Annotated in this window: 192 protein-coding genes (2 of these 192 only partly in view); 101 read left to right on the top strand and 91 right to left on the bottom strand. The window is 63.8% G+C overall.

Features of this window, described 5'->3' with window-relative positions:
• Window positions 1-361: the 3' portion of a nuclear transport factor 2 family protein gene (locus AC6H34_RS03780; RefSeq protein ID WP_497537942.1), read on the top strand. Its footprint begins 17 nt before the window's first position; only the last 361 of its 378 coding nucleotides appear in the window; its start codon lies off the left edge, out of view; it ends in the stop codon at window positions 359-361.
• 19 nt (window positions 362-380) lie between these two features.
• On the opposite strand, the gene AC6H34_RS03775 is transcribed toward AC6H34_RS03780, so the two are convergent.
• The 12 genes from AC6H34_RS03775 to AC6H34_RS03720 all read right to left on the bottom strand — a co-directional run bounded on the left by AC6H34_RS03775 (window position 381) and on the right by AC6H34_RS03720 (window position 12,259).
• Window positions 381-1,748, bottom strand: coding sequence for an amidase (locus AC6H34_RS03775; RefSeq protein WP_497537941.1), 1,368 nt, complete (start codon window positions 1,746-1,748; stop codon window positions 381-383).
• Between the two features lie 23 nt (window positions 1,749-1,771).
• Window positions 1,772-2,989, bottom strand: coding sequence for an ABC transporter substrate-binding protein (locus AC6H34_RS03770; protein WP_448146074.1), 1,218 nt, complete (start codon window positions 2,987-2,989; stop codon window positions 1,772-1,774).
• Window positions 2,990-3,037: 48 nt separating this feature from the next.
• Entirely contained in the window at window positions 3,038-4,117 is a 1,080-nt protein-coding gene (locus tag AC6H34_RS03765) for a CobW family GTP-binding protein (RefSeq protein ID WP_497537940.1), read from the bottom strand.
• Complete coding sequence (locus tag AC6H34_RS03760) at window positions 4,107-4,439, bottom strand: hypothetical protein (RefSeq protein ID WP_448146076.1); 333 nt, start codon at window positions 4,437-4,439, stop codon at window positions 4,107-4,109. The genes AC6H34_RS03765 and AC6H34_RS03760 overlap by 11 nt, the downstream gene beginning before the upstream one ends.
• A 66-nt stretch (window positions 4,440-4,505) precedes the next feature.
• On the bottom strand, window positions 4,506-5,387 hold the full coding sequence (locus AC6H34_RS03755; RefSeq protein WP_497537939.1) for a polysaccharide deacetylase family protein: 882 nt from the start codon (window positions 5,385-5,387) through the stop codon (window positions 4,506-4,508).
• A gap of 53 nt (window positions 5,388-5,440) precedes the next feature.
• A complete protein-coding gene (locus AC6H34_RS03750) occupies window positions 5,441-6,535 on the bottom strand; it encodes an ABC transporter ATP-binding protein (protein ID WP_497537938.1) in 1,095 nt (364 codons plus the stop codon).
• A 57-nt stretch (window positions 6,536-6,592) separates the two neighbouring features.
• Complete coding sequence (locus AC6H34_RS03745; RefSeq protein ID WP_448146079.1) at window positions 6,593-7,828, bottom strand: ABC transporter substrate-binding protein; 1,236 nt, start codon at window positions 7,826-7,828, stop codon at window positions 6,593-6,595.
• Between the two features lie 36 nt (window positions 7,829-7,864).
• On the bottom strand, window positions 7,865-8,626 hold the full coding sequence (locus tag AC6H34_RS03740; RefSeq protein ID WP_497537937.1) for an SDR family NAD(P)-dependent oxidoreductase: 762 nt from the start codon (window positions 8,624-8,626) through the stop codon (window positions 7,865-7,867).
• A 25-nt stretch (window positions 8,627-8,651) separates the two neighbouring features.
• Window positions 8,652-9,395: an SDR family NAD(P)-dependent oxidoreductase gene (locus AC6H34_RS03735; RefSeq protein ID WP_448146081.1), complete on the bottom strand. Its 744-nt coding sequence runs from the start codon at window positions 9,393-9,395 to the stop codon at window positions 8,652-8,654.
• On the bottom strand, window positions 9,392-10,237 hold the full coding sequence (locus tag AC6H34_RS03730) for an ABC transporter permease (protein ID WP_448146082.1): 846 nt from the start codon (window positions 10,235-10,237) through the stop codon (window positions 9,392-9,394). Before AC6H34_RS03730 ends, AC6H34_RS03735 begins: the two co-directional genes overlap by 4 nt.
• 3 nt (window positions 10,238-10,240) lie before the next feature.
• Window positions 10,241-11,131, bottom strand: coding sequence for an ABC transporter permease (locus AC6H34_RS03725; RefSeq protein WP_448151225.1), 891 nt, complete (start codon window positions 11,129-11,131; stop codon window positions 10,241-10,243).
• Between the two features lie 51 nt (window positions 11,132-11,182).
• Window positions 11,183-12,259, bottom strand: coding sequence for an ABC transporter ATP-binding protein (locus AC6H34_RS03720; RefSeq protein ID WP_497537936.1), 1,077 nt, complete (start codon window positions 12,257-12,259; stop codon window positions 11,183-11,185).
• 605 nt (window positions 12,260-12,864) lie between these two features.
• Between AC6H34_RS03720 and AC6H34_RS03715 the strand changes: the two genes are divergently transcribed.
• Window positions 12,865-13,875: a GntR family transcriptional regulator gene (locus tag AC6H34_RS03715; protein WP_448146084.1), complete on the top strand. Its 1,011-nt coding sequence runs from the start codon at window positions 12,865-12,867 to the stop codon at window positions 13,873-13,875.
• Window positions 13,876-13,958: 83 nt separating this feature from the next.
• Here AC6H34_RS03715 and AC6H34_RS03710 read toward each other — a convergent pair whose 3' ends face one another.
• Window positions 13,959-14,654, bottom strand: coding sequence for a GntR family transcriptional regulator (locus AC6H34_RS03710; RefSeq protein WP_448146085.1), 696 nt, complete (start codon window positions 14,652-14,654; stop codon window positions 13,959-13,961).
• Window positions 14,655-14,861: 207 nt separating this feature from the next.
• On the opposite strand from AC6H34_RS03710, the gene AC6H34_RS03705 reads away from it, so the two are divergent.
• From AC6H34_RS03705 to AC6H34_RS03600, 22 genes are all read left to right on the top strand, one after another.
• Window positions 14,862-15,779 carry an ABC transporter substrate-binding protein gene (locus AC6H34_RS03705; protein ID WP_448146086.1) on the top strand — a complete coding sequence of 306 codons (918 nt, stop codon included), beginning with the start codon at window positions 14,862-14,864 and terminating at the stop codon, window positions 15,777-15,779.
• Between the two features lie 46 nt (window positions 15,780-15,825).
• Window positions 15,826-16,608 (top strand): SDR family NAD(P)-dependent oxidoreductase, encoded by a 783-nt coding sequence (locus tag AC6H34_RS03700; RefSeq protein WP_497537935.1) that lies wholly within the window; start codon window positions 15,826-15,828, stop codon window positions 16,606-16,608.
• Window positions 16,609-16,616: 8 nt separating this feature from the next.
• Window positions 16,617-17,825, top strand: coding sequence for an AGE family epimerase/isomerase (locus AC6H34_RS03695; protein WP_497537934.1), 1,209 nt, complete (start codon window positions 16,617-16,619; stop codon window positions 17,823-17,825).
• The gene (gene dgoD, locus AC6H34_RS03690) at window positions 17,822-18,961 is read left to right on the top strand and encodes a galactonate dehydratase (RefSeq protein ID WP_448146089.1); all 1,140 of its coding nucleotides are present in this window, start codon (window positions 17,822-17,824) and stop codon (window positions 18,959-18,961) included. Before AC6H34_RS03695 ends, dgoD begins: the two co-directional genes overlap by 4 nt.
• 4 nt (window positions 18,962-18,965) lie before the next feature.
• Window positions 18,966-19,736, top strand: a complete 771-nt coding sequence (locus AC6H34_RS03685) for an ATP-binding cassette domain-containing protein (RefSeq protein WP_497539847.1) — start codon at window positions 18,966-18,968, stop codon at window positions 19,734-19,736.
• A complete protein-coding gene (locus AC6H34_RS03680) occupies window positions 19,733-20,719 on the top strand; it encodes an ABC transporter permease (protein ID WP_497537933.1) in 987 nt (328 codons plus the stop codon). The genes AC6H34_RS03685 and AC6H34_RS03680 overlap by 4 nt, the downstream gene beginning before the upstream one ends.
• Window positions 20,720-20,804: 85 nt before the next feature.
• Window positions 20,805-21,758: an ABC transporter substrate-binding protein gene (locus tag AC6H34_RS03675; RefSeq protein WP_448146092.1), complete on the top strand. Its 954-nt coding sequence runs from the start codon at window positions 20,805-20,807 to the stop codon at window positions 21,756-21,758.
• 376 nt (window positions 21,759-22,134) lie between these two features.
• Complete coding sequence (locus AC6H34_RS03670; RefSeq protein ID WP_448146093.1) at window positions 22,135-23,475, top strand: sugar ABC transporter substrate-binding protein; 1,341 nt, start codon at window positions 22,135-22,137, stop codon at window positions 23,473-23,475.
• Window positions 23,476-23,528: 53 nt separating this feature from the next.
• A complete protein-coding gene (locus tag AC6H34_RS03665; RefSeq protein WP_497537932.1) occupies window positions 23,529-25,169 on the top strand; it encodes a sugar ABC transporter ATP-binding protein in 1,641 nt (546 codons plus the stop codon).
• Window positions 25,166-26,161: an ABC transporter permease gene (locus AC6H34_RS03660; RefSeq protein ID WP_497537931.1), complete on the top strand. Its 996-nt coding sequence runs from the start codon at window positions 25,166-25,168 to the stop codon at window positions 26,159-26,161. Before AC6H34_RS03665 ends, AC6H34_RS03660 begins: the two co-directional genes overlap by 4 nt.
• 7 nt (window positions 26,162-26,168) lie before the next feature.
• Window positions 26,169-27,560 (top strand): LLM class flavin-dependent oxidoreductase, encoded by a 1,392-nt coding sequence (locus AC6H34_RS03655; protein ID WP_497537930.1) that lies wholly within the window; start codon window positions 26,169-26,171, stop codon window positions 27,558-27,560.
• Between the two features lie 8 nt (window positions 27,561-27,568).
• A complete protein-coding gene (locus AC6H34_RS03650) occupies window positions 27,569-28,942 on the top strand; it encodes an LLM class flavin-dependent oxidoreductase (RefSeq protein WP_497537929.1) in 1,374 nt (457 codons plus the stop codon).
• Window positions 28,943-28,965: 23 nt separating this feature from the next.
• On the top strand, window positions 28,966-29,535 hold the full coding sequence (locus tag AC6H34_RS03645; protein WP_448146098.1) for a peroxidase-related enzyme: 570 nt from the start codon (window positions 28,966-28,968) through the stop codon (window positions 29,533-29,535).
• A gap of 178 nt (window positions 29,536-29,713) precedes the next feature.
• Window positions 29,714-31,048: a sugar ABC transporter substrate-binding protein gene (locus tag AC6H34_RS03640; RefSeq protein ID WP_497537928.1), complete on the top strand. Its 1,335-nt coding sequence runs from the start codon at window positions 29,714-29,716 to the stop codon at window positions 31,046-31,048.
• Window positions 31,041-32,519, top strand: a complete 1,479-nt coding sequence (locus AC6H34_RS03635) for an FAD/NAD(P)-binding protein (protein WP_497537927.1) — start codon at window positions 31,041-31,043, stop codon at window positions 32,517-32,519. Before AC6H34_RS03640 ends, AC6H34_RS03635 begins: the two co-directional genes overlap by 8 nt.
• A gap of 170 nt (window positions 32,520-32,689) precedes the next feature.
• On the top strand, window positions 32,690-33,970 hold the full coding sequence (locus AC6H34_RS03630; RefSeq protein WP_497537926.1) for an NAD(P)/FAD-dependent oxidoreductase: 1,281 nt from the start codon (window positions 32,690-32,692) through the stop codon (window positions 33,968-33,970).
• 60 nt (window positions 33,971-34,030) lie between these two features.
• Window positions 34,031-34,921 carry an ABC transporter permease gene (locus AC6H34_RS03625; protein WP_497537925.1) on the top strand — a complete coding sequence of 297 codons (891 nt, stop codon included), beginning with the start codon at window positions 34,031-34,033 and terminating at the stop codon, window positions 34,919-34,921.
• Window positions 34,918-35,760, top strand: a complete 843-nt coding sequence (locus AC6H34_RS03620; protein WP_497537924.1) for an ABC transporter permease — start codon at window positions 34,918-34,920, stop codon at window positions 35,758-35,760. The genes AC6H34_RS03625 and AC6H34_RS03620 overlap by 4 nt, the downstream gene beginning before the upstream one ends.
• Window positions 35,761-35,882: 122 nt before the next feature.
• On the top strand, window positions 35,883-36,950 hold the full coding sequence (locus tag AC6H34_RS03615) for an ABC transporter substrate-binding protein (protein WP_497537923.1): 1,068 nt from the start codon (window positions 35,883-35,885) through the stop codon (window positions 36,948-36,950).
• A 95-nt stretch (window positions 36,951-37,045) separates the two neighbouring features.
• Window positions 37,046-37,645: a cupin domain-containing protein gene (locus AC6H34_RS03610; RefSeq protein ID WP_448151226.1), complete on the top strand. Its 600-nt coding sequence runs from the start codon at window positions 37,046-37,048 to the stop codon at window positions 37,643-37,645.
• The gene (locus AC6H34_RS03605) at window positions 37,635-38,702 is read left to right on the top strand and encodes an ABC transporter ATP-binding protein (protein ID WP_448146106.1); all 1,068 of its coding nucleotides are present in this window, start codon (window positions 37,635-37,637) and stop codon (window positions 38,700-38,702) included. Before AC6H34_RS03610 ends, AC6H34_RS03605 begins: the two co-directional genes overlap by 11 nt.
• A gap of 31 nt (window positions 38,703-38,733) precedes the next feature.
• On the top strand, window positions 38,734-40,164 hold the full coding sequence (locus AC6H34_RS03600) for an aldehyde dehydrogenase family protein (protein WP_448146107.1): 1,431 nt from the start codon (window positions 38,734-38,736) through the stop codon (window positions 40,162-40,164).
• A gap of 186 nt (window positions 40,165-40,350) precedes the next feature.
• On the opposite strand, the gene AC6H34_RS03595 is transcribed toward AC6H34_RS03600, so the two are convergent.
• On the bottom strand, window positions 40,351-41,223 hold the full coding sequence (locus AC6H34_RS03595) for a helix-turn-helix domain-containing protein (RefSeq protein ID WP_497537922.1): 873 nt from the start codon (window positions 41,221-41,223) through the stop codon (window positions 40,351-40,353).
• Window positions 41,224-41,413: 190 nt separating this feature from the next.
• Here AC6H34_RS03595 and AC6H34_RS03590 point away from each other — a divergent pair, with 190 nt between their 5' ends.
• From AC6H34_RS03590 to lhgD, 5 genes are read left to right on the top strand one after another with little or no spacing between them, the layout of a single operon-like run.
• Window positions 41,414-42,907: a sugar ABC transporter ATP-binding protein gene (locus AC6H34_RS03590; RefSeq protein WP_497539846.1), complete on the top strand. Its 1,494-nt coding sequence runs from the start codon at window positions 41,414-41,416 to the stop codon at window positions 42,905-42,907.
• A gap of 60 nt (window positions 42,908-42,967) precedes the next feature.
• Complete coding sequence (locus AC6H34_RS03585; RefSeq protein ID WP_448146109.1) at window positions 42,968-44,011, top strand: ABC transporter permease; 1,044 nt, start codon at window positions 42,968-42,970, stop codon at window positions 44,009-44,011.
• Between the two features lie 52 nt (window positions 44,012-44,063).
• Window positions 44,064-45,182, top strand: coding sequence for a substrate-binding domain-containing protein (locus AC6H34_RS03580; RefSeq protein WP_448146110.1), 1,119 nt, complete (start codon window positions 44,064-44,066; stop codon window positions 45,180-45,182).
• Window positions 45,183-45,221: 39 nt separating this feature from the next.
• On the top strand, window positions 45,222-46,139 hold the full coding sequence (locus AC6H34_RS03575) for a polysaccharide deacetylase family protein (RefSeq protein WP_448146111.1): 918 nt from the start codon (window positions 45,222-45,224) through the stop codon (window positions 46,137-46,139).
• A gap of 39 nt (window positions 46,140-46,178) precedes the next feature.
• Window positions 46,179-47,378, top strand: a complete 1,200-nt coding sequence (lhgD, locus tag AC6H34_RS03570; RefSeq protein ID WP_448146112.1) for an L-2-hydroxyglutarate dehydrogenase — start codon at window positions 46,179-46,181, stop codon at window positions 47,376-47,378.
• Between the two features lie 117 nt (window positions 47,379-47,495).
• Here the strand turns inward: lhgD and AC6H34_RS03565 are convergent, their stop codons facing one another.
• The 3 genes from AC6H34_RS03565 to AC6H34_RS03555 all read right to left on the bottom strand — a co-directional run bounded on the left by AC6H34_RS03565 (window position 47,496) and on the right by AC6H34_RS03555 (window position 50,375).
• On the bottom strand, window positions 47,496-47,912 hold the full coding sequence (locus tag AC6H34_RS03565) for a Ros/MucR family transcriptional regulator (protein ID WP_448146113.1): 417 nt from the start codon (window positions 47,910-47,912) through the stop codon (window positions 47,496-47,498).
• 236 nt (window positions 47,913-48,148) lie between these two features.
• Window positions 48,149-49,555, bottom strand: a complete 1,407-nt coding sequence (locus tag AC6H34_RS03560; RefSeq protein ID WP_448146114.1) for an FAD-binding oxidoreductase — start codon at window positions 49,553-49,555, stop codon at window positions 48,149-48,151.
• A complete protein-coding gene (locus tag AC6H34_RS03555; RefSeq protein WP_497537921.1) occupies window positions 49,545-50,375 on the bottom strand; it encodes an HpcH/HpaI aldolase family protein in 831 nt (276 codons plus the stop codon). The genes AC6H34_RS03560 and AC6H34_RS03555 overlap by 11 nt, the downstream gene beginning before the upstream one ends.
• A 223-nt stretch (window positions 50,376-50,598) precedes the next feature.
• Here AC6H34_RS03555 and AC6H34_RS03550 point away from each other — a divergent pair, with 223 nt between their 5' ends.
• A complete protein-coding gene (locus tag AC6H34_RS03550; protein WP_497537920.1) occupies window positions 50,599-51,306 on the top strand; it encodes a GntR family transcriptional regulator in 708 nt (235 codons plus the stop codon).
• A 20-nt stretch (window positions 51,307-51,326) separates the two neighbouring features.
• On the opposite strand, the gene AC6H34_RS03545 is transcribed toward AC6H34_RS03550, so the two are convergent.
• Window positions 51,327-52,241 (bottom strand): SMP-30/gluconolactonase/LRE family protein, encoded by a 915-nt coding sequence (locus AC6H34_RS03545; protein WP_497537919.1) that lies wholly within the window; start codon window positions 52,239-52,241, stop codon window positions 51,327-51,329.
• A gap of 203 nt (window positions 52,242-52,444) precedes the next feature.
• Between AC6H34_RS03545 and AC6H34_RS03540 the strand changes: the two genes are divergently transcribed.
• The 4 genes from AC6H34_RS03540 to AC6H34_RS03525 are packed head-to-tail and all read left to right on the top strand — an operon-like array spanning window position 52,445 to window position 56,926.
• Window positions 52,445-53,455, top strand: a complete 1,011-nt coding sequence (locus AC6H34_RS03540; protein WP_448146118.1) for an ABC transporter substrate-binding protein — start codon at window positions 52,445-52,447, stop codon at window positions 53,453-53,455.
• 34 nt (window positions 53,456-53,489) lie between these two features.
• On the top strand, window positions 53,490-54,950 hold the full coding sequence (locus AC6H34_RS03535) for a sugar ABC transporter ATP-binding protein (RefSeq protein WP_497537918.1): 1,461 nt from the start codon (window positions 53,490-53,492) through the stop codon (window positions 54,948-54,950).
• The gene (locus AC6H34_RS03530; protein WP_497537917.1) at window positions 54,947-55,912 is read left to right on the top strand and encodes an ABC transporter permease; all 966 of its coding nucleotides are present in this window, start codon (window positions 54,947-54,949) and stop codon (window positions 55,910-55,912) included. Before AC6H34_RS03535 ends, AC6H34_RS03530 begins: the two co-directional genes overlap by 4 nt.
• 3 nt (window positions 55,913-55,915) lie before the next feature.
• A complete protein-coding gene (locus AC6H34_RS03525; protein ID WP_497537916.1) occupies window positions 55,916-56,926 on the top strand; it encodes an ABC transporter permease in 1,011 nt (336 codons plus the stop codon).
• 20 nt (window positions 56,927-56,946) lie between these two features.
• Here AC6H34_RS03525 and AC6H34_RS03520 read toward each other — a convergent pair whose 3' ends face one another.
• From AC6H34_RS03520 to AC6H34_RS03510, 3 genes are all read right to left on the bottom strand, one after another.
• Window positions 56,947-57,354, bottom strand: a complete 408-nt coding sequence (locus AC6H34_RS03520) for a hypothetical protein (RefSeq protein WP_497537915.1) — start codon at window positions 57,352-57,354, stop codon at window positions 56,947-56,949.
• Window positions 57,355-57,668: 314 nt separating this feature from the next.
• A complete protein-coding gene (locus AC6H34_RS03515; protein WP_448146123.1) occupies window positions 57,669-58,583 on the bottom strand; it encodes an acetamidase/formamidase family protein in 915 nt (304 codons plus the stop codon).
• Window positions 58,584-58,699: 116 nt separating this feature from the next.
• Complete coding sequence (locus AC6H34_RS03510) at window positions 58,700-58,948, bottom strand: hypothetical protein (protein WP_448146124.1); 249 nt, start codon at window positions 58,946-58,948, stop codon at window positions 58,700-58,702.
• Window positions 58,949-59,606: 658 nt separating this feature from the next.
• On the opposite strand from AC6H34_RS03510, the gene AC6H34_RS03505 reads away from it, so the two are divergent.
• The 16 genes from AC6H34_RS03505 (at window position 59,607) to AC6H34_RS03430 (ending at window position 79,433) form a co-directional block, all read left to right on the top strand.
• Window positions 59,607-61,079 (top strand): exopolysaccharide biosynthesis polyprenyl glycosylphosphotransferase, encoded by a 1,473-nt coding sequence (locus AC6H34_RS03505; RefSeq protein WP_497537914.1) that lies wholly within the window; start codon window positions 59,607-59,609, stop codon window positions 61,077-61,079.
• Window positions 61,080-61,170: 91 nt separating this feature from the next.
• Window positions 61,171-61,680: a transcription termination/antitermination protein NusG gene (gene nusG / locus AC6H34_RS03500; protein ID WP_448146126.1), complete on the top strand. Its 510-nt coding sequence runs from the start codon at window positions 61,171-61,173 to the stop codon at window positions 61,678-61,680.
• 286 nt (window positions 61,681-61,966) lie between these two features.
• Entirely contained in the window at window positions 61,967-63,127 is a 1,161-nt protein-coding gene (locus tag AC6H34_RS03495) for a polysaccharide biosynthesis/export family protein (RefSeq protein ID WP_448146127.1), read from the top strand.
• 83 nt (window positions 63,128-63,210) lie between these two features.
• Window positions 63,211-63,990, top strand: a complete 780-nt coding sequence (locus tag AC6H34_RS03490; RefSeq protein ID WP_448146128.1) for a WecB/TagA/CpsF family glycosyltransferase — start codon at window positions 63,211-63,213, stop codon at window positions 63,988-63,990.
• The gene (locus tag AC6H34_RS03485) at window positions 63,987-65,270 is read left to right on the top strand and encodes a hypothetical protein (RefSeq protein WP_497537913.1); all 1,284 of its coding nucleotides are present in this window, start codon (window positions 63,987-63,989) and stop codon (window positions 65,268-65,270) included. Before AC6H34_RS03490 ends, AC6H34_RS03485 begins: the two co-directional genes overlap by 4 nt.
• Window positions 65,270-66,262 carry a glycosyltransferase family 2 protein gene (locus AC6H34_RS03480; RefSeq protein ID WP_497537912.1) on the top strand — a complete coding sequence of 331 codons (993 nt, stop codon included), beginning with the start codon at window positions 65,270-65,272 and terminating at the stop codon, window positions 66,260-66,262. The genes AC6H34_RS03485 and AC6H34_RS03480 overlap by 1 nt, the downstream gene beginning before the upstream one ends.
• An 11-nt stretch (window positions 66,263-66,273) precedes the next feature.
• Entirely contained in the window at window positions 66,274-67,185 is a 912-nt protein-coding gene (locus AC6H34_RS03475; protein ID WP_497537911.1) for a hypothetical protein, read from the top strand.
• 3 nt (window positions 67,186-67,188) lie between these two features.
• A complete protein-coding gene (locus tag AC6H34_RS03470) occupies window positions 67,189-69,102 on the top strand; it encodes an acyltransferase family protein (RefSeq protein WP_497537910.1) in 1,914 nt (637 codons plus the stop codon).
• Between the two features lie 37 nt (window positions 69,103-69,139).
• Complete coding sequence (locus tag AC6H34_RS03465; RefSeq protein WP_448146133.1) at window positions 69,140-70,606, top strand: MOP flippase family protein; 1,467 nt, start codon at window positions 69,140-69,142, stop codon at window positions 70,604-70,606.
• Between the two features lie 46 nt (window positions 70,607-70,652).
• Entirely contained in the window at window positions 70,653-72,059 is a 1,407-nt protein-coding gene (locus tag AC6H34_RS03460; RefSeq protein ID WP_448146134.1) for an O-antigen ligase family protein, read from the top strand.
• A gap of 36 nt (window positions 72,060-72,095) precedes the next feature.
• Window positions 72,096-73,193, top strand: coding sequence for an endo-1,4-beta-xylanase (locus tag AC6H34_RS03455; RefSeq protein ID WP_497537909.1), 1,098 nt, complete (start codon window positions 72,096-72,098; stop codon window positions 73,191-73,193).
• Window positions 73,194-73,284: 91 nt separating this feature from the next.
• Window positions 73,285-74,253, top strand: coding sequence for a glycosyltransferase family protein (locus AC6H34_RS03450; RefSeq protein WP_497537908.1), 969 nt, complete (start codon window positions 73,285-73,287; stop codon window positions 74,251-74,253).
• A gap of 36 nt (window positions 74,254-74,289) precedes the next feature.
• Window positions 74,290-75,216 (top strand): glycosyltransferase family 2 protein, encoded by a 927-nt coding sequence (locus AC6H34_RS03445; protein ID WP_448146137.1) that lies wholly within the window; start codon window positions 74,290-74,292, stop codon window positions 75,214-75,216.
• A gap of 135 nt (window positions 75,217-75,351) precedes the next feature.
• Window positions 75,352-76,287, top strand: coding sequence for a glycosyltransferase family 2 protein (locus tag AC6H34_RS03440; protein ID WP_448146138.1), 936 nt, complete (start codon window positions 75,352-75,354; stop codon window positions 76,285-76,287).
• Window positions 76,284-77,381, top strand: a complete 1,098-nt coding sequence (locus AC6H34_RS03435; RefSeq protein ID WP_497537907.1) for an endo-1,4-beta-xylanase — start codon at window positions 76,284-76,286, stop codon at window positions 77,379-77,381. The genes AC6H34_RS03440 and AC6H34_RS03435 overlap by 4 nt, the downstream gene beginning before the upstream one ends.
• An 87-nt stretch (window positions 77,382-77,468) precedes the next feature.
• Window positions 77,469-79,433, top strand: a complete 1,965-nt coding sequence (locus AC6H34_RS03430; RefSeq protein WP_497537906.1) for an acyltransferase family protein — start codon at window positions 77,469-77,471, stop codon at window positions 79,431-79,433.
• Between the two features lie 54 nt (window positions 79,434-79,487).
• On the opposite strand, the gene AC6H34_RS03425 is transcribed toward AC6H34_RS03430, so the two are convergent.
• Window positions 79,488-80,837 (bottom strand): UDP-glucose dehydrogenase family protein, encoded by a 1,350-nt coding sequence (locus AC6H34_RS03425; protein WP_448146141.1) that lies wholly within the window; start codon window positions 80,835-80,837, stop codon window positions 79,488-79,490.
• A 488-nt stretch (window positions 80,838-81,325) separates the two neighbouring features.
• Between AC6H34_RS03425 and AC6H34_RS03420 the strand changes: the two genes are divergently transcribed.
• The 3 genes from AC6H34_RS03420 (at window position 81,326) to galE (ending at window position 85,570) form a co-directional block, all read left to right on the top strand.
• Window positions 81,326-81,943: a hypothetical protein gene (locus AC6H34_RS03420; protein WP_497537905.1), complete on the top strand. Its 618-nt coding sequence runs from the start codon at window positions 81,326-81,328 to the stop codon at window positions 81,941-81,943.
• A 53-nt stretch (window positions 81,944-81,996) separates the two neighbouring features.
• Window positions 81,997-84,282, top strand: coding sequence for a Wzz/FepE/Etk N-terminal domain-containing protein (locus AC6H34_RS03415; protein WP_497537904.1), 2,286 nt, complete (start codon window positions 81,997-81,999; stop codon window positions 84,280-84,282).
• Between the two features lie 274 nt (window positions 84,283-84,556).
• Complete coding sequence (gene galE / locus AC6H34_RS03410) at window positions 84,557-85,570, top strand: UDP-glucose 4-epimerase GalE (protein WP_448146144.1); 1,014 nt, start codon at window positions 84,557-84,559, stop codon at window positions 85,568-85,570.
• Window positions 85,571-85,651: 81 nt separating this feature from the next.
• Here the strand turns inward: galE and AC6H34_RS03405 are convergent, their stop codons facing one another.
• Genes AC6H34_RS03405 through AC6H34_RS03395 form a run of 3 tightly spaced genes read right to left on the bottom strand, consistent with a single transcriptional unit; the run spans window position 85,652 to window position 88,891 of the window.
• A complete protein-coding gene (locus AC6H34_RS03405) occupies window positions 85,652-87,217 on the bottom strand; it encodes a DHA2 family efflux MFS transporter permease subunit (protein WP_497537903.1) in 1,566 nt (521 codons plus the stop codon).
• Window positions 87,218-87,233: 16 nt separating this feature from the next.
• Window positions 87,234-88,325 carry an HlyD family secretion protein gene (locus AC6H34_RS03400; protein ID WP_497537902.1) on the bottom strand — a complete coding sequence of 364 codons (1,092 nt, stop codon included), beginning with the start codon at window positions 88,323-88,325 and terminating at the stop codon, window positions 87,234-87,236.
• Entirely contained in the window at window positions 88,322-88,891 is a 570-nt protein-coding gene (locus tag AC6H34_RS03395) for a winged helix-turn-helix transcriptional regulator (protein WP_448146146.1), read from the bottom strand. Before AC6H34_RS03395 ends, AC6H34_RS03400 begins: the two co-directional genes overlap by 4 nt.
• Before the next feature lie 122 nt (window positions 88,892-89,013).
• On the opposite strand from AC6H34_RS03395, the gene AC6H34_RS03390 reads away from it, so the two are divergent.
• Window positions 89,014-89,238 (top strand): hypothetical protein, encoded by a 225-nt coding sequence (locus AC6H34_RS03390; RefSeq protein WP_448146147.1) that lies wholly within the window; start codon window positions 89,014-89,016, stop codon window positions 89,236-89,238.
• Between the two features lie 86 nt (window positions 89,239-89,324).
• Here the strand turns inward: AC6H34_RS03390 and AC6H34_RS03385 are convergent, their stop codons facing one another.
• A complete protein-coding gene (locus tag AC6H34_RS03385) occupies window positions 89,325-90,401 on the bottom strand; it encodes a tartrate dehydrogenase (RefSeq protein WP_497537901.1) in 1,077 nt (358 codons plus the stop codon).
• Window positions 90,402-90,653: 252 nt separating this feature from the next.
• On the opposite strand from AC6H34_RS03385, the gene AC6H34_RS03380 reads away from it, so the two are divergent.
• Window positions 90,654-91,349 carry a class I SAM-dependent methyltransferase gene (locus AC6H34_RS03380; RefSeq protein ID WP_497537900.1) on the top strand — a complete coding sequence of 232 codons (696 nt, stop codon included), beginning with the start codon at window positions 90,654-90,656 and terminating at the stop codon, window positions 91,347-91,349.
• A 31-nt stretch (window positions 91,350-91,380) separates the two neighbouring features.
• Here the strand turns inward: AC6H34_RS03380 and AC6H34_RS03375 are convergent, their stop codons facing one another.
• A complete protein-coding gene (locus tag AC6H34_RS03375; protein WP_497537899.1) occupies window positions 91,381-92,343 on the bottom strand; it encodes a GNAT family N-acetyltransferase in 963 nt (320 codons plus the stop codon).
• Between the two features lie 580 nt (window positions 92,344-92,923).
• Between AC6H34_RS03375 and AC6H34_RS03370 the strand changes: the two genes are divergently transcribed.
• Window positions 92,924-93,670: a DUF3750 domain-containing protein gene (locus AC6H34_RS03370; protein WP_497537898.1), complete on the top strand. Its 747-nt coding sequence runs from the start codon at window positions 92,924-92,926 to the stop codon at window positions 93,668-93,670.
• Between the two features lie 175 nt (window positions 93,671-93,845).
• Here AC6H34_RS03370 and AC6H34_RS03365 read toward each other — a convergent pair whose 3' ends face one another.
• Both AC6H34_RS03365 and AC6H34_RS03360 read right to left on the bottom strand, forming a co-directional pair.
• Window positions 93,846-97,040 (bottom strand): efflux RND transporter permease subunit, encoded by a 3,195-nt coding sequence (locus AC6H34_RS03365; protein ID WP_448146152.1) that lies wholly within the window; start codon window positions 97,038-97,040, stop codon window positions 93,846-93,848.
• 3 nt (window positions 97,041-97,043) lie between these two features.
• Window positions 97,044-98,279 carry an efflux RND transporter periplasmic adaptor subunit gene (locus AC6H34_RS03360; RefSeq protein WP_448146153.1) on the bottom strand — a complete coding sequence of 412 codons (1,236 nt, stop codon included), beginning with the start codon at window positions 98,277-98,279 and terminating at the stop codon, window positions 97,044-97,046.
• An 800-nt stretch (window positions 98,280-99,079) separates the two neighbouring features.
• On the opposite strand from AC6H34_RS03360, the gene AC6H34_RS03355 reads away from it, so the two are divergent.
• Together AC6H34_RS03355 and AC6H34_RS03350 are read left to right on the top strand one after the other, a co-directional pair.
• Window positions 99,080-99,865, top strand: a complete 786-nt coding sequence (locus AC6H34_RS03355; protein ID WP_497537897.1) for an SDR family NAD(P)-dependent oxidoreductase — start codon at window positions 99,080-99,082, stop codon at window positions 99,863-99,865.
• 13 nt (window positions 99,866-99,878) lie between these two features.
• Entirely contained in the window at window positions 99,879-101,087 is a 1,209-nt protein-coding gene (locus AC6H34_RS03350) for an AGE family epimerase/isomerase (protein ID WP_448146156.1), read from the top strand.
• A gap of 54 nt (window positions 101,088-101,141) precedes the next feature.
• On the opposite strand, the gene AC6H34_RS03345 is transcribed toward AC6H34_RS03350, so the two are convergent.
• Entirely contained in the window at window positions 101,142-102,224 is a 1,083-nt protein-coding gene (locus tag AC6H34_RS03345; protein WP_497537896.1) for an alpha/beta hydrolase, read from the bottom strand.
• A gap of 469 nt (window positions 102,225-102,693) precedes the next feature.
• Between AC6H34_RS03345 and opgC the strand changes: the two genes are divergently transcribed.
• Window positions 102,694-104,202, top strand: a complete 1,509-nt coding sequence (gene opgC / locus AC6H34_RS03340; protein WP_448146158.1) for an OpgC domain-containing protein — start codon at window positions 102,694-102,696, stop codon at window positions 104,200-104,202.
• A 22-nt stretch (window positions 104,203-104,224) separates the two neighbouring features.
• On the opposite strand, the gene AC6H34_RS03335 is transcribed toward opgC, so the two are convergent.
• Both AC6H34_RS03335 and AC6H34_RS03330 read right to left on the bottom strand, forming a co-directional pair.
• On the bottom strand, window positions 104,225-104,833 hold the full coding sequence (locus AC6H34_RS03335; RefSeq protein ID WP_448146159.1) for a hypothetical protein: 609 nt from the start codon (window positions 104,831-104,833) through the stop codon (window positions 104,225-104,227).
• Window positions 104,834-104,935: 102 nt separating this feature from the next.
• Entirely contained in the window at window positions 104,936-107,065 is a 2,130-nt protein-coding gene (locus tag AC6H34_RS03330; protein WP_497537895.1) for a glycoside hydrolase family 3 N-terminal domain-containing protein, read from the bottom strand.
• Window positions 107,066-107,209: 144 nt separating this feature from the next.
• Between AC6H34_RS03330 and AC6H34_RS03325 the strand changes: the two genes are divergently transcribed.
• A complete protein-coding gene (locus tag AC6H34_RS03325; RefSeq protein ID WP_448146161.1) occupies window positions 107,210-108,523 on the top strand; it encodes a glycoside hydrolase family 15 protein in 1,314 nt (437 codons plus the stop codon).
• Window positions 108,524-108,575: 52 nt separating this feature from the next.
• Here the strand turns inward: AC6H34_RS03325 and AC6H34_RS03320 are convergent, their stop codons facing one another.
• From AC6H34_RS03320 to AC6H34_RS03310, 3 genes are all read right to left on the bottom strand, one after another.
• The gene (locus tag AC6H34_RS03320) at window positions 108,576-110,150 is read right to left on the bottom strand and encodes a DHA2 family efflux MFS transporter permease subunit (RefSeq protein WP_448146162.1); all 1,575 of its coding nucleotides are present in this window, start codon (window positions 110,148-110,150) and stop codon (window positions 108,576-108,578) included.
• A gap of 262 nt (window positions 110,151-110,412) precedes the next feature.
• The gene (locus AC6H34_RS03315) at window positions 110,413-111,630 is read right to left on the bottom strand and encodes an HlyD family secretion protein (protein ID WP_448146163.1); all 1,218 of its coding nucleotides are present in this window, start codon (window positions 111,628-111,630) and stop codon (window positions 110,413-110,415) included.
• Window positions 111,623-112,087: a MarR family winged helix-turn-helix transcriptional regulator gene (locus AC6H34_RS03310; RefSeq protein WP_448146164.1), complete on the bottom strand. Its 465-nt coding sequence runs from the start codon at window positions 112,085-112,087 to the stop codon at window positions 111,623-111,625. Before AC6H34_RS03310 ends, AC6H34_RS03315 begins: the two co-directional genes overlap by 8 nt.
• Window positions 112,088-112,179: 92 nt before the next feature.
• Between AC6H34_RS03310 and AC6H34_RS03305 the strand changes: the two genes are divergently transcribed.
• Complete coding sequence (locus AC6H34_RS03305) at window positions 112,180-112,551, top strand: hypothetical protein (RefSeq protein ID WP_448146165.1); 372 nt, start codon at window positions 112,180-112,182, stop codon at window positions 112,549-112,551.
• A 212-nt stretch (window positions 112,552-112,763) separates the two neighbouring features.
• The gene (locus tag AC6H34_RS03300) at window positions 112,764-115,403 is read left to right on the top strand and encodes a caspase family protein (protein WP_497537894.1); all 2,640 of its coding nucleotides are present in this window, start codon (window positions 112,764-112,766) and stop codon (window positions 115,401-115,403) included.
• A gap of 51 nt (window positions 115,404-115,454) precedes the next feature.
• Here AC6H34_RS03300 and AC6H34_RS03295 read toward each other — a convergent pair whose 3' ends face one another.
• From AC6H34_RS03295 to AC6H34_RS03275, 5 genes are all read right to left on the bottom strand, one after another.
• Window positions 115,455-116,021, bottom strand: coding sequence for a cytochrome b (locus AC6H34_RS03295; protein WP_497537893.1), 567 nt, complete (start codon window positions 116,019-116,021; stop codon window positions 115,455-115,457).
• A 122-nt stretch (window positions 116,022-116,143) separates the two neighbouring features.
• Complete coding sequence (locus AC6H34_RS03290) at window positions 116,144-117,391, bottom strand: L,D-transpeptidase family protein (protein WP_497537892.1); 1,248 nt, start codon at window positions 117,389-117,391, stop codon at window positions 116,144-116,146.
• A gap of 305 nt (window positions 117,392-117,696) precedes the next feature.
• On the bottom strand, window positions 117,697-118,488 hold the full coding sequence (locus tag AC6H34_RS03285) for an SDR family NAD(P)-dependent oxidoreductase (RefSeq protein ID WP_448146169.1): 792 nt from the start codon (window positions 118,486-118,488) through the stop codon (window positions 117,697-117,699).
• 18 nt (window positions 118,489-118,506) lie between these two features.
• On the bottom strand, window positions 118,507-119,265 hold the full coding sequence (locus tag AC6H34_RS03280) for an SDR family NAD(P)-dependent oxidoreductase (RefSeq protein ID WP_497537891.1): 759 nt from the start codon (window positions 119,263-119,265) through the stop codon (window positions 118,507-118,509).
• A 132-nt stretch (window positions 119,266-119,397) separates the two neighbouring features.
• Window positions 119,398-120,906: a xylulokinase gene (locus AC6H34_RS03275; protein ID WP_497537890.1), complete on the bottom strand. Its 1,509-nt coding sequence runs from the start codon at window positions 120,904-120,906 to the stop codon at window positions 119,398-119,400.
• A 232-nt stretch (window positions 120,907-121,138) separates the two neighbouring features.
• Here AC6H34_RS03275 and AC6H34_RS03270 point away from each other — a divergent pair, with 232 nt between their 5' ends.
• From AC6H34_RS03270 to AC6H34_RS03250, 5 genes are all read left to right on the top strand, one after another.
• Window positions 121,139-121,795 carry a bifunctional 4-hydroxy-2-oxoglutarate aldolase/2-dehydro-3-deoxy-phosphogluconate aldolase gene (locus tag AC6H34_RS03270; protein ID WP_448146172.1) on the top strand — a complete coding sequence of 219 codons (657 nt, stop codon included), beginning with the start codon at window positions 121,139-121,141 and terminating at the stop codon, window positions 121,793-121,795.
• Window positions 121,792-122,745: a shikimate dehydrogenase family protein gene (locus AC6H34_RS03265; protein WP_497537889.1), complete on the top strand. Its 954-nt coding sequence runs from the start codon at window positions 121,792-121,794 to the stop codon at window positions 122,743-122,745. Before AC6H34_RS03270 ends, AC6H34_RS03265 begins: the two co-directional genes overlap by 4 nt.
• A 3-nt stretch (window positions 122,746-122,748) precedes the next feature.
• Window positions 122,749-123,684 carry an NAD(P)-dependent oxidoreductase gene (locus AC6H34_RS03260; RefSeq protein WP_448146174.1) on the top strand — a complete coding sequence of 312 codons (936 nt, stop codon included), beginning with the start codon at window positions 122,749-122,751 and terminating at the stop codon, window positions 123,682-123,684.
• Between the two features lies 1 nt (window position 123,685).
• Window positions 123,686-124,540 carry an MBL fold metallo-hydrolase gene (locus AC6H34_RS03255; protein ID WP_448146175.1) on the top strand — a complete coding sequence of 285 codons (855 nt, stop codon included), beginning with the start codon at window positions 123,686-123,688 and terminating at the stop codon, window positions 124,538-124,540.
• 69 nt (window positions 124,541-124,609) lie between these two features.
• Window positions 124,610-125,506 (top strand): SIS domain-containing protein, encoded by an 897-nt coding sequence (locus AC6H34_RS03250; protein WP_497537888.1) that lies wholly within the window; start codon window positions 124,610-124,612, stop codon window positions 125,504-125,506.
• A 5-nt stretch (window positions 125,507-125,511) separates the two neighbouring features.
• Here AC6H34_RS03250 and AC6H34_RS03245 read toward each other — a convergent pair whose 3' ends face one another.
• On the bottom strand, window positions 125,512-127,275 hold the full coding sequence (locus tag AC6H34_RS03245) for a COG3904 family protein (protein WP_448146177.1): 1,764 nt from the start codon (window positions 127,273-127,275) through the stop codon (window positions 125,512-125,514).
• Between the two features lie 226 nt (window positions 127,276-127,501).
• Between AC6H34_RS03245 and AC6H34_RS03240 the strand changes: the two genes are divergently transcribed.
• Window positions 127,502-129,019, top strand: a complete 1,518-nt coding sequence (locus tag AC6H34_RS03240) for a helicase HerA domain-containing protein (protein ID WP_448146178.1) — start codon at window positions 127,502-127,504, stop codon at window positions 129,017-129,019.
• Here AC6H34_RS03240 and AC6H34_RS03235 read toward each other — a convergent pair whose 3' ends face one another.
• The gene (locus tag AC6H34_RS03235) at window positions 129,020-129,586 is read right to left on the bottom strand and encodes a methyltransferase family protein (protein ID WP_448146179.1); all 567 of its coding nucleotides are present in this window, start codon (window positions 129,584-129,586) and stop codon (window positions 129,020-129,022) included.
• A gap of 227 nt (window positions 129,587-129,813) precedes the next feature.
• Between AC6H34_RS03235 and AC6H34_RS03230 the strand changes: the two genes are divergently transcribed.
• Window positions 129,814-131,235: a mannose-1-phosphate guanylyltransferase/mannose-6-phosphate isomerase gene (locus AC6H34_RS03230; RefSeq protein WP_497539845.1), complete on the top strand. Its 1,422-nt coding sequence runs from the start codon at window positions 129,814-129,816 to the stop codon at window positions 131,233-131,235.
• A 119-nt stretch (window positions 131,236-131,354) separates the two neighbouring features.
• Here AC6H34_RS03230 and AC6H34_RS03225 read toward each other — a convergent pair whose 3' ends face one another.
• The 9 genes from AC6H34_RS03225 to AC6H34_RS03185 all read right to left on the bottom strand — a co-directional run bounded on the left by AC6H34_RS03225 (window position 131,355) and on the right by AC6H34_RS03185 (window position 140,156).
• The gene (locus AC6H34_RS03225; RefSeq protein WP_448146181.1) at window positions 131,355-132,137 is read right to left on the bottom strand and encodes an SDR family NAD(P)-dependent oxidoreductase; all 783 of its coding nucleotides are present in this window, start codon (window positions 132,135-132,137) and stop codon (window positions 131,355-131,357) included.
• Window positions 132,138-132,320: 183 nt separating this feature from the next.
• A complete protein-coding gene (locus AC6H34_RS03220) occupies window positions 132,321-133,103 on the bottom strand; it encodes an SDR family NAD(P)-dependent oxidoreductase (RefSeq protein ID WP_497537887.1) in 783 nt (260 codons plus the stop codon).
• 159 nt (window positions 133,104-133,262) lie between these two features.
• Window positions 133,263-134,264: an ABC transporter ATP-binding protein gene (locus AC6H34_RS03215; RefSeq protein ID WP_448146183.1), complete on the bottom strand. Its 1,002-nt coding sequence runs from the start codon at window positions 134,262-134,264 to the stop codon at window positions 133,263-133,265.
• Between the two features lie 36 nt (window positions 134,265-134,300).
• Window positions 134,301-135,131 (bottom strand): carbohydrate ABC transporter permease, encoded by an 831-nt coding sequence (locus tag AC6H34_RS03210; protein ID WP_448146184.1) that lies wholly within the window; start codon window positions 135,129-135,131, stop codon window positions 134,301-134,303.
• Window positions 135,132-135,134: 3 nt separating this feature from the next.
• Window positions 135,135-136,001, bottom strand: a complete 867-nt coding sequence (locus AC6H34_RS03205; protein ID WP_448146185.1) for a carbohydrate ABC transporter permease — start codon at window positions 135,999-136,001, stop codon at window positions 135,135-135,137.
• Window positions 136,002-136,135: 134 nt separating this feature from the next.
• Entirely contained in the window at window positions 136,136-137,410 is a 1,275-nt protein-coding gene (locus AC6H34_RS03200) for an ABC transporter substrate-binding protein (RefSeq protein ID WP_497539844.1), read from the bottom strand.
• A gap of 298 nt (window positions 137,411-137,708) precedes the next feature.
• On the bottom strand, window positions 137,709-138,665 hold the full coding sequence (locus tag AC6H34_RS03195; protein ID WP_448146186.1) for a sugar-binding transcriptional regulator: 957 nt from the start codon (window positions 138,663-138,665) through the stop codon (window positions 137,709-137,711).
• Between the two features lie 196 nt (window positions 138,666-138,861).
• Window positions 138,862-139,308 (bottom strand): MarR family winged helix-turn-helix transcriptional regulator, encoded by a 447-nt coding sequence (locus AC6H34_RS03190; protein ID WP_448146187.1) that lies wholly within the window; start codon window positions 139,306-139,308, stop codon window positions 138,862-138,864.
• Between the two features lie 74 nt (window positions 139,309-139,382).
• Entirely contained in the window at window positions 139,383-140,156 is a 774-nt protein-coding gene (locus tag AC6H34_RS03185) for a ferredoxin--NADP reductase (protein WP_448146188.1), read from the bottom strand.
• A 430-nt stretch (window positions 140,157-140,586) separates the two neighbouring features.
• Between AC6H34_RS03185 and AC6H34_RS03180 the strand changes: the two genes are divergently transcribed.
• A complete protein-coding gene (locus tag AC6H34_RS03180; RefSeq protein WP_497537886.1) occupies window positions 140,587-142,071 on the top strand; it encodes a mannitol dehydrogenase family protein in 1,485 nt (494 codons plus the stop codon).
• A gap of 236 nt (window positions 142,072-142,307) precedes the next feature.
• On the opposite strand, the gene AC6H34_RS03175 is transcribed toward AC6H34_RS03180, so the two are convergent.
• Window positions 142,308-143,165, bottom strand: coding sequence for a type 1 glutamine amidotransferase (locus tag AC6H34_RS03175; RefSeq protein WP_497537885.1), 858 nt, complete (start codon window positions 143,163-143,165; stop codon window positions 142,308-142,310).
• A gap of 100 nt (window positions 143,166-143,265) precedes the next feature.
• Between AC6H34_RS03175 and AC6H34_RS03170 the strand changes: the two genes are divergently transcribed.
• Window positions 143,266-143,508, top strand: a complete 243-nt coding sequence (locus AC6H34_RS03170; RefSeq protein ID WP_497537884.1) for a hypothetical protein — start codon at window positions 143,266-143,268, stop codon at window positions 143,506-143,508.
• 32 nt (window positions 143,509-143,540) lie between these two features.
• On the opposite strand, the gene AC6H34_RS03165 is transcribed toward AC6H34_RS03170, so the two are convergent.
• From AC6H34_RS03165 to AC6H34_RS03105, 13 genes are all read right to left on the bottom strand, one after another.
• Window positions 143,541-143,816, bottom strand: a complete 276-nt coding sequence (locus AC6H34_RS03165) for a hypothetical protein (RefSeq protein ID WP_497537883.1) — start codon at window positions 143,814-143,816, stop codon at window positions 143,541-143,543.
• 167 nt (window positions 143,817-143,983) lie between these two features.
• Window positions 143,984-145,573, bottom strand: a complete 1,590-nt coding sequence (serA, locus tag AC6H34_RS03160) for a phosphoglycerate dehydrogenase (RefSeq protein WP_497537882.1) — start codon at window positions 145,571-145,573, stop codon at window positions 143,984-143,986.
• Window positions 145,574-145,636: 63 nt separating this feature from the next.
• Window positions 145,637-146,833: a phosphoserine transaminase gene (locus AC6H34_RS03155; protein WP_497537881.1), complete on the bottom strand. Its 1,197-nt coding sequence runs from the start codon at window positions 146,831-146,833 to the stop codon at window positions 145,637-145,639.
• A gap of 404 nt (window positions 146,834-147,237) precedes the next feature.
• Entirely contained in the window at window positions 147,238-151,083 is a 3,846-nt protein-coding gene (locus tag AC6H34_RS03150) for an autotransporter outer membrane beta-barrel domain-containing protein (RefSeq protein ID WP_497537880.1), read from the bottom strand.
• A 14-nt stretch (window positions 151,084-151,097) separates the two neighbouring features.
• On the bottom strand, window positions 151,098-152,258 hold the full coding sequence (locus AC6H34_RS03145) for a TIGR03032 family protein (RefSeq protein ID WP_448146196.1): 1,161 nt from the start codon (window positions 152,256-152,258) through the stop codon (window positions 151,098-151,100).
• Window positions 152,259-152,711: 453 nt separating this feature from the next.
• Complete coding sequence (locus AC6H34_RS03140) at window positions 152,712-155,540, bottom strand: autotransporter family protein (RefSeq protein ID WP_497537879.1); 2,829 nt, start codon at window positions 155,538-155,540, stop codon at window positions 152,712-152,714.
• A 523-nt stretch (window positions 155,541-156,063) separates the two neighbouring features.
• The gene (locus tag AC6H34_RS03135) at window positions 156,064-159,597 is read right to left on the bottom strand and encodes an autotransporter outer membrane beta-barrel domain-containing protein (RefSeq protein ID WP_497537878.1); all 3,534 of its coding nucleotides are present in this window, start codon (window positions 159,595-159,597) and stop codon (window positions 156,064-156,066) included.
• A 733-nt stretch (window positions 159,598-160,330) separates the two neighbouring features.
• Window positions 160,331-161,230: a carbohydrate ABC transporter permease gene (locus AC6H34_RS03130; protein WP_448151231.1), complete on the bottom strand. Its 900-nt coding sequence runs from the start codon at window positions 161,228-161,230 to the stop codon at window positions 160,331-160,333.
• A 43-nt stretch (window positions 161,231-161,273) separates the two neighbouring features.
• Window positions 161,274-162,365, bottom strand: coding sequence for a carbohydrate ABC transporter permease (locus tag AC6H34_RS03125; RefSeq protein ID WP_448146199.1), 1,092 nt, complete (start codon window positions 162,363-162,365; stop codon window positions 161,274-161,276).
• A 116-nt stretch (window positions 162,366-162,481) separates the two neighbouring features.
• Entirely contained in the window at window positions 162,482-164,152 is a 1,671-nt protein-coding gene (locus AC6H34_RS03120) for an extracellular solute-binding protein (RefSeq protein WP_497537877.1), read from the bottom strand.
• A gap of 1 nt (window position 164,153) precedes the next feature.
• Window positions 164,154-164,543 carry a hypothetical protein gene (locus AC6H34_RS03115; protein WP_497537876.1) on the bottom strand — a complete coding sequence of 130 codons (390 nt, stop codon included), beginning with the start codon at window positions 164,541-164,543 and terminating at the stop codon, window positions 164,154-164,156.
• A gap of 75 nt (window positions 164,544-164,618) precedes the next feature.
• A complete protein-coding gene (locus tag AC6H34_RS03110; protein ID WP_448146202.1) occupies window positions 164,619-165,680 on the bottom strand; it encodes an ABC transporter ATP-binding protein in 1,062 nt (353 codons plus the stop codon).
• Window positions 165,681-165,893: 213 nt separating this feature from the next.
• A complete protein-coding gene (locus AC6H34_RS03105) occupies window positions 165,894-166,634 on the bottom strand; it encodes an outer membrane protein (protein WP_497537875.1) in 741 nt (246 codons plus the stop codon).
• Window positions 166,635-166,788: 154 nt separating this feature from the next.
• On the opposite strand from AC6H34_RS03105, the gene AC6H34_RS03100 reads away from it, so the two are divergent.
• From AC6H34_RS03100 to AC6H34_RS03090, 3 genes are read left to right on the top strand one after another with little or no spacing between them, the layout of a single operon-like run.
• Entirely contained in the window at window positions 166,789-167,739 is a 951-nt protein-coding gene (locus AC6H34_RS03100) for an ABC transporter ATP-binding protein (protein ID WP_448146204.1), read from the top strand.
• A complete protein-coding gene (locus AC6H34_RS03095) occupies window positions 167,739-168,500 on the top strand; it encodes an ABC transporter permease (RefSeq protein ID WP_448146205.1) in 762 nt (253 codons plus the stop codon). Before AC6H34_RS03100 ends, AC6H34_RS03095 begins: the two co-directional genes overlap by 1 nt.
• 19 nt (window positions 168,501-168,519) lie before the next feature.
• Window positions 168,520-169,311, top strand: coding sequence for a 2-keto-4-pentenoate hydratase (locus AC6H34_RS03090; protein ID WP_497537874.1), 792 nt, complete (start codon window positions 168,520-168,522; stop codon window positions 169,309-169,311).
• Window positions 169,312-169,521: 210 nt separating this feature from the next.
• On the opposite strand, the gene glmM is transcribed toward AC6H34_RS03090, so the two are convergent.
• From glmM to mnmA, 5 genes are all read right to left on the bottom strand, one after another.
• Entirely contained in the window at window positions 169,522-170,862 is a 1,341-nt protein-coding gene (gene glmM / locus AC6H34_RS03085; protein ID WP_448146207.1) for a phosphoglucosamine mutase, read from the bottom strand.
• A gap of 250 nt (window positions 170,863-171,112) precedes the next feature.
• Window positions 171,113-171,568 (bottom strand): GNAT family N-acetyltransferase, encoded by a 456-nt coding sequence (locus tag AC6H34_RS03080; protein ID WP_448146208.1) that lies wholly within the window; start codon window positions 171,566-171,568, stop codon window positions 171,113-171,115.
• Entirely contained in the window at window positions 171,565-172,602 is a 1,038-nt protein-coding gene (locus AC6H34_RS03075; RefSeq protein WP_448146209.1) for a peptidoglycan -binding protein, read from the bottom strand. The genes AC6H34_RS03080 and AC6H34_RS03075 overlap by 4 nt, the downstream gene beginning before the upstream one ends.
• A complete protein-coding gene (locus tag AC6H34_RS03070) occupies window positions 172,602-173,591 on the bottom strand; it encodes a flagellar motor protein MotA (RefSeq protein ID WP_448146210.1) in 990 nt (329 codons plus the stop codon). The genes AC6H34_RS03075 and AC6H34_RS03070 overlap by 1 nt, the downstream gene beginning before the upstream one ends.
• A gap of 153 nt (window positions 173,592-173,744) precedes the next feature.
• On the bottom strand, window positions 173,745-174,908 hold the full coding sequence (mnmA, locus tag AC6H34_RS03065) for a tRNA 2-thiouridine(34) synthase MnmA (protein WP_497537873.1): 1,164 nt from the start codon (window positions 174,906-174,908) through the stop codon (window positions 173,745-173,747).
• Window positions 174,909-175,263: 355 nt separating this feature from the next.
• Here mnmA and AC6H34_RS03060 point away from each other — a divergent pair, with 355 nt between their 5' ends.
• Window positions 175,264-175,989: an outer membrane protein gene (locus AC6H34_RS03060; protein ID WP_497537872.1), complete on the top strand. Its 726-nt coding sequence runs from the start codon at window positions 175,264-175,266 to the stop codon at window positions 175,987-175,989.
• 122 nt (window positions 175,990-176,111) lie between these two features.
• Window positions 176,112-176,615: a prolyl-tRNA synthetase associated domain-containing protein gene (locus AC6H34_RS03055; protein ID WP_448146213.1), complete on the top strand. Its 504-nt coding sequence runs from the start codon at window positions 176,112-176,114 to the stop codon at window positions 176,613-176,615.
• 23 nt (window positions 176,616-176,638) lie between these two features.
• Here AC6H34_RS03055 and AC6H34_RS03050 read toward each other — a convergent pair whose 3' ends face one another.
• A complete protein-coding gene (locus AC6H34_RS03050; RefSeq protein WP_497537871.1) occupies window positions 176,639-177,439 on the bottom strand; it encodes a helix-turn-helix transcriptional regulator in 801 nt (266 codons plus the stop codon).
• A gap of 755 nt (window positions 177,440-178,194) precedes the next feature.
• On the opposite strand from AC6H34_RS03050, the gene trxA reads away from it, so the two are divergent.
• The 6 genes from trxA (at window position 178,195) to AC6H34_RS03020 (ending at window position 184,848) form a co-directional block, all read left to right on the top strand.
• Window positions 178,195-179,088, top strand: a complete 894-nt coding sequence (gene trxA, locus AC6H34_RS03045) for a thioredoxin (RefSeq protein WP_497537870.1) — start codon at window positions 178,195-178,197, stop codon at window positions 179,086-179,088.
• A gap of 38 nt (window positions 179,089-179,126) precedes the next feature.
• Complete coding sequence (locus tag AC6H34_RS03040; protein WP_497537869.1) at window positions 179,127-179,786, top strand: LON peptidase substrate-binding domain-containing protein; 660 nt, start codon at window positions 179,127-179,129, stop codon at window positions 179,784-179,786.
• A gap of 12 nt (window positions 179,787-179,798) precedes the next feature.
• Window positions 179,799-180,008, top strand: coding sequence for a Trm112 family protein (locus tag AC6H34_RS03035; protein WP_448146217.1), 210 nt, complete (start codon window positions 179,799-179,801; stop codon window positions 180,006-180,008).
• A 196-nt stretch (window positions 180,009-180,204) separates the two neighbouring features.
• Window positions 180,205-180,909 (top strand): response regulator transcription factor, encoded by a 705-nt coding sequence (locus tag AC6H34_RS03030; RefSeq protein WP_448146218.1) that lies wholly within the window; start codon window positions 180,205-180,207, stop codon window positions 180,907-180,909.
• A complete protein-coding gene (locus tag AC6H34_RS03025; protein ID WP_497537868.1) occupies window positions 180,906-182,543 on the top strand; it encodes a sensor histidine kinase in 1,638 nt (545 codons plus the stop codon). The genes AC6H34_RS03030 and AC6H34_RS03025 overlap by 4 nt, the downstream gene beginning before the upstream one ends.
• Before the next feature lie 517 nt (window positions 182,544-183,060).
• On the top strand, window positions 183,061-184,848 hold the full coding sequence (locus AC6H34_RS03020) for a peroxidase family protein (RefSeq protein ID WP_497537867.1): 1,788 nt from the start codon (window positions 183,061-183,063) through the stop codon (window positions 184,846-184,848).
• Between the two features lie 299 nt (window positions 184,849-185,147).
• Here AC6H34_RS03020 and AC6H34_RS03015 read toward each other — a convergent pair whose 3' ends face one another.
• The 3 genes from AC6H34_RS03015 to AC6H34_RS03005 all read right to left on the bottom strand — a co-directional run bounded on the left by AC6H34_RS03015 (window position 185,148) and on the right by AC6H34_RS03005 (window position 188,947).
• Window positions 185,148-187,142: a CocE/NonD family hydrolase gene (locus AC6H34_RS03015; RefSeq protein WP_497537866.1), complete on the bottom strand. Its 1,995-nt coding sequence runs from the start codon at window positions 187,140-187,142 to the stop codon at window positions 185,148-185,150.
• Window positions 187,143-187,222: 80 nt separating this feature from the next.
• Window positions 187,223-188,254, bottom strand: a complete 1,032-nt coding sequence (locus tag AC6H34_RS03010) for an FUSC family protein (RefSeq protein ID WP_497537865.1) — start codon at window positions 188,252-188,254, stop codon at window positions 187,223-187,225.
• 183 nt (window positions 188,255-188,437) lie between these two features.
• Window positions 188,438-188,947, bottom strand: a complete 510-nt coding sequence (locus AC6H34_RS03005) for a hypothetical protein (RefSeq protein ID WP_448146223.1) — start codon at window positions 188,945-188,947, stop codon at window positions 188,438-188,440.
• 298 nt (window positions 188,948-189,245) lie between these two features.
• Between AC6H34_RS03005 and AC6H34_RS03000 the strand changes: the two genes are divergently transcribed.
• Window positions 189,246-190,208, top strand: coding sequence for a nucleoside hydrolase (locus AC6H34_RS03000; RefSeq protein WP_497537864.1), 963 nt, complete (start codon window positions 189,246-189,248; stop codon window positions 190,206-190,208).
• Between the two features lie 79 nt (window positions 190,209-190,287).
• Here the strand turns inward: AC6H34_RS03000 and AC6H34_RS02995 are convergent, their stop codons facing one another.
• Window positions 190,288-191,508, bottom strand: coding sequence for a BaiN/RdsA family NAD(P)/FAD-dependent oxidoreductase (locus tag AC6H34_RS02995; protein WP_497537863.1), 1,221 nt, complete (start codon window positions 191,506-191,508; stop codon window positions 190,288-190,290).
• Window positions 191,509-191,550: 42 nt separating this feature from the next.
• Between AC6H34_RS02995 and AC6H34_RS02990 the strand changes: the two genes are divergently transcribed.
• The 7 genes from AC6H34_RS02990 to AC6H34_RS02960 all read left to right on the top strand — a co-directional run bounded on the left by AC6H34_RS02990 (window position 191,551) and on the right by AC6H34_RS02960 (window position 200,331).
• Window positions 191,551-192,450, top strand: a complete 900-nt coding sequence (locus AC6H34_RS02990; protein ID WP_497539843.1) for a LysR family transcriptional regulator — start codon at window positions 191,551-191,553, stop codon at window positions 192,448-192,450.
• 242 nt (window positions 192,451-192,692) lie between these two features.
• Entirely contained in the window at window positions 192,693-193,835 is a 1,143-nt protein-coding gene (locus AC6H34_RS02985; protein WP_497537862.1) for an ABC transporter substrate-binding protein, read from the top strand.
• Window positions 193,836-194,066: 231 nt separating this feature from the next.
• Window positions 194,067-195,095 (top strand): ABC transporter ATP-binding protein, encoded by a 1,029-nt coding sequence (locus AC6H34_RS02980; protein WP_497537861.1) that lies wholly within the window; start codon window positions 194,067-194,069, stop codon window positions 195,093-195,095.
• Window positions 195,092-196,036, top strand: a complete 945-nt coding sequence (locus AC6H34_RS02975) for an ABC transporter permease (protein ID WP_497537860.1) — start codon at window positions 195,092-195,094, stop codon at window positions 196,034-196,036. Before AC6H34_RS02980 ends, AC6H34_RS02975 begins: the two co-directional genes overlap by 4 nt.
• A gap of 120 nt (window positions 196,037-196,156) precedes the next feature.
• The gene (locus tag AC6H34_RS02970; protein WP_497537859.1) at window positions 196,157-196,963 is read left to right on the top strand and encodes an ABC transporter permease; all 807 of its coding nucleotides are present in this window, start codon (window positions 196,157-196,159) and stop codon (window positions 196,961-196,963) included.
• Between the two features lie 129 nt (window positions 196,964-197,092).
• Window positions 197,093-198,523: a gamma-aminobutyraldehyde dehydrogenase gene (locus AC6H34_RS02965; protein WP_448146230.1), complete on the top strand. Its 1,431-nt coding sequence runs from the start codon at window positions 197,093-197,095 to the stop codon at window positions 198,521-198,523.
• 110 nt (window positions 198,524-198,633) lie between these two features.
• The gene (locus AC6H34_RS02960; protein WP_497537858.1) at window positions 198,634-200,331 is read left to right on the top strand and encodes an AMP-binding protein; all 1,698 of its coding nucleotides are present in this window, start codon (window positions 198,634-198,636) and stop codon (window positions 200,329-200,331) included.
• Between the two features lie 199 nt (window positions 200,332-200,530).
• On the opposite strand, the gene sciP is transcribed toward AC6H34_RS02960, so the two are convergent.
• The 3 genes from sciP to AC6H34_RS02945 all read right to left on the bottom strand — a co-directional run bounded on the left by sciP (window position 200,531) and on the right by AC6H34_RS02945 (window position 203,172).
• Complete coding sequence (gene sciP, locus AC6H34_RS02955; RefSeq protein ID WP_284313151.1) at window positions 200,531-200,806, bottom strand: CtrA inhibitor SciP; 276 nt, start codon at window positions 200,804-200,806, stop codon at window positions 200,531-200,533.
• Window positions 200,807-200,935: 129 nt separating this feature from the next.
• Window positions 200,936-202,225, bottom strand: coding sequence for a chloride channel protein (locus AC6H34_RS02950; RefSeq protein WP_497537857.1), 1,290 nt, complete (start codon window positions 202,223-202,225; stop codon window positions 200,936-200,938).
• Between the two features lie 86 nt (window positions 202,226-202,311).
• Entirely contained in the window at window positions 202,312-203,172 is an 861-nt protein-coding gene (locus tag AC6H34_RS02945) for a DMT family transporter (RefSeq protein ID WP_497537856.1), read from the bottom strand.
• 175 nt (window positions 203,173-203,347) lie between these two features.
• Between AC6H34_RS02945 and AC6H34_RS02940 the strand changes: the two genes are divergently transcribed.
• Window positions 203,348-204,733 (top strand): aminotransferase-like domain-containing protein, encoded by a 1,386-nt coding sequence (locus tag AC6H34_RS02940; RefSeq protein ID WP_497537855.1) that lies wholly within the window; start codon window positions 203,348-203,350, stop codon window positions 204,731-204,733.
• Window positions 204,734-205,016: 283 nt separating this feature from the next.
• Here the strand turns inward: AC6H34_RS02940 and AC6H34_RS02935 are convergent, their stop codons facing one another.
• On the bottom strand, window positions 205,017-205,295 hold the full coding sequence (locus AC6H34_RS02935) for a hypothetical protein (protein ID WP_448146235.1): 279 nt from the start codon (window positions 205,293-205,295) through the stop codon (window positions 205,017-205,019).
• Between the two features lie 678 nt (window positions 205,296-205,973).
• Between AC6H34_RS02935 and AC6H34_RS02930 the strand changes: the two genes are divergently transcribed.
• Complete coding sequence (locus tag AC6H34_RS02930; protein ID WP_497537854.1) at window positions 205,974-206,285, top strand: hypothetical protein; 312 nt, start codon at window positions 205,974-205,976, stop codon at window positions 206,283-206,285.
• Here AC6H34_RS02930 and AC6H34_RS02925 read toward each other — a convergent pair.
• The 3 genes from AC6H34_RS02925 to AC6H34_RS02915 all read right to left on the bottom strand — a co-directional run bounded on the left by AC6H34_RS02925 (window position 206,254) and on the right by AC6H34_RS02915 (window position 208,946).
• The gene (locus tag AC6H34_RS02925; RefSeq protein ID WP_448146237.1) at window positions 206,254-207,045 is read right to left on the bottom strand and encodes a metal ABC transporter permease; all 792 of its coding nucleotides are present in this window, start codon (window positions 207,043-207,045) and stop codon (window positions 206,254-206,256) included. The genes AC6H34_RS02930 and AC6H34_RS02925 overlap by 32 nt on opposite strands.
• A 240-nt stretch (window positions 207,046-207,285) precedes the next feature.
• Window positions 207,286-208,071, bottom strand: a complete 786-nt coding sequence (locus tag AC6H34_RS02920) for a metal ABC transporter ATP-binding protein (RefSeq protein ID WP_497537853.1) — start codon at window positions 208,069-208,071, stop codon at window positions 207,286-207,288.
• Window positions 208,068-208,946 (bottom strand): metal ABC transporter solute-binding protein, Zn/Mn family, encoded by an 879-nt coding sequence (locus AC6H34_RS02915; RefSeq protein WP_497537852.1) that lies wholly within the window; start codon window positions 208,944-208,946, stop codon window positions 208,068-208,070. The genes AC6H34_RS02920 and AC6H34_RS02915 overlap by 4 nt, the downstream gene beginning before the upstream one ends.
• 272 nt (window positions 208,947-209,218) lie before the next feature.
• Between AC6H34_RS02915 and AC6H34_RS02910 the strand changes: the two genes are divergently transcribed.
• Window positions 209,219-211,246 (top strand): DUF4139 domain-containing protein, encoded by a 2,028-nt coding sequence (locus AC6H34_RS02910; protein ID WP_497537851.1) that lies wholly within the window; start codon window positions 209,219-209,221, stop codon window positions 211,244-211,246.
• A 60-nt stretch (window positions 211,247-211,306) separates the two neighbouring features.
• Here AC6H34_RS02910 and AC6H34_RS02905 read toward each other — a convergent pair whose 3' ends face one another.
• Window positions 211,307-212,194 (bottom strand): cupin-like domain-containing protein, encoded by an 888-nt coding sequence (locus AC6H34_RS02905; RefSeq protein ID WP_448146241.1) that lies wholly within the window; start codon window positions 212,192-212,194, stop codon window positions 211,307-211,309.
• Window positions 212,195-212,671: 477 nt separating this feature from the next.
• Between AC6H34_RS02905 and AC6H34_RS02900 the strand changes: the two genes are divergently transcribed.
• Window positions 212,672-214,396, top strand: a complete 1,725-nt coding sequence (locus AC6H34_RS02900; RefSeq protein WP_497537850.1) for a caspase family protein — start codon at window positions 212,672-212,674, stop codon at window positions 214,394-214,396.
• Window positions 214,397-214,498: 102 nt separating this feature from the next.
• Complete coding sequence (locus AC6H34_RS02895; RefSeq protein WP_497537849.1) at window positions 214,499-215,113, top strand: GNAT family N-acetyltransferase; 615 nt, start codon at window positions 214,499-214,501, stop codon at window positions 215,111-215,113.
• Here the strand turns inward: AC6H34_RS02895 and AC6H34_RS02890 are convergent.
• From AC6H34_RS02890 to AC6H34_RS02860, 7 genes are all read right to left on the bottom strand, one after another.
• Window positions 215,103-216,611: an oligosaccharide flippase family protein gene (locus AC6H34_RS02890; RefSeq protein ID WP_497537848.1), complete on the bottom strand. Its 1,509-nt coding sequence runs from the start codon at window positions 216,609-216,611 to the stop codon at window positions 215,103-215,105. The genes AC6H34_RS02895 and AC6H34_RS02890 overlap by 11 nt on opposite strands.
• A 189-nt stretch (window positions 216,612-216,800) precedes the next feature.
• Window positions 216,801-217,952, bottom strand: a complete 1,152-nt coding sequence (locus tag AC6H34_RS02885) for a PQQ-dependent sugar dehydrogenase (RefSeq protein ID WP_497537847.1) — start codon at window positions 217,950-217,952, stop codon at window positions 216,801-216,803.
• Between the two features lie 156 nt (window positions 217,953-218,108).
• Window positions 218,109-219,614, bottom strand: coding sequence for a lipopolysaccharide biosynthesis protein (locus AC6H34_RS02880; protein ID WP_448146245.1), 1,506 nt, complete (start codon window positions 219,612-219,614; stop codon window positions 218,109-218,111).
• Between the two features lie 492 nt (window positions 219,615-220,106).
• Entirely contained in the window at window positions 220,107-220,883 is a 777-nt protein-coding gene (locus AC6H34_RS02875) for a methyltransferase, TIGR04325 family (protein WP_497537846.1), read from the bottom strand.
• Window positions 220,884-221,234: 351 nt separating this feature from the next.
• Window positions 221,235-221,699 (bottom strand): hypothetical protein, encoded by a 465-nt coding sequence (locus AC6H34_RS02870; protein WP_497537845.1) that lies wholly within the window; start codon window positions 221,697-221,699, stop codon window positions 221,235-221,237.
• Between the two features lie 177 nt (window positions 221,700-221,876).
• On the bottom strand, window positions 221,877-222,296 hold the full coding sequence (locus tag AC6H34_RS02865; protein WP_497537844.1) for a DUF1236 domain-containing protein: 420 nt from the start codon (window positions 222,294-222,296) through the stop codon (window positions 221,877-221,879).
• A gap of 198 nt (window positions 222,297-222,494) precedes the next feature.
• Window positions 222,495-222,896 (bottom strand): VOC family protein, encoded by a 402-nt coding sequence (locus AC6H34_RS02860; protein WP_448146249.1) that lies wholly within the window; start codon window positions 222,894-222,896, stop codon window positions 222,495-222,497.
• A gap of 164 nt (window positions 222,897-223,060) precedes the next feature.
• Between AC6H34_RS02860 and AC6H34_RS02855 the strand changes: the two genes are divergently transcribed.
• Entirely contained in the window at window positions 223,061-223,975 is a 915-nt protein-coding gene (locus AC6H34_RS02855; protein ID WP_448146250.1) for a bestrophin family protein, read from the top strand.
• Between the two features lie 93 nt (window positions 223,976-224,068).
• Here AC6H34_RS02855 and AC6H34_RS02850 read toward each other — a convergent pair whose 3' ends face one another.
• Window positions 224,069-225,127 (bottom strand): lysylphosphatidylglycerol synthase domain-containing protein, encoded by a 1,059-nt coding sequence (locus AC6H34_RS02850; protein WP_448146251.1) that lies wholly within the window; start codon window positions 225,125-225,127, stop codon window positions 224,069-224,071.
• Between the two features lie 264 nt (window positions 225,128-225,391).
• Here AC6H34_RS02850 and ppaT point away from each other — a divergent pair, with 264 nt between their 5' ends.
• The 5 genes from ppaT to AC6H34_RS02825 all read left to right on the top strand — a co-directional run.
• Window positions 225,392-226,618: a pyridoxamine--pyruvate transaminase gene (gene ppaT, locus AC6H34_RS02845; protein WP_497537843.1), complete on the top strand. Its 1,227-nt coding sequence runs from the start codon at window positions 225,392-225,394 to the stop codon at window positions 226,616-226,618.
• Window positions 226,602-228,215, top strand: coding sequence for an ABC transporter substrate-binding protein (locus tag AC6H34_RS02840; protein ID WP_497537842.1), 1,614 nt, complete (start codon window positions 226,602-226,604; stop codon window positions 228,213-228,215). The genes ppaT and AC6H34_RS02840 overlap by 17 nt, the downstream gene beginning before the upstream one ends.
• Before the next feature lie 71 nt (window positions 228,216-228,286).
• Complete coding sequence (locus AC6H34_RS02835) at window positions 228,287-229,267, top strand: ABC transporter permease (RefSeq protein ID WP_497537841.1); 981 nt, start codon at window positions 228,287-228,289, stop codon at window positions 229,265-229,267.
• On the top strand, window positions 229,264-230,094 hold the full coding sequence (locus AC6H34_RS02830) for an ABC transporter permease (RefSeq protein WP_497537840.1): 831 nt from the start codon (window positions 229,264-229,266) through the stop codon (window positions 230,092-230,094). Before AC6H34_RS02835 ends, AC6H34_RS02830 begins: the two co-directional genes overlap by 4 nt.
• A protein-coding gene (locus AC6H34_RS02825; RefSeq protein ID WP_497537839.1) for an ATP-binding cassette domain-containing protein crosses the window boundary here: on the top strand, window positions 230,091-230,686 show its 5' portion. The gene runs 238 nt beyond the window's last position; only the first 596 of its 834 coding nucleotides appear in the window; its start codon is at window positions 230,091-230,093; the stop codon falls past the right edge of the window. Before AC6H34_RS02830 ends, AC6H34_RS02825 begins: the two co-directional genes overlap by 4 nt.

The following is a 230,686-nucleotide window of genomic DNA, read 5'->3' as shown; positions in this document are numbered from 1 at the left end:
CGAAATGCTGGAGGCCTTTTCGGCCGCCTGGAACGGCCATGATCTCCAGACGATCATGCGCCTGTCCACGCCCGACTGCGAGTTCTGGGCTTCCGCCGGCCCGGAGGCCGAAGGCTTGCGCGCCATCGGCCCCGAAGCGGTCGCCAGCGCCTATCGGGCAATTTTCGACGCGTTCCCCGACGGGCAATGGACACGTGGGCGCATCAGCCTGATGGCTGCTGATCGCGCCCTTTCCGAATGGACCTTCGTCGGCACGTCAAAGGACGGCAAGCGGGTGGAGGTTCTCGGGCTCGACATCCTGGATCTCCAGGACGGCAAGGTTCGGATCAAGAACTCCTTCCGCAAGAACCGTCTGGGCTGACGGCCGGCGCGAGGCTCGCCTATTCGCCGCGGATGGTCGCTTCTGCCGCCAGTGCCGCCGAGAGCAGCCGCTCGTCCTGCCCGCGAAGCCCCGACAGCAGGAAACCGACGGGCATGCCCGCGTCGCCCGTGCCGCTGGGGATGGAAACGCCGCACCAATCGAGGAAATTGCCCAGCAGCGTATTGCGCAGCGTCCTAGCGTTGGTCTTGAAGAAGAGATCGACGTCGTTTTCCAGCGGTGCGATCGGCGGCGCGACATGGGCGATCGTTGGAAAGGCGATGAGGCTATCCCGGCCCAGGAGGCTTTCGGTTTCCTCGATGAGACGGCTGCGGGCCTGAAGGATGGCGAGGTAATCGGGCACGGTGATGCTCGCGCCCAGCCTGGCGCGCGTGACGACGCGCTGATCCATCCGTGCAGCTGCGGGGCCGTTGAGCCGTTCCAGATGAACGGCATGGGCTTCCGCGTTCACCAGTGCGCCCCGGCTCCGGGTGAGGTCCGCCAGCTTGTCGAAGGCAGGAAAAGCCACCCGCTGGATCAGGACACCCTTCGCAGCGAGCCTTGCGAGCGCAGCCTCGAAAGAAGCGGACACAGCGGGCTCCAGATCGTCCAGCACGACATTGGTGGGCACGATCAGGCGCAGGCCCGCCAGGTCCCCCCGCCGGATGGACGGCGCCGTCAGTCCCTGCATCGCGGCGTCCACGAGCACGGCATCCTCCACCGTGCGGCACAAGGGGCCGAGGGAATCGAGACTGCCGGAAAGCGGAAATACGCCGGCCATGGCGTAGCGCCCGCGCGTTGCCTTGTAACCGACGATACCGTTGAACGCTGCTGGAATGCGCACCGAACCGCCGGTATCGGTGCCCATGGCTACCGGGATCAGCCCCTTGGCCACGGCCACGCCGGAGGCGGACGACGATCCGCCGGGGATGCGAGGCTCGTCGCGGCCATGCGGGTTGCGCGGCGTGCCGTAATGAGGGTTCAGCCCTATTCCGGAGAAGGCGAATTCGGTCATGTTCAAGCGGCCGACGCAGACCATGCCTGCAGCCTTCAACTGTTCGACGACGGCGGCATCCCTGTGGGCGGCCGGGTCCGATGCCAGTACGCGTGAGCCGGCCGTCGTTACCACGCCTTCGAGGTCGAACAGGTCCTTCCATCCGATCGGGATGCCGTCCAGCAGGCCATGCGGCCGCCCGGCGCGCAATCTCAGGGCCGCCTCGCCCGCCTCCCGGAGAGCGCGCTCCGGCGTCACCTGTGTGAAGATCGCCTTGTCGTCACTGGCCTCGACCGCCGCCAGTGTGGCCTGCGCCAGTTCAACAGCATCCATCGTGCCGGCCTGCAGAAGGGCGGCGAGCTGGACGACGGATTTGCCTTGAATATCAATTGTCACGACGAAACTCCTTCAAATATGTGTCAATTCACCAGCTGTGCCCATCGGCGAACGAGGTAATTGTGTTCATCCATCGTGGTGTTCCACACGGCGATGGAATTGGCGCGCTGCCAGTACGAACCGCCGTCCCGCACCGATCCGGCCTTGATCGTGATGGTGCCGTCGGGACCCGGCAGGTCGGTCTGCGTAGGCAATCCCTCATACCAGTAGGCCCACTCGTCGGGGGTCAGGTATGTCCTGGCGCGGTTGGGGGTGGACATGTAGTAGCCTTGGCGGGTCATCACCGCTCCGGGCCATCCCGAAAGCCACCAGTTCAGGTAATCATAGGCGACATCGAGCATGCGCCCGGACAAGCCGCTCGAAAGGCACAACCCGCCATGCCAGGCGCGATAGCCCTCACGCGGCACGGCTTCCATGACGGGCACGCCGCGATGGCGCAGGGCCGTGATGCCGGGAGACCACATGCTCTGGATGACGACGCTGCCGGCCCGCATCATGTCCGCGGCCTCCGCCGCGGTCTTCCAGAAGCCTGCGAAATAGCCGTCCTTGCGCCTCTCGATCAGGATACGCAGCAGCGTGTCGATCTCCTCGGTCGACATGTTGCCGATGTCGTCGAAGGACATCAGCCCGAGAGACTGGGCGGCAAGGGCCGCGTCGAAGACACCGATCGCCGGCTCGTCAACGAGCGCCGCCTTGCCATGCCACCTCTCGTCGAGAAGCGCTCCCCAGGAGACGATATGTTCGGCATCGCCATTGGCCATGTCGGGCCGAAAGGCGAAGGAATCGAAATTGTGCGTTGTCGGCAGCATCGAGAGCCAACGGGAGGGCGCAGGCCCCAAGGCACGGTTCGGCTGCACGAAAAGCTTGGTGACGGGCGCGTCGCCGAAGCCTATGCGGGCGCCAGGATCGATTCGGCCGGTCTTCGTCAGATCCGTAATCTCGTCCCAGAGCGTGATGCGCGTGAGGTCGATGGGCTGGACGGCCCGCCAATACCAGACGATATCGAGATTGTGGAAACACTGATCGTAGACATCGTAGCTGCCCGGTTCGGCCGCTGCCTTGTGCTGCGTGGTGACGAAATCCTGGACATCGAACGTGATGTTGATGCCCAGGTCCGCCTCGGCGCGGAGCCGCAGTTCCTCGAGCAGCGAGATTTCCGTTCCCAGGACGCGCAGCGTCGGTCGTGCGGTGGTGCGCACCGCGGGCGCGGCAAGCTTCCTGTCCGGCGCTTCTCCCTTCATGGGTGTCTCGATCGAGGGGGTATGGGAAATGTCATGGAGAACGCTTGATCATATGTGCTGCTGCAGGGGAGCCGCCAGTCGGTTGAAGGCCGCGAGGGAACGTTGGATCAAGCCGGAATCAAGATCATTCACGATAAATACGATACGCGAACGCCGATCGCCATCGGGCCAGGCCTGCATATGCACGGGCGCGTGCACGAGATGCTGCACGCCATGGATGGCGACCGGAGCGTCTTCTCCCGCCAGGTTCAGGATGCCCTTCACTCTCAGGATCTTCTCGCCGTGCCGATTGAGCAGCATGGTCAGCCAGATCCCGAAGGCCGTCCAGTCGATGGGCTCGTCCACTACGACGACGAAGGAGCGGATGCGCTCCCCGTGTCGCGTGCGGTCCGACGACCCGTGCTCGTGCGACGGGTCCCATGCGCCTGTGGGTAGCGGATCGCTTCGGAACGTCTCGCGGAACCAGGCGCGCGTGGAATGCTCCGGAGCGCCGGCCAGCGCGGGGGAGCCAGGCGAGAACAACGCCGCGGCGTCGAGATCTTTGTCCGCTGCCGACAGCACGGGTGCATCCGGATTGAGCCGGCGGATGCGGTGCAGAAGGCGCGCTACGGCGACCTCGTCCGCGAGGTCCGTCTTGGTCAGCACGAGCCGATCGGCGATCGCAGCCTGGCGGGTCGACTCGTCGTGATTGTCCAGTTGGAAGAGTCCGTTGACTGCATCCACGGTGGTCACCACGGTGCCGGGGCGGAAATGATGCCTGAGGACGGGATCCGCCTTGACGGTGGAGAGGATGGGGAAGGGATCCGCCAGGCCCGTGCTTTCGATCACCAGCCTGTCGAAGAGGGGAATCTCCCCGCGTTCACGCTTGCCGTGGATGTCGCGCATCGCCTGGGCAAGTTCGCCGCGGATCGCGCAGCAGAGGCACCCGGACGGCAGCAGTACCATGGTTTCGTCGATGCGCTCGAGCAGGTGGTGATCGAGCCCGATCTCGCCGAACTCGTTGATCAGGATGGCGGTGCGCGCCATGGCCGGATCCGAGAGCAGCCGCCGCAGCAGCGTCGTCTTCCCCGAGCCGAGAAAGCCCGTGAGGAGATTGACCGGGGTGAACGCCGGGGCCTCATCCGCCATGCCGCTTCTCCATTGCCTCGATCACCGGCAATGCAAGGGGATCGCAGGCGCGTCCCGCCAGCCTTTCGGCTGCCGGCCAGAGATGGCCGAGATCGTCGATGATCTCCGTCTTGCCGGTTCGTGTCGACAGGAGGAACGAAGCTCCCTGCCAATCGGACAGCGTCATGCCGAACGTTTCAAGGACCTGGCACGCGATCCGCACGCGCCTCATGCGCTCGCGCCGGCGATCGACCCTGTCGTGATTGCGCGTGAAGACGCCGGGCCGCGCGACAGCGTCGGCCCAGTGCTCATTGCCACCCAGGATGCCGCAGAGCGAGCACATGGAAATCCACCTCGCAGCGATTGGAACCATCAGGGCGGGCCGAGGTAGGTGCCTCGGCCCCCGCCGTCACTTCTTGCGCGGGAAGCGCTTGGCGAAATCGTCGGCCATCTCGTTCATGGTGACGAATTTGACGCCGGGATGCTTGGCCATATGGGCATAGAGGCGTTCCAGCATCATAAGCACCTGCGGCCGTCCGGAGACGTCGGGATGGATCGTAATCGGGAACACCGCGTAATCCATCTCGCGATAGACCCAGTCGAACTGGTCCCGCCAGAGTTGCTCGATGTCGTGGGGGTTTACGAAGCCGTGGCTGTTCGGAGCCTTCTTGATGAACATCATGGGCGGCAGGTCATCGAGATACCAGGAGGCGGGAATCTCGATGAGGTCGGTCTCGTGTCCCCGCTTCAGCGGTACCATCCAGTCGCTCGGCTTGCCGGAATAGTCGATCTTGGTCCAGGAATCGCCGACGCGGACGTAGTAGGGCGTGAAGTCGTTGTGCATCAGCGAGTGGTCGTACTTGATGCCGCGCTCCAGCAGAAGCTCGTTGGTGACGTTGGAGAACTCCCACCAGGGGGCGACGTAGCCGGTGGGTCTTTTGCCCGACAGCCTGGTCACCAGGTCGATGCACTTGTCGAGAATTTCGATCTCCTGCTCGCGCGTCATCGCGATCGGATTCTCGTGGGTATAGCCGTGGATGCCGATCTCGTGGCCGGCGTCGGCGACCGCCTGCATCTGTTCGGGAAAAGTCTCGATCGAATGTCCGGGAATGAACCACGTCGTCTTGATGCCCAGGCGCTCGAACAGCTTGAGAAGGCGGGGCGAGCCAACCTCGCCCGCGAAAAGGCCCCGCGAGATGTCATCCGGCGAGTCCTCGCCGCCATAGGAGCCGAGCCAGCCCGCGACGGCATCGACGTCAATGCCGAAACCACAGAGTATTTCCTTTGCCATGGATGAGGTCTCCTCGTGTTTTCTGAAGGAAGTTGTGTCGTTGAAGCGGTGGCTCAGGCAGCCGGAATGACCGTGGCTTCCGAAGGACGCCAGGCCAGGACGATTTCTCCGCCGGGAGCGAAGGCACCCGGTGGATATTTGTCGACATGCGCCTCGAGCGAGACGGCCCGGCCTCCCGGAAGCTCGACGGAAAGGTGGGAGATGTGGCCGACGACATCGAGGCGCCGGACGGTTGCCGCGATCGCATTGCCGATGGGTTCCGCCTCCGTGTCGGTGGAAGGACGAACCTCTATGGCTTCGGCCGGAACGACGATCTTCGCGGCGCTTCCGGCCGCAAGAGCGCCGTTGGCGGTGCCCCTGAGGATGCCGAGTGGCGTATGCACCACCGCGCGCCCGTCCTCGAGCCCACCGACGGAGCCGTCGAGGATGGTGTTGCGCCCGATGAACTGGGCCACGAAGGGTGTATTGGGCCGCGTGTAGAGTTGATGTGGAGGACTGATCTGCTCGACGCGTCCCTGATTCATCACGACGATCCGATCGGACAGGGCCAGCGCCTCCGACTGTGCATGCGTCACGAAGACAAAGGTCACGCCCAGCCTTTTCTGCAGCAGTTTCAGCTCGTTCTGGATCGCTTTGCGCAGATTTGCATCGAGGGCGCCCAACGGTTCGTCCAGAAGGAGAATGTCCGGCTCGACGACGAGGCCGCGCGCGAGGGCGATCCGCTGGCGCTGGCCGCCGGAGAGCTTTTCGGGGCGCTTGTCGGCGACATCTTCGAGCCCGAGCGTGTGCAGGATGCGATCGACCTTGGCTTCGCGCTCCGCCTTCGGCAGTCCCTTGACCTCGAGGCCGTATCCGACATTGCGGCGAACGCTCATGTGGGGGAAGAGCGCGTAGTTCTGGAAGATCATCGAGGTCGGCCGCCGCTCGGGCGGCACGTCGTTGATGCGGGTACCCTTGATCAGCATGTCGCCGGACGAGATGGACTCGAAGCCGGCGATCATGCGCAACGTCGTCGTCTTGCCGCAGCCCGACGGTCCCAGGAAGGCAATGAACTCGCCCTTGGTCACGGCCAGGTCGAAGCCGGCCACGGCTGGCGTGCCGTTGTCGTAGACCTTGCCGACCTTGATCAGTTCGAGATCGTGGATCATTGAATCGCGCTCCGAGGCTGGGGCAGGCGATGCGGGCGTGGGCCGCCCGCATCGAGATCAGGCGTTCAGGAACTCATCCCATTTCTGGATGAGATGGTCGTAGGCATCCGGCCACTGGTGCCAGTAGGCGACGTTGGAAGCCCGCTCCTCCAGGCTGCCTCCGTCACGCAGGTCGCCCTCCTTGATGCCGCGCTCGGCGGCGCCGACCCAGGGCTTGCCCTCGTACCAGAAGGCGTATTTGTCGGGCGCCATCTCGTTCTTGATGTTGGTCGTCGGGGAATAGTAGCCCTGCTCGGACACGGTGATGCCCGGTTTGCCGGAGAGCCAGTAGTCCGCATAGGCGGCAACGGCCTCCTTGTTGGCGGAGCCGGCGATGAGCGAAGGTCCGATCGCCCAGGCACGGTAGCCTTCCTTCGGGCGGGCATATTTGCAGGCCTTGCCCTGCGCCTTCACCGCCATCACGGCCGGCTGCCAGGCATCGCACACCACCATTTCACCGGAGGCGAGCAGGTTGACCAATTCGCCGAAGTCGCCCCAGAGCGCCCGGAACTGCCCGTCCTTCTTCTTGGAGACGAGGAATTTCGCGGCCTCGTCTATTTCGGCCTCGGAGGGATTGCCGGGATTCTTCACCGCCGACAGGCCCAGGGAGTTCATGGCCATCACGGCCTGGCCGAACGCGATCAGGGGATCGGTGTTGAGCCCGGACTTGCCCTTCCACTTGGGGTCGAAGATCGCAGCCCAGGTGTTGGCTTCCTCGTCCGACAGGACGTCGGGATTGTAGCCGATGGAGTCGTAGTTGTAGACGGCCGGAACCATCCACAGAGAGGTGTGGGCGTCATCCTGCCAGATCTGGCCGGTGATCTGGGCCTTGGGGTCCCACTTGCCGTTCGGCTTGGTGAAGGTTTCGCGGATATTGGCCCAGTTCTTCAACGAGGAGGCCGCGATGGGCTCGACATTGTTGGTCATCACCACGGAGGGCAGGCGCTCGGCGATCACTTCCCAACAATCGTAGTCCTTCGAACCCGAAAGGATCTTGGTCTGAGCATCGGGGAAGGTGGCCGCGGTGCCAGACGTCGAACCGACGCCCGAAGCGGCCTTGAAGTCGGCGAGGATGCGTTCCTGCACGGTCACCGACAGGCCGATGGTACGCAGGCTTTCATTCGCCAGCCCGGCGCCCTGGGCCCAGGCTGCCCGGGAGGACAGGAACGGCGTGCCGCCGCCCAGCGCCAGGGCCATCATTCCCGCAGACCGCTTCAACATAGAGCGGCGCGTCATCTCGCTCAGATCAGACATCGTTCCTTCTCCGGTTCTGGTTCATTTGCTTTTGTTTCAGTAGCGGCCCACCAGGAGGCCACCGTCGACCACCAGCGTCTGACCCGTCAGGTATCGGGCGCTGGAAGAGGATAGAAAGACGATCACGTCGGCGATCTCTTCGGGTTCGCCGATGCGGCCCATCGGTATGAAGGCACCCGCCGCCTCCGCTCCTTCCGGGCCGAGGGAATGTTCCTTGGACAGGAGCTGGGCAGTGCGGATGTAGCCGGGCGCGACGCCGTTCACCCGGACGCCGTCGCGGGCAACCTCGACGGCAAGTCCGCGCACCAGGCCCACGACACCGGCCTTGGCGGAGGAGTAGTGAACATGCTCGTCCCAGCCATAGGCGACACCCATGATCGAGGAGAGCGCGACAACGGCTCCCGACCGGCGCGCCCGCATGCCGGGCAGCGCCGCCCGCACCACGCGAAAGATGCCCTTGAGATCGATGTCGAACGTCAGGTCCCACATGTCGTCGTCGAGCTTGGCCAGCGGTACGCGATGGGCGATCCCGGCGTTGGCGACGATGACATCGATGCGCCCATGGCGGGCTTCCACATCCGCGACCACAGCGTCGGCACGGTCGGTGGAGCGCACGTCGAGCGACAGAAACTCCGCCGAGCCGCCCGACGCCTTGATCTCGGCCACCACGCCATTGCCGTCGGCTTCCAGGACGTCGGTGACCACCACGTGGTCGCCGAGCGCTGCGAAGGCTTTCGCGCTGGCCCGGCCGATGCCGATGCCGCCGCCGGTAATCAGAACGATGCGCGCCTGGGTCATGGTGCCGTCTTCTCCGCTTGCTTGCTCACAACATCACGTCGCCGGAATTGGGGCCCAGCGTCTGGCCAACGAAGAGGCTGGCGGCGGGCGAGGCGAGGAAGGCGACCGTCGCCGCGACTTCCTCCGGTTCACCGAAACGGCCGAGGGGCAGCTCTCTGGCCTTACGGCTCTGCCATTCCTCGGACAGAGCGCGCACCAGCGGAGTGTTGATCGGTCCGGGCGCGACGGCGTTGACACGCACGCCACGGCTCGACACTTCCCGAGCAAGCGATTTGGTCATGCCGATGATGGCGGCCTTGGCGCCGGAATAGTGAACGAGCTCGATTCCGCCGATCTGGCCCAGCTGCGAGGCGATGTTGACGATGACGCCGGCGCCTGCCGTCAGCATCGCCGGCAGGACGGCCCGGGTCATCAGGAAGGTGCCGCGGACATGCACCGCGAACATGCGGTCGAAATCCGCCGGCTCAAGGTGCTCGAACAGGCACTGGTGCACATATCCTGCATTGTTGACGAGCAACTGGACAGGTCCGAACCCGGTGCGGGCTGCCGCGACGATGGACGAGACGTCCTCTTCCCCTGACACGTCGCCGGCCGCCGCGAGGGCCTTGCCGCCCGCCGCTTCTATGGCGTCGGCGACGGCCTGGGCCCGATCGAGCACCAGATCGTTGACCAGCACGGCGTAGCCGTCGGCCGCGAGGCGCTCCGCCACTGCCCGTCCGATGCCCGACCCCGCGCCCGTGACGATCGCTGCCTTCAAGTCCGGCATCATGCTTCTTCCTGGATAGCGACGCGCCTGCTGCGCCGGACGGACAAACCCATCAGGATGGCGTAGACGGCCAGCAGCGCGAATGAGAACAGGGTGGTGAGAACGCCGAAGGCGAAGACGTTCGGATGGATCTCGACCGAAAAGGTTCCGTAGATCGCCAGCGGCAGCGTGAGGTCCCTTCCCGAGGCGAAGAGCGTGCGGGAGAATTCGTCATAGGACAGAGTGAAGGCGAACAGCATCGCCGACAGGACGCCTGGGAAGATCAGGGGAAAGGTCACCTTCCGGAACGTGCGGATCGGCGAGACCCCGAGGGACCAGGAAGCCTCCTCGACGCTCTGGTCGAAGCGGTTGAAGATCGCCAACATCACGAGGAACGCGAATGGATAGGTATAGACCACGTGGAGGACGAAGGCCGTGCCCCACCAGTGGCGATCGATGCCGAGGAAATTCGCCACCAGCGCCATGCCCAGGCCGACCAGGACACCCGGCACCATCATTCCGAGGACGATCAGGTAGAAGGCGACGCCGGAGCCCTTGAACTTCTTGCGGAACGCCTGCGCGGAGGTCACGCCCAGCACGGTCGATACCACCATCGTCATCAGGGCGAGGACGACCGAGCGCCCCAGGCTCTCTTCGATGGGCAACGGCGCCACGCGCGAAGGCGGCGTCAAGCCGAACAGATGCTGATACCAGTAGGTTGACCATTCGATGATCGGAAACTGTGGACCGCCCTCGGGCCCCGTCTGGAACGACAGGATGGCCAGCACGACGAAGGGGCCGTAGAGGAAGAGAAGGAACAGGGCCGTGTAGACGGCCAGGACCGGTTTGATGCCGCGCGCCTGCATGGCTCAGAGTTCCTTTCTGAGATCGACGACGCGCAGGAGGGCCGCGACGACGGCGCCCATCACGATGGTCAGCACCACGCCGACCACCGCGGCGAAGGCCCATTTCAGCGAGCCGACCTGGGTTACGATGATGTTGCCCAGGAGGTTGACCTTGCGTCCCGAGAGGGCGGCGGAGGTGGCGAATTCGCCCAGCACCATCACGGAGACGAAGATCGATCCGACGACCACGCCGGGCATCGACAGCGGCAGGATGATGGTGCGGAAGATGCGCCAGAAGCCGGCTCCGAGATCGCGTGCCGCCTCGATCACGTTGGGATCTATGCGGCCGAGCATGAAGGCGATCGGCCCGACCATGAAGACGCAGTAGATCTGCGTCATGCCTATCACCACCGACAGGTCGGAGAACAGGAGCGCCTCTATCGGCTGGCTTATGATGCCGCTCTTGAGCAGGATCAGGTTGATAGCCCCCTCCTTGCCCAGCATCGGGCGCCAGGCGAGGACGCGGATCAGGAACGAGGTCCAGAACGGGATGACGCAGAGGACGAGGAGCGATGTCTGGAGAGTCTTGTTGCGTACGAAGAGGCCGACGAAGAGAGCCGTGGGATAGCCTACCACAATGGTCGCTGCCAGGACCGTCAGCCAGATGCGGATCGTTGTCCAGAGGGCGTCGAGATAGGTATCGCTGCTGAAGAAGGTGACCCAGCTCTTGGTCGTCAGGATCGGTTCGATCTTGAAGGTGGTCTGTGTCCAGAACGACACGTAGACCATCATCAGGATGGGAACGAGCAGGAAGAGCACCATCCACAAGACGCCTGGCGCAAGCAGCCACAACGTCCTGCTGCGGGGCCTGCGGGTCTGTGCAGCCGCTGTTTCGCTGGCTGAAGTTGTCGTCATCCAGTCGGTCTCCGTTCCGGGCCGGGGGTCAGCGAGGGACATGGCGGCCTCTCACGCGTAAAGGAGCGCGACGTCGCGCTTCCACACGAGGCCGTAGCGTTCCTGCGGCGCATAGTCGGCGGGCGGCCGGTGGCTGAGATGGGTTTCCACCTCCACCACCTGCCCGTTGTCGAGGGCAAAGAAGGAATTCACGGCTGCGCCGCTGTATTCGCTGGCGACGAAGGCGCCCTCGACACGCTCTTCGTCCGAGGTGACGGTGGCGGGGAGGGGGCGTACTTCGATGCGATCGTGGCGCACGGCGTAGGCCTGCCTGCCGCCCGGCAGGCGCTCGCTGCCGGCGATGGAGAAGGTCCCTGCGGGTCCGACGAAGGCGTCGCCCGCGATGGATCCTTCGAACAGGTTGTAGCAATTGAGGAACCGCGCGACGGAAGGACGGGCGGGGCGGTTGTAGATCGTGTCCGCATCCGCGGATTGAGCGATCCTGCCCCGGTCGAGCACCAGTACGGTGTCGCCCATGGCCAGTGCCTCGGATTCGCTGCCGGTGACATGCAGGAAGGTGACGCCGAGGCGTTCGCGGATCTGCCTCAGTTCCGTGCGCATGCGGGCACGGAGGTTGGCGTCGAGCGCGCCGAGGGGCTCGTCGAGAAGCACCAGATGCGGCTCGGTGACCAGTGTGCGGGCGAGTGCGACACGCTGGCGCTGGCCGCCGGAGATCTGGGCCACGCCGCGATCCTCGAGGCCGGTCAGTCCGACCAGCTCGATCATCCCGGCGACCTTGCGCTGGATGGCTGTTTTGTCCTTCAGCGCTCCGGTTTCGCGGTTCGCGAGGCCATAGGCTATGTTGCCCGCTACCGAGAGGTGGGGGAACAAGGCGAAGTTCTGGAAGACGAATCCGATGCCGCGGCGATGCGCGGGAGTGTCGTCGATGCTCCGCCCATCCAGCAGGACGGTGCCCTGGTCAGGATCTTCAAAGCCGGCGATGACCCGAAGCAGCGTTGTCTTGCCCGATCCGCTAGGCCCCAGAAGCGATACATAGGCATTGCCGGGAATGGTGAGATCAATGCCGTCCAACGCATTAAGATCACCGTAGGACTTCCTTATGCCAGAAAGATGAAGTACATCTGTCAAAAGGCCCTCCCGAGATCAAAAGCACAGTTGTCCAGTTTCCTGTTGAACGTAAATCAACAAGATCAGAGACAGAATTCGATAAGACGCGAAGATTCAATCAACCGCAGCGATGGCGCGGTCGCATAAATGCCTGCAGTCTATTTATTTAGTTCACCTCTGCATTGCTTCTTCGGCAACGAGTAGGCACATCCTAGTTTGATCGATCTTTGTATGCAACAGTCTTTTTTAGTCTCTTTGCCTAAAATCTGAGCGCGCACGGTGTTTGGACCGCCAAGGCGGTCGCAAGGATGTCTTGATGCTGACTGTGGCCCTGAACCGCCGGAATATGAACTAAAGTCGCTCTTTCCCTGATGGTTTCGCTCGCTGGAGGGGTGCGTCTCTCCATATATCGATGGCGGACTGGCGGGCTAGCGAATTCCCTTCGTTAGACGTGGATGTGCCCGTGTCTCTCCGCGCGGGGCAAAAATAGGCCTGTTTTGCGCAAAAATTAGAGCTTAGTATACAAAATCCATTTTTGTGACGGGCGACACATCATGCCAAACGCGTTAACAAGAGCAGGTTCCAGGCGGTTCGTGATGACGCAGCGGGGAGGGTCAGTTAACGGCATGCCAATGTCCAAGCCTCGTCAGACCGCCCAGCGACGCTACGAAATCGTCGAAGACGTGCTGCGCGCCAATATCGCCCAGGGATTGCTGCCGCCGGGATTGGTTCTGCTGGAAGGGCCGATCGCCGAGATATTCCAGACGTCCCGCGCGCCGGTCCAGCGGGCTCTGCTGCGCCTGGAGGCTGAACGGCTCATCCATCGCTTCGACGGGCGCGGCTACCTTGTGGGCGAGCCGGGGCGGCATGTCGCGCCTTTGCGTACCGACATCAAGACGCTGGGCCTCGTGGTGCCGGAGGCGATCGACGAGGCCTTGCAAAGCCGCTCGGCCTGGGAGCGCATCTACGATTCCATAGAGGCGGATGTCGCGGCCTGCGTGGTTTTCGGACGCTATCGCATCATCGAGATCGAACTGGCCGAGCACTTCAATGTCAGCCGCACGGTCGTGCGTGACGTGCTCGGGCGCCTGCAGGAGAGGGGCCTGGTTCAAAAGAACCAGAGCTCTCACTGGATCGCCGGCCCGCTCACGGCCAAGTCGATCAAGGACCGTTTCGCGCTTCGCCGCATCCTGGAACTGCCGGCGCTCGTATCGGCCGCCCCCCGCATAGATCGCTCGAAGCTGACGACGCTGCTCGACAATCTGTTCGAGGCCGAGCGGGCGGTGTCGGACGCCGATCTGCCCGACCGGGAGGATCTGGAGACCAAGCTGGTGGAGACCTGCGTGATGGCCACTCCGAATGAGAGGCTGCGCGAGCTCATCCGCGACAATCTCCTGCCGGTCGCCGCGTCCGAGCGCCTGCTGCGCCAGTTCGGCCTGCCCCGCGACCGCATCGCCATCGCCGAATATCGCCTGATCGTGGAACTGCTGACGCGAGGGGCCATCGAGGCTGCGGCTGCGATGTTCGACGCCCATCTCGAAGAAGCCATGAACCGCAATATCGCGCAGATGAAGATCGTGGCCGTGATCCCGGCTCCCCAATCGGTGGCGCCCTATCTGACCCGCGTTTCCGAATGAACCATGCGCCACTCCGGCGTTGAACCGCGCGGATCGCTTCCAAGCGAGTTCCCTTGCGCGAGTACCGCGGGAGGGGCGGCGGCTCAACCGATCGGCGGGCGGAGTTCCTGCCCATAGCGCGGCCGGGCCGCCATGAACTCGTCGAAATGCTCGACCAGGAATTCGAGATGCTGGGCCATTGCGCCCGCCGCGGCTTCCGGATCGCCGCCGCGAATGGCCTCGATGATGGCCTGATGCTGTGCAATGAGGGTCGGCGCATGTTCGGGACTGAGAGTGAGCTTGCGCGCCCTGTCCATGTGGACCTTGATCTCTGCGATGAGCAGCCAGATCATCGGCCTGCCCGAGGCCGCGGCGATGATCTGGTGCATTTCCTCGTCGAGGCGGTACAGCGTCTCGAAGTCCCCGCCGGCAGCGGCCTGTCTCTGGCGGGCAAAGTTGGCGTCGAGATCTGCCAGGACTTCGGGCGTCCTGCGCGTGGCGGCAAGACGAACCACGGCGCATTCCAGGGCGGAGCGCGCGAATTGGGCATCCATCACGAGTTCGCGCCTGATCGGCGAGACATAGGTGCCATGCTGGGGAATGACGTCGACGAGGCCTTCGTTTTCCAGCCGTTTGAACGCTTCACGGACAGGGGTCCGGCTGAAGCCGAACTCCGTCGACAGACGGGTCTCGGAAAGGAGTTCGCCAGGCTCGAACGTCAGGTCGAGGATTCGACGTCTGATGATGGCGTAGGCCTGGCCGGCAATCGGCTCTCGTGTCTGGCGGTGGCTGAATGCCATTCGGGCATTTGTCCCATGTGAATGCTGCACGAACGCGATGTGACACATTCCCCATCGCCTGTACATGCCATGCTTGATTACATGCGTACTTGTATACTAGTAATCCGCGTGATATGGAAGCCGGAGTTGCCGGCCGGGTTCTCACCGGCCCTGCACTACAAACCATCAATAATGTCGGCCTTGGCGCCGCTTGGGAGAACTGAGGAAATGCTGAAGAAGCTTGTGCTCGCCGCTACCACGCTCATCGTCGCTGCCACCGGCGCCTCGGGCGCGGATTTGAGGAAGGTCGGCGTGACCCTCGGCTCGCTCGGCAATCCTTTCTTCGTGTCGCAGGGCAATGCCGCGGTGGAGGCGGCAAAGAAGGTCAATCCGAAGGCTGAAGTGACCGTCGTCGCCGCCGACTACGATCTCGGCAAGCAATTCAGCCAGATAGACAATTTCATAGCGGCCGGAGTCGACTTCATCCTCCTGAATGCGGCCGATCCCAAGGCGATCGCCCCGGCCGTGAAGAAGGCACAGGGCGCCGGCATCCGCGTCATCGCCATCGGAGACGTGGCCGAGGGGGCCGATGCCGTGGTGATGACGGACAACACGCAGGCGGGCACGATCTCCTGCCAGTATCTGGTGGACAAGCTCGGCGGGAAGGGCAACGTCGTCATCGTGAACGGACCCCAGGTATCCTCCGTCGTGGCGCGTGTCGCCGGCTGCAAGGCCGTCCTCGCCAAGTATCCCGGCATCAAGCTCCTGTCCGACGACCAGGACGCCAAGGGCTCGCGTGACGGCGGCCTCGCCGTGATGCAGGCCCTGCTGACGCGTTTCGATCATATCGACGGTATTTTCACCATCAATGATCCCACCGCCATCGGCGTCGATCTCGCGGCCAAGCAGCTCAACCGCAAGGAAATGATCATCACCTCCGTCGATGGCGCGCCGGATATCGTTGCGGCCCTCAAGGGCAATACGCTCATCCAGGCTTCGGCCGCGCAGGAACCGCAGACCATGTCCATCAAGGGTATCGAACTCGGCATGGACTACATGACGGGCAAGACTCCGGCCGAAACCAGCTTGCTCATCCCTTCCACGCTGGTCACGCGCGACAACGCAGCCGACTACAAGGGCTGGTGAGGCCCGCGGGGCCCGGGGATCGTATCCAGCGCTGGGATCGGAGCACATGCACGACGAATTCAAGGGCAAATGCGCCTTCGTGATGGGCGGCACGACGGGCATCGGACGCGCCGCTGCCGAACTTCTGGCGGCCAGGGGAGGGCGTGTCGCCCTATTCGGCGCGCCGGTGTCCGCCGACAACAGGGACGCCGGTCTGGACAGCCTTCCTGAAGGCGTCGTCGTCTTCACCGGTGACGGCTCGCAGGCGGCCGAGGTCGCGGCCGCCATGGAGCGGACGGTCGCGGCGTTCGGTGGTCTCGACATCCTCGTCAATTCGGCCGCCGTGCATCCCTACGGCACGGCCCTGGAAACGCCGGAGAGTGTGTGGGACCGCGTCATGGGCGTCAACGTCAAGAGCGCCTTCCTGACCTGCCATTACGGCCTGCCCCACCTGATCGCGCGCGGCGGCGGTGCCATCGTCAACGTCGCCTCGAACCAGGGCAGCGCCAACACGGCGGGGCTTTCGGCCTATGCCACCAGCAAGGGGGCCATCCTCGCCTTCACCCGCACGCTGGCCATTGATTTCGGCGACCGCGACATCCGGGCGAACTCCGTGAGCCCCGGGCCGATCGATACGCCCCTGCTGCGCGTCGCGGCGGAGAAATTCGGCGAGGGCCGAGAACGCGCGGCGGTCTATCGCGACTGGAGCGCGAAGGTGCCGATACGACGCATCGGCACGCCGGCCGAGATCGCCGAGGTCATCGCCTTCCTGGCCAGCGACCGGGCGAGCTTCGTCACGGGCGCGGACTATGCCGCCGATGGTGGCCTGCTCGCCAAACTCGGCTTTTGAGGTTCAGCATGACCGACCTGCCAGATTTCCGATCGCGCGCCTTTCTGCTCGACCAGATCGAGGAGGCGATGCGTTTCTATCATCCTGCCGCCTGCGACCCCGCGGGTGGCTTCTTCCACGTCCTTTCCAACGAAGGCGCCGTGTTGGATGCCCGTACGCGCAGCCTCGTCAGTTCGTGCCGCTTCGTCTTCATCCACGCCAATGCCTATCTGCTGTTCGGGCGGAGCGAATACAGGGAGGCTGCGCGCCACGGCCTCGCCTTCCTGCTCGAACATCACCGCGTACCTCTGACCCGGGGCTACCGCTGGCAGTTCGACTTCGAACGCGGAGAACGTTCCGGAGAGGATCGCCGCAACATCACCTATGGGCTGAGCTTCGTCGTGCTCGCCTTCGCGATGGCCCTCAAGGCCGGACTGCCCGAGGCGGCCGCCTGGCTCGACGAGATGGTCGAGACTATGGAGAGGCGCCTCTACGAACCGGCGGCGGGTCTTTATGCCGACGAGGCGAGCGCGGACTGGTCGCAAGTACGCCCCTATCGCGGCCAGAACGCCAATATGCATGCATGTGAAGCCATGCTGGCCGCCTATGAGGCCACCGGCAGGACCTTTTACCTCGACCGAGCCGACTCCATCGCGCACGCCGTCGCCGTCCGCCAGGCCGGCCTGTCTCCCCTCGGCCAGGTATGGGAACACTTCAAGGCGGACTGGTCGCTCGATCCGGACTATAACCGCGACGATCACTGCGACGGCTATCGTCCCTGGGGCTATCTTGCCGGTCACCAGACCGAATGGGCCAAGCTCCTGCTGATGCTGGACCGGCACAGGCCGTCTGCCTGGCATGCCGGGCGCGCCTGCGAACTCTTCGATGCCGCGCTCTCGCTGGTGTGGGACGAGGAGCGTGGCGGTATGCTCTACTCCTATGGCCACGACCGGGCCATCTACGACCGTTCCAAGCAGCAATGGGTGCATGCGGAGACCCTGGCGGCGGCGGCGCACCTGGCTGCTGCCACCGGAGACGTGCGCTACTGGGATTGGTACGACAGGCTCTGGGCCTTCGTCTGGCGGCATTTCGTGGACCACGGCCGTGGCGGCTGGTTCCGGGCTCTCAACACCGACAACAGCCTGGCAAGCCATGAGCGCGGCATTCCCGAGCCCGATTATCACAACATGGGCGCCTGTGCCGAGATCCTCGCGGTGCTCGACCGGAGACCCTCATGAAGATCGCCAGGATTACGCCATTCCTTTGCTACAGCCCGATCTCCGATCTGGTCTTCGTCAAGGTCGAGACGGACGAGCCCGGCCTGTTCGGCTGGGGCGAATGCTCCCTGCCCAGCAAGCCCCACGGCGTCGTGGGGGCTGTACGGGACCTCGAAAAGCTCGTGCTCGGCGAGGATCCGGAACGTATCGAATGGATCTGGCAGCGAATGTACCGGCATGCCTATTGGCGGGGCGGTCCGATCCAGACCAGCGCCCTGTCCGGCATCGACATGGCCTTGTGGGACATACGGGGGAAGATCCACGCGCGTTCGGTCGGAATGCTGCTCGGCGGGCCTGTGCGCGATCGGGTGAAGGCCTATGCCAATCTCGGCCTGTCGACCTCGCCGCAGGAGTTCCGCGACCGCGTTGAGATCGCGCTCGCCATGGGGTTCAAGGCGGTCAAGATTTATCCGCTGCCCAATGTTGCGCCGACGGAAGGGCGGGCAGCGATACGCCAGATCGTGGCCTGCTGCGAAGCCGTCAGGGATGCCCTGGGCGACGATCTGGACTTTGCCATCGACATGCATGGCAAGCCGAGCGCCAGCCTGGCCATCGCGATAGAGGCCGCCGTCCGCCACACCTCGCCGCTCTGGATCGAGGAGCCGGTCCCGGCAGAGGCGAACGAGAGCCTGGAAAGACTGGCGCAGCATTCGGCGACGCCGATAGCCGTGGGGGAGCGCCTGTTCACCCGCTGGCCCTTCCGCGCCATCCTCGAGAATGAATGGGCCGGCATCATCCAGCCGGATGTCGCCAATGCCGGCGGCATCAGTGAACTCGTCCGCATTGCCTCGCTTGCCGAGATGTATGGCGTCACCTTCGCGCCCCATAACCCGAACGGTCCCGTCCAGGCTGCGGCCAGCCTCGCGCTTTCGGCCTATGCGCAGAACTTCGCCATGCTGGAGACGCGCCACACCAATCTCGAATGGACCGCCCGGCTCTGCAGCTACGTGCCGCGCGTCGACCGCGATGGCTATCTCGCCCTGCCCGAGGGGCCGGGGCTCGGGGTGGAGATCGACGAAGCCTTCCTGCGCAGCCAGGACAAGGGGCAGTGGATACCAGAGGCTTTCCGGGCCGACGGCTCCATTGCGGACTGGTGACATGATGGCACAGGCCGTTCCCCTCCTCGAGGCTCGTCGCATCATCAAGCGCTTCGGCGGGATCGAGGCTTTGCGCGGTGCCGATTTCTCCATCTATCCCGCGGAGGTGGTGGCCCTGATGGGCGACAACGGAGCCGGCAAGTCCACCCTGGTCAAGACGATGTGCGGCGTGCTGCAGCCGACCGAGGGAGAAATCCTGCTGGAGGGAACGCCCGTCTGCTTCCCCTCGCCCAAGGATGCGCAGGCCGCCGGCATCGAGACCGTCTACCAGGATCTCGCCATGGCGCCGGATCTGGACTCCCCCGCCAACATGTTTCTCGGCCGCGAATTGCGACGCCCCGGCTTTGCCGGCCTGCTGGGCTTTCTGGATCATCGGCGCATGCGCGAGCGTACTCGCGAGGCGCTTTCCTCCATGTCGGTCCAGTTGAAGAGCCTCGACGCGCCGATCTCCACTTTGTCGGGCGGCCAGCGCCAGAGCGTCGCCGTGGTCCGCGCCGTGACCTGGGCCGACAAGCTCGTGATCATGGACGAGCCGACGGCCGCGCTCGGCGTGGTGCAGACGCGAGCGGTGCTCGACCTCATCAAGCGGGTGAAGGCGTCCGGACGAGCGGTGATCATCATCAGCCACAACGTGCCCGACGTGATGGAGGTCGCCGACCGCGTCGAGGTCTTCCGGCTGGGGCGGCGAACGGCGCGCTTCTCCGGTCCGGAAATGACCATGTCCAATATTGTCGGCGCCATTACCGGTGCCATCGTGAACGAGGTTACGCCATGAGCGAGCAGGGTATCGCGCCGCTCGGCGGACGAGTCTTCAACACCCTGGCCGGCCCGGCGCGCATGGTCCTGATCCTGGCGCTGATCGTCCTTGCCTTCTCGGTCGCCCGCTTCGATGCTTTCGCCAGCTTTGCCAATCTGCGCAACATTGGCATGGCGGCCGCCATTCTCCTCGTCATGTCGGTGGGCGCCACCTATGTGATCGTCACCGCCGGCGTCGACCTCTCGGTCGGCGCGGTGCTGGTCTTCTCCGGCGTCATCGCCGCGCAGGTGATGCAGTATCTTGGCGGGGAGGGCTGGGGAGTGGCCCTGGCCGGCTTGATCGCAGCCTGCATCGCCGGGACGGGCTGGGGCGTGATCAACGGGCTCCTGGTGGCGAAGGCGCGGATTCCAGCCCTGATCGCAACGCTGGGTACCATGGGCGCAGCCCAGGGGCTGGCCTGGATCATCGCCGGCGAGGATCTCAAGGATGTGCCCACCGAGCTCGGCGACATCGTCGGCGTGGGCGACTTCTACGGTGTCCCGGTCCTCGTGGTGATCGCGGCTGTCGTGACCATCGTCGGGGGAGTCTGGCTGGCCGCCACGCGTTTCGGCCGGCATGCCCTGGCAATCGGTTCCAATCCGCTGGCCGCGCGCGAGATGGGCATTCCGGTCGACCGTCACCTGATCAGGATCTACGCCCTCGCAGGGCTGCTGGCAGGTTTTGCGGGGCTGCTTTCGCTGGCCCGGTACGGCTCGACGACGATGTCCGGCCACGCCACCGACAACCTGAGCGTGATCGCGGCGGTCGTGATCGGCGGCACCAGCCTGTTTGGCGGGCGCGGCAGCGTTTTCGGCACGGCCGTCGGAGTTCTCATTCCCGCAACGCTGGAGAACGGCCTGATCATGGTCGATCTGAGCACCTTCTGGCGCGACGTGATGGTCGGCGTGGTGCTGATCCTTGCTGTCTATCTCGATCAGTTGGGACGTCGGGCGGCGCGATGAGCGCGGCGCCAAACCGCGAGGACGGCTCTCGGGCACTCCGCCTCGTTTCGCATCTTGCCCCAATCATGCCAGGGAGTTCGGATCCATGAAACGCTTGACCCTTGTGACGGCCGCTTTGCTCGCCGGATGCGCGGGCGCCACCGCCGCGCGGGCGGAGACCTCCATCGCCTTCATTCCCGGCGTGGGGGGCGATGCCTATTACGGCTCGGTGCAATGCGGGATCGAGGCGGCGGCCAGGAAGCGCGGAGCCAAGGTGACGACGCAGGCGCCCAAGTCCTTCGATCCGGCTGCGCAGATCCCCATTCTGGAGGCGATGATCGCCAAGAAGCCCGACGCCATCGTCATTGCGCCGACCGACGGCAAGGCTCTGTTCGGACCGCTGAAGAAGGCCGCGGACCAGGGCATCAAGGTTGTGCTGGTCGACACCACGCTAGAGGATCCCTCTATCGCGGTTTCGGAAGTATCCTCCGATAATGTGGAAGCTGGCCGTGTAGCCGGCCGCGAACTGCTCAAGCTGCTCTCTGGCAGGAAGGGATCGGTGATCACCGTCAATCTCAGCCCCGGCGTGTCTACCACCGACGATCGCGAGAAGGGTTTCGCCGAAGCCGTCAAGGCGGAAGGCATCAAGTATCTCGGCCAGCAGTTCTCCAACAATTCGGTGCAGAAGGCGGACCAGATCGTCTCCGCCACTCTCCTCTCCAGTCCCGACCTCGAAGGCATCTTTTCCACGGCCGCCTTCAATACCGAGGGAGCTGTTGCCGCCCTTCGCGCGGCCGGCCGGACCAAGGACGTCGTGATCGTGGGGTTCAACGCCAATCCGCCTGGCATCGAGGAACTGAAGAAGGGCCAGGTCGCGGCGCAGGTCGTCCTGAAACCCTATGACGAAGGCAGGATGGCCGGAGAGCAGGCCCTGAACGCGCTCGAGGGCAAGCCCGTCGAAAAGAAACTGCTGACCGGCTCGACGGTGGCGACCAAGGACAATCTCAAGGATCCGGACGTCGCCAAATATGTCTACAGCTTCACGTGCCCGGCCGACTGAGCGGGACGCCGATCGTCGGCGAGGCATGCCCGGGACGGCTCGATCCGCCCTGGGCGTTTCTTTGCGCGGCATGCTCCGCGGGCTGCTCCGCCACACCTCGTTCGGACGGCTGCTGCACCATCCCCCTTATCCTTCGCCGCGCATCGAGAGCCGGTGAGGCGTTTCATCGACGTGGAAGGTGTGCGGGAGAGATGACCCGCGAAGTGCAGGGCTGCCGCCACGAATGATGGCACGCATGGCAGCCATTCCTTTTTGCATATTTACTTTATAAAATATATAGAAATAGTAGATTTTGTGTATCGCATAACACAGCTATGCACGCCAGCTCCCCGGTCCATTCGCGACGCTCGCCAGCTCTGCACCAAGAGGAAACACGATGTCAGGCTCCATTGGCTCCCGCCTTCCCGATTTCTCAGACAAGCGCGTGGTCGACCGTCATCTGGATCGTCTCGATACGACCGGCGTGAGCCGCCGCGATTTCCTCGCACTGGCTTCCGCCGGCGCGGCGGCTGCCTTCACCGCTTCCGCACTCGGCCTGCCTTCGGTCGCAGTCGCCTCGCCGGATGGCAAGCTTGCCTTCCTCACCGCCTTCTACCGCAACGAATACAATATCATTCTGGACAAGGCCTTCGCCGAAGCTACCAAGGATCTCGGTTTCGGCGGCTATACGGCCCTCGACGGGAACTTCGACAGCCAGCTCCAGCTCAATCAGTTCGAGCAGCAGGAAGCCGCTGGCATCCAGTCCGCGATCTTCAACCTTGCCGATGGCAGCCCGCTACGCCGCATCGCCAAGGGAGCCCAGGATAACAAGGTCTATGTCGGCAATGTCTGGGATACGCTGGCCTGGTTCACGCCCTTCGAGGCCGGCGACTACTACACGCTCTACGCGGTTCCGGAGGAATTCGCAGCCCACAGGGCCGTCACGGTGGAGCTGCTGAAGGCGGTCACCGAGAAATTCGGCGGCGGCGATATCGTCGGCGTGACGGGATCCCCGGGCAACTGGACCGACATCGCCCGCAGCCGGGGTCGCGACGACGCCTTCAAGGAGTTTCCGAAGACCCGGCTCGTCGATCAACTGCCCGGCAAGTGGAATCGCGAGGATGCTCTCAAGGCCACCGAGGACCTGCTCAGCCGCCACAAGAACGTGGTCGGCGTCGTGGCGCAGAACGACGACGTGGCCCAGGGCGTGATTGCGGCGCTGAACGCCGCCGGCCTGCGGCCCGGCGAGGATGTGCTGGTCGTCGGAGCTGACGGCACCAGCGGCGGAGTGAAGTCGATCGAGCGAGGCACGCAGCTGGCGACGAGCGCCAACAGTCCTGCTTATGCCGCCGCCCTCTTCGCCGGCCGCATCTACGACGTGACGCATGGATGGCAGCCCCGCGCTTCCGAGCGCCTGCTCAACTGGCGCTCGCTCACCACCACCAAGGACAATGTCGGGGGCTATCTCAAGCGCTTCGTAGACAATGACGGCGTGAAGCCGTTCGACTACCGTAAGATCTCCAAGGTTCTGCATACCGACGACTGGGATCCCCAGGCCGATGTCCATCCGCTCGACATCGACAAGCATTGGGAAGGTATCGCCAAGCCTGAGGGCTGGACCTATCCGCAGGCCTATCAGGACGCCCGCACCTCAGGTGAGTTCGAAAAGGTCCGCGCCGAATATGCGGATCACTACAAAATCAAGTTCGACGGTCCGTCGCCCAACGCGAAGGCGTGAAGGCAGCGCTTCGCTGTCTCTGCCTCCTCCCTCCACGTTCCGCGAGATTCCCGATGTCCGTCCTCGGCCAGGCGCGCCAGCGCCAGAGCGAACCGGTCGTTGTCCGGCCTCCCCTCTTCGAGGCTACCGGCCTGTGCAAGTCCTATGGCCGGAGCGTCGTCCTCAAGGACGTCAGCTTCGAGGTGCCGCCCAACAAGGTCGTGACCTTCGTCGGCGAGAACGGCGCAGGCAAGTCGACGCTGTTCAACATCCTCAGCGGCCTGGTGAAGCCGGATAGCGGCTCCATGCAGCTCGACGGCCGCTCCTTCGCCGCGAGGAGCTACGGGGAAGCCGTTACCAAAGGCATTTCCCGGGTCTTCCAGGAACAGTCGCTGGTGCCCAATATTCCCGTCTACGAGAATTTAATCCTCGGGCATGAGCATCGGTTCACAAGGGCGGGGCAGCTCATCGACAAGAGGGCGATGATCGCCGCGGCCGAGCGGATCGTCGAAGAGGCGGGAATTGACGTCGACGTCCGCCGGCGCACCGGCGACTACGACTTCTCGAAGCGCCAGTCCATCGAGATCGCCAGGGCGTGCCTGGCGACCTCGCATCTGGCGAAGGTGAGCACACCCTTCATTCTCCTGGACGAGCCGACGTCCGCACTCGACCGCCGTGACGAGGAAGCCTTCTTCCGCCTGGTGGAGCGCGTGAAGCAGCGCGGCTCCCTTCTGTTCGTCTCTCACCGTCTGACCGAAGTCCTGGAGGTTTCCGATATCATCTACGTCCTCAAGGATGGCGAACTCGTCGCGAGGCTCGATCCGGATCGGGCCAGCGAAAAACAGCTCCATGCCCTGATGGTCGGACGCGAGCGGGCGGCGGACTACTATCACGAGCGCCGCCAGCGTCGTGTCGAGGATGCGGCCCCCGTCGTCCGGGCGGAGGGGCTGAGCGCTCCGGGCCAGTTCGAGGACATCTCCCTGTCGGTGAGGGCGGGGGAGGTCGTCGGCATCGGCGGCCTTCTCGACTCGGGCAAGAGCGCCGTCGGCAAGGCGATCGCCGGAGTGGTGCCGCCCCAAGCCGGCGCCGTATCGCTGCGGGGCGGCAGGCCGGTTTCCCCGCGCATCAGCCGCTTCGTCCACCAGGGCCTCGCCTATGTTCCGGCCGAGCGGCTCGCCGAAGGCATGATCGCTTCCTTCAGCGTCGCCTGGAACATCTCGCTTGCCAGCGGCGCGGACCACTTCTCCAACCGGCTCGGCATCTGGCGACGGCAGAAGGAGGTCGACGTCGCCCGGCGCTTCGCCCAGGAACTCTCGATCAAATCCGCCACCCCGAACCTGAGCAGTTCCAGGCTTTCGGGCGGCAACCAGCAGAAGGTCGTGCTGGCCCGCTGGCTCGCCCGCAAGCCCGATGTGCTCATCCTCGACAATCCCACCCGCGGTGTCGACGCCGGTGCCAAGGAGGAGATCTACCGCCTGATCCGCGATCTGACGGCGGAGGGGGTCGGCATCCTGCTCATCACCGACGAACTCCTGGAACTGATCGGCCTCTCCAACCGCCTGCTCATCATGCAGCGCGGCCGCATCGTCACCGAGATCGACGCCCCCGTCGAGGCCAAGCCGAGCGAGCGTGAAGTCGTCGCCTGGATGCTTCCCCAGGGCGCGGAGAAGACCGAGGCGTCCACGCTGCAACCGAATCTCGAGATCGTACCATGACGACAGTTCCGCTCCATACGCCGCCACGCCGCTCGCTGCTTTCCCTCGACCTTCGCTCTGTCGACACCAGCCTGTGGTTTCCAATCGGCGTCGTGATCTTCCTGTTCGCCTTCTTCTCCCTTGCGACGGACTCGTTCGCCACCCTCCGCAATTTCACCGCCGTCAGCGGTCAGGCCGGCACCCTGCTCATCGCCTGCCTCGGCGGCACCTTCGTGGTGCTCATGGGCAGCATCGATCTTTCGGTCGGCGCCATCGTCCTGCTGGGCGGCGCGGCGGCCGTGACGCTGCTCAACGATACGCCCCTCGGTTTTGCCGTCCTTCCGGTCGTCGCGGTGATCGGGGGCATGCTGGGGCTGGTGAACGGCGTCATCTACACCTTGGGCCGCATTCCCTCGTTCATCGCCACGCTCGGCACGCTCTCCGTCTTCAGCGGCATCGCGCTCACCATTCTCGACGGACGCGCCATCCAGTTCGATCTCGCCGGATTCGAGCAGATCGCCATCGGACAGTTGATCCCGCGGCTGCCCAACATCGCGCTTTGCGCGCTCGCGGCCTGGCTGGTCGCCGTCTTCATTGCCGCCCGCACGCGCTTCGGCCGCTACATGTATCTGATAGGGGGAGGCGAAACCGTCGCCCGCACCGCCGGCATTCCGGTCGAGCGCTACAAGATCTACGCCTTCATGCTGTCGGGCGTGCTCGCGGCTATCGGCGCGGTGCTTTCGGTCGCGCGGCTGGGGGCGGCGGGCCCTTCGCTCGGCTCCGATCTCCTGCTGAACAGCCTCGCCGCCATCGTCGTCGGCGGCACCTCGCTGTCGGGCGGCGTCGGCGGCCCGCATCGCACGCTCATCGGTGTCCTCATCATCGCCGTTCTCGACAACGGCCTCAACCTGATGGGGGTCTCGCAATATTCGCAGATGGTGGTGAAGGGCGTGGTGGTGATCGCCGCAGTCCTGGTCAGCCGCGATCGTTCCCGCATTGCTGTGGTCAAATAGGTGCCTCATGCCGAAGAGACTGATCTTCAACGGCTTTTCCATGAATGCCGTGTCTCATGTCTATCACGGGCTCTGGCGCCACCCCCTTACGGCCCAGACCCGCTTCAACGATCTCGAGACCTGGGTAGAACTCGCAAGGCTCCTGGAAAAGGGCAAGTTCGACGCCCTCTTCGTCGCGGACATACTGGGCGTGGACGCCGTCTACAAAGACTCGTGGGATACCTACATCAAGGAGGCCGTGCAGATCCCGATCAACGATTCCGGCGTGCTCGTCGGAGCGCTGATCCAGTCGACCCAGCATCTCGGCCTCACCCTGACCAGCTCCATCCTGCAGGAGCATCCGTTCAACTTTGCGCGCAAGCTCTCTACTCTCGATCATCTCAGCAAAGGCCGCGTCGGCTGGAACATCGTCACCAGCGTGAGCCACAATGCCGCGCAGAATTTCGGTTTCGATCGCATCGTGCCGCATGACGAGCGCTATCGCTGGGCCGAGGAATATGTCGACGTCGTCTACAAGCTCTGGGAGGGATCCTGGGACGACGACGCGGTGATCGACGACAAGGCCGGCAACGTCTACGCCGATCCGGCGAAGATCCATCGCATCCATCATCACGGTCAGCGCTACAAGGTGCTCGGCCCCCATCTCAGCCAGCCCTCCCGCCAGCGCACGCCCGTCCTGTTCCAGGCCGGTTCCTCGTGTGCGGGCCGGGCCTTTGCCGCTCGTCATGCCGAGGGAACATTCATCGCGGCGGTCAATCCCCAGGGAGCCCGCCGGCAGATCGAAGAGACGCGGGCACTGGTGCGGGCCGCCGGCCGTGACCCCGGGGACCTGCTCTTCGTGCAGGGCATGTCCTTCGTGGTCGGCGGCACGGAGCAGGAGGCCCGCCGCAAGGCGCGCGACCTGGAGCAGGATGTCAGCGTCGACGGTCTGCTCGCCCATATCAGCCGGGATCTGGGCATCGACCTCGGCCTGCTCGACCCCGACAGGCCGGTCGACGAACTCGAAATCGAGGGCGTCCAAGGCATCATCCGCGCCTTCGAGGAGGGCAACCCCGGCAAGAGGGCCACCGTGGCCGATCTGGGCCGTGCCTATGCCTTGAGCAGCCAGGTCGTCGGTACCCCCGAGACCATCGCCGACCAGCTGGCCGAGTGGCAGGAAGCGGGCATCGACGGGGTCAACCTGATCTATCACACCACGCCAGGCTCCTTCGCCGATTTCATCGAGAACGTCACGCCGATCCTGCAAAAGCGTGGTCTCGCGCAGAACGACTATGCCGAGGGCAGCTTCCGGCAGCGCCTGTTTCCCGGCCGGCCAGCACTTCTTCCCGATCGCCACCCGGCGAGCCGCTATCGCGGTGCGTTCGTCGGAAGCCGCGAGCGCAACCAGCCGGCGGCATAGGAGGAAATATGCGCAAGAGACTGATATTCAACGCTTTCTCGATGAATGCCGTCTCGCATGTCTATCATGGCCTGTGGCGGCATCCGCAGACGCGACAGACCGAACTGAACCAGCTTTCGACCTGGGTCGAGCTCGCGCGCATCCTCGAAGAGGGGCGCTTCGATGCCCTGTTCCTGGCCGATGTCGTGGGAGTCGACAAGGGGCACAACGGCACCTGGGACATCTATCTCAAGGAAGGCATCCACTTCCCGGCCAATGACCCCTCGGTGCTGGCCGCGGCTTTGGTGGGGGCGACGCGTGAACTCGGACTGATGTTCACCAGTTCGATTCTCCAGTCCCATCCCTTCGACTTTGCCCGGCGGGTGTCGACGCTCGACCATTTGAGCGGCGGGCGGATCGGCTGGAACATCGTCACCACGACGAGCCGCAACGCCGCCGCCAATTTCGGCTTCGCCGAGCCGGTCCCGCACGACGAGCGCTATCGCTGGGCGGACGAATATGTCGAGGTTGCCTACAAGCTCTGGGAGGGATCCTGGGACGATGATGCCCTGCGGCTCGACCGGGAGGCCGGGGTCTACGCCGACCCGCATCGGATACGGCCCATCGATCATGCGGGCCAGCGCTATCGCGTGGCGGGACCGCATCTCACCGCACCCTCGCCGCAACGCACACCCGTGCTGATCCAGGCCGGCTCCTCCCGAGCGGGGCGGGCTTTCGCTGCCCGCAACGCCGAGGCGACCTTCGTCGTCTGCCTGACGCCCGAGGCGGCTCGCACGGCCGTTGCGGATATTCGGGCGGAGCTTGCCCGCGCGGGGCGGCGTCCCGACGACCTGCTGTTCTTTCAGGGTCTCTCCTTCGTCGTGGGGAGCTCCGAGGAGGAAGCGTGGCGCAAGTCCAGGGCCCTTGACGACTATGTCAGCACAGACGGCCTGGCGGCCCATGTCGGGCGCGACCTCGGCATCGATTTCGGCCTGCTCGACCCGGACAGGCCGGTGGCTGATTACCGGATCGAGGGGCTCCAGGGATTTACGCAGTTCTTCGAGGAAGCCAATCCGGGCAGGAAGGCGCGGTTGATCGATCTGGTGACGGCCATGTCCTACAACGGCCGCATCGTCGGCACTCCCGAGCAGATCGCCGACCGGCTGGAGGCCTGGCAGGATGCGGGGATCGACGGCGTCAACGTAGCCTACCAGACCACCCCAGGATCGTTCGTCGAATTCATCGATCACGTGATGCCGGTGCTGCGCGAGCGCGGCCTCGCCCAGCGCGACTATGCCCCCGGCACACTGCGTGAGCGCCTGTTTCCCGGACGGCCAGCCTTTCTCAGCGGCAATCACCCGGCCACGCGGTTTCGTGCCAGCCGGAGCGAAGCCGCCGAATAGCCCGTCTTCATAGGAGGAAAGCCATGACCACCCTGCTGCAAGAGCATGCCGAGCATCCGATCTCCCGCCTGCCGGTGCCCGAACCGGAGGCCCTTGCGGGCGACATCCGCAAGGTCGTCGAAGCGCATCATCAGGAAAACTGGGTGCGTTCCCTCTCGGTCAACGGCGAGACGGTGAACCGTTTCGCAGGCTATTTCGAGAGCCTCTTTTCGCCGCGTGGGCGCCTGCCGCTGCGCGAACGCGAACTCATCGCGGTCATCGTGTCGGCCACGAATGGCTGCGGCCTTTGCACGATCCACCACACGCGCGCGCTCGGGGAAGTCATCGAGGACCATGCGAGAGCCCAACGTATCGCGCTCGATGACCATCTGGTGCCTCTCTCTCGTCGCGAAAGAGCCCTGGTGGACCTGGCCCGCAAGATCACGCTCTCGCCGAAGTCCGTGGGAGAGGACGATTTCGCCAGGTTGCGGGATGCGGGCCTCTCGGATGCCGACATCCTCGAAGCTGTCGAGACCAGCGCCTGGTTCAACCACACCAACCGAATTTTCATCTCCCTGGGCGTGGTTCCCGACGACAAGTTCTTCCCGGCCTGACGGCCGGCTCCTCATGCCAGTGCGCTTCCGGTCGATCGGGCAAGCGCTCGAGCCTTCCGGCTGCCCCTGCGGGGCAGCCGGGTCCAGCGCCAGTGGCCCGTCGGCCGCCCGCTTTCGGGGCGCCGAGGAGGAGCAACCTTCCCAAGACCTATCAGCCCTATCGCAACAGGAGGCCTCAGTGCCCTTCAGAACGAACCCCCTCGCTTTCGGCGACCTTGCCGACAAGCGCGTCGTCGATCGCCACCTCGACCGCCTCGATACCCACGGCGTTTCGCGTCGCGATTTCCTCGCCCTTGCTTCGGCGGGTGTTGCGGCCGGTGCGAGCGCCGGGCTCCTGGGCAGCCCCTCCGTTGCGGTAGCCGCTCCGTCCGGCAAGCTGGCCTATCTTGCCTGGACCAGCCGCGTCGAGTTCATGGTTCAGGCGAGCAAGGCCACCCAGGCGGCGGCGCAGGCTTTCGGTCTGGGCTACAGCTATCTCGACGGGCAGGTCGACAGCCAGCGCCAGCTGAACCAGGCGGAAGAGCAATTCAACGTCGGCGCCAATGCCGTCATCCTGCATGCCCCCGATGGCAGTGCCGTCAAGCGCATCGCCCAGCTCGCTGAGCAGAATAAAGCCTATTTCTCGAATGTCTGGGCCACGCTTCCGTGGTTCACGCCGTTCGACGCCAGTGAATACTACGCCCTTTATGCCGTTCCGGAGGAGTTTACGGCCCACCGCGGCGTCACGGAAGTGCTGTTGAAGGCGGTCACCGAGAAGTTCGGCGGCGGCAAGATTCTCGGGGTGACCGGCGTACCCGGCTTTTCGACCGACTCGGTGCGCAGCCGCGGACGGGACGAAGCCTTCAAGGCCTTTCCCAAGACCCAACTGGTCGACCAATTGCCGGGGCTTTTCAATCGCGAGGACTCGCTGAAGGCGACCCAGGCGCTGCTGGCCCGCCACAGCGACGTCGTCGGCATCGTCGCCCAGAACGATGACGTGGCACAGGGCGTGATCGCCGCGCTGCGCAACGCAGGTCTGCGAGCCGGCGAGGATGTGCTGGTCGTCGGCGCCGATGGCACGGCGGAAGGCGCTCGTGCGATCAAGAGCGGCGTGCAGCTTGCCACGAGCGCCAATTGCCCGGCATTCCAGGCGGGCTTCTTCACGGCCTATCTCTACGATGTGCTGAACGGCTGGAAACCTCGCGCGTCCGAGCGCCTGCTGAACTGGCACTCGGTGATCACGACCCGGGAGAACGTCGACGTCTACCTCAAGCGCTATGTCGACAACGGCGATGTCCTGCCGTTCGATTATCGCAGGATGTCCAAGATCGCCCATCCTACGGATTGGGATCCACAGGGGGAGATCACGCCGCTCGATATCGACGTTGAATGGGCCGGCTTGCCCAAGCCTGAAGGATGGACCTATCCGAAGGCCTATCTGGATGCCAAGAACAATGGCGAGTGGGATGCCGTGAAGGCGGAGTATAAGGAGCACTACAAGATTCCCTTCTTCGGACCGTCCCCGAATGCCTGACTTGGTTGCCGACTCCTTCCCGCCTGCCCCTATCGTCATCATCGGCGGCGGTTTCAGCGGTGCCCTGCTGGCCGCCCGTCTCCTGGAGGCACCGGGCCGGCGGCATGTCGTCGTCGTCGAGGATGGCGGGCCGCCGGGCCGCGGCCTTGCCTATTCCGGCCGCGGGCGCCTTCATCTCGTCAACGCGAACGCCGGCAGGATGAGCGCGGACTCGGACGACCCCGCCCATTTCACCCGCTGGCTCGAGCATTTCGTCCGCAAGGGGGGCTGGGCCGAAGCGCCTGCTGCACCGGCGGACGATCTGTTTGCGCCAAGATCGGTGTATGGACTCTATGTCCAGGATCTGCTTGCCGAGGCCGTAACGCGCAATACCCACAAGGGCAGTCGCTTCGAATGGGTTCCCGCACGCGCCGTCGATGTGATCGAGGGAAGGGAAGGCTTCGCCGTCCATCTCCTCGACGGGGCTACGCTCGAGGCTTCCGCCGTCGTCCTTGCCACCGGCATCTTCTCCAAGTCTCGCCCTGCCGGCCGATCCCGGTCGCGCCGCGTCATCGATCCCTGGAACCTGGAGATGGAGGATATCGGCGGGCCGGAAGCCAGCGTGGCCATCATCGGCTCAGGCCTGACAATGGTGGATGCCGTCGTGTCGCTGGAGGCAGCCGGACATCGCGGCCCCATCGAGGTGATTTCGCGCCATGGATTGAGGCCTCACGTCCGGCGCCTGCCGCGGGAGTGGCCGGATTTTCTGGCCGATGTGCCCGATGGCGTGTCGCTCGCTCGCCTTACCCGAGCGGTGCGAGCAGAATGCCTGAAGGCCGTGGAGGCCGGGGAGGATTGGCAAGCACCTCTCGACATGGTCCGACCCCACATCGGCCGGCTGTGGCACGCCTCGGACGACAGGCAGCGCCGCGCCTTCGTACGTCATGTCCGCCCTTTCTGGGAAAGCCACCATCATCGGGCTCCTCCCGTGGCGGCGGCTCTCGTGGACCGGCTCGTGGCGGAAGGTCGCTTGCGGCAGAGCCGAGGCACGGTCGTGGAAATCGACTCGAGCCACAGATTGCCACAGGTCCGGTTCCGTCCCGCCGGCTCACACGACCTGCAGGGCCGATCCTACGATGCGGTGATCGTATCGAGCGGCATCGACTATGACTGGCGGCTGGTCCAACAACCGCTTCCGCAGAATCTTCTCCGGAAAGGCATGGTGAGACCCGGCCCCCTCGGCCTGGGTATCGACGCCGGGCCGGACTACCGTGTCGTTGGCCGTGACGGGACGACCAGCGAGCGGCTGTTCGCGCTTGGACCCCCGCTGCGGGGCCTCTGGTGGGAAAGCACCGCCGTGGTCGATATCGCACGGCAGGCACGCGAATTGGCGATTTGGCTGGCGGAATCCCGGCTCTCGGACCAGAATGCCGGCGGTGTCGATCGACAGGCATTCGATATCCGCGTTGCCGGCCATCCTTCCTCGAACTGACCTGTCGGCCCAGGGTACGTCGCACTCCTCGTCTGGCAAACGGCCGGCTTTCCCCGCGACCGGGAAGGGAAGGCCCGGCCGATTGAATTCGTGAGATTGCAGCCCTTGCACACGAGCGAGAATTTTATTCATATGTGAAAAATCGTTTTCGCTTTTCATGAGGCCCGGGCTTGCCTGCGTTACCCCTTCGAGCGCTCTGGACTCCTCGACCCCGCTCCGTCTCCGTGGTTCCGTTGGGGGATCGGGAGCGTGCCGACGTCACCGTCATCGGGGGCGGCATACTCGGGTTGTCCTGTGCGCTGCATCTCGCCCGCGCCGGTCGGTCCGTCCGTCTCCTCGAGGCCGCGGGGATCGGTGCCGGAGCGTCCGGACTGAACGGAGGGCAGGTCATCCCCGGTCTCAAATATGATCCGGACTGGCTGCTCCAGCGCTTCGGTGCCGGGAAAGGAGAGCAACTCGTCGATTTCGCCGCGACCACGGCGGACAAGGTCTTCGATCTCATCACGGCCGAGCAACTCGACATCCCCTGGCAACGGACGGGCTGGATCCAGGCCGCCCATACCGGCAAGGCGGCCGAAATTGCCGGAAATCGGGCGCGTCAATGGTCGGCCAGGGGCGTGGCCGCCACGCTTCTTTCTTCCTCGGAAATCGCTGCCCTGACGGGAGCCCGCGGCTATGTGGGCGGCTGGCTCGACCCTCGCGCCGGCGTCGTCGATCCCCTGGCCTATACGCTGGAACTGGCGCGCATTGCGTCGCTTTCCGGCGTACGAATCGCCGAAGGCGCACGGGCTGCCAGCCTGAGGCGGGAAGCGGGCCAATGGTGCGTCCGGACGCCCGCAGGCCACGAGATAAGGTCCGCCCATGTCATCGTTGCGACCAATGCCTATGCCGATGAACTGGTGCCCGGCCTCGCTCGCAGCCTGCTGCCGCTGCATTCCTTCCAGGTCGCGACGGCGCCGCTCGATCCCGCGCAACTCGCGAGGATCCTGCCGGGCGGGCAGGCCGTGTCGGATTCGCGGCGCATCCTCGTCTACTATCGCAGGAGCCCCGACGGTCGCCTCATGCTGGGCGGTCGGGGCTCGATGCGGGAGCCGACGCGGCCGGAGCACTGGGCGCATGTCGAACGTGCCCTCGTTCGACTCTTTCCCGACCTCGGGGCTGTTCCCATCGAGAGGCGTTGGTTCGGGCGTATCGCCATGACTCCCGACCATCTCCCGCATCTTCATGAACCCGAGCCCGGCCTGATCGCCGCCGTCGGTTGCCAGGGGCGCGGCGTGGCGCTGATGACCGCGCTCGGACCACGACTTTCGGACTACGTTCTGAGCGGCGATAGCCGCGTCCTGCCCTTCGAACTGACGCCGATCAGGCCGATTCCATTCCATCGCTTCCGGCACATCGGCATCGGCGCGGCGATCGCCTGGTATCGCCTTCTGGATGCCATGGAGCGATAGTTGCGATTGACTTTTTCATAAATATGAAAATTATTGCGCTGTTTCACGATGTGATAATCGATGTCGGTCGCTTCCTCTCCTCAGACCTCTGTCAGATCTCGTCACCGGCCCTGGCTTTTCAAGCTGGGCATAGTGCTGCCGGGCGGCCTCGCTACTTGCGTGCTGGTGCTGTTCTCGCTGGCAATCATCCTCATGCTGGGGTTTCGCATCAATGATGGCTCGCTGCTGGGCGGCGGCTTCACCTTCTCCAACTTCGCCAGCGCCGCCACCGATCCTCTCTATGCCGCGGTTCTCCTCCGCTCGCTTGCGATAGCCGGCCTCGTGACGGCCGCGACCGTGGTGACGGCCTATCCCGTCGCCTACTATCTGGCTTTTCATGCCGGCCGGCGGCGCGGCCTGCTTCTCTTCCTCGTCACCCTGCCGTTCTGGACGAGCTATCTCCTCCGCGTCTTTGCCTGGAAGATCGTGCTCGCCTTCAACGGCGTGCTCAACTCGGCCCTCATGGGCACGGGCATCACCTCGGAGCCGATCCTGGCGTTCCTCAATACGCCGGCCGCCGTGGTCGTGACGCTGGCACACGCCTATGCCGCTTTTGCCATACTGCCGATCTACGTGGCGCTGGAGACCATCCCGCGCTCGCTCCTCGAAGCTGCGTCCGACCTCGGCGCCCATCCCTTCGCACGCTTCCGGCGCGTCGTGCTGCCGCTGTCGATGCCAGGGGTTCTGTCCGCCGCTCTCGTGGTGTTCGTGCCGACGGTCGGGGACTATGTCACCCCGGCGCTCGTGGGAGGGCCTTCGAGCACCATGATCGGCTCCATCATCCAGGCACAGTTCGGCAAGGCCAACGACTGGCCGTTCGGCGCCGCGGTCTCCACCCTCGTCATGCTCGTCATCGCCGGGGTCATCCTGCTGGCCGCGCTTGCCAGCCGGCGCACGGGAGTCCGCGCATGAGCATGGCGGGATCCGAGGCGCGCAATCCCTGGCTGGGGGCCTATGTCGGGGCCTATCTGGTTTTCCTGTACCTGCCGATCGTCCTGATCCCGCTGTTCTCGTTCAACGATTCCATCCAGATCGCATTTCCGCTGAAGGGATTCACGCTCGCCTGGTATCGGAGCCTGTTCGACAACGAGGCGCTGCATGCAGCCTTGTTCACCAGCCTCGTCGTCGGTTTGAGCGCAGCAGGCCTGGCAACGGCCCTGGGTGTCACGATCGCCTATTCGGAGATCAGCGGGCAGGGGCGCATTGCCTCGGCGATATCGGTTCTCTCGCGCCTGCCTATCCTGATCCCGGGCGTGATCGTCGGCATTGCCCTGCTCATCCTGGCGAATCTGGCCGGTCTCGGACCGTCTCGGATGGCGATTGTCCTCGGCCATTCGCTCGTGGCGTTGCCGACGAGCGTGGTGATCATGCGCGGGCGCTTCGCCGTCCTGCCGCGCAGCCTGGGGGAGGCTGCCATGGACCTCGGCGCAAGAGAGTGGACGACATTCCGGCGAGTGATGCTGCCGCTCAGTGCGCCCGCCATCGCCTCCGCCTTCATGCTCTCCTTCCTCACCTCGTTCGACGAGTTCATCGTCGCCTTCTTCCTGGCGGGTACCGATCCGACCCTGCCGGTCTTCATCTGGAGCCAGCTCCGATTTCCCAAGGCGCTGCCGGGCGTCATGGCCCTTGGCACCGTGATCCTTGCCGTCTCCGTCGTTCTCGCGACGGCTGCCGAACTGGTCCGTCGCCGCGGATTGAGTGGAAAGGCCGCGATACCGACCGGCGCAGTCGGTCCGCTTTCCTCCTCCTAGCGCATCTCGTTCGCAAGCGGGATGCCGGGAGGTAAAAAATTGCTTTGTACCAATGGGTTAATCCGGAGAATTCGCCTCAACCCGAATGTGCTTCTTCTAGAAAAAAAGAGAGGGGACTAGCCATGCAATCGAAAAGAACATCAGCGCTGACACGCAGCCTTGCCGGTGCGTTTGCAGTGGTCGCAGCCATGACCAGCATGGCGGCACAGGCCGCGGACAAGCTCACCTATTTCACCTGGTCGGGATACGAACTGCCCGACTTCAACAAGAGCTTCCTCGCCGCCCATCCGGATGGCGTCGAGGCCTCCGTGTTCGGCGACGACGATGATGCCTTTACCAAGGTCAAGGCCGGCTTCAGCCCCGATATCGCTCATCCCTGCTACGACAAGGTGTCGCGCTGGCAGAAGGCGGGCTTGATCCAGCCGATCGATACGAAACGGATCAAGGGATGGGATACGATTTTCCCGGTGTTCCGCAATCTCCCCGACATCCAGGCCGGTGACGGCAAGGTCTGGATGGTGCCCTGGGACTGGGGCAACACGTCCATCCTCTATCGCACCGACCTCATCAAGAATCCCGAGCAGAGCTGGAACCTCCTGTGGAACAAGGAGTATGCCGGCCGCATCGCCACCATCGACGCCGTGCATGACACGCCTGTCGTCGCGGCCCTGCTTGCCGGCGTCAATCCCTTCGACATGACACCGGCCGAGATGGACAAGGTCGCCGACAAGCTCCGGGAGCAGCGCCCCCTGCTGCGCAGCTACACCACCGACATGACGTCGGTCGAGCAGTCCCTGGCGAGCGGTGAACTCGTCGCCGCCATGACGTGGAATGCCTCGGCCACGACCCTGAAGAAGCAGGGCGTCCAGGTCGAGTTCATGAAGCCCAAGGAGGGGATGCTCACCTGGGCCTGCGGTATCGTGCTGCTCAAGGATGCCAAGCATGTCGATCTCGCTTACGACTTCATCAACAGCCGCCTGGAGGCCGAATCGGGTAAGGAACTCATCACCCAGTATGGCTATGGCAGCGCGTCGAGCGCCGCCTTCGCCCTAGTGCCCAAGTCCGATCTCGACCGGCTGCAGTTGCCGTCCGACCCGGAAGTGGCGTTGAAGACGACGGTGTTCACGGGGCCGATGAAGCAGAACGAGGATCTCGCCAAGATGTTCGAGAAGGTCAAGGCGGGTGGGTGAGCAGGAGGCCTGGCCACGTGATCGGTGACGACGTGGCCGTCTCGCAGGAGAGGTTGATCGTGGGTTCGGAAGACTTCAGCGATACGCTTGAACCGGTGTCGTCCAAGGCGGCACCGGAGGTGACCGAGGCGGATGTTCGCGTCGGGCGACGGATCAGGGCGTTGCGGCTCGAGCGCAGTCTCGGCCTTGCGGATGTGGCGCAGAAGGCGGGCATCTCGGTTGGAGCGCTCAGTCAGATCGAGAGGGGCCTCAGTTCGCTCCGCGTCCGCGTCCTCTGGCCCCTGGCTGCCGCGCTGGACGTCGAGCCGCACAGCCTGTTGATCGAGGGGGGCGAGCAGGAGAGTGATCTCTATTGCGTGCGGGCAGCCAACCGCCGTCAGGTGCCGGTCTGGTCAGAGGGCATCAAAAAGGAGCTGCTTTCGCCACCCGGCGCGGCTCTCACGGGCCTGCTGGTCTATGTCGAGCCGGGTGGCGGAACCGCCGAATCCTATGCCCACGCCGGACATGAGTTCGGCCTCGTGCGAACCGGGGAGGTCGAACTGACGATCGACAACGTTCTCTATACGCTCAAGGCCGGGGACAGTTTTGCCTTCAAGAGCACTTTGCCCCATTCATTCTGCAATGCCGGTTCGCAGCCCTGCGAGATCGTCTGGGTCAACACCGTGAAACCCTCGGAGGTTCGCAATGGCGCCTGACACGCTGCTGCGGCTGGAGGCGGTGTCCAAGATATTCCCCGGCGGCGCCGTCGGTCTCGACGCCATCGACCTCGACATCGGACAAGGCGAATTCCTCAGCCTCCTGGGGCCGTCGGGCTGCGGGAAGACCACGAGCCTGAGGGTGGTGGGCGGATTCGAGGAGCCGAGTTCCGGCCGTGTCCTGCTCGACGGGCAGGATATCACCGGGCGCAGGCCCTATGACCGGCCCGTGAATACCGTCTTCCAGGACTATGCCCTGTTCCCCCACATGAATGTCGAGGAGAATGTCGGCTTCGGCCTGTCCCTCCGCGGCCTCGGTGCCGGGGAGATCCAGCGCAAGGTCAGGGCCGCGCTGGATCTGGTGGGCCTGGCGGACAAGATCGAGGCCCGCGTCACCGCCTTGTCGGGCGGGCAGCGCCAGCGTGTCGCCCTGGCGCGCGCGATCGTCTGCGAGCCCCGCGTGCTGCTGCTCGACGAGCCCCTTTCCGCCCTCGATGCCCATCTTCGCGAGCAGATGCAGGTGGAGCTCAAGCGCCTTCAGGCGCAGCTCGGCACAACCTTCATCATGGTCACGCACGATCAGACCGAGGCCTTGTCCATCTCGGATCGCATCGTGGTGATGAATCGGGGCCGTATCGAGCAGATCGCCACGCCGGCAGTTCTCTACGACGCCCCGGCGACCCGCTTCGTGGCGGGCTTCATCGGCACCATGAACGTGCTCGAATGCCGGCTGGTCGAGCGCCGGGCGGACTCCTTCCTGGTGGCCGCCGGGTCGTTGACCTTCGAAGCCGTAGCCGGGAGCGACATGCCGCTCGACGGCGACCTGATCGCAGGCATTCGACCCGAAGATGTCCTCATCGAGGCCGGTGGCGTGCCGGGCCGAGTGGTCGGCACCGTATTCCATGGCCGCACCCTGCGCCTTCATGCGGAGCTGCCAGACGGGATCGGCCTCACGATCGATGTTCCGCGCAGCGACATCGGCGCAGACTATGCGCCCGGCCAGGCCGTTCACCTGAGCGTCCGCTCCGGGGCTGCACGGCTTCTTCGTTCAAACTGATCGTCCTTTCCGTCCTGGAGAAAAATCCCACATGTCCAATCATCTGAAGTTCTATATCGGCGGAGCCTGGGTGGATCCAGCGGCGCCGGCGCAGCTCGACGTGATCGATCCGTCGACCGAGGAGGCTTATACCGCCATCTCGGTGGGGACGCAGGCGGATGTCGGCCGGGCCGTCGCCGCCGCGAAGGCGGCTTTCCCCGCCTTCGCGCGCACTACCAAGGCCGAGCGCCTCGCCCTGCTCCGGCGCATCCTCGAGATCTACAACGAGCGCTTCGAGGATATCGCCCAGGCCGTGTCGCAGGAGATGGGTGCGCCGCTCGGCTTCGCCCGTGAAGCCCAGGCCTGGGCCGGCCGCGGCCATCTCGAAAGCACGATAGCGGCGCTCGAGACCTATGAGTTCGAGCATCAGCGCGGCACGACGCGCGTGGTGAAGGAGCCCGTCGGCGTCTGCGCGCTGATCACGCCCTGGAACTGGCCCTTGAACCAGATCGTCTGCAAGGTCGCGCCGGCCATCGCCGCCGGCTGCACCATGGTGTTGAAGCCGAGCGAAATCGCACCGATCAGCGGCATCATCTTCGCCGAGATCATGCATGCCGCCGGTACGCCCAAGGGCGTGTTCAATCTGGTGAACGGAACGGGTCCGGATGTCGGGCAGGTCATGGCCGGGCATCCGGACGTCGACATGGTTTCGTTCACCGGCTCGACGCGCGCCGGCATCATCGTCGCCAAGACGGCGGCCGATACCGTCAAGCGGGTCGCGCAGGAACTGGGCGGCAAATCTGCCAACATCATCCTGCCTGACGCCGATTTCGCCACCGCCGTCACCAAGGGCGTGGAGGGCTGCTTCGGCAACAGCGGCCAGTCCTGCGACGCGCCGACCCGCATGCTGGTGCCGTTCGACCGGCACGAGGAGGCTTTGGCCATCGCCAGGACGGCGGCCGAGCGGCACAAGGTCGGCGATCCGCGGAAGGAGGAAACCGTCCTCGGCCCGGTGGTCAGCCAGCTCCAATACGACAAGATCCAGCGTCTGATCCGTGCGGGCATCGAGGAAGGCGCGACGCTGGTCACCGGCGGCCCGGACCGGCCGGACGGTCTCAATCGTGGCTATTACGTCCGCCCCACGGTATTCGGCGGCGTGACGCCCGGCATGACCATCGCACGCGAGGAAATCTTCGGCCCGGTCCTGTCGGTGATGCCCTACAAGGACGAGGAAGAGGCGATCGAGATCGCCAACGACACAGTGTACGGCCTGGCTGCCTATGTGCAGTCGAGCGACATTGCCCACGCGCGCAGCGTGGCCGCGCAGATGCGGGCCGGTTCGGTTTATCTCAACTATCCCGACTGGGACACCTTCGCCCCGTTCGGCGGCTACAAGCAGTCCGGCAACGGCCGCGAATACGCCGATTTCGGCATTCACGACTTCCTCGAGATCAAGGGTATCGTCGGCTACGGGGCACCGTAGAACGTCGCGACTTACAACGGGTCGCGGCATTCATTCCGGGCGACCACTGCCTTCCGAAGGCTGTGGTCGTGGACTCCGGCTCTCCGGCCGGATTGTTGCCGCGATCGATCCTGAAGCATCGTCTTCCGGATCGGGATGTCCGGGACGCCCGTCCGGCATCAAGACACTTCCCCGGCGTGCGGCTCGTCAATGCCGGTGGGGTATCCGCACGGACCGGTGCTCTCGTGCGAAGGCGCTCGGCGTCTTGCCGGTATAGTTGGTGAAGGCCACCGTGAAGGCGCCCAGGCTGTTGAAGCCGACGGCATACGCGGCCTGCGTGACGCTCGAGTTCGTCTCGCCAAGCAGCTTCATGGCCTCGCTCATGCGGATTTCATTGATGAAATCACGCCAGTTGATGCCGAGCTCGTCCTTGAAACGCCGGCGTAGCGTGCGTTCGGACATGCCCGCAGCGCTCGCCGTATCGGTTACAGATGCCGTTTCGAGATGGTTGCGCGCGAAGGCTATGGCCTTGTCCATGTCGGGCGCATTGCCGAAAGGCGTCCACATCTTGCGCTTGCCCTCGAACCAGATCGGAAAGAGCTTGCCGAGGGTCGCGAAGAAATCGTTGGCCAGTGCATCGTCGGGATCGCGGTAGGGACCCCAGCGCAGGGCGAAGGCCGTCATTTCCGCAGCAAGCGGCGATATCGGCGCGGCCCAGCAACCGACGTGAGGCCATATGGTCTCGCTTCCGGTGAACTTCACCAGCGTGAGGCTGGTGGGGCGATGGGCCATCAGCCGGTAGGAACGTTCGGCCGGTATGTAGACCATGTAGTCCTGCGCGAGGGACCAGCAGCCCGATGCCCCCAGCAACTTTATCTCCCCTCGATGCACGCAGACCAGCATGCCGCCGATCTCCCGTGGGGAACTGGCGTCGAAGGAGTTGAGGTCCAGGCTGACGGCGTGGGTCGGATAGTCGGCCGCCACGGCGAAACGGCCGTCGCGTTCGCCCAGGAGGAAGCGCGTGGGGCCGGCTCCGTTTCCTCCAAGCGGGCAACCGGCAGCCATTTCGATGCGGCTCATTCCTTTATCTCCCCCTGATCTCAACTTGGCCGATATTCGAAAAACAATGACCTATTTCCGAATGACGGCCTAGCCATAGCGTGGCACGTTTTCACCTGCAAGAGGCAACCGGGAAAAACACCGAGACCTGCCTCATGGAGGAGGGACGTCCCGCGTGACGACTGGATCAGACATGGATGTGGGTCCGCAGATGGCCGCAGATCTGCCGATCCTGGAGATCTCCGGCATCGGCAAAAGGTTCGGCGGCACGGTTGCCCTGCGCGACGTGTCGCTCCGTGTTTCCGCAGGTGAGATCGTCGCCCTGCTCGGCGAGAACGGAGCGGGGAAGTCCACCCTCATCAAGATCATGGCCGGGGTGTTCCAGGCCGATGCGGGCAGCCTGCAGTTCAGGGGCGGGCCGCTGCCCGCCGCCGTGAAGGCACGGCGCATCGCCTTCATTCACCAGGATCTCGGACTCATTCCCTGGATGACCGTCGCCGAGAACGTGATGCTCGGCACCCGCTATGCACGCCGGGGCGGCCTCATCGACTGGAGGGCGGGTCGGGACCTTGCTCAGCGTGCTCTGCACGACGTCGGCGGCGACATCGATCCGGATGACCGCATAGAGGGATTGAGCCGTACCGACAAATCCCTGGTCGCGATTGCGAGGGCGCTCGCCAGCAGCGCGGAATTGATCGTGCTCGACGAGCCGACCGCAAGCCTGCCGCAGTCCGAGGTCGATCGCCTTCACGAGGTTCTTCGACAGCTCAGCCGGCGCGGGGTCGGAATGATCTATGTCTCGCATCGGCTCGATGAGGTCTACGCCCTGTGCGACCGGGTGGTGGTGTTGCGCGACGGCGTGGTCGCGGCGACGGCCAGGACCGCGGAGATCGGAGCGGATGCGCTGGTGCAGGCCATCATCGGGCGTCCGCCCGAGCAGGTCTTCATCCGCCCGCCTGTCCCCCGCGATCCTCCTAGGGTCCTTTCGGTCGAGAATGTGAGGATCGGTCCGGTCGGCCCGGTTGATTTCGGGCTGCGGCAAGGCGAGGTGGTCGGGCTGGTGGGGCTGCGTGGAGCTGGCCAGGATGCGGTGGGCAAGGCTCTCTTCGGCATCGGCGGGATCGGATCCGGGCGGATCGTACTGGATGGCAGTCCCTATGAGGTCGGCGATCCCTTGGAGGCGATCCGCCAGGGCGTCCTCATGGTGGCGGGCGATCGCAATGCGGAGTCCATCGCGCCGGGCCTGACGGTGCGCGAGAACATGTTCCTCAATCCCGTGGCCTCCGGGCGAGGGCTTCTCGGCCTGCGCAGCGCCGCGTCGGAGGCCCATGAGGCAGAGCGCCTCGGCGCCGCGGTGCATCTGCGCCCGAACTTGCCCTCGGCCCCTATCGAATCATTGTCCGGCGGCAACCAGCAGAAGGTGGTCATGGCCCGCTGGATGCGCATAGGCGGCAAAGTTCTGATCCTGGAGGATCCCACGGCGGGTGTCGATGTGGGCGCCAAGGCCGAGATCTACCGGCTGCTGGCCGAAGCGCTGGGGACCGGGCTCGGCGTGCTGCTGATCTCCACGGATTTCGAGGAGGTCACGGCAATCTGCCATCGCGCCTACGTATTCCGCGCCAACCGGATCGTAGCCGAGCTCGCGGAACGGGAGCTTTCCATCGCGAGCCTGCTGAACGCCGCCTCGCTTTCGCCGGCCGCATGACCAATCCGGCACGAACAGAAGAACGCTGCCACGACGGCGCCGCCGCAGGGAGGGACAATCATGGAATCCATCAGATCTACGGCGCTTGAGCCGACCCCACGAGAACTCGCAGAGCTGTCTGGAGTGCGTCGTATCCTGCGCGTGTTGCCGGTCTACGGCCTGCCGCTGCTCACGCTCGCCCTCATCGTGCTGTTCTGCATCCTTCTGCCCCGGACATTTCCGACCCTCCTCAACCTGAGGTCCATCCTGGGCGACAAATCGATCATCTGCGTCCTGGCCCTGGCGGCGATGGTGCCGATGATGGCCGGTCGGATCGACCTCACGGTCGGCTACGGCATCGTGATGTGGCACATCCTCGCCATCAGCCTGCAGACGCAACTCGGCTTCGGCTGGCTTGCCGCCGTGTTCATCGTCCTGGCGCTCGGAGCCCTGCTGGGCCTGATCAACGGGGTGCTGGTGGAGATCGCACAGATCGATTCCTTCATCGCGACGCTGGGGACCGGCACGGTGCTCTATGCGCTGGCCCTCTGGCATACCGGCGGGCGCCAGATCTTCGGGACGCTGCCCGCCGAATTCACCAATCTCTATGCGGCCAATCTCTTCGGCCTGCCCATTGCCGCCTTCTACGTGCTGGGGATCAGCATCCTGCTGTGGATCGTCGCCGACTATCTGCCGATTGGCCGCATGCTCTATGCCATCGGCGCCAATCAGCGAGCCGCCTCGCTCAACGGCATCAGGACACGTCGCTTCGTCATCGGCGCCTTCGTCACGTCGGGTCTCCTCGGCGCGTTCGCGGGCATTGTCCTTGCCGCGAAGCTGCGCATCGGACAGGCGAGCGTGGGCCTGGAGTTTCTGCTGCCGGCACTGGTGGGAGCCTTCCTCGGGTCCACCACCATCAAGCCCGGACGGGTCAATGTCTGGGGCACCGTCATCGGCGTCGCCATTCTCGCAGTCGGCATCTCGGGCATCCAGCAATTCGGCGGCGCCTTCTTCGTGGAACCGCTCTTCAACGGGACGACGCTGCTCGTTGCCATCGGCATCGCCGGCTACTCCCAACGCCGACGTTCCGTCAGCCGGCGGCGTCCATCGGGCGCAAGCAACTGACGTGCGCCCGGAGAGATCGAAACCAAAGCAAGAACCAACCGGAGGAAAAACCATGATCCATGCCCGAATCGCGTGTCGGACTCTGTCGCTCGCCTTGTTGGCGACCTGCTTCACGCCCCTTGCCAGCTTCGCCCAGGAGGCAGGCGTACAGGCAGCACAGGCCTATGTCGGCGAAGTCGCCAAGCCCAACCCGCCCTGGACCGGGCCGACGGCTGGACCGAAGGCACAGGCCGGCAAGACCATCGTCTATGTCTCCGCCGACCAGCGCAACGGCGGTGCCCTCGGCGTCGGCCAGGGCGTCGAGGAGGCCGGCAAGGCCATCGGGTGGACGGTGAGAGTGCTGGACGGGCAGGGCTCTGTTTCGGGCCGTTCCTCCGCCATGCAGCAGGCCATCGCCCTGCAGCCCGATGGAATCGTGCTCGGCACCGTGGACGCGAAGGAGCAGGCAGAACTCATCGCACAGGCCTCCGCTGCCGGTATCAAGGTGGTAGGCTGGCATTCGGTGACCAATCCGGGGCCTTCGCCCGAATATAAGCTCTTCACCAATATCGCCACGGACCCGCTGGACGTGGCCAAGGCGGCCGCTTCCTTCGCTGTCGCCGATTCCGGCGGCAAGGCGGGCGTGGTGATCTTCACCGACTCCACCTACGCCATCGCCGTGGCGAAGTCGGACGCCATGGCGCAGGTCATAAAGGCATGCGGCGGGTGCAAGGTCCTGGACGTAGAGGATACGCCGCTTGCGGAGGCGAGCACGCGCATCCCGCAATTGACGACCTCGCTGCTCCAGCGATTCGGCGAGGAATGGACCTATGCGCTGAGCATCAACGACCTGACCTTCGACTTCATGTCGGCGTCGCTGAGTTCGGCCGGCATTGCGCAGGACGGCCATCCGCGCAGCATCTCGGCCGGTGACGGCAGCGAGGCGGCCTTCCAGCGCATCCGCACGAAATTCTTCCAGTCCGGCACCGTGGCGGAACCGCTGCGCCTGCATGGTTGGCAGGCCGTGGACGAACTCAACCGGGCCTTTGCCGGCCAGGCACCGTCCGGATTCGCGGCTCCCGTCCACCTCGTCACGGAGGGCAACATAGGCTCCGATGGCGGATCGCAGAACGCCTACGACCCCGACAACGGCTATCGCGACGCCTATGCCAGGATCTGGGCCGGCAAGTGAGCCGGCCTCCACCAATCCCATTTACAACGGAGAATACCCATGACCAAGGCGCATTGGCCGGACGGAAGCCGGCTGGTCATCTCCATCTCGATGCAGATGGAAGCCGGCGGCGAGGCCCCCTACGGACCCGGCGGCCCCTTTTCGGGCTTCATCGACATGGATCCCGCCTATCCCGATTTCCCGACCAAGTCCTGGTACAAATACGGCTATCGGGAAGGCATCCAGCGCATGCTCGACCTGTGGGACCGCTACAATATCAAGGTCACCTCGCATATGGTCGGCTCCGCCGTCGATCGGGCACCGGAAGTGGCGCGGGAGATCGTTGACCGCGGGCATGAGGCCGCCGCCCATGGCCGTGACTGGGTGCAGCAATACGATCTCGACTACGAGGCCGAGAAGAAATTCATCCAGGACAATATCGACAGCGTGAAGCGAGCCACGGGCAGGACGCCTGTCGGCTATAACGGCGCAGCCATGCGCGGCACCATCAACACGCTGAAGATCCTGCAGGAACTCGGCTTCCGATATTTTATCGACGACGTCAGCCGCGACGAGCCATTCCTGATCAAGGTGCGCGACAAGGACATGGCGATCGTACCCTACACACTGAACCTCAACGATATCATCCAGTTCGAAGCCTATCGATTCTCGACCCTGGAGTTCGAGCAGCAGCTCAAGGACGAGTTCGACCAGCTCTATGAGGAAGGCGCTGCGCGCCGGCGGATGATGGCAATCTCGACACATGACCGTATCCAGGGGCGTCCCTACCGCGTGCGCTCGCTGGGGCGGTTCCTCGAATATGCCAGCCGGCACAAGGGGGTAACGTTCCTTCGCAAGGACGAGATCGCCGATATCGTCTATGCTGATCCCGATCCCCTCAGGGACATCAACGAGCACGACGCCTGGGCCGAGTGGGAACGCAAGCACGGAAAGCAGAGGATCACGCCGATCGCGTGAGCGCCTCTTCCCTCCCGCGCATCGTCAGGATGTCTCTTCATGGTCTATGATCTTGCGGTGATCGGGGGCGGAATCGTCGGCCTGGCGACCGCCCTCGAAGTCACGCGCCGCTACCCGGCGCTTTCCGTTGCCGTCCTCGAAAAGGAGGATGGCCTCGCCCGGCACCAGACCGGGCGCAACAGCGGGGTGATCCATGCCGGTGTCTACTATCAGCCGGGCAGCCTGAAGGCCCGCTTCTGCAAGGAGGGCGTCGAGGCGACTATCGGGTTCTGCAGGGAGAACGGCCTGCCGCATGAACAATGCGGCAAGCTACTGGTTGCGACGGAGGCGGAGGAACTCGCCCGCATGGCAGCGCTGCAGGAGCGCTGCATGGCCAATGGCCTTCCCGTAGAGCGCCTCGATGCGACCGAACTCCGCCGTCGCGAACCGCATGTCCGGGGAGTCGGCGCGCTCTTCGTGCCGACGACCGGCATCGCCGACTACGGGGCCATAGCGCGCCGGATGGGCGAACTCATCGAGGCCGCGGGTGGTGCCATCCTCACCGGACGGGAGGTCTCAGGCATAAGGGAGGAGGGCGGCGAAGTCGTCATCGAGGCAGGCGGGCGGACGCTTCGCGCCCGCAATCTCATCGCCTGCGCCGGCCTGATGGCCGATCGCCTGGCGCGGCTCTGCGGAATCGATCTCGATTTTCGCATCGTGCCCTTCCGGGGCGAATATTACCGCCTGGGCTCTGACAGGGACCAGATCGTCCGGCATCTCATCTATCCGATCCCTGACCCGGGGCTGCCATTCCTGGGGGTGCATCTGACGCGCATGATCGGCAATTACGTTACGGTCGGTCCCAATGCGGTGCTGGCTTTCGCGCGCGAGGGCTACCGCTTCCGGGATGTCGATCCTCGGGACCTGGCCGAGATGATCGGCTATTCCGGTTTTCGCAAGGTCATCCGGACGCATCTGCGTTCGGGACTTTCCGAAATGTGGAACTCTCTGAGCAAGCGGCGCTATCTCGCCTTGTGCCAGCGCTACTGCCCGGAGCTGCGGCTCGACGATCTCACGCCCTATCGGGCCGGCGTAAGGGCGCAGGCGGTCCTGGCTGACGGAACCCTCGTGCACGACTTCCTGATCCGGGAAACGGCGCGCAGCATCCATGTCTGCAACGCGCCGTCGCCGGCCGCGACCTCGGCCATTCCCATCGCGCGCGACCTCGTGGGGCGCGCGGAGAAGCGTTTCGGTTGGTGAGCCGGCCTGTCGCGACCTGGAGCAAAGCGCGTTTAGGTAGAGACGCCGCTTTGCTCCAACTCTTTGTTTTTCGGCGCGTCTTTGTGTCTTGCCGATTCGGTCAAAACACAAAACGCTCTAGGACTTGCCCTTTCGCAGTCCCTGCCGAAGCCCCAGGCCCATTTTCTTGGCGAGCTCGGAGCGCCGACGCGTATAGTTCGGTGCGACCATCGGATAGTCCGACGGCAATCCCCACTTGTTGCGATACTCCTCCGGCGTCATGCCGTAGGCGACGGTGAGATGGCGCTTGAGGGATTTGTATTTCTTGCCGTCCTCGAGGGAGATGATGAAATCGGGTGTTACCGATTTCTTGACGGGCACGGCGGGAGACGGCTTCGGCGCCGCCGGCTCCTCGATCACAGGACCCCTGATCAACCCCTCGAGAGCTGCATGGACCTGGGTGATGAGCCCCGAAAGCCCAGAAGAGGCGATGGAATTGTTGGCGACGTATGCGCCGACAATATCTACGGTGAGCTTGGTGAGACGATCGTCCACTGCACGAGTTCCAGGTGGAAAGCCATTTGAGGCGGGAAATGCCTTGTCCACTGGGTCCGGGCATATCGCGCGGAAACAGAGATTAGATAGGCTAAGACCCCAGCGCCATTGGCCTTTTTGGATTATCCGGGCCATGTGCGATAGCCAATCGCGGTATCGGATTCGTGCTCCTGCCGGCTCGTCTACGCCACTTCGTCATACTGACGATCATCAGCGACGCATACGACCGGGTGGCGTCAGAGTACCTTCCCGGGGTTCAGCAGTCCTTTGGGATCAAGCGCCCTCTTGATCGTCTTCATCAGGGCGAGTTCCTCGGCCGAACGCGTATAGGGCAGGAATTTCTTCTTCTTCAGCCCGATGCCGTGTTCGGCCGAAACGGTGCCGCCATACTGGCGCACGAGCCGGTAGACGATCTCGTCTATCGCGTCGTAGGGCTGCGCCTGGGCGCCCGGAACACAGGCGATGATATGCATGTTGCCGTCGCCGATATGCCCGTAGAAGAAGCTCTCGCAACCAGGAATTTCACGGGCGAGGGTATCCCGGCAATCGCGGGCGTAGAGGTCCATGCCGGCGATCGGCAGACCGATGTCGAACGAGCTGTGGGGGCCAAGCACCAGCTTGAATTCCGCTGCGGCGTCGCGCGATCCCCAGAACGCCTTCACGTCGGCGAGGGACTGCGCCACGGCCGCGTCCTCGATGATCGCGGCCTCCGCCTGGTTTTCGAGGAAGGCATTGAAGCGCTCCCTGTCGTCCTCATGGCCACCCTGACTTTCGACGAGGACGTAGAAGCCGTGTTCGCCGGCCACGGGGCTGCGAATGCCCGGTACGCGCCTGGTCGCCACGTTCCAGTAGTCCGGCCACATCACCTCGAACGCCGACAGTGTCGGTCCCAGCCAGCGACGGGCGCTGCCCAGCAGCGACAGGACGTCCGCATAGGTTGCGAGCCCGCACAGGGCCGCCATCGTACAGTTGGGCTTGGGAAAGAGGCGAAGAACGGCCCGCGTCACGATCCCGAGCGTTCCCTCCGAGCCGATGAAGAGCTGCTTGAGATCGTAGCCCGCGTTGTTCTTGATCATCTTGTTCAGGCTGGTCACGAGCGTGCCGTCCGGCAACACCACCTCGAGCCCGAGGACCATGTCCCTCGTCATGCCGTAGCGGATCACCCGATTGCCGCCCGCATTGGTGCCGATGTTCCCGCCGATGGCGCAGGAACCGCGTGCCCCGAGATCGAGGGCGAAGAAGAAGCCCGCGTCGTCGGCGGCTTGCTGGATGGCTTCAAGGGTGGTGCCGGCCCGGACGGTCATGGTCGCGGAGGCCGGATCGATCTCCTCGATGCCGACCAGGCGCTCCAGCGACAGGGCAATCGCGCCGGTGATCGGCCGGCTCCCGCCCGCGAGGCCAGTCAGGCCACCCTGGGGAACGACGGCGATGCCATGCCGCGAGGCGATCGCCATGGCCGTTGCGACCCCCTGCGGATCGGCAGGGCGGACCACCGCAAGCGGCTGGACCGGCCCCAATGTGCTCCAGTCCTGCAGGTTGCGTGCCGGGATGTCGCTTCCGGAGAGCACTGCGGCGGCGCCGAGAGCTGCTTCGAGCTGCCCGATGGCCTCGGCCGAGGTTTGCGCCGACGTTTCAGTAAGCATGGGGAGTATCCGTCACGAGGGAAGTATCGCCGACGGTGCTGCCCAGACGCTCCTTACGGAAGCGCACCTGTTCCCGCACGACCGCCAGCGCTGCATCGCGCATCAGACTGACGTCGCTGGCGACCGGGATCAACCGATAACCGCTTTCCACCAGGCTCTGCCAGGTGGCGCCTGCGCTGGGGACCGTGCCCATGGGCTTCCCGCTGGCGATCATCGCCGTCTCTGCCGCTTCGACGAGGGTCCGGACTTCGGGCCTGTCGAGCTGCTCCAGAAGGCCGATCGACCCGGCCATGTCGTTGACGCCGAGAAACGGAACGTCGACGCCGTCGACGGCGCATATTTCAGCGGCACGCCCGACCGCCCCGGCGGATTCGAGCTGGGCGACGATCAGCAGCTCGGAATTCGCCCGGGCCATGTAGTCGGCGACCTTTCCGAAGGTGGAGGCGCGCACGAGCGGCGCAGCATAGCCGCGGCGCCCCTGCGGGGGATAGCGGCAGGCCGCGACCGCCGCTTCCGCTTCACCGGCCGTCTCGATGGAAGGGATCATGAGGCTGTCCGCACCCGCGTCGAGCAGGCGCTTGAGGATGATGGGATCGTTCCACGGCACGCGCACGATGCACGGCGTCGCTCCCTCGGCAGCCCGCAGCATGTCGACCGCATCGCGCAATTCGCCGAAGCCATGTTCGAGATCCAGGATGAGGAAATCGAAGCCTTGCTGCGCGAGGATCTCGACATTCGTGGCGCTTCCCGTTTCGATCCACGCGCCGAACAAGGCATCGCCGGCGGCCAGCCGTCGCTTCAGGTGATTGGGTTTGAACACTTCAGTCTCCGGTCGGGAACCCGTTGGGCCGCAGATGACAGCCTGCACTGGCGTGGGTGAATCCACGCGCCCATTCGAAGCCTATCGGTCCAACCATCTGAAGTACAGTACTTCAGAAAATTTTCTTTCAGTGACATCTTACGGGTGAGCTCAGGCCGCCATTGCCCGCCATGCCAGCATCTTGCATACTGAGGGGAACCAGAAACCAAGGAGATTGCACAACGTGTCGTCGGCCTCGTCCCCGGCGCTGTCGATCGATCGGCCGCGTTCGCTCACCGTCACCGTGGCCGAGAGACTGCGCCAGGCCATCATCGATTCCGAACTTCCGCTGGGCAGCGAACTCTCTGAACTCGGCCTCGCCGCAAAGCTGGGCGTGAGCCGGACACCTGTGCGCGAAGCCCTCTCCATGCTGCAGTTGCAGGGCATGGTGACGATCGTGCCGCAGAAGGGGAGCTACGTCTTCTTCCCGACCGAGCAGGACCTGGTGGATCTTTGCGACTATCGCATCCTGCTCGAATGCCGCGCCGTCAGCTTCGCACTTACCCGCCGCCGCTCGGAGACGCTTGACATGCTGGGGCAGGCGCAGGCCGCCATGGAGGCGGCCAGGGCCGGGAAGGATCCCATCGCCTATTCGCGCGCCGACACGATGTTCCACGAGTCCTTCATACGCAATTGCCGCAATCGCTTTCTGGAGGATGGATATGCCATGGTATCGGGGCCGATCGCCACGCTCCGGACGCATCTCTCGGTGCCGCTGGCCGGCGTGCAGGATCGCTCCTACGTCGAGCACAAGGAGATGATGGCCGCCTTCGAGCGCGGTGACCTCGTCGAACTCGACTCGATCCTGGTACGCCACATCCTCAACACGCGGCATTCCTATGTCCAGGCCCTCCAGGAGGGGCTCATCTCGAATGGCTCCCGGCAGGATTGAGCCGGCCGGGCGATTTTGCTTCAGAAGGTCTTGGCGCCGTTGACAGGGAGCCTGACCCCGTAGAGCGACGTCGTTCCGCAGATATACAGGTAATTGCGCTTCGGGCCCCCGAAGCAGACATTGGCCACCACTTCCGGCACGTGGATCTTGCCGATGAGGCTGCCGTCCGGCTCGTAGCAGTGGACGCCGTCCCCTGCGCTCGTCCAGATTCGTCCCTGCATGTCGACGCGCAGGCCATCGAAGAATCCGGCCGTGCAATCGGCGAACACGTCTCCGCTCGCAAGGCTGCCGTCCTCCGCGACGGCGAAGCGGCGCATGTGGGCCGGGCCGTCCGGCCGGTGGCTTCGCCCGGTGTCCACGATGTAGAGGTGCTTTTCGTCCGGTGAGAAGGCGAGGCCGTTCGGCTGGACGAAATCATCCGCGACGACACGCAGATGGCCCGATGCATCGAGACAGTAGACGCGATTGGCTCCCTGTTCGCTCTCGGCATGATGGCCCTCGTAATCCGAGTCGATTCCATAGGTCGGGTCGGTGAACCAGATGCTGCCGTCCGATTTCACCACCGCGTCGTTCGGGCTGTTGAGGCGCTTGCCGTCGTAGCGATCCGCCAGGGTGATGACTCGGCCGTCGAATTCGGTGCGCGACACCCGCCGTCCGCCATGCTCGCAGGTGACGAGCCGTCCGGACCGATCCACCGTATTGCCGTTGGAATGTCCGGCGGGCTGGCGGAAGACGCTGACGGCGCCGCTGCATTCGTCGAGGCGCAACATCCGGTCGTTGGGAATGTCGGACCAGACGAGACTGCGCGCTGCCGGCAGATAGGCAGGCCCCTCGGCCCATCGGCAGCCCGTATGCAGCCGGTCGAGCTGGGCAGTGCCGACGAACAGCCGGCGGAAGCGCTCATCCAGAATTTCGAAGCAGGACGTGGTCGTCATTTTTTTCCTCCGGCGGCCATTCGAGAATGTTCCACGGGGCCGCTTGACCCGGTGGCATATTGTACCTTAGGTTCAACTTCAAGTCGCAGCACTCTCATCAGGGCGACGGCTGCCCCGAGGCGAGCAGCCTGCCTTCGAAGCGAGCACAGTGCTTCGACGGGTGCCGCAATCAAAACATCAGAACAGTCGGACCGGAGGATTCCATGAAGGCCACCATCGCTCTCGCACCGCTACTGGCCCTGCTGCTGGCAGGACCGGCGCTCGCCGATACCTCGGGCAAGAGGATCGCTCTCTCCAACAATTATGCCGGCAATTCGTGGCGTCAGGCGATGCTGCAGAGCTGGGACAAGATCGGAAAGAAGGCTGTCGGAGACAAGATCATCGCTGCCGCCGACGCCTTCACCACGGCCGACAAGGAGGCTCCGACGCAGGCCGCCCAGATCCAGAACCTCATCCTGCAGGGCTATGATGCGATCGTCATCGATGCTGCTTCTCCCGAAGCGCTCAACGGTGCCGTGAAGCAGGCCTGCGACGCGGGCATCGTCGTCGTCGCCTTCGACGGCCTCGTCACGGAGCCCTGCGCCTACAAGGTGACGGTGGATCTCGCGGAGACCTATGGCGCCGAGCAGGTGCGCCAGGTGGCCAAGCGCCTGCCCAATGGTGGCAATGTCCTCTATGTGCGCGGCCTGGCGGGCACAAGCATCGACAACGACATCACCAAGGGCGTGATGGCGGAGGTCCAGAAGCACCCCAATCTGAAGATCGTGGCGGAGGTCAACGGCAATTGGGACCAGACGACCGCGCAGAAGGCCGTGACGACCGTCCTCCCGTCTCTTCCGGAGATCGCCGCGGTGATCGATCAGGGCGGCGACGGCTACGGTACGGCCCAGGCATTCAAGGCCGCCGGCCGGACCCTGCCTCTCATCATGCTGGGCAATCGCCAGGACGAGCTTGCCTGGTGGAAGGAACAGCGCGGCGCCGGCACCTACGACAGCTGGTCCGCTTCCGAGGCGCCCGGCATGGTCACCTTCGCTTTCTGGGTGGCCCAGCAGGTTCTCGATGGCAAGAAGGTGCCGAACCAGGTCCCGATGGGGATCCTCACCATCGAGGCGAGTGAACTCGACAAGTATCTCGCCGATACCCCGGTTGGTGGCGTCGCCAATCGAGAATACTCGCAGGACGAGGTCATCAAGGCGATCGAGAGCGCGAAATAATGGGTGGCCCAGCCATCGGACGGGGTTTCCCCCTATGACGGAACGTCCGGCCGACATCGTTCGCCTCGACGGCGTCACCATGCAGTTCGGCACCGTCAAGGCGCTCGCCGGGGTGGACTTTCACGTCGCCCCCGGTGAGTGCATCGGGCTGGTCGGCCACAATGGGGCCGGCAAGTCGACGCTGATGAACGTATTGGCCGGCACGCTGCCGCCAACCTCGGGAACGATAGAGATCTCGGGACGGACGCGGCCGGGTTACACGGTCACGGCGGCCCAGGGTCTCGGAATTCGCTGCGTCTTCCAGGAATTGTCGCTCTGCGCCAACCTGACGGTGGCGGAAAACACGCTGGTCAATCACGGCTCCTTGCGTGGGTTCGGCTGGCGCAGGAAGGCCGGTGGCCTGATAAAGGCGAAACTCGACGAGATCTTCCCCGGACACGGCATCGCCGCGAGCGATATCGTCGATGATCTGTCGATCGGGCGCCGGCAGATGGTCGAGGTGGCGCGCGCCTTTACCGTGACCGATGCGCCGCTGCACCTGGTCATCCTCGACGAACCGACCTCTTCCCTGGACAGCCACACGGCCCGCCAACTGCTCGGCTATGTGCGCCGCGCGGTTGCCGGAGGAGTCAGCTGCGTCCTGATCTCCCATATGCTTGGCGAGATCCTCGAAAACGCCGACCGCATCGTGGTGATGCGCGACGGTGCGGTTGTGGCCAACGGGCCTGCCCGGGCGTTCGACCGTCACAAGCTCGTCAGTACGATGGGCGCCGAGAACAGCACCCCGGTCAGGACCGGGCCGGCCAGGGAAGGGGGACGCGTCTGCATGCGTGCCCGTGCGCACGGCCATGACCAGGCATTGGAACTGCTCGTGCGGGAAGGCGAGATCGTCGGCCTCGCGGGCCTGGCAGGACATGGCCAGACCAGGATGCTGATCGACCTCTTCACCGCGGCCGGTCGTGGGCGAACCCGCGGCCTGGAGGTGCTCTCACCCGTGGCCTTCGTTGCCGGGGACCGGCAGCGCGATGGAATCTTCCCGCTTTCATCCATTGCCCGGAACATCGCGATAGGTTCAATGCGGGCGCTCCGGCGCCGTCTCCTGATTTCTCCCCGGCAAGAAGCGCAGCTTGCGGAGGTCTGGCAGCGGCGGATGCGCATTCGTACCCCCGCCATGGAAGACAATATCCTCACGCTGTCGGGGGGCAACCAGCAGAAGGCCCTTTTTGCGAGAGCCTTGGGCTCGGAAGCTCGGATCGTCCTGATGGACGACCCCATGCGCGGCGTCGACATCGCCACCAAGCTGGAGGTGTACGCCCTCATTCGCGAGGAGGCTCGCGCCGGCCGGACTTTCCTCTGGTACACCACCGAGACGGAGGAACTGGAGAACTGCGACCGGGTCTATGTCTTTCGCAACGGGACGATCGTTGCCGAACTGGCCGGTCACGAGATCACCGAGGAAAGGGTCATCCAATCCTCCTTTGCGGAGGCTGCATGAGCTTTCCTTCCAATGCAGGCGTCGTCGTCGGAATGCTCCCCTGGCGATCCACGCTTCGCGCCATCCTGCCCGCGATCTCGTTCATTATCGTTCTCGGCGCGATCGGCTGGCTGAATCCCCGCGCCATCAGCTATCTCGGCTTCAACCTGATGCTGAACCTGGCGATTCCGCTCGCCTTGGTGACGATCGGCCAGATGTTCGTGATCACGGTCAACGATCTCGATCTTTCGCTGGGCTTCTTCGTCAGCTTCATTGGCTGCGTCACCGCGACCTGGCTGGTCGAGACGCCGCTGCTCGGCTGCTCAGTCATCATCGCGGCCGTCGCGATCTATGGTCTCGTCGGTGCCCTGATTCATCTCCGCGGCCTTCCCTCGATCGTGGTCACGCTCGGGATGAGCTTCTTCTGGCAGGGGGCGGCCATTCTCCTGCTGCCGCAGCCCGGCGGCAGGGCGCCCGAATGGCTGCATGCGCTGATGATCTTGAAGACACCTTATATACCCATGCCGGTCCTTGCCGCGGCCCTGATTGCCCTCGTCGTCCATTTCGCGCTGAAGCACACCGTCTATGGCACGATCCTGCGCGGCGCGGGCGGCAATCCACATGCCATCCGTCGCGCCGGCTGGTCGCTGCTGACCATCAAGATCGTGTCCTTCATGCTGGCGGGCGTGTTCGGCGTGCTCTCCGGATTTGCCCTGACGGGCCTTTCGACGGCAGGCGACGCGAATATCGGCAATGGCTATACGCTGCTGTCGATCGCAGGCGTGATCCTGGGCGGCGGAGAGTTCGTCGGCGGTCGGGTTTCGCCCGTAGGAGCGGTGATCGGAGCCCTGACCCTGGCTCTCGCATCCTCCTCGCTGCTCAGCTTCATGCACGTTCCACCGGACTGGCAGGTCGGTGCAAACGGCGCCATCCTGATCGTCATCCTGGCGGCACGGGCGCTCATCTCGCGAAGGGGGGCCTGAACGATGGAAAAGGCCCGCAGGATTCTCGCCTCTCCTTGGATCTGGTCCTTCGCCGGCGCTGCCCTGGTCTACGCCGCGACTGTCCTGGCCACCGGCGGCAACGGCGCGGCCGGAATGCTGAGTGCCGCCTTTTCCCTGGCGGTGTTCACGGTGGTCGTCGGCATCGGGCAGATGTTCGTCATCACGCTCGGCCCAGGCAATGTCGATCTATCCCTTCCGGCCAATATCGGCCTCGCGAGCGCGCTGGCCATGAAGGCGATGGACGGTTCGGACGCCCTGATCCCGCTCGGGATCGGCGCGGCCCTCGCCTGCGGTGCCGCCATCGGTGCGATCAACTATCTGCTGATCGCGGCCCTGCGCATTCCGCCGATCATAGCCACGCTCTCCGCCTCCTTCGTCATCCAATCCGCCGACATCAGCTATGGAAGGGGCCTTCAAATCAAGCCGCCGCCCGCTTTCGCCGCCTTCACCGATCAGCGTATCGCGAGTGTCCCCGTCTTCGTCCTGCTGGCTATCGCCGCCAGCGTGCTCGCTGCCATCCTGCTGCACCGGACCCTGTTCGGCTATTCGGTGACGGCGATCGGCCAGAATCTGCGGGCCTCCTGGCTCGCCGGTATAAAGGTGGCGCGCATTCGCTGTCTGACCTACATCCTGTGTGGGGGACTTGGCGGTTTGAACGGAGCCCTGCTGGCGGGCTATTTCCGCGGAGCTTCGATCGACCTGGGCAATGAATATCTCCTCGCCTCCATCGCTGTGGTCGTCATCGGCGGCACCTTTGTCGGCGGGGGACGGGCAAGCGTGGCCGGGGTCTGGGGCGCCTCGCTGTTCCTCGTCTTCCTGCAGATCATGCTCAATACGTTCGGAGCGGATGCCGGCGTGAGGCTGATGGCGACCGGGTTCGTCATCGTCGGCGTGATCGCCATCGCCGGCGATCGGAGCGGCACGGCGGACAGGCGATCGTTCCGATCGGGAAGCTGGCTCTTCTCCTGGCTCCGGCCAAGCTCTTCGCAATGAGCCCACTGCTGCGCGGCGATTCAGTCCATATCAAGTCGGCCGGCTGCGATGTCCCTAGCGAGGACTTTCGCGCCGGCAAGCACGGCCTCTGCGGAGAAACTGTGGTCGGCAATGACATCATGGCCGCCCCTGCCGTAGACCAGATAGATCCAGTGGCGGAAAACGCCGTTCGCATAGAGCTTCAGGTTGTCCTCGCCGCTGCTGAACAAGGCCTCAAGGATCTCGTCCAGCCCCGCGGATTGAACAAGAACCAGGCGCTCGCCATTGTGAATGGTAATGGTATAGCCGGCGCCAAGGACGTCTCTAACGATCCTCTCACTTATAGTCTTTTCCACATTACGGCGTTTTTTCGAGTCTACGGTCCCTTCATTCCTTGGAGGTATGGTAATACTGTTCTCTCCATCCGGTAAAATAGTGCGATCTGACATTTTGCGAGTGATGGTTCGAGGAAAGCGATATACGCTATTAAAAGCAAAAAGGTCTTTTACACAACTAGACGAGATGCGCGAGTCCAAAGCTTACGCAGGAAAAAGGCAAGCTGTTGCGACGAGCCTCCGGAAACAGCTGCTCCGAGCAAGCAGAAGTGACAGGGCGAGCTTGCGTGCTTGCAGGGAACGGAGGCTGTTCCGTAGGGAACACCTCTCAATAGCTCGGGGCACCACGCATGATTTTCCTACGGCTCCGTGTCAAACGCGGAGGCCTGGACCAGCAAGCGGCCCCACTATGAAATGACGCGGACGTGTCAGCCCTTCGCCGGCAGCCATTTCTTCGCGATGCGGCAGACCATCGTATAGGCGGGGTCGAAGACGTTGCCGACATCGTATCGCACGACCTGCCCCATGAGATGACTCGCCGCGTTCACGCAGAGCCCGTAATCCGACGTTAGCCAGTTCAGCATTTCCGTGGTGGCGTGCTGGAGCGCCTGGTCGAGCGGGCGGGCGTTGCCGGCGGTGAAGATGTCGGTGGCTGTCTCACCGCGCGGCCACACGATGGCGCGCTTCTTTTCGACTCCGAGGCGGATCTCGACTTCGAACGTCGTCTCGATGCCGGTCCCGACGATCTCGCCGTCGCCTTGTACGGCGTGGCAGTCACCGAGCGCGAACAGCGCGCCGGGCACCGCCACCGGAAACCAGACCGTCGTCCCGGGGCCGAAACCGCGATAGTCCATGTTGCCGCCATTCTCGGCGCTGGTCGCGTTTGAAATGGCGCCGCCGTGGCGCGGTGCCACGCCGAAGCAGCCGATCATAGGTTCAAGCGGCAGGACGAAGTTCTCAAGTCCCGCGGGCGGCTTCTCGAGCCGGACGGTGAGGGCGCCGCGATCGATCAGCCAGGTGATGCGCTCCGGCTGGGGAAGGCGGCGCACGGCATCGGGATCGACGACGTTGGCCGCCAGCACCGAATTGGTCCAGCCGGTATCACGCGTCGGCGTCATGCGCACGATCTCGACACGAAGCGCGTCTCCCGGTTCCGCGCCCTCGACGAAGATCGGGCCGTTCACGGGGTTTGGGGGAGAAGCCCGGCGAACGCCATCCTTGTCATATCCGATGGCGTCGATCGTTCCGGTGATCACGGTGTCGCCGTCGGCGCAGCGCAGGACAGGCTCATGGGAGCCGAGCGTATTGTGCCAGGACGTCGCTTCGAGCCGATGGACTACCATGGATGCCTCGGAAGATGGTTGGGGGCAGGCAAGCGGCGAAGGTATCCCAGCCGGGCGATCGGTCAATCAGAACCGCACCGAGATTGCTCGCTCCATGCCGTTTACGCAGAATGGCTTCACTGGGCCGGGCCGTTGCCGCCGTCGTCGAGCATCGAACGGATGAAGATGTTCGCGAAATAACCCGCCTGCGCCAGAACGCCCACGGCGACGACCATCAGGACGCTTCGGGAAGTCGAGAGGTCGCTGGGCAATAGCCATGCCACATAGATGACCATGCCTGCGAGCCAGACGATTACGAAGGCGAGGAAGGAGAAGAAACGACCCAGGACCAACGGTAGGACAAAAGCAGCTATGAGTGCATTCATGGCACCGTTTCCTCGGTCCGGCGTCCCTTTGTCCGGATATCCGAATACCGCCGATCACGCAGGGATAGGGACCAGACAGAGAGGAGTCAAATGGCGTGATTCTCCGGTTTCAAAAACCTGCGGGGGACCGCTTTTGCCTGAGAGTCGCCACGTCGGAGACGCCCCTGCTTCGAACGCGAAATCCGACGCCGACGGGGCATTCGGGGGAGCACGCGCGAGAGCCGGCGACTCGACCCGATGGCGGGGACCGACGCCGGCGCAGCAATGAAAGATGGCTCACTGGTTCGTAAAGTTTGCAATAATGCAAACAACCGGGGTGATGCCGGAATGTGACCTTGAAATAGGCGATGCGACATTTCGACACATCTCGAAGCTTATTCCTTAGACAATTACCCGCAAGATTAACCTTATTTCATGCTGCGATGCACAACGATTGAGCGAAAAAGGGTAAGTGATGCCCCGGCGGTAGCTCTACTTTTGAGCTGGAACCTATCCGAAAGGCGTATGACAAAATCGCGAACGGGTGGACACAGAAGATCAAGCCCGCTAGGCTTCCATTGAAAGTTGAAAGGAGGGCATCCGAGATCTACCTTTTTTGAAGGTGGATTTCTGGTAGCCGGGGGCGCTCGTTTCACGCAACTGCACGACGTTAGAGGTAATGATGTTCCAGCAGAAATCCCTCGCGACGGCTGCCGAACTTGCTGAATTTGGATCTACCAGACCATTTCGTTTTTCGGAGAGTGGCCTGCGTATCACAATGGCAGGTATTGATCTAATTCTGATCTTATCGGCTATTACGTTTGCTCCTGTAATATACCTTTATTTTTCTACGGGCGCATATCCTGGCTTTTCTCCGTTTCTCAAGGTCGCGGTCGAATCCGGCATTGTCGCTGTCCTGTTTTTGATTGTGCGTCGCAGCTACGAGTTCAAGAACCTCATATCGCTGCGCAGCCAGCTCTCTACCTATCTACAGGCCTGGTTGATCGGCTTTCTGGTCGTCATGATCGAGGCTTTCATGACACAGACAAGCGCTGATTATTCCCGCGGCGGAATGCTCTTTGCATTTGTGCCAGGGCTGGCGTTGGCCTGCGCCGCGCGCTTCGCCATCTTCGACGCCCTGCGGCAGCGTCTGCAGCGCCACGAGATCGTGGTCTCCTCGGCCTTTCTCATCCTGCTCGGCGAACGCAGGGATGCCGATGCCGCGGTTTCCCGGCTGCGGTCGAGGGGGATCATGGTGTCCGGGCTCTACAGCATTCCGGCCGCGAATCTCATCGGCTCCGATCAGATGCGGGAGGCCGTCCTGGCCAAGGCCGTGCACAATGCCCGTATCGCGGTTTCCGCCTCCCGCTGCGACCAGATCTTCATCATGGCGCCGTGGCGGGTGGAGAACGCATTGGGACGCCTGCAGCACCTGCTTCGCAGAGTGCCCGTGCCGGTGACCTTGATGCCCGACACCTTCGCCTTCGATGCGCATAATGCCCGTCCGGTGGATCTCGCCGGCCTTTCCGGGCTCGAGATCCAGCGCGCGCCGCTGAGCTGGAGCGAACGTGCCGGCAAGCGCGCCGTCGACATCGCCGTCGCCGGTGCCGCCTTGCCGCTGCTCTCGCCCTTCCTGGCCCTGGTGGCGCTCGGTGTCCTCATCACCTCGGGGCGGCCCATCCTCTTCCGCCAGCACCGGCGCGGCTTTGCGGGCCGAACCTTCCAGATCCTGAAATTCCGGACGATGCGCGTTACAGAGAACGGCCCTGTCATCCGGCAGGCCGAGCGCCATGATCCACGGGTTACCAAGTTCGGGGCCTTCCTGCGCAAGCACAGCCTCGACGAACTGCCGCAGATCTGGAACGTCCTTGTGGGCGACATGTCGCTGATCGGACCGCGGCCCCACGCCCAGGCTCATGACGACCAGTACGATCCGCTGATCGAGACCTATGCCATGCGCCATCACGTCAAGCCGGGCATCACCGGCTGGGCGCAGATCAACGGGCATCGCGGCGAGACGCCGACCGTCCAGCACATGGAGGCTCGCGTCGCCCACGACCTCTGGTACATCAACCATTTTTCGCTGCGGCTCGATTTTTACATCGCGGCGAAGACGGCCTTGCTCGCCTTCCACGACAGGGCTGCTTATTGATCGGACTGTCCACTGAGCACGCCTGGCTACCTCGGTTTCGAGGTGGTTGCCGGCCCGAGATGTCTGCTTTTCCAAGAGCGAGGCGATCCCGATGAATGCTGACCTGGACATGCGCTGGTTCGCCGCGACCACACTGCCACGGCAGGAACTGGTGGCGGCCGAGAACCTCAAGGCCCAGTCCTTCGAATTCCTGTTGCCGCGGCTGCGCGTCACCAAGCGTCATGCGCGACGGGTCGTGCAGGCGATCGACCCGCTGTTCCCGGGCTACATCTTCATCCGTATGGATCCCACCGTGACGGCGTGGCGGTCCATCAACGGCACGCGCGGCATCGGCCATCTCGTGATGAGCGGAGACCGGCCGCTTCCTGCTCGTCCGGGCGTCGTGGAGACCATCGTCGACTCCGTGGGGCCGGACGGAACGGTCAAGTTTGCCGATCCGATTCAGCCCGGTGCCCGGGTGCGTCTCGTTTCCGGTCCCTTCGCGGACGTTCTCGGCGAGGTCGTCTCGCTGGACGCACGCGGCCGGGTGAACCTTCTCCTCAGCCTATTCGGCATGTCCGTCTACGCCGAGGCAAAGCGCAATAATCTCGTCGCGGCCTAAGGCTGCGGCGTCCGAATTCTTGAGTTTTGTCCGGGTGAAATCCATTTTCACCCGGACTGCGGTAGCTTGGGGGCACCGCTTCCAGAATTCGTTAAGAAGAGTGGGGCAGTGTCATCCACTCGTTGGGATGAAGTGCAATCGTGGGCCGGGGGCGGCAGAGTTCGAGTAAGTAGGCGTACCGATCGTCCTGTAGCATGCAGCACGGCGATTGGCCTTTGTGAGAGGCTGTACATTGAACCCAATAGAGTACATCGCCCGCGGACTGGCGGTTTGTCTGGCTGTCGGATTGGCAGGATGCTCAATCGTCTCCAAGGACGGACCCACGGGGGCCGCGGTGCGGGACGGTGCAGCCGTCAAGGCATCCTACGCGCCAAAAGCGATCCCCTATGTGCTCGTTGACCTCAATCCGGCCTCGCTTGCGGCTGCCAACAGGGGCACGCTGTCAACAACGCCACGCTTCGGGTCGATGGCGCGCGGCAGCGGCCCGGATGTCAGCATCGGTGTCGGCGACATTCTCAGCGTGACGATTTTCGAGGCGGAGTCGGGCGGCCTGTTCATTCCCAAGGAGGCGGGCTCGCGATCCGGCAACTTCGTCGAGATCCCGAACCAGCAGGTGGATCGTTCCGGCACCATCACCATCCCCTATGTCGACGGATCTGTACGGGTGGCTGGGCGGACGACACGATCAGTGTCCGCTGAGATCTCCAGCCGCCTCAAGGCGCGCGCCATCGAACCCCAGGTGGTGGTTTCCGTCGTCGAACACCGCGGCAACGAGATCAGTGTGCTGGGCGAAGTCAACCAGGCCCTGCATTTCTCGATGGATCCCGGCGGGATCAAGCTGCTGGAGGCCATCGCCCGGGCCGGAGGTCCGCGCAATCCTCCCTACGAGACCACGGTCTCGATCCAGCGCAGCGGCGTGACGCGGCGGGCGGGGATGTCTACCATCATCCGCGATCCCAGCCAGAACGTTCCGCTTCGGCCGGGTGACGTCGTCTACCTCACACGCGACCAGAAGGTGTTCATGGTGCTGGGCGCGACCCCGAGCCCGGGCTCGATCGGTGGCACCAACAACCGGCGCTTCTCCTTCGACGACGATACGATGAGCCTTTCCGAGGCGCTCGCCAAGGCTGGCGGCCTCGACACCTCTCGTGCGGATCCGAAGGAGGTCTTCCTGTTCCGCATGGAGCGCCGCAGCACCCTGACGAGTGCCGGCATCGACATCTCGAAATATTCGGGCGACCTCGTGCCGACCGTCTACACCGCGGATCTCAGAAAGGGCGACAACTTCTTCCTCGCCAACAGCTTCAACATCCGGGACAAGGATCTGTTATTCGTCTCCGAGTCGCCTTCGACGGATCTGCAGAAGTTCCTCAACATCCTGAGCGGCATCACCTCCAACGCCTATTCGATCTCGGAATCGGCGGCCGTGACGCACTCGAACTTCTAGGCACCGAGCCAGAGAGAGCTCCGCCCGTCCTTCATGAGGCGGGGCTCGAACCCTCAACCCTGCATCTTCCGGGAATGACCAAGATGGATAGTTCCAACACCGTCCTGGTGGGCGGCGTCGCGACTTCACGTGTGTCGCGCAAGGACATGGCGGACCTGATGTTGCGCGATTGCCTCGCGGCCCGTTCCGGCGCTTCGAAGCCCAAGCTGGTCTTCGACGTCAATGGCCACGCCCTCGCACTTGCCTTCTGGAATCGCGATTTCCGTGGCGACCTGGCGGCCGGCGATCTCGTCCATGCCGATGGCCAGGCCATCGTGGCCGCGTCGCGCCTCCTGACGAGCGCTCCCATTCCAGAGCGCAGCGCCACGACGGACTTTTTCCACGACGCGGCTTCCCTTGCGGGTCGGGCAGGACTCCGCTTCTTCCTGCTGGGCGCGACCGAAGAGGTGAATGCCCTCTGCGAGGCCAAGATGCGGGCGCTCTATCCCGACCTGCAGATCGTCGGCCGGCGAAACGGTTACTTTTCCCGCAGCGACGAGGCGGCGATCTGCGAGAGCATCAACGCCTCGGGAGCCGACGTGGTCTGGGTGGGCCTCGGCAAGCCGAACGAGCAGGCCTTCTGCGTCCGGAACAAGAACCTGCTGAAGGCCGGCTGGCTGATTACCTGCGGCGGTTGCTTCAACTATGTCGTGGGCAGCTACTCGCGAGCGCCGCAATGGATGCAGAGCTCCGGGCTTGAATGGCTTCATCGCCTCGCAACCAACCCGCGCAAGCTTTTCTGGCGCTACCTGACCACCAATCCCGTCGCGATCTTTCTGCTGCTGACGCAGACGAGCTCTCGTCCCCGCGGGGCTGGTGCATGAACGAGAGGGCTTCAGCCCTGATCCGGTACGGTCTCGCCGCTTCGGCGCCGGGTGCGGCTGCTGCTGCGCAGTTCCTGCTGCAGCTCGCCTTGCTGCGCTTCGTCGACTCCGCCGCCTTCGGGCAGTTTGCCTTCATTCTCGGCCTGGTCCAATTCGGGTACGGCCTGTCGAATGCCCTGATCTCGACGCCCTACACGGTCAACATCAATGCCCCGGCCTTCGAGCCGAAGCAGGCGCTGTCCTTCTTCACCGTCAACCTGCTTTTTTCGGTCGCCTGGGGAGCCGTCTGCGGAGGTGCGGCTGCGGTTCTCGGCGCGACGCACGAGGCGTGGCTCTTCGCCTTCCTCGGCTTCCTGGCCATGATCCGCTGGTTCGGCCGCGCCCATCTCTATGCGTTGCACCGCCCGATCCAGGCGGCGGCCTCGGACCTGATCTATTCTCTAGCCCTGGTCGTGATACTCGGCGCGGCCTGTCTGATGGGACTGTCGCTGGCCATGGGCGCGCTGACGGTCAGTCTCGCGACGATCGCGGGCCTTGTGGCCCTGGGCGGCGATTTCATGGTCGAGCAATTCCGCCGCGCGTGGGCCGGATCGCTCCGGCACTACGGCGCCATATGGCGGGAGCAATCGCGCTGGACGCTGCTCGGCGTCGTCTCCTCGGAGGCCACCGCCAATGCGCATGCCTATGCCGTCACGCTCTGCGCCGGGCCGGCCGCCTTCGCGCCGATCGCGGCGACATCGCTTTTCGTCAAGCCGATCGCCCTGGCCCTCACCTCCCTGACCCAGCTCGAGCGCCCCGCCATGGCGCGTTGCCTTTCGGCTGGAGACATGCCCGCTGCCTTGCGCGGGGTTCGTCGCTTCCGCACCGCGGTGCTGGGCGTCTGGTCCGTGACCATCGCCGCCGGCGTGTTCGTTCTCGCGTGGTATCCGCACCTGTTGTTCAAGAGCTCCTACGATCTACCGTCATTGTCGATCGCCTTCAGCCTCTGGGCCGTGATCTCGCTGCTCCAATGCTGGTCCATGCCGTCCAGCATCCTGCTTCAGGCGGCGCAGTGGTTTCGGCCCCTGGCCATGTGGGGCCTCGCCTGTGCCGCGCTGGCTATCCTCGCCGTCGCCATCCTGGTCCTGACGGTCGCTCCGATCTACTCGCTGCTGGGCATCGTTCTGGGCCAGGCGGTCACCAACCTGTCCATGGTGATGCTCGAAGCCCGATTGAAGCGCCGCGCCAATCCCGGTTCCGCCATGGAGCGGGCCGAATTCAAGACGAGTGCGGTGTTGTGATGCGGCGCGGTATGATCCTCATCCCGACCTTCCGTCGGCCAAAGGGCCTGGCGAAGGCGCTTGAGCGTCTCGACACCCTCGATACCGATGTCGAGATCTCGATCCTGGTGGCGGAGAACGATCCGGCCGGCGGGCAGGGCAGGGAGGTGGTCCGCCTCGCCGCTCCGCACCACCGCTTTCCGATCGGGGTCCTCGAGGTCGCCGACCAGGGTGTCTCCCATGTGCGCAACGCATTGTTCGCGGCGGCCCTGGCCACACCCGATGTCGAGTTCGTGGCGCTGCTGGACGATGATGAATGGCCGGAGCCGCAATGGCTGAAGGAACTGCTTGCCATGCAGCGGCAAACCGGCGCGGAGATCGTCGGCGGCACGATGCTGCCGGCCTTTGAGGGCGAACCGCCGACCTGGGCAAGAGAATTCGAGCTATATCGGCAGGTGCAGCCGGACGGTCCATCGAAGATGGTTTGGGGCACCTGCAACGTAATGCTCACCCGTTCGGTCCTGGAAAGGACGGGACCGGTGTGGTTCGATCCCGCTCTCGGGCTGACGGGCGGGGAGGACATGGAGTTCTTTGCCCGTGCCGCTACGAGGGATGCGCGTTTCGCCTGGGCGGCGGCGGCGGTCATGTACGAGGACGTGCCGGACCGCCGCGTGCGGCCCGACTGGGTCTTCCGTCGCTCGTTCCGGATCGGCAGCACCAATGCGCTGGTCCAGCGCCGCTGGCGGTATGGGCTGCTCGGCCGGCCTCTCATCCTGGCCAAGGCATTCGGGCATCTTGCTCTTGCCGCGGGCACTCTCTTGCGTGGGCCCGTCCGGCGGGCAAGGCAAATGGAGGCCTTGTCGCTGTCCGCCCGTGCGCTCGGCGAGATGTCGGGCCTGCTGGGCCTTCGCTACCGAGAATACGGCCGGGCGTCCGCGTCCGCAGGACACCGTATCCCATCCGAGGCGTCGCCGGTGGCCGCCGGAACGATCGCCCCCAAGGCAACCTCATGAGGAACGACCGCGTGCGTAGAGCAATCGAAGCCGCCAAGCAGCTTATGCGGGACGTCCTGTCCGAAGCGACAGGGCTCTGGGTGTCGCTGCGCTGGCAGTTCCGCCGTGGACGGCAAGGCAAGCCGAGCGGTCTCGGCCATCCCCTCGTTCTCTCGCTGACGTCCTACCCGCCGCGGTTTCCCACCCTGGCGATGACGCTCAAGAGCCTGCTGATGCAGAGCATGCGGCCTGACCATGTCGAACTCTGGGTCGCGGAGAAGGACCTGGATGTTCTCCCGAAGGCGGTGCTGGATCTGCGCGCCCATGGTCTGTCGATCCGCACTTGCAAGGATACGAAATCCTACAAGAAGATCATTCCTGCCCTGGCGGCGCATCCGGATGCCGCGATCGTGACCGCCGACGATGACGCCTATTACTGGCCGACCTGGCTCGAGCAACTCGTCGATGCCTACGACCCGTCCGTCTGGGAGGTGCTCTGCCACCGCGGCCATCGCATCACCTTGCGTGGCGACGGGATGCCGGCACCGTACCGGACCTGGGAATTCGACACCGCGGACGCTTCCTCCTCTCTTTCGACCTTCCCGACAGGACTCGGTGGCGTGTTCTACCGGCCCGGCATCCTTCCTGCCCAGGTGATGCGCGAGGATCTCTTCCGGCTGTACTGCCCGACCGGGGACGACATCTGGCTCTACTGGATGGCCGCCCTCAACGGGGCGCGGTTTCGCAAGGTGGGTCCGGTTCGCCGGTTCGTCCTCTGGCGGGGAGGGCAGGAGGTCGCTCTCTACAACCAGAACGTCGTCGGCGAGGACGGCAACGACATCCAGATCGCCGCGATGCTCGGGGCCTATGGCTTTCCCCCCGTCTCGGCCGGCGAAGAAGAGACCGCCGGCTCGTCGCCGCGCGTCGCAGCCTATCCGGATTGATCGATGACAGTTTCTGCCTCAAGCCATCGCAACGATATCGACGGGCTGCGCGCCGTGGCCGTGGTTTCGGTGGTGCTTTTCCACTGCGGCTTCGCGCGCTACTTCCCCGGCGGCTTTGTCGGTGTCGACATCTTCTTCGTGATATCGGGCTTCCTGATAACCGGCATCGTGGCGGCGGATATCGAGAAGGGGCGTTTCAGCCTGGTCGATTTCTACAACAGGCGGGTGCGGCGCATCTTCCCGGCGCTGTTCACCGTCTATGCCTTCGTGCTGGCCGCTTCCTTCCTGATCCTGATGCCGTCGGAAGTATCGGCGGTCATCCGCAACACGATATCCTCCCTGCTCTTCGTCTCGAATGTGAACTTCTACTCCCAGGCGAGCTATTTCGACACCAGCAGCGACTTCAACGCGCTGCTCCACACCTGGTCCCTGTCGGTGGAGGAGCAGTTCTACGTCTTCTTCCCGCTGGCACTCTACGCGCTGCGCAAGCTGCCCAGGAGAACGGTGCTGATCATCCTCGGCGTGGTGGCTGCGGTCAGCTTCGTCGCATCGGCCTTCATGGTGCAGCAGGACGCCTCGGCCGCATTCTACCTCGTCCAGTATCGCACCTGGGAGCTCCTGGCCGGTTCCCTGCTGGCACTTGGGGTCGTTCCGGCCGTTTCCTCGCGGCTGTTATCGAACATCCTCGCCGTGCTTGGGGTGGCCCTGGTCGCCGGCAGCGTCCTTCTCCTCAACAACACCTCGCCCTTTCCGGGGCTCGGGGCCTTGCCGGTATGCCTGGGTACCTGCCTGCTCATCCATTCCGGCTCCTCGTCGCAGACCATCGTCGGCAGGCTTCTCAGCCTGGCGCCGGTGCGTTTCGTCGGCCTGATCTCCTATTCTCTATATCTCTGGCACTGGCCGGTATGGGTGTTCGGAAACCAGGTTCACGAGGCGCATGACGTCGTGGGGCGGCTGGGCTACATCGCCTTGAGCTTCGTCCTGGCGGCGCTGTCCTGGAAATTCATCGAGGCACCGTTCCGGACCAAGCCCTACCGCACCGGCCCCATCCGTACGCTGGGCTATGCCAGCCTCGGCATGGTCACGGTGCTGATTGCGTCCCTCCTCGTGCCGCCGGCGGCTTCGGCCTACTGGCGCGTTCCTCCGCAGGTCGAGGAAGTGGCCTCCTTCGCGAACTACGACGCCAACAAGAGTTATCGTACCGGCCAGTGCTTCCTGACCTCGGAGTTCAACAAGTTCTCGATGTTCAGGCAGGATACGTGCCTCGCGCTGTCCGACAGCAAGCCGAACTATCTCCTGGTGGGCGACAGCCACGCGGCTCACATGTATCCGGGGATGCTTGCGGTCGGGAAGGACGTCAACATCCTCCAGGCCGCCGCATCGGGCTGCAAACCGATCTTCGACACGCATGGCGACAAGCGCTGTACCGATCTGGTCAAATTCGTCTTTGACGAGTTCCTGCCGCGCCATCGCGTCGATACGGTCGTGTTTTCGGCGCTTTGGGTGGACTCGGACCTGCCCGGCCTGCTGCGCGAAATCGGGCAGGCCAAGCAATATGCGCGGCGCGTGGTCGTCCTCGGCCCGATCGTCCAGTACGACATTGCGCTGCCCCGCGTGCTGGCCAAGAGCCTTTACGAAAAGGACGAGGCCATCGTTGCCGCCCATCGCCGTGACGCCGTCCCTCAGACCGACAGGCTCTTTGCCGGCGCCGTTCCCAAGGCCGGGGCCGACTACATCTCCGTCTACGACGCCGTTTGCCCGGCGGGCCGGTGCACGCTCTGGACCGGCGACAACAAGCCTATCCAGTTCGACTACGGGCACCTGACGCCGGAAGGCTCGGAACTGGTGATCTCACGCATCGCCTCTTTCCTGTTCGACCCCGGTCGATCGGGGGCACAGACGACGGCCCGGAACTGACGCCCCGCTTGGTGGCCATCTTACTGCAAGGAACAACATGACGATCCGCAATGCTGCCTTTTCGGCGATACGGTGGACGAGCATGGCCATGCTCGGCCGGGCTGTCATTGCCTTCGCGCAGATCGTGACGCTGTCGCGTATTCTCGACCCGGCCGATTTCCGGCTCGTCGCCATCGCCGTCACCATCGTCGGTATCGGCATCGTGTTCACCGACATGGGCATTTCCAATGCGCTCATCCGTTTCCGCGATGTCACGAAGGAAGAGCTCAACAGCCTTTTCTGGCTCAATGTCTTCATGGGCGGGCTGGTCACGCTGGTCGTGGCGGCGGGAAGCCCCCTCATCGCGGCGTTCTACGGCGACAGCCGGCTGATTCCCCTGGTGCTGGTCGCCAGTACGGTGTTCTTCGTCACCTCGCTCGGCCAGCAGCAAAGGGCGATGGCGGAGAAGAACCTGCGCTTCGACGTGCTCTTCAGGATCGACATGATCTCAGCCGTCGCAGGCTTCGCGCTCGCGGTTGCCTCGGCACTGCTCGGCTTCGGCGCCATGTCGATCGTCGCCGGCAACCTCGTCAATGTCGCCGGCGTCACCATCCTGTCATGGCTGCTGCTTGCCGATGGCTGGCGTCCTGCCTTTTCCTTCAGCTGGCAGGCGGCCAGGCGCTTTATCGAGTTCGGCCTGAACGTCGTCGCCATTTCGATGTTCAACGCGGTGGCGCTCAACGGCGACATTATACTGGGCGGGCGCCTGATCACCGGTTCGGCGCTCGGCTACTACTTCCAGCCCCGCGACATCTGCATGCGTATCATGCTGGTGGTGAACCCGATCGTCACGCGGGTGAGCTTTCCGCTGCTCGCCTCCGTCTCTCATGACAAGCAGAGGGTGAAGACGGTCTATCTCAAGGCGCTTAAGATGACGGCGTCGGTCAATTTCCCGATCTATGCCTTCCTGGCCGTGTTCGGCCCCGAGGTCGTGGCGATCGCGCTCGGTCCGAAATGGGCCGCCTCCGGCCCGATCATGCGCGTCCTCGCCATCTGGTGCGCGGTCCGTTCGGTCGGCAATCCCGTGGGCAGCCTCCTCTTCGCCACCGGAGAAACCAAGCGCGCGACATATTCCGCGCTTGGCGTCGCGATCGCGGTCTTTGTCTTCGTCTATCTGGGGGCTCCGTTCGGTATCCTCGGCATACCGGTCTCGCTCACCGTGCTCTACTCGATCCTGGTCCCGGTCTTCTGGGCCACGCTCGTGCGGCCGGCCTGCGGTGCAGGCTTCGCCGAGTACCACCAGGTTCTGCTGCTGCCGGCGATCACGACGCTCTGTGCGGCGCTCAGCGGGTTGGCCGTCCTCCATTTCGTCGAGGCGCCGCTGCTTCGCCTGATCGTCGGCGGGGTGGTCGGTACCGCCACCTATCTCGCCTGCAGCTGGTTCATCAACCGCGAATGGCTCCTGTCGATGGCCGAACTCCTCATGGTCGGCCAGCTCCGCCAGGCCAAGGCGGTCGCCAATTGAGGCACCCGGACACTCCCAGGCCGCAAGGACAGAGTGGAAATCTAGCATGACATTCGCAGACGTCGTCAGCCTGCCCCAAAGGGCAGGCAGGTCTACCATCAAGGGGATGCAGCTCTCGCAATGGATCTGCGCCGCGGTTCTCTTCGGTTGCATGACCCTCATTCTGGTGAAGATCACCTATCTGGCCGCCGCTCCGGCCAGCGATCCCGACCAGAACGTGGCGGCCCTGCTCGAGGCCGCAGACGGCGATGACTCGAAGAAGTTCTTCTACATCCTGTTCTTCACCAGCGTGTTCATGTTCTCGGGCTGGCAGAAGATGTTCGATTCCATCTCCATTCCCTACCGCCTGGCGGCGGGATGGAGCATCCTGAGCTGCCTGTGGGCCATCGATCCCGGCATTTCCATCCGCCGCTCCCTGTCGATGGTGATGATCCTGCTCGTCATCGGCAGCAGCGTGCGGATTCTCGGGCCGAAGCGGACATTGCAGGTCGTCTACTGGTTCATGGCCATCGTTCTGGTTACCTCATTCGTGGCGGTGGTCGGTGCGATGGCCGGCATTACGGTCTTCTCCTTCGCCCTTCATCCCGCGGATGAGGTCGACACGTCGCTGATCGGAGCCTGGCGCGGGGTGATGATGCACAAGAACGTCGCCGGCGCGGTCATGACCCATGCCTCGGTGGTCTTCCTGCACTTTGCCCTGAACCGGAAAAGCAAGATCGACTGGCTGCTCTTCATCGGGTCGATCATCTTCCTGGTCGGCACCAAGTCGAAGACTTCGCTTGCGCTCGACGGTTTCATCCTCGGGGTGGGCCTGTTGTATCGCATGGCCGCTCAAAAGCGCGGATTGAAGCTGTTCTTCGCCTCGGTGCTCTGCTTCCTGGGGGCAGGGGCCGTGATCTGCTTCGCCTTGTGGGACCAGATCACGATCTTCTTCAGCGATCCGGCCAACATCTCCGGCCGCGTGGCGATCTGGACATCGCTGCTGACCTATATCAAGGGCCATCTGTGGCTGGGATCAGGCTACGGCTCGTTCTGGGCGATCGGCTACAATTCCCCGATCTATGCCATCGCGATCGAGCCTTTCGTCTATGGCGTCGGCCATTCGCACAGCGGATACTTCGAGATTCTCGTGACCTGCGGCATCGTCGGACTGGTGCTGGCCCTCTACGCGCTGGTCTTCTGGCCTTTCTACCGTTTTCTCTCGATCGAGCCGCGCGATGCCAGCCTCGGCGCGCTCTGCATGTCGCTCTGGCTGTTCGGCGTCCTCCAGAACTTTACTGAAAGCCAGTTCTTCGCGGCCGACAAGCAAAGCTGGATGTTCGTGGTGATCGCCATCTGTCTCGTTCAGAACGTGGCCGTGGACCGCGAACGAGAACGCAAGAGGCGCCGTGAGCTGCCGCGATGGCTCATGCCGCAAAGCCGGCCGATGCTTCCCGCGCGCGAGCGCGTGTGATGGCCCCGACCTGAAGAAATCCACAGGAGCGGATATATGCTGAATATGGATCGTCGGACTTTCCTGGCCATGTCGGCCGCTCTCTGCGCGTCTCCGGCCTGGAGCGCGCAGTCGGGCGGCGATGGGCTGAGGGTCCGTGCAGCGCGCAATCATCGCCTCTACGGTACCTCCGTGGACAGCCGTAATCTCAAGGCCGACCCTCGCTTTGCCCAGGCCGTGGCGGCCGAGGCGGGCATCCTGGTGGCCGAGAGCGAGACCAAGCGCAAGGCGATGGAGCCGGCCAAGGGCCAGTATTACTTCGGCGGCACGGATGCCATCCTCAATTTCGCCCACAGCAATACCCAGCTGATGCGCGGCCATACCATGGTCTGGCACGAGGCCAATCCGGCCTGGCTCGAAGCGGAACTGCCGGTTTCCAAGGACGAGCGCCTGCTGACGGACTACATCGCCAAGGTAGGCACCCGCTACAAAGGGCAATTCCAGTCCTGGGATGTGGTCAACGAGGCGATTGAGCCGAAAGACGGCCACCCGCTCGGGCTGCGCACCAACTCGATCTGGTACGAGGCCTTCGGCGAAAGCTACATCGAGACCGCCTTCCATGCCGCGAGAGAGGCCGACCCGAAGACGCCGCTGTTCTACAACGAGACGAACCTGGAGGGCGACGATGCCTGGTTCGAACCCCGCAGGATCGCGACGCTGAAGCTCATCGAAAGGCTTCTTGCCCGCAACGTGCCCCTGCAGGGCTTCGGCTTGCAGAGCCACCTCAAGGCCTTCCGCTCGAAATATTCCGAAGCCGTCATTTCCAAGTTTCTCGACGAGGTAGCGGCTTTCGGCCTGCCCATTCTCATCACCGAGTTCGACGTAGCCGATATTCGCGGCCCTTCCGACCCGGCCCAGCGCGACACGGCGGTCGCCGATCTCACCCGGATGTTCCTCGACGTTGCCTTTTCCAAGAAGGCCGTGCTGGGCTGCATCACCTGGGGCCTGACGGACAAATATTCGTGGCTGTCGGTGACGCCCGCCTACAAATGGTCGGACGGCCAGCTGTCACGCGGGCTGCCGCTCGACGGCGATTTCAACCGCAAGCCGATGTGGACCGCCATGGCATCGTGCTTCGACAAGAGTCAGGCCTGACCGGGCCGGCCGTCCTCCCGCACAAACCGAAATCGCGGCGGTACCCGAACAGTCCGCCGCTTAACATGCCTTCAATCGGAGAGAGGTTCGCATGTCGCAAGGCCTTATGACGATCGCATACGGACCGAAGAAATATATCCGCATGGCGCGGGCTCTGGCTCTTTCCTACCGTCGCCTCCATCCCACGCTGCCCATGGCCATCGTGACGGACAAGGCCAACGCCGCCGAGATGTCCGCCTATTTCGACCAGGTCATTCCCTACAATCCGGCGTACGGCTCCGGCGTGGTGCAGAAGCTGCACGCCGATCTCTACTCGCCCTATGACGAGACGCTGTTCGTCGATTCCGACTGCATCTTCTACAAGTCCCCGGAGCGGCTCTGGAATCTCTACGCCGGCAAGCCCTTCAGCGTCCGCGGCTGGCGCTATCTGACGGGCAAGTCCGACTATGAACGGCAAAATCCCTATGAATGGGTGCGCAACACCTCGGATTTCCTGCGCCGCAACGGCATTGCGAGGCTGCCCCATTTCAACAGCGGCGTCTTCTTCTTCACCAAGGAGCCCCTTGCGGCCAAGCTGTTCGAAGAGGCTCGCACCGTCTACGAGAAGCGGGACAGCCTCGGTTTCGTAAGCTTCAAGAACGCCCCGATTGCCGACGAACCGGCCTTTGCGGTGGCAATGGAGCATTGCGGCATCGAGATGGACCCCTGGGACAGCAACAACGGCATGCAGACGGCCATCAACATGCAGAGCGGCCACTCGATCAACGTGCTCAAGGGACTGGCCCGCTTCCGCAAGAGCAATGTCGAATCCGATCCCGTTCTCGTCCACTACAACGTCAACGCCCAGTATTCCCTCATCTACAATCGTGAGGTCTGCCGGCTGGAATTCGAGAATGCCCGGTTCGGTTCGCTGCATACTGCCGTCGCCCTCACCACGCGGATGACCAGCGCGATCGGCGAGCGTACCCGCTCCCTCGTCCTGCGCCTGCCCTCCCGCGTGAAGGAGAAGGGCATCGGCGGCATCGTCGGCACCTTGCGCAGGCGCCTTGCCAGCACCTGAGACCACTGCGGTTCTATTGCGACGGAGTTTATAGTCATGGCCAGCGGGCCCGAATTTTCAGTCGTCATTCCAACCTATAACCGGGCAGGCGTCATCAGGCGCACGCTCGATTCCGTGCTTGCGCAGACCTTCGACGATTTCGAGGTCGTCGTTGTCGACGACGGTTCCAAGGATGACCTCGCCAGCGTCATCGCCACTTTCGAGGACCCCCGTATCCGCTACGTCTGGCAGGAAAACGGCGGCGGCGGTGCGGCCCGGAACCGGGGGATCGACGAGGCGCGCGGACGTTACGTGGCCTTTCTGGACTCCGACGACGTCTTCCTGCCGGATCACCTGTCGGTCATGCACCAGCTTCTTGGTGGGCGCGCCGATGTCGTCGCCTACGCTCAGGTGATCGTGGACCGGCAGAGCGGCAAGACATTCCTGAAGCCGCCGCGCGCCATCGGCGAGAAAGAGGACATGGCAGAATATCTGTGCTGCTCGCGCGGCTTCGTGCAGACGAGCACGCTCGTTGTCCCCACGCCGCTCGCCAGGCAGGTGCGCTATCGCGACAAGATGCCGTTCGGCCAGGATACGGATTTTGCCATCCGCCTTGCGAGCGAGGGTTGCCGGTTCACCATGGCGCCCCAGCCGGGTGCGATCTGGAACGACGCCTTCGATCCTCGCCGCGTCTCGGCCGCGCGGAAGGGAGCGCTGCTGCTGCCCTGGATCGAGGAGATGCGGCCGATCATCTCCAGAAAGGCCTATTACGGCTATCGAGGCTGGCACATTGCAAAGGGGGTGGCGAAGACCAGCAAGACACAGGCGCTGAAGCTCTATCTGACGGCGCTCATGCACCTTTGTTATACGCCGGCACTCGCAGGCGTTATTTTCTTCCAGATATTCGTGCCGGACGGCCTTTATCGTCGCTTTTCCGATGTCGTCGTCCAGCTCACAGGTACCCGTAAGAAGCAGCAAGCTTGATCCGGAGGGGGAGGCAGGTTTGAAGGCTCATATCTCTGAAGCCCGATCTCACGCTGAAGCGAACCAAATGCCCGCGCGCATTCAGCAATCATATCCAGTCCGTACCGACGGAGAAACAATGTCGGACGGTGCACCATGAAGCCGTTCTTTTCGGTCGTCATTCCGGTCTACAACCGCGCGCGCGTCATTCGCGATGCGGTTGAATCGGTATTGCAGCAATCCTTCCAGGATTTCGAGATCATCGTCGTGGACGACGGCTCCGTCGACAATTCCAGCGCCCGCGTCGCCGCCATGGCGGACGGGCGCGTGCGGCTTGTCGTCCAGCACAACAGCGGGGCGAGCGCGGCCCGCAATCGCGGCATCGACCTGGCGAGGGGGCGCTTCGTCGCCTTCCTCGATTCCGACGATGTGTTCCTGCCCCACCACCTGGAGGTGATGGCCCGGCTCCTGCGCGGTTCCCAGGACCTGATCGCCTATGCGCCCGTCAGGGCCTATCGGGGTCCGCAGGGCTATCTGATCAAGCCGCATCGTGCCGTCCGAAAGGGCGAGACGATGGCCAGCTACCTCATGTGCGAACGCGGCTTCGTGCAGACGAGCGGCCTCGTGGTGCCGACGGAGGCGGCGCGCAAGGTGCGCTACCGCGAGGATGTGCGCTACGGTGACGACACGGACTTCGCCATCCGGCTCGAACTCGCCGGCTATACCTTCGTGATGGCGGATCAGCCGGGTGTCGTCTGGTACGACGGTCCGGATCCCGGCCGTCTCTCGAATACCAGGCTCGAGAGCGGCGACCTGCAGTGGCTCTACGACCTCAAGCCCTTCATCTCCCGCCAGGCCTATCTGGGCTATCGCGGCTGGCATGTGGCGAAGGGGCTGTTCAAGACCAGGCCTTTCGCCGCACTGGGGCTCTATCTCGCCGCTCTCACCAGCGGCTCCTACGGACTGCGCCTCGCCATGGTGGTGCTGGCGCAGATCGTCGTGCCCGGCCGCATCTATCGGGATGGGGCCGACGTAGTCGTCGCGATCCGCAGTTGGCGGCGCTCGACTGTCGGAACGGAGAAATCGGCATGACTGAACTAACCAGACGCGCCCTGCTTGCCGCCGGCCTCGGGCTGACAGCCTCGACCTGGCTGGAACCAGCGGCGGCCGATGTTCCCTCTCTGGCCAACGACGCCTCGGCCAAGGGGCTGCTCTACGGCTGTGCCGTGGGCAGCGACAGGATCGCCGCCGATCGCTCCTTCGCCGCGCTCGTCGCCGCCCAGGTGGGCATCATCGTGCCTGAATGGGAACTGAAGCGCGAATTCGTCCAGCGCGTCGAGGGGCAATATGATTTCGGTGGCGGCGACGACCTCTATACCTTTGCGGTCAGGCATGGCTTGAAGATGCGCGGCCATACGCTGGTATGGTACTACGGCACGCCGCCGTGGCTCGAGCAGAAACTGCAGGATCAACGTTCGGAGAGCCTGCTTACCGACATGATCACGCGCTCCTGCAGGCACTATCGGGGCCGGCTGCATTCCTGGGATGTCCTCAACGAGGTGGTCGAGCCGCCGGAGGGCCATCCGGATGGTTTGCGCGTGAAGTCTCCCTGGTACCAGGCTTTCGGCGAAGACTACATGGCTATTGCCCTCCACGCAGCCAGGGAGGCAGATCCCAACACGCTGCTTTTCTATGGCGACTATGATGTGGAGATGGATGCGCCTTGGCAGGAGAGAAGGCGGACGGCCGTTCTCAAGGTCCTCGAGCGCCTGAAGAAGCAGAACGCTCCCATCGATGCCTTCGGCGTGCAGGGGCACCTCAAGCCCTACAAGGCGAAGTTCGACGAGGACCTCTACGCCCGCTTCCTGCGCGATGTCGCCGGCTTCGGGCTGAAGATCATGGTCACCGAGTTCGATGTTGCCGACAGAGGCGGCCCCACCGACATCGCCGCGCGGGACGCGGACGTTGCGGCGATCACGCGCAGCTTCATGGACGTCTCGTTGGCCAGCCCCGCCATGCTGGGCGTGCTGACCTGGGGCCTGTCGGACCGCTACTCCTGGCTGTCCAACTATCCGGACTACAAGTGGCCGGACGGGCAACTCTCCCGTGGCCTGCCCTTCGATGGCGATCTGAAACCCAAGCCGATGCGCCAGGCGATGGCGCAGGCCTTCGCGGCCAAGGCCTGATCCGGAGGCACGGCGGTCGCCGATCGCCGCTCCGATCTCAACCCTGCATTCGCGCATCACCCTGGCGAGGAGGCCGAGCACGATATAATGACGGATCTGGCAGAACATCGCGGTTACGCCGCCGCCGGCAAGGCAGGCGCCAGGACTCAGGCTCCGGCTGGTGCCGTCGCGGGGCATCGCCTCGACATCGACGGCATGCGCGCACTGGCGATCGTGCCCGTGCTGTTTTTTCATCTCGGCAGCGAGGTGCTGAAGGGCGGCTATATCGGCGTCGACGTGTTCTTCGTCATTTCGGGATTTCTCATCACCGGCATCCTGCAGTCGGAAATCCAGGCGGGGACGTTCTCCCTGCTCAATTTCTATGACCGTCGCATCCGGCGCATCTTTCCCGCGCTGCTCGCGGTGCTCCTTGTTTCCACCATCCTCGCGGTCGCGCTGCTGCTGCCACCCGATATCCTCGATTTCTCGAAGAGCGGCCTGGCGGCCGCGCTGTTCTCTTCCAACTTCTACTTCATGTCAGCGACGGACTATTTCAACGTCGCGGCCGACAGCAACCCGCTGCTCCATACCTGGTCGCTGGCTGTCGAGGAGCAGTATTACATCGTGTTCCCGCTCCTTCTCTGGGCGCTCGGCAGAGCCGGCCGGCCATGGACCCTGGCGGTTACCATCCTCCTCGCGCTGGCCTCCTTCGTGCTCTCGGTGATCTTCGTCCGCTCCCACCAGGTCGCCGCGTTCTACATGGCGCCGACCCGCGCGTGGGAGCTTCTCGTCGGCGCCCTGCTTGCCCTCGGCGCCGTGCCGAAGATCGAGTGGGTCTGGCTGCGGGAGGCGCTCGCCGGCCTCGGGCTCGCCCTGATCGTTGCCGGGTGCCTGGTCTTCTACAAGAACATGCCGTTCCCCGGCGAGCGTGCGCTGGTGCCGTGCATCGGTGCCGCGCTGCTGATACACGCCGGTACGTCGGGTTCGACGGTCGTTGGGCGCATCCTGTCGCTGCGACCGCTCGTCTTCATCGGCCTCATTTCCTATTCGCTCTATCTGTGGCACTGGCCGATCATCATCTTCTTCCGCATCTGGTCCGCCAGGCCGATCGGTCCGGGCGAAGGCGCCCTGCTGCTCGCGCTCAGCCTGGCCGCGGCGGTCCTCTCCTGGCGTTTCATCGAGCAACCCTTCCAGCGCAGGGCGGTGGCCGCCTCGCCGTCGACCCTTCGCCTTTCGGCGGCCGGCGGTGTGGCCGGCCTGGTTGCGCTCTGGCTGGGCCTCCTCGCTTCCGGCGGCCTCGCACGCGCCTTTCCAGCCCAGGTCGTGACGCTCGCCAACTACGTCCACTACGAGGATGAGGCCGTCTATCGCCGCGGTACCTGCTTCCTCGATTCGCATGCCAACGCGCTCGCCGATTTCGACGCGGACACCTGTCTTGCCCGCCAGGCGGGCAAGCCTGCGATGCTTCTGGTCGGCGACAGCCATGCCGCCCATCTGTGGCGCGGCCTCGCCGACCAGCTGCCTGGAACGTCCGTTCTCCAGATCACCGCCTCGGGCTGCAAACCGGTGCTGGGAGGACGGGGCCATCCCACCTGCCTGGCCCTGATGCAGCGCGGCCTGGAGGAGGAGACGGCCAAGGGCGGTCTCGATTCAGTCATCCTGTCGGCGCGCTGGGAAGCCGAGGATGTGCCGCTGCTGGTGGCGACGGTCGATCGCCTCGCGACGCGAGTGCCTCGTATCTATGTATCCGGCCCGATCGTCGAATATCACGATGCCCTGCCGCGCGTGCTGGCCCATGCGGCCCTGGACAAGTCTCCCAGCCTCATGCTGAGCCAGCGTAGCGACGAGCCGTCCCGCGTCGACGCGATGCTCAGGACCGCTCTCGCCGGTCGTGGCAACGTGACGTATCTCTCGCCTTATCAGACCCTGTGCCCGCAACCGGCGCAGGCCTGCCGGACGACCGTCGGCGGCGATGTCCCGGTGCAATGGGATTATGGCCACCTCACCGCCGCGGGCGCCGATTTCCTGGTCGGGCGCTGGCGGGAAGAAGGTGCACTCACCGAGCGACAATAAAAAAGGCGGGACGGCATAACCGTCCCGCCCTATTGATCGAGGGGAAGCCCGATCTCATGCCGCCGACTGGCGGTCGGGCTTGTCGGAGGGAATTTCCTCTCCGGGACGTCCCACGCAGGAATAGGCGAAGCCATGGCGCGCGACCTCTTCGCGGCGGTAGATGTTCCTGAGATCCACCAGCACCGGTGCTGCCATGACACCGCGGAGACGTTCGAAGTCGAGGGCCCGGAACATGTTCCATTCGGTCACGATGACGAGAGCTTCCGCCCTCTCGGCGCATTCATACGGGTTCTGGGTGAACACCACGCCGTCGAGAACCGAGGAGGCATGCTTCATGCCCTCGGGATCGTAGATCCTGACGCGGGCTCCATTGTCCTGAAGCGCCTGGATGATGGACAGGGCAGGGGCTTCGCGGATGTCGTCGGTGTTCGGCTTGAAGGCGATGCCGAGCACTGCGATCGTCTTGCCGCGAATGTCGCCGCCGCAAGCAGCAACGACCTTCCGGGCCATCGCCCGCTTGCGTTGATCGTTGATGGCGACGGTGGTCTCGATCAGGCGAACCGGGGTACCGGCGTCCTGGGCGGTCTTGGCGAGGGCCAGCGTGTCCTTGGGAAAGCAGGACCCGCCGTAGCCTGGGCCGGCGTTGAGGAATTTCGGACCGATGCGCTTGTCGAAGCCGATGCCGCGGGCGACGTCCTGGACATTGGCGCCCACCTGTTCGCAGAGATCGGCGATCTCGTTGATGAAGGCCACCTTCATGGCGAGGAAGCCGTTGGCGGCGTATTTGATCAGTTCCGAGGCCCGGCGCGAGGTGAAGACCAGTGGCGCCTGGTTGAGGCTCAGGGGACGATAGACCTGGGACATCACCTCGCGGGCTCTTTCGTCCTCTGTGCCGATGACGATGCGGTCCGGGCGACGGAAATCGTCGATGGCGGCGCCTTCGCGCAGGAATTCGGGGTTGGAGACCACGGCGAAGTCGGCGTCCGGGTTGGTTTCGCGAATGATCCGCTCGACTTCGTCGCCTGTGCCTACCGGCACGGTGGACTTGGTGACGACGACGGTGAAACCGCTGATTGCCGCTGCGATCTCGCGAGAGGCGGCATAGACATAGCTCAGGTCTGCATGTCCGTCGCCGCGGCGCGACGGCGTGCCGACGGCAACGAATACGACATCGGACTTGGATACGGCGGCCGCGATCTCGGAGGAGAAGGTCAATCGTCCCGAGGCGACGTTCTCCTCGACCAGCGTGTCCAGGCCAGGTTCGTAGATCGGTATCTCGCCCGCCCGCAGTCTTGCGACCTTGAGCTCGTCCTTGTCGACACAGATGACGTTATGTCCGAAATCCGCGAACGAGGCGCCGGACACGAGCCCGACATATCCAGATCCAACCATGCATATCCGCATCGCTTACTCCTGCGTTCTTTTTCCTAGGTATTGAAGGCGGTGATTTTTTGATCGATCTGGAAAAAATCAGTAATTTTCGCCAGATCTCATTTCTATCATCGTTCAATTGAAGAAACATTATCTCTTATGGCGCGAGACGTCTAGTATGTTTTTGCGATGCAGCATAAATGGTGATTGTCTCGAAATGAGATAAAACCTTGCCATTTGGATTATTAAGTCGCATAAATTGCCAAATTTTTGCCGCTAATTGGTAGGAATTGGTATTTATGCGTTTATGGCGGAGCTTTGTCATTCTCTACACCATTACATTGATATACTGATATTTGCACTTGGTAATGCTTTTTATCTTGCGGTGCAGCAAGGCATCTGAGATGATGGTGTGCTGCAAGAGGACTGCGAGCCAGTCCGGCATTTTCCGATCGTCTCGGCGGGCAGGCAGCCTGTTGGCTGCCAGATTGCCGCAACACTGAAAGGAAACGACGCTGCTCGTGACAAGCGCTCCTCGATATTCGAAGGCCTGTACCGCCGGGCGGGAGAGCGGCGCCTGCCGGTACCGTTGGGCCGCGGTCGCCGCACTCCTGGCGTGCATGCCGCTGGCCTCAGGCAGAGCGATGGCCGCTTGCGAGCCGCAGGAAGGGCCGCGCTTCACGCCCACCATTGCCGATCATTTCATCCAGGATCCCACCAAGGTGCTTGGGCGCGATACCACCGAATATGGGTTGAGCGTCTTCACCATGCAGTTCGCGGCAGGGCGCCCCCGTGATCTCGATGTCTTCAGGAAATTGCTCATGAGCGCGGACAGGCGCCAGCGGGGCGCCATCGGGCTTGGACTGGCACGGGCAACGATCTTCTGCCGACTCGCAGACAATGCCGTCTCCGAACGGATCCAGAAATGGGTCGCGAGACTGCCCATGCACGATGTCGTTGCTTCCTACCAGCAGGCCCTGTCCCTCAGCGATGACTCGGACACCTCCCAGCCGGTCGGGATGGAGGCGCCCAAGGTCGAGGACCGTTTCGGAGCCGGGCTGGATCTCATGCCCAAGCCTGGCCCCACGGGCGTGGGGAACCTCGACATACCCGATCCAACGCGTCTGCCGGGAGATTGATCATCCCGGCCGCATCGAGACTTTTCGCTTCTAGAACCGGAAAAGAAAGTAACATGCTCACTCGAAATGGTTCACTGCCGATCCCGATGGACAGCCCCTTCGGCCCCGAAGAGCAGTCATCGATCAGCTTCGGCAACCTTTTCAATGCGCTACGCCGGCGCTGGCTGTTCATTCTGGTTTGCGCCTTCATCGGCGTTGCCCTGGCCGGCACCTATATCGTGCTGGCGACGCCGATGTTTACCGCCACCTCGAGCATCCTGCTCGATACGCGTATGAACCAGTTCCTGCAGAAGCAGGACATCATCGCCGATTCCTCGGTCGACAGTTCGTTCGTCGACAGCCAGGTCGAGCTGCTGAACTCGGAGAGCATCGCGCTGTCCGTCATCCAGAAGCTCGGCCTCGACAAGGACAGGGAGTTCGTCGGTCCCCCTGTCAGCGCTTTCGGCATCCTGATGTGGCAGGCAAACAAGGCCTTCACCAATCTGAAGCAGGCGTTCGGCCTCGGTTCGGACAGTGCCAACAGCCTTGATGACACGCCCCAGCGGATCGCCGTGGAGACCTTCTCCAAGCGTCTCACCGCCAAGCGCGTCGGCATGACCTACGTCATCGACATCAGTTTCGCATCCGAAGACCCGGACAAGTCTGCCCGCATCGCCAATGCTGTGGCCGGGGCCTATATCGACCAGGGCCTGAACTCCAAGATCGACTCCACCCGCCGCGCAGCTGGCTGGCTGCAGGATCGCCTCAAGGAGTTGAAGACGCAGGCCGCGCAGGCGGATGCCGCCGTGCAGAAGTTCAAGAGCGAGAGCAACATCATCGATACCGGGCGCGGTCTGATGAACCAGCAGCAGCTTGCCGACCTGAACAGCCAGCTCGTCGTGACCAAGACTGCGACGGCCGAGGCCAAGGCGCGTCTCGACCGCATCCAGCATGTGGAGGGCAATTCGCTGCTCGACGGCACGGTGACCGATGCGCTCAACAACAGCGTCATCACGCGGCTCCGGGCCCAATATCTCGACCTGTCGGCCCAGGAGGCCAGCCTTTCGCAACGGCTGGGCCCCAATCACCAGGCAGCCGTGAAGCTTCGCGAACAGATGACCGAACTGCGCAACTCCATCGCCAATGAGGTGCAGCGCATCGCGGCCGCCTATGCCAGCGACTACGCCATCGCCAACGCGCGCCAGAAATCCCTGGAGGACAGCTTGGCGGCGCTGGTCGACGAAACCGACACCAGCAACATCGCTCAGGTCAAGCTGCGCGACCTCGAAAGCACGGCCGATACCTATCGCACGCTGTATGACAGCTATCTCCAGAAGTTCCAGGAATCGATCCAGCAGCAGAGCGCTCCGGTCACGGATACCCGCATCATCACGCTGGCGACGCCGCCCCTGTTCAAGAGTTCGCCGAAGACCGTGCTCTTCATCGCCGCCGGGCTGTTGCTAGGCCTGTTCGCCGGCGCCGGTTCGACGCTTGCCCGCGAATTGTCGGCCGACGTCTTCCGCAGCTCCGACGAAGTGGAGCGCAGCACGGGGTTCGAGTGCCTGGGGACCGCGCCGACCGTGAGGATCGGTCGCAAGAGCCGCTTGCGCCGGCTGGAGGACGGACGCCGGCGCGGCGGCAGTCGCAAGGCGCTTGCCGCCGCCACGGTCTGCGAGAACGTGCTGGACGAGCCTTTCTCACGCTTCAGCGAGGCGCTGCGCAACGTCAAGGTGTCGATCGATGGCATCCGCCTGACACGCGACGTAAGGGTTATCGGCATCGTTTCGGCCGTTCCGGGCGAAGGCAAGACCACCATCGCCGGCAACCTGGCAAGCCTCGTGGCTAGCACTGGTCACCGGACGCTCCTGATCGATGCCGACCTCCATCGCCGGGCGGTGACGTCTGCGCTGGCATGGGACGCGGATGGCGGCGGGCTCATGGAGGCCCTCATCGATCCGGCCCGCCTTGGCCAACTCGTCCATACGCGGAGCAGTTCCGGTCTCGACGTGTTGCCCTGCGTGACGGAGAGGCGTCCGGTGAATGCGGCCGAGATTCTCGGTTCGGTCCAGATGAATCGCCTGCTGACGGAGGCGCGCGGCGTCTATGACTATGTCTTCATCGACTTCGCGGCGCTCATGCCCGTCGTCGACGCGAAGGCCGCCGCCCATCTGGTGGATGGCTTCGTCTATGTCGCGGAATGGGGAGCGAGCAGCCGCAAGCTCGTCCTCGAAGCGCTTTCGAGCTCCGACGTCATCCGCGAGAGGCTCATCGGCATCCTGCTGAACAGGGCCGAACCATCGGCCCTGCGGCACAGCGAGGGTTATCGCGGGCGGGCGTTCCAGGCTTATTACACGAGCTAGGAGCGTTTTGTATTTTGACGGAATCGGCAGAACGCAAAAGGACGCGTCGAAAAACAAAGAGCTGGAGAAAAGCGGCGTTTCTACCTAAACGCGCTTTGCTCTAGGAGCGGTCCGGGGCGATGAGCCGGCGTCGGCAGAAAGGATGCGACGGTTATCCCTATGGGGTGTTTGATTTCCTACAGAATCGAAGGCGATATTGTAGGATGAAAAATGGAAAGCGATGGCGGCGGCGGGTGGCCGCTTGCATCGGAGGTTCAAGAGGTGAGGGTGGCGCGTGAATATCCTGGTAACGGGGGGCGCTGGTTACATCGGCAGTCTGACTTGCGTGTCGTTGATCGAGGGGGGATACACGCCGGTCATTCTCGATAATCTGTCAAACAGCAAGTTGGCGGTGATCGACGCTATAGGTGCACTTACTGGCGTAAAGCCGGAGTGCCATATCGGCGACATCAACGACATTGCGCTGATGGTCGAACTGCTCCGCAGTCGCAAGATCGAGGCCGTGATCCATTTTGCGGGGAAGAAGGCCGTGGCCGAGTCCGTGGCCAAGCCGCTGGACTATTATCGCAACAACGTCACGGGAACGCTGAACCTCCTGGCCGCGATGCAGGAGGCCGGCGTGCGCGATTTCATTTTCTCCTCCTCGGCCACTGTCTATGGCGAGCCGGAGCGCATGCCGGTGACCGAGAACAGTCCCCGCTCAGCCGCCAATCCCTATGGCCGCACCAAGCTCATGATCGAGCACATCCTGGAAGACCTGGCGAAGTCCGACTCCAGCTGGTCGCTGACGATCCTGCGCTATTTCAATCCGGTGGGTGCTCATCCAAGCGGGACGCTCGGCGAGGACTCGCGCGGCGTGCCCAACAACCTGATGCCCTACCTGGCGCAGGTCGCGGTGGGGCGGCGCGACTATCTGCCGATCTTCGGCGGTGACTATCCTACCCCCGACGGTACGGCGGTGCGCGATTACGTGCATGTCGTGGACGTGGCGGAGGGGCATGTCGCGGCCCTGCGCACCCATAAGGGCGGGCCAGGTATCCATACCTACAACCTCGGCACTGGCCAGGGGCGCAGCGTGCTCGAACTGTTCACCGCTTTCAGCCGCGCCTGCGGCAAGAACCTTCCGTCCCGGCTCGTGGAGCGCCGCCCTGGCGACATCGCCGCTGTATGGGCGGAGATCAGCAAGGCCGAAAGGCAGCTCAACTGGCGTGCGCGCCGCTCCCTCGAGGAGATGTGCAGCGACACCTGGCGCTGGCAGTCGTCCAATCCCGACGGCTATCCGGCCTGACGCCCCAAATCCGATTTCGCATCCCAAGGCGGGCCCGATCCCAGGATCGGGCCCGTTCCGTTTTTCTGAACGCGTTTTGCTTCAATGAGCGTCGGGGGGCGGAGTTCGCGGCGCGGCGACGTTGCGCATTAGCGGAACCAGCAGGGTGGCGATCACGAAGGCCACCATGATGGCCCGAAAGGCATCAGCGTAGGCAAGCGTCGAGGCTTCGCGATAGGCGAGCTGCCACAACTGCTTCAGGGCGGCGACGTGGCCGTCCTGCGCGGCTCCCGGCACAGTGCGATATCGGTCGGCCACCTCGTCGACGAGCCGTATCATGGCGCCGTTCGCCGGCGTGAGATTCGAGGCGACCGACAGGAAATGGAAGTTGGTGCGCACGTTGAGGATGGCCCCGCAGGCGGCTATGCCGACGGCGCCGCCGAGATTGCGCATCATGTTGAAAAGGCCGCTGGCATATTTCAGCCGCTCCGGCGGCAGGCTGCCGAGACCGAGCGTGACGCTCGGCGCCACGGCGAAGACCTGCGGGAGGCCGCGCAGGATCTGGGGGAGAAACAACTCGTCCCCACCCCACTCATGCGTGATGAAGCTGTAGCTCCACATCGCGGCGCCGAAGGAGGCGAGACCCGCCATCATCAGCCAGCGGGTATCGAACTTCCGGGCGAGGACGATGTAGGCGGGGACGCCGACCAGCGAGGCGGCGCCGGTCGAGAAGATCGCGACACCGGTCTGCCAGGCGCTGAAGCCGCGCACATAGCCAAGAAACAGCGGCGTCAGGTAGATGGTCGCGAATATACCTATCCCGGTGATGAAGGAGAGGATGCAGCCGATCAGGAAATTTCGGTTGGTGAGGGCCCGCAGGTCGACGACGGGCCGGGCGAAGGTCAGGCTTCGGGCGACGAACAGGACGCCCGATATGGCGGCGACCCAGGTGCAGATGCGGATCGTCTCGTCGTCGAACCAGTTCCAGCGCGTGCCCTCCTCCAGGACATATTCGAGCGTACCCAGGAAGACCGCCATGAGGGCGATGCCCGGGTAGTCCGCCTCCTGCAGCAGCTGCAGGTTTGGCTCGTCGATCCGCACCAGCGCAGGGATGAGCAGCGTGATGGCGAGACCGGGCAGCAGATTGACGTAGAACAGCCAGTGCCAGTTCAGCGTATCCGTGATCCAGCCGCCTATTACCGGCCCGAGCGTCGGTGCGACGGAGGCGATCGTGCCGATTACGGCGGCGGAATAGACGCGGCGCGGGCCCTGGAAATAGTGAAAGGAAGAAGTGAACACCGTCGGTATCATCGAGGCGCCGAGCAGGCCCTGCAGCGCGCGGAACACGATCATGCTCTGGATGTTCCAGGCGAGGCCGCACAAGAGGCTCGCCACGGTGAAACCGGCCGCTGAGGCCATGAACAGCCAGCGCGTCGAGAAGACCCGGGTGAGCCAGCCCGATAGCGGGATCATGATGATCTCCGCGATGAGATAGGCGGTCTGAACCCAGCTGATCTGGTCCTGCGCCGCGGAAAGCCCGCCGCCGATATCCTGGAGCGACGAGGCCACGATCTGGATGTCCAGCAAGGCGATGAACATGCCCACGCACATCACCACGAAGGGGATGAGACTCCTGATCCAGTTCGACGAAGATGTCTCGCTCGACAAGGCCGGTCCCTGCTTCCTACTGCGTACGCGTGTCGACGGTCACTGTCGTCGACAGGCCCGGGCGCAGCGGCACGGCGGCACCCGAGCTGTGGTCGATGGCGATGCGCACGGGCACCCGCTGCACGATCTTCGTGAAGTTGCCGGTGGCGTTCTCCGGCGGAATTACGCTGAAGACGGCTCCCGTCGCGGGTGCGAGGGAGAGGACGTGGCCGTGCAGGACCTTGCCGGGCGCAACATCGGCGGTGATGGTCGCCTTCTGGCCGGGCTTCACGTCCTCCAGCTGGTCCTCCTTGAAGTTGGCGTCGATCCAAAGGTCGCCGGAGGGAATGACGGTGAGGAGGTAGCTGCCATCGGCCACATAGGAGCCGACCTGCGCTGCTCGATTGCCGATGAAGCCATCGATGGGAGAGCGTATCTCCGTGTAGCCGAGATTGAGTCGGGCCGTTTCGAGATCTGCCTTCGCTCCGGCGACGGTCGCTTCGGCTTCCGCGATCTCCGTGTTCAGCACGGCAAGCTGCTGGTTGGCGGCGGTGAGACCCGCCGTTGAAGCATCGATGGCTGCCTGTGCCTGCTGGTCGGCCGCCAGGGCCTTCTGCGCCGTCTGCTCGGAGCCGGTGTTGGAACTCGCCAGCACCTGATAGCGCTTGGCATCCTGTGCGGTGAATATGGCGGCCGCCTTCTTGGCGGCGAGATCGGCCTCCGCCTGCCGGATCGTCGAGAGCTGCAGGGTATATTTTGCGCGCAGGTTCTCGAGCGTCGCTTCCTGCTGCTTCAAGCTGGCGGCCGCCCTGTCGAGAGCCGCCTGGAACGTCCGCTCGTCGATGCGGACGAGGAGCTGGCCGCTGCTGACGTGCTGGTTGTCGCTGACGAGGATTTCCGCGACGTGGCCGGAGACCCGCGGAGAGAGCGGCGTCGCGTTCCCGCCGACATAGGCATCATCGGTGGATACCAGCCAGCGCCCGTTCTGCCACCAATCATAGCCGTACCAGCCACCGGCACCGATGGCCGTGGCGATGGCCAGGAAGACGAGCGGCTTGCGGGAACGCTTTCTGGACTTGAGGGCCGCTGCGCCCGCCGTCACCTCGGCTTCGGTCACGGCCTTGTTCATGACGATGCCTCGGGGCCGTGATCCTGCTCGGCCAGCGGCCGCAGGGGCGTGCCTGGGCCGGCCGATGAATGACGGTAGCGCGAACGCGTGCGCTCGGTTGCCGCCGGTCCGGCGACGACCTCGAATGTGGCGGGTGTCATGGGCTTGCCGCTCGCGCGATCCACCATGATGGGATCGGCCCAAATACCCGTTTCGCGATCGGCAAGAACGACACTGGTGCCCTCGGGCGCGAAATGTTTGTTGCCCCAGTTGATCAGGCTCCACAGCACCGGGCGGAAATCGAGACCCCGCTCAGTGACGACATATTCATAGCGGACCGGACGCTCGCTGTAGCGACGTCGCTCCAGCAGGCCGGACTCCACCAGCGCGTTCAGGCGCCGCGTAAGCATGTTCGGCGCGATGTCGAGGCTTTTCTGGAACTCGTCGAAGCGGGTCAGCCCCCTCATGGCATCCCGCAGGATCAGGATGCTCCACCACTCCCCCACGCGTTCGAGGCTGCGGGCTATCGGGCACTGCATGGATTGGAAGCTCTTGCGCTGCACCTTCGCCTCTCGCATTACTTGCATAATGATAGTCTCTATAAACGAGTAACTATCATTATGCAAGTAACTGGCGCCTGGCGATGACGCCCCGAAGCGGATCGGGAGCAAGTCCCCCGTTGCGTCGGCCCTCTTTGTAGGGCACCAGAATGGTTGGCCAGGGCGGGCTGGAACTTCTGCAGGGACGATCCGTCATGCCAGCCGACAAGAACAGGCCACCTGACTCCAGTGATCGCGCGACCGTTGCCGCATTGATCTTCGTGATCGTGCTGGTCGCGGTTTGCGTCTGGGTCTTCAGCGAACTCAAGAGCAGGAACGACGAGCTCAACTGCGTCGTGTCGGGACGGACCAATTGCGCGCCGCCGTCACAATGAAGGGCGCTGGGTTGTCAGCGCCATCCGGCCCTTTGTCGAACCTCGCTGGCAACGGATTCACATTTCGATCAGGATGCTCTGCCGTTTCAGCTGTTTTCGCCCCTGACCGCGGCGATCACCGCGTCGGTCACCGCAGCCGTATCCGCCGTGCCACCAAGGTCGGGACTTAGCGCCTCGCCGCGGGCGGTCACGATCTCGATAGCCGACATCAACCGCCGGGCAGCGGTCCTCTCCCCGAGATGGTCGAGCAGGAGGCTGGCGGTCCAGAACGAACCCAGAGGGTTTGCGATGCCCTTGCCCATGATATCGAAAGCCGAGCCGTGGATGGGTTCGAACATGGAAGGGCGGCGGCGAGTGGGATCGATATTGGCGGTCGAGCCGATGCCGAGCGAACCGCCCAGTGCCGCGGCGAGATCGGAAAGAATGTCGGCATGCAGGTTGGTGGCCAATACCGTGTCGATCGTACCGGGCTTGTTGACCATGCGCTGCGTCATGGCGTCCACCAGCATCCAGTCGACCGTCAGCGCCGGGTAGTCCTCCATCACCTCGCGGATCACGTTGTCCCACAGCACCATGCCGTGGCGCTGCGCGTTGGATTTGGTGACCACCGTGAGGAGCTTGCGCGGCCGCGACATGGCCAGGTCGCAGGCAAAGCGGGCAATGCGCTCGATGCCGGTGCGGGTGAACACGGCAACATCCATGCCTACCTCGATCGGCAAGCCGCGATGAGCCCGGCCGCCGACGCCGGCATATTCGCCTTCGGAATTCTCCCGTACGATCACCCAGTTGATCTTTTCGCCGAGCTCGGGACGTAGCGGACCCTTCAGCCCCGGCAGCAGGCGGGTAGGCCGCACATTGGCATATTGATCGAAGCCTTGGCATATGGCGAGCCGCAGGCCCCATAGCGTGATGTCGTCGGGCAGGTCGGGATCGCCGACGGCGCCGAAATAGATGGCGTCGAAGTCCTGAATCTGCGCCAGACCGTCCGGCGGCATCATGCGGCCATTGCGGCGGTAATAGTCCGAGCCCCAGTCGAACCGGTTGAAATCGAAGGCGAGGCCGTGTTCGACGCCTGCGAGCGCGTCGAGCACCCGAAGGCCAGCCTCGACCACTTCCGTGCCGATGCCGTCGCCTCCGATGACTGCGATCTTGTGCGACGGCATCGGCGTATTCCTCCTGTTGCTGCGGCCTCCCGGGAATTGCCCGACCACCGCACTCTTTCTTCCGAAATGTAGAACGCAATCAATTATTTGATCCAGCGAGGAAACCATCGATCGGTGGTTGAAGTTGTAATTTCATCGTCGCGCGGGTTGCAAAACGGTTGCCGCCCTTGCACCCTTCATAGATAATCCAGCGGATTCCGATGCACTTCAAAGACGGCGGAAAGACCTGTCCGAAATCAAGGGGGATAGCCTTTGAATATCGAATTGGCACGGCAAGAGCAGCGAAGTTCCGCTGAACCGTCGACCGCGCGCACCTACTATCGATGGGCTCGCTTCTACGATCTTATCTTCGACTGGCCCTTCTATCCGGGTCGCCTTGCGGCGGCCAGGGCAGTTGCGAAGACGTTGCCTGCCAATGGCAGGGTCCTGGTCGCGGGTGTCGGTACGGGCCTGGAACTCGGTTTGCTGCCCCGTGGCAGCAGGGTCACCGGTGTCGACCTCGCGCGCCCCATGCTGGATCTCGCCCGCGCGCGTGTTGCCCATAAGAGGCTCGATCACGTCAAGTCTCTGCGCGTCATGGATGCCGGGGCCCTCGAATTCGAGGATGCGAGCTTCGATGTCGTGCTGGCGCCCTATCTTCTCAGCGTGACGACCGAGCCCGGTGTCGTGCTCGACGACATGTGGCGAGTGACGAGGCCTGGTGGCGAGATGATCATTCTCGGTCATTTCTCAGCCGAGCAGGGGCTGCGCTCCAATCTCGAAAAGAGGCTGGCCGGTGCGGGCGCCTGGCTGGGCTGGAGGCCCTATTTCCCCTACGCCGTGATCGGCGACTGGATGAACGACCATCCGGCGGCGGCTATCGTCGAGGAACGACAGATTGCGCCTTTTCGCCTCTTCACCCTGCTGCGGATCCGCAAGGCGGCCCCCGCCGCGGAGCCGGTGTCGTGAGGCTGGCGTATCCCCGCAACTCCCGAACGCGTCAGAGGAAGCGATTCGAGAGTTCGGGATTGACGCGGCGGATCTTGCGCAGGGCTTTGTAAAAGGGGCTGGACTTCATCACGATATAGCGCGGCGACACCGTGCCGCCGAACCCCGCATACAGCAGGATCGAGCCGGCATTGGCCACGCCGTCGAAATCGAAGACGAGGCCCATCGAGGCTGCGCTTTTCATCGCGTGCCAGATCAGCAACGGAATGGCTCCATTGCTGCTGTCGGCGGATCGCGTCGAGAGCATGTAGTAGCACAGCCTTGCATCCCACACGCAGAAGATCGCCGCCTTGGGATCCCCGCTCTTGTCCTTCGCTACCCAGAAATGGCCCCGCCCCCGGTCGAGAGCCTGGGTGGCTACCTCCCCGCAGGTGGCCAGGTCGATATTGGCATCCTCGCCTTTCGCGCCGAGATTGGCGGCATAGAAGCGCAGGAAGGACTCCGGATCCATCGTGTTTGACACGCGATAGCTTTCCTGCGCACGCCGGATCACGTTTCGCGTCTTGTCCCGCATTGCCTTCCAGATGACATCATGAGCGGCGGGATGGATCTCGAAGGTAAACTGAACCGTGACGTCGAAATCCTCAGCCTGGAAGGCGAGGACGTCCTTCATGTCCCGGTGAAGCTTCTGACGGAAGGAGGAGAAAGGCGGCAACTTTCGTATGAGTTCGCGCGTGATCGCCTGGCGCTTTACGAAGCGATTGGGTTCGCTGCCGGAGCCGTCGTTGATCCCAGGTCCCAGGAAGTGGGTGAGGGTCGGCATGTTGCTGCGATGCAGCCCGAATCTGGTTTCCTTGACAAAGGGCAGGCGACCCACGGTCCGCCCGCCTTCGCGCACCTCGACGACCTCCGCTCGACCTCCGGTGGCGGCACTAAGCCACCAGGGTTCGTGAAATATCGTCGGTACCAGGGGATCAATGGGTACAGGTGGCTCGATGCCAATATCGTTTGGCAATCCACCGCTGCTGTGCGCTCTATCTAGCAATGACGGAAGCCTTGAATAATTAAGCAAATTGTGAATAGCGTCACAATATCGAGTACGAATAAATAAATACTGTTTTTCTCTTCACGCAGTCAAGAATCGAATTGATCCAGCCGGGGATCAGATGGATTGATCCCAGGGTGAGGGTTCTCCTTTCGGCGACCAACAAAAGGAGGTGGCGGCTCAAAAGTGTTAGTGGGGTCCATTGGAGAGGAATCCGGCCGTTCGGCAGGCGAAGGGTACTCATTCGTCATATATTGCATTTACCAATGTATAGTACCGGATAGGTCATGCCTGATGGCCCTTTTCATCACGAAGTTCCATATCCCGGCCTGTGACGGGAGAGGCTGAAGCAGGGGCGAGCAACGGAGCTGAGAAAGGCAAGGCTGTCCCCGTTCGCTTTTCCTGTACAGGCACCCGTTCCACAGCAGCATGTCACTCGAGGGCGCTGCCGGATCTGATTACTTCAGCTCCATTCGCTTTCAACCGATCCTGCATCGAGTTTGCATCACCCTGCCGTAATGGCGCCTTGAGATACTGTTTATGTATCGGCATGAAGTATTTGCGCCGTTTCGTTCTTTTCTTCCTGCTTGTCTTCCTGGTCCCTGCCGCAGCGCATACGCTTATATGGTGGCTCAGCCCTCATCCCCGTTCATGGCGGGAGGCTGACTGGTCGAGTGCGGGTGTGCTGCCGGCAGCGGCCTCGCTGCCACAAGCTGAGATCCGGGTCTTCGTGGCGCGGACCGGTGGCCTCAAGGGCGCCGTCGCCCATCATAGCTGGATCGTGCTGAAGCCCGCCGGCGCGCAGCACTGGACACGATACGACGTGGTCGGATGGGGTTCGCCGGTGCGGGTGAATGCCTATCCTCCAGACGGGCGCTGGTATGGCAACGAGCCGGAACTTATCGGGCGCGCGGCGGGAGCGGCGGCAGAGGCCGCGATTCCGCGCATGATGGCCGCCGTCGAGACCTATCGCTGGCGACATCCCGGAGACTATGTGATCTGGCCAGGTCCCAACTCGAACACGTTTGTCGCCACCATCCTCGCGACCGCACCGGAACTGGGCATCCGGCAGCCCGCCACCGCCATCGGTAAGACGTGGCTCGCCGATGGGACGTTCGTCACCCTCTCGCCGGGCGGCCGCGGCCTCCGCGTCTCCCTCTGGGGGGTGCTGGGGCTCAATCTGGGTTGGGAAGACGGTATCGAACTCACGCTTGCCGGACTCACCGCTGCCGTGGACCTGCGACGTCCAGCCCTGGAACTTCCGGGGTTCGGGCGCTTTGGCGTCAGCCCGGTCTAGAGCCAGCTGGGGGCAGGCAAATCGCTCATTCAGCCTGACATTCGGAAATCACGAGTCTTTTGCGATTCGTGGCGATTACCGCCCCGAAAATGAAGCGAGCCGGACTTCGCAGGACAAGAAAAAGCCCCGGCTGCCGATAAAGCAGCCGAGGCTTGGAACTCTCTTCAGCACCGCCTCAATGCGGCGGTGCGGGCGTGTCGTGCGGTGTCGGCGGCTTGCCGCCGAAGCGCCGTTTCACGCCTTCCCGGAGCGACTGGAACAGCACGTAGAGCATCGGGATCAGGAAGATGCCGATGAGACTGGCCGCGATCATGCCGCCGAACACGGGCGTGCCGACGTCGCGCCGGCTGATCATGGCGGCACCGGTGGCGATGACGAGGGGCAGCAGGCCCAGCACGAAGGCGATGGAGGTCATCATCACCGCACGGAATCGCATTCTTGCGCCGAGGATCGCCGCTTCGCGGATGGGCAGGCCTTCCTCGCGCCGCTCCTTGGCAAACTCGACGATGAGGATGCCGTTCTTCGCCGCCAGCGCGATCAGTACCACGAGGCCGATCTGTGCGTAGATGTCGAGCGAAAGCGGAACGGGGATGACGCCGAACTTTCCGAGCACCCACGGTATGAAGTGGATGGCCGCGAAAGCACCGAGCACGCCGATCGACACAGAGAGCAGCACCGGGATCGGGATGGTCCAGCTCTCGTAGAGCGCCACGAGGAAGAGGAACGCAAACAGCACGGCCAGGCCCAGAACCACGCCGGTCTGTCCTTGTGCCTCATGTTCCTGGTAGGCCGTGCCCGTCCATTCGAACCCGTAGCCCGGCGGTAGGGTCTTGGCCGAGACGTCCGTCATCACCTGCAGCGCGGTGCCCGACGACACGCCGGGAGCCGGAGAGCCGTTCACCGTGATCGAGCGATAGTTGTTGTAGCGGCTGATCGTCTGCGGCCCGAGCTGGGTCTGGATCGAAGCGATGGAACGCAGAGGCACCATCTCGCCGGCCTTGTTGCGCACATAGATCTTCCAGATCGAATCGATGTCGCTGCGGTCGGCGATCTCGCCCTGCAGGTTCACCTGCCAGGTTCGGCCGTAGAGGTTGAAGTCGTTGATATAGGTGCCGCCCAATGTCGTCTGCAGCGCCGCGAAGACATCGGCCATGCTCAGGCCCAGCGCCTGGGCCTTGTCGCGATCGATGTCGAGGTAGATCGACGGGTTGCTGGCGCTGAAGGTGGAGAACACGCGCTGCAGGCGCGGATCCTGATTGGCGGCCGCGATCAGGCCCTGCATCACGCTGCCCATGGCGGCGGGAGCGGCACCTTCCAGATTTTCGAGCTGGTATTCGAAACCGCCCGACGTGGAAAGGCCGATGATCGGCGGAACGTTGAAGGCGATCACCGAGGAGGTGTTGATCGCCTGGGCCTGGCCGAATACCTTGGCGATCAGGGCCTGCGCCGAGTCTGCGGCGCCCCTGCGGTCTGCGAAGGGCTTCAGGCGCGCCACCATGAAGGCCGCGTTGGGCTGGGCGCCGCCGTCCAGGATCGAGAAGCCCACGATGGCGAGCGTGTCCTGGATCTGCGGGATCTGCTTGAGAATGGCTTCGACCTTCTCGACCTCGACCGTCGTGCGGTTAACCGAAGCGCCGTCAGGCAGCTGCAGCACCACGAAGAAGGCGCCCTGGTCTTCTTCCGGCACGAAGCCCGTGGGCGTCACGTTCGGCTGGGCCGCGAAATAGATCGCTGCGCCGAAAACCCCGACGGCCACGAGACTGAGGATGGAGACGCGTACCAGGCGGCGCACGACGGCGGCGTAGCCATCGCGCATCTTGTCGATGCCGCCCATGACGCGCCTCATGATCGGGCCCTTGCGTGAATGGCGCAGGAATACCGCACAGAGCGCGGGCGAGAGCGTCAGGGCGTTGAAGGCCGAGATCACCATGGCCGAAGTCATCACCACGGCGAACTGGCGGAAGAGTTCGCCTGTGAGCCCGGGAATGAAGGCGACCGGCACGAACACCGACAACAGCACGAGCGAGATGGCGATGACGGGCGCGGTGATCTGCGTCATCGCTTTCTTGGTGGCGTCCGCCGGGCTGAGATCCGGCTCCTCCTCCATCACGCGTTCGACGTTCTCCACCACCACGATGGCGTCGTCCACCACCACGCCGATGGCCAGAACCATGGCGAGCAGCGACACCGTATTGGCCGAGTAGCCGAGCGCCAGCATGATGCCGAAGGCGCCGATCAGGGAGACCGGCACGGCGATGGCGGGAATGATCGTGGCCCGCAGGCTGCCGAGGAAGAGGAACACCACGATGACCACGAGCACGAAAGCTTCCGCCAGGGTGCGGATGACTTCGCCGATCGTGTCGGAGACGAATTCCGAGGTATCGTACACGACGCGCGACTTCAGGCCTTCCGGAAACCGCGTCTGCATTTCGGCCAGGGCGTTCTTCACGCGTTCGGCCGTCTGCACGGCATTGGCGCCCGGCGAGAGATAGATGGCGATGGCGACAGCCGGCTTGCCGTTCAGGCGTGAGGTCGTGTCGAGGCTTTGGGCACCCATCTCGATGCGCGCCACGTCTCTCACACGCAACACCGAGCCGTCCTGGTTGGCCCGGATGATGATGTTGCCGAATTGCTCGGGCGTTTCGAGGCGGCCCAGCGTCTGCAGGTTCAACTGGAGCTGCTGGTCGGCTGCCGCCGGCTGGGCGCCGATACGCCCGACGGGCGCCTGCACGTTCTGCGCCTCGATGGCATTGGCGATGTCGGACGCCTGCAGGCCCAGATTGGTAAGCCGCTGGGTGTCGAACCAGATGCGCATCGAATAGTTCTGGCGGCTGAACAGGCTGGCCTGTCCGACGCCCTCGATGCGCGACAGGCGGTCGAGCACGTTGATCGTGGCGTAGTTGGTGATGAACAGCGGGTCCTGCTTGCCGTTGTCCGAATAAAGGAACAGGAACTGCAGGATGGCGGAGGAACGCTTCTGGACCGTCACGCCCTGCTGCTGCACAGCGGATGGCAGCTTGGAAAGCGCCGCCTGCACGCGGTTGTTGACGTTGACGGTGTCGATGTCCGGATCGGTGCCGAGGTTGAACGAGACGGTGAGGCTGTAGCTGCCGTCATTGCCGCTGTTCGACTTCATGTAGATCATCTTGTCGACGCCCACGATCTGGGCTTCGAGCGGCTGCGCGACGGATGATTCCACCACGGCGGCGGAAGCGCCCGGATAGGTCGTCGACACTTGGACCTGCGGCGGCACCAGGTTGGGGAACTGCTCGACGGGAATGCGCGACATCGCCAGCGCGCCGGCGATGCTGATCACAATGGAAATGACGATGGCCAGGCGAGGCCGGTCGATGAAAATCGAAGAAAACATGGCTTACTGCCCAGCCGCGTTGGTCGACACCGGAGCGTCGGGGGCAGGGGAGGGCGTGACCTTGGCACCCGGCCTCACGCGCTGGATACCGTCGACAACAACCTTTTCGCCTTCGTTCAGGCCGGCCGATACGGTGGCGACGGCCGGTGTGGACTGACCTAGGGTGATGCGCTTCTGGGCGACGGTGTTGTCGTCGTTGACGACGTAGATGTAGCTGCCTTGCTGGTCGGTCAGAACAGCCGAGCGCGGTATGGCGAGCGCCAGGATCGGTTCGACGCCCTCGAGGAGAACGGTGACGAATTCGCCGTCAACGAGTTCGCGCCGGTTGAGGTCGCCCGGCTTGGCGTCCGGATTGGCAGGGTTGGGAAGCTGGCCGCGCAGGTTCACGGTGTCCGTGCTGGCCGCGACCGACGGATCGACGAAATCGAGCTTGCCCTCGGGGCCATAGAGAGTGCCGTCCGGCAGGCGCACCTTGATGCGCACGGAGTTGAAGCCGCCCTTGCCGGCATAGTAGGTGCCGAGGTTCAGGAACTGGCGGGAGGGAACGGGGAAGGTGACATACATCGGATCCTGGCTCACGATCGTCGTGAGCGTGCCCGAGGTCGGACCGACGATATTGCCGACAGTCACCGCGTTACGGCCGATCTTGCCGTCGATCGGCGCGGTGATGGTGGTGTAGTCGAGATTGATCTGAGAGGTCTTAAGCTGTGCCTTGGCGCCCAGGAGCTGTGCCTCGTAGGCCTGCTGCTGCGCGAGTGCGCTGTCGACCGCGGATTGCTGGCCGGCAGGGCTCGAAAGCAGCGACTGCGCTCGCTTGGTGGTAAGGATGGCGTTGCGCAGCAGGGCCTCGTACTGGGCAATGGTGGCCTGGCTGGAATCGACCTGTGCCTCGAACGGCGGGCGTTCCAGGCGATAGAGCATGTCGCCCTTCTTCACTTCAGCGCCTTCGGTGAAGGGCGTCTCTTCGAGCTGGGCGGTCACGCGTGCGACGATGTTGACGCGATTCACCGCTTCGATGCGGCCGATGAACTGCTGGGTCTGCGTGATCGGCGTCTTCTTGGCGATGATGAAGCCGACCGCTGGAGGCGGCGCGTTAGGCATCTGGGCCGAAGCAGGCGCGATCGAGAGGGGCAGGGCCGCGGAGGCAAAAAGAGCGGCGAGCGCCAGCGCCCTGGCAGGCCGACGAGCAGCGACAGACGCGCTGGAGGAAATAAAACGCCGTACAATCAATGATATCATTGCCCGTCCTGTCGCGTGATGCCAGCCGCTGCGGACTCTGCGTTGGCATCAGGCAACGATACCGCACCACAATACGAGCTGGAACCAGAAGTAAAAACACAAATCAAATAAGTAGCCTAGCTTTCAATCTAGGAAGCTCTCTGGCGCCGGGTCAATGGCCGGCATGGGCGAAAGAGTCGCGGCATGGGCGAGCCGGGGGCAATGGGACATTTTTGCAACAAGCATGCCGCGTTTGCAGGCATTGCCACCGATCAGGAAATAAGCAACTGCGACTATTTCGCTCTCATGGCTGTCGTGACTATAGTTGCTGCTGGAACGTCCGCAGAAAGCTCTTTACCTGAGCGCCCGTCCCGATTCTCTTGACACCGCCAACATGGTGTTGGACCAGTGGTGTCCGGAGAACGGTCATGCCCGTCGTCCGCCCGGGAAAATCGGGGATTTTTGCCCAATCCGATATTGCGGCGAAGAACCGGTCGATATCTATCCACAATATGGTACCTTCGCCGCACCGAAACGCATCGCGAGCCTGCCGAGTGCGCAGTTCATCCGTGAGAGTCTCGAATGGTCCTTGCTCCGTGAACTCGCGGCGCTGGTCACGGCGGTCGTCGTACCGGAGAACGATGCGATGATCGGCGGGCGGGCGCCGCGCCGTTCCAGCCGCGGTAGAGGAGGAGCCGGATGCGCTCCGCGGCCCGCTCGGGAACAGGGCCGGACATCCAGACCATTACGAAAAGACCAATCGTCGTCCCCGCTTGTGGAGCGGGGGCGCTAGATGGCTGCTGAGCGGGAAGGAAGTGAAGATGGGCGATTTCGCCGGCAAGTCAGTGATCGTCACCGGCGGCAGCCTCGGCATGGGCCTGGCCTGTGCCACGCGCTTCGCCAAGGGTGGTGCGGGGGTACTGATCGTCGCCAACGACGCGGCATCCACCGAGACGGCCGTGCGGGAACTCGGCGGCGATGTACGGGGTTTCGTGGGGGATGTACGCAAGGCGGCGGACATGGAGGCCGCGACGGCTGAAGCCGTGAAAGCCTTCGGTGGCCTCGACATCCTGGTGTGCTGCGCCGGCATCCAGCGCTACGGCAGTGTGGTGGACACGCCGGAAGAGGTCTGGGACGATGTACTCGACATCAATCTCAAGGGCATTTTCCTCGCCTCCAAATATGCCGTTCCGGAAATCAGAAGGCGCGGCGGCGGGGCGATCGTCGCAATTTCATCCGTGCAATCCTATGCGTCCCAATCCTCCGTGGCGGCCTATACGGCCAGCAAGGGTGGCATCAACGCGCTCGTCCGAGCCATGTCGCTCGACCATGCCGCGGACAACATCACGGTCAACGTCGTGTGTCCCGCCTCCGTCGATACCCCGATGCTGCGCTGGGCAGCGGACCTCTACAAGGGTGGTTCGACGGCAGAGGCGACACTTGCAGCCTGGGGCAAGGGTCATCCTCTCGGCCGCATCGGCCAGCCTTGGGAGGTTGCCGAGATGGTCGCGTTCCTGGCCAGCGACAAGGCCCGCTTCATCACCGGTGCAGACTTCAAGGTCGATGGCGGCGTGATGGCCAAGCTCGGCATCGTGCTGCCGGAGTGAGGGAAATCCAGCCATGAGCGCGCCGAATTTCCGTTCGCCCGAGTTCCTCGTCGATCATATGCGCCGGATCATGGATTTCTATTTTCCGATCTGCATCAACGAGGCCGATGGCGGCTACTACAACGAATATCGCGACGATGGCCGCATCACCGACCGCAAGACCCAGCACTTGGTCTCGACGACGCGCTTCATCGTGAATTTCTCCCTGGGTGCCGCCCTCTTCGGCCGGTCGGACTACCGGAGGGCCGCCGCCCATGGCCTCGACTACCTTCAAACGGCTCATTACGACGGTGACAAGGACGGCTATTTCTGGGTGATGGATGGCCGCAATCCGCGCGACGACAGCAAGCAATGCTATGGCCATGCCTTCGTGCTGTTCGCCTATGCCAGTGCGGCCAAGGCAGGCCTTCCCGGCATGGCCGAGAAGATAACGCAGACCTGGGACCTGCTGGAGGAGCGCTTCTGGCTGCCCAGGGACAGGCTCTATGCCGAGGAGTTCTCGCGTGGCTGGAAGCCGGTTTCCGTCTATCGCGGCCAGAGCTGCAACATGCATATGACCGAGGCGTTGATCGCCGCCTTCGAGGCAACCGGCGAGAAGCGCTATCTCGACAGGGCCGAGTCCGTGGCCCATCGCATCTGCGTGGAACTGGCCGCCCGCGCTGGGGGGCTCGTCTGGGAGCACTATACCAAGGACTGGAAGATCGACTGGGACTACAACAAGGACGACCCCAAGCACCACTTCCGGCCCTATGGCTATCTGTCCGGCCACATGACGGAGTGGGCAAAGCTGCTCATGATCCTGGATCGCTACAACTCCAGGCCCTGGATGCTGGAAAGGGCGCGCCATTTCTACAAATCGGCCCTGGCCAACAGCGCCGATCTCGAAAATGGCGGCATGCATTTCAGCTTCGGTCCGGATGGACGGCTCTACGATCTCGACAAGTATCACTGGGTGCTCTGCGAGACCGTGGCGGCTGCTGCCTGCCTGGCCGAACGGACGGGCGAGGCCCGCTTCTGGCAGGATTACGACAGCCTGTGGGCCTATAGCTGGAAACACCAGATCGATCAGTACTATGGCTGCTGGTATCGCATCACCACCCCGGACGGACGGCGCTATGACGATCTCAAGAGCCCGCCGGGCAAGACCGACTACCATCCCTTCGGCGCCTGCTATGAAATACTGCGCGTGATGGGCAATCTCCCCGGAAGGGCACAGCGATAGGCATGCCCGGAGGCGTCGATATCCGCGTCGCGGCGTCTCGATTGCCCGCCCGCCTCACTTAACGATCGCTTCGCCGCCAGCCATCTTCGGGTTGGGCGCCGCGGCATTGCTGCTCGGCAGGGCCGGCGAGGAGGCCACAAGCGGAGCGGCCTGCGGCGCCGTGAACTTCGAGCTGACGAATTCCAGCGCGTCCTCGATGGTACGGCGCCAGAGCGACCAGGTGTGGTCGCCGTCGGTGACACGGAATTCGATCTTCACCCTGTCGGCCATCAGCGTCTCGTAGAGCGCCATGGATCCGCGCCAGAGGTTGTGGCTGTCATTGTCGCCGACGGTGAGGAAGATGGCGGGAAGCTGCGCTCCGGCCTGGACCTGCCTGGCGAGAAGCGTGAAGACATTGGCGTCGTTGAAGCGCCGGGCATCGAATGGGGTACCGAAGGCGCTGCCGAAATGGGCGCCTTCCGGCGGAAGATCGATGCCGCCGATCACGGTGGCCTGGTCGATGCGATTGAAATAGGTGCCGGTCGAGCCGGCCCAGGGATCGCGGGCCTTGTCGACGGGAATGTTCTGCCAGATCGCACCGGACATGCTGGCGACGGCGATATAGCGGTCTGGCTGCTTGAAGGCGAAGCGCAAGGCTCCGAAGCCGCCCATGGAAATGCCGGCGATGGCGCGGGAACTGCGCTGGCAATGCGGCGCGAAACGCTTCTCGAAGGCGTTGGGGAGGTCTCGGATCAGAGCGGTTTCGTAATTGCCGGGGCCCTTCACATCGGCCGAATCCACATACCAGCTGTTTCCAGCAGAGGGCATGACCACCAGCATGGGGTGGATCCTGCCCGATTTGATCATGCCGTCGAGCGTCGACTTGATGTTGGCCAGGACAGACCAGTCCCGATTGTTGCCGTCGAGGCCGTGCAGGAGATAGAGCACCGGCCAGCCGCTCGGCGGCGCCGGGGAATCGGGGCGATAGACCGACACGGTGACCGAACGGCCCAACGCCTTGCTCGGAAAGGACATTTCCTCGAGCGTGCTCGCCTTCGCGGCGAGGCCTCCGATCGCCATTCCCAGGAGAGCACCGAGCAGGCCGCGCATGAGGGGGCGCGATGACCGGGATGATTTTGCGAGTGCGGGCCAGGGCATGCCGTATCCAGAGCTCGTGTTTTCGGTGTGCGATCGAACCAAGTGAAATCATGCAGGATTCAGGCCAGACGACCTCGGGAAACACCCGGCGCACCGACTGCGCATTTCACTTCAAATTGATGCGATCTTAGTGGCGGGAACTTGTGTCACAAATTAGAACGGCAATGCAGAATTCAGGTTAACAGTCCTCTAATTCCTTCTTTTTTTGCCGGCGTTGCGAGGTTGCAACAGCTGGCGGCTGAGGCATGCAACTTTTTCTCGGGAACTTCGTTCATCCCCCGTACAGGATGGGGGCATCACTATGGGTGCAAGCTCCAGGAAATCCGCGGACGGTTCCCGCCCGCGTTTCGGCCCGTCAGGCAAAACGGGTGAGGATGGGGCGCTCAGCAAAGGTTTCCGCCATGATGGAAACCGTACGGATCCAGTCTCGCTGCTGGGACACGAACTTGAAGAGTGGAAGGCCTACTGCATGAATATTCAACTTGGTCCTTCCCAGTTCGCCAGATCACTTCGCCCCTTCCTTCTCACAGTTCTTCTCGTACTGCCGTTCAGCCTGCTGCGCGGCCCGCTGCACTGGCACGGCTACTCCTATTTCCTGTTCCTGCCGGCGGTGGCGCTGGCCGAGGTCTTCTTCGGCTTCGGCGTTGGCCTGTTCGCAATCCTGCTGACGGTGTTCATCGCCACCTATTTCTTCATCGAGCCGCTCTACACGCTCTGGCTCTCGCCCGCCCAGTTGCCGGCGCTGGCGCTCTACGCCCTGAGCGCCGTCGTGATCTTCGGCGCTTGCGAGGGCGTGCGCCTGGTTTTCCAGCATGTGGCGAAGGTGGGAGCCGCCCCCGCGCGCCAGGTTCCGGCGGGAGCCGCCGTGGGGGATGGCGCCAAGCCCAAGCAGCGGGCCGTCTCGGTCGACATGTGGCGCGGTTTCGTGCTCTGCACGATCTTCATCAACCATATGCCGGGGAATGTCTTCGAAGCCATCACGTTCCGGAATATCGGCCTGTCCGACTCGGCCGAAGCCTTCGTGTTCATGTCCGGCGTGGCGATGGCGCTCGCCTATGGCCGCAAGTTCAATGCGGGCAGGGAACGCGACGTCTCGCTGGTGCTGCTCAAACGGGCGGTGAAGCTTTATGGCGTGCACCTCCTGCTGTCGCTGGCCGGCATAGCCATCTTCGCCGCCGGCGCCATTGCATGGCATGCACCCGAACTGATGAGCATGCATGGCCGCGACCTCTTCGTGAAGGATGCGGACACTTTCCTCATCGGTACCGTCTCGCTCGGCCACCAACTCGGGTACTTCAACATCCTGCCGCTCTATATCGCCCTGATCGTCGCCGTGCCGGCCCTGTTCTACCTGGCCCGCATCCATATCGGCGCGATGCTGGCAGCTTCGGCGGCGCTCTACGCGCTCACCCGCCTCTACGGCTGGAACCTGCCCAACTGGCCTGTCTCGGGCGGCTGGTTCTTCAATCCGTTCGCCTGGCAGTTCCTGATGGCGATCGGCATAGCCGCCGGCCTCGCCATGCAACAAAACAGGCTGGTGCGGTCGAAGCCGCTCTTCATCCTGGCGAGCGTGATCGTGTTCGCCGGAGCCTTCGTGGTCACAAATGGTTTCGACCTTTCCTTCGGCGTGCGTGATGCCGTCTATGGCTGGCTGGATCTCGACAAGACCAATCTCGGCCTCGGCCGTCTTATCCACTTCCTTGGCCTGGCCTACTTCATCTACGCCCTCGGCATCTCGCCCAAGCTCGCTTCGCTACGCGTGATGCAGCCGCTGATCATGCTGGGCCGCCACAGCCTCCTGGTGTTCTTCCTCCTCTCGCTGGTGGCTGCGTTCGGGCAGGTGTTGCTGCTGACCGGCCATAATGCTCTGTGGATCCAGGTCGCCCTGGTGGTCGGTGGCGTGAGCTTCCTCTACGCCGCCGCCAGGTTCAGCGAGGCCGAGAAGGCCGCTGGTGGACCGGTCATGGTGCGCGGATAAACCTTCCGCGCCCGGTCGGCCGTCAGTTCGGCGCCTCGATCCTGATGCCCGGATCGTAGGTGTAGGTAACCTTCAGTTCCTCGCCCGAAAGGTGGGTGACGGCCGCGCCCGTTGCCTCGACCGGGCGTCCAGTCGCGGGGTCGGCGTAGAGCGTCACCGTCATGGTCTTCGGAACGCCGGGAATCTCGAAACTGTAGGCGGAGAAAGGCTTGTGGCCGAGCTTGCGCGTGCCGAGGCATTGCACGTTCCTCGGTTCCTCGCCCATGAAGCCGCCTCCAAGGAAGAGCGTGCGCAATTCCCCCACGGCTTCGTCAGGGAGGGGCTTCCAGCCGCCGTCGATCCTGGTGAATCCCTTGCCGCCAACCAGAACAGCCTCGCTCTGGTCACGGTCCGCGCCGTCCGCCATATGCAGGTCCAGCGCATCGGGCAGGACGATCCGCGCGATGCTCGTCCGGGTGCTGGATTCGCCGGGCTTGCTGGAGGTGAAGGTGATTTCGGTCTCCACCTTGCGCGGGCCTGCGTCGTGATAGGCCTTCATGACGGTGGCGAAATCCACCGTGCAGTCGGCATGGGCAGAATGCGCCGCGGCCAGCAAGGCTGTGAGCGCGAGGGAGACGGGCCGGTAGCGCATCTGGATGTCCTGCGACTGGAAGGGGCCACCGGTCTGGTTGGAGATGCCGGCTTGTCATGGTCCACATTCTTGGCACGAAAATCCGCTGCGTGAAGACCTCTTTCAGAGCTTCAACGTAACACGCGTATTGAGCAACTGGCTGCGGCGGGCGCTGGAGCCGACCTTGATCTCGAAATCGCCGGCCTCCAGCGTCGGTTTCAGCTCCTTGCCGTAGAAGGTGAGATCCCGGGCGTGCAGGGGAATGGTGACGGTACCGCTCTTGCCCGGATCCAGCGTGATCTTTCCGAACCCCTTCAACTCGATGAGAGGGCGGGAAACGCTTGCCACGAGATCGTGGACGAAGAGGAACACTGTCTCCTCGGCCTTGGCCCTGCCTGAATTGGCAACGGTGACCGTCACATCGATGCTGTCGTCGGGGCCGAACTCCGTCCGGCTCACCTGGAGCTTCGACAGTGCGAATTCGCCATAGGTCAGGCCGTGGCCGAAGGGGAAGGCCGGTGCATTGGGGGCGTCGATATATTTCGAGGTGTAGTGATCGTTCGGGTTGAAGGGGCGACCCGACGGATATTGAGCGTAGAAGAGCGGTGCTTGGCCCACTGCATCCGGCCAGCTCACCGGAAGGCGCCCCGAAGGCGAGGCCTTCCCCAGAAGGAGATCGGCGAGAGCGTGGCCCGCCTGTTCGCCCGGAAACCAGGCCATGAGGACGGCGGAAGCCTTGGGGAAAAGCCAGGGCAGGGTGAGGGGGCGCCCCGCGAAGAGGATCACGATGACCTTCTTGTTCAGGGCCAGGATCGCTTCGGCGAGTTCGCGCTGCCTGCCGGGCAGTTCCGGATGGGCGCGGCTTGCCGCCTCCCCGCTCATCGGAGCCGATTCTCCCAGGCACAGCACGACGGTGTCGGCATTCCTGGCCGTTTCCACGGCAGCGGCGATGCCCGAAATGTCGCCGCCATCGATACTCACACCGGCCGCGTAGCCGACATTGCCGACTGCCTCGCGCAGCCCTTTCAGGACAGTGATACTGTCCTCGGCCACCGTGGCACCGCCCCAGGGGCCGCGCATATCGGCCTGGGCGTCGGCCAACGGTCCGATCAGCGCGATGCGTTCATTGCCGCCCAGAGGCAGGGCACCGTTGTAGTTCGTGAGCAGGATACAGGATTTGCGGGCCGTGTCCCGCGCCACCTCGTGATGGTCGATCCTGCCGGCAAGGGCCGCCAGCGGTGCCGCTCCCCGACGGTATGGTGCGTCGAACAGTCCGAGCCGCTCCTTCAGGGCGAGGACGCGGCGCACGCAGGCGTCGATGTCGTCCATGGTGACGAGACCCCGCGACAGTGCCTCCGGCAGATGGTTGCGATAGGCGTTGGACACCATGTCGATGTCGACCCCGGCGCGCAGGGAGAGCGCCGCCGCTTCGGCGAGATCGCCGGCCACGCCGTGATTGAGCAATTCGGCAACGGCGTTGTAGTCGCTGATGATGACGCCCTCGAAGCCGAGTTTCCCCCGCAGATAGTCCTTCAGCAGCGGCTCGTGTATCGTCATGGGGACGCCGTCGAAGCTGGTGAAGGCAGGCATGATCGCAGCGACGCCGGCCTTCACGGCTGCCTCGAACGGCGGCAGATGCACCTCATGCAACGCCCGCTCGGAGACGTCGACACTGGCGTATTCTCGCCCCGCCAGCACGGCCCCGTAGGCGCAATAATGCTTGGCCGTGGCCGCAAGCGAGCCGACCGCCGACAGGTCCGATCCCTGGAAACCCTTGACCTTCGCGGTCGCCATCTGCGCGTTGAGCCACGGGTCTTCGCCGGCGCTCTCGACGATGCGGCCCCAGCGCAGGTCCCTGGAGACGTCGAGCATGGGTGCGAAGGTCAGCGCCACGCCGTCGTTCCACGCTTCGACCGCCGCTATGCGGGCCGTGCGAGCCCAGGCGGCAGGGTCGAACATCGCGGCTTCCGCCAGCGGCACGGGGAAGGCGGTCTTGTGGCCGTGAATGATGTCGAAGCCGAGCAAGAGAGGGATGCCGAGGCGCGACTCCTCGACGGCGATGCGCTGAACCTCGTTGACGTGATCGGCGCCCACCATATTGAGGAGGTTGCCTATGTCGCCGGCGCGGATGGCGTCGGGGGAATCGCCTCCGAGCAGAGGGCCGGTCACCGCGTAGCCGGACGCCACCATATTGAGCTGGCCGAGCTTTTCGCGCAGCGTCATCTTTGCAAGAAGGGTATCGATCCGGCTCATTGGCTGTCCTTCCGGGCTGGCTACGGGGACGACGGGCGCGACGCTCGTGATCCCGGGAGCGATATACCCTGCATAACGCCTCATGCCTTCTGTTCAAGTAACCCGTGCGATAATCCTGCCGTCTGCCCGAATCGGAGAGATGCGATGAGCGAAACCGAAAGCCTGGAGAGCTGGATCGAACGGCAATATCCCCTTGCCGTCACCAATATGCTGCGCAGCATTTCGGCGACCGGCGTCACCAAGCCGCGTCCCGGCTTCGGCCAGACCGTCGTGCCGGTGAAGGGATCTGTCGTCGCCTCGCCCATACCTGCTTCCTATGATCCGGACCCCGATTATTTCTTCCACTGGTATCGCGATTCGGCCGTGGTGATGGATGCCCTGCGGCTGGTGGAAACAGAGGAGGCCAGCGCACACTTCTGCGACTTCGTTGATTTCAGCCTCGGACTGAACGATCTGCGCGGAGGAGATCTCGTCGAGGACAAGGCATGGCGCGAGGGCGTTGCCGAGGACTTCAAGCAGTTCGTGCGGGAGGATGATGATCTCGCATCCGTCGTCGTGCGTGGGGAAACACGCGTCAACCCCGACGGGTCGCTCGATATTTCGCGCTGGAACCGGCCGCAATATGACGGCATTGCCGCGCGCATATTGACTGTGCTGCGCTGGGTGAAGTGCCGCGGCCCCTTCGGAGGCCTTCATGACGATGCCGTTTCCGAACTTCTCGACGAGGACATCCGCTTTGTCCTCGCCCATTGGCGCGAGCCGAGCTACGACATCTGGGAAGAAGAGAAGGCGCATCACTATTACACGCTGCGAATCCAGTGCGCGGCGCTGGAGGAGGGGGCGGCCTGGCTGGCAGGAGAGGGAGACGGAGAGGCCGGGCACCAGGCCCGCGCTGCGGCCTTGGAGATTCGCGGGCGGCTCGATCGCTACTGGCAGGCCGAACCTGGCTACTACCGCTCTCGCCTGACAGACGACGGCAAGCCGACGCCCAAGGATCTCGACATCGCGGTGATCCTCGCCGTCATCCACGCCGGGGGAACCTCGCCGGCCCATTCACCCGCAGACCCGAAGGTGGAGAGGACGCTGGACCGGCTCGACGCGCTCTTCGAGGCCGACTACGATATCAATCGAGATCGTCCGGCGGGCCGCGGGCCGGCTCTCGGCCGCTATCACGGTGACGAATATTATTCGGGCGGGGCCTATTATTTCTCGACCCACGGCGCCGCGGAGCTCTGTTACCTGCGGGCTTCGGCGCTTCGAGGCGATGATCCCGAGGCGGCCCAGCGCCTCAGGGCACGGGGCGATGCCTATCTCGAGACCATCCGCGCCTACACGCCCGAGGATGGCGAGATGTCCGAGCAGTTCGACCGCAGGACTGGCGAGCACACCTCCGCCAAGCACCTCGCCTGGAGCTACGCGGGGTTCATCAGCGCCGTGGAGGCCAGGAAGAGAGCCTAACGCGCGTTCGGTGCCGTCGTGCTTGGGAAAGCCTCGCCGCGGCCCTTCCCGGCTACTCCATCACCGCGCTGTGGTCCATTTTCTGGGGCTGCTGGGCCTTCCGAAGCAGGAAAACCAGGGGCATCACCGCCAGCGACATGATCATCATCAGCTTGAAGTCGTCGATGAAGCTGATGACGGTGGCCTGCTGGGTGACCATGCCGTCGATCGAGGTCAGGCCGCTCGCGCTGAAGGGATGCATGGCATGGCTGGAGGCCATCTCCCGCATTGCGGGATTGAAGGGTGTCACATAGGCGGCGATGTTGGCGTGGTTGACCTGGGTGTTTTCCGTCAGCAGGGCCGAGACCACGGAGATGCCGACGCTGGAGCCGATGTTGCGCGACAGATTGTACAGGCCGGTGCCATCCCCGCGCAGCGAGGCGCTGAGGGTTTCGAAGGTGACCGTCGTCAGCGGCACGAACAGGAAGCCGAGGCCGGAACCTTGCACGAAGCCCGTGACCACGATGCGCGTCTGCGAGACGTCCGGCGTCCAGGCCGTCATGTCGTACATGGCCCAGGCCGTGAGCCCAAGGCCGATCAGCAGCAGGATGCGGGTGTCGACCTTGCCGATCAGCCGGCCCATCAGGAACATGCAGACCATGGTGCCAACGCCGCGCGGCCCCATCACGAGGCCGGCCGTCACCACCGGGTAGCCCATGAGCGTTTGCAGGTATGGCGTCATCAGGGACATCGAGGCGAGATAGGTCACGCCGACGATGAAGATGAAGATCATGCCGACCGAGAAGTTGCGGTCAAGGAAGAGGCGCGGCTTCACGAAGGTATTCTCGCCCGTGAAGGTGTGGACGAAGAAGATGTAGAAGGAGCATGCGGCGATCAGCGCCTCGATCTGGACTTCGCCAGACGAGAACCAGTCGAGCTGCTCGCCGCGGTCGAGGAACATCTGCAGAGAGGCGATCGCGATGGAGAGCATGCCGAAGCCCAGCCAGTCGAGCTTGGCGAGCATGTTGCTCTTGGTCTCCGTGACGAAGGCCATCACGCCCAGCATGGCGGCAAGGCCGATGGGCAGGTTGATGTAGAACACCCAACGCCAGGAAATGTTGTCGGTGAGCCAGCCGCCGATGACGGGTCCGAGCACCGGGCCGACCATCACCGAGACGCCGAACAGGGCCATGGCCGAACCGCGCTCTTCCGGGGCGTAGATGTCGAGCAGGATCGATTGCGACAGGGGCACCAGCGAAGCGCCGAAGAAGCCCTGCATCAAGCGGAAGCCGACGATCTGGGGAAGCGATTGCGCCATGCCGCAGAGCATGGAGGCAATGACGAATCCGATGATCGCCGCCAGCAGCACGCGCTTGCGCCCGAAGCGGGCGGCGAGGAAGCCGGAGGGCGGTGTCATGATGGCGGCCGCGACGATGTATGAAGTCAGCACCCAGTTGATCTGGTCCGCGCTGGCGGCGACGTCGCCCTGGATATGGGGCAGGGCCACGTTGGCGATGGTGGTGTCGAGGGCCTGCATGATCACCGCGAGGATGACGCAAGCCGTGATGGCGCCGCGATTGGCGACCGGCACGAAGGCCGGTATCGCGATCGGCGCCGGGCCCCGGGCGGCGGTGGCGGACGCACTCATGGCGGGCTGTCCTTGAAAAGGCCTTTTGGAAAAGGGACTTGGTCTCGAAATGCGTCCCGGATACCGGGGCGCTGACTGATGCAATTCAGGGCGGCCGGGGAACGATCCCAGCCGTTTCCTCCCCGACATGGGAGGGATTCGAGGACGGAGGCGAACCGAATGAGCGCTTGCCCGTTCCGATGGACCTCAGTCCTCCTGCACCTTCCCCGCCGGAGTAAGGCAGATCCCGGTACAGTTGGCGGCCACAGGCTAACCGTTCAGGTCACGCCTTGGCGGGTTGGGGCTTCTTGCCCTCCCAGCGGTCGATGAGATTCTGCACGAAGTCGGGCAGACCGCGTGCATGGCCGGTATCCACGCTGACCTCGGCGCTCATGCCGACGCGCAACTGCGGCTTGTTCGTGTCGGGTTCGATCGCCACCCGCATGGGAACTCGCTGCACCACCTTCACCCAGTTGCCGGTGGTATTCTGCGCCGGCAGCAGGGAGAAGCTCGAGCTGGATGCCGGGCTGATCGTCTGCACCGTGCCCTTCCACTCGACGCCCGGATAGGTGTCGACGGTGATCGTCGCTTCCTGGCCCGGCTTGACATAGGTCAGTTCCGTCTCCTTCGGGCTGGCGTCGATCCACATGTCGGTCGTCGAAACCAGGTTGAAGGCCTGTTGGGAGGCCTGGAGATAGGCACCGGCCTGGAGGCTGTCGACATTGGTGACGATGCCGTCGAACGGCGCCTTCACGACGGTGTCGTTGAGGTCTCGCTGCGCATTGTCGACCGCCGATTTGGCCTGCAGGTAGAAGGGGTTCTGCTCGATGGGCTGGGATGCGTCGCCGCCGAGCTGGGCGAGCATCGCCTGGGCCTGCGCCTGCGCGACCAGCACCTTCTGGTTGGCCGCGTCGAGGTCGTGCCTCGCTGAGTCCAGGTTCGCCTTCGAGGCGGCGGAGCTCGACTGCAGGTCCTGCTGCCGCTTGAACTGCAGCTGGTAGAAGGGAATGTCGGCCTTGGCCTGCTCGATCTGCGCAAGAGCCAGCGTGTAGCTTGCCTGCAGCGTCACTACCTGGTTGCGCACGGTGCCGAGCTGGGCCTGCGCCCCGGCGAGGGCGATCTTGTAGGTGTCAGGCCGCAGGCGGTAGAGCAGGTCGCCTTTCTTGACCAACTGGTTGTTGTGTACGTCGATCTCGATCACCGTGCCGGCAACGTCGGTGGAGACGCCCACCATGGCAGCGCCGACATAGGCATTGTCGGTTTCCATGATCTGGCCGCCGGTGACGTAATAATAGCCGCCGGCCACCAGCGCGACCGGCAGCAGCGCGAAGAGGAACGGGCGCGTCAGCGAGCGCTTCTTCCTCGGGGCGGCAGTGGCGGCCGGCGCGGCGGGCGCAGGCTGTTGCGAGACAGGTGTATCTTCGGCCGGCTGTTCTGTGGCCGGCTTCTCGCTGGTGACGCGATTATCGATACGCGTAACATTATTACTTCCGTCAGCCATGACTCGCCTCTTTGCCATCGACCGGCAAGCGGCAGGCTTCCAGCAGATTGGACTTCATAATTGTTAAGGTGTTGAGCAATTGAACGCGCTCCTGATCCGTTATGCCGGTCAGGGCTTCTGCACGGGTTACCTCGCCGATGCCTCGGATCTTGCCGAGCAGGGGGTGGGCTTCGGGCGTCAGGAAAAGCAGCCAGATACGCCGGTCCGCCGCATGCTGGCGGCGTTCGACCAGGCCGCGTGCCTCCAGCTTGTCGAGGATGCGCACCAGCGTGATGGGCTCGATTTCCAGGATGTCGGCGAGCCCGCCCTGATGAATGCCTTCATTCTGCGACAGATAGGCGAGGGTCTGCCATTGCGAACGGGTCAGCCCCAGATCGCGCGCCCTTTGCTCGAAACGCTTGCGAAGGAGGCGGGCCACGTCATGCAGGACAAAGCCAAGGGTTGGTTGTGTGAGCATGATCAGGACAGACCGTGTTAATTATAAGGTTGCTTATGATCCATATCATCTATAACAAGGTTGCAGGTATTGCAACGACTGAAATGGCTCCGATGACCGGAATGGGCCGCTATCACGCGAGATTTGATCGGCAAGGGCTGCTCTGGGCGGCAGGCGCCGTGCTGGGGATGGCCGTCTTTGCCATTCTTGCCCCTGGCAGCGCCAGGGCAGCGCCGAGTTTCGTGAGTTGCGGCGGGGCGGCGATGCTCGGCGGCGCGCAGCTCAACTGCAGCCATCTTGCTCCCGCCAAGCCGGCGCAGCTGTGCAATTTCAGCTGGAGCCTGCTCCTGCCGAACAACGTTCCCCAGGTCGTCAGTGGTTCATTCCTGCTGCCGAAGGGGTCGAACAATGCGATCGTCTATCAGGGCAGCGGCTATGTCGGTTCCCTTGCCGCTCCCATCATCCTCTGCTCCGATCAGCATTGAGCGGAAGGCCTTTGTCGTTATTGCGGCGATGGCGTTGTGAAAAACTTCTGCGGCATGGCCGCAAAGCTGCCTTGTTTCGTTCAGCTCCTATACAAGTAAAGCGCGCTATCCCGGTGGGGAACGCGTAATGATTGGCTGGGGGCCGAGTCGGCTTCCTCGCACTTGTCGCATCGGCGTGCGGGGGAGCCCGGTAAGAAACGAGGGCCAGGATAATGATCGCAAGGTTTAGGGCTGCCTTTGGGACGTTTCTCGTTCTGATGGCGGCGATGGTGTTGCTCCTGCCGGCACAGCTTCGTGCCCAGGACGCCCAACCGCCAACACCCCAATCGCAGGAGGAAAAGCGCATCGCGCTCGTCATCGGCAATGCCGCGTACTCACAGGGTGCGCTGCCGACCACGGCCAATGATGCCGGCCTGATCGCCCAGACCTTGCAGGCCGCCGGCTTCGACGTCGTCGGTGCACGCGATCTCGACCAGGATGCCTTGCGTCACGCTTTTCGGGACTTCCTCGACAAGGCTGCGCAGTCCGGACCCGATACGGTGGCCTTCGTCTATCTCGCCGGCTATGGCGTCCAGCTCGAGGGCCAGAACTATTTCGTGCCTGTCGACGCCAAGCTGGCGTCGCCGGCCTCCGTTCCCTCGGAGGCCATTCGGATTTCCGATCTCATCCAGCCGCTGGCAGGCCTGCGGCTGAAGGCCAACATGGTGGTCCTCGACGCGGCCCGGGCCAATGACTTCGCCCGCGGCGACCAGCCACTGGCCGGCGGGCTTGCCCTGATGGATGCCAATCCGAACTCGCTCGTTGCCTTCAACGCGGCGCCCGGAACGGTAGCGCCCGAGGAGCAGGGACCCTATGGCGCCTATGCGCAGGCCCTGGCTGAGACCATGCGCGCCGGCGGGTTGCCGATCGCCGACGTATTCGACCGCGTGCGCCTGCGCGTGAACGAGCAGACCAAGGGAGCGATGCTCCCCTGGAGCGTGTCACGCATCAGCGAACCCTTCGTGTTCTTCGACCGTGGCGAGGGCGCTCCACCGCCCCAGGCGACCTATTACGAGGACAAGTCGCTGCAGTCCAAGCGCATCGCGGATTTCGACGCACACGACGCCTATGCCGCCGCCGTGGCCCGCGATACCATGCCCGCCTATCAGGATTTCATCACGGCCTATCCGCGCGATCCGATGGCCAAGCGCGTGCGCGCCATCATCGCTGCTCGCCGCGAAGCCATCACATGGCGCGAGACCTGGACCCGCGATACGCCGAATGCATACTGGTCCTATCTCCGGCGCTATCCCCGTGGCCCGCATGCCTGGGATGCCCGTCGCCGGCTCGACTACCTGTCGGCCGCGCTGGAGCCACCGCCGGCCTTCGACGTGATCGACTATGACGTCCCGCCACCGGAAGAGGACGAGATCGTCTATGTCGACCGCCCGGTCTTCATCTTCAGCGATCCCGAGTTCGACCTGCCGCCTCCACCCCCGCCGCCGGTGATCTTCCTGCCGCCGCCGCCGCGCGACTTCATCGTGCTGGCACCGCCGCCCCCGCCGCGCGATCCATACCTCCTGCCGACCCCGCCTTTCGTGGCGGTGCCGCAATGGGTGAGGCCGCCGCGCTATGTGGAGCCACCACCGCAGAATTTCATCTTCAACAACATCCACGACGCTCGCGTGATCAATGAGCAGATCAACGAGCCGCCAAGCGGCGGCGGGCTGACGACGGGCGAGAAGGCTGGCGCCGCGCTGGCCATCGGTGCCGGGGCGGCGGCTGCCGTCGCCTTGCCGACCTTCCTGCGGAACCGCGCCAATCGTCCCCCCGCTGCAGGGCAACCCGGCATCGGTGGCGCACCCATCCTGCCTGGCGCCGCCCAGCAACCCGGTCGCCAGCCACCCTTGCAGCCCCTTCCGGGACAGGCGCTTCCCGGCATGAACGGGCAACCCCTGCCGCTCAATAATGGGCGTCAGCCGCAACCCGGTGCAGTGCCTGGCCAGAAGCCCGGCCAGTTCCGGCCCGGTGTGGTTCCGGGTAACCAGAACCAGCCCGGCACTTTCCTTCCCGGGCAGCAGAACCTCCCGGGACAGGGCGTCAGGCCGGGCCCCGCTGGACAGCCCAGCCTGGGCGGCCAGCAGGAACAGGGCGTCCAGCCGGCTCAGACGGGCCAGCAGCGCCTGAAGGGAAATCTTCGCCAGCGCAAGCAGCCTGGAGTGCCACCCCTGCCGAACGGCCAGGTTCTTCCCGGTGCGCAGACGGAGCAGCCATTGCCCGGCACGTCCCCCGCCACGCCACAGCCAGGCCGCAAGCGCCTGCCAGGCCAGCAACCGGGTGTCCCCGGCGGAGCCGGTGAAGGTCAGCCCCTGCCGGGTGCCGCTCCCGCCGATCAGCTGCCGGGCCGCAAGCGCCTGCCAGGCCAGCGGACCGGAGTACCAGGGGCTCCGACGGCGCCCGGTGCTCTCCAGCCGGGCGTGCCAAACCAGCCCGGTGGACGCAAGCTGCGTCCGCAGGGGCAGCCGCAATTCCAGCCCGGCGCAGCCCAGCCGGGGGATGCGCAGCCATTGCCACGCAACAAGCGCCTGAACCAGGCGCCGTTGCAGGGTGGGCAGCCGCAGACGAACAACCCGCAGCGCTTCAACCAGCAGCAGGGCGGCCAGAAGCCCCGGATGCAGTTCCAGCCACCGGCGGGTGAGCCGGCTCCACGCCAGCAAACGCAGCCTCGGCCACAACCTCAGATGCAGATGCGGCAGGCGCCGGAGCAGCAGGTGCGGCCGCAGCCCCAGATGCGTCCCCAGCCGCAACCCCGGGCGCCCGTGGCACCGGCCGGCCGCCGGTGCGGTCGTCCCGGCCTGCCTCCCTGCGAGTAAAGCGTTCGTCACGCATGCGGGCCGCTCGGTCTTTCGAGACCGGGCGGCTTTCTATCTGTCAGGCAGCATGCGCGCGAGCACCTCGTCCCGCTTGACGAGAGAATGCCAGGCCACGGCCAGGAAATGCAGGGCGAGAACCGCTCCGATAACCCAGGCTCCGCGATCGTGCAGATATTCCCCCGACAAGGCCCTGGCCTTGTCGAGCGGCAGCAGTCGCGGCCAGGAGAACAGGCCGAACCAGGGCAGGGAATAGCCGCCGGACGCGGAGAAGAGATAACCTGTCAGCGGCATGAAGAACATCAGCGCGTAGAGCGCCGCATGGGCCAGACGCGCGGCGAAATGCGTGAGGACCGGCGGGGCGGCGCGATAGGGCGGTTCACCCGCGGCCAGCCTGTAGATCAGCCTGAACACCACCAGCACCAGCGCGGTCATGCCCAGCGATTTGTGGATGTCGAGGATCTCGCGCCGCGGCGAGGTACCGGGTTCGAGCCAGGCGGCCCAGATGCCGAGGGCGATGGCGACGAGGATGATGGCGGCCATCAGCCAGTGGAAGGCACGCTGAACGCGGTCATAGTGATGGCGAACGGGGGAAGCCGTCGGCGTGGCGGTGGGGGACATACGCGATTCTCTCGATACCCCCCGAGCGGCGGGATGCCGGCCGATCGGGGCCGAATTGCGGCGAGCCGGCGTGCCCAGGCATCCCCTGGACCCGTCATGCCGACATGCGTCCGCGGCGATCTTCAGCCGGCGTCGTCGGCGCTCACCACGGCGAGGTTCGCGTAGCCGTCCTTGTTGTAGACGTCGTCCCGGAACTGCACGAGGCCCTCGGGGGTGGCCCAGGCGGTCACGTAGGTCCAGAACACCGGCACCTTCGCCACCGGCGTCGCCGTGATGCGGGCGCCGGAGCGAATGACCTCGTCGATACGGTCGCGGGTATACTCCGTACCCTGGAGGATCCAGGCGCAGAGGTCGCGCACGTCCTGCACGCGGGCGCAGCCAGAGGAATCGAAGTGATATTCGGAGCCGAACACCGACTTCTCAGGCGTATCGTGCATGTAGACGCCATATTGGTTGGCGATGTTGATGCGCACCTGGCCGAGCGAATTGTCGAAGCCGGGATCCTGGGTGAAGCGCATGTGGGTCGCCTCGTCGGTGTTCCAGTCGATCTGGCTGGCCTGGATCTCCTGACCCTGAGGGTTGTAGATGCGGATATGATGTTCGGCGAGGTAGGTCGGGTCCTTCTGCATCAAGGGGATCAGATCCTTCTTGATGATCGAAAGCGGCACCGTCCAGAACGGGTTGAAGTTCACGTTCTGAACCAGCGTGGAGAGGATCGGCGAGGGGCGGTCCGGCTTGCCGATGACGGTGTTGTGGCGCTGCTCGACCACGCCGCTGCTCACCGCCTCCACCTCCGTCGCCGGGATGTTCATCATGATGTAGCGGCTGCCCAGATTACCCATCTCTCGCAGGCGCACGATGTTGATCTGGAGCTGTTTCACCCGCACGTCGATCGGAATGGCGAGCGCGGCGCGGGAGGTATCGCCGACCACGCCGCTCGTCTCGATGCCGTGGCGGGCCTGGAAGCGCTTCACGGCACCGTCGAGATAGGAGTCGAACACCGGGGAGCCGCCGAGGGAGGGAGCAAGGTCGCCGGAAGCGACCAGCCGGCGGCGCAGCGACACCACATCCTCGTTCCTGTCGCCGAGCTGCAGGCGCTCATTGCCGCTCACCTGCGGCCAACCGCCCCGGCCCGCGATCTCCTGATACTTTGCCAGCGCACGCTGCGTGGCCTCGATGGTGCCGGGCGAGAGCAGGGGCGAGGAACTCATAGTCGCGTCGAGGGGACTGGCGATGGAGTCGTAGCCTTCCTTCATCTCCATCTGTCCCAGGCCGAGATCGTCGGCGAAGGCGAAGCGCATCAGGGCAGCCGAGGCCACGCCACCGGCGAGGAGCGAAAGGACGTGTCGGCGGGAGAGGGGCAAAGACATGATGAGACGGCCTCTGGTGGAGATCGGAAATTCCAGTTCTGCTTTGCTTGAGGAAAAGCGCTGAAATTATGCCGGGCTACAAACCAGGAGGCGAAGTCACCGAGATTTGACAGAGCGTGACCTGTGGTGAGGAAGAAACGCAGGTGCGACGCAAAAACCGACGCGGTTGCCGGGGCGAGGTAACGCCTGCGCGGAAACCACGAGGCATCGGGGCCCCCCTCCGCAATCGGGCGAAGGGGGCGAAGCGATTCTCCAGGGAGCGGCTCAGGCCACCCCGGCGTCTGGCTCCTGTCCGTGGAGCACGCTCATACCGTCTTCAGCATGCCGCCATCGACGTAGTAGGCGGAGCCCACCGAATAGGTGGCCTTGTTCGAGCACAGGAAGACGAAGAAATTCGCCATTTCCTCAGGCGAGGAGAAGCGCTTGATCGAGGCGTTCTCGTTGGCGACGCCGTCGAGATAGCCCTGCCAGTCGCCCCCCTTGTCGGCGGTGAGCTGCTTGGCGGTCTTTATCCAGTCCGGCGTCAGCACGAGACCCGGATTGACGGTGTTGACGCGGATGTTGTCCTTGATCACTTCCTCGGCGAGCGTCTTCGAAAACATCATCAGGGCCGCCTTGGTGACGTTGTAGATCGGCTCGTACCACAGCGGCTGCAGCGCGCAGATCGAAGCGTTGTGCAGGATAACCCCGCCGCCGCGCTGGCGCATGGCGGGCACGAAGCCGCGGGCGAGACGGACCGCCGCCATGACGTGCAGGTCCCAGTAGGCCTGCCATTTTTCATCCGGCGCATCCATGATGGTCTCGTTCGAGCCGGTGCCGGCATTGTTGATCAGGATGTCGGTGCCCCCGAAAGCCGTGGCTGTCTGGTCCACCAGCTCGCGAATGCCCTCCACCGTCGCGACATCGCAGGCGACACCGATGGCGCGCACGCCGAATTCGGTCTCGATGCGCTCGGCCTCGACCGTCACGCGCTCGGCCTGCCTGGCGGCCAGCACGACATGCGCCCCCTCGGCCGCCAGCCCCTCCGCGATGGCGAGGCCGATGCCGACGCTACCGCCCGTGATGACAGCTACCTTGTCCTTCAGCCCGAGATCCATGGCTCTCTTCCCCTGGTATCAGAATCCGCCGACAACATAACCGCCATCGACCGGCAATGTCGTGGCCGTCACGAACATGGACGCGGGGGAGGCGAAGAAGACGGCGGTGCCTACGAGATCCTCGACCGTACCCCAGCGCTTGAGAGCCGACTTCGCGGCAATCTTTCCGGCTGGCACGGGATCCGTCCACAGCGGCTTGGTCATGTCGGTCTTGTGATAGCCGGGCGCGATGGCGTTCACGCGGATGCCCTCGGGGCCGAACTTGTGGGCGAGAGCGCGGGTCAGCCCCATGATGCCGGTCTTGGAGGCGCAATAGGCCGGTACGCTGTCGTCGGCGAGATAGCTGAGCATCGAGGCGACGTTGATGATTGCGCCACGCGAATTCACCAGCAGGGGATGGGCGGCCATGGCGAGGCGCATGGCGCTGTTCATGTTGACGTCGACGACCTCGAGATAGGTCTCCTCGGTCCATTCCGCGTCGGGGCGGGCGATGCCCTGGGCATTGACCAGCACGTCGAGGGCGGGCAGGGCGGCGAAGAAGGCATCGACGGCCTTCTTGTCGCGCACATCGAGCTGTTCGAAGCGGATGCCGCTGTCGGCATGCGCCGTCCTGGCAGCGGCAAGGCGGGCGCTGGTCGAGCCGGTGGCGATCACCTCGGCGCCGAGGCGCGCAAAGCCCTCCGCGATGGCGAGGCCGATACCGCTGGAACCGCCCGAGACGACCACGGTCTTGCCGGCGAAGAGGTCTGTGCGAAAGGCTGAGAGAATGTCCTGCATGGGGGTTTCCTTGGATGCCATTGTCGTTTGGCCTAGATGTGAAGGGCCGCAACTCGGGCTGTCATCCCCGTCCCGGGGACTTTGGCTGCCTTGGGGATCACAGCCATGTTCTGCTTCGATTCGACCACGGGTCTAGCCTTGCTCCAACCCGTCGAGATCGTCGTAGAGCGCCTGGGAATGACGGTAGAGCTTGTCGAACACGGGCTGCATGCGCGCATAGGTCTCTGCCCAGGCCGGGTCCGGCAGGACTTCCTGCTCGTACTGGACGAAGCGGCCGACGGCATCCTCCAGGCGCGCGAAGCGGCCGAGCGCCGTCGCCGCCATGGCCGCGCAGCCGACGATGCCGCATTCGGTTTCCCGGGGTACCAGGATCGGCACGTTATACGCGCTCGCCTTGATCTTGAGCCAAAGCTCCGTCTTGGCTCCGCCGCCCGATGCGACGACCCGTTCAAGTTTCTGTCCCGTGGAAGCTTCCATCACGCGGATATGCCGGTTCACAGCGAAGGCGACCCCTTCCAGCGTCGCGCGGTGTAGATGAGCGAGGCCGTGCTTGGCGCCGATGCCGAAGAACTGCGCCCGGGCGTTCCGATGCGCGCCGAGCCGTTCACCCGCCAGGAACGGCAGGAAGAACAGGCCCTCGGCGCCGGCAGGCGCCTCGGCCGCCTTGGCGACGATCTCCCCATAGGAGAGCGCCTTTTCATGGAAGGCCCGCCTTGCCCAGCGCATGGCGTCGCCGCCGGTCTCAAGTAGCGTGAAGGGTCCCCAGTGCCCCTCAACCGTCCGCACATTGCAGATCTCCGGATCGAGCAGGGGCTGAGGCGTGACCAGGGTGATGATGGAAGAGGTTCCCATCACATCCGACGCGGTACCGGGGCTCACCACGCCCGAGCCGAGCACGGCAACCGGATAGTCGGCGCCGCCCACCAGCACGGGTGTGCCTTCGCGCAGGCCCGTCTCGGCGGCGGCCGCGACGGTGATATGGCCGAGGACTTCGAGCGGCGAGCGGATGGGCGGAAGCTTGGAGGCATCGAGGCCGAGGCGCTCGATCATCGCTGCGGACCACTGGCCGCTTTGCGGGTTCATCAGGAAGCTGCAGGAGGCGTCGCCTTCGTCCATCGCGGCTTCGCCTGTGAGGCGGAGATTGATGTAGTCCTTCGGCATCAGCACCGTGGCGGCGGCGGCATAGGCCTCGGGATCGTTGTCGCGCAGCCAGGCGAGCTTGAAGCCTGGCCAGGCCGGTGTCGGCGGGTTGCCGCTCTCGGCGAGGTAGGAGGAGGGGGGATTGGTGCGTTCGAACTCCGCGACCAGCCCCACCGTGCGCTTGTCGTTCCACAGGGGGGCGGTTTCGCGGGTAAGCCGGCCGTTGCCGTCGACGAGAACCGTGCCGTGCATCTGCCCGCAGGCGGAGACGGCCTCTATCCTCGCCTTCGCATCCTGGCGCCTGCCGAGGACCGTGCGGATGGCCACCACGGTGCCGGCCCACCAGTCGGCCGGCCGCTGCTCCGCCCAGCCGAAAGCCGGAACGATCTGGTCATACTCGCTCGCCGCGATCTCGAGGATGGCCCCGCTGGCCGCGTCGACCAGGGCAGCGCGGGCGCTGCCGGTACCGACGTCGATGGCGAGGATGAGGTCCCTGGTCATGCAAACTCTTTTCGGCTCTTGCTCATGCGCGCATCCTCACCTTGAATGAAGGCATATTTCTGGAGTGATGCTACGCGCAGGCTAGGCAGTCAACCGGAAATTGAGGGATATTTATGCTGCGATGCAGCAATAATATTCCATATCTTGCGATATTTTTCCTTGATATGTAGCATTGCTACAAAATGGCATCGATATAGGATCGCTCTCCCGTGCGGTCCCAGGAGAAACAGGAATGGCCACCAATCCCATTGAGGCGATCGAGGCGATCGGCGTCGTACCGGTCATCGCGATCGAAAGCCCCGACCACGCCCTGCCGCTCGCCGACGCGCTGGCGCAAGGCGGGTTGCCGATCGCCGAGATCACCTTCCGCACCAAGGCGGCCGCTGAAGTGCTGGCGATCCTCAAGGATAAGCGTCCGGATTTCCTTGCCGGCGCCGGCACCGTGCTCGACCTGGAATCGGTGAAGGCCTGCAAGGACAATGGTGCCCGGTTCGCGCTCTCCCCGGGCTTCGATCCCGAGATCACGGCGGCCGCGAGGAACATCGATCTGCCCTTCGCCCCCGGCATCATGACGCCGACCGACCTGACCCTCGCGACCAGGGCCGGCTTTCGCCTGTGCAAGTTCTTCCCGGCCGGCATTGCCGGTGGCCCCAAGGCCCTGGAGGGGATCGCGGCGCCCTTCAACCACCTGGGCGTGCGCTTCATCCCCACCGGCGGCGTAAGTCTGGAGACGATGGGCGACTGGCTGAAGCATCGCTTCGTCGCTGCCGTGGGAGGGACCTGGATCGCCCGGCCCGAGGACATGCGCGAGGGCAGGTTTGCGGAGATCACGGCCAAGGCGAAGGCGGCCGTCGAACGGGCCAAGGCCATCCGCGCAGGTGAAGCATGAGCATCTACCAGCCCGCCACGGAGCCGACCCTCTATTTCATCGGCGTCACCACCACCAAGAGCTCCATCATGCGGGTGTTTCCCGCCTGGGCAAGGCATCTGGGCCTCGAGGACGCGGTGATCAAGGGCATCGACTTCCCCCTTCATGCCGATCCAGCCGCCTATCGCGAGGCAGTGGCCTTCATCAAGGCCGATCCGCTTTCGATGGGCGCCCTGGTCACGACCCACAAGATCGATCTCTACAAGGCCTGCCGCGACATGTTCGAGGAGATCGACACCTTCGCGCTGCGCATGGAGGAGACGAGCTGCATCTCCAAGAAGGACGGCAAGCTCATCTGCCACGCCAAGGACCCGATCTCCTCCGGCCTCTCACTCGACGGTTTCATCCCGAAGGGCCATTTCGAACGCACCGAGGCCGAACTGTTCTCGATCGGTGCCGGCGGCTCGACCATCGCGCTGACCTGGCACATGGGGCGCGAGGAGCGAGGCGCCGACCGGCCTTCGCGCATCATCGTGTCCAACCGCAGCCCGCACCGGCTGGAGGAGATCGCACGCATTCACAAGGAAATCGGCCTCACGGTGCCGGTAGACTATGTGCTCGCGCCAAAACCGGCGGACAACGATGCCGTTACCGCCACCCTCAAGCCGGGCTCGGTGGTGATCAATGCAACGGGTCTCGGCAAGGACGCGCCCGGTTCCCCCCTTACCGATGCGGTGGTCTTCCCCGATCGCGGCATCGTCTGGGACCTCAACTATCGGGGCGACCTCGTCTTCCTCGATCAGGCGCGCAGGCAGCAGGCCGCTCGCCATCTCCAGATCGAGGATGGCTGGACCTACTTCATCCACGGCTGGACGCAGGTGATCGCCGAGGTGTTTCATATCGATATTCCGACTTCGGGTCCCGCCTTCGACAGGCTGGGCGAGATTGCCATCGAAGCGGCAAAGGGCTGAGCGATGGAGCGCATTCTCGTTACGCCGCGCTCTCTGACGGCAACACCTCATCCGCTCATCGAGCATTTGCGCGACGAGGGGCACGAAATCGTGATGCCGGCACCCGGAAAGTCGCCGGACGAAGCCGAACTGCTCGCTCTCGTTCCGGGGGTCACCGGGTGGCTGGCCGGCGTGGAGAAGATCTCGCCGCGCGTCATCGAGGCTGCCAGCCAGCTCAAGGTGATCAGCCGAAACGGAACGGGCACGGACAATCTGCCGATCGAGGCGCTGCTTGAACGCCATATCGCCGTGCGCATCGCAGCGGGCGCGAACGCGGCCGGCGTGGCGGAACTCGCCATCGGGCTGATGTTCGCGGCCTTGCGACAGATTCCGCTTTGCGACGCCGGCATCAAGCGGGGGCAGTGGCCGCGCCGGATCGGCGCCGAGATCCGTGGCCGCACCGTCGGCGTGATCGGGTGCGGCGCCATCGGCGCGGAGGTCGCGCGCCTCGCCGCCGCACTCGGTGCGCGTATCCTGGCCTTCGACCCCATGCGCCCGAATGTGAATGTGGACGAGCGCAGCCTGCGCTGGACCGAAGTGGCCGAGATCCTGGCGGAGGCGGATATCGTCACCCTGCATTGCCCCGCGCCGGCCGATGGCAGGCCGCTGATCGGCGCCGCCGAACTCGCGACCATGCCCAGCGGCTCGATCCTCATCAATACGGCGCGCGCCGTGCTGGTCGACGAGGCGGCCATCCTCGCTGCGCTCGATGCGGGCGGACTCGGCTGCTATGCAACCGACGTCTTCGACGACGAACCGCCCACCAGCCTTGCACTGGCCGGTCATCCCAAGGTGATCGCCACGAGCCATGTCGGCGGCTTCACGCAGGAAAGCGTCAACCGCGCCACGGAGGTGGCCGTCGCCAATCTGATGGACGCCCTGAGCAGAGGGGAGGGCTGACATGGCCTTTGCGGCGCTGCGATTCTCGGGAACGCTTGCACGCAGGCTTGCCGCCGGGCGCCCGGAGCGCGGTGCTTCGCTCTACTGGCTGGGGCAGGCGGGTTTTCTGATCGATACCGGCCGCATCCGCCTGCTCGTGGATCCCTACCTGTCCGATTCGCTGGCGGAGAAATATCGTCATCGCGGCTTCTCGCATGAGCGCATGATGCCGCCGCCGATCGAGATCGCCGATCTGCCGCCGATCGATTTCATATTCTGCACGCATTTCCATACCGATCACATGGACGGTGCGACCCTGGCGCCCATCGCCGAACGATTTCCCGCCATGCGCATCGTGGTGCCGAAAGCCTCCGTCGGCGTAGCGCGGGAGAAGACCGGCCTCGGGCCGGACAGCTTCATCGGCATCGATGCCGACGAGACCCTGGCCTTGGGGATGGAAGACGAAGTCACGGCCGTGCGCGCGGCGCATGAGGAACTCAAGCGGGACGAGGACGGCCACCATCTCTTCCTCGGCTATGGTTTCGATCTGGCCGGGGTGCGCGTCTTCCATTCGGGCGATACGATCCCCTTCGAGGGACAGCGGTCGGAGATCGAGGCGTTGAGACCGGACATCGCCCTTTTCCCGGTGAATGGCCGTTCGGAGGCGTTGCGGTCGGCTGGCATCGCCGGCAACTTCACGCTGGACGAGGCTGTGTCGGTTGCTTCCGCCTGCGCCATCCCCGTTGTCCTGGCGCATCACTACGGCATGTTCGCGTTCAACACGATCGCACCCGAGCGCATCGACGCCAAGGCGACGGCGCTGACGGGACCGACGAGACTGCTTCGGGCGCGCGAAGGAATCGAGTATAGGTTGTAAAACCTGCCTTACGTTGTTGAACCAGTTCTTCCGCCATAGGTGAGGGACATAATATCGGGGAATCAAGCCATGGCCCTGCCTGATCCTGTTGCGTCACCCCAGCCTGCTCCACGGGCCACCATCCAGAATGTGCTGGAAGTGGTTCGCCTGATGCTTGGCGAATTGCGCAAGTCGGATCGCAAGGTTGCCGATCTCATCCTGGCCGATCCCCATCGCATCCTCAACGCCACCGTGGCGGAGACGGCGCTTGCCGCCGGCGTCAGCGAGCCGACGGTCATCCGTTTCTGCACCGCCATCGGCTGCAACGGTTTCCAGGATTTCAAGCTCAGGCTGGCCCAGAGCCTTGCTCTCGGCACGCCTGCCACGCATTCGGTGCTGCTCGATACCGATCCGCCGGAGGCCGTGGTCGAGAAGATCTTCGACTATACGATCACCAGCCTCGACTGGGCGCGCCATCATCTCGACAAGGAGGCGCTGAAGCAGGCGATCAACATCCTCGAGCAAGCCAACTACATCGAATTCTTCGGTTTCGGCGCGTCAGGCATCGTGGCGCGCGACGCCCAGCAGAAGTTCCCGCTTTTCGGGGTGCCGTGCGGAGCCCAGCTCGACTCGCACCAGCAGATCATGGTGGCATCGATGATGAAGCCGGGAGACGTGGCTGTCGTCATCTCGAACACCGGCCGGACCCGGTCCATCATCGATGTCGCCCGCACGGCCAAGGACAACGGTGCCAAGGTGATCGGCATCACCGGCTTCGAGACCTCGCTCCCCACCCATTGCGATGTCACCCTGCTGGTGGAGACCCTCGACAACACCAACATCTACACGCCGACCATATCGCGCATCGCCGCGCTGGTTGTGATCGACGTGCTGTCCACGGCCGTCGCGCTACGCCGCGACGAAGCCCATGTGCGGCGCTTCCAGCGCATGAAAAGACGCCTCACGGAATATCGCACGGGCGAGTAGGGCCGTCAGGCCTTGTGCCTCACCGCGACCACGAGGTTGGGCACGAAATGGCAGGGCAGGGCGGCGTCCTGATGCCGGGTGACGATGGTGACGAGGTCGCCCGGCTGCACATTCAGGCCATGCGGTGCGATGGCCGTGCCCGGTTCCGGGATGCCGTCGCTGTAGACCCAGATGCCCAAGCGCTGGTAGCCGAAATATTTCGGGCTGGCCTGTACATGGGTCGTCTCCTCCACCCTCTGCAGCATCATCGATCCAGCCGCCGGTGACATCACGACGCGAACCTCTCCCGAGAGGCGCCGGCCCGCGGCAGGCACCGTGCGGATGGATGCGCTGCAGGCGGCTGCGGGCTTCCTCGCCGGCTGGGCGGGAGCGGGCGTCTTGCCAGCCGGCTTGGCAGCGGCCGTTCCGGCCTTCGGCGGTTTGGCAGCGGGAAGCGAGGCTGGGCGGATCGCCGCGAGCCTGGTGGAGGAAGGGGATGGCGCGGCAGGAGGCGGAGACTGTGTTGTCAGCGAGGGTTGGGATGTCTGGAGCACCCCAGCCGGAGGTGCGGCAAAGACGGGGGCGGCATCGCTGTCGGCAGGCGCCGGGAGCGCGAGGAGCGAGCCGGCCGGCACGTGGGCCGCCTGGGTCTGCACCGCGCGAACATCCAGGGGTCCCGGGGGAGTTGGCACGGCCGGCGAGGAAGCAACCATCGGCGGTGGGGTCTGCACGGGTTGGACAGGAGCGACCGTCTGTACTAGCGGTGCAGGCGGGGCTGGTGTCGTCGGGGCGGGAACCGGCGGGACGCCGGAGACCGGCGACTGTGCTCCAGGATGATCGATGGCGCCGATATAGTCCTCGCTTGCCAGTGTCTCCGTGGCAAGTCCGGTGTCGCCGAGTTCCTGCGCCGTCAGCCAATGCATCTGCTCGGGCGTGGCCAGGTGCATCAGGTCTACGATGCTCTCCTTGATGCCCATTTCCCTGAAATAGGTCTGGAGGATCTTGTATTGGCCGGGGCTCGCCGGTTCCGGCCAGCTGGGGCTGTCGATGACTTTCGTTCGGTACCCGGTGTATTGTCCGAAGGGATTGCGCACGGGGATCCTCTCTACCGTGTGCCAGAAGCGCATCACCAACATGTCGTGCACACCCACCAGGGAAGAGTGCGGCACGATACGGCGCATTCCCCCGGCCAGGATGTTGGCGCAGGCCGAGGCACAGAAGGACGTGAAACTCATCACGCTCCCCTTCCGCCCGAGGAGTTCATCGTCGCTGCAGGCCTTGTCTTCCGTGCGGCATGGCACAAGCGTGCTGCGGCCGACGACGACGTCGAGACCCTTGGCGCGGATCATTCGGCCGATGGACAGCGAAGCCTGAACCTGGCCGCCCGACGACGATATGAGGATCGGCAGCTTGCGGCTTCCCATCGCGGCCAGGGCCTTGCGGAACAGCGGCGCCGTGTCTGCCTGTATCCGCCCTTCGGCTGAAATCCACTCCGCGCAATGATCGGCGCAACCCGTTGCGTTGCTCCGGACGATTATGACCTTCATGGGCCCGGTATTCTGCGGCGGTGGCCGGAGGGAAAAAACGGGTGACGCCCGCACATCGGGAAACCCAGGCAGAGTCGGGCCGGGCTTGGCGGGCAGGAACAGGGGAGTGGGAGTATAGCCGGGCGGATGAAAGTAGCTTGGTGGCACGGGATTGGCCGGCGCCCACCCCGGAGCTGCACCATCGGCCAGGGCAGGCATGACAGTCGCGGCCAGCAGGCCGAGGCCAAGCAAGAGGGTCTTCATCGCGCACACGATTTCACAAGAAGCCCGCCCGCGGGCATCCTCTCGCCTGGGAAGCCGAAGCGCAAGCCCGCGCACTCACTCGGAATGGACTTGGCTGCGCTGTGTTGCGGGAATGGCACGCAGCCCGCTTGCGCATGTGGAAATCCGCTGCTCCGAAGCCCCGGGGGTTGTTGGCGAGGCCGCTTGGATTGTATGGCTGGAGGCGGAACCGGAATCACAGCTTGAGATGAAGATCGAAATCGACATGGGCACCGCCTCCGCGCCGGGCGGTGCGCCCGCAATGCTCGATATCGAGGAATTGCTGGCAACGCGCCTCCTGGTGCAGGGCAATTCCGGATCCGGCAAGTCGCATCTCCTGCGGCGGCTGCTCGAACAGAGTGCGCCGCATGTGCAGCAGGTGATCATCGACCCCGAGGGCGAATTCGCCAGTCTCTCCGACCGCTACGGCCATGTCGTCATCGACGGCGAGCGCAGCCTTGCCGAACTCGAGCACATCGCTCAGCGCGTGCGCCAGCATCGCGTCTCCGCGGTGCTGGTTCTGGAGAGCCTCGACGCCGAAATGCAGATGAAGGCCGCAGCAGCCTTCCTCAACGCCCTCTTCGATGCCGAGCGAGACCACTGGTTCCCGATGCTGGTGGTGGTGGACGAGGCACAGCTCTTCGCCCCCGCCGCCTCGGGCGATGTCGCGGAGGATGCGCGCAAGGTCTCCCTCGGGGCGATGACGAACCTGATGTGTCGAGGGCGCAAGCGCGGGCTTGCCGGCATCATCGCGACACAACGCCTTGCCAAGCTGGCCAAGAACGTCGCGGCCGAAGCCTCCAACTTCCTGATGGGAAGGACTTTCCTGGATATCGACATGGCACGCGCCGCCGATCTTCTCGGCCTGGACCGGCGCCAGGCGGAGACTTTTCGTGAGCTGCAGCGCGGCCAGTTCGTTGCGCTTGGCCCTGCCTTGTCACGCCGTCCCCTGCCGATCAAGGTGGGGCCTGTTGAAACGCGCCCACGCGTGGCGACGCCGAAGCTGACGCCGCTGCCGGAAGCAGGGGAGGCGGCCCGCGACCTCATCCTGGCCCCCGTGCCCGTCGCGGCGCCCCGGCCGCGTCCCGAGCGCCGTGCCGCGACACCGGTCCCGATGTCCACGACAGAGATCCTGGAGCAGCTCGTGCGCGAAAGACCCGCGGAGAACGCGGGGGAAGAGGCCGTGCCGGCCATGCCGCCGGAGGAGTTGCAGCGCGCCTTCGCCCGTATTGCCTTTGCAATCCTGCAGGAACCGGATGCGACATTCCGCACCGAAGCGGTGCTGTACCAGGATTTCATCGTGCGTTGCCGGATCGAGCGTCTGGGCGGTACGCCGCCGGCGATGGCGCAGTTCAAGTTCCTGCTGAATGCCGCTCGCACGGGACTGGATCCGGATGCGGTGGATGCCGGGGAGTGGCAGCGGGCCCTTGACCAGGCTCGCCTCGTGCCTGCGGATCTTCAGGCGGTCTTCCTCATTCTTGCCGGGGCCGCGATGACGGGACAGGCCTGTCCGGCTGATGCCGAGATTGCCCGGCGTTGCGGCAGCCATTCCGGCGGGCGTGCCCGCAGCCAGATCCGCCATCTGCAGAATGCAGACTTCGTGATGACGCGGGTCGATATGCGTGGAGCGCGCATTGCGGTCATCCCCGATTTCGGGTGGGAGACCGCGCCGGGCGATCCCAACGGGCCCGCGCAGGACAATGACGGCCTTGCCGCGGCCGAGTGATCAGTTTCGCCAGAACGGCACCAGCATCGGTACTCGCCGGGCATAGGCGTCATAGGTTTGCGTGCCGAGGTCTGCGCGCAGCACGTTTTCCTCGAGCTTCGCCTTCATCACGATGCCGGCGAGGATGATTGCCACGCCGGCGAAACCGAGAACCGTCCCCTTGATCAGCGCCGTCGCCAGCAAGGCCAGGAGCAGGCCGCTATAGATGGGATGGCGGACGAGGGCGTAGGGGCCGGTATCGATGATGTGATGGTCCGCCTTGATGGTGACCGAACCGGACCACAGCGTTCCCAGATGCAGGCGGGCCCACCAGCAGAAGGCAAAGCCCGCCAAGGCGGCGAATACGCAGAGCCAGGCCTCCGCGGGTGTTGGCCACCAAAGGTGCAGCGCCCAACTGGTGCGGGCGGGTATTGCGAGAACGGCGCCGCCAGCGAGCATCAGCAGACGGTAGAGCAGGACCTGCCTGCCGCCCGCAACCCTGCGGGCCGTGCTCGACCAGCGTGCCGCGACGATCCAGGAAACCGCCCAGGCCAGCCAGAGGCCGATGAGAATCAGACCCGGATGCATGTCTTGTTTCCCTGCCGTTTGGCAGCAGGCATTGACCGCCTTCGTGGCGGAATTTCGAGCATTCCGTTAGGGGATGTAGCCGGAAGCATTAGCAATCGTCATGTTGGAATCCCAATAGGGGAGTATGGTAGTCTAAAGCGGGCCTGAAAATCGCATGCCGGTAGCGGTATAAGTGTGGCATAGCAAAGCTTCAACGGCTCTTCCTCCTTCCCAAACACGAGTGGATGATGTCTTCCCTGATCGTTCCCCTGATTGTCTGCGGTGGTTCCGGCACTCGGCTCTGGCCCGCTTCGCGCGCCAGCCGCCCGAAACAGTTCCTGCCGCTCTTCGGTGATCTCTCCACTTTCCAGGAGACCGTGCGCCGCGTCAGCGACGCCGGCCTGTTTGGCAGGCCAGTGATCGTCACCAACCAGGATCATCGCTTCCTGGTGGCGGACCAGTTGCTCTCCATCGGTGTCGAGGCGGACATCCTGCTCGAGCCGGAGGCCCGCGATTCCGGCCCGGCCATCGCAGCTGGCGCGGCTTTCATCGCCGATCGCTACGGTGCCGATACGCCCGTGCTTTCGCTCGCGGCCGACCATCGGGTCCGTGACGTCGAAGGCTTCAGGGTGGCTTGTGTTGCAGCGCGCAACGGCGCCGAGCTGAACGCCATCGTGACCTTCGGCGTGGTGCCGGACCATCCGGCCACCGGCTATGGTTATATCGAGGTGGGCGAGGCTCTCACCGAGGGTGTGCAGCAGGTCCAGCGCTTCATCGAGAAGCCCGATGCCGAAACGGCTTCGCGCTATGTCCGCGAAGGCTATCTGTGGAACTCCGGCAATTTCATGTTCCTGGCCGGGAAGTTCCTTTCCGAATACGCCGTACGCGAACCGCGTACCGTCGAGGCCGTGAAGGAGGCCGTTTCCAAGGCGCAGGTCGATCTTGGGTTTGTGCGTATCGATGCCGCTGCCTTCTCGCGCGCCGACAAGCGCTCGGTGGACTATGCGGTGATGGAGAAGACGAAGGTCGCAGCCGTGGTGCCCGCCAGCTTCGACTGGTCGGACGTGGGCTCCTGGAGCGCCGTGCGCGAACTGACCGCCCAGGACGAGGCCGGAAACGCCAGGCTGGGCGACGGCGTCTTCGTCAACGCCCGCAACAACCTGGTTTCGACCGAGCGTCCGGTGGTCTGCGTCGTCGGCCTCGACGATTTGGCCGTGATCGCAACGGGCGATGCCGTTCTGGTGGCCCGGCGCGACGACTCCGTCGGTATCAAGGCGCTGGTCGAGAAGCTCAAGCACAGCCACCGCAACCTCACGCAGGAGCATCTCCAGTCGTTCCGGCCCTGGGGATCCTACAAGTCGCTGGATCTCGGCTCGAGGCACCAGGTCAAGCGCATCATGGTGAAGCCCGGCGGCCAGCTCTCGCTGCAGAAGCATCACCACCGGTCCGAGCACTGGATCATAGTGCGCGGTGCTGCCAACGTGACGATCAACGGCAATGTGAAGACGCTGCACGAGAACGAGTCGATCTACATCCCGCTCGGTGCCACCCACCGCCTGGAGAACCCCGGCAAGATCGACCTCGAACTGATCGAGGTGCAGACCGGCAGCTATTTCGGCGAGGACGACATCATCCGCATCGAGGACGTCTACAACCGCGCGGCGTCCTGACGAAGCGATCGCAGGCAGGCGCTCCCGGCGGCGGTCTGCTCATGATATGAAGACGAATGGCGGTCGGTGACCGCCATTCTGCGTTTCGGCGCCGGCCCGGTCTGCCGGAGACAGGCGTCTTACCAGCAGGTGTAGCCGCCGTCCGCCACCACGATCGAGCCGGTCAGGAGACTGGCGGCATCGGAGGCGAGGAACTGCACGGTGGAGGCGATCTCGTCGACCTCGCCCATGCGGCCCATCGGCGTCATGTCGAGCCAGGTCTTGAACATTTCCGCATTGTTCGGGTCCTTCGCGGCGAAAGCCGTCAGCGGCGTGTTGATGTAGGTCGGCGCCACGGCGTTCACGCGCACGCCGCGCGGGGCCCATTCGGCGGCGAGCGACTTGGTGAGATGGTGCACGGCCGCCTTGGAGGCGTTGTAGTAGGACTGCTCCTGCGGCTTGTTGACGATGAAGCCGGACATCGAGCCGATATTGACGATCGAACCCTTCCCGGCCGCCAGCATGTGCTTGCCGAAGGCGCGGCAGCACCAGAACACGCCGTTGAGGTTGACGTCGATCACGTTGAGCCAGTGCTCGTCCGCGACCGTCTCGGCCGGCGTCATCGAACGGGCGATACCGGCATTGTTAACGAGGATCTCGATGGTGCGGCCCTGGCTGGCGAGATCGTCGGCGACCTGCGTGACCTGCTCGGGCTTGGTGACGTCCATCTGCACGATTTCGGTGGTGTAGCCCTTGGCGGCGAGGGCAGCCTGGCCTTCTTCCGCGACTTTCATGTCGAAATCGGCGATCACCACCTTGGCTCCGAATTCGACCAGGGCTTCGGCGCAGGCAAGGCCGATGCCGCGCCCGCCGCCGGTGACGAGTGCATGGCGGCCGGTGAGGTCGAGCTTGTTCTTGTACATCGTGGACATCCTCTCGTGCGTTTCATCCCCGAACGGGTCGGGGAGGCGCAGTCGGGCTGTTCTTGGGGTCGATGCGCCGGGCGCGAAATCTAAAGCCCGTCGGCGATTCGTCGTAGCCCGTCCGCGGGAATTTGTTGGAAATCAGCACAAATCGGAAATGGCGATTTCGCAAGCCACGCGACGTCACCAGCAGGTGTAGCCGCCGTCCGCCACCACGATCGAGCCGGTCAGGAGACTGGCGGCATCGGAGGCGAGGAAATGCACGGTGGAGGCGATTTCGTCGACTTCGCCCATGCGGCCCATCGGCGTCATGTCGAGCCAGGTCTTGAACATTTCCGCATTGTTCGGGTCCTTCGCGGCGAAAGCCGTCAGCGGCGTGTTGATGTAGGTCGGCGCCACGGCGTTCACGCGCACGCCGCGCGGGGCCCATTCGGCGGCGAGCGACTTGGTGAGATGGTGCACGGCCGCCTTGGAGGCGTTGTAGTAGGACTGCTCCTGCGGCTTGTTGACGATGAAGCCGGACATCGAGCCGATATTGACGATCGAACCCTTCCCGGCCGCAAGCATGTGCTTGCCGAAAGCGCGGCAGCACCAGAACACGCCGTTGAGATTGACGTCGATCACGTTGAGCCAGTGCTCGTCCGCGACCGTCTCGGCCGGCGTCATCGAGCGCGCGATGCCGGCATTGTTGACGAGGATCTCGATGCCCCGCCCGTCGGCGGCAAGGTCGTCGGCAAGCGCGGTGACCTGGTCCGGCTTGGTGACGTCCATCTTCACGATGGTCGTCTCGTAGCCCTTGGTGCGCAGCTCCGCCTGTGCATCCTGCGCGACCTTCATGTCGAAATCGGCGATCACCACCCGGGCACCCGCTTCCGCGAGAGCCTCCACGCAGGCGAGCCCGATGCCACGGCCGCCGCCGGTGACCAGCGCATGACGGCCGGTCAGCAAATATTTCTGCATGTACATCGACGTGAGCCTTTCAAGAACAGCGGGACATGGCGGCGTGAAGGCGGGCGCCGAGCGCCGGCCGAATGTCCAGGCGAGAGGAGAGGGCGACGACCGATCCCGCATCCCGTTCGCCAGTGCTGAGACGAAGCGAGGCGGGACAGGCCCGCCTCGTATCCGTCATCGAACGGCTAGTCCCTTGTCATCGAAACGATGCAGGCGATCGACCTGCGGCGTCAGATATATCGTGTCGCCTGTGCCCAGGCTGAACTCGCCCGGGGCACGGGCGGTGACGCGCGTGCCATCATCGAGGTCGATGTGGAAGAAGGTATCCGAGCCCAGGTGCTCCGAGATCGTGATCGTCCCCTTCCACTGCCCTTCCGTTGCCGAGAGGTTGAGATGTTCGGGGCGGATGCCGATAGTGGTGGCGTTGTAGTTCGATGCCGCGCCGTTCTTCAGGAAGTTCATCTTGGGCGAGCCGATGAAGCCTGCCACGAAGAGATTGCGCGGCTTGTTGTAGAGCTCGAGCGGGGAGCCGACCTGCTCGACGTTGCCGGCGTTGAGAACCACGATCTTGTCGGCCATGGTCATGGCTTCGACCTGGTCGTGCGTCACGTAGATCATCGTGGTCTTCAGGTCCTGGTGGAGCTGCGTGATCTCGATGCGCATGTTGACGCGTAGCGCGGCGTCGAGGTTCGACAAGGGCTCGTCGAACAGGAAGGCCTTGGGATTGCGCACGATGGCGCGGCCGATGGCGACACGCTGGCGCTGTCCGCCCGAAAGCTGGCGCGGCTTGCGGTCGAGGTAGTTGGTGAGGTTCAGCGAGGCGGCCGCCTTGGCCACCTTCTGCTCGATCACATCCCTCGACTCACCCGCCATCTTGAGGGCGAAGGCGATGTTGTTGCGCACGCTCATATGCGGGTAGAGCGCATAGGACTGGAACACCATGGCAAGGCCCCGCTTGGCGGGCGGGGCATTGGCCATGTCGACGCCGTCGATCTTGATCTCGCCGGCGGTGACGTCCTCCAGGCCCGCGATCAGACGCAGCAGCGTCGACTTGCCGCAACCCGACGGGCCGACGAAGACCACGAATTCGCCGTCCTCGATGTCGAGGTCGAGATTCGGAATAATGACGACTTCGCCGAAGGCCTTGCGCACATTACGAAGATTGAACTGCCCCATTTTACGCAACTCCCCAATCAATAGTGTTGTTTTTCATCATTTCACTGCGCCGAAAGTCAGGCCGCGGACAAGCTGCTTCTGGGAGAACCAGCCAAGGATCACGATCGGCAGAATGGCGAGTGTCGACGCTGCTGACAAGGTCGCCCAGAAAAGACCCATCTTGGCGGAATAGCCCGCGATGAACTGCGGCAGGGGAGCGGCGTCGAAAGTGGTGAGATTCAGCGTCCAGAACGCTTCGTTCCAGGCCAGAATCGTGTTGAGAAGCAGCGTCGAGGCAATGCCCGGCACGGCCATCGGCGTCAGCACGTAGACGATCTCGCGCCAGAGCGAAGCACCGTCCATGCGTGCCGCTTCGAGGATTTCACCGGGAATCTCCTTGAAATAGGTGTAGAGCATCCACACCACGATCGGCAGGTTGATCAGGAACAGCACCACCATCACGGCCCAGCGGCTGTCGAGCAGACCCCAGGCGTTGAAGGTCAGAAAGAGGGGCATCAGGGCACCGACCGCCGGCATCATCTTGGTGGAAAGCATCCACATCAGAAGATCCTTGGTCTTCTTGCCCGGCGCGAAAGCCATGGCCCAGGCGGCGGGAACGGCGAAGATCAGGCCGAGGAGGGTGGAGCCGAGCGAAAGGAAGATCGAGTTGAGCGCCGCCCGGATATAATTCGATTCGTTGAAGATGTTCCGATAGTTCTCCAGCGTCCATGTGAAGAAGATGAACTTCGGCGGCAGGATGCCGGCCTCTCCTTCCGTCTTGAAGCTGGTGATTACCATCCAGAGGATTGGAAAGAAGATCAGAAAGCCGACGAGCCAGGCGGCCGCGGTGACGATGGTCTTGCGTCGGGTCGAGACTGCGCGCGCCATTTCTCAAGCCTCCAGATTCTTGCCGATCATGCGGATGAGGAAGAAGGCGACGATGTTCGCCAGCACGACCGCGACGAGCGCCCCGGCGGAAGCCGAGCCGATATCATGGTCGCCCGCCTCGGTGAGGTAGACCAGGAAGGGCAGGTTGGCCGTGCCCAGGCTGCCGTTGGTGGTCACCTTGATCTCGGCGAAGATGTTGAGGAGGAAGATCGTCTCGATGAGGATCACCACCGTGATGGCGCGCGAGAGGTGCGGCAGCACGATGTAGAAGAAGTAGGAGAGCGGCTTGGCGCCGTCGAGCTGGGAGGCTTCCTTCTGCTCTTCGTCGAGGGACTGGATCGCGGTGAGCAGGATCAGCGTGGCGAAGGGCAGCCACTGCCAGGCGACGATGATGATGATCGACAGCAGCGGGTAATTGGTGAACCAGACGACCACGGGCAGGTGGAGCACCTGCGATACCCAGGTCAATATGCCGCCGTCGGCATTCATGAACAGGTTTTTCCAGATCAGCGCCGCCACGGTCGGCATCACGAAGAAGGGAGCCAGCACCATGAGCCGCACGATGCTCTGGCCCACGAAGGGCTGGTCCATCAGCAGCGCGATCAGGATTCCGCCGACGACGGTGATGACCAGGACGCTGAGCACGATCTCGAGCGAGACCACGAAGGACTTGATGAAGGCGGGATCGGTCAGGAAGAACTTGTAGTTGGCGAAGCTGTTCCAGTAGAAGTTCGTCGGATCGTCGAGCGTATAGTTGTTGAGCGAATACCAGATCGTCAGCACGAGCGGGACGATCATCCACAAGAAGAGCATCAACACTGAAGGTGCGACGGCCACCCTCGCGAGAACGCGGGTCTGCTGCGTTGCCATCCTAGGTCCTCCCCACAGACCGAAACCTTGGGCGATTTCTGTTTGATATTGAAAGAGGCTGCCCCGGCTGTGAGAGAGACGCGGGGCAGCCCAGTGTCAGGAAGGTCAGAAATTGGCCGTCCTGGGAGGAAGTCTTACTTGATGTAACCGGCCTTGGTCATGGTCCGGGTCACGTCGGTCTGCGCCTGCGACAGGGCGTCGTCGATCGAGGTCGAGCCGGCCAGGGCCGAGGAGAACAGGCCGCCGACGCGGGTGCCCATGCCCTGGAACTCGGGAATGGCGACGAACTGCACGCCGACATAGGGAACCGGCTTCACGGTCGGATGGGTCGGGTCAGCCGACATGATGGAGTCGAGCGTCAGCTGGGCGAAGGGTGCAGCCTTCTTGTAGTCCGCATTGTCGTAGAGCGAGGTGCGCGTGCCGGGAGGGGCGGAAGCCCAGTTGTTCTCCGTCTTGGCGACGAGCGCGGCATAGTCCTTGTTGGTCGCCCAGGCGATGAACTTCTCGGCGGCTTCCGTCTTCTGCGAGCCGGCGGGAACGGCGAGCGCCCACGACCACAGCCAGTTGGCGTTCTTGCCCAGGCCCGTATTCGGAGCCAGCGCGAAGCCGACCTTGTCGGAGATGGTCGACTGCTTGGGGTCCGTCACGAAGCCGGCGGCCACGGTGGCATCGATCCACATCGCACACTTGCCCTGGTTGAACAGGGTCAGGTTTTCGTTGAAGCCGTTGGACGATGCATCCGGCGGGCCGGCTTCCTTGAGAAGGTTCACGTAGAAGGTGAGCGTGTTCTTCCACTCGGGGGAGTCGAACTGTGGCTTCCAGTTCTCATCGAACCAGCGTGCGCCGAAGGAATTGGACATGGCGGTCAGGAATGCCATGTTCTCGCCCCAGCCGGCCTTGCCGCGCAGGCAGATGCCATAGGTGTCGGAGGTCTTGAGCTTCTTGGCGGCATCGGCCACGAAATCCCATGTGGGGCTTTCGGGCATCTTCAGGCCGGCCTTCTCGAACAGGTCCTTGCGATACATGATCATCGACGACTCGCCGTAGAACGGCGCGGCATAGAGCTTGCCGTCCAGAGACAGGCCGTCGCGGATCGGCTTGATCAGGTCATCGACGTCATAGTTGTCGCCGAGCTTGTCGAGCGAGACCAGCCAGCCCTTCTTGGCCCAGATCGGAACCTCGTAGGTGCCGATCGTGAGGACGTCGAACTGACCGGCCTTGGTGGCGATGTCCTGCGTGACCTTCTCACGCAGCGCATTCTCCTCGAGCGTGACCCAGTTGAGGGTGATGTCAGGATTGGCTTTCGTGAACTCGGACGAAAGCTTCTGCATCCGGACCATGTCGCCATTGTTGACGGTGGCGATCGTCAGCGTTTCGGCCGAAGCGAACGAAACGCTGCAGGCGAGCATGCCTGCCAGCGCAATTAGGGTTTTTGCAGTCTTCACCAAAACCTCCCGTGAGAAAATGCAATGCCATTTATCGGCTTATTGGGCATTGAGCAGACGCCCAAGACGCGGGCATGTTCTCAACGGCGCGACAGATTGTCAAGCGGGCGTGCGTAACAACATTGTATGCAGTGCAGCAAATTCCGGGCAGTCCTGGGACGGGTGGGCACGGCGGCTGCGTGGCCGGCGAGGAGACAGGCTTCGGCCTCTCCGAAAAAGGCGGGCGCGGCCGTTGAGTCAGAAAGGCAGCCCGGAGGAAACGTCAGGGCTGTTCCAGCAGGGCGGCGGCCGTCTGCTCGTCGGTGATCAAGCCGGAAAGGAGATCTCCCTTGAGCGCGGCGCGGATCGGCATGATCTTCCGCTGTCCGGCGGCGACGCCGACCACCGGAACAAAGCGCGCCAGGCGATCCGGACGGAAGCCGGGCAGGCGGTCGGTATAGTCGTTCTGCAGGATGCGGCCATCCTTGTCGTAAGGCCAGGCGGCGATTTCGCCGATGGCGCCATTCTCGATGAGGTAGCGCATCTCGGACTCGAGCACGAAGCCGTCCTGCTGGATCGGAGATCCCCATGTGACGTCGCTGACGCCGACATAGACGGCGCGCGCGGTTTCCACCATTTCGCGTAGAAGCTTATGAACGGGCTGGCTTTTCAGCGCTTCGCAATGCTCCACGGTGGCCGCGAGAACCGGCATCTGCAACGGGTAGCATTTCGCGCCCAGCTTGTCGGCGAGGCGCATCGCGATCTCGAAGGGGCTGACGCAGCCGTCGCGCGCGGCATTGCCGACGATCGACACCATCTTCAATTCCGGGCGCGAGCGGGCGGATACCTCCTTGACCATCCGCAGCAGGGTGCGGCCGGTGGAAAAGCCGAAGACACCGGAGCCGCGCTGGCCGAACTGGGTCTCCAGGATCTGCGCGGCGGCCAGGCCGACCGCTCCGAGAGGGTCATGAAGCCCGTTCGGAACCACCTCGCAGATCGACAGGCCGTAACGTGAGCGCAATTGCTGGGCCAGTGCGGTGCACTCGGCAACGGGGCTCTGGATACGGAACTCGATCACCCGTTCGGATACGGCCAGTGCGATCAGGCGCTGCACGCTTTGGCGGGAAATGTCGAACTGGGAGGCGATTTCATCCTGCGTCGCACCATCGATGTAGTAGAGCCAGGCCGCCCTGGTTGCGAGGTCGAGCTTGCGGCTTTGCAGGTCGCCCAGGTCGCTCATTTCGTTCCACCCTCGTGAGTATTTGCCCAGGTCGTACGCGAACGCCCAGTTTCTATCTCTAGAATGCATTCATCGGAGCACAGCGCAAGCGGAGGAATGGCGTAGGCAATCGATTTATTTCCGCTCTCGCGCGATGCGCCCGCCTCTCCCCCAAGACGGGGGCCGCGGTGTGGCTGCCCGCTTTTGCCGGGCGTGATCAGCGCAGCTTTTTCAGGAGGATGAGAAGCGCGTCGCGCTCCGCCTTGTCCAGCGGCGCCAGCGTGAGATGGGAAACCTGCCTGGCCGCGGCGGCGAGGCGGGCGTAGAGGTCTCGTCCGTCGTCGGACAGGAAGAGCACGAGGCGGCGGCGGTCTTCCGCATCGGGCCTGGTCTCGATCAGGCCGCGCCGGGTCAGCCTCTCGACCACGCCCTTGACGGTCGCCACGTCCATGGAGGTCAGCCGGCCCAGCATGTTCTGGCTGCAGGTGCCGAGTTCGGCGAGCTTGGCAAGCACGGCCCACTGCATCGGCGTCAGGTCCTCGCCAAGCTGGTCGGCGAAGAGGGCCGCGTGCCGCTGGTAGACCTGGCGCAGGATGAAACCGACCTGATCATCCAGAACATAGTCCGTTGCAATGTCGGGCAACTTGATGTCGAGGTCAGCCACGTTGTATTCCGCAACAGAAACCCGCCGGAATCGCCGGCAGCACTTCGATCTTCTTGCGGCGAAGCTAGCCTGCGCTAGCGATCGACGAAAGCCTTTTCGATAACGAAATCACCAGGCTCGCCCTGGTTTCCCTCCACCGCGCCGCGTTCTTCGAGCAATGTCTTCAGGTCGCGGAGCATTTCCGGGCTGCCGCAGATCATCACGCGGTCCTGGGCGACGTCCAGCACGGGCAGCCCGATATCCTCGAACAGCTTTTCGGACTTGATGAGGTCCGTGATGCGGCCGGTGTTGCGGAAGGCTTCACGCGTCACGGTGGGATAGTAGATGAGCTGTTCGCGAACGCTCTCGCCCAAGAACTCATGCTCCGGCAATTCATGCGTGATGCGCTCGCCATAGGCGAGTTCCTGTACATGTCGGCAGCCGTGGATCAGCACGATCTTCTCAAAGCGCGCGTAAGTCTCGGGATCCTTGATCAGGCTCATGAAGGGAGCCAGGCCGGTTCCGGTACCGACGAGGTAGAGGTGGCGGCCCGGCTTGAGATTGTCGAGGAGGAGGGTACCCGTGGCCTTGCGGCCGACGATGATGCTGTCGCCTTCCCGCAGGTGCTGCAGGCGCGAGGTCAGCGGGCCATCCGGCACCTTGATGGAAAAGAATTCCAGCGTGTCCTCGTGGTTGGCACTGACGAGGCTGTAGGCACGCAGCAGGGGGCGCCCGTTCACCGGCAGACCGATCATGGTGAACTGGCCGTTCTCGAAGCGAAAGCCGGGGTCGCGCGTGGTGGTGAAACTGAAAAGGGTATCTGTCCAGTGGTGGACGCTGAGGACCTTTTCCTCGTTGAAATTACTCATGCTGGCTGCCTCGCCGCTCGCTCGTCTCTTGTCTCGCAGTGGAGATATACGCAAATAATTTGGCAATCAAATAAATAAACGTGGATTTGCGTGAATTAGAACCAATCCACGTTTGCCGCTTCGTTTCATAGCAGAAATTCGTTTGTGTACAAACGAGTTTACGAGCCGATTCTCGGCGAGCCTGGAACAAGCTCTTGCAAAACGGCCGAAAGAAGGAGCATCTAGGAATGCCTGTGGGCCGAGCCCCAAGGTAAGCGACATGGCTATAAGCCATGCGTCATGATCCGCAATGCCGGCGACAGGAGGGGCAGCTCCTTTCCCGGCAGCGGAAGAATCACTGAAACGGAGAGGCTGCGGCCGGTTTTCGCCGGTTTCGCTTGGCCTCGTGACCCTTGTCGGCTTGCCGGCACCTGTCATCATGGAGACTACCTTGAAGAAGCTTTCCCAACTGTCCCTTGGAAGCCTCGACGCTTCGATCGCCATTCCCAAATATGATCGCTCCGCCGTTCGTCCCGGCATCGTCCATTTTGGGCTGGGCAATTTTCACCGCGTGCATCAGGCTGTCTATGTCGACCGCTGCCTCCACATGCCCGGCAACGAGGGCTGGGGCATTTGCGGTGTCGAACTCATCGACAATCCCGGCACGCAAGCTAAGGCAGAGGCCTATCGAAGCCAGGATTGCCTCTACACGGTGACCGAATATGCTCCGGACGGCTCGGCCTCGACCCGCGTGATCGGCGCCATGGTAGACTATCTGCACGCACCGGCCGACCCCGAGGCGGTGCTGGCGCGGCTTGCCAATCCCGATACCAGGATCGTCTCCCTCACGATCACGGAAGGCGGCTACAACCTCGACGAGACGACCGGCGTCTTCAAGCTCGACACACCCGATGTGGCACATGACCTTGCCGGTGGTCCGCTTCGGACTGCCTTCGGTTTTATCGCGGAGGGGTTGCGGCGGCGCCGCGAGCAGGGGATCGCCCCCTACACCGTGATGTCGTGCGACAACCTGCGCCACAACGGAGACACCGCGCGCAAGGCCATCGTGTCCTTCGCCAAGGGCAGGGATGCCGAGCTTGGTGCCTGGATCGATGCGAATGTGGATTTCCCCAATTCGATGGTCGACCGTATTGCGCCGCAGATTCCGCCGGCCGTCCGCGACCGGCTGAACCAGCGCAGCGGTATCGACGATGCCGTGCCGGCTCTTGGCGAAACGTTCATCCAGTGGGTTCTCGAGGATGATTTCCGGGCGGGTCGCCCGCCTTTCGACGCGGTCGGCGTCGAGATGCGCGACGACGTGCCGGCCTTCGAGTTCATGAAGGGCCGCATGCTCAACGCTTCCCACATCCTGCTGGCAATGCCCGGCATTACGATGGGCCATCGGATCGTGCATGAGGCGCTGGCCGACGAGCGCCTCTATCGCCTGCTCGATACCTTCCTCGACCGCGACGCCATTCCCCGCATCGAGGGTCCGAAGGGCGTATCGCTCGAAGCCTACAAGAAGGCCGTGCTGGAGCGATTCTCCAACCCGGCGATCAACGATCAACTGCTGCGCATCGCCTTCGACACCTCGGCCAAGATCCCGGTCTTCCATTCGAGGACGCTGGAAATGCTGCTCGCTGATGGCGGAGATCTTCGCCGCGAGGCGTTCTTCCTCGCCTGCTTCGGCGCCTATCTCACTGGCAAGGACGACAAGGGCGATGCCTTCGAGGTCGTCGAGCCTCGCCTGAGCGAGGGGGATTGGGCGCTCCTGCGCAGCGGCAATCCGATTGATCTGTTGCGCACCAGCCCCTTCGAGAAGCTCGGCCTGGCCGATCACGAGGCTTTTGCCAAGGCCTATGGCGGCTATGTGGCGGCAATCCAGGCGACATCGGTGGGCCAGACCCTCGAGGTGCTGCTGGCGGAGACGGCATAGGCGGGCAGCCGGCTTCAGGAGCGATCTGCGGCTTTGCTACAGAGCAAAATGCGGTCAGGCCGGACCACTCGTCCAGCTGAACGCAGGGGAATCACAGGCATTCTGCGATTTGTAGCGATTCCGGATGAAAGTGAAACGCGCGAGACGCCATAATGCAGAAAGGCGCTGCCGATGTCGCAGCGCCTTTCTCTTTGTGGGTACCATTCCAACGGCGGAGTGGAAGTCCGTGCTCCCCCCTAAGCCCGTCCGCGTTCGGAAATCACCGGCTTCACACGCAGTTCGATGAAGTTCTCGATCTCCTTGAGGCGGCGCTTGGGATCCAGGATGTCGGGACCGATGCCATAGCGCCAGGAGATGTCGGTGCGGCGCCTGTCGGCAACGAGAGCCTCGAGGTCGCCGAGATAGCGATCGATCGTGTCCCCATCGCGGAAGAAGCCTTCGGAGAGCAGGGTCGGCTTGTAGCGGCGGAGGATCGCGGTCAGTTCGTTCAGGGAGAACTCGGGATGGTACTGGATGCCCCAGAAACGTCCGCCGTCGTAGCTGATGTCTACCGCCTGCACGTCGCTGACGGCATTCGAAGCAAGCACGATCGCGCCTTCCGGCAGAGCCTCGACCTCGTCGCCATGCACGCAAGGGCTGGTGAAGATCGGCGCCTTGCCGTTGTAGAGAGGGTGGTTGCCCCCCTCCGGCGTCAGCGTGATATCGCGGGCGATGCCCACTTCCCGTCCCCTGGGGTTGACACGCACGGAACCCCCTGCCGCCACGGTGGCGACCTGCAGTCCCCAGCATGAGCCGAAGAAGGGCGTACCGGACTTGTAGACCTCGCGGGCAAGCTCGACCTGCCGCATCGATTCGGGCTCGACTTTCCAGATGTTTAGGCCCGAGCCGGTGATCACCACGCCGTCATAGCTCTGGAGACCGGCCGAATCGGGCAGGTTGGCGCCTTCGTCGGCCGGCAGGGCGATATCGCACACCGCATCGGGCGCGAGGCTCTTCAGCACGGCCGCATAGGATTCGGACGGGGTCAGACCATAGGTCGCGCGGTGGCGTTCACGCGCAGCACGCACATTGCCTTCAACGACGAGGAGACGCATCGCTCACCTGAAATCATACTAAGCTGTGGAAGGCTTTAGCAGCCCGCTCCACCGCGGAAAAGAGTAATGCTCCATACGAGATAGGCAAGGACACGTGAAAATGAAGCGTTTGGTATCGATCTTGTTCGGGGGGCTGGTGGCTGTGGTCGCTGTGGTCGGATATCAGTGGTACGGCTATATCGCCAACACGGACACGCCCTTCGACGAGGTCGGCATCGACCTCAACAACATGATGCCCGGCCCGGTGCGCGACTATGGCTGCCGCCGGCTGAAGGAGACGTTCGGCGCCAAGACACTTCCGCCCTATGGCTGCGCGGACGGGACGGGAAGGGGATGGAAATAGGGCGGTTGATAGCCCCCATCCCGGAAATGTCATCAGGGAAAAGAGACCACGACCTCGATTAGGCCGATGATGGCCGCATTGAAAGCAGGGAGATCCTCGGCGGGGATCCAGTATTCCTGATGGTCACGGCCGCCCGCATCCTGGATCGGATAGGCATCGAGATAGGCCTTGTCGACGGCGAACCGTGTGACGAAGCCGGCGCCGCTTGCCGGCACGTTCCAGTCTCGGGCGATCTTGACTGCGTAGGCTTCGGAGGTGACGGGATAGAATATCGGCTGGTCCGGCAGGCGCGGAGGAAATGCCCTCATGCCGTTGGTCCTGATTAGTTTCAGTTCCTGCGGCCCGACGGGCCGCCACAAGATCACACCACTCACGTCTACCCCCGAGGGAAACGCGTGTTCCGCCTGATGCCATGGGCACGAGAAGCGGGGCGCCTGCGGTCCCAGGAAGGACACAGGCGCCACGCCGAGGTTTTTCAGAACGTCAGCGCCTTCACCTGCACCACGTTGGGGATCGTGTTGATCTCCTTGAGCAGCGGATCGCTCACCACCTGATCGATGCCGACGAGCGCGATGGCGTTGCCGCCCTCGAAGTCACGGCCGAACTGCATATGGGCGATGTTGATACCGTTCTCGCCGAGCAGCGTGCCGATGCGGCCGATGAAGCCGGGACGGTCGTGGTTGGTGATGTAGAGCATGCGGGGCAGCAGGTCCGCCTCCACATTGATGCCCTTGATCTGCACGATGCGCGGCTTGGTGCCGGCAATGATGGTACCGGCCACGGCGCGGGTGAGGTTCTCCGTCTGGACCTCCAGCGTGATCAGCGAATCATGGTCGCCGGTCTTCTCGCGGGTGGTCTCCTCGATCACGATGCCGCGCTCGCGCGCCACGCTCGGAGCCGCGACGATGTTGATGTCCGCCAGCATCGGACGCAGCAGGCCGGCCACGGCGGCGCTGGTCAGCGCCTTGATTTTCATGCGGGAGACGTCGCCCTCATAGATGATCCGCACCGTCTTGATGTCGGTCTCGGTCAGCTGGCCGGCGAAGGAGCCGAGCTTTTCGGCGAGCGAGATGAAGGGCTTGAGGCGCGGGGCTTCCTCGGCCGTGATCGAGGGGAAGTTCACGGCGTTGGAGATGGCGCCGCGCAGCAGATAGTCGGACATCTGTTCGGCGACCTGCAGGGCGACATTCTCCTGGGCCTCGGTGGTGGAGGCACCGAGATGCGGGGTGCATACCACGTTCGGCAGGCCGAACAGGGGATTGGAGGTAGCCGGCTCCTCGACGAAGACGTCGAGCGCCGCACCGGCGATGTGTCCGGCCTTCAGGAGTTCGGCGAGCGCCTCTTCGTCCAGCAGGCCGCCACGGGCGCAGTTGATGATGCGTACGCCCTTACGCGTCTTGGCCAGTGCCTCGCGGGAAAGGATATTCCGCGTCTGCGGCGTCATCGGCGTATGCAGCGTGATGAATTCCGCGCGGGCGAGGAGATCGTCGAGTTCCACCTTCTCGACGCCCAGTTCGAGCGCGCGTTCGGCACTGAGGAAGGGGTCGAAGGCGATGACGCGCATCTTGAGGCCTACCGCGCGGTCCGCGACGATCGAGCCGATATTGCCGCAGCCGATGATGCCGAGCACCTTGCCGGTGATCTCGACGCCCATGAAGCGGTTCTTCTCCCACTTGCCGGCCTGGGTGGAGGCGTCGGCGGCGGGAATCTCGCGAGCCAGCGCGAACATCATCGCGATGGCATGCTCGGCGGTCGTGATGGAGTTGCCGAAGGGCGTGTTCATCACGATGACGCCGCGCGCCGTGGCAGCGGGAATGTCGACATTGTCGACGCCGATGCCGGCTCGGCCGACGACCTTGAGATTGGTCGCCTTGGCGAGGATGGCGGAGGTGACCTTGGTGGCCGAGCGGATGGCGAGGCCGTCATAGTTGCCGATGATCTCGGCCAGCTTGTCCTTGTCCTTGCCGAGATTGGGCTGGAAATCGACGTCGATGCCGCGATCCTTGAAGATCTGGACGGCGGCAGGGGACAGGGCGTCGGAGATGAGGACCTTGGGGGCGGGCATGGGCAGCTCCTGGGAGCGCGGACGTCGCGTCCGCTTTTGAAAACAGTATGTACCAGGGAAGAGTCAGCCGAGCGTGGCGATGGCCTTCTGGAACGACCATTCCAGCCAGGGCATCAGGGCCTCGACGTCCGAGGTCTCAACGGTGGCGCCGCACCAGATGCGCAGGCCAGGCGGGGCATCGCGATAGGAGGCGATGTCGAGGCCCGCCTTCTCCGCCTCGATGGCCGAAGACAGCGCCTTGGCGAAGGCCGCCTGCCCCTCGGGCGGAAGCGCGGCGACGCGCTCGTCGACCACCTTGAGGCAGACCGAGGTGTTTGAGCGGGTGGCCGGATCCTTGGCGAGGAAGTCGATCCAGGGCGTCGCCGCGACGAAGCGCTCGACGGCGGCGAGATTGGCATCGGCACGTGCGATCAGCCCGTCGAGGCTGCCCACGGCCTTGGCCCAGTTCAGGGCGTCGAGATAATCCTCTACGCAGAGCATGGACGGGGTGTTGATGGTCTCGCCCTTGAAGATGCCCTCGATCAGCTTGCCGCCCTTGGTGAGGCGGAAGATCTTCGGCAGCGGCCAGGCCGGCGTATAGGTTTCCAGCCGCTCGACCGCGCGGGGCGAAAGGATGAGCATGCCATGCGCCGCCTCGCCGCCCAGCACCTTCTGCCAGGAGAAGGTGACGACGTCGAGCTTGGGCCAGTCGAGACGCTGGGCGAAGGCCGCCGAAGTGGCGTCGCAGATCGCCAGGCCTTCGCGGTCGGCGGGGATCCAGTCGGCGTTCTGGACGCGCACGCCCGAGGTGGTGCCGTTCCAGGTAAAGACGATGTCGCGGGTCTTGGCATCGACCTCGGTGAAGTCGACGAGGTCGCCATAGCCTGCCTTGAACACGCGAGCGTCCGCAAGCTTGAGCTGCTTGACGACATCGGTGACCCATTCGGCGCCGAAGGATTCCCAGGCCAGCATGTCCACGCCGCGGGCGCCGAGCAGCGACCACAGCGCCATCTCGACGGCGCCCGTATCGGAGGCCGGCACAATGCCGATGCGATAGTCCGAGGGTACGCCCAGAACCTCGCGCGTCAGCTCGATAGCCTGTTCGAGCTTGGTCTTGCCGATCTTCGCACGATGCGAACGGCCCAGCGCTGCGGATTTAAGAGCTTCGGGATTCCAGCCGGGGCGCTTGGCGCAGGGGCCGGAAGAAAAATTCACCACAGCGGGCTTCACTGCAGGCGTCGTCGCAACAGCGGTCTGTGCCGCCGGCATAGGTATAGTCATCGCGATGTCTCCATCCTCGCAGATGGGCGTCCCTCGTTGGGGAGGGATGTCCCGCCGTCCGTATGCCTCGGAGGAGGGGATGACGTCAAGAGACATTCGATGGTCGGTTGCAGGAAATTTTTGAAGGCGCGGCCGTCGTCCGTTGGATTCCAAGCTCAAGCCTTCCTGCCTAGAGATCGGTCACCGGGACGATCATTCCCGGCCGTCTCCTTCCGGGGGGCGGCCGGGATCTCTTGCGACGCCGGCATTCCCTCGCGGTGTCTGCGGCTCGCCGGGGATGACAGTTTCTTCATCATTCCCTTCGCCGCGCCGCGCTGCCCGGCGAGTAGCAGGTCATCACGTTCTTCGCATCGGTAGCGATGCCGCCCGGACTGCTCGCCGGGCGGCATGCTCGTTCGGCGGGATCACCACCTGTAGCGCAGGCCTGCCGTGCCCCTGAGGCTGTAGTTGGAGCCGGAGCCGGAGAGCGCGGTGGCGTAGTCCGCCTCGCCATAGACGCTCCAGTTGTCGTTCCAGGCATAGGTACCGCCGGCGCCGATCTCGCCCCACAGCCGCTTGTCCTGCTGCTCCAGGGACGTGCCGGCTACCACCACGCTGGTGTCCTTGAGGAAGCCGTAGCTCAGGTTGGCAATGCCGTAGATCTGCAGGCGGTCTGTCTTGCCCTCGCCGTTTTTCCAGCTCGCGTTGTTCTCCACCCGCAGGCCCAGCCGGCCCCGCAGGCTGTCACCGTCGCCCAGCGTCACGCGGGAGCTGTTGATGTCCGTGAAACTGTCGAAGTCGACATGGGTATAGGCAAGCTGGGCCTGCGGCACCACCGACCAGCCTGAGCCCAGCTCGAAGCGCTTGCCGATCTCCAGGCTGGCCGTACCCGACCAGCCCTGGTTGTCGCCGCCGGCCTTGTTGGACAGGCTGGACTCGTAGAAGGTGAGCTGGCCGACCGCGTCGGCATAGAGGCCGTCGGCGCCAAGCCAGGTCAGGTTGCCGCCGAGGCCGTAGCCGGTGGTCGTGATCTTGCCGCTGCGGGCCGCTCCCGTGGCCGGATCGCGCGAAACGTCGATATCGGCGTGCGAGGTGCCCACCATGGCATAGGCGCCGACGGTCAGGTCGCCCGCGCCTGTCTCGTAGGCCGTGCCCTCGTAGCCGGCCTGCAGGAAGCCGAGCGAAAGGGTATAGGGCGTGCCCGACTTGGGATCGATCGACGTATATTGCCCGCCGATGCGCCCCCAGGCACCCTGGCCATAGATCACGGGGCCGGTAGCGGCATACTTCATGACCTGGCTGGAGGGCAGGTCCGCCGCGACCTGCGGCGTGCCGTTCGGCCAAATGCGGTTGCCGGTCCTCTGCTGCAGGGTGCCGAGCGTCGCATCGGCGAAGTTGACCAGGATGTCGGCATAGGGCAGCGCCGTCTGAGCGGAGGCGTTCGCCTGCCCGGTCGAGCGCAGGTACCAGTTCTGGTCGTCCTTGGTGAGGTCCTGGTAGTAGAGGGCGTAGTCGTAGGCGCCAACGGCGACGGCGCTGGCGAGATGGAAGGCGTCGGCGGTGGAGGTGCCGCCGTTGATTTCCACGACCTCGATGCCGTTGGTCGTCTGCGCGCCGGCGCCGCCGGCATTGCGGATGGCCAGCGTCGTCGAACCGGAGGCATCGCCGTTGATGATGAGGCGATCGGTGGGTGAACCGTCGCCGCCCAGCTGGGTGTCGAGCGAGACGGTGCCCCCGGTGCCGACGAAATTGCCGGCGATGGTCGTCGTGTCGCCGACCACCCCGTTCTGCATCTGGAGAAGGCCGCCATTGGTGAAGGTGCCCAGGCCGCTGAAACTGGTGGCGGTCGGGCCGCTCGCGCCGCTGGCAGCTGCGATGATGGTGCCGCCCGCCTCGTTGTTTACGCTGCTGGAGGTATCGGGGCCGAGCACGTTGGCCCCGCCCGCCGTGTTCCACACGCCGCCCGCCTGGTTGTCGAAGCTGTTGTTGGTGGTGCGGAGGTTCACCGTGCCGGTCACCAGCCCCGTGTTCGCGATGGCGGCGGAGCTTGTACCCTGCGATGCGATCGCCAGCGCGTCCGAGGCACCCGACAGGTTCTGGATCGTGCCGGCATTGGTGATCGTCGCCGCCTGGCCATTCACCGGATAGACCAGGATGCCGGTCGCGCCGCCCTGCACGAGGCCACTCTTCTCCACGTTGATCGCAATCGGTGTGTAGCCGATGGCGGCAATACCGGCGGCGCTGGTGCCCGTGACCGTGCCACCGGCGGTGACCGTCGTCGTGCCCGTGCCCAGGTTGAGGGCTTCGATGCCGTATGCGCCGCCCGTGACGGGTCCGGACGACGTGATCGTCAGGCTCGTCGCGGTATTTTGATTGATGGCTACGATCCCGGCGGTGGATGTGCCTGTGACCGCCCCGGTTGTCGTAATGGTCGTTGCGCCCGTGCCTGCATTGCTGGCGGCGATGCCGGTCTGGCCACCGGTCACAGGGCCGGATGTGGTGATGGTCAAATCGGTTGCCTGCGCGTAGCCAAGGCCACGGGGATCGTAGGCGTTCTGGCTGGTGATACCGGTAGTGCCGCCCGTAACGGCGCCGGTCGCGATGATCGTCGTCGCGCCGCCATCCGTATCCACGGTTCCAATGCCTACCCTGCCGCCGGTGACGGATCCATATGCCTTCACGGTCAGGCCGGCGCCATAAATGTTGCTGGCCGCAATACCATATCCGCTGGCACTGCTGCCGGTTACCGTTCCGGTCGTGGTAACGGTCGTCGTGCCGGACCCGAGGTTTGCAGCATCGATACCGACAGTGCCGCCGGTTACGCTCCCGGAGGCGTAGACCGACAAATCGGTCGTGGTCTTGCCTCCCCCTGCGGCGATGCCGACGCCACCGCCCGTTACCGGACCGGTTGCGGAGATGCTGGTGTAGCCCGTACCCAGGTTCAGGGCGTTGATGCCGGCCCCGACGCTCGTCCCGGTTCCGATCACGGGCCCGGACGCCGTGACCTTCAGGTTGGTGGCGGTGGAGTAAAGCGAACCTGGGGAAGTGGGTGCGTTCCAGGCAAGAATGCCGCCGTATCCGGTCACCGTGCCGGTGGTGGTGACGGTCGTGGCTCCCGTACCCTCGTTATACGCATGAATGCCGTATTGCCCGGCTTGATTTTGGGGGCCGGTCACATCGGCGGCATTGATTGTCAGATCGGTGGCGGTGGTGCCGTTGAGGGCACGTATGCCAGCACCCTTGTAGGATGTGCCGCTACCCGTCACTGCGCCGTTGGTAGTGATGGTCGTCGCACCGGTGCCCTGGTTGTTGGCATAGATGCCGGACCCGAAGCCTGTGGTCGCACCGTTTGTCGTAATGGTCAGATTGCGTGCAGCCGCGCCGTTCTGCGCGAAGATGCCCGCGCCCTTGACGGCAATGGGCCAGTTGGGGGTCGCCGACGTGTAGGAAGAATAGTCACCGTTGCCGGTCGTCGTCCCGCTCGTCGTAATCGAGGTGTCACCTGTGCCTTCGTTGAAGGCGGCGATGCCGGCGATGCCGCCGGTCGTCGTTGCCGAATTGATCGTCAGGTCGGTGGTGCCGACATAGTTGTGAGCCGAGATGCCAGCCAGCTTGCTGCCGACCACATCGCCGGTTGTCGTGATCGTCGTCGCACCCCCGCCGAAACTGCGAACGGCAAGGGCATAGGTGACACCCGTCACATTGTTGGCGTTGATCGTGACGGGACCGCCGGTCGAGCGCAGGAACATTCCGGTGTTGCCGCTGACCGTGCCGGTGCTGGTGATGTTGAGTGCCCCGTTGTAGTTCCACGTCTGGATGCCGAAATTATAACCCGTCATGGCGCCGGATACCGAGCCGACATTGATGGTCGTCCCACCAGCGCCAAAGTTAACGGCCTCGATTCCCACTCTTCCGGTCGAAACGATATCGCCGGTCGAGGTGATGGAAGTTCCGCTCGTTCCGGTGTTGCTCGAATAGATGCCGTAACTGGTTGCCGTGATCGAGCCGCCGGTGCTGTTGTTGAAATTCACACCGTTGGTACCGGAAAGGTAGAAGCCGCCGGCGCCCGAGGTCGCATTGAACGCGCCGGAGGTCGTCACCGTCAGCGGCGAGCCGGAGAGCGAGACCGGGCCGGTCGTTGCGCCCGAGCAGTCATAGGTTCCCGCGCCGCCGGAACAGGCCGCATAGGCGCGCCGGCCATAGCTTGCGAACACCGCCATCACGGCGGTCGTGAGCGCCAGCCTGCCTCTCAATTGCTTGTTGAGCTTCATGATATGTCCCGTTGTCAGTGTTCCGTGGCGTATGCCGGGGCAGGAGGCGCCGCTTTGTACGGCGCTCCCGGTTCGAGCGTGATGGAAGCCTCGTGCGGGCTGGAAGCGGGCGGTTCCGCTCCTGCCGTGCTGCCGGGCAAGTCCTCATGTGTGATGAGGGTCTGGATCTCGTTTGAGGCGAAGCCGAGCGACATCGGGCATGCGACGCCGGGCAGTGCGGCGACGTCGTAGATCTCTGCGACGGCGCCATCGATGCGGAACCAGTCGATGCAGGTGCCGGTGTCGAGGTCGATGACCTGGAGGCCGCACCATGGCTCGGAGTCGGCGTCCTTCAGCTTGCGGTCGAGCGGGAGGCCCTCGAAGCGCTCGTAGCGCGGCTTGGAGAGGCCGACGAGGGCGTAGCGCCCGGCGAAGGCCAGGCCGCGCAGGAAGCCGGGGCAGAAGGCGACGGGATGGAAGGTCCGGCTGTCGCGGTCGACCCAGCCAAGCTCGCCGGCGCCGGAGTTCAGGATCCACAGCCGCCCCTGGTGGAGGCGGGGCGAATGGGGCATGGACAGCCCCTCGCAGACGATATCGCCGGTGGCGACGTCGATGACGACCCCGCCGCCGGTGCGCCGGTCGCGCCAGCCGTCGATGGTGTTGGAGCGGCTCACGGCGGTGACATAGGCCGGCCGGCCCTCCTGCATCGCCATGCCGTTGAGATGGCAGCGGTCTTCATCGACGATGTGCGAGATGAAGGGGGGCTTCCATATCGGCGTGAAGCTCCTAGCGCGCGCGAGGCTCGCCAGGCAGTTGAAGCGGGTGTTGACGAAGACGACCTCGCCCTCGGCCGTCAGCCCGACATCATGGGCATCGAGGACGCCGGTGGTGAAGCTGATGCGCGGCACGTAGCAGGCATCGAAGGTGTGGTTGATGAACTGGCCTTCCTCGAGCACGTTCTCGAAGCGGTGTATCTGGAAGAGCGTGGCCAGGATGAGCGCGTTGCCTTCCACGGCGATGCCCATGGCCTTGTGGAACAGGCGCTCGTCCACCATCAGGCCGCCCGCGGGATTGCGGCCCAGCAGGTAGAACTTGCCCGACTGATAGGAGGAGATGGCGACCGAGAGATTCAGCCGCGCCAGGGTCGCAACGAACCCGGGCGAGACCGAGTAGGCGGTTTCGGCAGCTTCGCTCATGATGCCGCCATCCATGCCACATGCCCCACGGCTTCGCTGCTTCGGCCGGGTTGACGGGAGTGGAGACGTGAGAACGACATTGGACCCTGCGCAGATTCAGACAAAAATCGCTGATTGAAGATTTCTGCTCGGGACGCTACCAGATACCTTTAGGTAAAGTATCACATGAAGTGATCATAATTTTATATAAATTGACTATTTTGAGTCTAAATTAGATTTTATACTCAAGACGCTTCAATTTTTGGTTGCAGTATATCTGTATTCAATTTCCGGTTGTGGAAGAAGTTCTGGGCTCCCTGAAAGCCGATGAGGAGGAAGCAACGGACAAGCAGACCCGTCCGATTTTCCCTCATGCTCTCCGTCGTCTTCGCCATTGCCACAAGTCCTGCTCGTGGCGATGGCTACTTGGGCGATGGCAGCTTGCGTCTCGTCGCTGCTGCTATCGTGCCTGCGTCACCACCTGTAGCGCAGGCCGGCGGTGCCCTTGACGGTGTAGTTGTCGCCGCCCTTTCCGGAGAGGGCCATGGCGTAGTCGGCCTCGCCATAGGCGCTCCAGTTCTTGTTCCAGGAATAGGTGGCGCCGACACCGGCCTCGCCCCACAGGCGGCGGTTGCCCTGGACCAGCGATGTGCCGGCCACCTTGACGCTGGTGCCGTTCAGGAACTCGTAGGTGAGGTTGACGATGCCGTAGAACTGCAGGCGGTTGGGCTGGCCGTTGGCGTCCTGCCAGACCGACAGGTTCTCCAGCCGGACACCGGCGCGGCCCTGCAGGCTGTCGCCCTTGCCGAGCGCGATGCGGTTGCCCAGGTTGTCGGTGAAGCTGGAAAAGTCCACATGCGTCCAGGCGAGCTGCGCCTGCGGCACCACCGCCCAGCCCGAACCGAGCTCGTAGCGCTTGCCGACTTCGAGGCTCGCCGCGCTCGACCAGCCCTGGTTGTGGCCGTTCTTGTTCGACAGGCTGGAGTCGTACCAGGTGAACTGGGCGATGGCGTCGGCATAGAGGCCGTCATTGCCGAGCCACGTCATGTTGGCGCCGACGCCGTAGCCCGTGGTGGTGATCTTGCCCTTGGAGCGGGCGGCACCCGTCACGGGATCGCGGGTCACGTCGATGCGCGCCGTCGAGGTGCCGATGGTCGCATAGGCGCCGAGCGTGAGATCGCCCCAGGCCGTCTCCTTGGCCACGCCTTCGTAGCCGGCCTGCATGAAGCCGATGCTCTGCGTGTAGGCCGAGCCGGCCCTGGGCGCGAAGGACGAATACTGCCCGCCGATCCGGCCCCATGCACCCTGGCCGATCAGTGCGGGGCCACCCCTGGCGTAGCTTTCGTTCTGCGCCGCCGTAGGCGTGCAGCGGAAGTTCTGCGTCGGGTCCTTGCACCAGATCGCCTCCGCCGGCGTTCCATTTGGCCAGATGCGGTTGCCGGTGCGCTGCTGCAGGGTGCCGAGCGTCGCCTGTGCGAAATGAGACAGTACATCGGCATAGGGAAGGGTCGTCTGGCTGGTCGGAGCCAGTTCCTGGGTCGAACGCAAGTACCAGTTCTGGTCGGTGTGGGCGAGGTTCTGGTAGTAGAGATTGTAGTCGTAGGCACCGACCGAGATCGCCCCATTGAGATGGAAGGCGGTGTCCGATGTCGTGGCGCCGTTGATGGCGTCCACCACCAGGATGCCGTCGGCCTGCGTCAGTGCGCCGGGACCATTCACGTTGTTGATCTGTATTTCGGTCGATCCCGTCGCCGTGCCTCCATCGATGACGAGAACGTCCGAAGGCGCTCCGTCGGAAGCCATGTAGGTATCGAGCTTGAGCACAGCGCCGTCGCCTACATAGTCTCCCTGGATGGTCAGGCGATCACCGACCACGCCGTCGCTGAGGCTGATGGTCGAGGCCGTCGAAGACACATCGCCTATCATGATGAACGCGCCGGCGCCTCCCTTGAAGGCATTGAGCGTGGAGTCATTCGTCATCGTCAGCGTGTCGAAAGTGGAGGTCGCTACGGCCCCCGTCGTCTTCTCGGCCAGATTCCAGGTGGACCCATTGCTCAAGGCGAGATCGACGGTCGAGTTGGCGTAAGTCTTGTTGACCAAGCCGGTTATGGTTGTTCCATTGTCGAAGGTCGCCTGCACGGAACTGGGCGTTGCGACGTTGCGGTAGTTGATCACATCCAGGATATACCCGTCACTTGCCGCCAGAAGGTCCGACTGCCGGTCGAACAGCAGCTGAACGTCCTGCTGTCCGCCATCGATCAGCAGCAGCGGAGCGGTCGTCGATTGGGTCCGGATGGTGGCGTCCCCGAAGGAGGCGATGATTCCCGGCCCGAGCGCTCCGCCGGAATCGACGCTCGCGCCCCAATCGTCGATCCCGATCGCCAACGCGCTGCGGCTGGCAAGGATGTTGGTGGAGCTGTTGGGGCCATTCGCCATGAGCTTCGAACCGCTGACCGACATCTTGATGGCAGCTCCCCAATAGGGCTGGCTGCCGCCGAAGGCCGGATCCATGATGATGGTCATGGCTCCGTTCGAATAGAGCTCTCCCTTGCCGGTGCCGACTGCGCGGGTCTTGCCGATCTTGATCGCGCTGCTGTCGAAGGTTCTCGATCCGGAGTGGATGAGATGAATATTGCTGTCGTTCAATATGACTTGCGATACGGCTTCGTTGCCGGAACTGTCGGACGCTGCTCCTGAAATGTAGATACCCTCCACACGCTCACCGGTAAGGGTCATGTCGAGGGTGCCATTGATGACGATCTTGCCGGAACTGCCGTTGCCGGCGTTCAGATAGGCCCCCTGGATCGCGCGCAGCCCGGCGTTGAGGACCGGTTGAACCAGTCCGCCGGCGGTGGTCTGATCGATGGTCGCGTTATTGAGGGTTATTGTCGAAAATTTGCCGTTGTTGGCCGCCGACGCGCCTCCTTCGCCCGAAATGACGGACGAGCCGGCGAGGATGGCGTAGGATGCAACCCCACCGCTCGAGTTTCCTCCAGTGTAGGTACTGTTCGACGTAAGAGTGAAGTTGTTTCCGTTGATTGCAACCGTGCTGTGCGTGCCCAGGCCGTTGATGCCGCCGCCGGCGCCGCTATTGGTCACCGTCGCCGTGACATCCGTGAAATTGATGCTTCCGTGCGTCAGGTACTGATTGCCAATTACTGCGAAGCCATTGGTTCCAGTGTAGGAAATATTCGCCGCTCCGATCGTGACCGTATCATCTGCGGCGGAGAGATTGCTGCGGGCCAGGACGTACCACGAAGCACCGCTCCCCAACGTCGTCGGCGATCCAGTCGTGGCGGGCACCTGGTTGCATGCCACTCCATAGGGACTGCCCGTCCATCCGGCGATGTAGGAGCCATTGGCATCCGATGTGCACGTGCCGGCAGCGTGTGCCGCCGATGCCGCCGATGCAAGAGCAGTTATGATTGACGTCCGACCAGCTGTCCCTAACCACCGTTTCATTCTTCAATCTCCCACAAAAGTGGTAGATGAAACGCAAAACATAGGTATTTATTATATAACATGCCCCATATTCCCCTACGGTATTAGTGGGGAAATTTGCTATCATAGGTTTGTAATATTGTCTAATTCTAGAATATATCGGTATGTAGTTCTAAATTTTGTATGTATTTTATGATTTGTAATTATTTAAACATATATTTCTGTGTTTTTATTTATTAATGACGTATATTGTTAAATTTTTAAAATTAAAATGAGGTAGTTTCGTGTATTATAATCTGAAGTAAGAATCTTTTATTTAAAATAAGCTATATAATATTATCCCTGCCACTCAATATGCATGAGGTGGCAGGGATAATTGCACGGATCACCACCTGTAGCGCAGGCCGGCGGTGCCCTTGACGGTGTAGTTGTCGCCGCCCTTTCCGGAGAGGGCCATGGCGTAGTCGGCCTCGCCATAGGCGCTCCAGTTCTTGTTCCAGGAATAGGTGGCGCCGACACCGGCCTCGCCCCACAGGCGGCGGTTGCCCTGGACCAGCGATGTGCCGGCCACCTTGACGCTGGTGCCGTTCAGGAACTCGTAGGTGAGGTTGACGATGCCGTAGAACTGCAGGCGGTTGGGCTGGCCGTTGGCGTCCTGCCAGACCGACAGGTTCTCCAGCCGGACACCGGCGCGGCCCTGCAGGCTGTCGCCCTTGCCGAGCGCGATGCGGTTGCCCAGGTTGTCGGTGAAGCTGGAAAAGTCCACATGCGTCCAGGCGAGCTGCGCCTGCGGCACCACCGCCCAGCCCGAACCGAGCTCGTAGCGCTTGCCGACTTCGAGGCTCGCCGCGCTCGACCAGCCCTGGTTGTGGCCGTTCTTGTTCGACAGGCTGGAGTCGTACCAGGTGAACTGGGCGATGGCGTCGGCATAGAGGCCGTCATTGCCGAGCCACGTCATGTTGGCGCCGACGCCGTAGCCCGTGGTGGTGATCTTGCCCTTGGAGCGGGCGGCACCCGTCACGGGATCGCGGGTCACGTCGATGCGCGCCGTCGAGGTGCCGATGGTCGCATAGGCGCCGAGCGTGAGATCGCCCCAGGCCGTCTCCTTGGCCACGCCTTCGTAGCCGGCCTGCATGAAGCCGATGCTCTGCGTGTAGGCCGAGCCGGCCCTGGGCGCGAAGGACGAATACTGCCCGCCGATCCGGCCCCATGCACCCTGGCCGATCAGTGCGGGGCCACCCCTGGCATATGTCGTCGCTTGCGCGGCCGGCAGGTCGGCCGCGAGGCGCGACACGCCGACGGGCCAGATGCGGTTGCCGGTGCGCTGCTGCAGGGTGCCGAGCGTCGCCTGCGTGAAATGCGACAGCACGTCGGCATAGGGAAGGGTCGTCTGGCTGGTGGGGGCGAGTTTGCCCGTCGAGCGCAAGTACCAGTTCTGGTCGGTCTGGGCGAGGTTCTGGAAATAGAGACCGTAGTCGTAGGCGCCGGCCGAGACCGCCGCGCCGAGCGAGAAGGCTCCCGCCTCCGACGTGCCGTCGACGTGGATGACCTCGATGCCGTCATTCGTGGCAGCGCCGGGGCCTGTGGTATTGTTGACGAGCAATGTCGTCGTGCCCGAGACATTGCCGTGCACGACCAGCTTGTCGGTGGGCGAATTGTCCGAGGCCAGGTAGGTGTTGAGCACGAGCGTGCTGCCCGAGACACCGACATAGTCGCCGTTCACCGTCAATGTCGTCCCGGCCGTGCCGCCCTTCAGATTGGTCGCGACGGTGCCGGCATTCGTCAGGGACTTTACGGTCTGATCGAAACCATTGGCATCCAGCGTGCCCGCGGTGACGTTGACGTCAGAGTTCGGGCTGAAGGCGTTGGCGACGCCGGCCTGCAGCATGCCGGCGGAAACGGTCGTCAGGCCCCAATAGCTGCTCTGGCCGGTCAGCGTCGTGGTGCCGCTGTTCATCTGGTTGACGGCCAGTTTGTAATTGGGTGACGCGCTTGTCATCGGCGGCGAGAAGACGATGTCGTCGGTATGGTTGAAATTGATCGTCGCCCCGGCCTGCGAATAGCTGACGATCTGGCCCGCCGTCAGGTTTCCCGCGACGCCGCCGGTCCCGATATTGATGGTGCCGGTGCCGTTGGGCGAGAAGCCTCCGCCGACGCCGACCGTGCCGGAAACCGAGGCAAGGGCGCCGTTGGCGAGGTTGACGACCCCGGTCGCGCCGCTGTTGCCGACGGACATGTTGCCCGTGATGTCGAGGGACGAGCCTGCACCCGTGACTGTGACCGTGCCGTCCGAACCGTCGAAGCGCGCGATCGTGGTGTCCCCGCTGGTGGCTTGGGCGCCGTCCTCGATCGTCAGGCTGGCCGTGCCGTTATCGCCGACGACGAGGCTGCCGGCGTTCTGCCAGGCCGATCCTGCGCCGGAGATCGTTACGGTGCCGCTGGAGCCTTCGAGTTGCGCAATCGTCATCGAGGCTGTCGCGAGATTGGCGCCATCATCGACCGTCAGGCTGGCCGTGCCGAGGCGACCGACGGTCATTGTGTCGGTTGTGGTCCAGTTCGAGCCGGCGCCGCTCACCGTGGCAGTGGTGCTGGAGCCCGCGTAGTAGCTCAGATGGGTGACACCGGTTTCGATCGAGCCGCCATCCGTCGCATCGATGGTGGTGGTGCCATACAAAGTCGAGAGCTGGCCCGAGCTGACGAATTTCGAACCATTGCCTGTGACGTTGATCTCGCTCAAGCCATCGACCTCACGGCACTGAATGCAAGCGAAGCCATTGCTTTGAAACACGCCGCCATCTTCGATGTTCAGCGTGCTTGAGTTGATCCCTATGCCATTTGCCGCAATCCACTTGGAACCATCGCCCGTCACCGTCGCAACCGACCGCAATCCATAATTGCCTATCGCGGCATTGGGAGTGATGACCTGCCCTCCGGCCTCGATGAGAAGCGATCCTTCGCCGCCGGCGGGGACGCCAGGACCGTTGGAATATTCTCCACCGACTTCAATGCCATTGGAACTCAAGGTCGAACCGACGCCGGTGACCACTATCGACGAGCCATTGGCACTGGCTTGGTTGGCGACAAGGATCCCGTAGGAACTGAAGGCCGTCGCGCCGCCCTCGATGCGCAGGGAACCCAAGCCGGCGTCGCCGACGATCAGAGATTCGCCGGCGTTGAAGGTCGATCCCGTGCCCGTCACGACCACGGAACCGGTCGAGCCGGACTGCCGTGCTATGGTCGTCAGGGGCGCAAGGCCGCCCGGAGGTGCAACGGTGTTGGCGACGCTTCCGCCGTTCTCGATCCTGAGAGTGCCCTTGCCCGCATCACCGACCACGAGCGTATTGCCGGTGGAGAGCGTGGAGCCGTTGCCCGTCACGGTGACCGAGCCGGTCGAGTTCGCGAGGCTGCCGATCGTGGTCCCGGAGGAGATCGTTACGCTGGCGCCATCCTGGACCGAGAGCGAGCCAGATCCTACGACGCCGACGATGAGACCGTTGCCGGACAACGAGGAACCCGCCCCCGTGACGACCGTGGTTCCCGTCGAGCCGGCGAGATCCCCGATGCGGATCGAATTGGCCTTGGCCTGGCCGCCGCCGCTGACGTTGAGGAAGCCGGTTCCGGTCCTGCCCACCGATATGAAATTGGTCAGGTTGACGCTGCCGCCGGTCAGGACGTTCACCGTTCCCGTGTTCGGCATTCCGATGAGAAGATTGACGCCCGGATTCCAGGGGCTCGACTGGGTGCCGGGGACATTCACCGTCTGGTTGTCGACGGTCACGTTCTGTGCCTGCGCCCTGCTGAACGGTGCGAGGGCGAGGAGGCAGGTTGCGGCGCCTGTGGCGATCTTGATCGGCTGGTTCTTCTGTCCGGAACCAGGATTGTCTGCGGAGCCCGCGGGCTTCTTGTTCTGAGCGGTCATTGTTCGTGATTTGATCGTTTGGTGTGAAAAGGCACGTATTTGAGAGAATATGGGCGCGTGTATGTGCGATTTCGCACAACCTGGAAGACGCATTCCGTTGGTTCCGGCCTGCTCGATCCGTGCTTCACGGATTATTTCGGTCCCGGACTTCCCTACCGTCGCGACGGTCAGGAACTTGCCTGCGTTCGGGTATTCCAAAGCCCGACGCCTGGGCATCGGCTCCGGCATCGACGCGGGAAATCATCCAGAACGCGCCGGGGAGGGCCTTGTCGGGTTCGAGGGCCAGGGTGCAGTCGTGCGAGCAGCCGATGCGACGAGCATTGCCGCAAAGACACTATAGAGAATTGTTCCGAACTCGCTCATGATTCCACCCCAGGCCCCTCGCGAACTAGGGATTCTTAAGTGGAATGTTGCTATATTAGTCAATAATATCTCGAAATTATATTGAGCTTTTTATATAAATTTAGATCATTCTATATAAATACGAATAAAATTCGGAAGAATGTTTTGAATATATGACAATTATCGCAACGGCATGACGAAGAAGCAACCGATGAAAATGCCGTACCAACTGACTCCAGGTCTTTGCCTATGGATATGCGAGCCGTCCTGTCGGTCCGAGCCCGTTTTAACGCCGCGGCGCATTGGCCATGGTTCTGGCTCGCCGCTGCTGTACGAGCGGCTCGCGGCGTCCGTCCACATTTGCTGGGTGGGGCGGCTGTTTCCGGCGCTTCTACTTCACCGAGCCAGCCGTCAGGCCCTTCACGATATAGCGCTCGAGGAAGATGCCGATGACTGCCAGCGGCGCGATGGCGGTGGTCGAGAGGGCGGCCATCGACCACCAGTTGATGCCCTGGGAGCCGGTCTGGCTCGCCACCATCACCGGCAGGGTCTTGGCATCCGTGGAGGTCAGCAGCGCCGCGAAGAAATATTCATTCCAGCACAGCACCAGTGACAGGATGAAGGCGGCGACCATGCCCGGCAGGGCGATGGGCAGGATGATGTGCCAGAAGGCGCCCCAGAGCGAGAGGCCATCCACCAATGCCGCCTCGTCGAGTTCGGTCGGGATGGTGTCGAACTGGTCGCGCATGATCCAGATCACGATCGGAAGGACCGTTAGGGTGTAGAGTAGAATCAGGCCGATGCGGGTGTCGAGCAGCCCAAGTTCCCTGTACAGCACCAGGAAGGGCAGGGCGAGCACGACCGGCGGCAGGATCAACTGGGACAGGAAGAAGAAGGAGATGTCCCGGTTGCGCATCCAGGCGAACTTGTACTGGAAGCGGCTGAGCCCGTAGGCCGCGAGCGAGCCGATCACCACGGCTAGCAGGGATGCACCGAGCGAGGTGATGACGCTGTTGGAGAAGCGGGCGACGAATTCGTCGCGTGCCGTCGAGGTCGCGAAGACGGTATCGGGTGAAAGGCCCAGCGAGCGCCAGCCCTTCCAATCCGGCTGGAAGTCGATCCAGGGCAGGAGGTGGCCCTGCGTGACGTCGACGGCCGATTTCATCGACGTGGACAGGGTCCAGTAGATCGGAAAGAGCGAGATGAAGGCCCACAGGATCAACGCGCCGTAGATCAGCACGCGGCTGAGGACGACGGTCGCCTTGAAGGCTGTGTCCCGGGGCGGGGCGATCGGTGTCGCGGCGGCGGCATTGGCCAAGGTCCGGTCCTCCCGCTTAGTTGTTGCGCTGCATGAAGCGGTTGGCGAAGTTCAGCAGCGTGGTGACGAAGACGATGATCACCACGAGGTAGAACATCGCCAGCATCGTACCGTAGCCGACGTTCGACCTGTCTCGATATTCGCGATAGATGAAGCTCGATACCGTGTCCGTGGCGCCGCCCGGGCCGCCCGAGGTGGTGTTGATCACGATATCGGCGAGCTTCAGCTTGAAGATGATCCTGAGCACGATGGCCGTGATGCTCACCGGCAGCATCAGCGGGAAGATCATCTCCTTGAACTGCTGCCAGCCGCTTGCGCCGTCGATCTTCGAGGCCTCCATCACCTCCCGGGGCAGGGCCTGCAGGCCGGCCAGCAGCAGGATCATCAGGAAGGGGATGGAGACCCACGCGTCCATCGCTTCGATGGAGATGCGGGCGACCCATGGATCGGTGAAGAAGGAGGGATTCTTCCAGCCGATTTCCCGCATCAGCCGCGCTACCGGGCCGTAGCGATATTCCATCATCGACTTGCCGACCATCCAGCTCACGGCCACGGGGCTCAGCATGAAGGGCAGGAGGAAAGCGACGCGGAAGAACTTGCGCGCCTTGATCTCGGCATTGAGCAGCAAGGCCAGGCCGAAGGCGATGGCATACTCCACGAACACCATCAACACATAGAAGACCATGTTGAGCAGGGCGTTCCAGAAGTCGGCGTCGTGGAAGAGGGCGACGAGATTGTCGATCCCGTTGAAGCGCTGGCCGGCAAAGGAGCTCAGGTTCCAGTCGGTGAAGGCGATGTAGAAGCCGAACAGGGTGGGAAAGATCGCCATCGCCACGGTGAACAGCACCGCCGGCAGGATGAACAGCGCGCGCTCGCCCGCTTCTCCGCGGATCAGCACCTGGCCGATGCCGAGCGCGATCGACCACAGCACGAAGGCGTAGAGCACCGGGCGCCAATTGGCGAAACCGAGGGCAAGCCCCTGGTTCTCGTGCAGGAACTGCACCAGGGCGACGGCGATCAGCAGGAGCGAGGCGACAGCGATGATGACGCGCCCGGCCGTGAGACGTCCCCCCGAGATCGAGGAGGGGATGGTGGTGGAGGGCGTCATGAAGCTCCCCGGCTGGGCGGATACCACAGCGGCATGCGTGCATGTCGCCGTGTCCGGTCTTGGAAAGGTGGCATTGTCGGACAGGAAGCGGCGGCCCGAGACCGCCGCTTAGAGCCTCACATGCCCAGCGAGGCCTTGTAGAGCGCGACCTGCTTCTCGCGGCCGATCTGGTCCGTCAGCTTCTCCCAGGCGGCGGCGATCTGGTCGGCGCCTTCCTGGGCCTTGAGCTGGCCGGCGAAGATCTTGGCGAGAATGTCCTCTGCAAGGCTGTAATACTGGAAGATGCCGGGAATACGCGGCTCGATCGCCCCGTTCGGGTGATTGTAGGAGTTGAACTGCGAGGCGAGGTAGTTCGAGATGAACTCCTTGTCGTAGCCGGCCGACACCCACTCGTCCACATGGCCCTGGCTGTTGCGGTAGCACTGGAAGCCGGAGGGGTAGACGGCCGTCCACAAGGCCAGATCCTTGCCGCCGAGATGGGCGGCGGCGCTCCAGGCGGCCCTGTGCTTCTTCTCATCCTTGTCGACGCGGGCCATCACATAGACGCCCCAGCCGAGATAGGCGAGGTTCGGCGCGTAGTTCGGGCCGCTCGGCAGCTTCTCCCACTGGCCCGACTTGGCGTTGTAGACGTCGTCGGAGCCCGGCAGGATGTCGAAGGCGCACTTGTCGCCGATGACGGAGGAGTCGTTCGTCTTGGCGTTGGAGCCGATGTCGCCCCACCACACGCACATGGCCCCGGTGCCGCCCAGGAATTGCTGGAAGCCCGTGGTGTTGGGGTCGGCGTTGAGCTGGTCGGCCGGCTCCGACGGCAGGGCGTCGAGCACGTCCTGAATGGCGCGAACCCAGGCCGGATTGTTGATGCGCGGCTTCATCGTGTCGACGTCGAACAGCCAGGCCTTGTCGCTGGGGTGCTTGGCATAGGCCGTGGCGCGGCTGCCCAGGAAGTAGAAGCCGAATCCGCCCCAGGCCTTGCAGGGATCGAGATAGCCATAGGCTTCCTGGCCGTCGATCTGCTTGCCCTTCAGGAACTTGGTAACCGCCTGCACCTGCTGCCAGGTCTTCGGCACCGCCCATTCGGTGGCGTTGCCGGCGTCCTTCCAGGCCTTGGCGAGCGCCTCGTCCTTGAAGTAGTCCGTGCGGTAGTTGAAATTATGCGTGTCGCCGTCGATGGTTACACGGTATTGCTTGCCGTCCCAGGTGCCCACCGGAGGCTTGAGGTAGTTGACCAGGTCGTCCATGTCGATCTGCTTCTTGACCCAGTCCGGCATCTCGGAAGCCAGGCCCTTGCCGCAGACGTCGCCTTCGAAGGGCGCACCCATTTCGAGGATATCGAAGTCGACGGTGCCGGTGGCGATCGCCTGCTGGAGGCGCGGATTGTAGTCGGCCTGGGCGAGGTCGATCCAGGTGATCTTGGCGCCCGTATAGGCTTCCCACGGCTTGAGGAAGCCACGGAACAGGAGGTTGTGCAGGTTCTGGTTGTTGAGGCCCATGAAGGACAGCTCGACGCCTGCGAACTCGCCCTCCTTGACGCTGTCCTTGGTGGCACCGAGGCAGAGTTCGCCCACCTTCTGCCAGTCCGCGTCCGTCGGGGAACCCTTGCCGACGCCCGGGATCTGCAGGATCTTCGCGCGAAGGTCGCTGGCCTCGTCGGCCGAGGCGGGCTCGATGGCCGCGCTTGCGCCAAGACCGCCGAGCGCCGCGAGGGCACCGGCACCGGCAGCTCCCCTCAGAAGCCCGCGGCGGCTTGCCTGGAGGGCGAGAAAACGTTTGTAATCGTCCAGTCTCACGTCAAATCCTCCCGTTTCGAAACAGCTCGTTGTTCTTGTTGGCTGCGCTTGTGCGCGGCAGGCGGCCGGAAGCCGCGATCCCTGATAATGTCGAGCGTTGGGATGCTAGGAAGACGCCTCCGATGCTGTCAACAAAATAGTACACGATCCTGAGTAATTCGCCGATCGACATCGCCCGATCATCCGGGCGGCCGAATTGGCGGGTTGGGTATATTTTCGGCATTCCCGTTGTGGGTGATGGAATATGGATGAATATTATTAGGTTACCGCCGTTCAAGGTAAATTTACGAAATCCATCTTGAGTAAATTCTGTTTTATCATTGATAATATGAAGTATATTACTTATGGTATGCCTCGCCAATTGTGCGTGAGCGGCAATGATCTCCGGCATAGATCGCTTCGGAGACACGACAATTTCGCTGATAGGTCTGACCAATTACGAGAACAGCTCGCTTCCTCGCGAGCCTCAATTCAACCGCAGCCCGGTCTGTGCATCGAACAGATGTACCGCGTCGAGCGCCGGAGTCAGCGCCAGAGGCTCGCCCGAAGCAACCGTCACGCGTTCGCGGAAGACGCCGAGCAGCTTCTGCTCGCCGATATGCGCGAAGACCTGGGTTTCCGATCCGGTCGGCTCCACCACGCTGACAGTCGCCTCCAGCGGGCCGCCAAGCGAGAAATGCTCGGGCCGGATACCATAGACGACGCGTTTGCCCTCGCTGCCGTCGGGGACGCCGGCGACGGGGAGTTCGACACCATCGTCGGTGACGAAGCGCGGCACGGGGCTCTTCTCCAGCCGGCCCTTGATCATGTTCATGGCCGGCGAGCCGATGAAGCCGGCGACGAAGAGATTGGCCGGGCGGTCATAGAGCTCGAGCGGTGACCCGATCTGCTCGATGATGCCGTCATGCAGCACGACGATGCGGTCGGCCATGGTCATGGCCTCGATCTGGTCATGGGTGACGTAGATCGTCGTCGTCTTCAGGCGCTGGTGGAGTTCCTTGATTTCGGCCCGCATCTGCACACGCAGCTTGGCATCGAGGTTTGAGAGCGGCTCGTCGAACAGGAAGACCTGCGGCGCGCGCACGATGGCGCGGCCCATGGCCACGCGCTGGCGCTGGCCGCCCGAGAGCTGGCGCGGATAGCGGCCGAGATAGGGACCCAGGTCCAGGATCTCGGCTGCCCGCTTCACGCGCTCGTCGATCTCGGCCTTCGGGGTTTTGCGGATCTTCAGGGCAAAGCCCATGTTTTCCGCCACCGTCTTGTGCGGATAGAGCGCGTAGGATTGGAACACCATGGCGATGTCGCGGTCGCGCGGCGGCAGGTCGTTGACGAACCGCTCGCCGATCTTGAGACCGCCGTCGGTGATGGGTTCGAGCCCGGCGATCATGCGCAGCAGGGTGGATTTGCCGCAGCCCGAGGGGCCGACGAGAGTCACGAACTCGCCATCCTTGATGCTGATCGAAACACCGTGGATGACTTGCTGCGCCCCATAGGACTTCTTGACGTCGATGACATCCACGGAGGCCATGCCACATTCCTTGCCGGGCTAATTTGTCGGACGGAAAGTGGTAGCCGAAGAGTTCGCCATCCGGCAAGGGGAAGCGGCGTGCGCTCGGCAACCGTCACCCGGTCCTCGGGCGGCCAGTGTCTTGCCGGTTCTCCAGGAGGCGAGCAGCCCGGTGGAAGATGGAAGGCAGGCGAGGTGCCTGCCATCCCAGGACGGACTATTCCATGCTGGGGATCAGTTCAGCTTGTACCGCAGGCTGATGCGAAGTTCGTTATCCCAGATCGTATCGGCGGCGATATTGCCCTTGGCCGTCGATCCTGCTCCCGCCTCGCCGAGATTCAGCAGGCGGTAGTCCGCATCCACTGAGATCTTTTCGGTCACCGCATAGCTCAGCCCGGCGCCGACCTGCCAGGTGAAGCGCCATGCGTTGCGGCCCGAAGCGGACGGGCAGGGACCAATGCACTGGCCGGCCAGCTTGAGGTCGTCCCATTGCAGGCGAGCCGCGCCGAGCCCCGCTCCGAGATAGGGTGTCAGCCCTTTCCAGGTGCCGATGTCGTAGTAGACGTTGGCAAGCACCGGCACGGCGCTGAACCTGCCGCCAAGCGCCCCGGCGCAGGCCTTGCCGCAGGTACCGGCGAAGCGTTCGGAGAAATCGCGAGCGGCGAGATAATCGAGCGAGACGTCCGTGCGAAGCCAGCCCCATTGATAGCCGAAAGCGCCCCCCGCGCTCCAGCCGGTCTTGAGATCCTCACCTCTCGTGCCGGCGCCGGGGATCGCGAAGGGACGCAATCCCGGGCTACCCGGCAAGCTGACGCCGGCGGAGCCTCGAAGATACCAGTTCGCCCCGCTCTGCGCGTCGTCCAGGCCGTTCACCTGGTCGAGCGAGGGGAGGGGCGGCAGCAGGCCGGCCCGCGCCGCCGTCTGCGGGAGGGCGGCGGCCAGGCCGGCGAGGAGAGGCAGGGCGAAGCGGCGCATTCTCATTCCTTGGCCGCCGGCTTGCGAGGCGACTCACTTCGGGTCTTCGGCCGCAATGTGAGCCAGCATGTCTTAAACCTTTGTTAACCCTAATGAAACGTGAACGCTGTTGCGTTCCCCGGAGAAAGCGGCCACATCCGCCCACGGAGGCATCATGAAAGCGAACAACACGCCGTCCGCGCAGGACGCCATCGTCGTCGTCGCGGGCGTCAGCAAGACCTACGCGTCTGGTTTCCAGGCCTTGAAAACCATCGACCTGACCTTGCGCCGCGGCGAGATTTTCGCGCTGCTCGGCCCCAATGGTGCCGGCAAGACGACGCTCATCTCGATCATCTGCGGCATCGTCAACCCCTCGGGCGGCAGCGTTCTCGCTGATGGCCACGATATCGTCAGGGACTACCGGGCCGCCCGTACCAAGATCGGCCTCGTGCCCCAGGAGCTGTCGACCGACGCCTTCGAGACGGTGTGGGCGACGGTGAGCTTCAGCCGTGGCCTCTTCGGCAAGCCGCCCAATCCGGCCTTTCTGGAGAAGATCCTGCGCGACCTCTCGCTCTGGGACAAAAGAGACAGCAAGATCAATGCTTTGTCCGGCGGCATGAAGAGGCGTGTGATGATCGCCAAGGCCCTCTCGCACGAGCCGCGCATCCTCTTCCTCGACGAACCCACGGCCGGTGTCGACGTCGAACTGCGGCGTGACATGTGGGAAATGGTGCGCTCCCTTCGGGAAAGCGGGGTCACGATCATCCTGACCACCCATTACATCGAGGAAGCCGAGGAGATGGCCGATCGCATCGGCGTCATCAACAAGGGCGAGATCATCCTGGTCGAGGACAAGGCCGAGCTCATGCGTAAGCTCGGCAAGAAGCAACTCACGCTTACCCTCCAGCACCCGCTCGAACGGGTGCCGCAGGCGCTCGACACCTATCGTCTAGACATCGCGGACAACGGCAACCAGCTCATCTACACCTTCGACGCCAAGGACGATCCCGAGATCCTGGCCCGCCTGCTTCACGATGTCGGCGAGGCGGGTGTCGGCTTCAGGGACCTGCAGACCAGCCAGTCCTCGCTGGAGGACATCTTCGTCAGCCTGGTGGGAACGCATTGATGAATATCCATGCCATCCGCGCGATCTACGTCTTCGAGATGTCCCGCACGTTCCGCACGCTCCTGCAGAGCATCGCTTCGCCGGTGATCTCGACCTCGCTCTATTTCATCGTGTTCGGCTCGGCCATCGGCGCCCACATGAACGAGATCGACGGGGTGAGCTACGGCTCCTTCATCGTGCCCGGCCTGATCATGCTGGCGATCCTGACGGAGAGCATTTCCAATGCCTCCTTCGGGATCTATATGCCGAAGTTCATCGGCACGATCTACGAGGTGCTTTCCGCTCCCGTCTCCGTGGTGGAAATCGTCATCGGCTATGTCGGGGCGGCTGCGTCCAAATCCGTGCTGCTCGGGCTCATCATCCTGGTCACGGCCCGTCTGTTCGTCGATTTCTCGATCCAGCATCCGCTATGGATGATCGCCTTCCTCGTCCTTACCTCGGTGACCTTCAGCCTGTTCGGCTTCATCATCGGGGTGTGGGCGGACGGCTGGGAGAAGCTGCAGATCGTTCCGACGCTGATCGTCACGCCGCTGACCTTCCTGGGCGGCAGCTTTTATTCGATCTCGATGCTGCCGGAACTCTGGCAGAAGATCACGCTGTTCAATCCGGTCGTCTATCTCGTCAGTGGTTTCCGCTGGAGCTTCTACGGTATCTCGGATGTCGACGTCGGGGTGAGCCTCGGCATGACGCTGGTGTTCATGGCTCTATGCCTCGTCGCCATCGCGGTGATCTTCCGCACGGGCTACAGGATCAAGGCATAGCGGAGAACGTGGAGGTCACATGCAGTCCATCGCCCAACGCTTCCACGCCGCCCGTCGAGAGGCGCGCCCGCTTCCCGAGTTTCCGGGCTCGCTGCCGGAAACGCTTGCTGGGGCCTATGCCATCCAGGAGGAAGCCATCGGCCTGTGGCCCGATGAGGTGAGGGGCTGGAAGGTCGCGGCCATACATCCGGATCTGCGTGAGCGCTTCCTTGCTGCCCGCCTGTCGGGCCCGGTCTTCTCGCGCGGTGTCCATCTCCTCGCGCCCGGCGAGACGGGGGAGGTCGCGGTGATCCGCGACGGCTTCATCGCGGTGGAGACGGAGATCGGCGTGATGATCGGATCCGATATCGCACCGAGGCCCGGGCCCTGGGCCATGGGAGACCTTCTAGCCCATATCGCCAGCGTGCATGTCGCCATGGAGATCGCCGGTTCGCCCTTGCCGACCATCAACGATATCGGCCCCATGGCCGTGATCTCGGATTTCGGCAACAACACCGCCATCGCTCTTGGCGCCGAGATAGAGGGCTGGCGGGACGGTGCGCTCCAGACGTTGAGGACGCAGACGCTCATCGGCGGCGCCCTCGTCGGCGATGGGGCCGCCTTCGGCCCCAATGGCGGTCCCTTCGATGCGTGCCTCTTTCTCGTCAACCATCTCGCCACGCGTGGGCGAGGGCTGAGGAAGGGCGACGTAATCTCCGCCGGCGCCACGACCGGCGTTCACCCGATAAAGATCGGGCAGATGGCCGAGGCGGTATGCGTGGGAACACCGCCGCTCGCGGTGCGGATCGGGGAGCGAAAGCCGCATTTTTGATGGCGTCGCAGGTATCCGCGTCCGTACCCCGTCCGCACTCACGCACGATTTCCGGAAGGCAGGCAAAGATGCCTGCGATCCCAGGGGAGAATGCCTGGCAACCGGAGCGCTAGAGCAAAGCGCGTCTAGGTAGAAACGCCGCTTTTCTCTAACTCTTTGTTTTTCGACGCGTCTTTGCGTTTTGCCGATTCCGTCAAAACACAAAACGCTCTAGGCCGCCTTCGAGATCGCCTCGATCACGTTGTCGACAGCGCTTTCGACGCTCTTGCGGTCGTCGCCTTCGGCCATCACCCTGATCACGGGTTCGGTGCCGGAGGGGCGTATGACGAGGCGGCCGGAATCGCCGAGCTGCTTGCGGGCGCCTTCGATGGCGGTGGTCACCTTGGGATCGTCGAGCACCTTGCCGCCGCGCGTACGCACGTTCTTCAGGATCTGCGGCAGCGGGTCGAAGCGGTGGCATACCTCGCTCACCGGCCTGTCCGCCTTCTTCAGTACCGCCAGCACCTGGAGCGCGGCGACAAGGCCGTCTCCCGTGGTCGCGAAGTCGGAGAGGATGATGTGACCGGACTGCTCGCCGCCGACATTGTAGCCCTGCGATCTCATGCGTTCGAGCACGTAGCGATCGCCCACGGCGGTGCGCTCGAGCATCAGGCCGAGGCCGCCCAGATAGCGCTCCAGCCCGAGATTGGACATGACCGTGGCGACGATGCCGGGCTGGGTGAGACGACCGTCTTCCTGCCACGCCGAGGCCACTACGGCCATCAGTTGGTCGCCATCGACGATATGACCCTTTTCGTCGACGATCACCACGCGGTCGGCGTCGCCGTCAAGGGCGATGCCGATATCGGCGCGCAACTCGCGAACCTTGTTCGACAGCGCTTCCGGAGCTGTCGAGCCGACATCCTTGTTGATGTTGAAGCCGTCCGGCTCGACGCCGATCGGGATCACGTCGGCACCGAGTTCCCACAGCGCCTCCGGAGCCACCTTGTAGGCGGCACCGTTGGCGCAGTCGACCACAACGCGCAGGCCGTCGAGGCGGAGCTGCCGCGGCAGCGTGCGCTTGGCGAATTCGATGTAGCGGGCACGCACGTCGTCGATACGGCGGGCGCGGCCGAGATCGCGCGAACCGGCGAGCCGGGAGGAAAGGTCGGTGTCGATGAGCGCTTCGATGGTGCGCTCGGTCTCGTCCGACAGCTTGAAGCCGTCGGGGCCGAACAGCTTGATGCCGTTGTCGTCATAGGCGTTGTGGGAGGCCGAGATCATCACGCCGATGTCGCAGCGCAGCGAATTGGTGAGCATGGCGACGGCGGGCGTCGGCATCGGGCCGAGCAGCATCACGTCAACGCCGACGGCGGTGAAGCCGGCGACCAGGGCATTTTCGATCATGTAGCCGGACAGGCGAGTATCCTTGCCGATGACGACGCGATGGCGATGCTCGCCGCGCTGGAAGGCAAGGCCGGTGGCCATGCCGACCTTCATGGCGAGTTCAGGCGTGATGAAACTGTTGGCGCGGCCGCGAATGCCGTCCGTGCCGAAATATTTGCGACTCATCGGTCAACCTCGAGATTACCTGAACCAATTATGCCAGAAGGCTCGCACCAAATGTTTCAAAAATTATTTTCAAGCGTAACAAGGGCTTTCGAGGCCACGGCGCTTCCTTCGCGGAGTGGCGTCTCGGGGCCGCTTGTGAAGCCGATGGACCCGGGATCACATGCAGGGCTTACTTGGAGGAGCACTACGCCTGGGACCGCGGACGTCTTCGTCCGCCTCTTCCTTCGGCGACATCGCCTGGCAGCCGCCGCTATCGCCGCCACTCATAGTCATAGGTCGCCAGGCCCGAGGCGACGTTCACTCCGCTCGCCGTGCGGACGAAGCCTTCGCGCTCGTAGAACCGGATCGCCCTCTTGTTGAAGGCATTCACCGAGAGCTTGAGGATCAAGCCGGTCTTCTGCTTGGCAACGTTCATCAGCAGATGCGCCGTGCCCGAGCCCTGCTCGCCCAGCGCGAGGACGATCTGTTCGAGCAGCATGGCCTGGTCGCTCACCGGTACCAGCACGAGCATGCCGACAAGGTCGTGCCGGCGCGTGGCCACATGGATCTCCGCCTTCAGTTCCTTCCACTTCAGCCACATGTTCGGCCAGCGTGCCTGATAGTCGAAGGCGGGATAGGTCGCAGCCCAGGTTTCGCACCACAGGGTTCGCATCGCAGCTTCGTCACGCGGCTCCGCCGCCCGGAGGGTGACGAAGGCCGGTGTCATCGCTCCGTCAACTTCAATTCGATGCGCCGGTTGCGGGTGCGAGCCTCCTCGGTACCGGAGGTGTCGATCGGCTGGAATTCGCCAAAGCCAGCCGCGACGAGGCGCTGGGCGGGGATTCCCTTGGAGATCAGGTACTGCACCACGGATATGGCGCGGCTGGCCGACAATTCCCAGTTCGAAGGAAATTGCGGGGAGTTGATCGGCCGGTCGTCGGTATGGCCATCGACGCGTAGCACCCAGGGGATGTCGTTGGGAATCTTGTCCTGGAGGTCGAGGAGGGCGGCCGCGAGCTTGTCGATCTCGGCCTTGCCTTCGGGCTGGAGCGCGGCCTGGCCAGGCTGGAAGAACACCTCGGACTGGAAGACGAAGCGGTCGCCGACGATGCGGATGTCGGGCCGGTTGCCCAGCACGTCGCGCAGGCGGCCGAAGAAGTCGGAACGGTAGCGCGACAGCTCCTGGACGCGCTGGGCCAGTGCCGCATTCAGGCGCGAACCCAGATCGGCGATCTTGGTCTGGCTCTCGCGGTCCTTCGATTCGGAGGCGTCAAGCGCCTGTTCCAGCGCTGCGATCTGACGGCGCAGGGCGGAGATCTGCTGGTTGAGGAGATCGACCTGGGCCAACGCCTGGCCGGAAAGGCGCTTCTGGCTGTCGAGCTCGCCCTGGATCTGCTGTACCTGGCCGCTATTGGCATTAGCGGCGGCGGCATCGCTCTGCGCCGCGTCGAGCAACCCCTGCAGTCGGCCCTTCTCGTTGTTGGACTTGTCGAGGCTGGCGTTCAGAACGGAGAGCTGCTCCTGGGCGTTGCGTTCGTTCGAGCGCTCCAGAGCCAGGAGCTGGGAGAGTTCGGCAACCTGCGCATTGAGCCGGTTCAATGCCTCGTCCTTGCCGGTGACTTCCTGCGACAGGAAGAACTGGCCGAGCACGAAGATCGACAGGATCATGATGATCGAAAGAAGCAGCGTCGACAGGGCGTCGACGAAGCCCGGCCAGTAGTTTATGCCTTCGCTGCGACGACGGCCGCGACTGAGCGCCATCAGTTCCTCTCACGCTCTTGCGTCAAGCGTTGCAGCACGGCCTTGATGTCGCGCTGCTGCTCGGCCTGGCTCTCCACCCAGTCCCGTATCATCTGCTGCTCGGAGCGCATGTGCTGCACTAGGCCCTGGATGCCTTCCGCGAGCTGCGCCATGGCGGCAGTCGCGGTGCGGCCGGAACCGGCCTCGCGAGAGCCGTCGGCCATGCGCTCGATTGCCGTCTTGATCGCGGCCATTTCCGCATCCGAACCCCCGCGGGCAAGCCCTTCCGCCTCGATGTCGGTGACGGTCGCGGCGAGCCAGTCTTCCAGTTCGGTGTAGAAACGGTTCTGCGCCTGGCCTGCCTGAAGGTCCAGAAAGCCGAGCACCAGCGAGCCGGCGAGGCCGAAGAGCGAGGACGAGAACGACACGCCCATGCCCTTGAGCGGGGCCGAGAGGCCGCTCTTCAGGCCTTCGAACACGGTGGAGGCATCGCTGCCTCCCACCGACATCGAATTGATGACGTTGCCCACCGAGCCCACGGTCTCGATGAGGCCCCAGAAGGTGCCGAGCAGGCCGAGAAAGACGAGCAGGCCCGTCAGGTAGCGCGAGATCTCGCGCTGCTCGTCAAGGCGCATCCCGATCGATTCGAGGATGGAACGCAGCGTGGAGAGCGAGATCGAGCGCCTGCCGACCTTGTCCCCGAGAAGCGTGGCCATCGGCGCAAGCATCACGGGCTGGTCGCGCAACTCCAGGCCCGGATCGCGCAGGCGGTAGGCGTTTACCCAGCGCACCTCGGGAATGAGGCGGATGACCTGCCGGAACCCGAATGCGATGCCCAGCAGCAGCGTGAAGATGATTAGGCCGTTGAGGCCGGGATTGGCCATGAAGGCATCGAAGAGCTGACGATAGAGCACGGCGGCGACGCAAGCCGCCAGGATAAGGAAGACCAGCATACGGATGAAGAAGATCCGCGGGGAAGACAGCTTGTAAGGATCAAGGTCTCTTGCCATCGCACCACGCCGCTCGAACTCGTCTCATTCATGCCTTCCCTAGCAGGGAAGGTTATGACTTGCCAGACAATACCCTAATGCAATGCTTCGCACACGCCATCAATGTGGGCAGCGAAGAGATGGGGCGGCAGGGGCTGGCGACTATGGCGAGCTTCAAGCCGCCTGTCCGCCATAGGCGAAGACGGCCTGCGGCCGGGCTCCCTTGATGAAGCCGCCGCCGAGCACGCGGGCCTGGCCGTCGGCGTGATCGTAGAAGACCGCTGCCTGGCCGGGGGACACGCCGTCCTCGGCTTCCGCAAGCTCGATCGCGGGGCCATCCGTCCCGAAACGGAGCAGCGCCGGCTTGGGCGCGCGGGTGGAACGTACGCGAACCGCGATTTCCAGCCCGTCGGCCGGAAGATCCTGCAGCGCGCCGTCGCCGATCCAGTTGACGTCGCGCAGTGCCACGCTGCGGGTCGCCAGCGCCTCGCGCGGGCCCACGATCACGCGCGCGCCCTCGGCGTCGAGCTTGATGACGTGCAACGGCTCGCCGGTCGCGACACCCAGGCCCTTGCGCTGGCCGATGGTGAAATGGATCACGCCCGCATGCTGGCCAAGCACGCGGCCGTCGATATGCACGATGTCACCGGGCCGCGCGGCGCCGGGCTTGAGCTTCTCGATCACCTGCGCATAGCGCCCCGAAGGCACGAAGCAGATGTCCTGGCTGTCGGGCTTGGCGGCCACCGACAGGCCGAAGCGCTCGGCGGCCTGGCGCGTCTCGGGCTTGGTCATGTCGCCGAGCGGAAAGCGCAGTATGTCGAGCTGCTCCCTGGTGGTTGCGAACATGAAGTAACTCTGGTCGCGCTCGGCGTCGCGCGGGCGGAAGAGGGCGCGTCCATCGGCGACGGCGCGGCTGGCGACGTAGTGGCCGGTGGCGAGTACGTCGGCGCCAAGATCGCGGGCCGTGCCGAGGAGGTCCCGGAACTTCACGCGCTGATTGCACTCGACACAGGGGATCGGCGTCTCGCCCGCCACGTAGGACTCGGCAAAACGGTCGATCACCGCCTCCTTGAAGCGGCTTTCATAGTCGAGCACGTAATGGGGAATGCCGATGCGGTCGGCAACCTCGCGTGCGTCGTGGATGTCCTGGCCGGCGCAGCAGGCGCCCTTGCGATGCACGGCGGCGCCATGGTCGTAGAGCTGCAGCGTCACCCCGATCACATCGTAGCCCTGCTCCTTGAGAAGAGCGGCGCATACGGAGGAGTCGACGCCCCCGGACATGGCGACAACGACGCGGGTATCCTGCGGCCGGCGCGGCAGGTCGAGCGAGTTCAGCATGGCAACCTCTTGTCCGACAGAGGGTCAAGGTCTCTGCGACGGCGCTCCTTTACGCGATTTTGCCCGATAAGGGAACGCTGTTCTTGATTCTGGCCACCCTGGAGCGGACCTGAAGGTGTCGGTTGCACCATCGCCCCACGGTGAGGTTTTTCGATTCCGAAATTAACCTATTAACTATGTTCTTTAAGTATAGTTCGGGTGTTTCGCTTAAATAAACACAGACTGTTGCATTTATATCATAGGATTTATGCTGATGAGCGGGTATCTCGAATTAAGGCGACAATAAAGTACCGAGTGCTGAAGGATTAAAATGCAAGTTCTAAAGAATGTTATGCTTGCTGGCGCAGTTGTTTTCATGCCGGTGGCGGCATTCGCCGCGGATTTGGCGCCGAGGCCCGTGGAGCCGGTGGCTCCCGTAATCGAGCCTGTCTTCACCTGGACCGGCTTTTACATGGGCCTGAACGCCGGGTACGGCCGCGGCACGCTCGACACGGATCTGAGGGCGATACCGACCGCCGCCCCGGCACCGCTGACGCGGGCAATCGGCTTTGCGGTAGGCGGCGGCTTCGGCAAGGTGAAGGATACGGCCGGCGGTTTCATCGGCGGCGGCCAGCTTGGCTACAACTATCAGTTCGACCAGAACTGGGTCGTCGGTGCGGAGGCGGATCTTCAATATTCCGGCATCGACTCCACCGCCCATGCGATAGGCGATGACGACAATCCGATCACGCTGAAGACCAAGGTCGACTGGTACGGCACGGCCCGCCTGCGCGGCGGCTATGCCTTTGACCGCTTCCTCGTCTATGCCACCGGCGGTCTGGCCTACGGCGAGGTGAAGTCGAAGCTCAGCGTTCCCGGCGAGTCCATGTCGGGTTCGGATACGCGGTTCGGCTGGACTGTCGGGGGCGGCGTCGAATATGCGCTCACCCAGAATTGGACGCTGCGCGCCGAGTATCTCTACGTCGATCTCGGCAAGGGCAAGACGATCGACAAGCCGACCAGCGACGACATCAGCCGCATCACAGCCAAGCCGGACGTTGCGATGCATACCGTGCGCGCCGGGGTGAACTACAAGTTCTGATCCGGTTCCGACCGGCCTGCTTTGGGGGCTCCGCGATGGCGGGGCCCTTTTTGTGTGATACGCGCCCTGTCTTGCGCCTCGTGCGCCGCCGCTTTAGTCAGGAGCCTCTTCCGGAGATTCCCATGCCCGCGACGCCCGACGACCTCTTCGCCTTCCTCGACAAGCTCGGTATTGCCACGACGACCGTCGACCATCCTCCGCTCTATACGGTGGAGGACTCGAAGGCGTTGCGTGGACAGATCGAGGGCGGCCACACCAAGAACCTGTTCCTGAAGGACCGCAAGGGATCCCTCTTCCTCGTGGTGCTGGAGGAGGACGCGACCGTCGATCTCAAGCGCATCCACGAGATCATCGGCGGGCAGGGCAAGGTGTCGTTCGGTTCGGCCGATCTTCTCACCGAAGTCTGGGGCGTGCTGCCAGGCGCGGTCACGCCGTTCGGGGCCATCAACGACGGGGAGGGGCGCGTGACGGTGGTGCTCGACAAGTCGCTGCTGGACAACGCCAAGCTCAATCATCATCCGCTCGTCAATACTGCGACCACCACGATCGCGCGCGAGGATCTCGTTGCATTCCTCAGGGCAACGGGCCACGAGCCGAAGATCCTGGCCGTTTCCAACGCGGCTTGATCGATCCGGCTCCCGCGCGGCGCTCAATAGATGATGGCGGGCATTCCCATCTGGTCACCGTCCAGGCCGGGCGCCGCCACCAGCACGTCCTCCGGCCGGTTCATCGACGCACCGCACATGAGGGCCACCTCCGTGCGGTTGCGCAGGTGGAACTTGCGCATGATGTTGCGGATGTGAACCTTGGCGGTGCTCTCCGATATGTTGAGGGCATGGGCGATGATCTTGTTCTGCTTGCCCTTCTGCAGCAGCGCCAGAACATCGATTTCCCGCTCGGTCAGCGCCAGATGGATCTCGGAGCGCGGATTTTGCGCCGGCATCAGCCGTCGCGCGGCACGGCTTTGCCCGGCCTGAAATCCCTGGGATCCGGGCCCGGTGCGGGGAGCCAGGGCCAGGGAGTCCCGGACGGCCGCTATCACCGCGGCAAAGCCCATCGCGGCTGTCAGCCAGTTTCGGACGCCGGCTTCCTCCAGCACGTCACCTACGGCCGGATCGGCGCTGTCGGTGACGACGAGCAGGGGTAGGGACCCGATCCGGATCTTCAGCCGCTGGACGAGGAAGGCGATAAAGAGAGGATCGGAACTGCGTTGCACGAAGCTCAGTACCGCGAGCGAAGCGGGCTGGTCGGCTTCGTCGAGGCTGCCGACGATGCGAACGTCGATATCCTCATCCGCGTCCATGAGGGCTCGGGAGAAAATCTCGCCCATGAAGGGGCGATCCTCGATCAGAAGTACGATGCTCCGGGAATGCGAAAAGTCGACCGCAAGATCTGAACTGTCGGGATCATGGTGGTCGTCCCCGTTCCTGAAATCGGCTGGATGACTCATGGTGAGGCCTCTTGAATTTCGGCGTTGCTTTGTCCCAAAATCCCGACGGTCAATCTTTTAGTTTCACGATTAGCAATTGCAGTGCTGTCTGCCCTTGTTGTTCTTGATCTTCGCTGCCCGGCGATCTGCAACAATGGGCACAGGGACGATACATTGCGTGTATTCGTTGTCATGTATCCGGTGACGCATCTGCATAAAAAGTAAAACGATTTACGCAGAATCGGCTCATTGAATGAACGACAGCTGACGATTTTCTTTTATCTCATATAATGAGCGCTAATTTGAATTCTTTTCGGGTTAGCCCAAAAGGAGATTTACGCACCGTAATCCCCTGAAGGTGTTATACTACGTGCTGTAGTGCTCTGATGTTCCCTGTCGCCGTGTGTTTTTTGGATGCAGGCAATATATAAGGCACGATTCCGAAATAAAATAATATAATACGAAGGTTATATTTTAACTGTATGGTGAAGGTGGCCAAGCTTATTTGTTGTCGTTGTCAGGGATGTGCCACGAAAAGCGTGCGGATTTGTCTTGGCTCGGACTTGGCTCTTGTGCCGCCACGACGGGGTTTGCGGCCGCCACTCATGATTGATCGACAGTATCGGATCAAATGGGTCGCGAAGTACAATTTGTTCCAGAGCGCCATGGAGTGCCGTCTTTTCTATTTTATCGTACGGCTCGTCATAAGCTGACGGTTGCCTTCCCGTCGATTTACCCCCATCTAACCGTGAACGATGTCTTCTAGGGTATTGGCGATGAGCAACGACGCTGCCGGAACGAATGGTCTGATCAAGGACACCACGACGCAGACCTTCATGGCTGACGTCATCCAGGAATCGATGAAGCAGCCGGTTCTGGTGGACTTCTGGGCCGAGTGGTGCGGACCGTGCAAGCAGTTGGGGCCTCTGCTCGAGAAGGCGGTCGTTGCCGCCAAGGGCAAGGTGAAGCTGGTGAAGATGGATATCGACAAATATCCCCAGATCGCCGGCCAGCTTGGCGTACAGTCCATTCCAGCCGTCTTCGCCTTTTCGAAGGGCCAGCCCGTCGACGGCTTCATGGGCGCCATCCCCGAAAGCCAGATCAAGGAATTCATCGGCCGCATCGCCGGGCCCGGCGGGGATCCCGATACCGAAGCCATGCTGGCTGAGGCGGATGCCCTGCTCGTGGACGGCGAGGGAGAAGCAGCCGCGCAGATCTTCGCGCAGATCTTCGAACAGGATCCCGAGAACCTCAAGGCGATCGCCGGTCTTGCCCGGGTGGCGATAGCTGCCGGCGAACTCGAACAGGCCAAGGCCACCTTGTCCCTGGTGCCCAAGGGCAAGGAGAGCGACCCGCTGATCGCCAGCGCCCGTGCCGCCGTGGAACTCGCCGAGCAGGCGAGCGAACTCGGCGATCTCCAGGGGCTGGCCCGCCAGGCGGAGGCCGATCCGAAGAACTTCCAGGCCAAGTTCGACTATGCCCTGGCCCTTGCCGCCGCGAACAAGCGCGAGGAGGCGGTCGACCAACTGCTCGACATCGCGCGGCGGGACCGCAAGTGGAACGACGATGGCGCGCGCAAGCAACTTGTGCAATTCTTCGAGGCTTGGGGCCCCATGGACGAAAGCACGATCTACGGCCGGCGTCGCCTGTCGTCGATCCTGTTCTCCTGACCCTTCGGGGCGCCAGCAAGCTCGGGGAAAGCCGCTCTATGCACCCGCTGTTTCAGACGGAGGCCGATCTGCCCTCCGTCATTCCGGTCTTTCCGCTTTCGGGAGCCTTGCTGCTGCCGCGCGGGCAATTGCCGTTGAATATATTCGAGCCGCGCTATCTCGCAATGATCGACGACGTCCTGCGTGGCTCGCGTCTCATCGGCATGATCCAGCCGGAAGGTGAAGAGCCGGAGGACAAGCCCCCGCTGTTCCAGGTCGGCTGCGTGGGGCGCATCACGCAATTCGCCGAGACGGGGGACGGGCGCTACCTTATCCAGCTCACCGGCATTTCGCGTTTCAGGGTCGTCGAGGAAGTGGTGGTCGATACACCCTATCGCCAATGCCGCATCACGGCCGAGCCTTTCGCGCTGGATTTCACCCCTCGCGCGGGTGAGGACGAGGTCGACCGGAAGGCGCTCATCGACACGCTCAAGGCTTATCTCAGCGTCAATCGTTTCCAGGTCGACTGGAAGGAGATCCACGAGGCTCCCAACGAGGCGCTCGTCAACGCGCTTTCGATGATGAGTCCGTTCGGCCGTCGTGAGAAGCAGGCATTGCTGGAGGCCGCGAGCCTGCGTGAACGCGCCGAAATCTTGGTCGCCATTACCCAGATCGATCTGGCCAAGGGTGGCGACGGTTCGGATACGCCGCTGCAATAAGGCAGGGATGTCATGGCCAATCCTCCTCCCCACCGTCCCCCGCCGCTGACCGATCCCAAACTCCTGGAACTGCTCGTCTGCCCCCTGACCAAGACGACGCTGGAGTATGACGCCGAAAAGCAGGAACTCATCTCGCGCGCGGCCAAGCTTGCCTATCCCATTCGGGAGGGCTTTCCGATCATGTTGCCCGAGGAGGCGCGGGTGCTCGAGCCGGACGAGTAGCAGGCCCTGCACCGTTTCTGCACCGGCCTCCCATCGTTCCGTTATGACGCCTGGATCTTGGCTGGATGCCATGCCCTCATCCTCGATGCGTGGATGAGGCCTGGTGCCTGCCGCCGGCGGGAAGCGGGAAAGTGGACCTGCCGGGCCGGTCGGGGCGGGCTTTGACACCCAACCCTCGAAATGACATTCATCCCTGATGCCGCGTACCATTCTGATCGTCGACGACGACCCCCACATTCGCGAATTGCTGGCCTTCGCCCTCGCCAAGGCCGGCATGACAACCATCGAGGCCGGCGACGGCGAGGAGGGGTTGGCCAAGGCCCGCAGCCACGCCCCCGATCTCGTCATTCTAGACATCAACATGCCCCGGATGGACGGACTCGAGGTCTGCCGTCGCCTGAAGGTGCATGAAGACGTGCCGGTGCTTTTCCTGTCTTCGCGCGACGACGAGATCGACCGTGTCCTTGGCCTGGAAATGGGTGCGGACGACTATGTCGTGAAGCCTTTTTCGCCCCGCGAGGTCGTGGCGCGCGTCGGCGTCATCCTGAAACGGGCCGCCGCAAGGCCGCCCGTTGCCACGACGGCGGCGGCACTGGCGCGCGGGCTCCTGCATCTCGACCCCGAGGGTTGGCACACCCAATGGGCCGGCCAGGAGGTGGGCCTGACCGCGAAGGAGTTCCAACTCCTCCAGATTCTGGCCTCGACGCCGTCAAAGGTGTTTTCGCGCGACGAGATCATCGACCGCCTGCACGGGCCGGGCTTTGCCATCACCGATCGCACCATCGACAGCCATATCCGCCACATCCGTCAGAAGTTCTCCGGCGTCGGTGCGGAGGATGTCATCGAGACCCGGGCCGGCATCGGCTACCGCATCGGCGCCTGTACGGGCAAGGCGGCGTGACGGGACCCATCCACTGGGCCAAGAACGCCGCCAAGGCGCACTGGCCGGCCTTGCGCCTGCGCTCTATTCTGCTCGGGGTACTGCTCTTCACTGCGCTGATGCCGGGGCTCGGCGCCATCTTCCTGCGCGTCTACGAGAACGTGCTGGTACGCCAGACCGAAGCCGAGTTGATAGCGCAGGCCGCCGCCTATGACGCCGCCTTCGATCTTGCGTGGCCTGGACCGAAGGGACCCATTCCGCCTCCAGCGCCGGACGACGACGCGTCGCGCTCCTATGGCCGCAGCGATGCCTCCCGACCGGACTATTTCACGCCCGACGCCCTGACCATCGATCTCAACACGATGCCGATCCTGCCGCAGCGTCCCCAGCCCGAAGACGCCGCGCCGGGTCCCGATCCGGATGCGCTGGCGGCCGCCAGGCAGATCGAGCCCCTGGTTGCCGAGACGCGACGCACGACCCTGGCCGCCATCCTCATCCTGGACGCCAGGGGGGTCGTTCTCTCGCAGGGGCCCTTCTTCGGCAAGAGCTACGCCTTCCTTCCGGAAGTGCAGTCGGCCATGGCTGGCCGTTCCCAATCCCTGTTGCGGCGGCGTGGCGACTACCAGCCTCGCTATGCCTTCGAGGTGCTGAGCCGCGCCTCGGCCATCCGCGTGCACTATGCCCGGCCCATTATGCTCGATGACAGGACGGTCGGAGTCTTGCTGCTTTCGCGCTCCCCCCGCGCCCTGTTTCGCGGCATCTATGACGATCTCGGCAAGATCGCGCTTGGCTTCGCCATCATCGTCATCGTGATCGTCAGCCTTGCCGGCTTGCTGTCGCGCGCGATCGCCAGGCCCATCGAACTGCTGACGCAAGCCAGTGCTCATGTCGGTCGCGGCGGGAGCGAGGTTCCGCCCACGCCTGCTACCGCCACGATCGAAATACGCGCGCTGTTCGACAATTTCCGCCGCATGGCGACGCAGATCGACCAGCGCTCCCGCTATCTGCGGGACTTTGCCGCCGCTATGAGCCATGAATTCAAGACGCCGCTCACCGGCATACGGGGGGCGCTCGAACTGCTGGACGAGCATGGCGACACCATGAGCGCCGCGGAACGCCAGCGCTTCATCGCAAATGCGCAGGGGGACGCAGAGCGCCTGTCACGGCTGGTGGCACGCCTGCTCGAACTCGCTCGTGCCGACATGGCGGATGCCGACGAAGAGTCCTCGACGCCGGTGAGCGAGGCCGTCAATCGCATTGCCGATGCGCGGCGCGATGCCGGCTTCGACATCGTGACCCGTCTTGCTTCCGATCTCCCGGACGTCAGCGTTCCCTTGGAGGTGCTGGAAGCCGTGCTGACCACGCTGATCGAGAACAGCCGACAGGCAGGCGCCGGCAGGATCATGATCATCGCCACCGCCGAGGACGGCCATCTGGACCTCACCGTCTCCGATGACGGACCCGGTGTCCCGCTGGCGGATCGCGAACGGCTCTTCGAACCCTTCTTCACCACGAAGCGCGACCGGGGAGGCACCGGCCTCGGCCTCCCGATCGCCCGCTCGCTGCTTGCCGGCAGCGGTTCGGGCATCGATTTCGTGGACAGCGAGAGGGGGGCCTGCTTTCGCCTGCACCTCAGGAAACGAGGACAGGCCTGAAGCCTCGGCCCGCGCTTTCTTCTGTTTCAAATAATAAACAGTTCTCATGATTGCAGTGAAGGGGAGGCCTGGAAGAATCACGGGACTGTCACGCGCAATTTATATAGATTACAATCATAGATTGCAGAAATCGAAGTAACACCCTCTTCGATCGAGCATCGACTTCCAGTTAAACCTGCATCTCGTGATGCAGGACTGAATACTGTTGGCCCAGAATCCTACTCAAATTCAGAAATACGTCGAGTCTTGTTGCCTTAGCGTAAGGGGGCGGTGCCCATATGACGGGGAAGGTTCTGTGATGATCCTCCCACCCTGTCTCGCCGCCCCATCCCTGGACTTGCTTCCGGGAGCGATGGCGCGGCACCGCCCCGCTCTCCGACCAGTCACTGACCTCGCCCCAGTGGGCAAAGAAGACCCGGCCAGGGGGACCCTGGTCGCCGGCCGGGACCGGCTGTGCCGTGGCGATCCGCGTCCATCGGCAAGCCACCTTCAACCGCGAATCCAGAAGGGAGATGACATGTCCATCGTATTCAAGTCGCATGGTGGCAAGGAGGCGGAGGCCAAGCCAGCCGCCGACTCGCCCAATCGTCTGGGGTTGGCTCCGACTGGCGGCGACATCGCCGTCGATGAGCAGGCCGACTTCGGCTATTTCTTTCCGCCGCTGGACGCACCCGAGAATTATCTGCCGGCAGCCCAGTCGACCGTCGATGATCTCGACGAACTCGGCAAGAAGATGATCGATGCGGGCGTGGAGAATCCCTCGGGGGACTCTACGCTGCCGCCGGTCTTCACCTACTGGGGCCAGTTCCTCGACCATGAACTTACCCTGCGCACCGATCGCGAGGGCGCCGTCACCAATGTGTCGACCGCACATCCCCCTCAAGCGGCCTCGACGGTCGAAAAGGAACTGCGCAACGCCCGCACGCCGCGCTTCGACCTCGATAGCGTCTATGGCGGCTCTCCCTTCGGGGAGGGTGTATCGGCGGATGTCGCCATGGTCATCTCCGGCATGCGTCATCCCACCCTCCACAACAAGATGCGGGTGGGCACGGCCATCGGGCCCACTCAATTGCCGGACGCGCTCGACGAACATCGCGACCTGCCCCGTTATGTCCAGGTGCAGCAGGGCGTGCTCGACGCTGCGCAGCGGCTCGCGCAAGCATCTCTTCCGGCGGCCGACGCGCAGGCTTTCCTGCAGAAGCTGCCGCAGCGGGCTCTCATCGGCGACGCCCGCAACGACGAGAACCTTGTGGTGGCGCAGTTCCATCTCAGTTTCCTGCGGTTCCACAACAAGGCGGTCGACTATCTCTCGGGCCACCAGACGGGATGGATCGCCGATTTCAACTCGGCGCAGATGCTCACGCGCCTGCATTACCAGTGGTTGATCGTCGAGGGCTATCTGAAGGGCGTATGCAATCCGAATGTCGTGGACACGGTCGTCGCCGATCGCGCCTCGCATTTCTTCCGCTTCAGGGCCGAATACGACGGCCGTCGCAGCGGTGCTCGCCTCGGTAATGCACTGCCGCTCGAATTCGCCGCTGCAGCCTATCGCTTCGGCCATTCGATGGTGCGTGCCGACTACGACTACAACCGTAGCTTCGGCCGTGGAACCGACGCCGCCCATGTTCTCCAGACCGCTCCCCTCAACCTGCTCTTCGGCTTTACGGGGGGAGGAGGGCGGCTCGATGCCGACAAGCGGCTTCCGCACAACTGGGTGATCGACTGGTCACGCTTCCTCGGCACGAATCCGCACGATGCCGCCGACGGCCAGCCGGCCCGGCTCGCCCGTAAGATCGACACCGGCCTCGCCCCACCGCTCGGGGACATGGTCAAGGAAGGCAACGATCCCAGCCTGACCCAACAGCTCAAGGAGTTGTTCAAGAACCTGGCACGCCGCAATCTGAGGCGTGGCTACAATCTGCGGCTGCCAACGGGCCAGGCCCTCCACGCCTATCTCAAGAAGCATGGTGCCGTGCAGTCCGGGCCTATCGCGGATGTCAGCACGATCTTCGCGGCGAGCAAGCCGGCCCTCGCCGCCTTCCTCGTGGGCTCGGCATCCGGCCTGCACCAGCGCACGCCGCTCTGGTTCTACCTTCTCGCCGAAGCGGAAGCGGGCGGCGGTAACCGTCTCGGCGAACTCGGCAGTTGGCTCGTGGCCTCCACCTTCATAGGAGTCCTGCTCGCCGATCCCGACTCGGCACTTTCGCGTGGCTTCACGCCCAGGCAGAGCCCGCTGCGAATGCCTGACAACAGCGAGATCGATTCCATCGTCAAATGGATGAAGTTCGCTTTCGTGATGTCGTGAGCCAGACTGTAAGTATACGGTTGTAAACTCATGGGGTCGGGCGGCGCCGTGGCGCGTCCCGGCCCCATAAAGGATGACGGCGAAACCGAGGGACTGAAGCTTTTCATGTTTCCGTCGCACAACGGCGTCGTTCCAGGTCTCATTGCAGTGGCCGGGACCGGTGGTCCCGCCGCTCAATCCGAAGGGTGAAAGCGCACCACCGTAAAATGCATTCGGACAGTGTCGTTTTTCCAGACCAAAGTATTGATGACAGCAGAATTTTGCGATCCTGTATCACCCCGGTCTGAAGGAAGACCGCGCTAGACCAGCACCCTCGGGATCGTTTCGCTGAAGATCCGCTCCGCGATTTCAAGCCGGTCCTGGAAAGCCTGTACCCGCGCCGTGATCTCGAAGGCCTCGCGTGTCGCCACCATGCGCGCCTCGGCCTCGATCCGGAATTCGATACCATCGCAGGTCAGTGTGCAGTGATGGTTGACGGTCTGGCTCGCGCTGTGCGGCTCGCCGTCGCGGATGGCGAATTCGCGTCGCAGCTTGTGGGCGAAGTCGGTGGCGATGTCCTCGAACCGCAGGGGAGCGCCGCCGAAAGCGTCCCCGTCGACGACCAGATGCGCCGTGCCCCCGATGAGGTCGAGACTGAAGCTGCGCTCGGCCCTGGCGGGGCGGAGGTGGCTGACGGCTCCGACCGCTCCCCTGCCGGCAGGGGCGAACGTCAGGGCGGCATCCTCCCGGCGCGGGCGGCGCACGGGAAGGATGAGCGCGGCTTCGCCGGTGCGGATCGTCAGCGTCGCCATATCCTGTGCGGGCCAGACGGTCGGCCAGGCGGATGTGGAAAGGGACAACCGGATGCGATGGCCTGCCGCGAAGGCATGCGCACAATCGTTCAGCCTGATCCGCACGGCCTCGAAACGACCCGGCCGGAGCGCCGCCGGCTCGGCATGGCCGCCTCGGTGGGCCAGATTGAGGATCGCATAGGAGATGCGTTCGGAGCTGCCGTCCGGCGCAACGTCGCACAGGCGGGCGCAGATCTGGGCGGTGGGCGCGTCCGAGGCGAGCTCCAGCACCAGTTCGGGCGCGCCGAGGATTTCGGTCCTGTCGGCAAGTTCCTTCGAATCGAAGACGAGCGACAGCCCGTCATCGAAGCGCTGGTCGGCCGGTGCCTCGCCCGGCGAGCCGGAACTCATCCACTCGCCCGCGCTCGCGCCGCACCAGAGTGGGGAACGGATGGTGAGTTCGGCGGAAGGGGCGGGCCGCCACCAGAGCTGGCCGGGTGACAGGAACATCGGGCGTCGTGTGATCAGGCGCGAAGGCCAGGAGGCCTCGCCGATCCAGCGTCCGTTGCGTCCTTCTTCCGAGTTGCCCCGCTCCTGCATATAGGCGCGCAGCATCGGCTCGCCCATGATGCCGCTATCCCTGCCCTTGAGCCAGTGATCCCACCAGCGCAGGGCTTCCTCGAGGAAGCCGATGGCGGGGCCTGGCTCGCCCTGATGGGGGTAGTGGTGTGCCCAAGGGCCTATGAGGCCGAGCCGCGGTCCCGGCAGGTGCTCCAGCAGGCGCGGCACGGCATTGGAGTAGGCGTCCGCCCAGCCGCCTACGGCGAAGACCGGGACCTCGATGCGCGACCAGTCCTCGCAGATGGAGCCTTGCGCCCAATAGCCATTGCGATGCTGCTGCGATGCCCAGATGGCCGGGAAGAAAGGCAGGTGGTCGATGCGCTCCTCCCAGGCACGCTTCCACGTCTCGCCGAAGAGCGAGGGGGTCGGCGGCAACGCCTGCCAGGCCATCATGGCCGAGCCCCACCATAGATTGTCCGAGAGGAGGGCGCCGCCCATGAAATGCACATCGTCTGCATAGCGATCATCGGTGGAGCAGACGCTGATCACCGCCTTCAGCGCCGGAGGGCGGCGGGCTGCGACCTGCAATGCGTTGAAGCCTCCCCAGCTCTTGCCGATCATGCCGACCTTGCCGTCGCACCAGGGCTGGGCGGCCAGCCAGGCGATCACCGCGCAGGCGTCTTCCTGCTCTATGGGTAGATATTCGTCGTCCAGCAGACCCTCGCTCTCGCCGGATCCGCGCATGTCGACGCGGATAGCTGCGTAGCCATGCGCCGCGAACCAGCCATGCATGGCCTCGTCGCGCGAGCGGGTGCCGTCGCGCTTGCGGTAGGGGACATATTCCAGCAGCACCGGCACGGGCTCGTTATCCGCGTTCTCCGGCAGCCACAGTCGTGCGGCAAGCCTGACTCCGTCGGCCATGGGAATCGTGAGATGTTCGATGGTGCGGACCGGATTCTGCATGGAGGACTCACCCGTTGAGACGAGCCTCATAGCATGGTGATGTTCTCGGAGCGATCCGGTGCGGGCGGCGGACCCCTGCCTCATTGCGGCACTTCCGATTGGGGCGCGGGCTTTCGCCCAAGGCGTCGCCGGCCGATTTCCACGAGGGCCACGGCGATGAGGCCGAAGGCTCCCCCGATGAGGACGTTCGTCACCCGCTCCTGGGCGATACCGCTGGCGCCGCCTACGAATGAAGCCGCCAGGGCGATGAAGAAGCAGCGCAGGCCGAAGCCAACGACGTAGCGCGAGAAGGCGATGAGGGTCAGCGTGGCCCCGAGCACGGCGAGGGAATAGCCGATCCTGCTTTCCGGCATGGCAAATCCGACGAGAAGACCAAGCGGCACGCCGGCGAGCGCCCCGATCGCCCTGAGCTTCAGCTTGTCCGTGGATGCGGAAAGATCGCCCACGACGACGCTCGCAGCCGACCAGATTACCCATTGCCCCTGTGAAAGATCGAATATCTCCACCAATGCGGCGGCGGCGAACACGGCCATGGCGGTTGCACAGGCGGAGAGGAGCCAGTCGGCGGAGAGGGGGCCGTAGTCGGGGCGCGTGGCCTGCGTCCGGCGCCTGCCGTCGCGGATCTGCACCGCGCAGACTAGGGCCAGCGCCACGGGAGAGGTCGCGGCGATGACGCCCGCATGGTGCATCGCTTCGCCCGGTGCCATTCCCTCCCGCACTTCGCAGGCAAGGTAGACGGCAGGGATGAATACCCAGTTGCCCAGGGTGCGCAGGGCCTCGCCATAGCATGTCACCGCGACGGCTGCGAAACCGGCGAGGGCGGTGAGCAGCACGAAAAGGACCTTCTCGGGGGCTGCGAGGAAGAGCAAGGCGAAGGTGAGGAGGATCGCCAGGAAGTGAAATGCCACCGCCTTGGGCGGGAGCCGGAGCTTCAAGGCCGGAATGAGAAGCGAGATGGCGATCAGGCCGAGATTGAGAAGGGCCGGCTCGCGCGAAAGGAAATAGGCCACCACCAGAGGGCCGACGACGATCAGCGCCTTCAGAAGATCGTCGCGCTTCACTTCGCGGGCCAGAACATCGCCCGTCCGGGCAGCGAGCGAGGCATCCGGCATGTTCACACCGATGGTCGCTCGGCGGCGAAGATGCGCCGGAACACCGCGCCGACGAGTGCCATCGCACTTCCCTCCCGTGGTCGTCGTCCGAAGAAGGACTATAAACCCATGCGGGAATGATCGCTAATCGGGCGCGGCGTGTCGTTACCTTGAGATTCGAACGATGCCCAGGGAGGAAGGGGCTCAGTGCGCCGTCGCCGAGGGCGGCTTCATCCGCATCATGACATCGAGGGCGCCGGCGCTCACGGGCGCGATGAAGAGCCCCACGCGCGCCATCGCCTTGGCGAGCGCCGTGGTGGCGTCGAGCGCCCTCTGCAGGCCCTCGCTGCGCAGCAGATGGGAGGCGGCGGTGAGAAGCTGCACGCGGTCCTCGCGCTGCGCGGCATCGACCATGGCGAGGATCAGGCATTCGTCGCGGCAGAGCGCCCGGCAGGCGGCGGGGCGCCAGCCGATCTCGGTCGTCGCATGGGCACGCAGCGTCCGGGCGAAGTGATGGAACTCGCCGAACAGCGGCTTGGCGTTGTCTTCCGGCATTTCCTTTGCAAGTGCCTCCCAGGCGATGTCCCAGCAGGCTGCGTCGCCTGTGGCAAAGCCCGCCATCCAGCAGCGATAGACGGAAAACAGCAGGTTCTCGGCAGGGGCGTCGACATGATAGCCGACGGGCCGTGCAACGGCGGGGCTGGGCAGTGGCATGGTGTCATCCTTCAATCCGCAGGGTTCAAGGCCCCGGCATTGCCATGGCGCATATGACCACGACGAAGCATGGGATTCAAGGAAAAATCATTTATTTTCAATAGTTTATAAGGATTCCAGAGTGGGATGCGTGAGCGCTGGCCCGGACATCCGCGCTGCATCCTGGAAGGATGGCGCTCCAGGCGACGGCAGAGGCGGGCAGAATGTCCGTGCTCCAGACGCCGCCGGCAAGCATTGACTTCGCTTACCCGCGGGCGCAGACCACGCCTTTCCTTTCTTCCCCTCCCGGTTTCCAGACATGCCTGTCCAGAAAGTCATCTACGACACCGATCCCGGCGTCGACGACGCCATGGCGCTTTTCTTCCTGCACTACCACCCCGACATAGATCTGATCGGCATCACCACGGGGCACGGCAACGCCTCCGTTGAAATCACCACCCGAAACGCCCTCTACCTGAAGCAGCGCTTCGGCATCGCGGCGCCCGTGGCGCGCGGCGCGGCCGGACCGGTGACGGGGCAGGATGCCCACCATGCGAGCGGAGTGCATGGCGAGAACGGCCTCGGCGAAGTGGAACTGTCGGGCGACATCGATGTCCAGGCAGTCGATCTGCCGGCGCACCGTTTCATCATAGAGACCATGCGGCGCTACCCCGGCGAGGTGCGCTTGCTTGCCGTCGGCCGCATGACCAATCTGGCTCTTGCCTTGCGCGAGGATCCGGGGATCGCCGGCCTCGTCAAGGATGTCGTCATCATGGGCGGCGCCTTCGGCTATAACGGCCATCTGGGCAACGTCACGCCATGCGCGGAAGCCAATATCTACGGCGATCCGCAGGCGGCGGAGGAGATGTTCGCCGCGCGGTGGCCGATCAGCGTCATCGGCCTCGACGTCACCCATGAGGTGCTGATGTCGCGGGACTACCTGCAGCGACTCGCCGCCGAGGCTGGCGACGCCGGCAGGTTCACCTGGGAAATCTCGCGCTTCTACGAAAATTTCTACATCAACAAGGGGCTGGCCGGCATTTCCGTGCACGATGCCTCGGCCGCGATCTACCTGGTGGCGCCAGAGCTGTTCGAGACACGTGTCGGGCCAATCAAGGTGGTGTGCGATGGCCTTGCCTTCGGCCAGACCATCCAGCGTCCCGCCCATGTGGGCTTCCCGCCGAACGAATGGGACGGCCGGCCGGCCCACAGGATCTGCACCGCGGTAAAGGGGCGGGAGTTGCTGGCGCTTTATCGCGAGACTCTGCTGAGGGCGGGCTGAATCCACTCGCAAGATCAGACGTTTGCGATGGTTGTCTACCGAAGTGATTCATGAGTGGACGGACGTCCGCGCGCCGGGATTATCGCTTTCCCAGCCACAGCGCCATGCCCGCCGCAGCCGCGACGCCCGTCGCGAAGCAGGCCTGCAGCAGGTAGCCGCCGGTCGGCGCGTCCCAGTCCAGCATCTCGCCGGCCACGAACACCCCCGGCAGCTTGCGCAGCATGAAGCCGGCATCGATCTCATCCAGCGCGATGCCGCCGGCGGTCGAGATCGCGCGGTCCAGTCCCCGCTGGCCGGTCGCCAGAAGAGGCACCCGCTTGACCAGCGAGGCGAGCCCTGCACTGCCCTCGGGCAGGCGGTTGCCCGTTGCCTCCCGGAGCAGGCTGACGGCAGCGGGAGAAAGCTTCAGGCTCTTGCGCAGGAAGGTCGAGAGCGACTGTCCACCGCGCGGGCGGGTTAGGAGTTTTGCGAGGGTATCCTCGCTTATGTCCGGCCTCAGGTCCAGCCACAACTGCGCGTGACCGCTCGCCGCGATCGCTTCGCGGATCGGTCGCGAAAGAGCATAGATGACACCGCCCTCGAGGCCCTGCTCCGTGATGACGGCCTCGCCGCGGCGGCTTTCCCCGCCAAGGCCGGCGGCGATGCGCTTCAAGGGCTCGCCGGCAAATTTCTCGCGGAAGACCGCGCTCCAGCCGATCTCGATGCCGCTGTTGGAGGACGCGAGGTCGGTGATGTCGATGCCCCTCTTGCGCAAAGACGGAACCCAGCCACCATCCGCCCCGAGCCGTGGCCAGGATGCGCCGCCGAGTGCGAGCAGGGTGGCCTGCGGCATCAGCTTCAACGTCGTCCCGTCGGCCTGCGCAAAGGTGAGAGCACCCTCTCCGTCCCAGCCGGTCCACAGCGAGCGCGTATGGAACTCGACGCCAAGGCTGTCGAGCCGCGCCAGCCAGGCCCGGAGCAGGGGGGAGGCCTTGAAGCTCTCGGGAAAGACCCGGCCGCTCGAACCCACGAAGGTCTTCTGGCCAAGCCCTTCGGCCCACTCGCGAAGGTCCGCTGGCCCGAAAGCCGTCAGCGCCGGTTTGAGGAAGCCGCGGGCCGGACCGTATCGGGCGAGAAATGCGAAGAAATCCTCGCCATGGGTCAGGTTCAGCCCGCCGCGCCCCGCCATCAGGAACTTCCGCGCCGGGGAGGGCATCCGCTCATGGATCGCCACCCTGCGCCCGCCTCGCGCCAGCCTTTCCGCCGCGATCAGCCCGGCCGGGCCGGCGCCGATGATGGTGATGTCGTTGGAGGCGGTCACGGCGTCTCTTTATTTCCAGATCGGTCTATGCTCACTGCCCTCATGGCCTTTTCATTCCGCCAAATCCAGTACTTCGTCGCCGTCGCCGAGAACGGGGCGGTGTCGCGTGCCTCGCACGAACTGTCGATCTCCCAGTCGACGGTGACGGAGGCGATACGCGAGCTCGAGGGCGATCTCGGCTTCTCCCTGTTCGAGCGGCGGGCTCATGGGGTGGAGCTGACGCTCAAGGGGCATCAGTTCCTGCGCCATGCACGCAAGATCCTCTCGGAGATCGCCGATGCCCGCCGCGCCCTGCGCAGCGAGGCTGTGCCGGTGGAAGGGCGCCTGGCGCTCGGCGTCACGCCGCTGGTGGCGGCCTATGTCCTGCCCGATCTCCTCGCGCGCTTCCGGAGGGCCTTCCCGAACGTGGTGGTGGAGATCGTCGAGGACGGGCGCGACTATCTCGACCACCTGCTGGTAGGCGGCGAGCTCGATGTCGCCGTGATGGTGGCGGGCACGGAGAAGAGCGCCCCGGCCCTGCATGTCGAGACGATGGAGGCCTCGCCCTACCGGCTCTGGTTGCCGATAGGCCATCGCCTCGCGGAGGCCGAGAGCATCGGCATCGGCGATCTTGCCGAGGAACCCTTCGTGCTGCTGATGCTCGACGAGATCGCGGAGGCCGCCGAATATGCCTGGCGCCGCGCGGGCGTGCGCCCGCCGGTGGCGATACGGACTCGTTCGGTCGAAGCGGCGCGCAGCCTCGTGGCGACAGGGGCGGGCGTCGCCATCCTGCCGGAACTCACCTATAGACCGTGGTCGCTGGAAGGCGACAAGATCGAGGCCCGCGACCTTTCCGAGATGCTGGCGCCGGTGGAAGTGATGATCGGCTGGCGCCGGGGCTCGCCGCTCGATCCGATCGCCGAGCAATTCGTGGCGGTGGCGCGGACATATCGGCGCCGGTAGCGCGTAAGGTAGTCCTGCGGTTGTCTCCCGCTTCCGATGTCGGCGCCTCCAGGAGCGGACGACGATGCGCGCGCTCCCGGCGATCTCTTGCTCAACCTATCGGTTTTTCCGATATCTTCAATCTCCCGAATGGTGTGGCATGCCTTGTAAAGCCGAGTCATTGTGATCCCAATTCAGAAAACCACCCAGAACACGACAAGCCATTCGGCGTTCAACCTGACGGCAACCAGAGGGATCACATCATGTCCGGGGTTAAATGGATCTTGGCGCTCGCCGGCGCCGCGGCCTTGGCCGTACCGGCGCTCGCGGCGGAACTCGGCAAGGGAGAGGGCGAGGTCGATATCATCGCCTGGCCGGGCTATATCGAGCGCGGCGAGACGGACAAGAATTACGACTGGGTCACCGAATTCGAGAAGAAGACGAGCTGCAAGGTCAACGTGAAGACCGCTTCGACCTCGGACGAAATGGTCGCCCTGATGAACGAGGGGGGCTACGACCTCGTCACTGCCTCGGGCGATGCCTCGCTGCGCCTCGTCGCGGGCAAGCGCGTTCAGGCGGTCGATACCTCCCTGATCCCGAGCTGGAAGACGGTGGACGAGCGGCTGCAGAACGCGCCCTGGCACACGGTCGACGGCAAGCACTACGGCGTGCCCTATCAGTGGGGGCCGAACGTCCTGATGTACAACTCCGATGTCTTCAAGGAGGCGCCCAAGAGCTGGAGCGTCGTCTTCGAGGAGCAGACGCTGCCGGATGGCAAGTCCAACAAGGGCCGTGTCCAGGCCTATGACGGAGCCATCTACATTGCCGACGCCGCGCTCTACCTGATGTCCAAGAAGCCCGAACTCGGCATCAAGGATCCCTATGAGCTGAACGAGGATCAGTACAAGGCGGCCCTGGAGCTCCTGCGCCAGCAGCATGCGTTGATCCAGCGCTACTGGCACGACGCCAACGTCCAGGTCGATGACTTCAAGAACGAGGGCGTCGTCGCCTCCGGCTCCTGGCCCTTCCAGGTCAACCTGATGCAGGCCGATAAGAAGCCGATCGCCTCCACCATTCCGGCCGAGGGCGCCACCGGCTGGGCCGACACCACCATGATGGCGGCGGAAGCGGCCCATCCCAATTGCGCCTATATGTGGCTGGAGCACTCGCTCGAACCCAAGGTGCAGGGCGATGTCGCCGCCTGGTTCGGTTCGCTCCCGTCCGTGCCAGCGGCCTGCAAGGCCTCGAGCCTGCTGACCGACACCGGGTGCCAGACCAACGGCTATGAGAACTTCGCCAAGATCAGGTTCTGGAAGACTCCGGTCTCGAAATGTACGACCCAGGGAACCTGCGTGCCGTACTATCGCTGGGTCACCGACTACATTGCCGTGATCGGCGGACGGTAAGAGTGGAGGACGGGTCTCCGGACCCGCGTTTTCCCCGGTACGCGGGCCTCCTGCTGGCTCTTTCCTGAGGCGCATCGCTTTCAGGGGCGGGCAGGATGCCCCGTCTCCGAGGCCTTCCCGGGGCCGCAGGCGTCTCGCCGGCTCTTAGAAGCGATGCGGCTCGAGAGCAGGCGAGACGCCTGCGGTCCCGGGCCGATCCACGACAGAATTCTCAAGGTCTACCAGGCTCTTATGGCTGAATCCTCCACCACTCCCGCTGTTTCCTTTCGCGGTGTCGAGCGCCATTTCGGCCCCATACGCGCGGTTGACGGCGTCGATCTCGACATCGCGCCCGGCGAGTTCTTCGCCATGCTCGGTCCATCAGGCTCGGGCAAGACGACGTGCCTGCGGCTGATAGCCGGCTTCGAGCAGCCGACGGCCGGGCATATCGAGATCTTCGGGGAGACGGTCGAGGGCATGCCGGCCTATCGTCGTCCCGTGAACACCGTCTTCCAGGACTACGCCCTCTTTCCCCATCTCAATATCCTCGACAATGTCTGCTACGGCCTGATGGTGCGCGGTCTCGCCAGGGGCGATCGCTACAGACAGGGTCGCGAGGCGCTTGCTCTCGTCAAGCTCGCCGGCATGGAGACGCGTAAGCCCGGCCAGCTCTCGGGCGGCCAGCGCCAGCGCGTGGCGCTTGCCCGTGCCCTGGTGGTGCGCCCCAAGGTGCTCCTGCTCGACGAGCCGCTCGGCGCCCTCGACCTCAAGCTGCGCGAGGACATGCAGGGCGAGCTCAAGGCCTTGCAACGCTCGCTGGGGCTCTCCTTCGTCTTCGTTACCCACGACCAGGGCGAGGCCCTCTCGATGGCTGACCGGGTGGCCGTCTTCAACGAAGGACGCATCGTGCAGGTGGCGAGCCCGCAGGATATCTATGAGCGTCCGGCAACCCGCTTCGTTGCCGACTTCGTGGGCAGCTCCAATGTGATCGAACCCTCGATGACCAAGGCCTGGATCGGGATCGAAAAGCTCGCGAGCCTGCGGCCCGAGAAGATCGAGATCCTGCCCGAAGGCGCTGCCGCCGGGGACGGCGTGGTGGTGCCCGGCACGGTCACTCAGGTGCTCTATCACGGCGCCGTCAACCGCGTGGAGGTGACGACCGGCCAGGGAGGGCGCCTGCTCGCCTCCGTATCCGCGTCCTCGCCCGTCCGCCTCGCACAGGGGGCGTCGGTGTCCGTGCGCTTCTCGCGTGACGCGCTGCACCTGATGGAGGGCGCATGAGTTCGCTCGCCGCCATCGCCGCTCCCCGGGAGACCTGGCTGCGCCGCGTCTCGGACGTGCTGGTGGCCCGGCGCGGGCTCTATCTCATGCTGCTGTTGGTGCCGCCCTTGCTGTGGCTCGGCATCGTCTATCTCGGCTCGCTCTTCGCGCTCCTGACGGAGAGTTTCTATTCGATCGACGAGTTTTCCGGCACCATCGTTCGGGAGCCGACGCTCAAGACCTATGCCGAACTCTTCACGCCCGCGAATCTCGACGTCATCCTTCGCACCTTTTCAGTCTCGGTGATCGTCACGCTGCTCTCGGCCGTGATCGCCTTCCCCATCGCCTACTATGCCGCGCGCTACGCGAAGGGACGGGTGAAGGCCGCTTTCTACCTTGCTGTGATGATGCCGCTGTGGTCGAGCTATCTCGTCAAAGTCTACGCTTGGAAACTTCTGCTTGCCAAGGAAGGCATCGTCGGCTGGGTGATGAACGAACTCGGGCTCTCCTGGCTGCTCCAGGCCTGGCTGAACCTGCCCTTGGTTGGGGGACCGTCCTTGTCGGTCAGCTACACCGGCATGGTGCTGGTGTTTCTCTACCTGTGGACCCCCTTCATGATCCTGCCCCTGCAGGCCGCCCTGGAGCGCGTGCCCGGCTCGTTGATCGAGGCATCCGGCGATCTCGGCGCCAGCCCGCGCCAGACTTTCTGGAAGGTGATCTTTCCCCTGGCGCTGCCGGGCCTGATTGCCGGGTCCATCTTCACCTTCTCGCTCACACTGGGCGACTACATCGTGCCGCAGATCGTGGGTCCTTCCTCGATGATCCTCGGCCAGGTGGTCTACTCACAGCAAGGAAATGCGGGAAATATCCCGCTGGCCGCGGCCTTCTCGGTGGTGCCCATCGTCATCATGGGTGTGTTCCTCACCATCGCCAAGCGGATGGGGGCCTTCGATGCGCTGTGATTTGGGACCGTGGACATCCTGTCCGCTCTTGCAAACGAGGCCCATGGCGCGGAGGACGGTGCCCGTTGTCGTCCGCGAAATCCAGAGCGGACAGGATGTCCGTGCTCCTGAGGGCGCTCGATGACCGACTCCCGCTCCCCGCTCTTCCTCCGCCTCGCGGCCGGCGCCGGTCTCGTCTTCCTGCACCTGCCGCTGCTGTTCATCATTCTCTACGCTTTCACGACGGAAGAGAACTCCTATGAATTTCCGCCGCCGGGCTACACGCTGAAGTGGTTCGGTGTGGCCTGGAACAGGCCGGATGTCTGGAACGCATTGTCGCTTTCCTTCCGCGTTGCGCTGATGTCGACCGCAGTCGCCCTGGTACTCGGGACGCTGGCCGCGGCAGCCCTGTCGCGCACCAGGTTCTTCGGCCGGGAAGCGATCTCCCTGCTGCTGATCCTGCCGATCGCGCTGCCCGGCATCATCACGGGCATCGCACTTCGGTCGGCCTTTCACCAGGCCGACATACCGTTCTCCTACTGGACGATCGTGCTGGGCCACGCGACCTTCTGCATCGTGGTGGTCTACAACAATGCCGTCGCGCGGTTCCGGCGCCTGTCTCCGTCTCTGATGGAGGCCTCGATGGACCTTGGCGCCGATGGTTTCCAGACCTTCCGCTATGTCGTGCTGCCGGCCATCGGCACGGCGCTGCTCGCCGGAGGCATGCTCGCCTTCGCCCTGTCCTTCGACGAGGTGATCGTGACCACCTTCACGGCCGGCCAGCAGCAGACGTTGCCGATCTGGCTTTATGATCAGTTGATCCGGCCGCGCCAGCGCCCCGTCACCAATGTGGTCGCCGTCATCGTCATCCTCGTGACGGCGCTGCCCATTCTGGCTGCCTACTACTTCACGCGCGAGGGCGAAAATATCGCGGGGTCCGGCAAGTGATGCTTCAAGCGCCGTGCCTCCGGCCCCCGTGCTCCCGTCCCCCCGCTGCCATTCACAAGCAAGGCCAGTGAGGGTACGGCCGGGAACGACAATGTGTCTTCCGTCCATCATGTTCCAAGGAGAGTCCCCATGCTCGATACCAAGATGCTGATCGGCTCGAAATTCATCACGGGCACCGAGGCGCCGGAAAAGGTGCTCAATCCCAAGACCGAGGACACGCTGATCGACCTGCCCGAGGCTTCCGTCGAGCAGATCGACGCCGCCGTCGAGGCCGCCGACGCGGCTTTCGCGACGTGGTCGCGCACCACGCCGGCCGAGCGGTCGGCGCTGCTTCTCAAGCTTGCCGACGCCATCGAGAAGGATGCCGAGGCCTATGCCACGCTGGAGGCCCTGAACTGCGGCAAGCCGCGCATCCGCGTGCTGCAGGACGAGATTCCCGCCATCGTCGATTGCTTCCGCTTCTTCGCCGGCGCCGCGCGCACCATGCACGGCTTGGTGGCGGGCGAATATATTCCCGGCCACACCTCGATGATCCGCCGCGATCCGGTCGGCGTGGTCGGTTCGATCGCCCCCTGGAACTATCCCCTGATGATGGCGGCGTGGAAGCTGGCACCGGCGCTCGCCGGCGGCAACACCATCGTCATCAAGCCTTCCGAGCAGACGCCGCTCACCATGCTCAAGCTCGCCACCGCCATCGCCGAGATCTTTCCGGAGGGCGTGGTGAACGTGGTGGTGGGGCGCGGCGAGAGCGTCGGCAATGCCCTGATCCATCACCCCAAGGTGTCGATGGTATCGCTTACGGGCGACGTCGCCACGGGCAAGAAGGTGCTGCAGGCAGCCGCCAAGACGATCAAGCGAACCCATCTCGAACTTGGAGGCAAGGCTCCGGTGATCGTATTCGACGATGCCGACCTCGACGCCGTGGTCGAAGGCGTGAAAATCTTCGGCTACTACAATGCCGGCCAGGACTGCACCGCCGCCTGCCGCATCTATGCCGGCAAGAAGATCTACGACAACCTCGTCGCCGATCTCTCCTCGGCCGTGAAGGGGTTGAAATACAACCAGCCCAATGACGACGAAAACGATATCGGCCCGCTGATCTCGGCCCGCCAACGCTCGCGCGTCGCCTCCTTCGTGGAGCGCGCCACCGAGCACAAGCATATCGACATCGCGACGGGCGGCCACCTCGCGCCCGGAAAGGGCTTCTTCTACGAGCCGACGGTGGTGGCCGGAGCCTTGCAATCCGATGAGATCGTGCGCCGGGAAGTGTTCGGGCCGGTGGTGTCGATCACCCGCTTCGACGAAGTCGAGGAGGCGCTGACCTGGGCCAATGACTCCGACTACGGCCTCGCCTCCTCGGTGTGGACCCGCGACGTTTCCAGGGGCATGCAGATGGCTTCGCGCCTGCAATATGGCTGCACTTGGGTGAACTGCCACTTCATGCTGGTGAGCGAGATGCCGCATGGCGGCGTCAAGTCGTCCGGCTACGGCAAGGATCTCTCCATGTACGCGTTGGAGGACTATACCGTGGCGCGGCACGTGATGGTGAAGATGGGGTAGGGGGCGAGGCCGTTCTTGCCGGCGCGTTTCCGAGCCAGGATCCCGCCGGCACTTGCCCAACCCCGTAAAAGCAGCATGATATCCGCAACGACAAGCGTTCCGGAGGAATCATGGCGGTTTCGTCTGCGCAGAAGCCTTGGCTGGCTTCCTATAGCGGAGAGATGAAAGCGCATGTCGAGGAAGTGCCTTACAGGCTGCTGGGTGACATTGCGGTGGAGAGCGCCAGGCGGACGCCGAACAAGACGGCGTTCACCTGTGTCATGCCCAATGGCATGCAAGGATCCCTGAGCTATCGGGATGTCGATCGGCTCTCCGATCAATTCGCGGCCTATCTCCATGCTGAACTGAGACTGCCGCCGGGTTCGCGCGTGGCGATCCAGGCGCCCAACGGCCTTGCCTATCCGGTGGTCGCCTTCGGCGTGTTCAAGGCGGGCTGCACGCTGGTCAACGTCAATCCGCTCTACCTGGGCGAGGAAGCCGCAGCCGTTTTTGCCGATGCCGGCGTGTCCGTGCTCGTGGTCATCGACATGTTCGCCGATCGCACCGCCCAGGCGCTGGCCGCCGTGCCCGTGAAAACGGTCATCCTGGTGAGCGCCGCCGAGTTGTTTCCGGCCCTGCCGCGCACGGTGATCGGGTTGGTCCAGAAGCACGTGCGCAAGGAAATTCCAGCGCCGAGATTTCCGCACATTCGTCTGGGGCAGGCCATGGCGCTCGGCCGGGCGAAGATGGTGCGAGGGCTCAGGATATCGGACATCGGCGGGACGCTGCAGCCGACGGCGGTCGCCTGCCTGCAATATACCGGCGGCACGACCGGCGTGAGCAAGGGCGCCATGCTTACCCATGCCAACCTGATCATGAACGTCATGCAGGTGCTGTATTTCGCCGGCAGCAAGATTTCGCGGGACGATGCGATCCTCACGGCGCTGCCGCTCTATCACATCTTCGCCTTCACGGTGAATTTCCTCACCTTCGCGGCGCGAAGCGCCCATGTCGTCATGGTTCCCAATCCCAGGCCCCTGACCAATCTGCGAAAGGCCTTCGAGAAATATCCGATCAGCTTCATCACCGGCGTGAACACCCTGTTCAACGGCCTGCTCAACGAAGCCTGGTTCACCACCCTGCCGAAGCCGCATCTGAAGATCTGCGTGGCGGGCGGCATGGCCTTGCAGCAGGCGGTGGCGGAGCGCTGGCTGAAGATCGTGGGGGTTCCGGTTGGCGAGGGCTACGGTCTCACCGAGACCTCACCGGTCGTCTGTTTCAATCCCCTGGGATCGGGGCATAACGGCTCGATCGGCATCCCCATTCCCGACACCGATGCCAAATGCGTCGACGACAACTTCAACGAAGTGCCGCCCGGCATGCCAGGAGAACTGGCCGTGCGGGGTGCGCAGGTGATGGCCGGGTATTGGCGCCGGCCCGACGAGACCGCCAAGGTGATGCGTGGCGAGTGGATTCTCACCGGCGATATCGCCACCATGGACGAGGCGGGCTATTTTCGCATTGTCGACCGCCGCAAGGACATGATCCTCGTCTCGGGCTTCAACGTCTTTCCGAACGAGGTCGAGGACATCCTCGTGAAGATGCCGGGCGTCAAGGAAGCGGCCGTGGTCGGCGTGCCCGACGGGGCGGCGGGCGAGGCTCCCAAGGCCTTCATCGTGCGGATGGATGATGCGGTGACGGCAGAGTCCGTGCGGGCTCACTGCAGACAACACCTCACCGGCTACAAGGTGCCGAAATTCGTGGAGTTCCGCGATGATCTACCCAAGAGCAACGTGGGGAAAATCCTCAGGAAGGACCTGCGCGGATAGTTCTCGGGGCCCGCCGGCATCCTGCTGGCCCTTGAACCGACGCGGTTCCCGGATATTCCGACAACTGCAAGAGACGGAACGCAGGAAGGGCGCGTCCTGCAACGCAGACCGCGCCCTTCCTACGTAACGAGATGCTCAAGGGCCAGCAGGATGCTGGCGGTCCAAGGAATGCTGGCGGATCCCGGGAGGATCCGGGGAATTACTGCCTGTAGTGCTGGATGCGCGTGGTGCGCAGGCCCGCGAGGCCGTGACGATCGATCGAGGCCTGCCAGCTCAGGAACTCTTCCGTGGTCAGCACATAGCGGCTGCACGCCTCCTCAAGGCTCAGGAGACCGCCGCGCACGGCGGCGACAACCTCGGCCTTGCGTCGGATCACCCAGCGCTGCGTGCCGGGAGGAGGAAGATCCGCAACCGTCAACGGGCTGCCGTCCGGGCCGATAACATATTTCACCCGGGGGCGAAGAACTTCGGTCATGGGTACGCTCACACAATTCAAATGACCATGCAAAGCTCAAACTAGGAGCGCCAACTTAAAAATTGTTGAAGGAAACGGCAAAAAATACCGCTCCCTGCGCGTAATGCCATAAATCTGCAACAGGCTGAATCAGGCCTTAACTTCAGCGTGCCTCTTCTCTTGCTGTGACGCCAGGGTGAAAGCCTTGGAAAGAGCGTGGTAGAGCCGCTCGCGGCAGACCAGGGCGGAGACGCCGTCCGCGATGATCGCCGCCGCGAGCAGCGGCAACACCATGGCGCGGCTGTCGGTCATCTCCGAGATGATGATCACGGCCGTCAGCGGCGCGCGCACCACGCCGACGAAATAGCCGATCATGCCGAGCAGGACGACCGCGCCGAGCGGCTGGCCGGGGAAGATCCAGGCGAGGAGGTTTCCGACACCGGCGCCGGTGGCGAGCGAAGGCGCGAAGATGCCGCCCGGCACGCCGCTGAGCATCGTCACCAAGGTGGAGAAGAATTTCGCCGGCCCGAACCAGAGGGGCTGGGTATGCGATTCCACCAGCTGCCGGGCAACGTCGTAGCCGGCACCCCATGTGGCGCCATCCGTGGCGATGCCGCAAAGGGCTACCAGCAGGCCGCAGAGGGCCGCGAGCAGGACAGGCTTGCGTCGGAGGGCCGCGACGGGCACCGCCACCGTGGACCCGAAGCCGAGGACTGCCTTCGAGAACAGGCCGCCTGTCAATCCGCCGACGATGCCGGCAACCGGCGCGATCATGAGCGAAGCCCTGAGCGGAAGCATCTCGTGCACCGCGCCGAAATATACATAGTCGCCGGCGATGCCGAGGCTGACCAGCCCCGAGATCATCACCGCCGCCATGGCGAGCAGGGCGAGCCGCTGGTGGTAGGAGGCCGCGAGTTCCTCGATGGCAAAGGCGATGCCGGCGAGCGGCGTGTTGAAAGCGGCGGAGACGCCCGCGGCCCCGCCCGCAATCACCACGGCTGCGGAAAGTTCGATCCTCAGCGTGCGGTGCATGAAGGCCATGATAGCTGCGCTGATCTGCACTGTCGGCCCTTCGCGCCCGACGGACGTGCCGAGCAGGAGGGCGGCTACCGTTGCCACGAACTTGAAGGCTGCCGTCTTCATCGAGATCAGGCCGGCGACAACCGCGTGCCTTGGATCCTCCGAGCCGGCGCTGACCTGGGGAATGCCCGAGCCGCGAGCCATCGGTGCCAGCCGGCGGGTCAGGTAGACGAGCAGTGCAAGGCCGGCGGGCGTGACGACAAGCGGGGCATAAGGTGCCTTTGCTACCATTTGTTCGAAGAGCTTCGAGGCCTGGTCGGCGCTCCAGGCGAAGGCAAGCGCCACCAGTCCGAGGATGATTGCGCCGGCTGTAGTCGCCGTGCGCCGGCGGAGCAGCACCGGAAAGTCACGCGGGGTCATGAGGAGCGGAGTTCCTTTCTGTCCCCTTCTACAATGATTGCGCCGGCTTATGGCAATGGTTCAGCTGCGGGACATGCATCGATGCGTCATGCGAACCGCTTGGCGCCGGCCACGCAGGCAACCACGCCGGCCGCGACCGCCCATACGAGCGGGGCGACCTGTTCATGCAGCAGCAGCGCGGCCAGCCCGAGAGAGAGGAAGGGCTGCAGCAATTGCAACTGCCCCACCGTGGCGATGCCGCCCTGCGCCAGGCCGCGATACCAGAACACGAAGCCGATCAGCATGGAGAACAGGGAGACATAGGCGAGAGCGGAGAGGGCCGGCCAGTCGATTGCACCGGGGTCGGCCGGCTGCCACCAGAGGGCGAGCGGCAGCATCACCGGCAAGGACAGCGCCAGGGCGAGGCAGATCACCTGCCAGCCGCCGAGCGTGCGCGACAGGCGGGCACCCTCCGCATAGCCGAGGCCGCAGACGAGGATGGAGGCCACCATCAGTCCGTCGCCCCAGGCATCGCCTGCGCTGCCCTGGCTCAGCGCGAACAGCGCAACGATCGCCGCACCGGTGAGCGAGAACAGCCAGAAGCCGAAACGTGGGCGTTCGCCGCCGCGCACGACGCCGAATATGGCGGTCGAGAGCGGCAGCAGGCCGATGAAGATCGTGGCTCTGGAGGAGGTGATGCTCTGGAGCGCGAGAGCGGTGAGCAGGGGAAAGCCGACGACGCAGCCCAGCGATACGATGGCGAGCGAGCCGAGTTGGCTGCGCTGCGGCCATTTCTGCCTGAGAAGAAGCAGAAGCACGATGCCGATCAGGCCTGCGATCGCGGCGCGGGCCGTGGTGAGGAAAAGGGGGGCGAGATCGTGAACGGCGATACGCGTGGCCGGCAGCGACCCGGAGAAGATCGCAACCCCCAGAAATCCGTTCAGCCAGCCGGCCGTCTTCTCGTCCATGATCACGCACTTCCGTTTGGGTGATGGCGCCCGACCGCAGGATCCCGCCTCCACAGGCGGGGTCGCGATTTCTCGCCGGTCGCCAGCGCTGCCACCTTTGCAGATTGGGGCTGGCCAGGACAGGGACAGGCCAGTACAATCAATCCTTACTGTACTGGATCGGAGAGGAGTACGGATGCTCGATCAGACCAGGGGCTCAACACTGATCGAAATGGCCATGGCGGAAATCAGGGGGCTCTCCGCGGCGGCGCCGGGCGTACGCCTTCCCTCCATTCGCTTCCTGGCCGAACGCCGGGGCGTGTCGAAGTCCACCATCGTCGAGGCATATGACCGGCTGGTTGCCGAAGGAGCGGTGGAGGCGCGGCCCGGCTCCGGCTTCTTCGCGACCGCAAGGGTGAAGCCCTTTACGCTGGCCGAGAGCGGGCCGAGGCTCGATCGCGGCATCGATCCGCTCTGGATCATGCGTCAATCCCTCGACCGGCGTGATCCTGCACTGCAGCCCGGCTGCGGCTGGCTGCCCGATTCCTGGCTGCCCACGGACATGATTCGCCGTGCCTTGCGTGGCATTGCCCGCGACGAGGAGGCGAACATCGCGACCTACAGCGTGCCGCAGGGCTTCCGCCCCCTGCGCGAGCATCTCGCGCGGCGTCTTGGCGAACGCGGGGTGCAGGCTGAGCCGTCGGCCATCCTGCTCACGGATTCCGGTTCGCGGGCCATCGATCTCATCTGCCGCTTCCTGCTGCAGCCGGGCGACGCGGTATTGGTGGACGACCCCTGCTACTTCAATTTCCAGTCCATGCTGCAGGCCCAGCGCGCCAGGGTGATCGGCGTTCCGTTCACGCGGAGCGGGCCCGACCTGGAACGCTTCGCCGCGCTATGCCAGGAACACCGGCCCAAATTCTATCTCACCAATGCGGTCCTCCATAATCCGACGGGCGCCACCGTCGGAGTCGGCGTCGCGCACCGGCTGCTGAAGCTTGCCGAGATACACGCCCTCATTCTCGTCGAGGACAGCATTTTTGCCGATTTCGAGCCGAGACCCTCGCCCGGACTGGCCGCACTCGACGGTTTCGAGCGTGTCATCCATCTTGGTAGCTTCTCGAAGACGCTCACGGCGGCCCTGCGGTGCGGCTACGTGGTGGCGAGATCCGACTGGATCGAAGGCCTGACTGACCTCGCGCTGGCGACGAGCTTTGGCAGCAACGATCTTTCCGCGCAAACGACCTTTCGTCTTCTCACCGACGGCAGCTATCGCCGTCACCTCGACGCGCTGCGTCCGCGCCTTGCAAAGGCGATGGCGGGCACGGTGGAGCGATTGGAGCGGCTGGGGTTCCGGCCGTGGATTCGCCCCGAGGCCGGCATTTTCCTGTGGGCCGAACTCCCCGATGGCCTGGACTCGGCCGCCCTTGCCATGCGCGCACTCGAAAAGGGGGTGGTGCTGGCTCCTGGCAACGTCTTCAGCGTCTCCCATAGCGCGGGCCGTTTCATGCGCTTCAATGTCGCTCAATGCGGCGACAGGAGAATTTTCGAGATCCTGGAGGAGACATTGGGACAGATGTAGTTCCCGGCCCGCATGCATAATTGTTGAAAGCCATCGATCGCCCGCTCGTCGCCGTGCTTACCGGCGGGCGGGAGGCGGAGCGCACGGCAGGACGAAACGTTCGCGGCATCGCAGCCCGCCATGGCCGCAATGCCGTGAACTACTCCGCTGTAGTCCGTCGGGCCGAGCCTAAAGCAAAGCGCGTTTAGGTGGAAACGCCGCTTTTCTCCGGCTCTTTGTTTTTCGACACGTCCTTGCGTTCTGCCGATTCCGGCAAAACACAAAACGCTTTGGATGCGAGGATTCAGCGGCAGGCGCGAACTCCGCGAGAAATCCGGCAGCCGGGCACGTCCTGCACCGGCTGGGTCGCCACCACGCCCGGACAGATGCGCATTCCCCGCGAAACCCTGCAGGCCATGCCGACGTCGCCGGACACCACGGGCGCGGAGACTTGGGCGCCGCCATGAGCGCGGACACAACTGGGCTCCATCTTGCCGGGTCCGCAAGCCGCGGCATTGGCTGTCGCCGGCATGAAGAAGACCGCGCATAGAATGAAGCCGATCGCCAGAACTGTATATTTCATGATCATCCCCCCTCTAGAGCAAAGCGCGTTTAGGTAGAAACGTCACTTTTCTCTAACCATTTGTTTTCCAATGCGTTTTATGCTTTTACATTTCCGTCAAAACACAAAGCGCTCCGGGATTTCCATCTCACACGAGTCGTTTACGGTATAATTTTACCACAATTAGTGCGCGTGAGACCTCAGTGGCAGGCACCGGGTCTACATTCTTGATCTTGAGTCGAGCCTCGTGGATTCAGACAACTGGCTTTTCGGAGGCGGACGTCGCCTCACCAGGCAGAAAAACAATTGTATGCAACTATCTATAAATAGCCTCTATTTTAATCAGAGTCTAGCAATATCGAATCAAGCAATACCAATCGTCTCTGGGTGGATCGCCAGAAATGAACAAATTGGTCATATATTTGATATTTTTTCCCATAAAATTGCGATTTTATATAATTATTTCAACAATTAGGCATACTAAATCTATTGTATACATTTTGACATTTTGGGCTAAAAATTATTCAACAGAGATATGGGTGGCCATGATCGACAACCCGCCACGGTCGAGATGCCAGCCATTGCTCCGCAGGCATAACCCTGATCGCGGCGTGGCGGTTGATCATCCTTGAACGAGGGAAAGCCACGAGCCCTTCACGACGATGAGGCAAAGTCGCGTCGGGGCTGCGGCGGTCCACCGTGAGAAGCGCGGTGTCACCGGGTGGCGAGAAAGGCAATGGCGACAATCTGGAGATGATCGAGGACCAGCGAGTTGCCACGGCTTATGCCATCAATGCCCTGCAGCTGTTCGATCACCTGCATTTCCGCTCTGCGATGCGGGCTGCCCCGACGCCGACCGAGCTGACCCTCGCCAAGTCGCCGCTGCCGGGTGGCGACTCGGCCTGGTTCCAGCGCTTCTATGTGGAGGGACCGCCTGCTGTTCTCTCATTGATCGGCGCAGTGGGAGCCGCGTGTCCGTTCACCGACGCTGTTGGCGTGCCCGCTGCGTAGAGAGCAGGTAGACCAGCGAGCCGAGCGCGGTGATCCAGAAGCTGGTCGGCCAATCCGTGTAGAAGGCCAGGGCGAGGCTGATCCAGGCGGTCACGACCGCGATTGCCACCGACAAGGCGATGCCTTGGTAGACGCGTCGCGTCAGGTGCATGGCCGAGGCGGCTGGCGCCACCATCAAGGCGAACACGAGCAGCACGCCCACGATCTGCATGGCTTCCGCCGTGGTGACCGCCACGATCAGCATGAAGAGCGCAGAGACGAGTTCAAGCCGCACCCCCTTCGCTTCGGCGAGTTCCGGCTGCAGGCTGGCGAAGAGCAGCGGGCGGCCGATGGCGGCCAGCCCGAGCAGGCAGGCGAGGCCGAGCCCGGCCAGGACCCACACCGTCGATTGGCTCACGCCCAGCACATTGCCGAAGAGCAGGTTGGTCACAGCCCCGGCATAGGCGGTGTAGAAGTGCAGGAAAAGCAGGCCGATGCCGAGCGAGAGCGTGAGCACGATGCCGATGGCCACGTCGCGATGCGCCCTTTCGCCCAGCAATCCGATCCCGATGCCCGCCAGCATGGTGAAGACGGTTAAGCCGAAGAAAGGGGAAAGGCCGAGCAGAGCCGCGCCCGTCGCGCCGGGAAAGCCGACATGGGAGAGGGCATGGCCGGCGAAGGTCTCGCCACGCAGAACCAGAAAATAGCCGACAGCCCCGGCCACGATGCCGACGATGGTGCACGCCGCGAAGGCATTGCGCATGAATTCGTACTCGAACATCACTCACTCGATCGGGGACGGGTCCTCGAACCCACCCATATGATACATCTCGTCCAAGAACGCTCGATTCCCGGAGCCTAACCGAAAATCGTCGCAGGCTCGAATTTTGTCATCGTGGGTCTTGGCCAGGCAATCCGGGAACGTGCAAACCTTGCGGACGCCGGCCCAACACCCGGGATAGGCCCGGGCACGGCAAAAGGAAGCCACATTTTCCGGAATCAAGTGCCGAAGACCGGCCCCTCATTCATGCGCATAGCTTTCGAGTTCGCCTTCCTCAGCCATGACGAAGATGCGGCCATTGACGCGCGCCACATGAATAGGGGTACGGTAGAGATCCGAGAGGACATGGCGATTCACCACCTCGTCGACCGTGCCGATGGCGGCACGGCCGTTGCCGAGATAGAGCACTTGGTCGACGGCATTGAGCAGTGGGTTGATCTCGTGGGCACAGAACAGCACGGCGATGCCGCGCTCGCTCGCTACCTCCTTGATCAGTTCGACGATGCCGCGCTGGTGCGCGGGGTCCAGGCTCGCCAGGGGCTCGTCCAGCAGCAGCAGCCGGGGCTCGCCGATCAGGGCCTGGGCGATGAGCAGGCGCTGGCGCTCGCCGCCCGAAAGCTGGGCGAGCGGCCGGCGGGCGAGATCGGTGGCGCCGACGCGTTCGATGGCGGCCCAGGCGACATCCCGGTCGGCGGCAGAGGCAAGGGGCCAGCCCCAGCGTGTGCCGCCGACGGCGCCGAGCACCATTTCATAGCCGCTGAGGCTGAGCTGGGCGGCTCCACGACGCATCTGCGGCATGTAGCCGATCCGGGGATTGCCCCGGCGCGGTGTCTCGCCGAGCACGGTGATGCGCCCGCCCTGCGGCGTGACGAGGCCGAGGACGGCGCGCATCAGCGTCGTCTTGCCGGCGCCGTTCGGACCGAGCACGCCTACGAAACGGCCCTCGGCGACTGAAAAAGAGACGCTGGACAGAATCCGGCGTCTCCCGAGGGTCAGGCTGACCTTCTCGAAATCGATTGCACTCACTGCGTCAGACCATCGAGGGCGGAACCGACCTCCTGCAACTGGCCGCCGAACCAGGACTGGATCGTCTTGCCGGCCGGCTCCGTCTCGGTCACGCCCACCACCGTCACCTTGTTGTCCTTGGCGAGCTGAAGCAGACGCTTGGTCGTTTCGTCGCTGACCTGGCTGTTGTAGAACAGGATCTTGGCCGAGCCGTCCTTCAGGCTCTTCTCGAAGGCGGCCACCTGGCTCGGGCTCGGTTCGGTGTCGTTCATGGTCGCGACCTGGAAATCATAGTTCAGCATCTTGAAGCCGAGAGCTTCGGCCATATAGCCGAAAACGGGCTCGGTGGCGGTGACCTGGGTACCCTGATACTTGCCCTTGAGCGCATCGGCCTGTTTCGTCAGCGCTGCGAAGGAGGCATCGAACCTGGCGAGGTTCGCCTTATAGACATCGGCGTTGGCGTTGTCTCGCTTTTCAAGTTCGCCGGCGATGGCGGAGGCCACGGCCGGCAGGGTCTTCGGATCGTACCACAGATGCGGATTGTCCCCGCTCGTGTGGCCGGTCAGGTCCGCCGCCACGATGGTGCTGCGGTCGGCATTGGTGGAGGCCGAGAGGAGTTTGTCCATCCACGGGTCGTAGTCCGCCCCGTTGTAGACGACGATATCGGCGCTGGAGAGAGCCTTGGCGGTGGAAGGGCTCGATTCGAACAGATGCGGATCGTCGTCCGGATTGGACAGGATCGACGTGACTTCGACGTGGTCGCCGCCGATCTGGGCGGCGAGGTCGCCATAGAAGTTCTCGGCGGCAATGATCTTTACCTTGTCCGCCGCGAAGGAGGGGCCGGCCAAAACCGTGCCGAGCGCCAGCAGGGCGGCGCCGAACAGAATCGAACGCATCACGTTCTCCATGAAACTGGGGGCAGCCCAAGCTCCCCTCAAAAATGTTATGTTATAACAAAACTTCGTTTAGGAGCGTATGAGGCGAATGTCAATCGGGGAGGGAACAGGTCGACGGAGATGCCGCGACGTCCTTGCAGAATTTTTCCGGAGGCACTGAGGAAACTGCATCCTGCTGCGTCTCATGGTTGTATCGCCGATTACACCACCTGGGACCCGCATTCCTGATACAAGGGCCCCGACGTTGCGCAACTCTTGAATAAAGGTTTCCCATGCGCTCTTCGATCCTCCTTTTTCTGATGGCCTCGACCATGCTCGCCGGCACCGCACAAGCTGCAGATCTCGTCCTCAAGCGCGCCGTGCTCGGCACAGGCGGCGTCGGTTATTTCGAATATGCGGCCGAGGTCACCGGCAAGGATACGCTGACCCTTCGCGCCCGCCTCGACCAGGTGGACGATATCCTGAAAAGCATGGTGATCCTGGATCCGTCCGGCACAGCCTCGGCCACGCTGCCCGGCAAGGCGGGGGCAGACGAGGTCTTCGCTTCGCTCCCCTTCGCAAAATCCGATCTCGATTCCATGCCGGCGCTGATCACAGCCCTGAAGGGCGCGGAGATCAAACTCAGTGGGCCGCGCAGCATCACGGGGCGCATCGCGAGCGTGCAGAGCGAGACCGTCAACGGGAAGGACGGTGGCACCATGACGCGTACGCGCGTCTCCGTCTTCACCGGCAGCTCGATCGAGCAGTTCATCCTCGAGGAGGCTGAGGGATTGCAATTTGCCGATGCCCGTCTCGGCGAGCAGGTCGAAAGCGCGTTGAAGGCCCTGCGAACCGCGCAGGACCGGTCAGGCCGGGACATCACCATCCAGCTCGCCGAAGGCGGCAAACGCGTGGTGCGCATCGGCTATGTCGCAGAGGCCCCGGTATGGAAGGCAGCCTACCGTCTGACCTTGCCGAAGGCCGGTGAGGACAAGGCCCGCCTGCAGGGCTGGGTGGTGCTGGAGAACATGACCGGAAATCCCTGGAAGGATGTGCAGGTAACCCTGTCTTCCGCTGCTCCCGTGACCTTCCGACAGGCGCTCTACGATCCCTACTACGTCGCTCGCCAGACCATCGCGCCGCCCGTGAGCCGCGCCGCGCTGCCTCGCACGGATGCCGGCCAGCAGGCGGTGGCCCAGAACTTCGCCATGGGCGGCGGGGCGGCCAACGATGCCGCGGCGCCGGCTCCCGCCGCGCCCAGCGCCAAGCTTGCTCTTACCGCGCGGCGAGCCTCTTCCCCGACGGAGGCTCCGGTGGCGGAAGCGGATCTCTCCAGTTCGCAGGAACCGGGCAGTGCGGCGGAGGAGAATGCCGCCGGTGCGAGCTTCGCGCTCTCCCTGCCAGTCAGTGTGGGGGCGGGAGACAGCCTGACCATTCCCTTCGTCGATCTGCAGGTGCCCTCGCAGGCCGTGGCCTGGTATCAGGGGGGGAGCCGCAATCCCTGGCAGGCGCTGACGCTCACCAATGACGGTCCCACCTCGCTGCCGGCTGGATCGGCCACGATCTATGAAGCGACGGACGCGGGCCCGCTCTTTTCCGGCGAATCACAATTCCCGCTGCTTCCGGCTGGCGATTTCCGCCTGATCGGCTTCGGCGCAGACCAGAAGGTCCTCGTGGACAGCGAATCCGCCTCCGCCTCCGCGATCACCCGCATCAAGGTGGTAGACGGTACCCTGCAGATCGAGAGCCGCATGCGCCAGACCACGACCTACCGTGTCAAGAACGGCTCGTCCGATCTGCGCCACATGGTGATCGAGCAGCCGCGCATGACCGATTGGTCGCTGGTGGAGCCCAGGCCGGAGGAAGCCACCATCGCCGGCCAGTCCTACCGTCTGCGCTTCGACGTCGACGCGAACCAGTCGAAGCAATACAAGGTGACGCTCGAGCGCCCGTTGGTCGAGACTGTCGATATCGCCGACATATCGGGCCAGCGCATCGAGGCGCTGATGATCGCGCCGGGCATCGACGAGGAGACCAAGGCGCGCCTGGCGACGGTCGCGGAAGCCGCCAGGGCGAGTGACGAGGCACAGGCGGAGGTCAGCCGCCTCGAGGAGCAGCGCGAGGGCATCACGCAGGATCAGGAACGCCTGCGCCAGAACCTGAGTGCCGCGCCGCAGGGGTCGGATCTCGCCCGCCTCTATTCGCAGAAGATGCTCGCGCAGGAGAAGTCGCTCGACCAGCTGGACACGGCCGTCAAGCAGGCTCGCGACAGGGCCGACGCCGCCCGCAAGGTGCTCGGCGACAAGGTTCGGGCCTTGTAGGCGGAAATGGAAAGGGCGGGTGGTTCCACCCGCCCTTCAACCTATGCCCGACCGCGCGGCCTATCGCCGGACGATGGAACGGACCTGGCGCATGGCGCCGATCGCGGCCGCCTTGGAGCGATCGACGATTACCGAGCCTCCCGGCGGACGAGGCCTGAGGCCCATGCGGCGCATGAAGTAGTTGGCCCGGTAGACGTCGGCGTATTTCCACCTGGGAAATTCGAGGTTCAACGCCAGGCCGACCGAGACGTCGTTGTGATTCTGCAGCCAATGCGCGCCATGGGCAGGAAGGTGGATGGCCTCGCCGGGCCGCAGCACATATTTGCGTGCCGTGCGCTCGGCCTCCGGCTTGTAATTTCCCGCGCCCGTCGTCACCGCATAGTAGCGTTCAAGCTCGTCTTCCGTCGTTACCGTGCGGTCATGCGGCGGGCAGACCCAGATATCCTTCGAGCCCTGGATCTGGGTGAGGAAATTGACCTCGGCGTCGAAGTGATACGGCGTCTTGCGGTTCGGAGAGGTGATGAACACCAGCATCTCGGTGTTGCTGAGGAGCTTCGAGCCCTCGGGGCCTGCAATCTCGCGGACGAAGGCGTCGAACTCGTCGAGGACCGCCTTGTAGCGAGGGTCGACCTCGACATGCTTCATCACCATCCAGGCACCCGCCGTGTCGATACGGTCGATCACCTGGCGGATGGTCATGTCTGGCTTGGGAACGGAGCCCCACTTGTCCGTTATGGAAAGGTCACCCGCATCCCAATAGAGATCGTCTTTGCGCTTGGCCGCTTCTTCCGCGACCTTCGCCAGGGCTTCGACAGTAAACAGAGGGTGGCCGGCGAGCGCGTGATGCACCACGAACGCATTGTTATGGAGCATCTTCCGGCATTCCTCGATCGACTCGATCGTCGACCACTTGCTGTTCGATTGGGTATTCGAGACCCTGTCCAACATTAGACTTTCCCGGATTTATTGTATTTCGCCATGTGAAATGTCGGGCGAACCGAGAAAGAATATCTCAAATATTTCGCTTTCCGGCGAGGAGCGCGGCCGGCCGCTTTCGGTGATTCCCGAGTAAGGATTTATGGGAGGGCCACGGCGGGCAATCTACCCCATAAGCAGTATGGGGAGGCAGGCTGGCGCCTCATGCAAACGAGGCGGGCAGCAATGGATTGCCAGCCAACGTGGTATTTCCGGACAATGGCCTGTGGCGGTATCCCGGAGTACTTGCGCGTCGACGTGTGATGTCGTTGTGAGGATGGAGAGCAGACCCGGGCCGCCTCTGCCTGCCGCAGGAATATCCCCCAACCTCGATGCGGCCGCCGGGGAACAACGGCCGGCCGTGCGCGCTCGCACGCCCGCGAACGGAAATCGGGTGCATCCTCATCGCCCGCAAATTATAGTTTGCGCACCAGATCTCTCGAGGAAGTCATGCGCCGTCCAATCTGCTTGCTGATCGGTTGTTTCCTGTCGCTGGGCCTCGGCCTGATGAACTGCGGCGGAGCCTGGGCCCGCAACCTGGCCCTCGTGATCGGCAATGACAGCTATGCCAACGTCACCTCGCTGCAGAAGGCAACGAGCGACGCGCAGTCAATCGGCGATGAACTTGAAAAGCTCGGCTATGTGGTCAGGCGCGCCGAGAATGTCGACCAGCGCGGTTTCAGCCGCGCCCTCGTAGCCTTCAATGCCGACATCCAGCCCGGCGACCGAGCATTGTTCTTCTATGCCGGTCACGGCTTCGAGATCGACGGCACCAACTATCTCCTGCCTACGGACGTCCCTGCCGCGCAGGCCAATCAGGAGGACCTGATCCGCGATGCGTCCTTCCCGGTGGGGCGCATCATCGATGGCATCCGCCAGCGTGGCGCAGGGGTCGCCATCCTCGTGCTGGACGCCTGCCGCGACAACCCCTTCGCCGGCAATTTCACCCGCTCGGCAGCGCTTGGCCGCGGCCTTGCCCGCGTCGATGCGCCGGAAGGCGTCTTTGTGCTGATGTCGGCGGGCGCCAAGCAGGAGGCGCTCGACCGGCTATCGGACCAGGACGGCAACCCCAATTCCGTGTTTACCCGCTCCTTCCTGGCCGAACTGGCGAAACCTGGCCAGACTCTCGTCGAGATCGCCAAGAGGACGCAGGTCGACGTGCGTGCCCTGGCCGCCAGCGTGGGTCACGACCAGACGCCAGCCTATTATGACCAGGTCATCGGTGATGTCGTCCTCTCGGACGCCGCCGCGCAGGCCGGTTCGCAGCCGGCCGTGATTCAGCCATCGGGCAATACCGGCCCGAACATCAAGACCGAGTTGAACATCACCGGGCAGGTCCAGGCAGGGGCAGGCGTGCGGATCGGTGCGGGCACCAAGATCGGTCCCGGCGTGGTGATCGGCAACAAGGACGCCAGGATGGCGGTGCTCGATCCTGCCAATCCGCCCGCCAACGATCCTGCCAAGTCGCTCAACCTGCAGCAGGGCGGGACCGCGACGGGCTCGCAACTCGCCTTGCTCCAGCCCGATTCGAAGCTCGGGGACAAGGCGCAGCCCGGCACGTCGCAATCCCTGGCGCGTGCCCCGATCGCCAGCTTCATGCGCTCCAATGCCGGATGGACGGTAACGATCTCCCTTCCGGAGCCGGCTACGGCGTTGGCTTACCGTGTCGGCAATGCCGGTGAGTTCAAGGAGACGGGGCTGCTCGACGTACTCGATCAGAGGACGGGTGCGCGCATGCCCAACCCCTCCTTCGCGCTGTCGCCGCGAGCGCCTGCCGGTGTGATCGAGGTGCGCTACCGCACCGCTGATGGCACGGACGTCGGCCCCTTTCCCATCCGATTCGATCCCGATGTGGCGCTTTTCCAGAATCAGCGCCAGAACCTCGAGCAGATCGCCGGAAGCTGGGTGGAGTTTCGCGATTTCAATGGCACGCTCGTCTATTTTACGACGCTGTTGAGCTACCGCTGTGCCATCACCGAGGTGCGCTATGGCCTGAACGGAGCTCCGCCGCTGACACGCTTCGACCTGCCCGCGTGCAATACCAAGGATCCGTTCTCGATCCCGAACAACGCCAAGATCTACCTGAAGGTCCCGGCGAACACGAAGTCGATCAGCGTCCAGCTGACCTGGCGCGACGGCTCGCAATCAGAAGTGAACACGGTGGAGCGGGATTGAGGAGGACGCCCCCAACCCGTTCTTGGCATGCCGACCGCGGTGGAATAGGTACTTGTTTGTGAATTCCGTCTCCTCGTCCCTTCTCCAACCGCCCCTTGCCCAATGACCTCGATGCTCTCCCTCGGCTACTCCACCGTGCCGTCAGGCATGCTTGCCAATGTCGTGACCTGCCTTGAAATGCGCGAAAAGCCGAAACCTCGCCCCCTGCGTCCGACAGAGCGGCCGATGACGCTGGAGCGCATGGAGAAGCCCGACATCGCGGCTTATCGTGCCCTGTTCCGAGCCGTGGGGCAGGATTGGCTGTGGTGCTCGCGCCTGCTGATGGCGGACGCGGAGCTTCTCGCCATCCTCGGGAATCCCGACGTGGAAGTGTATGTCCTCGGCGGTCCGAGCCTGAGACTCGGCCTGCTGGAGCTCGACTTCCGGCAGAAAGGGCAATGCGAACTCGCCTTTTTCGGACTGGTGCCCGAGGCGATAGGCCGGGGCGCGGGACGCTTCCTGATGGACCAGGCGCTGGCCAAGGCGTGGTCCAGGCCGATCGAGCGCCTGTGGGTTCATACCTGCACCTTCGACCATCCTTCCGCCCTCGGCTTCTATCGTCGATCCGGCTTCACCCCCTATGAATTCATGGTCGAGGTGCAGCCCGATCCGAGGTTGACGGGCCACCTTCCGCGCGAAGCGGCGTCCCATGTGCCCCTGGCCGAATTCAGGGCCTGACGGCGCCGCCGAAGCCCGCCCGGGCCATTCCGACATGAACGAACTGCCGTACGAGGTTCTCGGCATTGTCCCGGTCCTTGAACAGGACGCCGAGACCGTAGATGAGGGCAAAGTAGCAACCCAGATAGAGCACGCCGGTCGCCGCGAGATAGGCAGCCAGCAGCCAGACATCCCGCTCGCCGCCCATGAGTGCGTTGCCATAGATCAGGATAGGGGAGCAGACCACGATCGCGCCGAACGGGCCGGTGAGCGATATGAATTGCTCGCGGAGCGTGGCCGACGTCATGGCCTTTACGTCCTGCATGCTGAGGAAGGTCACGAAGGCGGCGGTGATGACGGCCGCACCGATGGCTCCGGGTATGCCCCAGATCCAGGCACCGATCACGGTGGCGGGGAAAAGGACGAGCACCTGCTTGACGTTCCGTATGGCGATCCGGCGCGTCTGGTTCAGGGCGATGGCCAGCGATGGCATGGGCAACGGCGGAACGTCGATGAAGCAGACCCAGGCGAGCCCTGCGAGAATCGGAGCCGACTCGATCCACTTTTCACCCAGGAACAACCGGATCAGCGGCTCGGCGAGGAACGCCGCGACGCAAAAGACCGGAGCCAGGAGGATGAATACGCCGCCTACCGCCTTGAGGTAGGTTTCCTTCAGCGTTCCCCGCTCGTGGGCTGCCACGAAGGCCACGTTCAGGGGGGAACCGAGAGGAGCCGCGATGATCTGGAACGGCACGTTGGAAAGGTCGCCGGCCATGGCGAAGTTCCCGAAGGCGTGGGGCGCGATGAAGCGCGGCAGCACCAGCCTTCCTGACTGGAAATTGATCGCGGTCACCAATTGCGAAACCAGGTTCCAGCTCACCATGTCGGCGAATATCGGCCAGTCCTTCAGGGTGAAGCGCAGTCGCATGGGCGCAAGCCAGTAAGAGCCGATCATCAACACGGCCGGTGTCAGGATGGTGGCGAGCGCAATCGACCAGTAGCTGTGCGTCAGGGCTGCGACCAACACGGCAGCGGCCGCCGCCAGGCACTTGCTGACGACGTCGAGTCCGGCCTGGCGACGAAAATCCATGCGCCGGGCGAACAGGGTCAACTTCGGACTCATCATCCCGCGCTGGATCGGTGCGAGAGCGAGCACCAGCACCAGCGGGATGAGGCGCGGTTCGGCATAGATCAGAGACAGCGGCCAGGCGAAGGCGACGAGAAGCAGACCTACCAGCAGCCCGCGCAGCGTGCTCAGCGTGAGGGCGGTGTCGTACATGCGCTCGGTCGGCTCGGAAATGCGAATGAGTGCCGAGGCCAGGGGCAGTTCGAAGACGGCTTCGACCACGTAGACTACCGTCATGGCCATGGCGACGACGCCGAAATCCGCGGGCGCCAGGAAATGCGCCAGGAAGATGAGCGCCACGAAGTCGACGCCCTTGGCGACCAGCTTCGCGCCGATCGTCCAGATGCCGGCCTTGGCGGTCTTCCTCGATAGTCTGTTGCTCTCAGCTGCCATGGACGGCGGACCTGCCTCTTTCGAACAGTCGCAGAATAGCCCGCAATTTCGTGCTCGCCAGTTCGACTTCCGAGCACTGTGCGAAAGGTGGATGCCTGACCCCGGTCGAGACGCGAGATCGTGGCAGCCGCATCGCCTCACGCGCATGGCTTTCACAGGGCGAACGGTTCGATCGGGACGAATCCCGCCTTAGTTGGAGGCTGTCGGCCGGCTCAGGCGAAGCAACCGTCCGTCCGAGGCATCCTCGATCAGGAGAAGGGCGCCGTCGGGAGCCACCACGACGTCGCGAATCCGCTGGCCCATGTCCCAGCGATCCGCCTCGCGGGCGCCGCCCTCGCCGTCGAACGCGATGCGAACCAGCGCATGCTGGCGCAGTGCACCGATAAAGGCCGAGCCGCGCCATTGCGGAAACATCGTGCCGTAATAGAAGGCAAGGCCCGCCGGCGCGATCACCGGTGTCCAATAGACGACTGGTGCCTCGAATTCGGGGCGCGTGCGGTGGCGGGGAATCGGCGTGCCGTCATAGTTGTCGCCGTTGGACACCAGTGGCCAGCCGTAGTTGCGGCCGGGCTTGATCCGGTTGAGTTCGTCGCCGCCGCGAGGTCCCATCTCGTTTTCCCAGAGAGCACCATCGGGCGCGAAGGCAAGGCCATAGGGATTGCGATGGCCCATGCTCCAGATCTGCGCCCGTATGCCGCCCTGCGACGCCATGGGATTGTCGGAAGGCGTCGAGCCGTCGAGGTTGAGGCGGAGGATCTTGCCGAGCGTCTGGTCGGGATCCTGCGCCGTCTGCGGGCGCATGCGATCGCCCGAAGTCAGGAAGAGGTGCCGGCCATCGGGCGAAAAGGCGATGATGCCGCCGGGCTGGCCCCCCGGGCCCTTGGGCATCTGGCGCCAGATGACAGCAAGATCCGTAAGACTCGCCGTATCGTCCGATTCGACGAGCTGCGCTTTGGCGAGGGCCAGGCTGCCACCGCCGCCCGGCTCGACATAGCTCAGATACACGGAATGATCCGTGCCGAAACGAGGGGAGACCGCCACGTCGAGCAAGCCGTTCTGGCCGCCTGCCTGAACGGCCGGAATGCCCGACACCTCCTTCTTCTCGCCCCTTTCGGTGACCAGGAAAAGGCGGCCGCCCTTCTCGGTGACGAGCAGGCGGCCATCCAGCATCACCGCGATAGCCCAGGGGGTGTCGAAGGTTGCAAGCGAGGTGACTCGGAAGGGGCGGGAAGTGCTGTATGGCCGGTTGCCGGCGTTCACCTCCGCCAGGGCGCCCTGCGTGGAGAAGAAGATCACCGAGGCTACCGCCAGCGCCCGTCCGATTCCCTGAAACGTCCGCATGCTGTGTCCTCGATCCGTCAGTGCTTCCGCTCGAGCATCCTGCCGACGCGACAACGGCATGGCCCGGTTCCTCTAAACCAGGAATCGGATGCGAACGTTCCGGACGCCCATTTCCGCCAGGTCCGTCTGCGCTGAAACGGCCGTCGGCGCAGGGGCTCAGCCGCGAAGGGCGGTTCGTCGCACCTTGGCGAGGGTGGCGAGGCCCATCGAGACGATAAGCTGTTCGGCCCCGGCCGTCGATTTGAACCAGCGGGACACGGCATAGATGCTTGCGACATAGGCGCCGACATAAACGAGACCAAGGATGCCGATCTGCACGAGCAGCATCAGGAAGGAAACGTTCGGTGTGAAGAAATACGTTCCGTAGAAGAGAACCGCACCGGATGCCAGGCCCGCCATGGCGGGTCCCGCGATGGAGATCAACTGCTCCTTCATGCTGGCCCCGATCATCGCCCGCACCGTCAACATCGTCATGAACGTAACGATGAAGGCCACGGCGCAGCTGGCCATCACCGCACCGTAGACGCCGTAGAGCGACACGCCGAGAAGGGTGAGCGGCACCAGCGCCAGACACTGCACCAGGCTTCGCAGGGTGATCCGGCGCGACTGGTTGAGCGAGATGGCCAGCATGGGCATCGGCGTCGCCGGAGCCTGCACGATGCTGGCGAGCGCAAGACCGCTCAGCAGGATCGCCGCGCCTTGCCACTTGCTGCCGAGGAATAGATCGATCAGCGGTTCCGACATCAGGCCCGCGAAGGTGAAGATCGGCAGAAGCAGGATGATGAGCGCGCCCGAAGCCTTGAGATAGGTGCTCTTCAGGTCTCCCTTTTGGTGGGCGGTGACGAAGGCGACATTGAGCGGGAAGTCGAGCGGGGCGACGAGCGTCTGGTAGGGAATGCCCGCCAGATCGTTCGCCATGGCGTAGCGCCCGAAGGACACGGTATCGACGAAGCGCGGCAGGATGAAGCGGCCAAGCTGCCAGTTGATGGCGAGCAGGATCTGGGTGAGCATGCTCCAGCCCACCATGTCGGCAAAGAGCGGCCAGTCCTTCAGCGTCAGGCGGGGACGCATGGGCGCCAGGATATAGGAGCCGACCATGAGGATGGTGGGCGTGAGGATGGTGCCCAGCGCGATCGACCAGTAGCTCTGTGTGAGCGCCGCGGTTGCGACGGCCGTCATACCGGCGACGACCTTGCTCAGCACATCCATGAAGGCCTGGCGGCGAAAGTCCATCTGCTTGGCGAAATGCACCATGCGCGGGCTGACGAGACCGCGCAGGATCGGCGCGAACGCGAGCGCGATGATCAGGTAGACGAGGCGTGGCTCGTTATAGAAATGGGCCAGCGGCCACGAGATGGCCCCGAGCACTGTACCTATAGCGATGCCGCGCAGCGTGCTCAGCGTGAAGGCGGTATCATACATGCGCCTCGTGGGATCGGGAATGCGGGTGAGGGCGGCCGAAAGAGGCATCTCGAAAATGGCCTCGACGACGAAGATGAGCGTCATCGCCATCGCCACGAGACCGAAATCGGCCGGACCCAGGAAACGGGCGAGCAGGATCAGCGATACGAAATCGACGGACTTGGCGAGGAGCCGGGCACCGACGCTCCAAACGCCCGCAACGGCAGTTTTCTTGGATAGGGCGATGCTCTCAACTCCCACGGCAAGGAAATCCTGTCTCTTCCATGTGGCTATAACCGACCTGATGCCGCCCGCAAGATCCCGTTGGCCGCAGCGCGGCCGCCGCCCCAACGTGCCAGACCAAGATCGCCTCTGTCCCGCCCTCCGGAGAGCAGGCCGTTCAAGGCATCGCGGAGTGGATGACCTGTGGACCTCTTTTCCAATCGCAAGACCGAAATCAGTGCCACAGGCGTCGTATTGGCACTGCTCCTGCCGAAAAGCCAGTCCCCCTCATTCCCTTAGGAATGAAGGGATTTTCCGGGAAATGGCCTGAATAATGGCCGATAAAGGGTCAAGAGCGCCAGAAAATGCCTTTTTGGATGGTCGCTCCACCTCCAATGAGTGATGGGTATACTTTATGGTATCGATGAAGGAATAGCGCTATCGGGTTCGACAATGACGCAAGGATAATTCGGGAGTTTCGGTGACGCTGCGGCTCCGTACCGAAGAGGAGGGGAGGTCGAGCCTGAAGATTTAGATGCTCCAGGCCTCACCCATCATCTGGACCGCTTCGGACCCCTTCGAGGGATCGAGAACGAGGGTGCGTTCGGGAATATCCCAGCGCGAGAGGAGCTTGTAGCCGAGATCTTCCCGAAGCCTTTCGAGCTCGGGCAAGGCCAGCGCCCGGTGGAGCATCTGACGGCCACCGACGGTTTCCAGCATGTAGAGGCCCGCCTTCCGGGCTACGAAAACCTCGTTGAGTATGACCATCGGAGGTCTTGTTCGAAAAGCTCGGAGTATTCGCTCGAACGGAACATTGAGACGAGGCAGGCCACCGCAGCAGATCAGCGCGCTGCACGGTTTTGTTCCCGCGATATCGTCGTGGAAGCGCAATGCGCCATGCCCCGATGCGGGATGCCGGCTGTTGTGGTGCGAGGTGCCGCGCTCGACCACCTGCCAGATAAGGTCGTCAGGGAAGTCCACATATGTCCGGTAGCCGGCATATTTGAGCCTGCTTCCCCCGGGAAGATCGGTCACAATTTTCAGTTTTCCTTCCATCGAAAGCTTTTGAAGGAAAAACATGACCGGGTAATCGAATGAACTCACCTGCGAAATTGCGCGCCCATCGCCAGGTTCGATGTTGTCGTTCTGATGTGGGAGGCCACTGTTTGGCCTTAGCGCCGTCTTCGCTTCTTCATGAGAATCGAAATACCCCCACTGAACCTCATCGTCGGGGCTATGAGCAATTTGAATACGATCGGAATGTATCAATTGATCAAGTAGCGGCAGCTTCCAGACACGTTGGAGCATGGTAAACTATCTTTCCGACGAACCCATAATAGGCTGCGACACCACGATGACCCATATCGTTAAAATGTCAATGTGTCGCTTGGTGATCTCCCAGGTGGGATATGCCATTTTTTTAAGCACATAAGTGCGTAATATTGATCACGAAGGCCATAAATATGTAAAAATCTCTCACCTCTAAAAATAATACAACTTCATCGTGGTTAATTTTCGACGTTAACCTTATATTCCCAATAGTCACCCATCGATTAATGGATCTCGACCTGGGAGCTGGCCGCCTTCATTCCGCCGGCGACAGATTCCGGCTAGGACGCTATGGTCCGCGAAGGCGCACTCTCGGCCCGACGCCGCGCTTCAATCGATCGGGCATGCCCTCTGCAGAATTGTCCGCACGCAGTGGAGATTCAGCCAGGTGAGACCGCCGAACAGCAGGGCGGCGATCAGGCCTTGGGGAGAGAGGTCGATGCTCGCCAGCCCACTGCCGGCCAGGCTGTCGGCAAAGGCCGCAACGACCAGAATTGAGAAGCCGGTGCCGATCGCGCCGAAGGCAAGGCGAACCATGGCCCCCATCGGTGACATCGTGCCATGGCCCCACCGCAGCAGCGCATAGTTGATCAGGGGCGTGAGGATCGCCACGATGACGACCGGTATGAAAAAGGCCAGCATCCAATCGAGGTTACAGAGCATTTCCCCGCATGGCAGGCTGTCGAGAAACCGGATGAAGCCCCAGTAGAGGCCAGCAAGGCCCAGACTTGCGAGCATATAGCAGGACAACGGGCCGACGCTGGCCCGGGGCTGCGAGGGGGAGGAGAGAATCATCGGTCTGCCGCCGGATATTAAGTGAGTGAACGAACGCTAACTTAAAGAGATACATGGCCGCCGTCAATGCCGTTGAAGAGGGGCGTAATGAAATTTTGGTACCCTAATATGTCGAAGGAGAGGGGGCCATCGGCCCTCCCCCTTCGCGCGGATCGCAGGAAGCCACGGCCTCGCGGCCTACGGCACAACCTCCACGATTCTTCTCGTACCCGGGTCGACCAGCACGACCTCGTCGTTCACGACGGTGTAGCGATAGCGAACCTCGCCATATTCGGCCGGCACGTCATAATACTGGATACCATCCTCGGGCAGCACGGCACCGACGGCGACCGGCTCCTCATACTGGTAGGAAGGCAAATGCTGTTCGATGACGTATCGCCGGAAGCGGGGCCGCTCCCTGACGCCGACCAGCCCGTTTATGCCGCCGGTCACGGCGCCGACGGTGCCTCCGACGACGGCGCCGACTGGGCCGCCACTATGAGCCCCTTGTTCGGCACCATCCTGTGCGCCGTCGAGGACGCCCTGTGCATAGGATGAAACTGGCGCGACGAGCGAAAACGCAACTGCTCCGGCCAGAAGAATTGACCTGCCTTTCATGATCGATCTCCATGGATTGTCTTTGTAATGCCCAGTGGATAGGGCCTGTCGATTCAACCTGAGGGATCTTGGAAGGTTCCAATTTTCATCGAGACGGTGATATCCAACTTCGAAATATCTGGATTATTCGTTCGCAGAACTGCCCTTACGCAAGGGATTGTTTTGCGTTTACCGCACGAGATCATAAATCGTTGTAGATCAGGGACTTGCAGGGCGTGGCTGCAGCAGATCCCAGCGATTGCCATGGAGGTCCTCGAATACCGCCACGGTGCCATAGGCTTCCTCGCGCGGCTCCTCGCAAAATCGTACGCCCCGGCTGCGATAGAGCCGATAATCTCGCCAGAAGTCGTCTGTGTGCAGGAAGAGGAAGACGCGCCCGCCGGTCTGGTTGCCGATGGACTCCGCCTGCTGCGGCCCAGCCGCCTGCGCGAGCAGCAGCGTGGTCTCCCGAGCTCCCGGCGGCGCCACTGTGAGCCAGCGTCTGCCTCCGCCCATGTCGACGTCCTGCACGACCTGGAAGCCCAGCACATCCCTGTACCAGGCCTTCGCCTCGTCGTAGCTCCTGACCACCAGAGCTATGGCTCCGAGATGTTGCGTCATGTCGATCACCTCCTCTGGAAGGCCTATCGTGCTCAGTCCATCCTGTCACCGGTGCGGGCTATTCCCAGGTGGATATAGCGAGAAAGATCACGTCGCTTCTGTACGGCGAAATTTCCGGAGCGGCATGACACAATGCAGGTTGGCTCTCTAGGAATCATTTGCGCATGATCGTTCGCAAAAGCCCACGGCCGTGGGAACTCTTCTTCATCTTGCGCGGCTCCATCGTGCCGCAGATCTGGCCGCAAATGCTGGTGGTGGCCCTGATCTCGATCGCGGTGACACTTCTCGAGACGCGCGGCTACGTGCATATCGCACCGATAGCGGCGCTGCCTTTCTCGCTTATCGGCGTGGCGCTGTCGATCTTCTCCGCCTTTCGCAACACGGCGAGCTATGATCGGTGGTGGGAGGCGCGCAAGATTCTGGGCTCGATGGTGATCGATGCCCGGGGCCTTTCCCGGCAGTCGATCGCCTATCTCTCGCCGGATCCGGTCACGGCACGTCGTCTCGCGCTATATGCCACGGCCTTCAGCGACCTCGTGCGCTGCCACCTGCGTGACGAGAGGCCCGACGAGGACGCCCTGCGCCATCTCGATGCCGTCGATCGCGAACTGGTGACGAGAGCCAAGCACGCGCCGAACCGGCTGCTGGCCCGGATGAGCGGCGCCATTGCCGCAGCGCTTTCGCAGGGCCAGGTTTCCGCGCAAATGGCGCAGACCCTGGAGGAAAAGGTGTCGGCCCTTTCCACGGATCTCACGGCTGCGGAGCGCATCAAGCTGACGCCGCTGCCCTTTGCCTACTCACTGCTGCTGCATCGCACCGCTTACCTGTTCTGCTTCCTGCTGCCCTTCGGCCTTGCGGACAGCATGGGATTGTGGACGCCGCTGATCGCTGCGATCGTGTCCTACACCTTCTTTGGCCTCGATGTGCTGGGCGATGAACTGGTGGCGCCCTTCGGCACGACGCAGAACAGCCTTCCGGTCATGGCGATCTGCCGCACCATCGAGATCAACGTCCTCGAAGATCTGGGAGAGACGGACCTGCCCGCCGTTCCCATGCCGAAAGATTTCGTCCTGGCATGATGAAAGGGGCGGCGCAGCAAAATGCGTCGCGGCCGAAAGCGTGCTCCCCCTCAAGCCCTCCCCAGGGAGGAGCTTCTGCGTAGAAGCAGGCCGCTATGAATGTTGCGGCGGATCCTGGCGGACCGGATCGAGCTTGACCGGTGCCGGCGCCACGCTTTCCATCGGGCGGTTCTTGTTGCCGAGGATCGATCCCAGCAGCCCGCCGAAATTATTGCGCTCGGTGTAGAGCACGACGATGCAGGACAGGGCCAGCGGGATGAGGAGATAGAACAGGCGGAACATCAGCAGCGCAGCCAGGATCTCGGCCTTGGACTGGATCACCGCGGGGTCGCTCGGATTGGCGCCGGCCGGCAGCATGACCAGGAAGAACACGGCTTCGAACACGCCCGCGCCACCCGGTGCATTGGAGATGAGGCCTGCGCAGAAGGATGCCAGGAACATGCCCAGCACGACGAAGAAGCCCGGATTGAGGCTGTCGGGCAGGGCGAAATAGATGATGCCGGCGGCGCCGATGATCTCGATCGGGGCGGCGAAGAGCTGGCGGAAGGCAATGCCGGGCTTGGGATAGGCGATCAGCATCTTGCCGACCTTCAGCGGCTTGAAATGCAGGATCGAGCCCGCCTGGTAGAGCAGGACGAGCACGAGCATGCCGACACCCAGCATGAAGGCGATGCTGACCGGAAAGCTGAACAGGCGTGAGAGCAGGGCAGGCTCGCCCACGAGCACGATACCTCCGAGGAAGACGGCCCCATAGGCGAAGGTGAAGGCGCAGAAGGCGGTGACGACGGCGACCTCGGCCGCGTTCAGCCCCATGCGGGAATAGGCGCGGTAACGCACCAGGCCCGACGACAATACGGAGACGCCGATGTTGTGGCCCAGCGCGTAGGCGACGAAGGAAACGATCGACACCACCGGCCAGGACAGCTTGCGGCCCACATGCATCAGCGCGATGCGGTCATACCAGGCGAGGGCGGCATAGGCGAGGAGCGTGGAAAAGAAGGCGCAAAGGATCATCACCGGGCCGCGATCGAGGATCGCCTGCCAGACTTGGCCGACCTCCACGCCCTTGAGCTCCTTGGACAGCAGGTAGATCGAGAAGACGACGGCGGCGAGCCCGACGATCGGCCAAACATATTCGAGCTTGTTCTTCATCACGTCCGTCTGGGTAGGGGTTCGAACTCGTCTTCGAAACGGGTCATCGAGCGTAGGCTGGAATAGCCATAAACAACGGGATCGTGTCGAACACAAGACGGGGAAGCGGCAGGATTCTGAGAACGCGCGCGCCGGTTGAGGTGTGGATATTAACGCGCCTGTCATGTGCTTAATATGATAGGGGGCATTAAATATATGTAATTCCTCGATTGCCACCCGCGTCCGGCGGGTCTAGCCTTCCCCGACTTGCTTCGCGATTGTCCGATGCCAGCTCCGCCGCCCTTCATGCTGACGACCGGCCCAGTGACGGCCTATCCCGCAGTGCTCAATGCCATGGCGCGGCCGGCTGTCTATGATGGCCATCATGCATTCCAGAACTTCTATCACGGGATGATCGGCAAGTTGCGGGCGGCCATGCGCCTCGCCAACCAGCCGCTGGTTCTGCAGGGCGATGCCCTCTTGGGCCTGGAGGCGGCCGCGGCCTCACTGATCGGCCGCAGCGACGTCGTTCTCAATCTCGTCTCCGGGGTCTATGGCAAGGGCTATGCGGGCTGGGCTCGCCGGCATGGCGGCGAGGTGATCGAGCTTGAAGTGCCGTTCGACCAGGCGATCGAAGCGGAAGCCGTGCGCAGGGCACTGGCGGCCCGGCCGGACATCGGCGTCATCGCCGTCTGCCATCACGACACGCCTTCGGGCACGCTCAACCCGCTGGCCGAGATAGGCCGCATCGCACGCGATCACGGCGCCTATGTCATTGCGGACGCGGTTTCCTCCTTCGGCAGCCTCGACGTGCATCCGGAGGCGGCCAGCATCGATATTTTCGTCACCTCGGCCGCGAAGTGCCTGGGCGCCACGCCTGGCTTGACGCTGCTCGGCATCAGCGAGCGGGCCTGGGCCAGGATCAAGGCCAATCCCGATGCGCCGCGCGCTTCCTTCCTTTCCTTGCTCGATTGGGAGCTTGCGGCGGAGATCGGCCGCCCCTTTCCGGTGACGCCCTCGCTGGCCGAGATCTATGGTCTCGATGCCGCGCTCGACCTCTATCTCAGCGAAGGACCCGAGCGCGTCTGGGCCCGCCATGCCCGCACCGCCGCGGCCGCAAGGGCAGGACTGAAGGCGCTGGGGCTGAAACTCTGGCCTGTGCGGGAGTCGATCGCGGCACCCTCGGCAACCGTCTTTCATGTTCCCGACGGGCTCTCCGACAAGGCCCTGCGCGATACGCTGCTCGACCGCTACGGCGTGCTGCTCTCGCTGGGCCGCGGCTTCACGGCCGGCAAGGTTCTGCGCATCGGCCATATGGGGCCGAGCGCCGAGCCCATGCTTGCCGTCACCGCCATTGCAGCCCTCGGCGGTGCACTGAACCATCTCGGCATTCGCAGCGATGCCGGCGCCGGCGTGAACGCGGCCCTTGCCATTCTCGACGGGGCGGCTTCCAATCTGGCTGATTCTAATAAGACGACGTCCTGGGAGGTCGCTCATGTCGATCCTGCTTAGCCGCCGCACTTTCCTTCTTGCCAGCGCGGGAACCGCCTTGGCGATGGCGCTGCCGCATCGTGTCCGGGCCGAGGATGCCCCAAGCGGTCGGCTGATCGTCGCCGCCGATTCGGAACCGACCAATCTCAATCCGGCCATCGTCGCCTCCAACGGCGTGTTCTTCGTGGCCAGCAAGGTGATCGAGCCGCTGGCCGAAGCGGACTACAACGGTGCCGACGGGCTTGCGCCGCGGCTCGCGCTTTCCTGGGAAGGCTCGCCCGACGGCAAGGCGGTGACCTTCAAGCTTCGGCCGAACGTGAAGTGGCACGACGGCAAGTCCTTCACCTCCGCCGATGTCGCCTTCTCGGCATTGGAAGTTTGGAAGAAGCTGCAGAACCTCGGTCGCCTCGTTTTCAAGGATCTCGAAAGCGTCGATACGCCCGACGACCTTACCGCAGTGCTGCATTTCTCGGCGCCTACGCCCTTCCAGCTGATCCGCAACGCGCTGCCGGCGCTGACGGCGGTGCTGCCCAGGCATGTTTTCGAAGGCACCGACATCATGACGAATCCGGCCAACGAAAAGCTCGTCGGCACCGGGCCGTTCAAATATGTCGAGCACAAGCCCGGTGAATACTACCTGCTTCGGCGAAATGAGACTTATTGGGCGCCGGACGAGCCCAAGATCGGCGAGATTCTGTTCAAGGTGCTGGCCGACCGCGAGTCCGCGGGTGCCGCGCTCGAATCGGGAGAAATCCAGCTGGCGGCATTTTCCGCCGTGCCGCTGGCCGACCTGGACCGCATCTCCAAGGTGCAGGGTCTGAAGGTCTATTCCAACGGCTATGAGGCGCTGACCTACCAGATGATCGTCGAGATCAATCACGCCCGCAAGGAACTGGCGGATCTGCGGGTGCGCCAGGCCATCGCTCATGCGATCGATAAGGGCTTCGTGGTGCAGGCGATCTTTCGCGGTTACGCCACGGCCGCCACCGGGCCGGTTCCGCAGACGGACAAGACCTTCTACAATCCCGATGTCGAGCGCTATGAGTTCGACCCTGCCAAGGCCGAGGCACTTCTGGACGAGGCAGGATACAAGAAGGGGCAGGATGGCATTCGCTTCCACCTCAAGCTCCTGCCGGCGCCCTTCTTCAACGAGACGGTACAGTTCGGCGCCTATCTCAGGCAGGCGCTCGCCAAGATCGGCATCGACGCCGAGATCGTCGCCAATGATTCGCCGGCCCATCTGAAGGCGATCTACACCGACCACGCCTTCGATCTCGCCGTCGGCACGCCGGTCTATCGCCAGGATCCCGCTATCTCCACGACCATCCTGTTCCAGAGCGGCATCCCGGCCGGGGTGCCTTTCTCCAACCAGTATGGCTATGCCAATCCCAAGGTGGACGCCATCATTGCAGAGGCGGCGGTGGAGATCGACGCCGCCAAGCGCGCCGATCTCTACAAGCAGTTCCAGAAGATGGTGGTGGATGACCTCGCGCTGATCAACGTGACGGAGTTCTCCTTCATTACCGTCGCCAGCGAGAACGTGCAGAACGTGTCGAACAATCCGCGCTGGGTGGTTTCGAACTGGGCCGACACGGCGCTGCCGGTGATGTCGCCATGATGTCCTTTCCCGCGCGCGGAATGCAGCGCTTCCAAGAGCGGACGGGATATCCGCGGCCGCGGGGGTGACGCTTGGTGGCGCGTGTCTTCCGGCGCCTCGTCGGCGCCATCGCCGTTCTCGCCCTCGTCATCGTCGGCGCCTTCTTCATGCTGGAAGCTGCCTCAGGCGACGCCATCGATGCCTATGTCGCCGGTATCGGGGGCATGGATGCCGTGCGCATCGCAGAGCTTCGGGCTGCCTGGGGGCTGGACCAGGGGCCGATGCATCGCCTGGAGGCCTATCTCGCAGCTCTGGCCCATGGGGATCTAGGCTGGTCCACCGGCTTCCAGCGTCCGGTGCTCGATGTCCTGCTTGAGCGCCTGCCGGTGACGCTGATCACCATGGGTTCGGCACTCACGCTCGCGTTTCTTCTCGGTATTCTTCTCGGTTTTGCCGCCGGAGCCCGGCCGAACGGCTGGCTGGATCGCGTTGTCTCCTTGGGATCGCTTGCCCTCTACGCGATGCCGGGCTTCTGGCTCAGCCTCGTCCTGATCCTGGTGTTCTCGGTGAGCCTGCGATGGCTGCCGTCCAGCGGCTTCGAGACGATCGCCTCGGGCAAGACCGGCCTCGCTCGCGTGGCCGATATCGCCTGGCACCTCGCACTACCCGTCTCCGCGCTCGGCCTTCTCTATATGACCTTGTTCCTGCGCCTGCTGCGGGACGGCATGGAAGAGGTCTGGCATGCCGACTTCGTGCGTGCCGCCCGCGCGCGCGGCGTTCGGGGCTTTCGCCTTGCCTTCCGGCATGTCGCCCGCAATGCCTTTGCGCCGGTGGTCACCATGCTCGGGCTGCAATCGGCCTCGCTGCTCGGGGGCAGCGTGGTGGTGGAGAGCGTGTTCGCCATTCCCGGATTCGGACGCCTTGCCGCCGAGGCGGTTTCGCGGCGCGACACGCCGCTGCTGCTCGGCGTCGTGCTGTTCAGCGCCGTCGTGGTCGTGGCGATGAACATGCTGGCGGATCTCGTGCAGGCCTGGCTCGATCCGCGTGTCGGGGCTGGAGAGCGCTACGCATGAGCGTCCTGGCGGGTATCCTTCGCAGCGGGGAAGGGAGGATCGGCGCCGGGCTCCTTCTGTTCTTCGCGCTTCTGGCCCTCGGTGCTCCGCTCGTCTTTCCCGGCGATCCCCTGGCGATCTCCGCTCCCCCGCTGCAGGCTCCGTTCACGGACGGCGCCCATCTCCTCGGGGCCGATCGGCTCGGCCGGGACATTGCCGCGGAACTCGCATGGGGAGCGCGGACCACCCTCGCGGTTGCGTTGGCCTCCGTGCTCGCATCTCTGGTGCTCGGCAGTGTGGTCGGCACGCTCGCCGGCTTCCTGGGCGGCTGGATCGACGATGTGCTGATGCGGATCAGCGATGCCTTTCAGACAGTGCCGGCCTTCCTCCTCGCCATGGCACTGATCAGCGTCATCGGTCCGAGCCTGCCGGCCATCGCGCTCTCCATCGCTGCCGGCGCCTGGCCGCAGCCGGCACGAATCGCGCGTGCCGAGATTCGTTCGCTGAGGGAGCGCGACTTTGTCGCCGCCGCGCGCGTCGCCGGCATGCATCCACTTGCGATCGCTTTCCGCGAGATCCTTCCAAACGCCCTGACGCCGGTGATCTCGCTGGCCGCCATCATCGCCGCGGCGGCGGTTCTGATCGAAGCGGCTCTGTCCTTCCTCGGCTTCGGCGATCCGAACAGGCCGAGCTGGGGCAGCATGGTGGCGGAGGGACGTGCCATGCTGCGCAGCGCGCCGTCGCTTTCGCTGATTCCCGGCCTGGCCCTCGTCCTTGCCGTGCTGGCGATCCATCTTCTCGGGCGCGGCTATGCCAAGGCGTTGCGTGTGAGGGAGCCTGTGGCATGAGCTTGTTCTCGCTGAGCGGCTTCGGCGTTGGCTATCGCGATTCCGGCGGACTGCATCCGGCCGTCGAGGCAATCGACCTCGATGTTCCCGCAGGCCGCCATCTTGCCGTGCTGGGGGAGAGTGGTTCCGGCAAATCGACCCTGGCCCTGGCCCTGGCGGGGTTGCTGCCGGCCAATGCCGAGACGAATGGCATGCTGTCGCGGCCGGGCTTCGCTGCTCCGCCGCGGCTGGGCAGGGATATCGGCCTGGTTTTCCAGGATCCTGGCGGCAGCCTCGATCCGCTGATGCGCGTCGGCGAGCAGATCGCCGAGGCACGCGTGGTCAATCGCGGCGGGACCTGGCGGGCGGCACGCGGCCTCGCCGAATCGTGGCTGGCACGCGTGTCGATTCCCGATCCCCCGGCGAGCGCGCGCAAATACCCGCATCAGTTCTCCGGTGGCCAGAAGCAGCGCATTGCCCTTGCCGCGGCGCTGGTGAGCGAGCCCGCTCTGTTGATCGCCGACGAACCCACCAGCGCGCTCGACACCATGAGCCAGTACGCCATCATGGGCTTGCTGAAGGAAATCGCCGCTGAAAGAGGCCTCACGCTCGT

Source organism: Labrys sp. ALF-8 (assembly GCF_059699065.1).
Note: the sequence above shows the minus strand (reverse complement) of the source record. Positions and strands in the feature narration are given on the sequence as shown.

Bases quoted from the DNA above. Each gene is read 5' to 3' on its own strand.
- AC6H34_RS03605 (WP_448146106.1), top strand. From the start codon at position 37,635: ATGGCGCCTGACACGCTGCTGCGGCTGGAGGCGGTGTCCAAGATATTC.
- AC6H34_RS03315 (WP_448146163.1), bottom strand. From the start codon at position 111,630: ATGGCTGACGGAAGTAATAATGTTACGCGTATCGATAATCGCGTCACC.
- AC6H34_RS02865 (WP_497537844.1), bottom strand. From the start codon at position 222,296: ATGAAAGGCAGGTCAATTCTTCTGGCCGGAGCAGTTGCGTTTTCGCTC.
- AC6H34_RS03455 (WP_497537909.1), top strand. From the start codon at position 72,096: ATGCTGAATATGGATCGTCGGACTTTCCTGGCCATGTCGGCCGCTCTC.
- AC6H34_RS03280 (WP_497537891.1), bottom strand. From the start codon at position 119,265: ATGCAGGACATTCTCTCAGCCTTTCGCACAGACCTCTTCGCCGGCAAG.
- AC6H34_RS03725 (WP_448151225.1), bottom strand. From the start codon at position 11,131: ATGACGACAACTTCAGCCAGCGAAACAGCGGCTGCACAGACCCGCAGG.
- AC6H34_RS03515 (WP_448146123.1), bottom strand. From the start codon at position 58,583: ATGGTAGTCCATCGGCTCGAAGCGACGTCCTGGCACAATACGCTCGGC.
- AC6H34_RS03215 (WP_448146183.1), bottom strand. From the start codon at position 134,264: ATGGGGCAGTTCAATCTTCGTAATGTGCGCAAGGCCTTCGGCGAAGTC.
- AC6H34_RS03000 (WP_497537864.1), top strand. From the start codon at position 189,246: ATGCCTGTCCAGAAAGTCATCTACGACACCGATCCCGGCGTCGACGAC.
- AC6H34_RS03585 (WP_448146109.1), top strand. From the start codon at position 42,968: ATGGAATCCATCAGATCTACGGCGCTTGAGCCGACCCCACGAGAACTC.
- AC6H34_RS02960 (WP_497537858.1), top strand. From the start codon at position 198,634: ATGGCGGTTTCGTCTGCGCAGAAGCCTTGGCTGGCTTCCTATAGCGGA.
- AC6H34_RS03030 (WP_448146218.1), top strand. From the start codon at position 180,205: ATGCCGCGTACCATTCTGATCGTCGACGACGACCCCCACATTCGCGAA.
- AC6H34_RS03245 (WP_448146177.1), bottom strand. From the start codon at position 127,275: ATGAAGACCCTCTTGCTTGGCCTCGGCCTGCTGGCCGCGACTGTCATG.
- AC6H34_RS03425 (WP_448146141.1), bottom strand. From the start codon at position 80,837: ATGCGGATATGCATGGTTGGATCTGGATATGTCGGGCTCGTGTCCGGC.
- AC6H34_RS03305 (WP_448146165.1), top strand. From the start codon at position 112,180: ATGACCGGAATGGGCCGCTATCACGCGAGATTTGATCGGCAAGGGCTG.
- AC6H34_RS03770 (WP_448146074.1), bottom strand. From the start codon at position 2,989: ATGAAGGGAGAAGCGCCGGACAGGAAGCTTGCCGCGCCCGCGGTGCGC.
- AC6H34_RS02890 (WP_497537848.1), bottom strand. From the start codon at position 216,611: ATGGCAGCTGAGAGCAACAGACTATCGAGGAAGACCGCCAAGGCCGGC.
- sciP (WP_284313151.1), bottom strand. From the start codon at position 200,806: ATGACCGAAGTTCTTCGCCCCCGGGTGAAATATGTTATCGGCCCGGAC.
- AC6H34_RS02830 (WP_497537840.1), top strand. From the start codon at position 229,264: ATGAGCGTCCTGGCGGGTATCCTTCGCAGCGGGGAAGGGAGGATCGGC.
- AC6H34_RS03525 (WP_497537916.1), top strand. From the start codon at position 55,916: ATGGAAAAGGCCCGCAGGATTCTCGCCTCTCCTTGGATCTGGTCCTTC.
- AC6H34_RS03290 (WP_497537892.1), bottom strand. From the start codon at position 117,391: ATGTCTTTGCCCCTCTCCCGCCGACACGTCCTTTCGCTCCTCGCCGGT.
- AC6H34_RS03620 (WP_497537924.1), top strand. From the start codon at position 34,918: ATGAGCATGGCGGGATCCGAGGCGCGCAATCCCTGGCTGGGGGCCTAT.
- AC6H34_RS03200 (WP_497539844.1), bottom strand. From the start codon at position 137,410: ATGCTCGCCTGCAGCGTTTCGTTCGCTTCGGCCGAAACGCTGACGATC.
- AC6H34_RS03695 (WP_497537934.1), top strand. From the start codon at position 16,617: ATGACCGACCTGCCAGATTTCCGATCGCGCGCCTTTCTGCTCGACCAG.
- AC6H34_RS03230 (WP_497539845.1), top strand. From the start codon at position 129,814: ATGTCTTCCCTGATCGTTCCCCTGATTGTCTGCGGTGGTTCCGGCACT.
- AC6H34_RS03735 (WP_448146081.1), bottom strand. From the start codon at position 9,395: ATGATGCCGGACTTGAAGGCAGCGATCGTCACGGGCGCGGGGTCGGGC.
- AC6H34_RS03310 (WP_448146164.1), bottom strand. From the start codon at position 112,087: ATGCTCACACAACCAACCCTTGGCTTTGTCCTGCATGACGTGGCCCGC.
- AC6H34_RS03635 (WP_497537927.1), top strand. From the start codon at position 31,041: ATGCCTGACTTGGTTGCCGACTCCTTCCCGCCTGCCCCTATCGTCATC.
- AC6H34_RS03295 (WP_497537893.1), bottom strand. From the start codon at position 116,021: ATGTCCCCCACCGCCACGCCGACGGCTTCCCCCGTTCGCCATCACTAT.
- AC6H34_RS02945 (WP_497537856.1), bottom strand. From the start codon at position 203,172: ATGGACGAGAAGACGGCCGGCTGGCTGAACGGATTTCTGGGGGTTGCG.
- AC6H34_RS02950 (WP_497537857.1), bottom strand. From the start codon at position 202,225: ATGACCCCGCGTGACTTTCCGGTGCTGCTCCGCCGGCGCACGGCGACT.
- ppaT (WP_497537843.1), top strand. From the start codon at position 225,392: ATGCCAGCTCCGCCGCCCTTCATGCTGACGACCGGCCCAGTGACGGCC.
- AC6H34_RS03070 (WP_448146210.1), bottom strand. From the start codon at position 173,591: ATGGCAAGAGACCTTGATCCTTACAAGCTGTCTTCCCCGCGGATCTTC.
- AC6H34_RS03370 (WP_497537898.1), top strand. From the start codon at position 92,924: ATGAAGTATTTGCGCCGTTTCGTTCTTTTCTTCCTGCTTGTCTTCCTG.
- AC6H34_RS03755 (WP_497537939.1), bottom strand. From the start codon at position 5,387: ATGGCAAAGGAAATACTCTGTGGTTTCGGCATTGACGTCGATGCCGTC.
- AC6H34_RS03275 (WP_497537890.1), bottom strand. From the start codon at position 120,906: ATGACCAGGGACCTCATCCTCGCCATCGACGTCGGTACCGGCAGCGCC.
- AC6H34_RS03015 (WP_497537866.1), bottom strand. From the start codon at position 187,142: ATGCAGAATCCGGTCCGCACCATCGAACATCTCACGATTCCCATGGCC.
- AC6H34_RS03255 (WP_448146175.1), top strand. From the start codon at position 123,686: ATGGCCTTTGCGGCGCTGCGATTCTCGGGAACGCTTGCACGCAGGCTT.
- AC6H34_RS02885 (WP_497537847.1), bottom strand. From the start codon at position 217,952: ATGCGGACGTTTCAGGGAATCGGACGGGCGCTGGCGGTAGCCTCGGTG.
- AC6H34_RS03740 (WP_497537937.1), bottom strand. From the start codon at position 8,626: ATGACCCAGGCGCGCATCGTTCTGATTACCGGCGGCGGCATCGGCATC.
- AC6H34_RS03135 (WP_497537878.1), bottom strand. From the start codon at position 159,597: ATGACCGCTCAGAACAAGAAGCCCGCGGGCTCCGCAGACAATCCTGGT.
- opgC (WP_448146158.1), top strand. From the start codon at position 102,694: ATGAATATTCAACTTGGTCCTTCCCAGTTCGCCAGATCACTTCGCCCC.
- AC6H34_RS03240 (WP_448146178.1), top strand. From the start codon at position 127,502: ATGAAGATCGAAATCGACATGGGCACCGCCTCCGCGCCGGGCGGTGCG.
- AC6H34_RS03225 (WP_448146181.1), bottom strand. From the start codon at position 132,137: ATGTACAAGAACAAGCTCGACCTCACCGGCCGCCATGCACTCGTCACC.
- AC6H34_RS03685 (WP_497539847.1), top strand. From the start codon at position 18,966: ATGGCACAGGCCGTTCCCCTCCTCGAGGCTCGTCGCATCATCAAGCGC.
- AC6H34_RS03600 (WP_448146107.1), top strand. From the start codon at position 38,734: ATGTCCAATCATCTGAAGTTCTATATCGGCGGAGCCTGGGTGGATCCA.
- AC6H34_RS03095 (WP_448146205.1), top strand. From the start codon at position 167,739: ATGAATATCCATGCCATCCGCGCGATCTACGTCTTCGAGATGTCCCGC.
- AC6H34_RS03650 (WP_497537929.1), top strand. From the start codon at position 27,569: ATGCGCAAGAGACTGATATTCAACGCTTTCTCGATGAATGCCGTCTCG.
- AC6H34_RS03325 (WP_448146161.1), top strand. From the start codon at position 107,210: ATGAGCGAAACCGAAAGCCTGGAGAGCTGGATCGAACGGCAATATCCC.
- AC6H34_RS02985 (WP_497537862.1), top strand. From the start codon at position 192,693: ATGTCCGGGGTTAAATGGATCTTGGCGCTCGCCGGCGCCGCGGCCTTG.
- AC6H34_RS03700 (WP_497537935.1), top strand. From the start codon at position 15,826: ATGCACGACGAATTCAAGGGCAAATGCGCCTTCGTGATGGGCGGCACG.
- AC6H34_RS03175 (WP_497537885.1), bottom strand. From the start codon at position 143,165: ATGCGTCTCCTCGTCGTTGAAGGCAATGTGCGTGCTGCGCGTGAACGC.
- AC6H34_RS03010 (WP_497537865.1), bottom strand. From the start codon at position 188,254: ATGCCGGATGCCTCGCTCGCTGCCCGGACGGGCGATGTTCTGGCCCGC.
- AC6H34_RS03415 (WP_497537904.1), top strand. From the start codon at position 81,997: ATGCTCACTCGAAATGGTTCACTGCCGATCCCGATGGACAGCCCCTTC.
- AC6H34_RS03350 (WP_448146156.1), top strand. From the start codon at position 99,879: ATGAGCGCGCCGAATTTCCGTTCGCCCGAGTTCCTCGTCGATCATATG.
- AC6H34_RS03385 (WP_497537901.1), bottom strand. From the start codon at position 90,401: ATGCCGTCGCACAAGATCGCAGTCATCGGAGGCGACGGCATCGGCACG.
- AC6H34_RS03590 (WP_497539846.1), top strand. From the start codon at position 41,414: ATGGCCGCAGATCTGCCGATCCTGGAGATCTCCGGCATCGGCAAAAGG.
- AC6H34_RS03645 (WP_448146098.1), top strand. From the start codon at position 28,966: ATGACCACCCTGCTGCAAGAGCATGCCGAGCATCCGATCTCCCGCCTG.
- AC6H34_RS02855 (WP_448146250.1), top strand. From the start codon at position 223,061: ATGATCGTTCGCAAAAGCCCACGGCCGTGGGAACTCTTCTTCATCTTG.
- AC6H34_RS03440 (WP_448146138.1), top strand. From the start codon at position 75,352: ATGAAGCCGTTCTTTTCGGTCGTCATTCCGGTCTACAACCGCGCGCGC.
- AC6H34_RS03100 (WP_448146204.1), top strand. From the start codon at position 166,789: ATGAAAGCGAACAACACGCCGTCCGCGCAGGACGCCATCGTCGTCGTC.
- AC6H34_RS03430 (WP_497537906.1), top strand. From the start codon at position 77,469: ATGACGGATCTGGCAGAACATCGCGGTTACGCCGCCGCCGGCAAGGCA.
- AC6H34_RS03390 (WP_448146147.1), top strand. From the start codon at position 89,014: ATGGTTGGCCAGGGCGGGCTGGAACTTCTGCAGGGACGATCCGTCATG.
- AC6H34_RS03050 (WP_497537871.1), bottom strand. From the start codon at position 177,439: ATGAGTCATCCAGCCGATTTCAGGAACGGGGACGACCACCATGATCCC.
- AC6H34_RS02895 (WP_497537849.1), top strand. From the start codon at position 214,499: ATGACCTCGATGCTCTCCCTCGGCTACTCCACCGTGCCGTCAGGCATG.
- AC6H34_RS03020 (WP_497537867.1), top strand. From the start codon at position 183,061: ATGTCCATCGTATTCAAGTCGCATGGTGGCAAGGAGGCGGAGGCCAAG.
- nusG (WP_448146126.1), top strand. From the start codon at position 61,171: ATGAATGCTGACCTGGACATGCGCTGGTTCGCCGCGACCACACTGCCA.
- AC6H34_RS02965 (WP_448146230.1), top strand. From the start codon at position 197,093: ATGCTCGATACCAAGATGCTGATCGGCTCGAAATTCATCACGGGCACC.
- AC6H34_RS03335 (WP_448146159.1), bottom strand. From the start codon at position 104,833: ATGCGCTACCGGCCCGTCTCCCTCGCGCTCACAGCCTTGCTGGCCGCG.
- AC6H34_RS03150 (WP_497537880.1), bottom strand. From the start codon at position 151,083: ATGAAGCTCAACAAGCAATTGAGAGGCAGGCTGGCGCTCACGACCGCC.
- AC6H34_RS02990 (WP_497539843.1), top strand. From the start codon at position 191,551: ATGGCCTTTTCATTCCGCCAAATCCAGTACTTCGTCGCCGTCGCCGAG.
- AC6H34_RS02970 (WP_497537859.1), top strand. From the start codon at position 196,157: ATGACCGACTCCCGCTCCCCGCTCTTCCTCCGCCTCGCGGCCGGCGCC.
- AC6H34_RS03270 (WP_448146172.1), top strand. From the start codon at position 121,139: ATGGCCACCAATCCCATTGAGGCGATCGAGGCGATCGGCGTCGTACCG.
- AC6H34_RS03365 (WP_448146152.1), bottom strand. From the start codon at position 97,040: ATGTTTTCTTCGATTTTCATCGACCGGCCTCGCCTGGCCATCGTCATT.
- AC6H34_RS03395 (WP_448146146.1), bottom strand. From the start codon at position 88,891: ATGCAAGTAATGCGAGAGGCGAAGGTGCAGCGCAAGAGCTTCCAATCC.
- AC6H34_RS03520 (WP_497537915.1), bottom strand. From the start codon at position 57,354: ATGTCAGATCGCACTATTTTACCGGATGGAGAGAACAGTATTACCATA.
- AC6H34_RS03470 (WP_497537910.1), top strand. From the start codon at position 67,189: ATGACAGTTTCTGCCTCAAGCCATCGCAACGATATCGACGGGCTGCGC.
- AC6H34_RS03715 (WP_448146084.1), top strand. From the start codon at position 12,865: ATGCCAATGTCCAAGCCTCGTCAGACCGCCCAGCGACGCTACGAAATC.
- AC6H34_RS03510 (WP_448146124.1), bottom strand. From the start codon at position 58,948: ATGAATGCACTCATAGCTGCTTTTGTCCTACCGTTGGTCCTGGGTCGT.
- AC6H34_RS03220 (WP_497537887.1), bottom strand. From the start codon at position 133,103: ATGTACATGCAGAAATATTTGCTGACCGGCCGTCATGCGCTGGTCACC.
- AC6H34_RS03055 (WP_448146213.1), top strand. From the start codon at position 176,112: ATGCCCGCGACGCCCGACGACCTCTTCGCCTTCCTCGACAAGCTCGGT.
- AC6H34_RS02905 (WP_448146241.1), bottom strand. From the start codon at position 212,194: ATGTTGGACAGGGTCTCGAATACCCAATCGAACAGCAAGTGGTCGACG.
- AC6H34_RS03330 (WP_497537895.1), bottom strand. From the start codon at position 107,065: ATGAGCCGGATCGATACCCTTCTTGCAAAGATGACGCTGCGCGAAAAG.
- AC6H34_RS03345 (WP_497537896.1), bottom strand. From the start codon at position 102,224: ATGCCCTGGCCCGCACTCGCAAAATCATCCCGGTCATCGCGCCCCCTC.
- AC6H34_RS03125 (WP_448146199.1), bottom strand. From the start codon at position 162,365: ATGACGCCCTCCACCACCATCCCCTCCTCGATCTCGGGGGGACGTCTC.
- AC6H34_RS03250 (WP_497537888.1), top strand. From the start codon at position 124,610: ATGGCCCTGCCTGATCCTGTTGCGTCACCCCAGCCTGCTCCACGGGCC.
- AC6H34_RS03560 (WP_448146114.1), bottom strand. From the start codon at position 49,555: ATGCTTACTGAAACGTCGGCGCAAACCTCGGCCGAGGCCATCGGGCAG.
- AC6H34_RS03285 (WP_448146169.1), bottom strand. From the start codon at position 118,488: ATGGATCTCGGGCTGAAGGACAAGGTAGCTGTCATCACGGGCGGTAGC.
- AC6H34_RS03235 (WP_448146179.1), bottom strand. From the start codon at position 129,586: ATGCATCCGGGTCTGATTCTCATCGGCCTCTGGCTGGCCTGGGCGGTT.
- AC6H34_RS03105 (WP_497537875.1), bottom strand. From the start codon at position 166,634: ATGCGCCGCTTCGCCCTGCCTCTCCTCGCCGGCCTGGCCGCCGCCCTC.
- AC6H34_RS03360 (WP_448146153.1), bottom strand. From the start codon at position 98,279: ATGATATCATTGATTGTACGGCGTTTTATTTCCTCCAGCGCGTCTGTC.
- AC6H34_RS03575 (WP_448146111.1), top strand. From the start codon at position 45,222: ATGACCAAGGCGCATTGGCCGGACGGAAGCCGGCTGGTCATCTCCATC.
- AC6H34_RS03075 (WP_448146209.1), bottom strand. From the start codon at position 172,602: ATGGCGCTCAGTCGCGGCCGTCGTCGCAGCGAAGGCATAAACTACTGG.
- AC6H34_RS03675 (WP_448146092.1), top strand. From the start codon at position 20,805: ATGAAACGCTTGACCCTTGTGACGGCCGCTTTGCTCGCCGGATGCGCG.
- AC6H34_RS03195 (WP_448146186.1), bottom strand. From the start codon at position 138,665: ATGAGCGACCTGGGCGACCTGCAAAGCCGCAAGCTCGACCTCGCAACC.
- AC6H34_RS02940 (WP_497537855.1), top strand. From the start codon at position 203,348: ATGCTCGATCAGACCAGGGGCTCAACACTGATCGAAATGGCCATGGCG.
- AC6H34_RS03465 (WP_448146133.1), top strand. From the start codon at position 69,140: ATGACGATCCGCAATGCTGCCTTTTCGGCGATACGGTGGACGAGCATG.
- AC6H34_RS03205 (WP_448146185.1), bottom strand. From the start codon at position 136,001: ATGGCAACGCAGCAGACCCGCGTTCTCGCGAGGGTGGCCGTCGCACCT.
- AC6H34_RS03005 (WP_448146223.1), bottom strand. From the start codon at position 188,947: ATGCCACTGCCCAGCCCCGCCGTTGCACGGCCCGTCGGCTATCATGTC.
- AC6H34_RS03170 (WP_497537884.1), top strand. From the start codon at position 143,266: ATGAAGCGTTTGGTATCGATCTTGTTCGGGGGGCTGGTGGCTGTGGTC.
- AC6H34_RS03035 (WP_448146217.1), top strand. From the start codon at position 179,799: ATGGCCAATCCTCCTCCCCACCGTCCCCCGCCGCTGACCGATCCCAAA.
- AC6H34_RS03660 (WP_497537931.1), top strand. From the start codon at position 25,166: ATGACGACAGTTCCGCTCCATACGCCGCCACGCCGCTCGCTGCTTTCC.
- lhgD (WP_448146112.1), top strand. From the start codon at position 46,179: ATGGTCTATGATCTTGCGGTGATCGGGGGCGGAATCGTCGGCCTGGCG.
- AC6H34_RS02980 (WP_497537861.1), top strand. From the start codon at position 194,067: ATGGCTGAATCCTCCACCACTCCCGCTGTTTCCTTTCGCGGTGTCGAG.
- AC6H34_RS03745 (WP_448146079.1), bottom strand. From the start codon at position 7,828: ATGTCTGATCTGAGCGAGATGACGCGCCGCTCTATGTTGAAGCGGTCT.
- AC6H34_RS03535 (WP_497537918.1), top strand. From the start codon at position 53,490: ATGACGGAACGTCCGGCCGACATCGTTCGCCTCGACGGCGTCACCATG.
- AC6H34_RS03300 (WP_497537894.1), top strand. From the start codon at position 112,764: ATGATCGCAAGGTTTAGGGCTGCCTTTGGGACGTTTCTCGTTCTGATG.
- AC6H34_RS02900 (WP_497537850.1), top strand. From the start codon at position 212,672: ATGCGCCGTCCAATCTGCTTGCTGATCGGTTGTTTCCTGTCGCTGGGC.
- AC6H34_RS03480 (WP_497537912.1), top strand. From the start codon at position 65,270: ATGCGGCGCGGTATGATCCTCATCCCGACCTTCCGTCGGCCAAAGGGC.
- AC6H34_RS03655 (WP_497537930.1), top strand. From the start codon at position 26,169: ATGCCGAAGAGACTGATCTTCAACGGCTTTTCCATGAATGCCGTGTCT.
- AC6H34_RS03505 (WP_497537914.1), top strand. From the start codon at position 59,607: ATGATGTTCCAGCAGAAATCCCTCGCGACGGCTGCCGAACTTGCTGAA.
- AC6H34_RS03435 (WP_497537907.1), top strand. From the start codon at position 76,284: ATGACTGAACTAACCAGACGCGCCCTGCTTGCCGCCGGCCTCGGGCTG.
- AC6H34_RS03185 (WP_448146188.1), bottom strand. From the start codon at position 140,156: ATGAGTAATTTCAACGAGGAAAAGGTCCTCAGCGTCCACCACTGGACA.
- AC6H34_RS03540 (WP_448146118.1), top strand. From the start codon at position 52,445: ATGAAGGCCACCATCGCTCTCGCACCGCTACTGGCCCTGCTGCTGGCA.
- AC6H34_RS03705 (WP_448146086.1), top strand. From the start codon at position 14,862: ATGCTGAAGAAGCTTGTGCTCGCCGCTACCACGCTCATCGTCGCTGCC.
- AC6H34_RS02860 (WP_448146249.1), bottom strand. From the start codon at position 222,896: ATGACGCAACATCTCGGAGCCATAGCTCTGGTGGTCAGGAGCTACGAC.
- AC6H34_RS03595 (WP_497537922.1), bottom strand. From the start codon at position 41,223: ATGAGCCGCATCGAAATGGCTGCCGGTTGCCCGCTTGGAGGAAACGGA.
- AC6H34_RS03115 (WP_497537876.1), bottom strand. From the start codon at position 164,543: ATGCCGGAGATCATTGCCGCTCACGCACAATTGGCGAGGCATACCATA.
- AC6H34_RS03665 (WP_497537932.1), top strand. From the start codon at position 23,529: ATGTCCGTCCTCGGCCAGGCGCGCCAGCGCCAGAGCGAACCGGTCGTT.
- AC6H34_RS03760 (WP_448146076.1), bottom strand. From the start codon at position 4,439: ATGTGCTCGCTCTGCGGCATCCTGGGTGGCAATGAGCACTGGGCCGAC.
- AC6H34_RS03765 (WP_497537940.1), bottom strand. From the start codon at position 4,117: ATGGCGGATGAGGCCCCGGCGTTCACCCCGGTCAATCTCCTCACGGGC.
- AC6H34_RS02925 (WP_448146237.1), bottom strand. From the start codon at position 207,045: ATGTTCGAGTACGAATTCATGCGCAATGCCTTCGCGGCGTGCACCATC.
- glmM (WP_448146207.1), bottom strand. From the start codon at position 170,862: ATGAGTCGCAAATATTTCGGCACGGACGGCATTCGCGGCCGCGCCAAC.
- AC6H34_RS03090 (WP_497537874.1), top strand. From the start codon at position 168,520: ATGCAGTCCATCGCCCAACGCTTCCACGCCGCCCGTCGAGAGGCGCGC.
- AC6H34_RS03265 (WP_497537889.1), top strand. From the start codon at position 121,792: ATGAGCATCTACCAGCCCGCCACGGAGCCGACCCTCTATTTCATCGGC.
- AC6H34_RS03670 (WP_448146093.1), top strand. From the start codon at position 22,135: ATGTCAGGCTCCATTGGCTCCCGCCTTCCCGATTTCTCAGACAAGCGC.
- AC6H34_RS03680 (WP_497537933.1), top strand. From the start codon at position 19,733: ATGAGCGAGCAGGGTATCGCGCCGCTCGGCGGACGAGTCTTCAACACC.
- AC6H34_RS03490 (WP_448146128.1), top strand. From the start codon at position 63,211: ATGGATAGTTCCAACACCGTCCTGGTGGGCGGCGTCGCGACTTCACGT.
- AC6H34_RS03080 (WP_448146208.1), bottom strand. From the start codon at position 171,568: ATGACACCGGCCTTCGTCACCCTCCGGGCGGCGGAGCCGCGTGACGAA.
- AC6H34_RS03530 (WP_497537917.1), top strand. From the start codon at position 54,947: ATGAGCTTTCCTTCCAATGCAGGCGTCGTCGTCGGAATGCTCCCCTGG.
- AC6H34_RS03445 (WP_448146137.1), top strand. From the start codon at position 74,290: ATGGCCAGCGGGCCCGAATTTTCAGTCGTCATTCCAACCTATAACCGG.
- AC6H34_RS03450 (WP_497537908.1), top strand. From the start codon at position 73,285: ATGTCGCAAGGCCTTATGACGATCGCATACGGACCGAAGAAATATATC.
- AC6H34_RS03145 (WP_448146196.1), bottom strand. From the start codon at position 152,258: ATGAGCGAAGCTGCCGAAACCGCCTACTCGGTCTCGCCCGGGTTCGTT.
- AC6H34_RS03110 (WP_448146202.1), bottom strand. From the start codon at position 165,680: ATGGCCTCCGTGGATGTCATCGACGTCAAGAAGTCCTATGGGGCGCAG.
- AC6H34_RS03040 (WP_497537869.1), top strand. From the start codon at position 179,127: ATGCACCCGCTGTTTCAGACGGAGGCCGATCTGCCCTCCGTCATTCCG.
- serA (WP_497537882.1), bottom strand. From the start codon at position 145,573: ATGCCCGCCCCCAAGGTCCTCATCTCCGACGCCCTGTCCCCTGCCGCC.
- AC6H34_RS02870 (WP_497537845.1), bottom strand. From the start codon at position 221,699: ATGATTCTCTCCTCCCCCTCGCAGCCCCGGGCCAGCGTCGGCCCGTTG.
- AC6H34_RS02935 (WP_448146235.1), bottom strand. From the start codon at position 205,295: ATGAAATATACAGTTCTGGCGATCGGCTTCATTCTATGCGCGGTCTTC.
- AC6H34_RS03750 (WP_497537938.1), bottom strand. From the start codon at position 6,535: ATGATCCACGATCTCGAACTGATCAAGGTCGGCAAGGTCTACGACAAC.
- mnmA (WP_497537873.1), bottom strand. From the start codon at position 174,908: ATGCTGAACTCGCTCGACCTGCCGCGCCGGCCGCAGGATACCCGCGTC.
- AC6H34_RS03355 (WP_497537897.1), top strand. From the start codon at position 99,080: ATGGGCGATTTCGCCGGCAAGTCAGTGATCGTCACCGGCGGCAGCCTC.
- AC6H34_RS03615 (WP_497537923.1), top strand. From the start codon at position 35,883: ATGCAATCGAAAAGAACATCAGCGCTGACACGCAGCCTTGCCGGTGCG.
- AC6H34_RS03260 (WP_448146174.1), top strand. From the start codon at position 122,749: ATGGAGCGCATTCTCGTTACGCCGCGCTCTCTGACGGCAACACCTCAT.
- AC6H34_RS03165 (WP_497537883.1), bottom strand. From the start codon at position 143,816: ATGAGGGCATTTCCTCCGCGCCTGCCGGACCAGCCGATATTCTATCCC.
- AC6H34_RS03400 (WP_497537902.1), bottom strand. From the start codon at position 88,325: ATGAACAAGGCCGTGACCGAAGCCGAGGTGACGGCGGGCGCAGCGGCC.
- AC6H34_RS03580 (WP_448146110.1), top strand. From the start codon at position 44,064: ATGATCCATGCCCGAATCGCGTGTCGGACTCTGTCGCTCGCCTTGTTG.
- AC6H34_RS02850 (WP_448146251.1), bottom strand. From the start codon at position 225,127: ATGAAGAACAAGCTCGAATATGTTTGGCCGATCGTCGGGCTCGCCGCC.
- AC6H34_RS03625 (WP_497537925.1), top strand. From the start codon at position 34,031: ATGTCGGTCGCTTCCTCTCCTCAGACCTCTGTCAGATCTCGTCACCGG.
- AC6H34_RS03460 (WP_448146134.1), top strand. From the start codon at position 70,653: ATGACATTCGCAGACGTCGTCAGCCTGCCCCAAAGGGCAGGCAGGTCT.
- AC6H34_RS03710 (WP_448146085.1), bottom strand. From the start codon at position 14,654: ATGGCATTCAGCCACCGCCAGACACGAGAGCCGATTGCCGGCCAGGCC.
- AC6H34_RS02875 (WP_497537846.1), bottom strand. From the start codon at position 220,883: ATGCTCCAACGTGTCTGGAAGCTGCCGCTACTTGATCAATTGATACAT.
- AC6H34_RS03210 (WP_448146184.1), bottom strand. From the start codon at position 135,131: ATGGCGCGCGCAGTCTCGACCCGACGCAAGACCATCGTCACCGCGGCC.
- AC6H34_RS02975 (WP_497537860.1), top strand. From the start codon at position 195,092: ATGAGTTCGCTCGCCGCCATCGCCGCTCCCCGGGAGACCTGGCTGCGC.
- AC6H34_RS02915 (WP_497537852.1), bottom strand. From the start codon at position 208,946: ATGCGTTCGATTCTGTTCGGCGCCGCCCTGCTGGCGCTCGGCACGGTT.
- AC6H34_RS03730 (WP_448146082.1), bottom strand. From the start codon at position 10,237: ATGCAGGCGCGCGGCATCAAACCGGTCCTGGCCGTCTACACGGCCCTG.
- AC6H34_RS03320 (WP_448146162.1), bottom strand. From the start codon at position 110,150: ATGAGTGCGTCCGCCACCGCCGCCCGGGGCCCGGCGCCGATCGCGATA.
- AC6H34_RS03155 (WP_497537881.1), bottom strand. From the start codon at position 146,833: ATGACTATACCTATGCCGGCGGCACAGACCGCTGTTGCGACGACGCCT.
- AC6H34_RS03485 (WP_497537913.1), top strand. From the start codon at position 63,987: ATGAACGAGAGGGCTTCAGCCCTGATCCGGTACGGTCTCGCCGCTTCG.
- trxA (WP_497537870.1), top strand. From the start codon at position 178,195: ATGAGCAACGACGCTGCCGGAACGAATGGTCTGATCAAGGACACCACG.
- AC6H34_RS03545 (WP_497537919.1), bottom strand. From the start codon at position 52,241: ATGACGACCACGTCCTGCTTCGAAATTCTGGATGAGCGCTTCCGCCGG.
- AC6H34_RS02840 (WP_497537842.1), top strand. From the start codon at position 226,602: ATGTCGATCCTGCTTAGCCGCCGCACTTTCCTTCTTGCCAGCGCGGGA.
- dgoD (WP_448146089.1), top strand. From the start codon at position 17,822: ATGAAGATCGCCAGGATTACGCCATTCCTTTGCTACAGCCCGATCTCC.
- AC6H34_RS02910 (WP_497537851.1), top strand. From the start codon at position 209,219: ATGCGCTCTTCGATCCTCCTTTTTCTGATGGCCTCGACCATGCTCGCC.
- AC6H34_RS03060 (WP_497537872.1), top strand. From the start codon at position 175,264: ATGCCGGTGGCGGCATTCGCCGCGGATTTGGCGCCGAGGCCCGTGGAG.